Source organism: Variovorax sp. GW821-FHT09D07, from assembly GCF_059416345.1.
In genome coordinates this window covers 442,869-667,969 of the sequence record NZ_JBWKOY010000003.1, presented here as the reverse complement: position 1 = coordinate 667,969, position 225,101 = coordinate 442,869, and the positions used below count along the sequence as shown (strand labels likewise).

General features: G+C 67.4%; 210 protein-coding genes, 1 other RNA gene and 3 riboswitches (2 of these 214 cut by a window edge). Of the genes, 121 read left to right on the top strand and 90 right to left on the bottom strand.

From position 1 onward, the window contains the following. The 3 genes from AC07OX_RS14550 to norR form a co-directional block, all read right to left on the bottom strand. A protein-coding gene (locus AC07OX_RS14550; protein ID WP_307583336.1) for a MarR family winged helix-turn-helix transcriptional regulator crosses the window boundary here: on the bottom strand, nt 1–95 show its beginning. It extends 364 nt beyond the left edge of the window; 95 of the gene's 459 nt are visible here — the first part of the coding sequence; it begins with the start codon at nt 93–95; its stop codon lies beyond the left edge, outside the window. A gap of 159 nt (nt 96–254) precedes the next feature. Then, nucleotides 255–623: RNase P RNA component class A (gene rnpB / locus AC07OX_RS14545), an RNA gene on the bottom strand. Between the two features lie 59 nt (nt 624–682). Beyond that, nucleotides 683–2,305, bottom strand: a complete 1,623-nt coding sequence (gene norR / locus AC07OX_RS14540) for a nitric oxide reductase transcriptional regulator NorR (protein ID WP_495261878.1) — start codon at nt 2,303–2,305, stop codon at nt 683–685. 135 nt (nt 2,306–2,440) lie between these two features. Here norR and hmpA point away from each other — a divergent pair, with 135 nt between their 5' ends. The 7 genes from hmpA to AC07OX_RS14505 all read left to right on the top strand — a co-directional run bounded on the left by hmpA (nt 2,441) and on the right by AC07OX_RS14505 (nt 9,172). Beyond that, a complete protein-coding gene (gene hmpA, locus AC07OX_RS14535; protein ID WP_495261877.1) occupies nt 2,441–3,625 on the top strand; it encodes an NO-inducible flavohemoprotein in 1,185 nt (394 codons plus the stop codon). A gap of 115 nt (nt 3,626–3,740) precedes the next feature. Further along, nucleotides 3,741–4,661 carry a cysteine synthase A gene (gene cysK / locus AC07OX_RS14530; protein ID WP_062478599.1) on the top strand — a complete coding sequence of 307 codons (921 nt, stop codon included), beginning with the start codon at nt 3,741–3,743 and terminating at the stop codon, nt 4,659–4,661. A 73-nt stretch (nt 4,662–4,734) separates the two neighbouring features. Beyond that, nucleotides 4,735–6,360 (top strand): NAD(P)/FAD-dependent oxidoreductase, encoded by a 1,626-nt coding sequence (locus tag AC07OX_RS14525; RefSeq protein WP_495261876.1) that lies wholly within the window; start codon nt 4,735–4,737, stop codon nt 6,358–6,360. 2 nt (nt 6,361–6,362) lie between these two features. Next, nucleotides 6,363–6,920, top strand: a complete 558-nt coding sequence (locus tag AC07OX_RS14520; protein WP_139701420.1) for a VUT family protein — start codon at nt 6,363–6,365, stop codon at nt 6,918–6,920. A gap of 110 nt (nt 6,921–7,030) precedes the next feature. Beyond that, the gene (locus tag AC07OX_RS14515; protein ID WP_495261875.1) at nt 7,031–8,041 is read left to right on the top strand and encodes a ProQ/FinO family protein; all 1,011 of its coding nucleotides are present in this window, start codon (nt 7,031–7,033) and stop codon (nt 8,039–8,041) included. A 145-nt stretch (nt 8,042–8,186) separates the two neighbouring features. Further along, nucleotides 8,187–8,630: a hypothetical protein gene (locus AC07OX_RS14510; protein ID WP_070060167.1), complete on the top strand. Its 444-nt coding sequence runs from the start codon at nt 8,187–8,189 to the stop codon at nt 8,628–8,630. Then, the gene (locus tag AC07OX_RS14505; protein ID WP_070060168.1) at nt 8,627–9,172 is read left to right on the top strand and encodes a hypothetical protein; all 546 of its coding nucleotides are present in this window, start codon (nt 8,627–8,629) and stop codon (nt 9,170–9,172) included. The genes AC07OX_RS14510 and AC07OX_RS14505 overlap by 4 nt, the downstream gene beginning before the upstream one ends. Before the next feature lie 91 nt (nt 9,173–9,263). Here the strand turns inward: AC07OX_RS14505 and htpX are convergent, their stop codons facing one another. The 7 genes from htpX to AC07OX_RS14470 all read right to left on the bottom strand — a co-directional run bounded on the left by htpX (nt 9,264) and on the right by AC07OX_RS14470 (nt 14,543). After that, on the bottom strand, nt 9,264–10,136 hold the full coding sequence (gene htpX, locus AC07OX_RS14500; RefSeq protein WP_056575841.1) for a protease HtpX: 873 nt from the start codon (nt 10,134–10,136) through the stop codon (nt 9,264–9,266). 148 nt (nt 10,137–10,284) lie between these two features. Next, nucleotides 10,285–11,049 (bottom strand): DUF3025 domain-containing protein, encoded by a 765-nt coding sequence (locus AC07OX_RS14495; RefSeq protein ID WP_495261874.1) that lies wholly within the window; start codon nt 11,047–11,049, stop codon nt 10,285–10,287. Further along, nucleotides 11,025–11,843: an NYN domain-containing protein gene (locus tag AC07OX_RS14490; RefSeq protein ID WP_307635922.1), complete on the bottom strand. Its 819-nt coding sequence runs from the start codon at nt 11,841–11,843 to the stop codon at nt 11,025–11,027. The genes AC07OX_RS14495 and AC07OX_RS14490 overlap by 25 nt, the downstream gene beginning before the upstream one ends. After that, entirely contained in the window at nt 11,840–12,871 is a 1,032-nt protein-coding gene (gene pyrC / locus AC07OX_RS14485) for a dihydroorotase (RefSeq protein ID WP_070060172.1), read from the bottom strand. The genes AC07OX_RS14490 and pyrC overlap by 4 nt, the downstream gene beginning before the upstream one ends. A gap of 45 nt (nt 12,872–12,916) precedes the next feature. Further along, nucleotides 12,917–13,438 (bottom strand): RNA polymerase sigma factor, encoded by a 522-nt coding sequence (locus AC07OX_RS14480; RefSeq protein WP_062478577.1) that lies wholly within the window; start codon nt 13,436–13,438, stop codon nt 12,917–12,919. A 3-nt stretch (nt 13,439–13,441) separates the two neighbouring features. Next, a complete protein-coding gene (locus tag AC07OX_RS14475; protein ID WP_495261873.1) occupies nt 13,442–13,651 on the bottom strand; it encodes a YgaP family membrane protein in 210 nt (69 codons plus the stop codon). A 148-nt stretch (nt 13,652–13,799) separates the two neighbouring features. Further along, on the bottom strand, nt 13,800–14,543 hold the full coding sequence (locus AC07OX_RS14470) for a peptidoglycan-binding protein (RefSeq protein WP_495261872.1): 744 nt from the start codon (nt 14,541–14,543) through the stop codon (nt 13,800–13,802). 176 nt (nt 14,544–14,719) lie between these two features. On the opposite strand from AC07OX_RS14470, the gene AC07OX_RS14465 reads away from it, so the two are divergent. Continuing rightward, nucleotides 14,720–15,058: a Rieske (2Fe-2S) protein gene (locus AC07OX_RS14465; RefSeq protein ID WP_070060176.1), complete on the top strand. Its 339-nt coding sequence runs from the start codon at nt 14,720–14,722 to the stop codon at nt 15,056–15,058. Nucleotides 15,059–15,105: 47 nt separating this feature from the next. After that, nucleotides 15,106–15,348 (top strand): hypothetical protein, encoded by a 243-nt coding sequence (locus tag AC07OX_RS14460; protein ID WP_495261871.1) that lies wholly within the window; start codon nt 15,106–15,108, stop codon nt 15,346–15,348. Here the strand turns inward: AC07OX_RS14460 and AC07OX_RS14455 are convergent. Further along, nucleotides 15,333–16,250, bottom strand: a complete 918-nt coding sequence (locus tag AC07OX_RS14455) for a LysR family transcriptional regulator (RefSeq protein WP_062478562.1) — start codon at nt 16,248–16,250, stop codon at nt 15,333–15,335. The genes AC07OX_RS14460 and AC07OX_RS14455 overlap by 16 nt on opposite strands. 157 nt (nt 16,251–16,407) lie before the next feature. On the opposite strand from AC07OX_RS14455, the gene AC07OX_RS14450 reads away from it, so the two are divergent. The 17 genes from AC07OX_RS14450 to AC07OX_RS14370 all read left to right on the top strand — a co-directional run bounded on the left by AC07OX_RS14450 (nt 16,408) and on the right by AC07OX_RS14370 (nt 34,733). Next, entirely contained in the window at nt 16,408–18,543 is a 2,136-nt protein-coding gene (locus tag AC07OX_RS14450) for a 3-hydroxyacyl-CoA dehydrogenase NAD-binding domain-containing protein (RefSeq protein WP_495261870.1), read from the top strand. 32 nt (nt 18,544–18,575) lie between these two features. Further along, on the top strand, nt 18,576–19,766 hold the full coding sequence (locus AC07OX_RS14445; protein WP_495261869.1) for an acetyl-CoA C-acyltransferase: 1,191 nt from the start codon (nt 18,576–18,578) through the stop codon (nt 19,764–19,766). Between the two features lie 17 nt (nt 19,767–19,783). Continuing rightward, nucleotides 19,784–20,992, top strand: coding sequence for an acyl-CoA dehydrogenase family protein (locus tag AC07OX_RS14440; protein ID WP_062478554.1), 1,209 nt, complete (start codon nt 19,784–19,786; stop codon nt 20,990–20,992). Between the two features lie 11 nt (nt 20,993–21,003). After that, entirely contained in the window at nt 21,004–22,146 is a 1,143-nt protein-coding gene (locus AC07OX_RS14435; protein ID WP_495261868.1) for an acyl-CoA dehydrogenase family protein, read from the top strand. Beyond that, nucleotides 22,143–22,958: an oxepin-CoA hydrolase, alternative type gene (locus tag AC07OX_RS14430; protein WP_495261867.1), complete on the top strand. Its 816-nt coding sequence runs from the start codon at nt 22,143–22,145 to the stop codon at nt 22,956–22,958. Before AC07OX_RS14435 ends, AC07OX_RS14430 begins: the two co-directional genes overlap by 4 nt. Nucleotides 22,959–23,031: 73 nt before the next feature. Next, nucleotides 23,032–24,240: a CaiB/BaiF CoA transferase family protein gene (locus AC07OX_RS14425; RefSeq protein WP_307695654.1), complete on the top strand. Its 1,209-nt coding sequence runs from the start codon at nt 23,032–23,034 to the stop codon at nt 24,238–24,240. A 44-nt stretch (nt 24,241–24,284) separates the two neighbouring features. After that, nucleotides 24,285–25,283 carry a Bug family tripartite tricarboxylate transporter substrate binding protein gene (locus tag AC07OX_RS14420; RefSeq protein WP_307635933.1) on the top strand — a complete coding sequence of 333 codons (999 nt, stop codon included), beginning with the start codon at nt 24,285–24,287 and terminating at the stop codon, nt 25,281–25,283. A 46-nt stretch (nt 25,284–25,329) separates the two neighbouring features. Further along, a complete protein-coding gene (locus AC07OX_RS14415; RefSeq protein WP_495261866.1) occupies nt 25,330–27,282 on the top strand; it encodes an acyl-CoA synthetase in 1,953 nt (650 codons plus the stop codon). A gap of 53 nt (nt 27,283–27,335) precedes the next feature. Beyond that, nucleotides 27,336–28,334: a Bug family tripartite tricarboxylate transporter substrate binding protein gene (locus AC07OX_RS14410; RefSeq protein WP_447741022.1), complete on the top strand. Its 999-nt coding sequence runs from the start codon at nt 27,336–27,338 to the stop codon at nt 28,332–28,334. 37 nt (nt 28,335–28,371) lie between these two features. Further along, entirely contained in the window at nt 28,372–29,121 is a 750-nt protein-coding gene (locus tag AC07OX_RS14405; protein ID WP_159278609.1) for an electron transfer flavoprotein subunit beta/FixA family protein, read from the top strand. A gap of 13 nt (nt 29,122–29,134) precedes the next feature. After that, nucleotides 29,135–30,067, top strand: coding sequence for an electron transfer flavoprotein subunit alpha/FixB family protein (locus AC07OX_RS14400; RefSeq protein WP_495261865.1), 933 nt, complete (start codon nt 29,135–29,137; stop codon nt 30,065–30,067). A gap of 12 nt (nt 30,068–30,079) precedes the next feature. Then, nucleotides 30,080–31,051, top strand: a complete 972-nt coding sequence (locus AC07OX_RS14395) for an NAD(P)H-dependent flavin oxidoreductase (protein WP_062470992.1) — start codon at nt 30,080–30,082, stop codon at nt 31,049–31,051. Between the two features lie 461 nt (nt 31,052–31,512). Beyond that, on the top strand, nt 31,513–31,782 hold the full coding sequence (locus AC07OX_RS14390; protein WP_495261864.1) for a hypothetical protein: 270 nt from the start codon (nt 31,513–31,515) through the stop codon (nt 31,780–31,782). Between the two features lie 592 nt (nt 31,783–32,374). Continuing rightward, entirely contained in the window at nt 32,375–32,785 is a 411-nt protein-coding gene (locus AC07OX_RS14385; protein WP_495261863.1) for a hypothetical protein, read from the top strand. A 42-nt stretch (nt 32,786–32,827) separates the two neighbouring features. After that, nucleotides 32,828–33,076, top strand: a complete 249-nt coding sequence (locus AC07OX_RS14380; protein WP_157627295.1) for a hypothetical protein — start codon at nt 32,828–32,830, stop codon at nt 33,074–33,076. A 55-nt stretch (nt 33,077–33,131) separates the two neighbouring features. After that, on the top strand, nt 33,132–33,830 hold the full coding sequence (locus AC07OX_RS14375) for a hypothetical protein (RefSeq protein WP_495261862.1): 699 nt from the start codon (nt 33,132–33,134) through the stop codon (nt 33,828–33,830). A 393-nt stretch (nt 33,831–34,223) separates the two neighbouring features. Next, nucleotides 34,224–34,733, top strand: coding sequence for a DUF1993 domain-containing protein (locus AC07OX_RS14370; RefSeq protein ID WP_093058073.1), 510 nt, complete (start codon nt 34,224–34,226; stop codon nt 34,731–34,733). 194 nt (nt 34,734–34,927) lie between these two features. Here the strand turns inward: AC07OX_RS14370 and AC07OX_RS14365 are convergent, their stop codons facing one another. After that, complete coding sequence (locus AC07OX_RS14365; protein WP_495261861.1) at nt 34,928–35,491, bottom strand: metal-independent carbonic anhydrase family protein; 564 nt, start codon at nt 35,489–35,491, stop codon at nt 34,928–34,930. A 459-nt stretch (nt 35,492–35,950) separates the two neighbouring features. Between AC07OX_RS14365 and AC07OX_RS14360 the strand changes: the two genes are divergently transcribed. Beyond that, the gene (locus AC07OX_RS14360; RefSeq protein WP_495261860.1) at nt 35,951–36,877 is read left to right on the top strand and encodes an alpha/beta hydrolase; all 927 of its coding nucleotides are present in this window, start codon (nt 35,951–35,953) and stop codon (nt 36,875–36,877) included. A gap of 190 nt (nt 36,878–37,067) precedes the next feature. Here AC07OX_RS14360 and AC07OX_RS14355 read toward each other — a convergent pair whose 3' ends face one another. Then, nucleotides 37,068–37,391 carry a hypothetical protein gene (locus AC07OX_RS14355; protein ID WP_495261859.1) on the bottom strand — a complete coding sequence of 108 codons (324 nt, stop codon included), beginning with the start codon at nt 37,389–37,391 and terminating at the stop codon, nt 37,068–37,070. A gap of 291 nt (nt 37,392–37,682) precedes the next feature. On the opposite strand from AC07OX_RS14355, the gene AC07OX_RS14350 reads away from it, so the two are divergent. After that, nucleotides 37,683–39,149 carry an aminotransferase-like domain-containing protein gene (locus AC07OX_RS14350; RefSeq protein ID WP_495261858.1) on the top strand — a complete coding sequence of 489 codons (1,467 nt, stop codon included), beginning with the start codon at nt 37,683–37,685 and terminating at the stop codon, nt 39,147–39,149. 79 nt (nt 39,150–39,228) lie between these two features. Here the strand turns inward: AC07OX_RS14350 and AC07OX_RS14345 are convergent, their stop codons facing one another. From AC07OX_RS14345 to AC07OX_RS14335, 3 genes are all read right to left on the bottom strand, one after another. Next, nucleotides 39,229–39,711, bottom strand: a complete 483-nt coding sequence (locus AC07OX_RS14345) for a GreA/GreB family elongation factor (RefSeq protein WP_062471040.1) — start codon at nt 39,709–39,711, stop codon at nt 39,229–39,231. A 263-nt stretch (nt 39,712–39,974) separates the two neighbouring features. Next, entirely contained in the window at nt 39,975–40,355 is a 381-nt protein-coding gene (locus tag AC07OX_RS14340) for a hypothetical protein (RefSeq protein WP_369631188.1), read from the bottom strand. A gap of 803 nt (nt 40,356–41,158) precedes the next feature. After that, on the bottom strand, nt 41,159–41,305 hold the full coding sequence (locus tag AC07OX_RS14335) for a hypothetical protein (RefSeq protein ID WP_495261857.1): 147 nt from the start codon (nt 41,303–41,305) through the stop codon (nt 41,159–41,161). Between the two features lie 506 nt (nt 41,306–41,811). Here AC07OX_RS14335 and AC07OX_RS14330 point away from each other — a divergent pair. Genes AC07OX_RS14330 through AC07OX_RS14315 form a run of 4 tightly spaced genes read left to right on the top strand, consistent with a single transcriptional unit; the run spans nt 41,812 to nt 45,752 of the window. After that, nucleotides 41,812–42,396, top strand: a complete 585-nt coding sequence (locus AC07OX_RS14330; protein WP_139701448.1) for a TRAP transporter small permease — start codon at nt 41,812–41,814, stop codon at nt 42,394–42,396. Next, a complete protein-coding gene (locus AC07OX_RS14325; protein ID WP_307635951.1) occupies nt 42,393–43,691 on the top strand; it encodes a TRAP transporter large permease in 1,299 nt (432 codons plus the stop codon). The genes AC07OX_RS14330 and AC07OX_RS14325 overlap by 4 nt, the downstream gene beginning before the upstream one ends. 41 nt (nt 43,692–43,732) lie before the next feature. Then, a complete protein-coding gene (locus AC07OX_RS14320; protein WP_062471046.1) occupies nt 43,733–44,770 on the top strand; it encodes a DctP family TRAP transporter solute-binding subunit in 1,038 nt (345 codons plus the stop codon). A gap of 43 nt (nt 44,771–44,813) precedes the next feature. Beyond that, nucleotides 44,814–45,752 (top strand): nucleoside hydrolase, encoded by a 939-nt coding sequence (locus AC07OX_RS14315; RefSeq protein WP_495261856.1) that lies wholly within the window; start codon nt 44,814–44,816, stop codon nt 45,750–45,752. 72 nt (nt 45,753–45,824) lie between these two features. On the opposite strand, the gene AC07OX_RS14310 is transcribed toward AC07OX_RS14315, so the two are convergent. From AC07OX_RS14310 to AC07OX_RS14290, 5 genes are all read right to left on the bottom strand, one after another. Then, complete coding sequence (locus tag AC07OX_RS14310; protein ID WP_056576214.1) at nt 45,825–46,562, bottom strand: amino acid ABC transporter ATP-binding protein; 738 nt, start codon at nt 46,560–46,562, stop codon at nt 45,825–45,827. 44 nt (nt 46,563–46,606) lie between these two features. Next, complete coding sequence (locus tag AC07OX_RS14305) at nt 46,607–47,296, bottom strand: amino acid ABC transporter permease (protein ID WP_070060204.1); 690 nt, start codon at nt 47,294–47,296, stop codon at nt 46,607–46,609. 1 nt (nt 47,297) lies between these two features. After that, a complete protein-coding gene (locus tag AC07OX_RS14300) occupies nt 47,298–48,029 on the bottom strand; it encodes an amino acid ABC transporter permease (RefSeq protein WP_139701450.1) in 732 nt (243 codons plus the stop codon). A gap of 96 nt (nt 48,030–48,125) precedes the next feature. Next, complete coding sequence (locus AC07OX_RS14295) at nt 48,126–49,025, bottom strand: amino acid ABC transporter substrate-binding protein (protein WP_062471058.1); 900 nt, start codon at nt 49,023–49,025, stop codon at nt 48,126–48,128. Between the two features lie 384 nt (nt 49,026–49,409). Next, nucleotides 49,410–50,399 (bottom strand): LysR substrate-binding domain-containing protein, encoded by a 990-nt coding sequence (locus tag AC07OX_RS14290; protein WP_070060205.1) that lies wholly within the window; start codon nt 50,397–50,399, stop codon nt 49,410–49,412. A 61-nt stretch (nt 50,400–50,460) separates the two neighbouring features. Here AC07OX_RS14290 and AC07OX_RS14285 point away from each other — a divergent pair, with 61 nt between their 5' ends. Further along, on the top strand, nt 50,461–51,903 hold the full coding sequence (locus AC07OX_RS14285) for an amidase (protein WP_495261855.1): 1,443 nt from the start codon (nt 50,461–50,463) through the stop codon (nt 51,901–51,903). Between the two features lie 10 nt (nt 51,904–51,913). Here the strand turns inward: AC07OX_RS14285 and AC07OX_RS14280 are convergent, their stop codons facing one another. Then, entirely contained in the window at nt 51,914–52,852 is a 939-nt protein-coding gene (locus AC07OX_RS14280; RefSeq protein WP_495261854.1) for a 2-hydroxyacid dehydrogenase, read from the bottom strand. A 49-nt stretch (nt 52,853–52,901) separates the two neighbouring features. Next, nucleotides 52,902–54,737, bottom strand: a complete 1,836-nt coding sequence (locus AC07OX_RS14275; protein ID WP_495261853.1) for an ABCB family ABC transporter ATP-binding protein/permease — start codon at nt 54,735–54,737, stop codon at nt 52,902–52,904. A gap of 42 nt (nt 54,738–54,779) precedes the next feature. Between AC07OX_RS14275 and AC07OX_RS14270 the strand changes: the two genes are divergently transcribed. Continuing rightward, nucleotides 54,780–55,223, top strand: coding sequence for an acyl-CoA thioesterase (locus AC07OX_RS14270; protein WP_070060209.1), 444 nt, complete (start codon nt 54,780–54,782; stop codon nt 55,221–55,223). A 7-nt stretch (nt 55,224–55,230) separates the two neighbouring features. Here AC07OX_RS14270 and AC07OX_RS14265 read toward each other — a convergent pair whose 3' ends face one another. From AC07OX_RS14265 to AC07OX_RS14210, 12 genes are all read right to left on the bottom strand, one after another. Next, nucleotides 55,231–56,349 (bottom strand): ABC transporter substrate-binding protein, encoded by a 1,119-nt coding sequence (locus AC07OX_RS14265; RefSeq protein WP_139701560.1) that lies wholly within the window; start codon nt 56,347–56,349, stop codon nt 55,231–55,233. Between the two features lie 195 nt (nt 56,350–56,544). Then, nucleotides 56,545–57,309 carry an enoyl-CoA hydratase gene (locus tag AC07OX_RS14260; protein WP_307582871.1) on the bottom strand — a complete coding sequence of 255 codons (765 nt, stop codon included), beginning with the start codon at nt 57,307–57,309 and terminating at the stop codon, nt 56,545–56,547. 39 nt (nt 57,310–57,348) lie between these two features. Next, nucleotides 57,349–57,942: a 2-hydroxychromene-2-carboxylate isomerase gene (locus AC07OX_RS14255; RefSeq protein ID WP_495261852.1), complete on the bottom strand. Its 594-nt coding sequence runs from the start codon at nt 57,940–57,942 to the stop codon at nt 57,349–57,351. Nucleotides 57,943–57,997: 55 nt separating this feature from the next. Further along, a complete protein-coding gene (locus AC07OX_RS14250) occupies nt 57,998–58,744 on the bottom strand; it encodes an SDR family oxidoreductase (RefSeq protein ID WP_495261851.1) in 747 nt (248 codons plus the stop codon). 4 nt (nt 58,745–58,748) lie between these two features. Then, nucleotides 58,749–59,588: an acyl-CoA thioesterase gene (locus AC07OX_RS14245; RefSeq protein ID WP_062471080.1), complete on the bottom strand. Its 840-nt coding sequence runs from the start codon at nt 59,586–59,588 to the stop codon at nt 58,749–58,751. Between the two features lie 32 nt (nt 59,589–59,620). Further along, the gene (locus AC07OX_RS14240; RefSeq protein WP_495261850.1) at nt 59,621–60,526 is read right to left on the bottom strand and encodes an alpha/beta hydrolase family protein; all 906 of its coding nucleotides are present in this window, start codon (nt 60,524–60,526) and stop codon (nt 59,621–59,623) included. Nucleotides 60,527–60,582: 56 nt separating this feature from the next. Then, the gene (locus tag AC07OX_RS14235; protein ID WP_062471086.1) at nt 60,583–61,782 is read right to left on the bottom strand and encodes an acetyl-CoA C-acyltransferase; all 1,200 of its coding nucleotides are present in this window, start codon (nt 61,780–61,782) and stop codon (nt 60,583–60,585) included. Between the two features lie 11 nt (nt 61,783–61,793). Further along, nucleotides 61,794–64,193 (bottom strand): 3-hydroxyacyl-CoA dehydrogenase/enoyl-CoA hydratase family protein, encoded by a 2,400-nt coding sequence (locus tag AC07OX_RS14230; RefSeq protein WP_159278636.1) that lies wholly within the window; start codon nt 64,191–64,193, stop codon nt 61,794–61,796. 36 nt (nt 64,194–64,229) lie between these two features. After that, nucleotides 64,230–64,664 (bottom strand): DUF2147 domain-containing protein, encoded by a 435-nt coding sequence (locus tag AC07OX_RS14225; protein ID WP_495261849.1) that lies wholly within the window; start codon nt 64,662–64,664, stop codon nt 64,230–64,232. 43 nt (nt 64,665–64,707) lie between these two features. Next, nucleotides 64,708–66,504 (bottom strand): acyl-CoA dehydrogenase C-terminal domain-containing protein, encoded by a 1,797-nt coding sequence (locus AC07OX_RS14220; RefSeq protein WP_070060218.1) that lies wholly within the window; start codon nt 66,502–66,504, stop codon nt 64,708–64,710. 75 nt (nt 66,505–66,579) lie between these two features. After that, nucleotides 66,580–67,284, bottom strand: a complete 705-nt coding sequence (locus tag AC07OX_RS14215; protein WP_495261848.1) for a TetR/AcrR family transcriptional regulator — start codon at nt 67,282–67,284, stop codon at nt 66,580–66,582. Between the two features lie 149 nt (nt 67,285–67,433). Then, nucleotides 67,434–68,192: an SDR family oxidoreductase gene (locus AC07OX_RS14210; protein ID WP_495261847.1), complete on the bottom strand. Its 759-nt coding sequence runs from the start codon at nt 68,190–68,192 to the stop codon at nt 67,434–67,436. A gap of 115 nt (nt 68,193–68,307) precedes the next feature. Here AC07OX_RS14210 and AC07OX_RS14205 point away from each other — a divergent pair, with 115 nt between their 5' ends. Then, on the top strand, nt 68,308–69,195 hold the full coding sequence (locus tag AC07OX_RS14205) for a LysR family transcriptional regulator (protein WP_495261846.1): 888 nt from the start codon (nt 68,308–68,310) through the stop codon (nt 69,193–69,195). Here the strand turns inward: AC07OX_RS14205 and AC07OX_RS14200 are convergent. Genes AC07OX_RS14200 through AC07OX_RS14190 form a run of 3 tightly spaced genes read right to left on the bottom strand, consistent with a single transcriptional unit; the run spans nt 69,185 to nt 71,555 of the window. After that, entirely contained in the window at nt 69,185–70,033 is an 849-nt protein-coding gene (locus AC07OX_RS14200) for a fumarylacetoacetate hydrolase family protein (RefSeq protein WP_062471108.1), read from the bottom strand. The genes AC07OX_RS14205 and AC07OX_RS14200 overlap by 11 nt on opposite strands. Before the next feature lie 35 nt (nt 70,034–70,068). Further along, a complete protein-coding gene (locus tag AC07OX_RS14195) occupies nt 70,069–70,824 on the bottom strand; it encodes an SDR family NAD(P)-dependent oxidoreductase (protein ID WP_495261845.1) in 756 nt (251 codons plus the stop codon). Beyond that, nucleotides 70,821–71,555 (bottom strand): SDR family oxidoreductase, encoded by a 735-nt coding sequence (locus AC07OX_RS14190; protein WP_495261844.1) that lies wholly within the window; start codon nt 71,553–71,555, stop codon nt 70,821–70,823. The genes AC07OX_RS14195 and AC07OX_RS14190 overlap by 4 nt, the downstream gene beginning before the upstream one ends. A gap of 165 nt (nt 71,556–71,720) precedes the next feature. On the opposite strand from AC07OX_RS14190, the gene AC07OX_RS14185 reads away from it, so the two are divergent. The 6 genes from AC07OX_RS14185 (at nt 71,721) to AC07OX_RS14160 (ending at nt 78,183) form a co-directional block, all read left to right on the top strand. After that, nucleotides 71,721–72,428 carry a FadR/GntR family transcriptional regulator gene (locus tag AC07OX_RS14185; protein WP_062471117.1) on the top strand — a complete coding sequence of 236 codons (708 nt, stop codon included), beginning with the start codon at nt 71,721–71,723 and terminating at the stop codon, nt 72,426–72,428. Between the two features lie 47 nt (nt 72,429–72,475). After that, nucleotides 72,476–73,486: a sialic acid TRAP transporter substrate-binding protein SiaP gene (locus tag AC07OX_RS14180; RefSeq protein ID WP_070060224.1), complete on the top strand. Its 1,011-nt coding sequence runs from the start codon at nt 72,476–72,478 to the stop codon at nt 73,484–73,486. A gap of 9 nt (nt 73,487–73,495) precedes the next feature. Then, entirely contained in the window at nt 73,496–74,053 is a 558-nt protein-coding gene (locus tag AC07OX_RS14175; protein ID WP_070060225.1) for a TRAP transporter small permease, read from the top strand. Between the two features lie 31 nt (nt 74,054–74,084). Beyond that, nucleotides 74,085–75,479 (top strand): TRAP transporter large permease, encoded by a 1,395-nt coding sequence (locus tag AC07OX_RS14170; RefSeq protein ID WP_495261843.1) that lies wholly within the window; start codon nt 74,085–74,087, stop codon nt 75,477–75,479. A 47-nt stretch (nt 75,480–75,526) separates the two neighbouring features. Beyond that, entirely contained in the window at nt 75,527–77,053 is a 1,527-nt protein-coding gene (locus AC07OX_RS14165) for a UxaA family hydrolase (protein WP_495261842.1), read from the top strand. Between the two features lie 71 nt (nt 77,054–77,124). Beyond that, nucleotides 77,125–78,183 (top strand): malate/lactate/ureidoglycolate dehydrogenase, encoded by a 1,059-nt coding sequence (locus tag AC07OX_RS14160; RefSeq protein ID WP_495261841.1) that lies wholly within the window; start codon nt 77,125–77,127, stop codon nt 78,181–78,183. On the opposite strand, the gene AC07OX_RS14155 is transcribed toward AC07OX_RS14160, so the two are convergent. The 4 genes from AC07OX_RS14155 to AC07OX_RS14140 form a co-directional block, all read right to left on the bottom strand. After that, nucleotides 78,180–79,064, bottom strand: coding sequence for a DMT family transporter (locus AC07OX_RS14155; RefSeq protein ID WP_495261840.1), 885 nt, complete (start codon nt 79,062–79,064; stop codon nt 78,180–78,182). The two genes, AC07OX_RS14160 and AC07OX_RS14155, sit on opposite strands and share 4 nt — an antisense overlap. Before the next feature lie 187 nt (nt 79,065–79,251). Next, nucleotides 79,252–79,902, bottom strand: a complete 651-nt coding sequence (gene slmA, locus AC07OX_RS14150) for a nucleoid occlusion factor SlmA (RefSeq protein ID WP_099794951.1) — start codon at nt 79,900–79,902, stop codon at nt 79,252–79,254. 88 nt (nt 79,903–79,990) lie between these two features. Next, on the bottom strand, nt 79,991–80,884 hold the full coding sequence (gene argB / locus AC07OX_RS14145) for an acetylglutamate kinase (RefSeq protein WP_062471140.1): 894 nt from the start codon (nt 80,882–80,884) through the stop codon (nt 79,991–79,993). Between the two features lie 64 nt (nt 80,885–80,948). Continuing rightward, the gene (locus AC07OX_RS14140) at nt 80,949–82,040 is read right to left on the bottom strand and encodes a glycosyltransferase family 4 protein (protein ID WP_062471143.1); all 1,092 of its coding nucleotides are present in this window, start codon (nt 82,038–82,040) and stop codon (nt 80,949–80,951) included. A 45-nt stretch (nt 82,041–82,085) separates the two neighbouring features. Between AC07OX_RS14140 and AC07OX_RS14135 the strand changes: the two genes are divergently transcribed. Both AC07OX_RS14135 and AC07OX_RS14130 read left to right on the top strand, forming a co-directional pair. Then, nucleotides 82,086–82,844, top strand: coding sequence for a glycosyltransferase family 2 protein (locus AC07OX_RS14135; protein ID WP_495261839.1), 759 nt, complete (start codon nt 82,086–82,088; stop codon nt 82,842–82,844). 84 nt (nt 82,845–82,928) lie between these two features. Further along, nucleotides 82,929–84,947 carry an acyltransferase family protein gene (locus tag AC07OX_RS14130; protein WP_495261838.1) on the top strand — a complete coding sequence of 673 codons (2,019 nt, stop codon included), beginning with the start codon at nt 82,929–82,931 and terminating at the stop codon, nt 84,945–84,947. A 40-nt stretch (nt 84,948–84,987) separates the two neighbouring features. Here the strand turns inward: AC07OX_RS14130 and AC07OX_RS14125 are convergent, their stop codons facing one another. Both AC07OX_RS14125 and AC07OX_RS14120 read right to left on the bottom strand, forming a co-directional pair. Further along, complete coding sequence (locus tag AC07OX_RS14125; RefSeq protein WP_495261837.1) at nt 84,988–86,052, bottom strand: glycosyltransferase family 2 protein; 1,065 nt, start codon at nt 86,050–86,052, stop codon at nt 84,988–84,990. A gap of 10 nt (nt 86,053–86,062) precedes the next feature. After that, complete coding sequence (locus AC07OX_RS14120; RefSeq protein WP_495261836.1) at nt 86,063–87,067, bottom strand: glycosyltransferase family 2 protein; 1,005 nt, start codon at nt 87,065–87,067, stop codon at nt 86,063–86,065. Nucleotides 87,068–87,385: 318 nt separating this feature from the next. Here AC07OX_RS14120 and AC07OX_RS14115 point away from each other — a divergent pair, with 318 nt between their 5' ends. Both AC07OX_RS14115 and AC07OX_RS14110 read left to right on the top strand, forming a co-directional pair. Beyond that, nucleotides 87,386–88,189, top strand: coding sequence for an ABC transporter permease (locus AC07OX_RS14115; protein WP_159273764.1), 804 nt, complete (start codon nt 87,386–87,388; stop codon nt 88,187–88,189). A 3-nt stretch (nt 88,190–88,192) separates the two neighbouring features. After that, nucleotides 88,193–88,894, top strand: coding sequence for an ABC transporter ATP-binding protein (locus AC07OX_RS14110; protein WP_495261835.1), 702 nt, complete (start codon nt 88,193–88,195; stop codon nt 88,892–88,894). A 30-nt stretch (nt 88,895–88,924) separates the two neighbouring features. Here the strand turns inward: AC07OX_RS14110 and AC07OX_RS14105 are convergent, their stop codons facing one another. From AC07OX_RS14105 to rfbB, 12 genes are all read right to left on the bottom strand, one after another. After that, nucleotides 88,925–90,097 (bottom strand): glycosyltransferase, encoded by a 1,173-nt coding sequence (locus AC07OX_RS14105; protein WP_495261834.1) that lies wholly within the window; start codon nt 90,095–90,097, stop codon nt 88,925–88,927. Continuing rightward, nucleotides 90,097–91,479: a rhamnosyltransferase WsaF family glycosyltransferase gene (locus AC07OX_RS14100; RefSeq protein WP_492686370.1), complete on the bottom strand. Its 1,383-nt coding sequence runs from the start codon at nt 91,477–91,479 to the stop codon at nt 90,097–90,099. Before AC07OX_RS14100 ends, AC07OX_RS14105 begins: the two co-directional genes overlap by 1 nt. Before the next feature lie 148 nt (nt 91,480–91,627). Then, entirely contained in the window at nt 91,628–92,026 is a 399-nt protein-coding gene (locus tag AC07OX_RS14095) for a GtrA family protein (RefSeq protein ID WP_492686371.1), read from the bottom strand. Between the two features lie 49 nt (nt 92,027–92,075). Then, a complete protein-coding gene (locus AC07OX_RS14090) occupies nt 92,076–93,032 on the bottom strand; it encodes an NAD-dependent epimerase/dehydratase family protein (protein ID WP_495261833.1) in 957 nt (318 codons plus the stop codon). Further along, a complete protein-coding gene (locus AC07OX_RS14085) occupies nt 93,029–94,000 on the bottom strand; it encodes a glycosyltransferase (protein ID WP_487848609.1) in 972 nt (323 codons plus the stop codon). The genes AC07OX_RS14090 and AC07OX_RS14085 overlap by 4 nt, the downstream gene beginning before the upstream one ends. Nucleotides 94,001–94,074: 74 nt before the next feature. Continuing rightward, nucleotides 94,075–95,613, bottom strand: coding sequence for a hypothetical protein (locus AC07OX_RS14080; RefSeq protein WP_495261832.1), 1,539 nt, complete (start codon nt 95,611–95,613; stop codon nt 94,075–94,077). A gap of 43 nt (nt 95,614–95,656) precedes the next feature. Next, nucleotides 95,657–96,424 (bottom strand): glycosyltransferase family 2 protein, encoded by a 768-nt coding sequence (locus tag AC07OX_RS14075; protein ID WP_495261831.1) that lies wholly within the window; start codon nt 96,422–96,424, stop codon nt 95,657–95,659. Then, the gene (locus AC07OX_RS14070) at nt 96,417–98,381 is read right to left on the bottom strand and encodes a glycosyltransferase family 4 protein (protein ID WP_495261830.1); all 1,965 of its coding nucleotides are present in this window, start codon (nt 98,379–98,381) and stop codon (nt 96,417–96,419) included. Before AC07OX_RS14070 ends, AC07OX_RS14075 begins: the two co-directional genes overlap by 8 nt. A gap of 254 nt (nt 98,382–98,635) precedes the next feature. After that, complete coding sequence (rfbC, locus tag AC07OX_RS14065; RefSeq protein WP_492731665.1) at nt 98,636–99,184, bottom strand: dTDP-4-dehydrorhamnose 3,5-epimerase; 549 nt, start codon at nt 99,182–99,184, stop codon at nt 98,636–98,638. Continuing rightward, complete coding sequence (gene rfbA, locus AC07OX_RS14060) at nt 99,181–100,068, bottom strand: glucose-1-phosphate thymidylyltransferase RfbA (protein ID WP_492686377.1); 888 nt, start codon at nt 100,066–100,068, stop codon at nt 99,181–99,183. The genes rfbC and rfbA overlap by 4 nt, the downstream gene beginning before the upstream one ends. Nucleotides 100,069–100,107: 39 nt before the next feature. Next, nucleotides 100,108–100,998 (bottom strand): dTDP-4-dehydrorhamnose reductase, encoded by an 891-nt coding sequence (gene rfbD / locus AC07OX_RS14055; protein WP_495261829.1) that lies wholly within the window; start codon nt 100,996–100,998, stop codon nt 100,108–100,110. Beyond that, nucleotides 100,995–102,074 (bottom strand): dTDP-glucose 4,6-dehydratase, encoded by a 1,080-nt coding sequence (gene rfbB, locus AC07OX_RS14050; RefSeq protein WP_492686379.1) that lies wholly within the window; start codon nt 102,072–102,074, stop codon nt 100,995–100,997. The genes rfbD and rfbB overlap by 4 nt, the downstream gene beginning before the upstream one ends. A gap of 117 nt (nt 102,075–102,191) precedes the next feature. Further along, nucleotides 102,192–102,282, top strand: a riboswitch (glycine riboswitch). Between the two features lie 44 nt (nt 102,283–102,326). Further along, nucleotides 102,327–102,433: riboswitch (glycine riboswitch) on the top strand. A gap of 91 nt (nt 102,434–102,524) precedes the next feature. Between rfbB and AC07OX_RS14045 the strand changes: the two genes are divergently transcribed. Continuing rightward, entirely contained in the window at nt 102,525–103,832 is a 1,308-nt protein-coding gene (locus AC07OX_RS14045) for a D-amino acid dehydrogenase (protein WP_062471173.1), read from the top strand. Nucleotides 103,833–103,849: 17 nt separating this feature from the next. On the opposite strand, the gene AC07OX_RS14040 is transcribed toward AC07OX_RS14045, so the two are convergent. From AC07OX_RS14040 to AC07OX_RS14025, 4 genes are all read right to left on the bottom strand, one after another. Beyond that, on the bottom strand, nt 103,850–105,265 hold the full coding sequence (locus tag AC07OX_RS14040) for an RtcB family protein (RefSeq protein ID WP_495261828.1): 1,416 nt from the start codon (nt 105,263–105,265) through the stop codon (nt 103,850–103,852). 214 nt (nt 105,266–105,479) lie between these two features. Beyond that, nucleotides 105,480–106,760 (bottom strand): FIST signal transduction protein, encoded by a 1,281-nt coding sequence (locus AC07OX_RS14035; protein WP_070060267.1) that lies wholly within the window; start codon nt 106,758–106,760, stop codon nt 105,480–105,482. 49 nt (nt 106,761–106,809) lie between these two features. Continuing rightward, the gene (locus AC07OX_RS14030; protein WP_495261827.1) at nt 106,810–107,589 is read right to left on the bottom strand and encodes a PhaM family polyhydroxyalkanoate granule multifunctional regulatory protein; all 780 of its coding nucleotides are present in this window, start codon (nt 107,587–107,589) and stop codon (nt 106,810–106,812) included. Between the two features lie 64 nt (nt 107,590–107,653). Further along, a complete protein-coding gene (locus AC07OX_RS14025) occupies nt 107,654–109,075 on the bottom strand; it encodes an aminotransferase-like domain-containing protein (protein ID WP_495261826.1) in 1,422 nt (473 codons plus the stop codon). A 130-nt stretch (nt 109,076–109,205) separates the two neighbouring features. Here AC07OX_RS14025 and AC07OX_RS14020 point away from each other — a divergent pair, with 130 nt between their 5' ends. From AC07OX_RS14020 to AC07OX_RS13975, 10 genes are read left to right on the top strand one after another with little or no spacing between them, the layout of a single operon-like run. Next, entirely contained in the window at nt 109,206–109,805 is a 600-nt protein-coding gene (locus tag AC07OX_RS14020) for a LysE family translocator (RefSeq protein WP_495261825.1), read from the top strand. After that, entirely contained in the window at nt 109,802–110,752 is a 951-nt protein-coding gene (locus AC07OX_RS14015; RefSeq protein WP_495261824.1) for a DMT family transporter, read from the top strand. Before AC07OX_RS14020 ends, AC07OX_RS14015 begins: the two co-directional genes overlap by 4 nt. Before the next feature lie 11 nt (nt 110,753–110,763). Then, nucleotides 110,764–111,171 carry a VOC family protein gene (locus AC07OX_RS14010; protein WP_062471216.1) on the top strand — a complete coding sequence of 136 codons (408 nt, stop codon included), beginning with the start codon at nt 110,764–110,766 and terminating at the stop codon, nt 111,169–111,171. A 49-nt stretch (nt 111,172–111,220) separates the two neighbouring features. Next, the gene (locus AC07OX_RS14005; protein WP_495261823.1) at nt 111,221–112,408 is read left to right on the top strand and encodes an aminotransferase-like domain-containing protein; all 1,188 of its coding nucleotides are present in this window, start codon (nt 111,221–111,223) and stop codon (nt 112,406–112,408) included. Nucleotides 112,409–112,422: 14 nt separating this feature from the next. Beyond that, nucleotides 112,423–113,058, top strand: a complete 636-nt coding sequence (locus AC07OX_RS14000; RefSeq protein WP_495261822.1) for a DJ-1/PfpI family protein — start codon at nt 112,423–112,425, stop codon at nt 113,056–113,058. A gap of 5 nt (nt 113,059–113,063) precedes the next feature. Beyond that, nucleotides 113,064–113,705 (top strand): glutathione S-transferase family protein, encoded by a 642-nt coding sequence (locus tag AC07OX_RS13995; protein WP_070060273.1) that lies wholly within the window; start codon nt 113,064–113,066, stop codon nt 113,703–113,705. A 5-nt stretch (nt 113,706–113,710) separates the two neighbouring features. After that, nucleotides 113,711–114,634 (top strand): PhzF family phenazine biosynthesis protein, encoded by a 924-nt coding sequence (locus AC07OX_RS13990; protein WP_172438398.1) that lies wholly within the window; start codon nt 113,711–113,713, stop codon nt 114,632–114,634. A 13-nt stretch (nt 114,635–114,647) separates the two neighbouring features. Continuing rightward, the gene (locus AC07OX_RS13985; protein WP_495261821.1) at nt 114,648–115,343 is read left to right on the top strand and encodes a VOC family protein; all 696 of its coding nucleotides are present in this window, start codon (nt 114,648–114,650) and stop codon (nt 115,341–115,343) included. A 5-nt stretch (nt 115,344–115,348) separates the two neighbouring features. Then, nucleotides 115,349–115,981 (top strand): LysE family translocator, encoded by a 633-nt coding sequence (locus AC07OX_RS13980; protein ID WP_062480600.1) that lies wholly within the window; start codon nt 115,349–115,351, stop codon nt 115,979–115,981. Nucleotides 115,982–115,999: 18 nt separating this feature from the next. Beyond that, entirely contained in the window at nt 116,000–116,968 is a 969-nt protein-coding gene (locus AC07OX_RS13975) for a threonine dehydratase (RefSeq protein WP_495261820.1), read from the top strand. Nucleotides 116,969–116,975: 7 nt separating this feature from the next. Here the strand turns inward: AC07OX_RS13975 and AC07OX_RS13970 are convergent, their stop codons facing one another. After that, a complete protein-coding gene (locus AC07OX_RS13970) occupies nt 116,976–117,812 on the bottom strand; it encodes a creatininase family protein (RefSeq protein WP_062480604.1) in 837 nt (278 codons plus the stop codon). Between the two features lie 309 nt (nt 117,813–118,121). On the opposite strand from AC07OX_RS13970, the gene pgaA reads away from it, so the two are divergent. The 5 genes from pgaA to AC07OX_RS13945 all read left to right on the top strand — a co-directional run bounded on the left by pgaA (nt 118,122) and on the right by AC07OX_RS13945 (nt 125,492). Next, a complete protein-coding gene (pgaA, locus tag AC07OX_RS13965; RefSeq protein ID WP_495263286.1) occupies nt 118,122–120,665 on the top strand; it encodes a poly-beta-1,6 N-acetyl-D-glucosamine export porin PgaA in 2,544 nt (847 codons plus the stop codon). 8 nt (nt 120,666–120,673) lie between these two features. Next, nucleotides 120,674–122,740 carry a poly-beta-1,6-N-acetyl-D-glucosamine N-deacetylase PgaB gene (gene pgaB / locus AC07OX_RS13960; protein ID WP_495261818.1) on the top strand — a complete coding sequence of 689 codons (2,067 nt, stop codon included), beginning with the start codon at nt 120,674–120,676 and terminating at the stop codon, nt 122,738–122,740. Beyond that, nucleotides 122,737–124,017, top strand: coding sequence for a poly-beta-1,6-N-acetyl-D-glucosamine synthase (gene pgaC / locus AC07OX_RS13955; RefSeq protein WP_307696621.1), 1,281 nt, complete (start codon nt 122,737–122,739; stop codon nt 124,015–124,017). The genes pgaB and pgaC overlap by 4 nt, the downstream gene beginning before the upstream one ends. Then, on the top strand, nt 124,007–124,573 hold the full coding sequence (locus AC07OX_RS13950; protein WP_159273740.1) for a PgaD family protein: 567 nt from the start codon (nt 124,007–124,009) through the stop codon (nt 124,571–124,573). Before pgaC ends, AC07OX_RS13950 begins: the two co-directional genes overlap by 11 nt. A gap of 121 nt (nt 124,574–124,694) precedes the next feature. After that, nucleotides 124,695–125,492, top strand: coding sequence for an SDR family oxidoreductase (locus AC07OX_RS13945; RefSeq protein WP_095743489.1), 798 nt, complete (start codon nt 124,695–124,697; stop codon nt 125,490–125,492). Nucleotides 125,493–125,800: 308 nt separating this feature from the next. Here the strand turns inward: AC07OX_RS13945 and AC07OX_RS13940 are convergent, their stop codons facing one another. Further along, the gene (locus AC07OX_RS13940) at nt 125,801–126,709 is read right to left on the bottom strand and encodes a LysR family transcriptional regulator (protein WP_095949478.1); all 909 of its coding nucleotides are present in this window, start codon (nt 126,707–126,709) and stop codon (nt 125,801–125,803) included. A gap of 89 nt (nt 126,710–126,798) precedes the next feature. On the opposite strand from AC07OX_RS13940, the gene AC07OX_RS13935 reads away from it, so the two are divergent. Together AC07OX_RS13935 and AC07OX_RS13930 are read left to right on the top strand one after the other, a co-directional pair. Then, nucleotides 126,799–127,809 carry a zinc-binding alcohol dehydrogenase family protein gene (locus AC07OX_RS13935; RefSeq protein WP_495261817.1) on the top strand — a complete coding sequence of 337 codons (1,011 nt, stop codon included), beginning with the start codon at nt 126,799–126,801 and terminating at the stop codon, nt 127,807–127,809. Between the two features lie 14 nt (nt 127,810–127,823). Further along, complete coding sequence (locus AC07OX_RS13930) at nt 127,824–128,393, top strand: GNAT family N-acetyltransferase (protein WP_495261816.1); 570 nt, start codon at nt 127,824–127,826, stop codon at nt 128,391–128,393. Between the two features lie 15 nt (nt 128,394–128,408). Here AC07OX_RS13930 and AC07OX_RS13925 read toward each other — a convergent pair whose 3' ends face one another. Further along, a complete protein-coding gene (locus AC07OX_RS13925) occupies nt 128,409–129,761 on the bottom strand; it encodes a PQQ-dependent sugar dehydrogenase (protein WP_495261815.1) in 1,353 nt (450 codons plus the stop codon). Nucleotides 129,762–129,891: 130 nt separating this feature from the next. On the opposite strand from AC07OX_RS13925, the gene AC07OX_RS13920 reads away from it, so the two are divergent. The 10 genes from AC07OX_RS13920 to AC07OX_RS13875 all read left to right on the top strand — a co-directional run bounded on the left by AC07OX_RS13920 (nt 129,892) and on the right by AC07OX_RS13875 (nt 143,530). Further along, complete coding sequence (locus AC07OX_RS13920; protein WP_495261814.1) at nt 129,892–130,665, top strand: alanyl-tRNA editing protein; 774 nt, start codon at nt 129,892–129,894, stop codon at nt 130,663–130,665. A gap of 62 nt (nt 130,666–130,727) precedes the next feature. Further along, the gene (locus AC07OX_RS13915) at nt 130,728–132,956 is read left to right on the top strand and encodes a protein-disulfide reductase DsbD family protein (protein WP_495261813.1); all 2,229 of its coding nucleotides are present in this window, start codon (nt 130,728–130,730) and stop codon (nt 132,954–132,956) included. Nucleotides 132,957–133,082: 126 nt separating this feature from the next. Beyond that, a complete protein-coding gene (locus AC07OX_RS13910) occupies nt 133,083–133,775 on the top strand; it encodes a redoxin domain-containing protein (protein ID WP_174250269.1) in 693 nt (230 codons plus the stop codon). Between the two features lie 236 nt (nt 133,776–134,011). Then, entirely contained in the window at nt 134,012–136,516 is a 2,505-nt protein-coding gene (locus AC07OX_RS13905) for a type VI secretion system Vgr family protein (RefSeq protein ID WP_495331091.1), read from the top strand. Nucleotides 136,517–136,530: 14 nt separating this feature from the next. After that, nucleotides 136,531–137,643 carry a DUF4123 domain-containing protein gene (locus AC07OX_RS13900; protein WP_495261258.1) on the top strand — a complete coding sequence of 371 codons (1,113 nt, stop codon included), beginning with the start codon at nt 136,531–136,533 and terminating at the stop codon, nt 137,641–137,643. A 38-nt stretch (nt 137,644–137,681) separates the two neighbouring features. Next, nucleotides 137,682–140,903 (top strand): metallophosphoesterase, encoded by a 3,222-nt coding sequence (locus AC07OX_RS13895; protein ID WP_495261259.1) that lies wholly within the window; start codon nt 137,682–137,684, stop codon nt 140,901–140,903. 82 nt (nt 140,904–140,985) lie between these two features. Further along, entirely contained in the window at nt 140,986–142,143 is a 1,158-nt protein-coding gene (locus tag AC07OX_RS13890; RefSeq protein ID WP_495261260.1) for a pentapeptide repeat-containing protein, read from the top strand. A gap of 60 nt (nt 142,144–142,203) precedes the next feature. Next, the gene (locus AC07OX_RS13885; protein WP_062473785.1) at nt 142,204–142,452 is read left to right on the top strand and encodes a hypothetical protein; all 249 of its coding nucleotides are present in this window, start codon (nt 142,204–142,206) and stop codon (nt 142,450–142,452) included. Nucleotides 142,453–142,571: 119 nt separating this feature from the next. Further along, nucleotides 142,572–143,057 carry a RidA family protein gene (locus AC07OX_RS13880; RefSeq protein ID WP_495261261.1) on the top strand — a complete coding sequence of 162 codons (486 nt, stop codon included), beginning with the start codon at nt 142,572–142,574 and terminating at the stop codon, nt 143,055–143,057. Then, nucleotides 143,054–143,530, top strand: a complete 477-nt coding sequence (locus AC07OX_RS13875; RefSeq protein WP_493194839.1) for a GNAT family N-acetyltransferase — start codon at nt 143,054–143,056, stop codon at nt 143,528–143,530. The genes AC07OX_RS13880 and AC07OX_RS13875 overlap by 4 nt, the downstream gene beginning before the upstream one ends. A gap of 4 nt (nt 143,531–143,534) precedes the next feature. Here AC07OX_RS13875 and AC07OX_RS13870 read toward each other — a convergent pair whose 3' ends face one another. Both AC07OX_RS13870 and AC07OX_RS13865 read right to left on the bottom strand, forming a co-directional pair. After that, nucleotides 143,535–144,923, bottom strand: a complete 1,389-nt coding sequence (locus tag AC07OX_RS13870; RefSeq protein ID WP_492686791.1) for a sensor histidine kinase — start codon at nt 144,921–144,923, stop codon at nt 143,535–143,537. An 8-nt stretch (nt 144,924–144,931) separates the two neighbouring features. After that, nucleotides 144,932–145,621, bottom strand: a complete 690-nt coding sequence (locus AC07OX_RS13865; protein ID WP_056574813.1) for a response regulator transcription factor — start codon at nt 145,619–145,621, stop codon at nt 144,932–144,934. 114 nt (nt 145,622–145,735) lie between these two features. Between AC07OX_RS13865 and AC07OX_RS13860 the strand changes: the two genes are divergently transcribed. From AC07OX_RS13860 to AC07OX_RS13845, 4 genes are all read left to right on the top strand, one after another. Beyond that, nucleotides 145,736–146,617, top strand: coding sequence for an alpha/beta hydrolase (locus AC07OX_RS13860; protein WP_493194842.1), 882 nt, complete (start codon nt 145,736–145,738; stop codon nt 146,615–146,617). Nucleotides 146,618–146,634: 17 nt separating this feature from the next. After that, nucleotides 146,635–146,922, top strand: a complete 288-nt coding sequence (locus AC07OX_RS13855) for a phosphopantetheine-binding protein (protein WP_307695346.1) — start codon at nt 146,635–146,637, stop codon at nt 146,920–146,922. After that, nucleotides 146,919–148,211 carry a beta-ketoacyl-[acyl-carrier-protein] synthase family protein gene (locus AC07OX_RS13850; RefSeq protein WP_493194844.1) on the top strand — a complete coding sequence of 431 codons (1,293 nt, stop codon included), beginning with the start codon at nt 146,919–146,921 and terminating at the stop codon, nt 148,209–148,211. Before AC07OX_RS13855 ends, AC07OX_RS13850 begins: the two co-directional genes overlap by 4 nt. A gap of 99 nt (nt 148,212–148,310) precedes the next feature. Then, the gene (locus AC07OX_RS13845; protein ID WP_493194845.1) at nt 148,311–148,799 is read left to right on the top strand and encodes a GNAT family N-acetyltransferase; all 489 of its coding nucleotides are present in this window, start codon (nt 148,311–148,313) and stop codon (nt 148,797–148,799) included. Nucleotides 148,800–148,811: 12 nt separating this feature from the next. Here AC07OX_RS13845 and AC07OX_RS13840 read toward each other — a convergent pair whose 3' ends face one another. Beyond that, a complete protein-coding gene (locus AC07OX_RS13840) occupies nt 148,812–151,073 on the bottom strand; it encodes a heavy metal translocating P-type ATPase (RefSeq protein WP_495261262.1) in 2,262 nt (753 codons plus the stop codon). A gap of 161 nt (nt 151,074–151,234) precedes the next feature. On the opposite strand from AC07OX_RS13840, the gene AC07OX_RS13835 reads away from it, so the two are divergent. Together AC07OX_RS13835 and cueR are read left to right on the top strand one after the other, a co-directional pair. Beyond that, on the top strand, nt 151,235–151,429 hold the full coding sequence (locus tag AC07OX_RS13835; protein WP_062473802.1) for a heavy-metal-associated domain-containing protein: 195 nt from the start codon (nt 151,235–151,237) through the stop codon (nt 151,427–151,429). Continuing rightward, nucleotides 151,429–151,848: a Cu(I)-responsive transcriptional regulator gene (gene cueR, locus AC07OX_RS13830; RefSeq protein WP_492730047.1), complete on the top strand. Its 420-nt coding sequence runs from the start codon at nt 151,429–151,431 to the stop codon at nt 151,846–151,848. Before AC07OX_RS13835 ends, cueR begins: the two co-directional genes overlap by 1 nt. A gap of 112 nt (nt 151,849–151,960) precedes the next feature. Here the strand turns inward: cueR and AC07OX_RS13825 are convergent, their stop codons facing one another. After that, nucleotides 151,961–152,911, bottom strand: coding sequence for a YcjF family protein (locus tag AC07OX_RS13825; RefSeq protein WP_369630755.1), 951 nt, complete (start codon nt 152,909–152,911; stop codon nt 151,961–151,963). Between the two features lie 569 nt (nt 152,912–153,480). On the opposite strand from AC07OX_RS13825, the gene creB reads away from it, so the two are divergent. After that, nucleotides 153,481–154,275 carry a two-component system response regulator CreB gene (gene creB / locus AC07OX_RS13820; RefSeq protein ID WP_495261263.1) on the top strand — a complete coding sequence of 265 codons (795 nt, stop codon included), beginning with the start codon at nt 153,481–153,483 and terminating at the stop codon, nt 154,273–154,275. Next, the gene (gene creC, locus AC07OX_RS13815; RefSeq protein WP_062473809.1) at nt 154,272–155,714 is read left to right on the top strand and encodes a two-component system sensor histidine kinase CreC; all 1,443 of its coding nucleotides are present in this window, start codon (nt 154,272–154,274) and stop codon (nt 155,712–155,714) included. The genes creB and creC overlap by 4 nt, the downstream gene beginning before the upstream one ends. On the opposite strand, the gene AC07OX_RS13810 is transcribed toward creC, so the two are convergent. From AC07OX_RS13810 to creD, 4 genes are all read right to left on the bottom strand, one after another. Further along, nucleotides 155,708–156,313 (bottom strand): hypothetical protein, encoded by a 606-nt coding sequence (locus AC07OX_RS13810; protein ID WP_495261264.1) that lies wholly within the window; start codon nt 156,311–156,313, stop codon nt 155,708–155,710. The two genes, creC and AC07OX_RS13810, sit on opposite strands and share 7 nt — an antisense overlap. Nucleotides 156,314–156,421: 108 nt before the next feature. Next, nucleotides 156,422–158,815 (bottom strand): penicillin-binding protein 1A, encoded by a 2,394-nt coding sequence (locus AC07OX_RS13805; RefSeq protein WP_495261265.1) that lies wholly within the window; start codon nt 158,813–158,815, stop codon nt 156,422–156,424. A gap of 10 nt (nt 158,816–158,825) precedes the next feature. Then, nucleotides 158,826–160,118 (bottom strand): glycoside hydrolase family 3 N-terminal domain-containing protein, encoded by a 1,293-nt coding sequence (locus AC07OX_RS13800; RefSeq protein WP_495261266.1) that lies wholly within the window; start codon nt 160,116–160,118, stop codon nt 158,826–158,828. Beyond that, a complete protein-coding gene (gene creD, locus AC07OX_RS13795; RefSeq protein ID WP_495261267.1) occupies nt 160,115–161,593 on the bottom strand; it encodes a cell envelope integrity protein CreD in 1,479 nt (492 codons plus the stop codon). The genes AC07OX_RS13800 and creD overlap by 4 nt, the downstream gene beginning before the upstream one ends. 216 nt (nt 161,594–161,809) lie before the next feature. Between creD and AC07OX_RS13790 the strand changes: the two genes are divergently transcribed. The 8 genes from AC07OX_RS13790 to AC07OX_RS13755 all read left to right on the top strand — a co-directional run bounded on the left by AC07OX_RS13790 (nt 161,810) and on the right by AC07OX_RS13755 (nt 170,263). After that, complete coding sequence (locus AC07OX_RS13790) at nt 161,810–163,870, top strand: VIT and vWA domain-containing protein (protein WP_495261268.1); 2,061 nt, start codon at nt 161,810–161,812, stop codon at nt 163,868–163,870. 17 nt (nt 163,871–163,887) lie between these two features. Continuing rightward, nucleotides 163,888–164,820 (top strand): exosortase Q, encoded by a 933-nt coding sequence (gene xrtQ, locus AC07OX_RS13785; protein WP_495261269.1) that lies wholly within the window; start codon nt 163,888–163,890, stop codon nt 164,818–164,820. Then, entirely contained in the window at nt 164,801–165,370 is a 570-nt protein-coding gene (locus AC07OX_RS13780; RefSeq protein WP_062480445.1) for a hypothetical protein, read from the top strand. Before xrtQ ends, AC07OX_RS13780 begins: the two co-directional genes overlap by 20 nt. A gap of 13 nt (nt 165,371–165,383) precedes the next feature. Then, the gene (locus AC07OX_RS13775; RefSeq protein ID WP_495261270.1) at nt 165,384–166,652 is read left to right on the top strand and encodes a biosynthetic peptidoglycan transglycosylase; all 1,269 of its coding nucleotides are present in this window, start codon (nt 165,384–165,386) and stop codon (nt 166,650–166,652) included. Then, nucleotides 166,649–167,419, top strand: coding sequence for a GNAT family N-acetyltransferase (locus AC07OX_RS13770; RefSeq protein ID WP_495261271.1), 771 nt, complete (start codon nt 166,649–166,651; stop codon nt 167,417–167,419). Before AC07OX_RS13775 ends, AC07OX_RS13770 begins: the two co-directional genes overlap by 4 nt. 71 nt (nt 167,420–167,490) lie before the next feature. Further along, nucleotides 167,491–168,384, top strand: coding sequence for a pirin family protein (locus AC07OX_RS13765; protein WP_139702965.1), 894 nt, complete (start codon nt 167,491–167,493; stop codon nt 168,382–168,384). 77 nt (nt 168,385–168,461) lie between these two features. After that, the gene (locus AC07OX_RS13760) at nt 168,462–169,535 is read left to right on the top strand and encodes a flavodoxin family protein (protein WP_447739742.1); all 1,074 of its coding nucleotides are present in this window, start codon (nt 168,462–168,464) and stop codon (nt 169,533–169,535) included. Nucleotides 169,536–169,684: 149 nt separating this feature from the next. Continuing rightward, nucleotides 169,685–170,263 carry a Spy/CpxP family protein refolding chaperone gene (locus AC07OX_RS13755; protein ID WP_495261272.1) on the top strand — a complete coding sequence of 193 codons (579 nt, stop codon included), beginning with the start codon at nt 169,685–169,687 and terminating at the stop codon, nt 170,261–170,263. Between the two features lie 104 nt (nt 170,264–170,367). Here the strand turns inward: AC07OX_RS13755 and AC07OX_RS13750 are convergent, their stop codons facing one another. Beyond that, nucleotides 170,368–170,742 (bottom strand): serine/threonine protein kinase, encoded by a 375-nt coding sequence (locus tag AC07OX_RS13750; protein ID WP_495261273.1) that lies wholly within the window; start codon nt 170,740–170,742, stop codon nt 170,368–170,370. A gap of 210 nt (nt 170,743–170,952) precedes the next feature. Between AC07OX_RS13750 and AC07OX_RS13745 the strand changes: the two genes are divergently transcribed. The 4 genes from AC07OX_RS13745 (at nt 170,953) to AC07OX_RS13730 (ending at nt 174,634) form a co-directional block, all read left to right on the top strand. Then, a complete protein-coding gene (locus AC07OX_RS13745) occupies nt 170,953–171,750 on the top strand; it encodes an endonuclease/exonuclease/phosphatase family protein (protein WP_495261274.1) in 798 nt (265 codons plus the stop codon). A 14-nt stretch (nt 171,751–171,764) separates the two neighbouring features. After that, the gene (clsB, locus tag AC07OX_RS13740; RefSeq protein ID WP_495261275.1) at nt 171,765–173,042 is read left to right on the top strand and encodes a cardiolipin synthase ClsB; all 1,278 of its coding nucleotides are present in this window, start codon (nt 171,765–171,767) and stop codon (nt 173,040–173,042) included. Then, a complete protein-coding gene (locus AC07OX_RS13735; protein WP_495261276.1) occupies nt 173,039–174,016 on the top strand; it encodes a lysylphosphatidylglycerol synthase domain-containing protein in 978 nt (325 codons plus the stop codon). The genes clsB and AC07OX_RS13735 overlap by 4 nt, the downstream gene beginning before the upstream one ends. 117 nt (nt 174,017–174,133) lie before the next feature. Further along, on the top strand, nt 174,134–174,634 hold the full coding sequence (locus AC07OX_RS13730) for a polyhydroxyalkanoate granule-associated phasin (RefSeq protein ID WP_495261277.1): 501 nt from the start codon (nt 174,134–174,136) through the stop codon (nt 174,632–174,634). Nucleotides 174,635–174,646: 12 nt separating this feature from the next. Here AC07OX_RS13730 and AC07OX_RS13725 read toward each other — a convergent pair whose 3' ends face one another. From AC07OX_RS13725 to AC07OX_RS13715, 3 genes are all read right to left on the bottom strand, one after another. Beyond that, nucleotides 174,647–175,843, bottom strand: coding sequence for a metallophosphoesterase (locus AC07OX_RS13725; RefSeq protein ID WP_307695327.1), 1,197 nt, complete (start codon nt 175,841–175,843; stop codon nt 174,647–174,649). A gap of 184 nt (nt 175,844–176,027) precedes the next feature. Then, a complete protein-coding gene (locus AC07OX_RS13720; RefSeq protein WP_495261278.1) occupies nt 176,028–176,417 on the bottom strand; it encodes a hypothetical protein in 390 nt (129 codons plus the stop codon). A gap of 197 nt (nt 176,418–176,614) precedes the next feature. Then, nucleotides 176,615–177,139, bottom strand: coding sequence for a hypothetical protein (locus tag AC07OX_RS13715; protein WP_495261279.1), 525 nt, complete (start codon nt 177,137–177,139; stop codon nt 176,615–176,617). 408 nt (nt 177,140–177,547) lie between these two features. Between AC07OX_RS13715 and AC07OX_RS13710 the strand changes: the two genes are divergently transcribed. Beyond that, nucleotides 177,548–178,711, top strand: a complete 1,164-nt coding sequence (locus AC07OX_RS13710; RefSeq protein ID WP_307695325.1) for an ABC transporter substrate-binding protein — start codon at nt 177,548–177,550, stop codon at nt 178,709–178,711. An 82-nt stretch (nt 178,712–178,793) separates the two neighbouring features. Here AC07OX_RS13710 and gyrB read toward each other — a convergent pair whose 3' ends face one another. The 3 genes from gyrB to dnaA form a co-directional block, all read right to left on the bottom strand. After that, nucleotides 178,794–181,415, bottom strand: coding sequence for a DNA topoisomerase (ATP-hydrolyzing) subunit B (gene gyrB / locus AC07OX_RS13705; RefSeq protein WP_062480420.1), 2,622 nt, complete (start codon nt 181,413–181,415; stop codon nt 178,794–178,796). 134 nt (nt 181,416–181,549) lie between these two features. Beyond that, nucleotides 181,550–182,656, bottom strand: coding sequence for a DNA polymerase III subunit beta (dnaN, locus tag AC07OX_RS13700; protein WP_056574900.1), 1,107 nt, complete (start codon nt 182,654–182,656; stop codon nt 181,550–181,552). A gap of 89 nt (nt 182,657–182,745) precedes the next feature. Beyond that, the gene (gene dnaA, locus AC07OX_RS13695) at nt 182,746–184,125 is read right to left on the bottom strand and encodes a chromosomal replication initiator protein DnaA (protein ID WP_062480418.1); all 1,380 of its coding nucleotides are present in this window, start codon (nt 184,123–184,125) and stop codon (nt 182,746–182,748) included. 308 nt (nt 184,126–184,433) lie between these two features. Between dnaA and rpmH the strand changes: the two genes are divergently transcribed. The 7 genes from rpmH (at nt 184,434) to AC07OX_RS13660 (ending at nt 190,130) form a co-directional block, all read left to right on the top strand. Next, nucleotides 184,434–184,568, top strand: coding sequence for a 50S ribosomal protein L34 (gene rpmH / locus AC07OX_RS13690; protein ID WP_007834827.1), 135 nt, complete (start codon nt 184,434–184,436; stop codon nt 184,566–184,568). A 101-nt stretch (nt 184,569–184,669) separates the two neighbouring features. Next, nucleotides 184,670–185,092 (top strand): ribonuclease P protein component, encoded by a 423-nt coding sequence (locus tag AC07OX_RS13685; protein ID WP_062480416.1) that lies wholly within the window; start codon nt 184,670–184,672, stop codon nt 185,090–185,092. Further along, the gene (gene yidD, locus AC07OX_RS13680) at nt 185,089–185,376 is read left to right on the top strand and encodes a membrane protein insertion efficiency factor YidD (RefSeq protein WP_056574909.1); all 288 of its coding nucleotides are present in this window, start codon (nt 185,089–185,091) and stop codon (nt 185,374–185,376) included. The genes AC07OX_RS13685 and yidD overlap by 4 nt, the downstream gene beginning before the upstream one ends. Further along, nucleotides 185,373–187,055 (top strand): membrane protein insertase YidC, encoded by a 1,683-nt coding sequence (yidC, locus tag AC07OX_RS13675; protein WP_095948401.1) that lies wholly within the window; start codon nt 185,373–185,375, stop codon nt 187,053–187,055. The genes yidD and yidC overlap by 4 nt, the downstream gene beginning before the upstream one ends. Before the next feature lie 74 nt (nt 187,056–187,129). Next, on the top strand, nt 187,130–188,542 hold the full coding sequence (gene mnmE / locus AC07OX_RS13670; protein ID WP_495261280.1) for a tRNA uridine-5-carboxymethylaminomethyl(34) synthesis GTPase MnmE: 1,413 nt from the start codon (nt 187,130–187,132) through the stop codon (nt 188,540–188,542). Between the two features lie 101 nt (nt 188,543–188,643). Further along, nucleotides 188,644–189,105: a Crp/Fnr family transcriptional regulator gene (locus AC07OX_RS13665; protein WP_070063366.1), complete on the top strand. Its 462-nt coding sequence runs from the start codon at nt 188,644–188,646 to the stop codon at nt 189,103–189,105. Between the two features lie 86 nt (nt 189,106–189,191). Then, nucleotides 189,192–190,130: a zinc ribbon domain-containing protein gene (locus AC07OX_RS13660; RefSeq protein ID WP_495261281.1), complete on the top strand. Its 939-nt coding sequence runs from the start codon at nt 189,192–189,194 to the stop codon at nt 190,128–190,130. A 16-nt stretch (nt 190,131–190,146) separates the two neighbouring features. On the opposite strand, the gene AC07OX_RS13655 is transcribed toward AC07OX_RS13660, so the two are convergent. Next, nucleotides 190,147–192,132, bottom strand: a complete 1,986-nt coding sequence (locus AC07OX_RS13655; RefSeq protein ID WP_070063364.1) for a monovalent cation:proton antiporter family protein — start codon at nt 192,130–192,132, stop codon at nt 190,147–190,149. Nucleotides 192,133–192,218: 86 nt separating this feature from the next. Between AC07OX_RS13655 and AC07OX_RS13650 the strand changes: the two genes are divergently transcribed. From AC07OX_RS13650 to AC07OX_RS13635, 4 genes are read left to right on the top strand one after another with little or no spacing between them, the layout of a single operon-like run. Then, nucleotides 192,219–193,220 (top strand): KpsF/GutQ family sugar-phosphate isomerase, encoded by a 1,002-nt coding sequence (locus AC07OX_RS13650; protein WP_062473617.1) that lies wholly within the window; start codon nt 192,219–192,221, stop codon nt 193,218–193,220. Beyond that, entirely contained in the window at nt 193,220–193,768 is a 549-nt protein-coding gene (locus AC07OX_RS13645; protein WP_062473615.1) for a KdsC family phosphatase, read from the top strand. The genes AC07OX_RS13650 and AC07OX_RS13645 overlap by 1 nt, the downstream gene beginning before the upstream one ends. Next, nucleotides 193,765–194,415, top strand: a complete 651-nt coding sequence (gene lptC, locus AC07OX_RS13640) for an LPS export ABC transporter periplasmic protein LptC (protein ID WP_062473614.1) — start codon at nt 193,765–193,767, stop codon at nt 194,413–194,415. The genes AC07OX_RS13645 and lptC overlap by 4 nt, the downstream gene beginning before the upstream one ends. Before the next feature lie 43 nt (nt 194,416–194,458). Then, nucleotides 194,459–195,244 (top strand): SDR family oxidoreductase, encoded by a 786-nt coding sequence (locus AC07OX_RS13635; protein ID WP_495261282.1) that lies wholly within the window; start codon nt 194,459–194,461, stop codon nt 195,242–195,244. A gap of 109 nt (nt 195,245–195,353) precedes the next feature. On the opposite strand, the gene rbp is transcribed toward AC07OX_RS13635, so the two are convergent. After that, nucleotides 195,354–195,878, bottom strand: coding sequence for an RNA-binding regulator (gene rbp / locus AC07OX_RS13630; protein WP_495261283.1), 525 nt, complete (start codon nt 195,876–195,878; stop codon nt 195,354–195,356). A 259-nt stretch (nt 195,879–196,137) separates the two neighbouring features. Continuing rightward, nucleotides 196,138–196,324: riboswitch (yybP-ykoY riboswitch) on the top strand. 9 nt (nt 196,325–196,333) lie between these two features. On the opposite strand from rbp, the gene AC07OX_RS13625 reads away from it, so the two are divergent. The 4 genes from AC07OX_RS13625 (at nt 196,334) to AC07OX_RS13610 (ending at nt 199,391) form a co-directional block, all read left to right on the top strand. Next, nucleotides 196,334–196,897, top strand: a complete 564-nt coding sequence (locus AC07OX_RS13625; RefSeq protein ID WP_495261284.1) for a TMEM165/GDT1 family protein — start codon at nt 196,334–196,336, stop codon at nt 196,895–196,897. 127 nt (nt 196,898–197,024) lie between these two features. Next, nucleotides 197,025–198,182 (top strand): homoserine O-succinyltransferase MetX, encoded by a 1,158-nt coding sequence (gene metX / locus AC07OX_RS13620; protein WP_495261285.1) that lies wholly within the window; start codon nt 197,025–197,027, stop codon nt 198,180–198,182. Then, nucleotides 198,179–198,766 (top strand): methionine biosynthesis protein MetW, encoded by a 588-nt coding sequence (gene metW / locus AC07OX_RS13615; RefSeq protein WP_070063357.1) that lies wholly within the window; start codon nt 198,179–198,181, stop codon nt 198,764–198,766. The genes metX and metW overlap by 4 nt, the downstream gene beginning before the upstream one ends. 37 nt (nt 198,767–198,803) lie before the next feature. Then, the gene (locus AC07OX_RS13610; RefSeq protein WP_495261286.1) at nt 198,804–199,391 is read left to right on the top strand and encodes an IMPACT family protein; all 588 of its coding nucleotides are present in this window, start codon (nt 198,804–198,806) and stop codon (nt 199,389–199,391) included. Here the strand turns inward: AC07OX_RS13610 and AC07OX_RS13605 are convergent. Continuing rightward, nucleotides 199,336–200,268 (bottom strand): ion transporter, encoded by a 933-nt coding sequence (locus AC07OX_RS13605; RefSeq protein WP_495261287.1) that lies wholly within the window; start codon nt 200,266–200,268, stop codon nt 199,336–199,338. The genes AC07OX_RS13610 and AC07OX_RS13605 overlap by 56 nt on opposite strands. 115 nt (nt 200,269–200,383) lie before the next feature. Between AC07OX_RS13605 and AC07OX_RS13600 the strand changes: the two genes are divergently transcribed. After that, on the top strand, nt 200,384–200,896 hold the full coding sequence (locus AC07OX_RS13600; RefSeq protein WP_095948395.1) for a bactofilin family protein: 513 nt from the start codon (nt 200,384–200,386) through the stop codon (nt 200,894–200,896). A gap of 33 nt (nt 200,897–200,929) precedes the next feature. On the opposite strand, the gene AC07OX_RS13595 is transcribed toward AC07OX_RS13600, so the two are convergent. Next, nucleotides 200,930–201,784, bottom strand: a complete 855-nt coding sequence (locus AC07OX_RS13595; protein ID WP_495261288.1) for a DUF72 domain-containing protein — start codon at nt 201,782–201,784, stop codon at nt 200,930–200,932. A 92-nt stretch (nt 201,785–201,876) separates the two neighbouring features. Between AC07OX_RS13595 and AC07OX_RS13590 the strand changes: the two genes are divergently transcribed. Continuing rightward, nucleotides 201,877–203,388 (top strand): M20 family metallopeptidase, encoded by a 1,512-nt coding sequence (locus tag AC07OX_RS13590; RefSeq protein ID WP_369645714.1) that lies wholly within the window; start codon nt 201,877–201,879, stop codon nt 203,386–203,388. Next, nucleotides 203,385–204,260, top strand: coding sequence for an alpha/beta hydrolase (locus AC07OX_RS13585; RefSeq protein WP_369645713.1), 876 nt, complete (start codon nt 203,385–203,387; stop codon nt 204,258–204,260). Before AC07OX_RS13590 ends, AC07OX_RS13585 begins: the two co-directional genes overlap by 4 nt. A 3-nt stretch (nt 204,261–204,263) precedes the next feature. Here the strand turns inward: AC07OX_RS13585 and AC07OX_RS13580 are convergent, their stop codons facing one another. The 5 genes from AC07OX_RS13580 to AC07OX_RS13560 form a co-directional block, all read right to left on the bottom strand. Then, nucleotides 204,264–205,442, bottom strand: coding sequence for an MFS transporter (locus AC07OX_RS13580; protein WP_495261289.1), 1,179 nt, complete (start codon nt 205,440–205,442; stop codon nt 204,264–204,266). Nucleotides 205,443–205,547: 105 nt separating this feature from the next. Next, nucleotides 205,548–206,012, bottom strand: a complete 465-nt coding sequence (locus AC07OX_RS13575; protein ID WP_095948391.1) for a YidB family protein — start codon at nt 206,010–206,012, stop codon at nt 205,548–205,550. A 100-nt stretch (nt 206,013–206,112) separates the two neighbouring features. Then, nucleotides 206,113–207,468, bottom strand: coding sequence for a M20/M25/M40 family metallo-hydrolase (locus AC07OX_RS13570; RefSeq protein WP_495261290.1), 1,356 nt, complete (start codon nt 207,466–207,468; stop codon nt 206,113–206,115). 106 nt (nt 207,469–207,574) lie between these two features. After that, nucleotides 207,575–208,306 (bottom strand): 16S rRNA (uracil(1498)-N(3))-methyltransferase, encoded by a 732-nt coding sequence (locus AC07OX_RS13565; protein ID WP_495261291.1) that lies wholly within the window; start codon nt 208,304–208,306, stop codon nt 207,575–207,577. A gap of 79 nt (nt 208,307–208,385) precedes the next feature. Then, nucleotides 208,386–209,483: an aminoglycoside phosphotransferase family protein gene (locus tag AC07OX_RS13560; RefSeq protein ID WP_495261292.1), complete on the bottom strand. Its 1,098-nt coding sequence runs from the start codon at nt 209,481–209,483 to the stop codon at nt 208,386–208,388. A gap of 132 nt (nt 209,484–209,615) precedes the next feature. Between AC07OX_RS13560 and AC07OX_RS13555 the strand changes: the two genes are divergently transcribed. From AC07OX_RS13555 to rsmA, 3 genes are read left to right on the top strand one after another with little or no spacing between them, the layout of a single operon-like run. Then, the gene (locus AC07OX_RS13555) at nt 209,616–212,207 is read left to right on the top strand and encodes an LPS-assembly protein LptD (RefSeq protein WP_495261293.1); all 2,592 of its coding nucleotides are present in this window, start codon (nt 209,616–209,618) and stop codon (nt 212,205–212,207) included. Between the two features lie 19 nt (nt 212,208–212,226). Beyond that, nucleotides 212,227–213,630 carry a peptidylprolyl isomerase gene (locus tag AC07OX_RS13550; RefSeq protein ID WP_495261294.1) on the top strand — a complete coding sequence of 468 codons (1,404 nt, stop codon included), beginning with the start codon at nt 212,227–212,229 and terminating at the stop codon, nt 213,628–213,630. 26 nt (nt 213,631–213,656) lie between these two features. After that, entirely contained in the window at nt 213,657–214,424 is a 768-nt protein-coding gene (gene rsmA / locus AC07OX_RS13545; RefSeq protein ID WP_495261295.1) for a 16S rRNA (adenine(1518)-N(6)/adenine(1519)-N(6))-dimethyltransferase RsmA, read from the top strand. Between the two features lie 285 nt (nt 214,425–214,709). On the opposite strand, the gene AC07OX_RS13540 is transcribed toward rsmA, so the two are convergent. The 3 genes from AC07OX_RS13540 to AC07OX_RS13530 form a co-directional block, all read right to left on the bottom strand. Next, nucleotides 214,710–215,135, bottom strand: a complete 426-nt coding sequence (locus AC07OX_RS13540; protein ID WP_095747788.1) for a barstar family protein — start codon at nt 215,133–215,135, stop codon at nt 214,710–214,712. Between the two features lie 50 nt (nt 215,136–215,185). Continuing rightward, nucleotides 215,186–215,599 carry a guanyl-specific ribonuclease gene (locus tag AC07OX_RS13535; protein ID WP_056574987.1) on the bottom strand — a complete coding sequence of 138 codons (414 nt, stop codon included), beginning with the start codon at nt 215,597–215,599 and terminating at the stop codon, nt 215,186–215,188. 180 nt (nt 215,600–215,779) lie between these two features. Then, nucleotides 215,780–218,128, bottom strand: coding sequence for an NADP-dependent malic enzyme (locus AC07OX_RS13530; protein ID WP_495261296.1), 2,349 nt, complete (start codon nt 218,126–218,128; stop codon nt 215,780–215,782). 176 nt (nt 218,129–218,304) lie between these two features. On the opposite strand from AC07OX_RS13530, the gene AC07OX_RS13525 reads away from it, so the two are divergent. From AC07OX_RS13525 to AC07OX_RS13500, 6 genes are all read left to right on the top strand, one after another. Further along, the gene (locus AC07OX_RS13525) at nt 218,305–219,354 is read left to right on the top strand and encodes an SPFH domain-containing protein (RefSeq protein WP_495261297.1); all 1,050 of its coding nucleotides are present in this window, start codon (nt 218,305–218,307) and stop codon (nt 219,352–219,354) included. A 106-nt stretch (nt 219,355–219,460) separates the two neighbouring features. Continuing rightward, on the top strand, nt 219,461–220,942 hold the full coding sequence (locus tag AC07OX_RS13520) for a DUF4178 domain-containing protein (protein WP_495261298.1): 1,482 nt from the start codon (nt 219,461–219,463) through the stop codon (nt 220,940–220,942). A gap of 66 nt (nt 220,943–221,008) precedes the next feature. Continuing rightward, on the top strand, nt 221,009–221,227 hold the full coding sequence (locus tag AC07OX_RS13515; protein WP_062473571.1) for a DUF350 domain-containing protein: 219 nt from the start codon (nt 221,009–221,011) through the stop codon (nt 221,225–221,227). Then, on the top strand, nt 221,224–222,780 hold the full coding sequence (locus AC07OX_RS13510; protein WP_495261299.1) for a polyamine aminopropyltransferase: 1,557 nt from the start codon (nt 221,224–221,226) through the stop codon (nt 222,778–222,780). Before AC07OX_RS13515 ends, AC07OX_RS13510 begins: the two co-directional genes overlap by 4 nt. Before the next feature lie 117 nt (nt 222,781–222,897). Then, entirely contained in the window at nt 222,898–224,508 is a 1,611-nt protein-coding gene (locus AC07OX_RS13505; protein WP_495261300.1) for an FAD-dependent oxidoreductase, read from the top strand. Next, nucleotides 224,505–225,101, top strand: the 5' portion of a protein-coding gene (locus tag AC07OX_RS13500; protein WP_495261301.1) for a saccharopine dehydrogenase family protein. The gene runs 522 nt beyond the window's last position; only the first 597 of its 1,119 coding nucleotides appear in the window; its start codon is at nt 224,505–224,507; the stop codon falls past the right edge of the window. Before AC07OX_RS13505 ends, AC07OX_RS13500 begins: the two co-directional genes overlap by 4 nt.

Below are 225,101 nucleotides of genomic sequence, written 5' to 3'. Positions count from 1 at the left end.
GCCAGCGTCTGCGACAGGCCCACGTGCGCCACCGCCTTGTCGGCCGCCGCGCGGTAGCCGCGCTGGAGCACCGACAGCGAGGTGCCGAGCCGCATCAGCGCGTGTTCGCGCAACGGGGAGATGGGTTCGGTATCGGCCACGGCGTTATCAATTAGTTAGCTTGCTAACAATTGTACGGGTTTCTACCGAGTCTTGCACGCGGCCGCGCACGCCATCAGCGCGCGGCCCAGGGAAAAGGGGGAAGGGAAAGAAAAGTGTGAAGCTCGCCGATAAGCCGGATTCTGTGCACCGGGGCCCTCTTGCGAAGACCCCGGCGTGACCGCCATTACTCTGGGCCGTTTGTCGCCAAACGGCTCGATGCCACCTACCCGCCAGCTCAGCGGAACCACCTCGATACTGGCCTACTTGGTGTTGCTGCGCGCAGAGATTGCCCGTTTCACCCGAACTGAATCGGCTCGTCTCTGTTGCTCTGATCCTCACCTCACGGTGGAGAGTCGTTAACTCCTGCGCTGTCCTGTGCAGTCCGGACGTTCCTCCAGTGCGATCTTTCGACCCGATGCTGTTGCCCGAGGGCAGAGCATCGTCCCTTTCGGGCTTGCACCAGCGGCGGTCTGGCGTGCTTCACGGCTCGATTATCGCCCGCCCCATCAATGACCCTTCAGGCGACGCCGCGCGCCGGTCGTCAGCCGGGCGTTTCGCCGTCGCCGGCCTGCACCAGGCCCAGCTTGCGCAAGGTCCGATGGAAGTTGCTGCGGTCGATGCCGGCCTCGCGCGCGGCGCTGGCCACGCGGCCTCCGTGGCGGGCGAGCAGTTCGGAGAGCCAGGCCCGCTGGAAGGCCTCGGTCGCCTCGCGCAGCGTGCCGACCGCGATGACAGGCCCCGCGTGTTCGTTCGCCGGGGCCTGCACGGGCGCTGCCATGGCGCTTCCCACGACGGCGGCGCTGTCCAGCGCCAGGTGATGCGGCTCGATGGCCGTCCAGCGCGAACCGCGCGGCTGTTCCCTGAACGCCCGCAGCGAGGCGCGGCTGATCACATGCTCGAGCTCGCGCACGTTGCCCGGCCAGCCGTGCGCCAGCATGGCGGCCTTCGACGCCGGCGAGAGCCGCAGGTTGCGCGCGCCCAGCCGGTGCTGGTTCTCCTCGAGAAAGCTGCCGGCGAGCACGAGCACGTCGCGCCCCCGTTCGCGCAGCGGCGCGACGACCAGCGGATAGACCGACAGTCGGTGGTACAGGTCGGCGCGAAACCGGCCCTGCGCGATCGCTGCGGGCAGGTCGCGGTTGGTGGCCGCGATCACGCGCACGTCGACCTTGCGCATGCGGTCGCTGCCGGGGCGCTGCACCTCGCCGCTTTGCAGCACGCGCAGCAGCTTGGCCTGCACGCTCAGCGGCAACTCCCCGACCTCGTCGAGAAAGAGCGTGCCGCCATCGGCGATCTCGAACTTGCCGTCGCGGTCCTGCACGGCGCCGGTGAACGCGCCGCGCTTGTGGCCGAAGAGTTCGCTGTCGGCCAACGTCTCGGGCAGCGCCGCGCAGTTGACCTGCACGAGCGGCTGCTCGCTGCGCCGCGAGCGCGCGTGCAGGCGCTGCGCGACCAGGTCCTTGCCGACGCCGGTTTCGCCGAGCAGCAGCACCGTGAGGTCGGACACGGCGACGGTGTCGATCTCGTGGCACAGCTGCTTCATCGCCGGGCTGCTGCCCAGCAGTTCGCGCGGCGCGCCACGCCCCGCACGCAGCGCCTGCGCCACGGCCTGCTCGCGCACCGCGCGCGCCTGCATCTCGCGGATCGTGTGGGCGGCCTCGATGCCGGTTTCGACGAGGGCGATCAACGCCTCCATCTGCGCCGGGCCCACGGCATCGAAGGCGTGCGGCTCCAGGGCGTCCAGCGTGAGCAGGCCCCAGACGGCGCCGCGCAGGCGCAGCGGCGCGCCCATGCAGTCGTGCACCGGCAGGATGCCCGGCTGGCCGGCGACGAGGCCGTCGTACGGGTCGGGCAGGTTGCTGTCGTGGGCGAAACGCAGGCCCCGTTCGCTGTCGAGCAGGCGCGCGAAGCGCGGATGGGCGGCGACGGGAAACTGGCGCCCCAGGGTTTCGTCGCTCAGGCCGTCGACCGCGACGGGCTTCAGCACGTCGACGTCGAGCTGCAGCAGCGCGGCGGCATCGCAGCGGACCAGTCCGCGCGCAGCGGCGAGCAGCGATCGGTAGCGGGCGGCCTCGGCCTCGGGCTCGGGCTCGGGCTCGGGCTCGGGCTCGGGCTCGGGCTCGGGCGGCGGGGCCTCGGTGGTCGAATCGACACGCAATGTGGTCATAAGTACAACGCTGGAGTTGTTGTGAATTTGACCACGCCTGGTAAATCCCCAATGGCGTCAAGCACTTGCAGGGGCCTTCCGGCTGGCACGGATCGTGAGATGAAAACTGCATCTCAACCGAAGGACCGCCAGACCATGCACCCGCAAACCATCGCCATCGTCAAGTCCACCGTGCCCGCGCTCCAGGCCCACGGCGAGGCCATCACCAGCCACTTCTACAAGATCATGTTCGAGGGCCATCCGCAGGTGAAGGCCTTCTTCAACGAAGCGCACCAGGCCGCCGGCACGCAGGCACGCGCGCTGGCGGGCGCGGTCATCGCGTACGGCGCGCACATCGACCGGCTCGAAGCGATCGCCGGCGCCCTGCCCCGCATCATCCAGAAGCACGCCGCGCTGGGCGTGCTGCCGGAGCACTACCCGATCGTCGGCCACTACCTGCTGCGCGCCGTGAAGGAGGTGCTCGGCGATGCCGCGACCGACGAGGTGATCGCCGCCTGGGGCGAAGCCTACGAATCGCTGGCGGGCCTGCTCATCGCCGCGGAAGAAGCCGTCTACAGCGCCAACGCGGCGCAACCCGGTGGATGGCGCGGCACGCGCGAATTCCGCGTGGCCCGGCGCGAGGACGAAAGCGAGGTCATCACCTCGTTCTACCTGGAGCCCGTGGACGGCGGTGCGCTGCTGGCGTTCACGCCGGGGCAGTACCTCACGCTGGTGCTGGAGATCGACGGCCAGCCGGTGCGGCGCAACTACTCGCTGTCCGACGCGCCGGGCAAGCCGTGGTACCGCATCAGCGTGAAGAAGGAGGAAGGGGGTCGCGCCTCGAACTGGCTGCACGAAGCCGCCGCGGTCGGCACGCGGCTGCAGGCGCAGGCACCGTGCGGCGACTTCGTGCTGCAGCCCGCGGGCGAGCAGGCGCGTCCCCTCGTGCTGGTGACGGGCGGCGTGGGCATCACGCCTGCGATGAGCATGCTCGAATCGGTGGCGCACACGGGCCGGCCGGTGCACTTCGTCCATGCGGCGCGGCACGGCGGCGCGCACGCGTTCCGCGCCCGCGTCGACGCACTCGCGCAGCGGCATGCGAACGTGAAGCCGCTGTATGTCTACGACGCGCCGCGCGAGAGCGACACGCCGCACGCGACCGGCTTCGTCACCCGCGAGCTGCTGGCCGGGCTGCTGCCGGAAGACCGCGACGTCGACCTGTACTTTCTCGGGCCGAAGCCCTTCATGCAGGCGGTGTATGCCAACGGGCTGGCGCTCGGCGTGCCCAAGCAGCAGCTTCGCTACGAGTTCTTCGGGCCGCTGGAAGCCCTGGAGGCCTGAACCGCAACGGCCTGCCATCCCCTCGTGCGGAAACGGTCGCGGGCCGGGTGCAACCCGGCCCAGGGGGCGCCACAATGCGCGCTGACCATCCGACCCTCGCACCCAAGGAGATTCCATGAAGGCCCAGAACATCCTCCAGACCATCGGCAACACGCCGCACATCCGCATCAACCGCCTGTTCGGCCATGCGAAGCAGCAGGTCTGGATCAAGTCGGAGCGCGCCAACCCCGGCGGCTCGATCAAGGACCGCATCGCGCTGTCGATGGTGGAAGACGCCGAGAAGAGCGGCGCGCTCAAGCCCGGCGGCACCATCGTCGAGCCCACCTCGGGCAACACCGGCATCGGCCTGGCGATGGTCGCGGCCGTCAAGGGCTACAAGCTGATCCTGGTGATGCCCGACAGCATGTCGGTGGAGCGCCGCCGCCTCATGCTGGCCTACGGCGCCACCTTCGACCTCACGCCGCGCGCCAACGGCATGAAGGGCTCGATCGCCCGCGCCGAGGAAATCGTGGCCGGCACGCCGGGCGCGTGGATGCCGCAGCAGTTCAACAACCCCGCGAACGTCGACGTGCACGTGCGCACCACGGCCGAAGAGATCGCGGCCGACTTTCCCGAGGGCATCGACGTGCTCATCACCGGCGTGGGCACGGGCGGCCACATCACCGGCGTGGCGAAGGTGCTCAAGAAGAAGTGGCCCAAGCTGCAGGTGTTCGCGGTGGAGCCCGTGGCTTCGCCCGTGATCTCGGGCGGCGCACCGGCGCCCCACCCCATCCAGGGCATCGGCGCGGGCTTCATCCCGAAGAACCTCGACACCTCGCTGCTCGACGGCGTGCTGCAGGTCGACGCAGAGCCGGCGCGCGAAATGGCGCGCCGCTGCGCGGTCGAGGAAGGCATCCTGGTCGGCATCTCGTCGGGCGCGACGCTCGCGGCCATTGCGCAGAAGCTGCCCTCGCTGGCGCCCGATGCGGTGGTGCTGGGCTTCAACTACGACACGGGCGAGCGCTACCTCTCCGTCGAAGGCTTCCTGCCCGCCTGATCCAGCTACAAGTTTCATAGCGCCTCGGGCGCTTAAAATCGTCGGTCTGCTTGATAACCACAAGCCCCACGACATGCTGCGAATCTCCGAACTCAAACTCCCGCTCGACCACGCCCCAGAGGCGCTGGCCACCCTGATCGCCCGGACGCTCGACGTTCCGCCTGACGCGATCGCCTCCCACACCGTCTACAAGCGCAGCTTCGACGCCCGCAAGGTCGACCTGCTCACGGTCTACATCTGCGACGTGCAGCTGGCCGACGCGGCGCTCGAAGCCGCGCTGCTCGCCAAGCACGCCAGCCACCCGCACATCCAGCCCGCGCCCGACATGCGCTACACGCCGCCGGGCCAGGCGCCTGCGAACGCGACGCGGCCCGTGGTGATCGGCTTCGGCCCCTGCGGCATCTTCGCGGCGCTGATGCTCGCGAAGATGGGCTTCAAGCCCATCGTGCTCGAACGCGGCAAGACCGTGCGCCAGCGCACCCGCGACACCTGGGGCCTGTGGCGCAAGAGCGTGCTCAACCCCGAGTCGAACGTGCAGTTCGGCGAAGGCGGCGCCGGCACCTTCTCGGACGGCAAGCTCTACAGCCAGATCAAGGACCCGCGCTTTCTCGGCCGCAAGGTGATGGAAGAGTTCGTGAAGGCCGGCGCGCCCCCCGAAATCTTGTACGTCGCGCATCCGCACATCGGCACCTTCAAGCTGGTGAAGGTGGTCGAGAACATCCGCGAGCAGATCGTCGCGCTCGGCGGCGAGATCCGCTTCGAGCAGCGCGTGACCGACGTGCACATCGAAGAGGGTCACCTGCGCGGCCTCACCGTGCTCGACCAGACGACGGGCCAGAGCAGCGAACTGCGCGCCGACCACGTCGTGATGGCGCTGGGCCACAGCTCGCGCGACACCTTCGAGATGCTGCACGCCCGCGGCGTGCACATCGAGGCCAAGCCCTTCTCCATCGGCTTCCGTGTCGAGCACCCGCAGGGCCTCATCGACCGCGCCCGCTGGGGCCGCCACGCGGGCCATCCGCTGCTGGGCGCGGCCGACTACAAGCTGGTGCACCACGCCAGCAACGGCCGCTCGGTCTACAGCTTCTGCATGTGCCCCGGCGGCACCGTGGTCGCGGCCACCAGCGAGCCGGGCCGCGTGGTCACCAACGGCATGAGCCAGTACTCGCGCAACGAGCGCAACGCCAACGCGGGCATCGTGGTGGGCATCGACCCGAAGGACTTCCCGGGCGATGCGCTCGCGGGCATCGCGCTGCAGCGCCAGCTCGAAAGCAACGCCTACGTGCTCGGCGGCAGCAACTACCACGCGCCCGGCCAGCTGGTGGGCGACTTCATCGCCGGCAAGCCCTCGACCGCGCTCGGCAGCATCATCCCGTCGTACAAGCCCGGCGTGACGCCGACCGACCTGCACCAGGCCCTGCCCGCCTACGCCATCGAGGCGATGCGCGAAGCCTTTCCCGCCTTCGGTCGCAAGATCAAGGGCTTCGACACGCACGACGCCGTGCTCACCGGCGTGGAAACGCGCACCTCGTCGCCCATCCGCATCACGCGCGGCGACGACTTCCAGAGCCTCAACGTGCGCGGCCTCTACCCGGCCGGCGAAGGCGCGAGCTACGCGGGCGGCATCCTGTCGGCCGGCGTGGACGGCATCAAGGTGGCCGAGGCCGTGGCGCGCAGCGTGCTCGGCAGCACGGTTTGACGATGCACTTCCACCGTCCCACCACCGGCCAGCTGGCCGTCGCCACGCTGGCGATGGCCGCCGTGGTGCTCGCGTCCAACCTCCTGGTGCAGTTCGCCATCAACGACTGGCTCACCTGGGGCGCCTTCACCTATCCGGTGGCCTACCTCGTGAGCGACCTCGTCAACCGGCGCTTCGGCCCCGGCATGGCGCGTCGCGTGGCCTGGGTCGGCTTCGCGGTGGCCGTGGCGGTGTCGCTGCTGCTCGCACCGGCGCGCATCGCCGCCGCCTCGGGCCTGGCCTTCATCGCCTCGCAGCTGCTCGACATCCGCGTGTTCGACCGGCTGCGCCGCGGCCTGTGGTGGCGCGCGCCGCTCGTGGCCACGGTGATCGCGGCCGTGCTCGACAGCATCGTCTTCTGGGGCATCGCCTTCGCGGGCACCGACGGCCCCTGGCTCACCTGGGCGCTCGGCGACCTGGGCGTGAAGCTCGGTGTCGGCGTGCTGATGCTGCTGCCGTTCCGGCTGCTGATCGGGCGGCAGGTCCCTGACCGAGGTGACCGAGGCGCTGCACGCGCATGACCATCCGCCCTGACAATACCCGCAGGATGTTCCGGCCGCGCTGACCGCGCGGGACCGGTTGTTCCTTTTCTTCTCTTTCCATCCCTCGCGCCCATCGCCGAGCCTTCCGTATGACCGACGCATCCACCGCCGCCCCGAACACGAACTCGCGCAACGCACGGCGCCAGCGCCCGGACATGGCCGAGCAGCTGCAGCAGCTGAAGGCCGGCACGGGCACCGACGCAGGCGCTGACGCGTCGGCAACGCAGCCCACCGCCCCCGCGCAACAGCAGCAACAACGGCCGCCGCGCGCCAAGCAACAGCGCCCGCATGGGCAGCAGCAGCCGCAACAAGGGCGCAAGCCGCGCGGACAGCAGCCGCAACAGCAACAACAGCCCGAAGCCCAGCGCGCACCGCGCAAGGTCAATCCGGTGCTCGAGCGCCTGTTCGAGCTGTACCCGCAGCTGTTCGGCGCGCGCTTCGTGCCACTGAAGCTCGGCGTGTACGAGGAGCTGATCGCGCGCCATCCCGAAGACTTCAAGGCCGAAGACCTGAAGATCGCGATGGGCCAGCATGCGCGCTCCACGCGCTACCTCGAGAGCGTGGCCGCCGGCCATGCGCGCCACGACCTGGACGGCAACGCGCTCGACCCGGTCGCACCCGAGCACGTGCACCACGCCATCCTCGAGCTGCACCGCCGCCGCTCGCACCGCAACCCCGGCGAAGACCTGCGCCCGCAGCTGGTGACGCGCATCGCCAAGGCCATCGAAGCCTCGGGCCTCGACCACGAGGCCTATGCCGTGCTGGTGCGCTCGCGCGACGCCAACAACAACGCCGTCGTCGACGAAGCCCTGGCCGAACTCGCCCAGCAGGCCGCCAAGCGCGAAGCCCTGCTGCGCGCCTTCGAAGCCAGCGGCCGCAGCGAACAGGAGTTCGCCGACATGTACGGCATGAAGCCCGGCGACGTGACGCGCACGCTGCAGCGCGTGCGGGACGACAAGAAGCGGGCCGAGGCTGCGGCAGAGGCCGCCGCCGCTGCGGCCGCAGCGGCACCGGAAGCAGTACCAGAAGCTGCGCCGCAAGCCGCCGAATCCGCACCGGACACGCCCGCGTCCGACGAGCCTGCCACCACCGGCAATTGAACGGCCTGAAGCGCCCAGAAGGCTGCAACTGTGCAGTCTGACTGCGGCGCGGCGAATTTTTCGCCAGGGATCGGTGCTCAGGAAACGTTTCTACACATTTCCAGCTACATTCCTTCGGCCCATTCCGGGCGGAGGAGAAGTTCATTTGAAAAGAGTCATCAGGCTGCTTCTCGCAGCCGTGGCTGTTTCCGTGTTCGCGAGCGGCTGCGCGGTCAACCGCGCAACAGCGACCGTCGATCCCTCGGCAAATCTCGACAAGCTGCGCGTGGTGCAGGTCAGAAAGCTCGAGGGTGAAGACGGCACGCTCCAGAAGCTGATTGCCGGCAATCTGCGCAAACGCGGTTTCGAGGTCACGGAAGAAGCCAAGCCCCCCGAGCCAGTCGACGCTGTCGTCACCTACGTCGACAAGTGGATGTGGGACATCACCATGTACCTCGTCGAGCTCACCGTCACGATCCGCGAACCGAAGTCCGACTACCCGTTGGCCACCGGCAATTCGCTCCACACCTCCCTCACACGCCTCTCGCCGCCCGAAATGGTCGACGAAGTGGTCGGCAACATCTTCAAAGAATCGGACAAGACCAAATGATCAACACCACCACCCTTCGCCGCGCAGGCGCCCTGGCCGTTCTCTCCGTCGTCGTCGTGCTCGCGGGCTGCGCCTCATCGGCCAACCGCGAGGCCATGACGCCCACCAGCATCGCTTCGAGCAAGAAGCTGCCCTACTCGGTGTCGGTGAAGACCGGCGGCGGCAATGAAACGAACCCGCTCTGGAGCTCGGACATCACCAACGAAGACCTGGGTGCCGCCATCGAGAAGTCGGTCACGCAATCGGCCCTGTTCAAGGAAGTCGTCAAGGGCAAGAGCGGCGACTACGAGCTGTCGGTCTCGATCGTCAAGCTGACCAAGCCCACGTTCGGCGCCGCGTTCACGGTCGACATGGAAGCGGGCTGGTCGCTCATCAAGACCTCCGACAAGTCGGTGGCGATGCGCCAGGTCATCAAGTCGACCTACACGGGCGGCGCGTTCGACTCGCTCGTCGGCACGACCCGCCTGCGCATGTCGGTGGAAGGTGCCGCGCGCAACAACATCAAGCAGGGCCTGGAAGCCGTCTCGGCGCTCAACCTCTGAGCGAACGACACACCGTTCTTCGGTGAATGAAAAAGGGGCTGGTGAATCACCAGCCCCTTTTTCTTTGTGCCGCTGCGCGGCCTGTCTGTGCTCAGCGCGCGTTCTGCAGCGCCGCGATGCGCTCTTCGATCGGCGGGTGCGTGGCAAACAGCTTGCCCATCGCGCCCGTGATGCCCATGGCTTCCACGGCCTTGGGCAGTTCGCCGGCCGGCAGGCCGCCCAGGCGGGCGAGTGCGTTCATCATCGGCTGGCGGTTGCCCATGAGTGCGGCGGCGCCGGCGTCGGCGCGGAACTCGCGCTGGCGCGAGAACCAGGCCACCACGATCGCGGCGGCGAAGCCGAGCACGATGTCCAGCACGATGGTGCTCACGTAGTAGCCGATGCCGGGGCCCGACGAGCGGTCGTCGCCGCGGCGCAGGAAGCTGTCGACCGCATAGCCGATCACGCGCGAGAGGAACACGACGAAGGTGTTCATCACGCCCTGGATCAGCGTCATCGTGACCATGTCGCCGTTGGCGATGTGCGCGACTTCGTGGCCGATGACGGCCTCGACTTCTTCACGCGTCATGCCCTGCAGCAGGCCGGTGGACACAGCCACGAGTGACGAGTTCTTGAACGCGCCGGTGGCAAAGGCATTGGGCTCGCCTTCGAAGATGCCGACCTCGGGCATGCCGATGCCGGCCTTGTCGGCGAACTTGCGCACGGTGCCGACGATCCAGGCCTCGTCGGGCGACTGGGGGTTGTCGATCATGCGCAGGCCGGCCGTCCACTTGGCCATGGGCTTGCTGATGAGCAGCGAGATGATCGCGCCGCCGAAACCCATGACCAGCGCAAAGCCGAGCAGCGCCGTCAGGTTGAGCCCGTTGGCCGTGAGAAAGCGGTTGACGCCGAGCAGGCTGGCGACCACGCCGAGCACCGCGACGACCATCACGTTGGTCAGGACGAACAGAAGGATACGTTTCAAGTTGAATTCTCCGTGGGGAACACTGCCGACCAGATGAGGGCCACAAGGCCCGCTTCAAGCCTGTCCGGCCGGGGTGACCGCTGTTGTCGTAGGTTGTGACGGACGCGGCGCGGTGGCGTGCGGTAGAGCAATGATAGGAGTAAAAGTTCTACGAAAGGGGCCGGAAGACCTTCGGATCGTCGTAGTAATCGGGTGTTTCGTTGGCGCCGCACCACCCCGGAACGCCGAGCACCGGCAGCGGTGCGAAGGGCTTGCGTGCCATGTATTCGGGTGTGAGGCAGCGCGCCAAAGCCGCATCGCCGAGCGGACCTTCGGCTGCAGGCAGCAACAGCACATGCGCGGTCGCGGCCTTGCGCGGCACCACCAGCTTTTCGAGCAGCGCATGGCCGAACACGCGCAGCCGGGTCTGCGCCCAGAGCGCGCGCCGCGTGACGAACAACGCCTGCCAGTCGCGCGCCACCAGCGCCTCCCACAGCGCGGGCGGTGCATCGAGCACCGCACCGTTCTCGTCGAACAGCGTGAGCGCATCGCGCAGCGGCCCGCGCGTGGCGCCGACGCCGGCGCGTGCGATCTCGGTGGCCTGCAGCTCGTTGAGCCGGCGCTTGGTTTCGGGAAAGGCCAGCCAGACCAGGCCGTTGAAGAAGTCGTGCAGGTTGTCGCGCGTGGGCACGGTGCGCGTGCGGAAGATGTGGGCCTCGTAGGCCTGGCCCTCGGGCAGCGCGTCCTGCGTGACGAAGTCGGGCACGGCGGGTGGCTTGGCCGCCTGCAGCGCGGCGGCGACGGTGCCGCTCTGTGCAACGGCCCGTGCCACGGCTTCGCCGGGATCACGGTACGGCGCCAGCCAGGGTGCGGCCCACTCGATGGCCGCGACCGCCGGCAGGCCCGGGGTCAAGGCGCGGGCGCCCCCGTCCATCGGATGCGGTCGGGATGCTGCATCACCGCGAACTCGCCCGTGAGCTTGTCGAACAGCTTGAGCGAGCTGCCGCTCTTGCTGAGCAGGCCAGCGGTGCGCAGGGCCTTGGCCACGTCGTTGAGCGGCACGTCGGTGCCACGGCGCAGCGCGGGCACGGCCTGCAGGATGAACTCGGCGGCTTCGGAAATTTCAGGCTGCTGCGGCGGTGGCGGTGCCACCGGCTTGGCCGTCTTTGCCGCCGTCTTGCGCGCGGTCTTGGCCGCAGCCTTCTTCGCGGGGGCTGTCTTCGCGGCCGGCGTCTTCTTCGCAGCCGCCACCTTCTTGGCTGGTGCGGTGCGCACGGCCGGCTTGATGCCGTGGTGCGCGAGGTCGATGAAGCTGTCGTAGATGCCGACGGTCTCTTCGCCAGTCTTGCCCTGCTGGCCGATGCCACAGACGCGGCAGCCCTTTTCGCGCAGGCGGATCACGAGCGGCGCGAAGTCGGAGTCGGACGACACCAGCACCACCACGTCGGGCCGCTCGGCGATCACGAGGTCGATGGCGTCGACGGCCAGCGCGATGTCGGTGCTGTTCTTGCCAGCCGACAGGTTCACCATGGGCCGCACCGACAGCCGCTTGAACAGCGCCTGGCGGTTCACGGCCATCTCGGCGTTGCAGTAGGCGCGGCGCACGTGGATGGCGCCGTAGTCCTCCATCGTGCGCTGCACGGCCTGCTCGATCACGTCGGCCGAGACGTTGTCGGCGTCGATCAGCAGCATCACGCGCAGCGACGACAGGGGCACCGGCGCCGTCATGCGAGCTTCCAGTTCACCGTCTCGCCACCGCGCAGCGGCTTGAGCGTGGCTTCGCCGTAGGGCACGGTCTCGGGCAGGGTCCAGGTTTCGCGCTTCAGCGTGATGGTGTCGGTGTGGCGCGGCAGGTCGTAGAAGTCGGGGCCGTGGAAGCTGGCGAAGCCTTCGAGCTTGTCGAGTGCGTTCACGCTGTCGAAGGCCTCGGCGTACAGCTCGATGGCGGTGAGCGCGGTGTAGCAGCCGGCGCAGCCCAGTGCATGTTCCTTCAGGTGCGCGGGGTGCGGCGCGCTGTCGGTGCCCAGGAAGAAGCGGTCGCTGCCGCTGGTGGCCGCCTCGACCAGCGCGACGCGGTGCGTCTCGCGCTTGAGCACGGGCAGGCAGTAGTAGTGCGGGCGGATGCCGCCGGTGAAGATGGCGTTGCGGTTGTACAGCAGGTGGTGCGCCGTGATGGTGGCGGCCGTGAAGCGGTCGGCGTCGCGCACGTAGTGGGCGCCTTCCTTGGTGGTGAGGTGCTCGAACACCACCTTGAGTTCGGGGAAGTCGCGGCGCAGCGGGATCATCACGCGGTCGACGAACACGGCTTCGCGGTCGAACAGGTCGATGGCGGGGTCGGTCACCTCGCCATGCACCAGCAGCAGCAGGCCGTGCTTCTGCATGGCCTCGAGCGTCTTGTAGGTCTTGCGGATGTCGGTCACGCCGGCATCGCTGTTGGTGGTGGCGCCGGCCGGGTAGAGCTTGAGCGCGCGCACGCCGGCTTCGGCAGCCAGCGCGATTTCTTCGGGCGGCAGCTTGTCGGTCAGGTAGAGCGACATCACGGGCTCGAAGGACGTGCCCGCGGGCACGGCGGCGCGGATGCGGTCGCGGTAGGCCACGGCCTGGGCGGCGGTGGTCACGGGCGGACGCAGGTTCGGCATGATCAGCGCGCGGCCGAACTGGCGGGCGCTGTGGGGCACGACGGCTTCGAGGGCGGCGCCATCGCGCACGTGCAGGTGCCAATCGTCTGGGCGGGTGATCGTGAGGGTGTCTGTCATTGCGGCGAGATTGTCGCATCGCCCCTCGACTGGAGCACCCCCGGGCTACCCCAGCAGGTACTCGCGCACCAGCAGGCGCGCCCGGTGCAGCCGGCTCTTCACGGCGCCCGGCGGCTCGCCCAGGCGCTCGGCGATCTCGGCGATGGTGAGTTCCTCGAAGTCGCGCAGCAGCACGACCTCGCGGTAGTGCGCCGGCAGCGATTCGAGCGCATGGGCCAGGTCGATGCGCAGCGCGTGGTCGCTGCGGGCCGCGAGCTGGCGCTCGACGGTGTCTTCGTCGAGCGGGTCGTGGCGGAACATCGCGCGCTGCAGGCGCAGGCATTCGCGCCGGATGACGGTGAACAGCCACGACGAGAACGCCGCGGCCGCCTGCAGCCCGCGCACGCGGCGCGCGACCACCAGCAGCGATTCCTGCACGGCGTCGTCCACGTCGCTGGCCTGGCAGTGCCGGCGGGCGTAGCGGCGCGCGTCGGTCTGGCAGGCGGCGAGCAGGCCCTCGAGGGCGACGGGGTCGCCGGTCTGCGCGGCCAGGATCAGGCAGGTGCGGTCGATCGCTGCGGTGGCCATGGGTCAGCGGCCCTTGTCGAGGGTGCGCCCGACCATCGCGCACATCGGGCAGAAGCCGACCAGCCCGGTGAGGGCCAGCATCGCGCCCATGAGGCCGACCGCGACGGCCATGGCATCCGCCGGCCAGTTCAGGGCGGCGAAGGCGAGGCCGATAAGGCCCAGGGCGATGCGCAGAGCGCGTTCCCAACCAGGGAGGTTCTTGACGTAGAGCATGGTGGTTTCCTTCGATCCGTGACGTGTGAATGCGGAGGAACAGAACGCCCCTCCCGCATGGAAAGAGGCGGCCACCCGCCGAAACGGTTCGCGGAAAGTCAGGATTTTTTCATGCACCGGTGCCAACGGCCACCGCAGCCAGGCGCCACTACCGCTGGAACACCCCGCAGACGCGCTCGGCCACGGCCTGCATCCAGCGCACATGGCTGGTCGAGCTGCGCGCGCCCCGGCCCGGCGGCCAGGGATCGAACAGGCGCAGCGTGGTGCCGCCCCCGCCGGGGTCGTTGTCGCCGCGGATGCCCGCGAGCACGACCATGTGGCCCGGCTGGCCGACAGGCGCGCCGCCCTTGGCGCCCCAGCGCAGGTCGAACATCAGCGGCCCCGCGTGCAGCGCGGTGCGCAGCGCGGCGACGGTCCACGGGCCGTGGGGCCGCAGCGTGAGGCCGTGCGCGGCGGCGAAGCGGCGGTTGTCGTCGTCGTCATCGCGGCTGCCCTGCGCATGGCGGTCGCTGTCCACGCGGCGGCGCAAGGCACCGTCGGCGCCCATCAGCTCCGAGGGCGTGCGCGCGACCACGGTCTGCACGGTGGCGCGCGTGAGCATCGCGGTGGCCGCCGCCCAGCACAGCGCGGGCGCGGGCTGCGGAATCAGCGCCACGGGGTGCAGCAGCGGCGCGTGGGTTTCGTTGTCGAAGGCCACGTTGCGGGTGCAGGGGCCGGCTTCGCCGTCCTCGCACAGCCAGTGCGCGGCCTGCAAGCGCAGCACGGCCGCCCGGGTGACGGGGCCGTAGTCGCCATCGGGTACGAGGGCGGGGCTGGGTTGCAGCTTGCGGTTCAGGGCCTCCTGCAGGCGACGGACATCGGCCCCGCGCCAGCCCTGTTTCAGCGTGCTCATCGGTGGGAATCCCCCTTGACACAAGGATGCACGGACGAATGAAAGCGAGCGGATGCATTGTGAAAACGGCACGCCCCTGCGTCTATTGGTCGGATGACATAGCCGGAACATGTGATGCCACGTAGGTTTCCCCCCAGCGACAGCCCCCGCAGCGGACCTTGGTAGGCTCGCTCCCCATGACCGCGCCCGCCCCGACCGCCCAGCCCATCGCCACCGAACTCGCCGACGGCGGTCTCGCGGCCCTGTTCACCGCGCCCGGCGGCGCGCCGGCCTTCGCGGTGCGCTGGCAGGGCGCCGTGCACGGCTACCTGAACCAGTGTCCGCACGCCGGCGGCCCGCTCGATTTCGAAGGCCAGATCCTCGAAAGCTCCGGGCGCTACCTGATGTGCGCGCGGCACGGCGCGATCTTCGAGCCCGACACCGGGCGCTGCGTGGGCGGCCCCTGCCGTGGCGCGCGCCTCACGCCGCTGGCGCTGCGCGAGGCGGCGGACGGCAGCGTGTGGCTGGCCGACTGACGCCGCCAAGCGGCTACAGTCGCGGCCTCTTCTCTCCGCCCTGCCCCATGCGCCGATACGCTGCTGTCTCCGTCCTCGTTCCGGCCCTGCTCATCGGCGCGGGCTGCGTCTCGCGGCCTGCGCCGCGCGTCACCTTCCTGGCCGACGGCGTGTTCAAGTCGCCCACCGCGCAGGACGCCGAGAACTACTGCCGCAACTTCGGCGCGCCGATGCGCTTCTTGAGCAGCACGCTGTCGGAGGTGCCGGCGCAGGGTGTGCCGGCGGGGGAAGTCGTCTACCGCTGCGACTGAGCTTCTTCGGCTTCTTCCGGCCGCACCCGCGCCAGGATGAAATCGATGAACGTCCGGATCGCCCGCGTGTGCTGGCGGTTCGGCATGTAGAGCATGAACATCTGGGTGCCGAAGATCGACAGGCGCCAGTCGTCCAGCGTGGTCACCACGTCGCCGCGGCGCACGTCTTCCTGCACCACGTAGTCGGGCACGAGGCCCACGCCCAGGCCCGCGAGGATGGCCTGGCGCAGGAACAGAAAGTTTTCCGAGATCAGCGTGGGCTCCAGGATCACCTCGCGCCGCGTCTCGCCCTGGTAGGCCGAGATGCGCAGCTGCCGTCCGATGACGGCGGCCGTGACCACCGGCGTGGCGCGCAGCGCGTCCAGTTGCACGGGCAGCGGGTGCCGCTCGGCGTAGGCGCGCGTGGCGCAAGCCACGTAGCGCACCGGCCCCATCTCGCGCGCCACGAGGTTCTGCGGCGGCTCGGGGATCACGCGGATGGCGATGTCGACCTCGTCGCGCAGCAGGTCTTCGATGCGGTTCTCGAACACCACGTCGAGCACGATGCCGGGGTACTGGCGCTTGAAGTCGATGAGCCAGTCGGCCATCACGAGCTGGCCGTAGCCGCTGGGCACGCTCAGGCGCACGCGGCCCTGCAGGCCCTCGCCCAGCGCGGTGACCGACTCGCGCGCCGCCAGCAGCTCGCCCTGGATGGCCACCCCGTGCTGGTACAGCCGCAGCCCGATCTCGGTGGGCTCGGCGCGCCGGGTGGTGCGCCGGATCAGCTGCGCGCCCACCGAGCGCTCCAGCTGGTTCAGGTGGTAGCTGACGTTGGCACGGGTCATCTTGAGCCGGCGCGCCGCCGCGCTCAGGTTGCCCGCGTCAAGGATTTCTACCAGCAGGGTGAGCGATTGCAGGTCCATGGGCGGATTGTGTCAAAAATTCTTTGACAGTCTGTCAACCACCTATGCAATTGTCAAAGCAGCGATGCCGGCCAAGAATGCAGGGCTCCCCAGAGCCCCGGACCCCTCGAGACTTCACGAGGGCCTGCCACGCAAGCAAGAGACAAGCGACACGCACATGGCCACCCCCACTCCCAGCCCTTCCACGTCCAACGGTCCCGTCACCTTCCAGCGTCAAGGCGACGTGTGTGTGGTGACCATCGACAACCCGCCCGTCAACGCCCTGGGCGTGGACGTGCGCCGCGGCCTGGCCGCCGCCATCGACGCGGCCGAGGCCGACAGCGGCGCCAAGGCCGTGCTGATCGTCGGCGCGGGCCGCAACTTCATCGCCGGCGCGGACATCCGCGAGTTCGGCCAGGCGCCGCAGCAACCCTCGCTGCCCGAGGTCTGCCTGAAGATCGAGAACTGCACCAAGCCGGTGGTCGCCGCCATCCACGGCGCCGCGCTCGGCGGCGGGCTGGAGATTGCGCTGTCAGCGCACTACCGCCTCGCCGCGCCCACCGCCAAGCTGGGCCTGCCCGAGGTGGCGCTGGGCCTGCTGCCCGGCTCGGGCGGCACGCAGCGCGCGCCGCGCCTCATCGGCGTGAAGCCCGCGCTCGAGCTGATGCTCAGCGGCCGTCATGCGGGCGCCAAGGAAGCGCTGTCGCTCGGCCTCGTCGACCGCCTCGGCGCTGAAGCCGACGCCCGCGCCGAAGGCCTCGCCTACGCGCAGGAACTGGTCGCCGCCAACGCCCCGGTGCGCCGCACGCGCGAAGCCGCCGGCCTGGCCGACACCGACGCAGCCCGCGCCGCGCTCGACGCCGCGCGCGCCGACACCGCCAAGAAGAGCCGCGGCCTGTTCTCGCCGATGAAGATCATCGAAGCGGTCGAAGGCGCGCTCACGCTGCCCTTCGACGAAGGCATGGCGCTGGAACGCAAGCTGTTCCTGCAGTGCATCGACAGCCCGCAGCGCGCCGGCCTGATCCACGCCTTCTTCGCCGAGCGCGAAGTGCTGAAGGCGCCCGAGACCCGCTCGGCCAGCCCGCGCCCGCTCACCTCGGCCGGCATCGTGGGCGGCGGCACCATGGGTGCGGGCATCGCCGTGGCCATGCTCGACGCGGGCCTGCCCGTGACCATGGTCGAGCGCGACGAGCCCAGCCTGGCGCGCGGCCGTGCGCACGTCGAGAAGGTGTACGACGGCCTCATCACCAAGGGCCGCATGACGCCCGAGGCCAAGGCCGCCGTGATGGCGCGCTTTTCGGGCTCGACCAGCTACGACGCCTTCGCCAACGTCGACATCGTGGTCGAGGCCGTGTTCGAAGAGATGGGTGTCAAGAAGGCCGTGTTCGCCGAACTCGACCGCGTGTGCAAGAAGGGCGCCGTGCTCGCCACCAACACCTCGTACCTGGACATCGACGAGATCGCCGCCAGCATCTCGCGTCCGCAGGACGTGGTGGGCCTGCACTTCTTCTCGCCGGCCAACATCATGAAACTGCTGGAGATCGTGGTGCCCGCCAAGGTGAGCGCCGACGTGGTCGCCACCGGCTTCGAACTCGCCAAGAAGCTCAAGAAGGTGCCCGTGCGCGCCGGCGTGTGCGACGGCTTCATCGGCAACCGCATCCTGGCCGTGTACCGCCAGGCCGCCGACCACATGATGGAAGACGGCGCCTCGCCCTACGACATCGACGCGGCCGTGCGCAACTTCGGCTATCCGATGGGCCCGTTCCAGGTGTCCGACCTGGCCGGCGGCGACATCGGCTGGGCCACGCGCAAGCGCAAGGCCGCCACGCGCGACCCGCAGGCGCGCTACGTGCAGGTGGCCGACCGCATCTGCGAGCGCGGCTGGTTCGGCCAGAAGACGCAGCGCGGCTACTACCTGTACCCCGAAGGCGCGCGCACCGGCGTGCCCGACCCCGAGGTGCTGGCCATCATCGACGCCGAGCGCGTGCGCGCCGGCATCACGCCGCGCAGCTTCACCGAAGAAGAAATCATGCGCCGCTACATGGCCGCCATGGTCAACGAAGGCGCCAATGTCGTGCTGCAGCGCATCGCGCTGCGCCCGCTCGACGTGGACGTGACCTTCCTCTATGGCTACGGCTTCCCGCGCCACCGCGGCGGCCCCATGAAGTACGCCGACACCGTGGGCCTGCCCCAGGTGCTCGCCGACATCCGCGAGTTCGCCAAGGCCGACCCGATCTTCTGGAAGCCGTCGCCGCTGCTCGTGGAGCTGGTCGAACGCGGCGCCGATTTCGCCAGCCTGAATCAATCCGAGTAACCGTTAGAGCCCACCGTCCAGGAGACAACCCCATGCGTGAAGCCGTCATCGTTTCTACCGCCCGCACCCCGCTCACCAAGGCGCACCGCGGCGAATTCAACATCACCTCCGGCGCCACGCTGGCCTCGTTCGCGGTGAAGGCCGCGGTCGAGCGCTCGGGCCTGGACCCGGCCCTGATCGAGGACGCGATCCTCGGCTGCGGCTACCCCGAAGGCACCACCGGGCGCAACATCGCGCGCCAGTCGATCATCCGCTCAGGCCTGCCCATCAGCATCGCCGGCACCACCGTGAACCGCTTCTGCGCCTCGGGCCTGCAGGCGATCGCCATGGCCGCCGGCCGCATCGTGGTGGACGGTGCGCCGGCCATGATCGCGGGCGGCGTGGAAAGCATCTCGCAGATCCGCGGCCGCAGCCCCGGCGATGGCGGCGACCTCAGCCTGGACCCGTGGATCGTCGAGCACAAGCCCGAGCTCTACATGGCGATGATCGACACCGCCGACATCGTCGCCAAGCGCTACAACATCAGCCGCGAAGCGCAGGACCGCTTCTCGGCCGAGAGCCAGCGCAAGACCGAAGAGGCGCAGCTGGCCGGCCGCTACAAGGACGAGATCGTGGCCTGCACCACCACGATGGCCGTGACCGACAAGGAGACCAAGGAGATCTCCCACCGCGAAGTCACCGCCACGGAAGACAACTGCAACCGCCGCGGCACCACCTACGAGGCGCTGGCCAAGCTCAAGCCCGTGATGGGCGACGACAAGTTCATCACCGCCGGCAACGCCTCGCAGCTGTCCGACGGCGCCTCGGCCTGCGTGATGATGGAAGCCAAGGACGCCGAGCGCGCCAACCTGAAGCCGCTGGGCGCGTTCCGCGGTCTGGCGCTGGCCGGTTGCGAGCCCGACGAGATGGGCATCGGCCCGGTCTTCGCCGTGCCCAAGCTGCTCGCGCGCCACGGCCTGAAGGTGCAGGACATCGACCTGTGGGAACTCAACGAAGCCTTCGCCTCGCAGTCGATCTACTGCCAGGAGAAGCTGGGCATTCCGTCGGAACGCCTGAACGTGAACGGCGGCGCGATCTCCATCGGCCACCCCTTCGGCATGACCGGCGCGCGCCTCACGGGCCACGTGCTGCTCGAAGGCAAGCGCCGCGGCGCCAAGTACGCCGTGGTCACGATGTGCATCGCCGGCGGCATGGGCGCCGCGGGCCTGTTCGAAATTTACTGATCATTGAGGAGTCCGCGATGGACCTGAACTTCACGACCGAAGAAGAAGCCTTCCGCAGCGAAGTGCGCACCTTCCTGGCGAACAAGCTGCCTGCGCGGCTGTCCGACAAGGTGCGCAGCGGCAAGATCCTGGAAAAGGCCGACATGCAGGAATGGCACGCCATCCTGAACGAGCGCGGCTGGCTCGCCAACCACTGGCCCGAGCAGTACGGCGGCCCCGGCTGGACCGCGGTCGAGAAGTTCATCTTCGAGAACGAATGCGCGCTGGCCTTCGCGCCGCGCATCGTGCCCTTCGGCGTCAACATGCTGGGCCCGGTGCTCATCAAGTACGGCAACGAAGCGCAGAAGAGCTACTGGCTGCCGCGCATCCTGAGCGGCGCCGACTGGTGGTGCCAGGGCTACTCGGAACCCGGCGCGGGCTCCGACCTGGCCGCGGTGAAGACCACGGCCGTGCGCGGCATCGACGCGCAGGGCGACCACTACATCGTGAACGGCCAGAAGACCTGGACCACGCTGGGCCAGCACGCCAACATGATCTTCTGCCTGGTGCGCACCAACCGCGAGGCGAAGAAGCAGGAAGGCATCAGCTTCCTCTTGGTCGACATGACCTCGCCCGGCGTGGAAGTGCGTCCGATCATCACGCTGGACGGCGAGCATGAAGTCAACGAGGTGTTCTTCTCCGACGTGCGCGTGCCCGCCGAGAACCTCGTGGGCGAAGAGAACAAGGGCTGGACCTGCGCCAAGTACCTGCTGACCTACGAGCGCACCAACATCGCGGGCGTGGGCTTCTCGGTGGCCGCACTCGAACAGCTCAAGGGCATCGCCGCCTCGCAGACCAAGAACGGCAAGCCGCTCGCGGACGACCCGGCCTTCGCGGCGCGCCTGGCGCGTGTCGAGATCGATCTGGAGAACATGAAGACCACCAACCTGCGCGTGATCGCGGCGGTGGCCGGCGGCGGCGTGCCCGGTGCGGAAAGCTCGATGCTGAAGATTCGCGGCACCGAGATCCGCCAGGAAATCTCGTCGCTCGCGCGCCGCGCCATGGGCGTGTACGGCCGACCCTTCGTCGCCGAAGCGCTGCAGGACGGCTTCACCGGCGAGACCTTCGGCCCGGCCTACGCCAAGGCTGCCGCCTCGCGCTACTTCAACAACCGCAAGCTGTCGATCTTCGGCGGCTCGAACGAAATCCAGAAGAACATCATCAGCAAGATGATCCTGGGCCTGTAAGGAGAGATGCAATGAACTTCGAACACACCGAAGACCGGCGCATGCTCGCCGACAGCCTGAACCGCTTCATCGCCGAGCAGTACGCCTTCGATGCGCGCGACCGCATCGCGAAGTCGGCGCACGGTTTCAGCAAGGAAATCTTCCAGAACTTCGCCGAGCTCGGCGTGATCGGCGCGCTGTTCAGCGAGGCCGACGGCGGCTTCGGCGGCAGCGGCTTCGACATCGCCGTGGTCTTCGAAGCGCTGGGCCGCGGCCTCGTGGTCGAGCCGCTGCTGGGCGCCGTGATGGTCGGCGAGGCGATCAGCGCCGCCGGCAGCGACGCGCAGAAAGAGAAGATCGGCGACATCGTCAACGGCGTGACCGTGGCGGCCTTTGCGCACGATGAAGCCGACACGCACTACGAACGCACGCGCGTGGCCACGAAGGCCGAGCGCCGTGGCGACGGCTGGGTGCTGAAAGGCGCCAAGGCCGTGGTGCCGCAGGGCGAGCAGGCCGACCTGTTCCTCGTGTCGGCCCGCACCTCGGGCCATGTGGACGACGAAGCCGGCATCTCGCTGTTCCTCGTGCCCGCCAAGACCGCGGGCCTCACCGTGCGCGGCTGCCCCGCCATCGACGGCGGCCGCGTGGCCGAACTCACGCTCGACGGCGTGACGCTCGGCGCCGACGCGCTGCTGGGCGCCGAAGGCCAGGGCGCCGCCACGCTGGAACGCGCCATCGGCCGCGGCGTGCTCGCGCTGTGCGCCGAAGCCCTGGGCGCGATGGAAGCCGCCAAGACCGCCACGCTCGAGTACCTGCGCACGCGCAAGCAGTTCGGCATCCTCATCGGCAGCTTCCAGGCCCTGCAGCACCGCATGGCCGACCTGCTGCTGGAGATCGAACAGGCCCGCTCGGCCGTGATCAACGCCGCCGCCGCCATCGACGGCAGCGACCGCGTGGCGCGCGAGCGCGCGCTGTCGGCCGCCAAGTTCAGCATCGGCCGCATCGGCGCGCTGGTGGCCGAAGAAAGCATCCAGATGCACGGCGGCATCGGCATGACCTGGGAGCTGCCGCTGCCCCACTACGCCAAGCGCCTCGTGATGATCGACCACCAGCTCGGCGACGAAGACCACCACCTGCAGCGCTACATCGCTCTGGGCAAAGAGGTCGCGGCATGACGGACAAGACCGTCCTCATCTCGCAGGAAGGCTCGGTCCGCATCCTGACCAACAGCAACCCGGCCGCGCGCAACGCGATCACGCCGACGCTGTACGCCGAACTCTCCGCCGCGCTCACCGACGCGCAGAACGACCCCGAGGTGGGCGCCATCGTCTTCACCGGCGCGGGCGACTTCTTCTGCTCGGGCGGCGACCTGAACCTGCTGGCCAAGCGCCGCGAACTGCCCGAGGCCGAACGCCGCGAGAAGCTCGAAGGCCTGCACGACCTGATCCGCGCGATCCGCGACTGCGGCAAGCCCGTGATCGCGGCCGTCGAAGGCGGCGCGGCCGGCGCGGGCCTGTCGATGGCGCTGGCCTGCGACATGCTGGTGTCAGCGCGCGATGCGTTCTACACGGTGGCCTACGTCAAGGTCGGCCTCACGCCCGACGGCGGCGCCACGGCCTTCCTCGCGGAGTTCGTCTCGCGCCAGCTGCTCACCGAGCTGTGCCTCACCGGCGACCGCCTCACGGCCGAGCGCCTGCACGCGATGGGCGCGGTGAACCGCCTGACCGACAAGGGCGGCGCGCTGGCCGAAGCCATCGCGCTCGCGGCCAAGGTGGCCAACGGCCCGCAGCGCGCGAGCGCACGCATCAAGACGCTGTGCCGCCAGGCCCATCGTGCGACGCTCGAGGAACAACTCGAGGCCGAAGCGGTCTACATGGTGGCGTCGCAGGCCGATGCCGAGGCCGCCGAAGGCATCGGCGCCTTCCTCGGCAAGCGCAAGGCCGACTTCGTCGCGTTGCGCCACGCCCCCAAGCCCGACGCGTCCTGACGCGCCGAGCCCCTCCCCGCGTGTGCATGCCGATGCAGATGCGGGGGTCTTTCGTTTTCCTGGAGTTGTTCCCATGCCCTCGCTGAATTCCTCGCTGCCGCTCGCCGGCGTGCGCGTCCTCGATCTGTCCCGCATCCTTGCCGGCCCCTGGTGCGGCATGGTGCTGGCCGACATGGGCGCCGAGGTGATCAAGGTCGAGCACCCGGGCCGCGGCGACGACACGCGCGACTGGGGCCTGCGCGTGGGCAAGACCGAGACCGCCTACTTCAACAGCGTGAACCGCAACAAGCGCTCCGTCACGCTCGACCTGCAGACGCCCGAGGGCCAGCAGATCGCGCGCGACCTCGCCAAGCAGTGCGACGTGGTGCTGCAGAACTTCAAGTTCGGCGGCATCGACAAGCTGGGCCTGGGCTACGAACAGCTGCGCAAGGAGAACCCGGGCCTGATCTACTGCTCGATCTCGGGCTACGACCGCACCGGCCCCGAGGCCGCACGCCCCGGCTACGACCTCGTGGTGCAGGGCGAGGCCGGCCTGATGGCGCTGAACGGCGAAGCCAACCAGCCGCCGCTGAAGTTCGGCGTGGCCGCCGTCGACCTGTTCACCGGCATGTACTCGGCGCAGGCCGTGCTGGCCGCGCTCTACCAGCGCGAGAAGACCGGCACCGGCCGCCACATCGAGATGGCGCTGTTCGACTGCGGCCTGATGATCACCGCCTACTACGGCCTCGAGGCGCTGCTGATGGGCGAAGACCCGCCGCGCTATGGCAACTCGCACCCGTCGATCGTGCCCTACGGCGTGTTCGACGCGGCCGACGGCCCGCTGGTGATCACCGTGGGCAACAACGCGCAGTTCTCGCGCTTCTGCACCGAAGTGATCGAACGCCCCGACCTCGCCGCAGACGAACGCTTCAAGACCAACATCCTGCGCTCGGCCAACCGCGCGGCGCTGCTGCCCGAGCTGACCGCCGAACTCGCGAAGCGCCCGCGCGCCGCGCTGCTCGAAAAGCTCAACGCCTCGGGCATTCCCTGCGGCGAAGTGCTGGGCCTGCTGGAAGCATTGAACTCCCCGCGCGCGACCGACGCCGGCCTGGTCACCAAGCAGCCGCACCCGGTGGCCGGCGAAGTCAATGTGCTGGCGCCGCCCTACCGTTTCGATGGCGAGCGCCTGCCCGTGCGCAGCGCGCCGCCCACTTTGGGCGAAGGCACGCACGACGTGCTGAAGTCCCTGCTCGGCCTGTCGGATGAAAAGCTGGCAGCGCTGAAAACGAATGGCGTCGTCTGATCGCACACAGCGAAGACAACGCCCGCATCCCTGAAGAGAAATCCATGGCCTTCCCGTTCCTCCGTACCCCCCGCAACCCCGTGCGCCGCGCCCTGCTCGCGCTGGCCCTTCCCCTGCTGGCCGGCAGCGCCTTCGCCCAAGCCTGGCCGACCAAGCCGATCACGCTGGTCGTGCCCTTCCCGCCCGGCGGCCCGACCGACGTGGCCTCGCGCATCGTGGCGCAGAAGATGTCCCTGTCGCTCAAGCAGAACATCCTGGTCGACAACCGCAGCGGCGCCTCGGGCACCATCGGCGCGGCCTTCGCGGCCAAGGCCGCACCCGACGGCTACACCTTCGTGATGCTGGCCACGCCGACGCTGCTGGCCTCGCACCTGTACGGCACCGTGCCCTACGACATCTTCAAGAACTTCACGCCCGTGGGCACGGTGTACGACCTGCCGATCGTGATGGTGGTGAACCCGAAGGCGCTGCCCGGCGTGAACGGCCTGCAGGACCTGATCGCCAAGGCCAAGGCCGACGGCGGCAAGCTCAACTACACGACCGCCGGCGCCGGCAGCTTCGGCCACCTGACGACCGAGCAGCTGAAGAACATCGGCAAGTTCGAGATGCAGCACGTGCCCTACCGCGGCAGCGCCCCGGCCGTGACCGACCTCATCGGCGGCCAAGTGCCGGCGATGTTCTCCGACCTCGTGGCCGTGATCCCGCACATCCGCGCCGGCACGCTGCGCCCGATCGCCGTGGGCTCGGGCAAGCGCGTGAGCCTGCTGCCCGACGTGAAGACCGTGGCCGAGCAGGGCTTCCCCGGCTTCGACGCCACCTCGTGGGGCGGACTGCTGGCCCCGGCCGGCACGCCGCAGGCCGTGGTCGACCGCATGAGCGCCGAGCTGAAGAAGGCGCTGGCCGACAAGGAAGTCGGCGAGAAGCTGCAGAGCGTGGGCTCCTTCGCGGCCTACGGCACGCCGGAACAGACCGCCACGCGCATGCGCCAGGACTTCGAGCGCTGGGGCAAGGTCATTCGCGACAACAAGATCACGAACCAGTAAGACACGGCCTCCGTCCGCAGCCGGCAAGACCCCTCAAGGAGACAACATGACAACAGGCAACGACAAGAACAACAACAACGTCATCGGCACACCGTTCCGCCCCCGGTTCCCGGTGCGCGGGCTCGCCGACATCCGCGCGCTCGAAGCAACGCCGCTCGACGAAGCGCTCACGGTGCGCAGCACCTACGAGCTCTTCCGCAATTCCGGCGCGGCCTTCGGCGACAAGACCGCGCTCACCTTCCTGCGCAGCGGCAACCCGGCGGATGAACCCATCCGCTGGTCGTACGCGCAGCTGCTCGCGGGCATCCACCAGACCGCGAACCTGCTGCACACGCTGGGCGTGGGGCCTGACGATGCTGTGGCGGTGCTGCTGCCCGGTTGCCTCGAGTACCACCTGGCGCTGTGGGGCGGCGAGGCCGCCGGCATCGTGCAGCCGCTGAACCCGCTGCTCACCGACGAGAAGCTGGTCGCACTGATGACCGCAGCGCGCGCCAAGGTGCTGATCGCCTACGGCTCGGACGCAGAATCGGGCATGTGGTCGAAGGCGATGCGCCTGCGCGGCCAGGTGCCCACGCTCACCACCGTGCTGCGCGTGGCGCCGCACGACGAAGCGCCGGGTGCTGCAGGTGCGTTGCCCGAGGGCGTGGCCGAGTTCGACGTGCTGCGCGCCGCGCAACCGAGCGACCGCCTCGTGAGCGGCCGCGACATCGCGCCCACCGACATCGCCGCCTACTTCCACACCGGCGGCACCACGGGCGCGCCCAAGCTCGCGCGCCACAGCCACGGCGCGCAGGTGTTCACCGCCTGGGCCAGCGTGCAGCTGGCGGGCATGAACGAGCAGGGCATCTCGATCAACGGCTACCCGCTGTTCCATGTGGCGGGCGTGCTGCCGGCCTCGCTCTCGTCGCTGTCGGCGGGCGTGGAGGTGATCATTCCGACGCCCTCGCTGCTGCGCAACAAGGAGGTGCTGGCCAACTACTGGAAGCTGGTCGAGAAGTACCGCCCGACCTCGCTGTCGGCCGTGCCCACGGTGCTCGCCGCGCTGGCCAACGTGCCGCTGGACGGCGCCGACATCTCCTCCATCACCTACTGCCGCACCGGCGCCGCCGTGCTGTCGCCCGAGCTGGCCGCGCGCTTCGAGCGCCTGTTCGGCCTGCACGTGCACGAGAGCCTGGGCATGACCGAGATGGCCGGCATCTCGACCATCACGCCGCCCGGCGTGAACGGGCCCGCGGGCTGCGTCGGCTTTCGCCTGCCCTATGCGCAGGTGCGCATCGTGGCGCTCGACGAGAACGGCAACGCCAGCGACCGCGAGGTGGCGCAAGGCGAGACCGGCATGGTGCTGTTCAAGTCGCCCAACGTCTTCTCGGGTTTCGTCGATCCGGCCGACAACGCCAAGGCCTTCACGGCCGACGGCTGGCTCGCGACCGGCGACCTGGGCTGGATGGACGCCGAAGAGCGGCTGCACCTCACAGGCCGCTCGAAGGACCTGATCATCCGCAGCGGCCACAACATCGACCCCAAGACCATCGAAGACGCACTGGGCGCGCACCCCGCCGTGCAGCTGTGCGCCGCAGTCGGTGCGCCCGATGCCTACGCGGGCGAGCTGCCCGTGATCTTCGCGACGCTGGTGCCCGGCGCCTCGGCCACCGAGGACGAGCTGCTGGCCTTCACGTCAGCGCGTGTCGACGAAGCGCCCGCGCGCCCCAAGTGGGTGTCGGTGATCGCCACGATGCCCATGACCAACGTCGGCAAGATCTACAAGCCCGAGCTGCGCGCCATGGCCGCGCGGCAGGTGGTGGCGGCCACGGTCGCCGAGGTTTGCACGGCACTCGGCCTGAGCGATGCGGCACGGCCGGCGGTGACCACGGAAGGCGAAAGCCTCGTGCATGTGCAGATCGACGCCGCCGCAACGGGCGCACAAGCCGCGGCACTGCAGGAGCGGCTGCAGAAGGCCCTGGAGCCGCTGCCCTTCAAGACGCGCATCGCGCTGAAGTGACCGGCCTGCTTCTTCTTCGACACGATTTTCTGAAACCGAACGGGAGACAAACCATGACCCATCAACCCTCGACCCGCCGTGCGCTGCTGTGCGCCGCAGCCTCGACCGCCGCGCTGTTCGCGTTGGCCCCCGCACATGCGCAGGCGCCCTACCCGAACAAGCCGATCCGCCTCGTCGTGCCCTTCCAGGCCGGCGGCGCGACCGACGTGCTGGCGCGCGTGCTGGGCCAGAAGATGTCGGCCAGCATGGGCCAGCCCATCGTGGTGGACAACAAGCCCGGCGCGGCTGGCATCATCGGCACCGATACGGTCGCCAAGGCCGCGCCCGACGGCTACACGATCGTGCTGTCGCTGAGCAACTCGCTGATGACCAACGAGTTCCTCTACGAGAAGCTGCCCTACGACACGCAGCGCGACCTCACGCTGGTCTACCAGATCGCGATGGCGCCGCTGGTGCTCGTGGTGCACCCCAGCGTGCCCGCCAAGACCGGCCCCGAGCTGCTGAAGTACGTGGCCGCGAACAAGGGCAAGGTGGCCTACGGCTCGTACGGCGTGGGCGCCTACCCGCACCTGGCCGGCGCGCACATGAGCCTCACGCAGCAGGCCGACATGAACCACGTCGCCTACAAGGGCGAGGCACCGATGGTGCAAGACCTGATCGGCGGCCAGATCCAGATGGCCTACGCCAGCGCGCTCGCGGCCAAGCCGCACATCGACGCGGGCAAGCTCAAGGCCGTTGGCGTGACCGGCGAGCGCCGCATGAGCACGCTGCCCAATGTGCCCACGCTGGCCGAGCAAGGCCTGAAGGACGAGGCCTACCGCGTGACCGGCTGGCTCGCCATCGCCGCGCCGGCCAAGACGCCCAAGGCCATCGTCGACCGCATCGCCGACGAAGTGCGCAAGGCCACGCAGCAGCCCGACGTGCGCGAGCGCGTGGCGGCCATGGGCTTCGAGATCAAGGACAGCTCGCCCGAACTCTTTGCCGCAGCCTGGAAGCAGGAGCGCCCCGTGTGGGAGCGCCTGATCAAGCAGTCGGGCGCCAAGCTCGAGTAACCCCTTTTCCCATTTTTGTCATTCAAGAGGAACAGCCATGAAAGTTCTGGTGCCTGTCAAACGGGTCGTCGATTACAACGTGAAGGTGCGCGTCAAGAGCGACGGCACCGGGGTGGACATTGCCAACGTCAAGATGAGCATGAACCCCTTCGACGAGATCGCTGTCGAAGAAGCGGTTCGGCTGAAGGAAAAGGGCATCGTGACCGAAGTCATCGCCGTCTCGTGCGGCGATGCCAAGTGCCAGGAAACCCTGCGCACCGCGATGGCCATCGGCGCCGATCGTGGCATCCTGGTCGAGACCTCGGAAGAGCTGCAGCCCCTGGCCGTGGCCAAGCTGCTCAAGGCGCTGGTCGACAAGGAACAACCGTCTCTCATCATCCTCGGCAAGCAAGCCATCGATGACGACGCCAATCAAACGGGCCAGATGCTGGCTGCGCTGGCCGACCTGCCCCAAGCCACCTTTGCCTCGAAGGTCGACCTGGCAGCCGACAAGGTCACCGTCGCACGCGAAGTCGACGGCGGCATGGAAACGCTGACGCTCACGCTGCCTGCGGTCATCACGACCGACCTGCGCCTGAACGAGCCGCGCTATGTGACGCTGCCCAACATCATGAAGGCCAAGAAGAAGCAGCTGGACACCTTCAAGCCCGAAGACCTCGGCGTGGACGTCAAGCCCCGCCTGAAGACCCTCAAGGTCAGCGAGCCCCCGAAGCGTGGCGCCGGCATCAAGGTGCCCGACGTCGCCACCCTGGTGGACAAGCTCAAGAACGAAGCCAAAGTGATCTGAGGAAGAAACGAACATGACCGCACTCGTCATTGCCGAACACGACCACGCCAGCATCAAGCCGGCCACCCTCAACACCGTGACCGCCGCGCTGGCTTGCGGTGGCGACGTCCACATCCTCGTGGCCGGTGCCAACGCCGCCGAAGCCGCCAAGGCCGCCGCGCAGATCGCCGGCGTGTCCAAGGTGATCGCTGCCGACAGCGCATCGCTGGCTGAAAACCTCGCCGAGAACGTCGCCGCACAAGTGCTGGCGATCGCCGGCAACTACAGCCACATCCTGTTCCCCTCGACCGCCAACGGCAAGAACGTCGCACCGCGCGTGGCTGCCAAGCTGGACGTGGCGCAGATCAGCGACATCACGAAGGTCGATAGCCCGGATACGTTCGAGCGCCCGATCTACGCCGGCAATGCCATCGCCACCGTGCAGAGCAGCGACGCCGTCAAGGTGATCACGGTCCGCACGACCGGCTTCGACGCCGCAGCCGCCACCGGTGGCAGCGCCACCGTTGAAACCGCTGAAGGCGTGGCCGACAGCGGCAAGTCGACCTTCGTCGGCCGTGAAGTCACGAAGAGCGAACGCCCCGAACTGACCGCCGCGAAGATCATCGTCTCCGGCGGCCGTGCCCTGGGCAGCGCCGAGAAGTTCACCGAAGTGATGGCCCCGCTGGCCGACAAGCTGAACGCCGGCCTCGGTGCCAGCCGCGCCGCAGTGGACGCGGGCTACGCCCCGAACGACTGGCAAGTGGGCCAGACCGGCAAGATCGTCGCGCCGCAGCTGTACATCGCCGCGGGCATCTCGGGCGCGATCCAGCACTTGGCCGGCATGAAGGACTCGAAGGTCATCGTCGCGATCAACAAGGACGAAGAAGCCCCGATCTTCTCGGTGGCCGACTACGGCCTCGTGGCCGACCTGTTCACGGCCGTGCCGGAACTCGTGACCACGCTGTAAGCGGCTGCGACGATGAAGACCCGCATCACCGAACTGCTCGGCATCCGCTACCCCATCATCCAGGGCGGCATGCAATGGGTGGGCCGCGCCGAGCTGGCCGCGGCCGTGTCGAACGCCGGCGGCCTGGGCATTCTCACGGCACTCACGCAGCCCACGCCCGACGACCTGCGCCACGAAATCGCGCGCACGCGCACGATGACCGACAAGCCCTTCGGCGTGAACCTCACGATCCTGCCAGCGGTGAAGCCGCCGCCGTACGCCGAGTACGTGCAGGCCATCATCGACAGCGGCGTGAAGATCGTGGAGACCGCCGGCAACAGCCCGAAGGACTTCATCGAGGCCCTGAAGCGCCACGACGTGAAGATCGTCCACAAGTGCACCTCGGTGCGCCACGCGCTTTCGGCCGAGCGCAACGGCGTCGACGCGGTGTCCGTGGACGGTTTTGAATGCGCGGGGCATCCGGGCGAGGACGACGTGCCCGGCCTCGTGCTGCTGCCAGTGGCGGCGCGCAAGCTGCGCATTCCGATCATCGCGTCGGGCGGCATCGCCGACGGCCGCGGCATGGCCGCCGCGCTGGCGCTGGGCGCCGAAGGCATCAACATGGGCACGCGCTTCTGCGTGACCCAGGAAGCACCGATCCACGACAACATCAAGCAGGCACTGGTGGCCGCGACCGAGCGCGACACCAAGCTGATGTTCCGCACGCTGCACAACACGGCGCGCGTGTTCCGCAACGCGATCTCCGAAGAAGTGGTGGCTACCGAGCGCCGTCCCGGCGGCTGCGAGTTCGAGGACATCCGTCCGCTGGTGGCCGGCGCACGCGGCCGCGCGGCACTGGAGTCGGGCGAGGTGCACAACGGCGTGGTCTCGGCCGGCCAGTGCATCGGGCTGATCGACGACATCCCGACCTGCGCGGAGCTGCTGGAGCGCATGGTGCGCGAGTGCCGTGAGCATCTGGACCGCGCCCGCAGCTGGATGAACTGAAGCTCTGCCGCGCTCCTGCCGACGGGGCGCCTTGCTCCGCGAATGTCCCCCGCCCTTCGGGCTCCTCCTTGATTTCGCTGCGCAAGGCACCCCATCGACGTGAGCGTTCAGAGCCGCTTCGGACTGGCGCAGCACCGGGCCCGCGAGGCCCGTGCTCGGCGCATCGCGGAAGCTGCATTTGTTGGCGCTCGCCGAGACTTCGTGCCGCATGAACCGGCCACTTCGCCGGGTTCTTCTCTAGAGTGAATGCCCCTGTCACTCGACACCCCACCAAGGGAAGAAGAAAGGCGCCACACCCTCACCACTACAGAGATGTTTGAAGGCTGCTTGCCTCGCGGCAGGTCGTCGGTGCGAAAGCAGCGATGCAGATGCGAGGTATCAAAAGGCGACGGCCAGGGTGTTACTAGCACCCCGGCCGTCTAACCAAGTTCGTGCAATCGCCTTGGAAGGAACGCACAAAAATGGCTACCAAGACTATAGCCCGGCCTCGCACGCCGGTAGCGTCCGAAGACAACGCCCAAGACCCGGCGGATCTTCTCGAAAACACCCTCTCGCAACTCGAAGCGCTCCTGTGGGTCTGCCACGGAGAAGGCATCGACTGGTGCAGCGGTGACGGGCCTCGACAGCTGGACAACGTGCTTTGGCTTTCGGCTGAACTTGCTCGCAAGGCTGGAGAGCTGTTTCAACTGAGCGAGAAGGCGCGACGCGCAGCGCTTGAGACCGGCGGTTAGCGGCTGGTCTGCGGGCTGCGTGTTTCGCGGCCCGCTCTGGTGAACGGGTTCTTTTGGATGCGACGGCTGAAGCCCTTGTGATGGAGGGAATTCGGTTCGGTCGAGGTGCTTGTGGTGCAGGCCTCGGTGGCAGCCATGCGCTCCATGCGGATCGTCGGCAGACGATGCGAGCATCTGCTTGGCAGCGTTTGCCGACATCCCTCGGCCTCGCGCGAATGGGTACTATCGGCCAGAACCGGTCGTTCGAGTCGCCGGGAGAACTATGACAGTCGTCGTTGAAATAGGTCGTACCCACGGCTTCAACAAGATCAAGTGTGCAAGCACTCTGTGTTCAGTGGCGCACCTAACGCTTTTCGAGGCTCAGCGATTGGTCAACGCCATAGATGGCGGAGCTACTGCAGAGGTGGTGCTTGGGTCGCTGGGTGATGCGGAGCAATTGATAGGTTTCTTGCAGTTCGACGGTGCAACGGCACGGCGCATCTGACTTGGTGGGGACCGGCTCGAATTTTTTTCTGGTGGGACCGACCGCAGCCTGCTACGGCAGAATCCGGCCAGAAGCGGTCGGTCGCTTTACCAACCTATAAGTAACAAGATGAACGCTCTGTTGCACCTATTTGTCCGCGATGCCGAGGACGATGCGTTCGACTTGGAGCGAGAGGTTGCGTCTTTTGCCTCGCAGGCAGGATGGGACGCGACGCTTGCGGAGCTGATGTTGTTTTTGGCGAGACCGGCCAGGAAGGAGTTCTGGTACTCAGCTGCAGCGGTGCTGTACTGGGCCGTTAGCGATAGACGGCCGCTTCCCATGCCTTCCGCCGACTGCATCGCGCGGTTGTATCGCTGCCTGGAGGTGCTTCCAAACCTTGGCGCCGACGCTCCCGGGGAAGGTGACAACCTGGTCTGGAGCATCGCTACCAAGCTCAAGGGAGTGAGCTACGAAACGTCCTGGCAGCCGCTTGCTGACCCCGAAATCAAAGAGCGGCTTGCTGCGCTTCGCCCGTCCTGAGCAATGGCTACAGTCGGCCAACACCAGACGTACGATAGGACCATGAAAATTGAACCCGTCGCGCTGAAGGTTACGGGCGTTGTTGACCTCGAGATGGCTCGGGAGATGCTGAACGCTCATCTCGTCGACGTCGGCTATGCCGTAGTCGAGGGTGAGTCGCTGCTGGTCAGCCCGGATGACGCGAACCTTCGCGACCAGCGGGACTACGAGTGGTTTGAGACGGTCGTAATTTCATTGCTTCACGAGCGCGGGGAAGCGGCAGCGTGCGGGTCTGTCCATGCTCCGCGATAGCCGCATCCGGCCAAAAACAGACTCGAGACTTCAAACCCTCAATCATCCATCTAGCATGTTTCTGGACACCTTGATTGCTCCGCGTCAAGCGTCGGCGGTGGCTTCGCGTGTGCGAGGACGCTCACTCTCAAGCCGCTTTGCGTTGGTGCTCTGGCTGACGCTTGCCGGCAACCCATGCACGGCCCAAACAGCGACAGCGACTGAACTTGACGCAGCGCGCGAGAGGATTTCCGCTATGCAGAGGGAGCAGAAAGCCCTTCTGGAAAAAGTTCGCGCCGATCTTGCAGCCCTACCAACGCTACCTTCGGAGCGAAAAAACGAGAGCAGGAAGCCGAGTGAGGAAAGAAGAAAACGCGAAGAGATGCAGCGCTTGCTCGAGCAAATCGAAGCTCGCATCGACGTTGAAGGCAGGGCGCCGCGCACGCACTATGCGTCCCCCTCCTGGTTGCGAACGGCCCCTGTCGCTCAGGCGTACCACGATCGGTTGATCAAGAAGATCGAAGAATGCGGAACCATGACCTTTCCAATGCAGGACGGCAAATCCGTCTATGGCAAGGTGACCTTGATATTGAGTCTAGATGCGCGAGGCAACGTTTCCGACATCGAGGTGGCCGAGGCGACATCGCCGTTCCTGGCATCCCATCTACAAAAGTTGATTCGCGACATGGCCCCGTTTGAGCCTTTCCCTTCTGAAATGGCAAGTTCGACGGATCTGTTAGTGACAAGGTTGCCATTCGCCTTCAGAAACAATTAGCCTGAAAGTTCGGTGTCGATACCGAATGGTTGAAATCTCCGTTGCCGAGACGACCCGTCGACCGATTCAGACCTGTTTCAGCCATTTCAACTAGAACGACCGCTTTCGAAAAGGGCTGATGTTCGCTATGGGCCCGAAGCGGTCCTTCGATGCGAGAGGTCAACCAACTGCTATGCAGCGATCGCGGTCTGTCGTGCATCTGCAATTGACTTCCACTTCTTGCCAGTGAACTGCCCTTCAACGCGGCGGCTCCGACTACCAGCGGGAAGAAAATCTAGCCACAAAAGCCGAGGCGATTCAGTTCACCCTGTGCTGTTAGCCTTGCATGGTCGGCAGGGCCTCTGCCACGCCAACTCCGGCCATCGTGCCCAAAATTTTAGAAGTGAACTCACCATGACCAGCCCGCTGTACAACGCCTCCGTTCCCGTCATGCAGCAGATGCTGCGCGCCCTGTCCGACGTGCTCAAGAAAGCCGAAGACCAGGCGACGCAAAGAAATATCGATCCAAATGCGCTGCTGCAGGCGCGGCTGTTCCCTGACATGTTTCCGCTGGTACGTCAGGTACAGATCGCCGCAGACTTCTCCAAGGGCATTGCCTCCCGCCTTGCTGGTGCCGAGGTGCCGTCCTGGCCCGACACCGAGGTCAGCTTCGCCGACCTGCAAGCGTTGATCGCCAAAGCCTTGGCCCATATCGGCTCCTTCAAGCCTGAGCAATTCGATTCCAGCGAGAGCCGCGAGATCGTATTGCGCCCCGGCACCCCCAAGGAAAAGAAGCTGACCGCAAGCGCATACCTTCTGCACTATGGACTGCCGCAGTTTTTCTTCCACGTGACCACCACCTATGCCATCTTGCGCCACAACGGTATGGAGATCGGCAAGCGCGACTACATGGGTGCCTACTGACCCAAGACGGACAGGCGTTCAGCCACTCTGGCCACTGCCGCTCGAAGTGCAAGCGTGCACGGCAAGCCCACACTGCGGTGCAGGTCGAGCGCTACGACGCCGTTCTGCCACCGATTCGCGACCTTGAGCCACCAATGACGGTCCTCCGAGGGGCCGCACCAGAGCCTGGGCCTGCCGGCACTCCAACGCGGTGTTCAACGGCCAGCGTACGGCAGCGACGAGTGATGCACGACGATGCGCAGCTTGCCGGCACCGTCCTTCACGAAAGTCCAGGTCTTGTCGACCGTGGTGACCTTGCCGTCCGGGTCGGTGAACAGCACGTTACCCAGCGTGCTGGCCACGTCGCCGTGGATGAGCACGGCACTGTTGGCAATCTCGCATTTGGTCCAGCCCTTCAGGGCGAAGCCGGTGTCGTTGGGAAAGGCAGGGTTGCCGCCCACGAAGTACGCCAGCGCGCCGTCGCGAGCGGTGCGGAAGGTCTGCGGCGATGTCGTGAGCGTCGGCTTGAACAGCACTGCGCCCAGCTGGTAGGCGTAGGCGCTGTCGATGACCTTCTCGGCCAGCGCCCTGGCGGCCGGCTGCCCTCCGCTGGAATTCGCAGCGCTGATGTCGACCAGCGCCTTGCACCAGGCCTGCTGGGCCCCCAGGACTTCCGCTTCCGTGATGCTCCGGTCGACGACTTTCTCTTTGGCGGCGACCGGCAAGATTGCCCCTGCGATCAGAAGGCTGGCGATGGCGCTGGGAATGAATTTTTTCATTTGGGTCTCCAATTGAGGTAGTTGGATACCGGAGCGGCCGGGGGGGTCGAGCCGAGACCCAAAGTGCATCCATACGACATGCACAAGGCATGATGCGCCGGCTGATTTGCTCTGAGTAAAAGATGCAAATGAAATGAATGGTTGTGCATTCGAGAGATAGCCAGGCGTGCAGGCCTGTCTCGCAACAGGCTGAAGCGGGCGCACACGAAGGACGGCTATGCAGCGATTGCCGACATCTTCTGGCCTCGCGCGAATGAGTGCTATCGGCCAGAACCGGACCTTGGCTCACGCCGCCCAGTTCGCGAACATCCTAAGGTCACCAGGGGCCAACAACCGTCCGTTTTTTTGCGCCGGAACGATTCGGTCACAAGCAGACACTCAGCATGGGACAGGTGTCGAACGAAAGCCATCCTCTCGGTCTGCACCAGAATTTCCTCCGATCTGCGAAGACCTCATCACATGCAACAACGTTTTCTGAATGCCTTGCTGGTTGCCCTCATCGCCAGCTTCGGCATCTCTGGCGATCCGGCACGCGCCCAGGCCCAAACGACGCCCAAGGTGCAGCCCGGCGAGGGGCGGCCTTACGAGGTTGTCGACACCGAGGTATGGGACGTGCCCGATCCGGTTTCAGGCCGCGGCTACCAAGTCTTCATTGCTTTGCCGCCGTCCTATGCGAAGCAGCCGCGGCAGCGCTACCCCGTGCTGTATGTGACTGACGCCGACTACGCTTTCCCGATCGTCCGGCAGTTGGGGCGCCGCCTGAACGTTGAAGGGCCTCGGATCGAGGAATTCATCCTCGTCGGCCTGTCTTACGCAAAGGGCGAGGACGGCGCGGTCAGCCGCCAGCGCGACTACACACCGACACCGAACGGCCCCAGCAACGCGCCTGCCAATGCGGTCCACGGTCAGGCGCGCGCCTATCAAGAATATCTGCGCAACCAGGTAAAGCCGTTCATCGCCGCTCGCTACCGGGCCGACCCGGCCAGAACAATCTTTCTCGGTCACTCCTACGGCGCCCTGCTTGGGATGCAGATCCTTTTCACCGAGCCCGGCTTGTTCAACGGCTATATCCTCGGCAGCCCATCTCTCTGGTACGACAAGCGACATGCCTTGAAGCTCGAAGCGAGCTACGCCAAACAGAATCGGGACCTGAAGGCGAATGTCTATCTTTATGTTGGCGCCTATGAGGCGCTGCGCAAAGGTGTTCGGCGCTACAACCAGACGGTAGACATGGTTGCCGACAACCAGGCGCTGGAGACGGCGCTACAGAGCAGAAAGTACCCAAGCTTGAAGCTGAAGTCAGCGGTCCTGAACGACGAGGACCATCTCACCGTCGCGCCGCGTGGCTTTACGCAGGGCCTGAAGTATCTGCTCTCGGCGCACTGACAAATCACAGCGAGACGATGCAGCCGGGCGATCACTTGACATGAATTCTGGGCGAGAACTTTGCCATCGGCGCGCTCGCCTCGCACGTCGGCATGCCAGCCAAATACCGCGCCATCGTGCCGATGTCCGTCTCTGAAAGGGTCGTGCCGTTAGTCGCACCGCATCCGGGCTATCGACCGAAAACTTCCAATCACTGCATGGTCAGGTCCAGACCCATCCAATTGCAAAATTCAAAGGTGAGGAAGAGCACGAGGAACGCAGAAGCGACGAACGCCCCGCCCACCTTGATGGATGTCAGTACCACTGCAGCTGTCTTTTGATTCTTGTCCTTCTGTCCCCGTTCGTAATGCCACTTGACGGCTAAATACATGCCCACGCTGAGCACGAGAACCTTGAAAATAACAAAAGAGATAGGGATTGAATTCATGATTGAAGGGATATCAATGGTGACAGACGGCGAAGTGCCCGAGTGCGGCAAGTAGCTCAATAGACCGATGAAGAAACGGAAATTCAATCAATCAATCAATCTAACGAAACGGTTGCGGTGAGCTAAATGGGCGTCCGCAAAGCGCGTCGAAAGGCACGCAAGACATGGGCCCAAAGGCGGAGCAGTCTGCCTGCACCACAGAAGCACTCTCATCGTGCTGTCGAGTGTTCATCTTCCAGGCTGATACGTACAGAACCAGATCAGCTGAAAATTTTCGTATCAGATGCAAGGAGGCCGGTGGTCGCGCCGGGGCGGGTCGACGTCTGATATGACAATCTCTGGAGCGGTCCAGAACGACCGTATCAGAAAGAGATGCCCATGAACCGCTACGAGAAGCTTGCCGACAACATCGCTCAGCGTATTCGCGCGGGTAGCCTGAAGGCGAACGATCGCCTTCCCTCCGTGCGCGAACTGAAGTCGCAAATGGGCATCAGTGCGTCCACCGTGTTCTCTGCTTACTACCTGCTGGAGGCGCAAGGGCTTGTCGAAGCGCGGCAGCGGTCGGGATACTTCGTTCGAGCGGGCGCGGAAATGCCGGCCAACGAACTCGCCGCCAGCGAGCCGGTCCTGCGGTCCATGTCGGTCGACGTCTCGTCGCTTGTCTTTCAGGTCCTTGCGCAGGCTCGCGAGCGCGATATGGTCCCGCTCGGCTCGGCCTTTCCGTCGCCAGAACTGTTTCCCTTCGAGCAACTTGCCGCCGGCCTGACGCGAGCGCTCAAGCGGATGGATCCTTGGCAGACCGTCGAGGATTTGTCACCAGGAAACGCCCAATTGCGCCATCAGATCTCCCTGCGTTACGGCAGCGTCGGGATGGATGTTCCTGCGTCTGAACTGGTCATCACCAGCGGGGCGATGGAAGCACTCAATCTTGCGCTCGAATCGGTGACGCAGCCAGGCGACGTCGTGGCGATCGAAACGCCAACCTTTTATGGTGCGTTGCAGGCACTGGAGCGGCGCGGTCTTCGCGCGGTCGAGGTTGAGACCCACCCGCGTACAGGCGTAGATCTCGACTCTCTTGCTCGCGTGATCGACCAGCATCCGGTGAAGGCCTGCTGGTTCATGCCGACCTTCCAGAATCCAATGGGCTGCACCATGAGCGACGCAGCCAAAGAGCAACTGGTCAGCATGCTCGCCACCCGCGCCATACCGCTGATCGAAGACGACGTATACGGCGAGCTCGCGCATGGGGCTCGGAGACCGCCACCAGCCAAGGCCTGGGACCGGGATGGCTGGGTGCTGCATTGCAGTTCTTTCTCGAAATCCCTGGCACCCGGATATCGCATCGGTTGGGTAGCGGGCGGTCGCTTTGCAGCCACTTTGGGTCGCAACAAGTTGATGAGCTCGCTGGCGACGGCACTCCCCTCGCAACTGGCGTTGCAGGAGTACCTGCAACACAAGAGTTTCGATCGCCACCTGCGCGCCCTGCGGCATTCGCTCAGCCGCCAGCAGGCTGCATGCTTGCGATTTATCGATCGATACTTTCCGACTGGAACGCGGGTCACGCGCCCCGAGGGTGGCTATTTCCTGTGGCTCGCGCTGCCAGAAGGTGTCGACTCGCTCGCACTGCACCAGGATGCTCTTCGGCTCGGCATAGGCGTAGCGCCGGGCCATTTGTTTTCAGCCGACCGCCGATACACCCGGCACCTGCGCATCAACTACGGGTATCTCGGCGACCCGCGCTTGGAAGGGGCTATCAGGAGTCTTGGAAATCTCGCTAACGCGCAGCTCAAATCTACAACTGGAAATTCGGGGCCCATCTTCGAGGAGCGTTCGTCGAGACCCTAGTTAGCGTCAATGCAGGTCGAGGTCCGCCGCATTCGACTGACTCTCAACGTCACGCGTTCCGCTTCTGTTCAGTCGCGGCTTAAAGAACCCGCAGCACCTCAAACTGCTGTCGGATTGGCGCGACCTGTATCGACACCTCATCACCCTCGCATTTGCCCAGCATTGCCCTACCCAAAGGGGCTTCGCTGCTGATGACCTGAACAAGCTGAGTGCCGCTGACCAACGTCATGCTGCCCCCATCCGGGCCGAGAAAGAGCTGTTGCTGCTTGTCGTCGGAATCGACCAGGCAGACCAACGCGCCGAGCCGTATTCCTATGCTGGCGTCGTAGGGACGCGGACGGAATTGGCGCCAATTGGCCATCGCCTGGCGTATGGCTTCGGCGCGCCGAGCTTGGCCGGTGGCCAGGTAGGCGGCTTCGAGTCCCAATGTGTCGTATTTGTTTTCGGCAATGTTCTCTTCGTGAGTCGCCGTTTCATGGGCTGCCCGCACCGCCTGTTCGGCTTGCAGCAGGTCTTCGGCGAGCCGTTCCAGCACCTGCTGTTGCAGCAAGAATTTATCCATGACGAAAGGTCGGTATCTCGAACAAGCGGGGGGCAGGTTTTGATTGTGAAGGGCTCCAGAAGCCTTCGACGCTTCTGTTGGCTGCAGGTTAACTTGAGCTATGGGCCCGAAGCCGCTCTTCGGGCTTTGCGAAAGCGGACCTTCAGAGCGATTTCGGCTTCATGCCCGCTCCAGACATGGGGCGTTCCCCGGGCGGTCTGCAAGTACTGAGACGTAGACCGCAGCATCGTCGACTTGATCGGCGGCTAAGCAACTTGCCGGTACTAAATTCTCTTTCTTTTCCCCTCACTCGATGGATTCATCTCGTCTGCTAGCAGAACAGCGACCCGCTCTGCGTCAGCAACGAGCCCACGTTCCAACAAGATCTCCCTGAGGGTGCAGAGGTACACCTTCTCATCAACCAAGATTTCATATCCAGGTGGGATTGCGATCGCATAGCCGTAAAGCAGAAGTGAACCTTCTGGAATTCGGACGCCATCAACGTGGATGTCGTACTCGTCCAAGTCTTCAGGGTAGTCGACGCCAAAGCCACCGTTGCTGTTGCCATATCCATGTCGCCGCTCAGCAAAGTCTGCCAGCTGAGAAAGCCTGGTCCACTCCAAAATTACCTCTCTACACGCCACGCTTGGCTCTGGGGCATCCATTTTTTTCCTTTTTTCCGCCTGAACTGGAAGAACGCCCCATCAAGACGGATGGCTCCTTCTGGCCGTCACGAGCCAGCAAAGAAAGTTCTGAACTATGGCTTCTTGGCTCGCACAAACGGAGCGATCCGAGTGGTGATCGAAGGCCAGTAGATAAAGGGCTTCACCCCACTTGAAGTCGCCTCCCGCTTGATGCTGGTGGTTGACCCGAAGCCGTGGGATGCAAAGAAACACGATATGAAGACGGATCCGCAATAGCAGCATCTTCCTCGCTACGTGGAACAAACCAGTAGCCCTCAGCATCCTCAAGAACGGTGAACTCTGCTTTCATCTGTTCCCTTCTCGTCGTTGATGCATCGCGTCACGGACCAAACCGCTTGGAACAGCTCGGCGGATATCGCTACAACTGCGCCGTACTCGCCCATTGTTGATTCCGCTTCGTCCCATTTACCTTCAGGAAGGATTCCGTACTGATCCGCGGCACATTCGGTGTCGTACCGGAGCGCCATCTGACTTTATTTCAACGTAACGTACCCAGGAGCCGTCGGCTCCGATCTCCGAATAACAGATGTACTCGTCGACTCCGGCCGTATTTCCGCTCGAGCAATAAAGGCGATGCAACATTCGTAGGCCCAAGGTGCGAGGGGTCGTGGAACCATCGGGTCACCACGTCCGCGCTCTTTCGAACAGACTGTGCCGAAGCCGTGGACGCCCGCTTGTTGGCACATTGTGCCGGCACGGCGAACGGCCGGTTCTGGCCGACTGCAGCCAGTCGCGCTACCGTCGTGACCGAGTAGCCGACGTGATCAGCTCCACTGTCGCTCATAGGCTGCGACGTGCTCGGGAAACAACGTCTCATAGGCCGGGTAGGAAATGCCCAAGACGTTCACCTCGATGCTATCGGGGCCATCGTCGCAGTCCATGATGCGCACGCCAGCACAGGCGAGGACCATTTGGTCTTCTGTTCGCACTGTTAGGGCAAGGTGGGCCTGATCAGCGTGATTCGAAATTGAACGCAGCCCTGTCCATGTCGACCGCATCCGGCACCAGCCCTTCGGGCTTCTGCTTCGCCAGTGCCTGTCGCTCACGAAAGCTCAGTGGTACGCCCCGCACATCCATCTGCAATCCACCACAGCGGTCGAACCACCAACCCCACAACCGCACTCATCGTGCGCAGGGCATCGGGTGCTCCCCGCAGCGAAATCAAGGAGGAGGCCGCAGGCCAGGGGACATTCGCGGAGGGGAGTACCCGGTGACCTGTGCACGCGCCCCCGACAACAGCGCCCCGAACAAGGGCCGCAAGAGGCAGTCAACCAGCCGCCACAGCTAAGGAAACCCCCGATATATGAATGGTCATTGACCCCCTAGCATCGAGCGCTGCTCGCCTGTCAAGGTGTACGGATCGCGTCCCGGCGTCCGCCCGGTGACCTGGCGCCTGCCTCAGCTGCCCTTTCCTGCGATGACAACTCCTCCCGAGTCCGGCCCCACGCTGGACGCCGCCAGTCCCCTCCCCCCCGACATCGAAGCCGCCGACGAACCCACCAAGGTTCCCCTCGCCATCGAAGACTGGCTCACGGTCCTCATCATGGGCGCGCTGGCGCTCATCACCTTCGCCAACGTCATCGTGCGCTACTTCACCGACTCGTCGTTCGCGTGGACGGAAGAGTTCTCGGTGTTCCTCATGATCATGCTGGCGCTGGTGGCCGGCTCGGCCGCCGTGGCGCGCGACCGGCACATCCGCATCGAGTACTTCTCGGAAAGCGGCTCCATGGCGCGGCGCAAGCGCCTGGCCCAGTTCGGCGCGCTGATGATCGCCATCTTGTTCGCGCTGATCGGCGCGCTCAGCATCCGCATGGTGTGGGACGACTACCGCTTCGAGGAAACCACGCCCGGCATCGGCCTGCCCGCCTGGTGGTATTCGATCTGGCTGCCCATCGTGTCGTTCGCGATCGCGGGGCGCGCCATCGGACTCATGGTCCGCCGTGGGCGCAAGACGAACTACAAGTCTGACGACAGCGACAGCAAGAAGGGCGACGCCAAGTGATCGCCACCCTGCTCTTCGTCGCCTTCGTGCTCATGATGCTGGTGGGCGTGCCCATCGGCGCCGCGCTCGGCCTGGCGGGCGCGGCCTGCATTGCGCTGGCCAACGCCGACGCGCAGTGGTTCGGCCTGCTGGCCGTGCCGCAGAACTTCTACGCCGGCCTGGGCAAGTACCCGCTGCTGGCGATTCCGATGTTCGTGCTGGTGGGTTCCATCTTCGACCGCTCGGGCGTGGCGCTGAGGCTGGTCAACTTCGCCATCGCCATCGTGGGCCGCGGCCCCGGCATGCTGCCGCTGGTGGCGATTGCGGTGGCGATGTTCCTGGGCGGCATCTCGGGCTCGGGCCCGGCCAACGCCGCCGCCGTGGGCGCGGTGATGATCGCGGCCATGAGCCGCGCCGGCTATCCGGCCGCCTACTCGGCCAGCGTGGTGGGCGCCGCGGCGGCCACCGACATCCTGATTCCGCCGTCGGTCGCGTTCATCGTGTACTCGGTGCTGGTGCCCGGCGCTTCTGTGCCGGCGCTGTTCGCGGCCGGCATGATCCCCGGCGTGATGGCCGGCCTGGCGCTGATGATTCCGGCCGTGTGGCTGGCGCGCAAGCACAAGATGGGCGCGCTCGAATCGACGCTGCCGCGCCCGCCGTTCTGGAAGAGCTTTCGCGAAGCGATCTGGGGCCTGGCGGCGCCGGTGCTCATTCTGGGCGGCATGCGCGCGGGCTGGTTCACGCCGACCGAGGCGGCCGTGGTCGCCGTGTTCTACGGCCTGTTCGTGGGCATGTGCATCCACCGGACGATCAAGGTGCGCGACCTGTTCGTGATCTTGCGCGAGTCGGGCGAGCTGTCGGCGGTGATCCTGCTGGTGGTGTCGCTGGCGGGCATCTTCGCGTACTCGCTGTCGACGCTGGGCGTCATCGATCCGGTCACGCGCGCCATCGTGAATTCGGGGCTGGGCGAGTACGGCATCCTGGCGCTCTTGATCCTGCTGCTGATCACGGTGGGCATGTTCCTGGACGGCGTGTCGATCTTCCTGATCTTCGTGCCGCTGCTGCTGCCCATCGTGCAGCACTACAAGTGGGACCCGGTGTGGTTCGGCGTGATCCTCACGCTGAAGGTGGCGCTGGGCCAGTTCACGCCGCCGCTGGCGGTCAACCTCATGGTCTCGTGCCGCATCGCCAAGGTGCGCATGGAAGAAACCGTGCAGTGGGTGGGCTGGATGCTGTTCTCGATGTTCGTGGTGATGGTGCTGGTGATCGCCTTCCCCGAACTCGCGCTCTGGCTGCCGCGCAAGCTGGGCTACTGATTTTTTTCGATCCATCGACAGACCAAGAGGAGACCTCTCTCATGAAATTCCGCCGCACCCTGCTGGGCCTTGCCGCCGTCGCCGCCACGCTCGGCCTGTTCTCGACCGGCGCGATGGCGCAGGCCACCTACAAGCCCGAGTACAAGATGTCGCTGGTGCTGGGCCCGCCCACGCCGTGGGGCCAGGCCGGCAAGATCTGGGCGGACCTCGTGAAGGAGCGCACCCAGGGCCGCATCAACATCAAGCTGTACCCGGGCGTGTCGCTCATTCAAGGCGATCAGACGCGCGAGTTCAGCGCGCTGCGCCAGGGCGTGATCGACATGGCCGTGGGCTCGACCATCAACTGGTCGCCGCAAGTGAAGCAGCTCAACCTGTTCTCCATGCCCTTCCTGATGCCCGACTACGCGGCCATCGACGCGCTCACGCAGGGCGAGGTGGGCAAGGACATGTTCAAGACGCTCGACAAGGCCGGCGTGGTGCCGCTCGCCTGGGGCGAGAACGGCTTCCGCGAAATCACCAACTCGAAGAAGCCGATCAAGTCGCCGGCCGACATCAAGGGCATGAAGATCCGCGTGGTGGGCTCGCCCATCTACTCCGACATGCTCACCGCGCTGGGCGCCAACCCCACGCAGATGAGCTGGGCCGACGCGCAGCCCGCGCTCGCCAGCGGCGCGGTCGACGGCCAGGAGAACCCGCTGTTCCTGTTCACGGTGCTCAAGATGCACACGGTGGGCCAGAAGTTCGTTACCACCTGGGGCTACGTGGCCGACCCGCTGGTGTTCGTCGTGAACAAGGAAATCTGGGCCTCGTGGACGCCGGCCGACCAGGCCATCGTGCGCCAGGCTGCGCTCGACGCCGGCAAGCAGGAGATCGCCATCGCGCGCAAGGGCCTGGTCGAAGCCGACAAGCCCGTGCTGAAAGACATCGCGGCCATGGGCGTGACGGTGACCAACCTCACGCCGGCCGAGCGCGACGCCTTCGTGAAGGCCACGCGCCCGGTGTACGACAAGTGGAAGTCGACCGTCGGCGTCGACCTGGTGGCCAAGGCCGAGAAGGCCATCGCCGCGCGCGCAAAGTAAGCCGCGCACCGCCGTGGATCGGGGGCGGCATGACAATGTCGCCATGCACACCCTGATCATCGACACGGACCCCGGCGCGGACGACGTGATCGCGCTGCTGTTCGCCCTGGCGGCGCCCGAATCGCTGGCGATTCAGGCGCTGACCACGGTGGCGGGCAATGTTCCCCTGGCCAAGACCTCGCGCAACGCGCGCCTGGCCTGCGAATGGGCCGGACGGCCGGAGCTTGCGGTCTACGCGGGCGCCGAGCGGCCCCTGCAGCGCACACCGATCTACGCCGCCAACATCCACGGCCGCGAAGGCCTCACCGGCGTGACCGTGCACGAGCCCGCCGTGCCGCTGGCCGCAGGCAGCGCCGTCGACTACCTCGTGCGCACGCTGCGCGCTGCGCCCGAGCACAGCGTGACGCTCGCCATGCTCGGCCCGCAGACCAACCTCGCACTGGCCCTCGAACAGGCGCCCGACATCGTGCGCGGCCTGCGCGAGCTGGTGCTCATGGCCGGCGCGCATTTCAACGGCGGCAACATCACGCCGGTGGCGGAGTTCAACGTGTTCGCCGACCCGCATGCGGCCGAAGCGGTGCTCAAAAGCGGCGTGCCGATCACGATGCTGCCGCTGGACGTGACGCACAAGATCCTCACAAGCGACGCGCGCATCGCGCGGCTGCGCCAGCTGGGCAACTGCGCCGGCGCGATCGTCGCCGACATCCTCGACGCCTATGCGCCGCAGGAGATGGCCCACTACGGCATGCCGGGCGGCCCGGTGCACGACGCCACCGTGACGGCCTACCTGCTGCGGCCCGACCTGTTCCAGGGCCGCCGCATCCACGTCGAGATCGACAGCCGCGAGGGCATGGGCTTCGGCCAGACCGTGGCCGACTGGCACGGCAGCCTGAAGCGGCCCGCGAACGTGCACTGGGTCGTCGATGGCGATGCGCAGGGCTTCTTCGACCTGCTGACGGAGCACATCGCGCGGCTGCCCTGAGCTTCAGGCCAAGCCCCATGAAAAAAGCCACGCTGCGGACAGCGTGGCTTTTTGTTTGGGTGCGGCAGCGAATCAGTGCTGCAGGATCTTGTTGAGGAAGTCCTTGGTGCGCGGCTGACGGTTTTCCGGGTGGTTGAAGAACTCGTCCTTCGGGCAGTCCTCGAGGATCTTGCCGCCCACGTCGATGAAGATCACGCGGCTCGCGACCTTGCGGGCGAAGGCCATTTCGTGCGTGACGACCATCATGGTCATGCCTTCCTTGGCCAGGCTCACCATCACGTCGAGCACTTCGCCGACCATCTCGGGGTCGAGCGCCGAGGTGGGTTCGTCGAACAGCATCACGATCGGGTCCATGCTCAGCGCACGGGCGATCGCCACGCGCTGCTGCTGGCCGCCCGACAGCTGGCCCGGGAACTTGTCCTTGTGCGCCATCAGGCCCACGCGGTCGAGCATCTTCAGGCCGCGGGTCTTGGCCTCGTCGGGCGTGCGGCCCAGCACCTTGATCTGCGCGATCGTGAGGTTCTCGGTCACCGACAGGTGCGGGAACAGCTCGAAGTGCTGGAACACCATGCCGACCTTGGAGCGCAGCTTGGGCAGGTTGGTCTTGGGGTCGTGCAGCGGAATGCCGTTGACGGTGATCTCGCCCTTCTGGAAGGGCTCGAGCGCGTTCACGGTCTTGATGAGCGTGGACTTGCCGGAACCCGACGGGCCGCACACCACGACCACGTCGCCCTTGGAGATGTTCACCGAGCAGTCGTTGAGCACCTGCACCGGGCCGTACCACTTGGAGACGTTCTTGATTTCAATCATTTTTTCGGACATTTGTTTCTCTCCGGTTCAGTTCAGCCACTCAATCAGCGAATGATGGCGATTTTCTTGTGCAGGCGTTTCACCAGCCAGGAAAGGGCGTAGCACATGGCGAAGTACACGACCGCCGCCAGCAGGTAGGCCTCGATCGGGCGACCGAAGTTCTTGCCCGCCGTCTCGAAGCCCTTGAGCATGTCGTAGGCACCGATGGCGTAGACCAGCGAGGTGTCCTGGAACAGGATGATGGTCTGCGTGAGCAGCACCGGCAGCATGTTGCGGAAGGCCTGCGGCAGCACCACGAGACGCATGTTCTGGCCGTAGGTCATGCCCACCGCCTGGCCCGCGTTCACCTGGCCGCGCGGGATCGACTGGATGCCCGCACGCATGATCTCGGAGAAGTAGGCCGCCTCGAACGCCACGAAGGTGATCACCGCCGAGATTTCCGAGCGGTAGTTCGAGCCGAGCGAACCGAACAGCGAATAGAACGACGCCGGCACGAGCAGGAAGAACCACAGGATCACCATCACCAGCGGGATGCTTCGCATGCCGTTGACGTACAGGGCCGCGGGCGCATCGAGCCACTTCTTGCCCGACAGGCGCATGAGCGCCAGGATCGTGCCGAAGATCACGCCACCAATGGTGGCCACCACCGTCAGCATGATGCTGAAGTAGAAGCCCTTGATGACGAAGTTGCTGATGACGTCCCAGTTGTAGAAGGACAGGTCGAGATTCATCATGTCAGTGTCCTCCGCCGCCAGCGCTGGCCGAGACGATGAAGCCCGGCACGCGGGTCTTCTTCTCGATGAACGCCATGAGCCGGTTGATGGCCAGGGCCGACACCACGTAGCACGCCGTCACCGCCAGGTAGACCTCGATGCCGCGCGAGGTTTCTTCCTGCGCCTGCATGGCGAACATGGTGAGTTCGGTGACCGACACGGCGAACGCGACGGACGAGTTCTTGAAGATGTTCATCGTCTCGCTCGTGAGCGGCGGGATGATGATGCGATACGCCATCGGCAGGATCACGTAGCGGTAGTACTGCGGCGTGGTGAAGCCCACCGCCATGCCCGCATAGCGCTGGCCCTTGGGCAGCGCCTGGATGCCGGAGCGCACCTGCTCGGCGATACGCGCCGAGGTGAAGAAGCCCAGTGCCAGCACCACGAGGATGAAGCTCGGTACGCCCTTCATCACGGGAACCAGCGCCGGAATCACGTGGTACCAGAGGAAGATCTGCACCAGCAGCGGGATGTTGCGAAAGAGCTCCACCCATGCATTGCCGAAGCGCACCAGCCACGGACTGTCGGGCAGCGTGCGGATGATGCCGATCAGCGAGCCCAGCACCAGCGCGACGATCAGCGCCAGCAGCGCGACCGACACCGTCCAGCCCCAGGCCGAGAGCATCCATTGCAGGTAGCTCGGATATTCCCCCCCGGGGTCTTGCAGGAAGACCTGCCAATCCCAGTTTCCCATGTGTGTTTACTCCTTCAGCTTCTTTTCGAAAAACCGTCCCTTGAAAAGAAACGCCCACCGCGAAAGGTGGGCGTCCATTCACGCAGCGACGCGCGCTTATTCCTTGGTGACGTACTCTTCGGCCGGCTTGTCGTTCGGGTTGGCCCACGCGTTCTTGGTGGCTTCGCCCAGCGGCAGGTTGATGGTCACGTTGGCCGGGGGAATCGGCTTGAGGAACCACTTGTCATACAGCTTGGCGAGTTCGCCCGACTTGGCCTGTGCCTTGATGCTGTCGTCCACGGCCTTCTTGAAAGCCGGGTCGTCCTTGCGGATCATGATGGCGATGGGTTCCACGGCCAGCACATCGTTCAGGATCTTGTAGTCCTTGGGCGACTTCGACTTGGCGGCCAGGGCAGCCAGGATCGAGCCGTCCATCACGAAGGCGTCGGCACGGCCGGTTTCCAGCAGCAGGAAGCTGTCGGAGTGGTCCTTGCCGTAGACCTCCTTGAAGGTCAGGTTCTCGGCGCGCTTTTGCTTGCGCACGGTCTGCAGCGGCGTGGTGCCGGTGGTGGTGGCGACCGTCTTGTCCTTCAGGTCGGCCAGCGAGTTGATGCCCGAGTTGGCCTTGACGACGATCTTGGTTTCTTCGACGTAGGTGGTCACGCCGAAAGCCACGTCCTTCTGGCGGGTGGCGTTGTTGGTGGTGGAGCCGCACTCGATGTCCACGGTGCCGTTCTGCACGAGGGGGATGCGGTTCTGCGAAGTCACGGGCTGGTACTTGACTTCGAGCTTCTTGCCGGCGGCCTTCTCCAGGTCCTTGATGATGTTGGCGCAGACGTCGTAGTGGAAGCCGGTGTACTGGCCATTGCCGAGCGTGTACGAAAGGCCGGAGGACTCACGCACGCCTTCGGTGATGGTGCCCGAGGCCTTGATCTTGGCCAGGGTGTCATTGGCCTGTGCAAAGGCGCCGCTGGTGGCGAGCGCTGCGACAGCCAATGCCAATACTTGTTTTTTCATACGAAAAGCTCCTGAGGGTGACTGAAACAAATAGAACGAAATTCTAGACACTCGCATTTTGCGGGATACCCGGACCAACCCGGTGCATTCCACGGGCATCGCCGCCCGCCTCGCACCGGCCGCGCCCATCGGGGCGCCAGCCTGGTGCAATCCAGACATTTCGCATTGTCCGACTTTCACTAAGCAGCCTTTGTGCCCGGCATTCGGGCGGCTGTGCGTGGCGCAAGCAGCGACCGGCGATCCCCGGCGTGCAACGGCCGAAAAAAACTGCCGCGACTGTAGTGGTGCCGTGGCCGGGCCGCCAATGCTGATTGCGGGGGGCCGTATGCGTGGTGCTTATAGATTGTGCAGTGCACAAATCCACGGCCATTCACACTCGCCCGCTCACTGCGGCGGCTGGGTTCCGACCAGGTAGGACCACAGGGCGTCGGCCGTGCGCTTGGGCTGCAGGCTTTCGGACAGCCCGGCCCGGGCCGCCGAGCGGCCGGCGCCGCCCTTCACCGGGACCGGCGCGCTGGGCCGCTCGCGGTAGGCGCGGATTTCCATCTTGGCCTCCAGGCTGTCGATCTCGGGCGGCAGCGCGCTCACCAGCTTGCGCGCCTTGATCTCCTTGCGCACCGCGCTCTGCGGCAGGAAGGCGATGCCGTGGCCTTCGAGCGCCATCACCTTCAGGCCTTCGGCCATGTCGGTCTCGTAGACGCGGTCCAGGTGGATGGCGGTGCCCGACTCTTTCAGCAGCTGGTCGACCACGCGCCCGAGGTAGGCGCCCGGCGCATAGCCCAGGTAGGGCAGCGGCTGGCCCGGGCGGCCCGGCAGCCGGTAGCGCGGCGCGCCCTCGGCATCGGCCTTGACCCAGGGGGCGACGGTTTCCTCGCCCAGGCTGACCATCTCGTACTTGTTGGCGTCCAGCTGCAGCGGCTGCGAGGGGTGGTGGTAGGCGATCAGCAGGTCGCAGCTGCCCTCGACCAGCCGCAGCACCGCGTCATGCACGTTGAGCGCGATGAGGCGGCTCTTGATGGGCCCGAAGTGCTCGCGCAGGCTGGTGACCCACGAGGGAAAGAAGGTGAAGGCCAGCGTGTGCGGCACGGCGATCTCGATCACGTCCTGGCCGGCGGCCGAGTGCCCGCGCAGCATGGCGCGCGTGCTCTGCAGCGACTGCAGCATCTCGATGGCCTGGCTGTACAGCGTCTGGCCCGCGGGCGTGAGGCGCGTGGGATACGAGCTGCGGTCGACCAGGTCGGTGCCGGCCCATCCCTCGAGCGCCTGGATGCGCCGCGAGAACGCCGGCTGCGTCACGTGCCTCAACTGGGCCGAGCGGCTGAAGCTGCGGGTTTCCGCCAAGCTGATGAAGTCTTCGAGCCACTTTGTTTCCATACGCGGCGATTATGCGAGCGCCGCGCCATACTGGGCGCCCCCTCCTTTTCCCGCATGCGCCATGCCTTTCGACGACCTGCCTGAGCTCAGCGCCACCGAACTTTCGCGCAACATCGCGGCCCGCGACGTGTCCTGCCGCGAGGTGATGCAGGCGTCGCTCGCCCGCATCGACGCGCTCAACCCGCGGTTCAACGCCATCGTCTCCCTGCGCGACCCCGCGCAGCTGCTGGCCGAGGCCGACGAGCGCGACGCCGAGCTGGCGCGCGGCGAACGGCGCGGCTGGATGCACGGCTTTCCGCTGGCCGTGAAAGACCTGAGCCATGCCGCCGGCCTGCCGACCTCGATGGGCTCGCCGCTGTCGCCGCGCTCGCCCGCGCGCACCGACAGCCTGCATGTGGCGCGCATGCGCGCGGCCGGCGCCGTGGTCATCGGCAAGACCAACACGCCCGAGTTCGGGCTCGGCTCGCACACTTACAACACGGTGTTCGGCATCACGCGCAACGCCTACGCGCCCGATCGCAGCGCGGGCGGCAGCAGCGGCGGCGCGGCCGTGGCGCTGGCCCTGGGCATGCTGCCTGTGGCCGACGGCAGCGACATGATGGGATCGCTGCGCAACCCCGCCGCCTTCAACAACGTGATCGGCCTGCGCCCTTCGCGCGGCCGCGTGCCCGGTGACCCGGAGCAGGAACTCTTCTTCCAGCAGCTGGGCTGCGAGGGCCCGATGGGCCGCACCGTGGAAGACACGGCCCGCCTGCTGGCCGTGCAGGCGGGTTTCGACACGCGCGTGCCGCTGTCGTCGCCGCATGCCCTGCCCTCGCCCGATGATTTGCAGCTGGACGGCGACGGCCGCGGCCTGCGCATCGGCTGGCTCGGCAGCCTCTGGCCCGAGCTGCCGCTGGCGCCGGGCGTGCGCGAACTCGGCGAGCAGGCGCTCGACACCTTCCGCACCATCGGCTGCGAGGTCGAGCCCTGCACGCTCGACGTGCCGCGCGAGCACAACTGGAGCGCCTGGCTGCGGCTGAGGCAACTGCTGGTGGGTGGCAAGCTCGGCGCCTACCTGAGCGACCCGAAGCTGTTCGCCCAGCTCAAGCCCGAGGCGCAATGGGAGATCGAGCAGAGCCGGCACCTGGACGCCGCCTCGCTGTACCAGGCCTCGCACTACCGCTCGAACGTGTACCGCGCGTTCCTGAAGCTCTTCGAGCGCTTCGACTTCGTGGTCGCGCCGACGGCGCAGGTGTTCCCGTTCGACGCCGAGCTGCACTGGCCGGCCGAGGTGAACGGCGTGAAGAGCGACACCTACCACCACTGGATGGAGATCGTCACGCCCTTCACGCTGGCGGGCCTGCCCACGCTCAATGTGCGCGCAGGCTTCGGCGACGGCGGGCTGCCGATGGGCCTGCAGCTCGCCGGGCCGATCCATGCCGACCTCGACGTGCTGCGGCTGGGCCATGCCTACGACCAGGCCTGCGGCTGGGCGGCGCGGCGCCCGCCGGCCCTCTCCTGATCGGTTCTGATCAGATCGGCGTGAGCACGCCGCGCCCCGCGAAGTGCCCTTGGGCGTTCGCAAGGAAGTGGTCCACCGACTTCTGCGTGGCCTCGGGCGACCAGCCCGCCATGTGCGGCGTGAGCAGCACGTTGTCCAGGCCGATGAGCGGCTCGGGGCGCTTGGGTTCGCTCTCGTACACGTCCAGGCCCGCGCCCGCGATGCGGTGCTCGCGCAGCGCCTTCGCCAGCGCCTCGGTGTCGACCACGCTGCCGCGGCCGATGCTCACGAGATAGCCCTGCGGCCCCAGCGCGTCGAGCACTTCGGCGTTGACCAGGTGCTTGGTCGCCGGCCCACCCGGCGCGGCCAGGATCAGGAAGTCGGCCCAGGTGGCGAGCGACTTCAGGTCGTCGAAGTAGCGGTGCGTGGCGCCTTCGCGCGGCTTGCGGTTGTGATAGCCGATTTCCATGTCGAAGGCGGCGGCGCGCTTGGCGATCTTCTGGCCGATGGTGCCCAGCCCCAGGATGCCGAGCTTCTTGCCCGACACGTTCGGCGGCTGCGGAATGGCTTCGCGCCACACGCCTTCGCGGCACAGCCGGTCGAGCGTGCGGAACTCGCGCACGATGCTGATCAGCAGGCCGAAGGCGTGGTCGGCCACGCAGTCGTCGTTGGTGCCCGCGCCGTTGGCGGTGGCGATGCCGCGTGCACGCGTGACCTCGAGCGGCACGCCTTCGTAGCCCGCGCCCATGCAGCAGACCAGCTCGAGCGCCGGCATGGCGTCGATCTCGGCGGGCGTGAGGCCGATGACGCCGATGGTCAGCACCGCGCGGAACTTCTTGCCGTGCTCGGCGATGGCGGCGGCGCGCTGGGCGTCGCCGAAGGCGTAGGTCATGTCGTAGACCTCGGCAATCTGGGCCTGGTGGGCGCTCGAGAGGCTGTTGAGCACCAGCAGGGGAATCTTGGTCGACACGTCTGAACTCCTGGGGTCGGTGAAAAGAAAGAAGGGGTGAATGATCGGGCTAGAGCATCGGCACTGCTTCGCTCTTCTGCAAAGCCCACATCTGCGCGTAGCGGCCCTGTTGGGCCAGCAGATCGGCGTGCGTGCCGCGCTCGACGATCACGCCCGATTCGAGCACCAGGATCTCGTGCGCCTCGACCACGGTCGAGAGGCGGTGCGCGATGACCAGCGTGGTCTTGCCCTGCGCGGCGCTGCGCAGCTCCGACTGGATCGCGCGCTCGTTGGCCGAGTCGAGCGCCGAGGTGGCCTCGTCGAAGATCACGATCGGCGGGTTCTTCAGCAGCGTGCGCGCGATGGCCACGCGCTGCTTCTCGCCGCCCGAGAGCTTCAGGCCGCGCTCGCCCACCGTCGTCTCGTAGCCCTTGGGCGTGGCCGAGATGAAGTCGTGGATGCGCGCGGCGCGTGCGGCGCCCTCGACCTCGTCGCGCGTGGCGCCGGGGCGGCCGTAGGCGATGTTGTATTCGACCGTGTCGTTGAACAGCACCGTGTCCTGCGGCACGATGCCGATGGCGCGGCGCACGCTGGCCTGCTGCACGGCGCGGATGTCTTCGCCGCCGATGGTGATGCGGCCCTGCTGCACGTCGTAGAAGCGGTACAGCAGCCGCGCCAGCGTCGACTTGCCCGAGCCCGACGGGCCGACCACGGCCACCGTCTTGCCGGAAGGAATCTCGAAGCTCACATGCTTGAGGATCGGGCGGTCGGGCTCGTAGGCGAAGCTCACGTCTTCGAAGCGGACGGTCGAGTCGACGCTCGCCAGCGGCTGCGCACCGGGCGCGTCGCGCACCTCGCGCTCCTTCTCCATCAGCACGAACATCTTGTCCAGGTCGGTCAGGCTCTGCTTGATCTCGCGGTAGATCACGCCCAGGAAATTGAGCGGAATGTAGAGCTGGATCATGAAGGCGTTGACCATCACCAGGTCGCCCAGCGTCATGCGCCCTTCGACCACGCCCGAGGTGGCGCGCCACAGCATCAGCACCAGGCTCACGGCGATCAGCAGCTGCTGGCCGGTGTTGAGCATGCTCAGCGTGCGCTGGCTCTTGATGGCGGCCTTGCGGTAGCGGTCGAGGCTGGCGTCGTAGCGCTTCGCCTCGAACTCCTCGTTGTTGAAGTACTTGACGGTCTCGTAGTTCAGGAGCGAATCGACCGCGCGGCTTTGCGCCATCGAGTCGAGCTCGTTCATGGTCTTGCGGAACTGCGTGCGCCACTCGGTCACCGTCACGGTGAAGGTGATGTACAGCACCAGCGCCGCGCCCGTGATCCACACGAACAGCGCGTCGAACTTCACGCCCAGGATGGTCAGCACCAGCGCCAGCTCGATGATGGTGGGCACGATGCTGTACAGCGACATCGAGATGAGCGAGTGCACGCCGCGCGTGCCGCGCTCGATGTCGCGCGTCATGCCGCCGGTCTGGCGCTCCAGGTGAAAGCGCAGGCTCAGCGCATGCAGGTGGCCGAACACCTGCAGCGCGATGCTGCGCGCCGCGCCCTCGGTGGCCTTGGCGAAGATCAGCTCGCGCAGCTCGTTGAACAGCGATGTCGAAAAGCGCAGCAGCCCGTAGGCCACGAGCAGCGCCATCGGCACGACGAGCAGCGCCTGCGCCATGTCGGGCTTGGGCGTCATCGTGTCGACCAGGTTCTTGAGCAGCACCGGCACGCCCACGTTCGCCACCTTGGCCGCGATCATGAAGCCGAGCGCGGCGATCACCCGCCACTTGTACTGCCAGAGGTAGGGAAACAGGCGGCGCAGGGTCGCCCAGTCGGAACGGTCGGAGCGCGCAGGCGGATGGCCGCCGGGCGCATGGGGAGAGGAGGAAAGGGCTTCGCCGCTTCGGCGCATGGGGGACAATCGTGGGTGTTGTTGTTGCTTCAGATTGTGCCCATGTCCTCCCCTTCCAGTGCCGCTTCCGCCGCAGCGGCCGCCGCCGCCACCCTCAAGAGCCTGCCCACCGACATGGAGCTGGTGCTCAAGGTCATCCCGATGCCGGCCGACTGCAACGCCAACGGCGACATCTTCGGCGGCTGGGTCATGGCGCAGTGCGACCTGGCCGGTTCGGTGATCCCGGCGCGCTACGCCAAGGGCCGCCAGGCCACGGTGGCGGTCAACGAGTTCATCTTCAAGCAGCCGGTGCGGCTGGGCGACATCCTCTCGTTCTATTCGAAGCTGGTGCGCGTGGGCCGCACCTCGATCACCGTGACGGTCGAGGTGTTCGCCGAGCGCTTCCGCGCCCAGGGCGAGTACATCAAGGTGACGCAGGCCACCTTCACCTACGTCGCCATCGACGACAACGGCCGCCCCCGTCCCATCGAGCAGCCGGCGGCCTGAGCCGCCTTCAGGCGACGCCCATGCCGGCGTCGCGCACGCGCTCGAAGCACTCGAACTCGCGGTTGATCCAGCGCGCGTCGCGCCGCTCCACGCGGCGGATGTAGACCGACTGCACCACGTCGCGCGTGTGGGCGTCGATCTCGACCGGCCCGCGCGGGCTGTCCAGCCGCAGGCCGCGGAACGCATCCACCAGCCGCTCGGCCCCCGCCTTGCCGCCGCGCGCACCCGGCGCGCTCAATGCGGCGTCGATGGCCGCGAGCCCGTCGTGCGCCGCCACGGCGAAGTAGCCCGGGCGCAGGTGGCTGCCGTACTCGGTCTCGAAGGCGCCCGCGAAACGCCGGTTGGCCGGCGACTCGTGGGCGAAGGAATAGTGGTGGCTGGTGACCAGCCCCTCGGCCAGTTCGCCGATGCCGTCCAGGTAGTGGTCGTCGGTCGCGTCGCCCGTGGCGAGCAGGCGGATGCCGGTGTCGGCCATGCCGCGGTCGCGCCAGAACTTCAGGAAGATGGCCGGCATCTGGCCCGACGGCAAAAAGAAGAACACGGCCTGCGGCTTGAGCTCGCGCAGGCGCAGCATGTAGGCCGAGTAGTCGAGCGTGTTCAGCGGCACGCGCAGCATCGCGCCCACGCGCCCGCCGCCCGCGGTGATGCCGGAGACGAAGGCGCTTTCGGCGTCGACGCCCGAGGCGTAGTCGGCCACCACGGTGCACACGTCGCGCAGCCCCTGCTGCAGCGCCCAGCGCGCCAGCGGCGCCGTGACCTGCGCGATGGTGAACGACACCCGCACCATGAACGGCGAGCGCCCGGGGATGCCCGAGGAGGCGGCGTTCATGATGACGGTCGGCACGCGCGCCTGCGTGGCAACGGTGCCGACGGCGTAGGCGTTGGAGCTGAAGTCCAGCCCCGTGAGCAGGTCGACGCGCTCGCTCTCGATGAGGTCCTGCGCCTGGCGCCGCGCCTGCTCGGGCGCGCTGCCGGGCACGTCGCGGCGCAGCAGCTCGACCGGCCGGCCCGCGATCTGCTGCTTGTGGTCGGCCAGCCAGACCGCCATGCCGGCATCGAACTGGCGCCCGCCGCCTGCATAGGGTCCCGACCACGAGCCGATGACCCCGATGCGCAACGGCCGCACGCGCGCCAGCACCAGCGAGGGCGCCGCGAGCGAGCCCGCGAGTAAGCCCAAAGCATGCCGGCGCGTCGGCCCGAATGCTACTTTTTCAGTAGCACGCATCGCCCGCGTGGCGGGCGCTGTGGGCAGGTTGACGTCTGGAGCAGGCACGAGGAACAGTGTACGCAGGCACCGTCCGCAGGCAAGTCCACGGAAGGCTTAGACCTTCGAGAAATCGGGCTTGCGCTTCTCCATGAAAGCACCGAAGGCTTCCTTGGCAGCGGGCTCGCGCAGCATGCGGCCGAAGCTCGCACCTTCTTCGCCCATGCGTTCGAGCACGGCGGGCATCTGCGCCTTCTTCAGCAGGCGCTTGGTCTCGATCAGCGCGCTCAGCGGCTTGGCCGCGAGCTTGCGCGCCTGCGTCTGGGCGATGCCGTTGGCTTCGGTCGGCGGCACCACACGGTTGACCAGGCCCACTTCGAGCGCGGCCTCGGCCATGAAGGGCTCGCCCAGCAGCAGGGCTTCGGCGGCGCGGTGGTAGCCCAGCATCTGCGGCACCAGCAGGCTCGACGCGGCCTCGGGGCACAGGCCCAGGTTGACGAAAGGCATCGAGAAGGCCGCGTTGTCGCCCGCGTAGACCAGGTCGCAGTGGAACAGCATCGTGGTGCCGATGCCCACGGCCGGGCCGCACACGGCGGCGACGATGGGCTTGGGGAAGGTAGCGATGCCGCGCAGGAAGCGGAACACCGGCGATTCGGTGTTGGCGGGCGGCGCGTTGAGGAAGTCGCCGATGTCGTTGCCGGCGCTGAAGATCGTCGGGTCGCCCTGGATCAGCACGCAGCGCACGGCCGCTTCGCTCTCGGCCGTGGCGAGCGCATCGGCCAGCGCGGCGTACATGCTGCTGGTGATCGAGTTCTTCTTGTCGACGCGGTTGAAGGTGATGGTCATCACGCCGGCTTCGGTGTGGACGAGGATGTCGCTCATGGAAAGATCCTTGGGTAGGTAAAACGGGGGGCGACGCGCTCAAGCGTCGATGGCTTCGCGGACGAAATCGAGGCGGTCCTGGCCCCAGAACATCTGGTCGCCGACGAACATGGTGGGGGCGCCGAACACGCCGCGCTCCACCGCCTCCTGCGTGACCGCCTTGAGGCGGTCTTTCACTTCCTGCGCGCCGGCCAGCGCGAGCAGGCCCGCGGCGTCGAAGCCCGCATTTTGCAAGACGGCGCCGACGGTCGCGGGGTCGTTCAGGTTCTTCGGCTCGACCCACATCGCATGGAACACCGCGTCGATGTAGGCACCGAAGCGTTCGGGCATCTTCATCTGCACGCCGGTGGCGCCGCGCATCAGCAGCAGCGTGTTGATCGGGAAGTGGGGGTTGTGCACGAAGGGCACGCCATAGCGCTTTGCAAAGCGCTGCAGGTCGGTCGTGAGGTACGGGCCCTTGGCCTTGATCTCGGCGGGCGAATGGTTGCCCGTGGCCTGGAACACGCCGCCCAGCAGCATGGGCTTCCAGACCAGCTCGGTGCCGGTGTCGGCGCACACGTGCGGCAGCTGCGTGGCGGCCAGGTAGGCGGCGGGGCTGCCGACGTCGAAATAGAACGCGACGGATTTCGTCATGGGTGTCGTCTCCTTGGGGCTGTGCGCCGCGATGCGATGCGTAGCGCGGCGCCGGTCAGAACTTCTCGGACCAGGGGCGCAGGTCCAGCTCGTGCGTCCACGCATCGCGCGGCTGCGCGTGCAGCATCCAGTAGCTGTCGGCGATGTGGTCCGGGTTCAGGATGCCGTCGCTGTCCTTCAGCGCATAGCGCTCGGGGAAGTTGCTGCGGATGAACTCGGTGTCGATGGCGCCGTCGACCACGACGTGCGCGACGTGGATGCCCTGCGGCCCCAGCTCGCGCGCCATCGATTGGGCCAACGCACGCAGGGCCATCTTGGCGCCCGAGAAGGCACCGAAGTTGGCGGCGCCGCGCAGCGAGGCCGTCGCGCCGGTGAAGATGATCGTGCCGCGGTGGCCGCCGGCTGGCATCTCGCGCGCCACCATGCGCCTGGCCACTTCGCGGCCGTTGAGGAAGCCCGAGAAGCAGGCCATCTCCCACACCTTGAAGTACTTGCGCGCGGTTTCGGTGAGGATGCTTTCGGGCACGTTCGCGCCGATGTTGAACACCATCACCTCGATCGGCCCGACGGTCGATTCGATCTGCTCGATGAGCGCCACCACTTCTTCTTCCTTGCGTGCATCGCAGGCGAAGGCGTGGGCCCGGCCGCCGTCGGCCTCGATCTGCGCCACCAGCGGCTGCAGCTTGTCGAGGCTGCGCCGCGTGACGCAGGTGGCGTAGCCCTCGCGCGCGAAGCGGCGGGCAATGGCGCCGCCGGTGGCGTCGCCCGCGCCGACGATGAGAGCGGCCTTGGTGAGCGTCATCGCGTCATTCCTTGTAGTAAACGATCTGGTTGGACGTGGCGAGCAACGCGCCCTTCTCGCTCCACAGCTGCGCCTTCTGGTCGAAGAAGCCGTTGAAGAACTGCTGCCCCGCCGCGCAGCCCAGCAGGTAGCCCGTGCCGACCTCGGCCAGCTCGGCGGCGCCGACATGGAAGTACGTGGTGATCGACACCGTGCCCGCGGGCACGTGCGTGGCGCGGCGCAGCCACACGCGCGGATAGAACACGTCGCTCAACGCGGCGAGCGAGGCGAAGTCGAGCGGTCGCGCCTGCGCGTCGCGCACCCACAGGCGGGTTTCGCTGTGCTGCAGGCTGCCGTCCCACTTGGCGGGAATGCCGCCGCTGAAGGGACGCATCTCGTACTGCTCGAGCCAGGCCACGCCCGACGGGCCGATGCGGATGCGATCGACCGCCTCGGGCTTCGGCGCCTCGGGCATCGTGAGGTCGGCCTGGCTCCAGGTGTCGCGGCGCGCGGCCGTGACCACGGTGGCGGTGGTCGTCATGTTCGCGGTGCCGTCGGCGCCGGGCTGCGTGATCGTCACCGTCCAGTGTTGCGTCGAACGGTTGGTGCGCACGGCGGTGGCCTGGATGTCGAACGCGCCTTCGCCGAGCGCGGCCGCGTAGTTGACGGTCAGCGCGATGGGCGTGCCGAGCAGGTCGGGGTGCTGGAGCACCGCCTGCAGCGCCAGCGCCGCGGTGGTGCCGCCGAACGGGCCGACCATGTTCCAGTAGTCGGGACTCGTGGTGCCCGTGAAGTGCCCCACGCGGATGTCGCTGTGGTGCAGGGCCAGGGCTTTGTCGAGGGGGTGTGGGGTCGTGCTGCTCATGGTGATCGCCAGTGTGCCTGCGGAGGATGACGTCACGCAGTCGTGTGCGGGACGTTGGCGTGCTGCACTGCCGCAGGCGCGGTCAGTGCCGCGAGCCGATGCAGCTTGTCGAGCGTGCTCGGCCACAGGCTCTGGCTGAACTGCTCGCGGAAGAAACCGAAGTGGCCGATGCGCCGCGCCTGCACGTCGGCCGGCGCGATGCGCTCGACCGCGCTCGGTGCGCCTGCATAAAAACTCACGAGGCTGCGCGTGCCCGCATGCGTCATGAGTTCGTCGTCGGTCATCGAGAGCGCGAGCACCGGGAAGCGCACGCGCGCATAGCTTTGCAGCGCGGGCTCGCCTTCCGCGCCCACGCTGTAGCGCGGGTTCAGGCACCAGCGGCGCCATTGCAGGATCACGCCGCGCGGCAGGTCGCCGACCTTCTTCAGCTTGCGGCCCGGGAAGTAGCCCCACAGGCGCGTCGCCAGCGGCACCAGCACGAACCAGAAATACAGGATGCTGCGCCGCAGTTTCGGCGCGTTCTCGCGCCAGTAGCCGCTGCCGGCCGCGATGCTCACGAGGCCGTCGACCTGCCCGGGCCGTTGGAGGAAACCCGGCAGCTGCGCGCCGAGGCTGTGGCCCAGCAGGTACAGCGGCTGGTCGGGCAGCGCGGCCTTGGCGGCGTCGATCACCGCCTCGTAGTCGCGCGCCCAGTCGAACAGGTCGGCCTGGAAACCACGCAGCGGCGCATCGCCGAGCGAGTCGCCGCTGCCGCGGTAGTCGAAGGTCCAGACCCGCAGGCCCTGCCCCGCGAGCCAATGCGCGAAGGGCTCGTAGAACGACTGGCGCACACCCATCGCACCGCCGATGACGATGCTGGCGCGCGGGACGCCGGCGGGGTCGTAGCGGCGCACCGCCACGTGGGCGCCGGCGTCGACCGGCAGTTGCAGGGCTTGCATTCCGTGGTCTCCTTCGTTCTGCGGCCCCTTGCTAGGGCGTCCCGGGGTCGGACGGATCAGACGCGTTCAAAAATTCCTGCAGCGCCCTGGCCCATGCCCACGCACATCGTGACCATGCCGTACTTCAGCTTCTCGCGGCGCAGCGCGTGCACCACGGTGGCTGCGCGGATCGCGCCGGTCGCGCCCAGCGGGTGGCCCAGTGCAATGGCGCCGCCCATCGGGTTGACCTTCGACGGGTCGAGCCCCAGCGTGTTCATCACCGCGAGCGATTGCGCGGCGAAGGCTTCGTTGAGTTCGAACCAGTCGATGTCCTCGTGCTTCAGGCCCGCATAGCGCAGCGCAGCCGGAATCGCCTCGATCGGGCCGATGCCCATGATGTGCGGCGGCACGCCCTTGCTGGCGAAGCTCACGAAGCGCGCGAGCGGCGTGAGGCCGTACTGCTTGATGGCCTTTTCGCTGGCCAGGATCAGCGCGCCTGCGCCGTCGGAGGTCTGCGAGCTGTTGCCGGCCGTCACCGTGCCGCGCGCGGCGAACACGGTGCGCAGCTTGGCCAGGCCTTCGATGCTGGTGTCGGGGCGTGCGCCTTCGTCCAGGCTCACGGTGCGGGTCTTGGCGATCGACTCGCCGGTTTCCAGGTTCGGCGTGCGGTCGGTCACTTCGATCGGCGTGATCTCGTCGGCGAACTTGCCGGCGGCCTGCGCGGCCAGTGCCTTCTGGTGCGAGGCCAGCGCGAACGCGTCCTGCGCCTCGCGGCTCACCTTCCACTGCTGCGCAACCTTCTCGGCCGTGAGGCCCATGCCGTAGGCAATGCCCACGTCGCCTTCGCGCTCGAAGATCGAGGGCGACAGCGAGGGCGAGTTGCCCATCATCGGCACCATGCTCATGCTCTCGACACCGGCCGCGATCATCACGTCGGCCTCGCCGACGCGGATGCGGTCCGCCGCCATCTGCACGGCCGACAGGCCCGAAGCGCAGAAGCGATTCACGGTGATGCCACCGATGCTGGTCGGCAGGCCGGCCAGCACCGCGCCGATGCGCGCGACGTTCAGGCCCTGCTGCGATTCGGGAATCGCGCAGCCGCAGATGATGTCTTCGATGGCCTTGGGGTCCAGGCCCGGCACGGCAGCGAGTGCGGCCTTCAGCGTGGTCGCGAGCAGGTCGTCGGGACGGTAGTTGCGGAAGTAGCCGCGGTGCGACTTGCCGATGGGCGTGCGGGTGGCGGAGACGATGTAGGCGTCTTGTACTTGCTTGCTCATGAAATCTGTCCTTAGTTGCGCACGGGCTTGCCGGTGCTGAGCATGCCCATGATGCGTTCCTGCGTCTTGGGGTGCACGATGAGCGAGCAGAACGCCTTGCGTTCCAGCGTCATCAGGTATTCCTCGGTCACGAGCGAGCCCGCGTCCACGTCGCCGCCGGTGACCACGTTCGCGATCAGGCTGGCGATGTGGAAGTCGTGCGCGCTGATGAAGCCGCCGTCGCGCATGTTCACCAACTGGCCCTTGATCGTCGCGGCGCCGCTGCGGCCCGCCACGCGGAAGGTCCGGCGAAGCGGCGGGCGGTAGCCGGCGTCGGCCATGGCCTTGGCCTGCTGCAGTGCCACGTAGAGCAGCTCGTCCTTGTTCGGCACGATCACGTCGCTGTCGAGCAGGTAGCCCAGCTTCTTCGAGTCGAGCGCGCCGGTGCCGACCTTGGCCATCGCCGCGGCGGTGAAACCTTCGGTGAGGAACGGCAGCAGGTCGGTGCCCGTCGACGCCGATGCGTTTTCCGCCGCGCGGCGAGCGATGTAGGTCAGGCCGCCCGCGCCGGGGATCAGGCCCACGCCCACTTCGACCAGGCCGATGTAGCTTTCCATCGCGACGACGCGCTTGGCCGAGTGGATGGCCAGCTCGCAGCCGCCGCCCAGCGCCATGCCGCGCACGGCGGAGATCACCGGCACATTGGCGTAGCGGATCTTGAGCATGACGTTCTGCAGCTCTTCCTCCGCGCCTTCGACCGCGCCGATGCCCGCGACCACGAAGGCCGGCAGCATCGCCTGCAGATCGGCGCCGACCGAGAACACCTCGTCGGGCGACCAGATCACCAGGCCCTTGTATTCGGCTTCGGCCAGGTCGACCGCGGCGCCGAGCGCCTCGGCCACGTCGGGGCTGATGGCGTGCATCTTCGACTGGATGCTCGCGATGAGCACTTCACCGTCGAGCGTCCACACGCGCACATCGCCTTCGTCGCTGATCGTCGTGCCGGCCGTGTTGGCATCGGCCGCGTTGGCGCCGAGCACGCTCTCGGGGAACAGCTGGCGGTCGTGCACCGGCAGCTTGCGCTGCGGCACGAACTTGTTCTGCGAGGCGCTCCACGATCCTTCGGGCGTGTGCACGCCGCCGGCTTGTGCGACCGGGCCTTCGAAGACCCACTTCGGCAGCGGTGCGGTGCTCAGTGCCTTGCCGGCGTCGATGTCTTCCTGCACCCACTTGGCGACCTGCGCCCAGCCGGCTTCCTGCCACAGCTCGAACGGGCCCTGCTTCATGCCGAAGCCCCAGCGCATCGCGAAGTCGATGTCGCGCGCGCTCTCGGCGATGTCGGCCAGGTGCACGGCGGCGTAGTGGAAACCATCGCGCAGGATCGCCCAGAGGAACTGGCCCTGCGGCCCTTCACTCTCGCGCAGCAGCTTCAGGCGCTCGCCCGCGGGCTTCTTGAGCATGCGGCCGTACACCTCGTCGGCCTTCGCGCCGGCGGGCACGTACTCGCCGCTCTTCAGGTCGAAGCGCAGGATGTCGCGACCGGCCTTCTTGAAGAAGCCGGCCTTGGTCTTCTGGCCCAGGTTGCCCAGCTCCAGCAGCTTGGCGAGCACGGGCGGCGTCGCGAAGTTGGCGTAGAACGGATCGGTCTCGGCATTCAGGTTGTCCTGCAGCGTCTTCACGACGTGGGCCATGGTGTCCAGGCCCACCACGTCGGCGGTGCGGAAAGTGCCCGAGCTCGCGCGGCCCAGCTTCTTGCCGGTGAGGTCGTCCACCACGTCGGGCGTGAGGCCGAACTTCTCGACTTCCTTCAACGTGGCCAGCATGCCGGCGATGCCGACGCGGTTGGCGATGAAGTTGGGCGTGTCGTGCGCGCGCACCACGCCCTTGCCGAGCGTGCTGGTGACGAAGGCCTCGAGGTCATCGAGCACCTGCGGCTGCGTGGTGGGCGTGTTGATCAGCTCCACCAGGAACATGTAGCGCGGCGGGTTGAAGAAGTGAATGCCGCAGAAACGCGGCTTCAGGGCTTCAGGCAGCGCCTCGCTGAGCTTGGTGATCGACAGGCCCGAGGTGTTCGAGGCCAGGATCGAGTGCTTGGCCACGTGCGGCGCGATCTTCTTGTACAGATCGAGCTTCCAGTCCATGCGCTCGGCAATGGCCTCGATGATGAGGTCGCACTCGCCGAGCTTGGCCAGGTCGTCTTCGTAGTTGGCCTGCTCGATCAGGCCCGCGTCGGCCACGTCGCCCAGGGGCGCGGGCTTGAGCTTCTTGAGGTTGTCGATGGCGCGCGTGACGATGCCGTTCTTCGGGCCTTCCTTGGCGGCCAGGTCGAACAGCACGACAGGCACGCGCACGTTGACGAGGTGGGCGGCAATCTGCGCGCCCATCACGCCGGCGCCGAGCACGGCGACCTTCTTCACTTGAAATCGGGACATGTTGCTTGGTATTTCTTGGATAGGTTGTGCGCGGAGTTACTGCACACGGTTCCAGGTTTGGGTGCGCCAGAACGGGCCGAGGTAGCCACGGACCTCGAGCTTCTTGCCGCCGTCGATCGGCGTGAAGCTCGCGCGGTATTCCTTGCCGTTCTCGGGGTCGAGGATCTTCCCGCCTTCCCAGACGTCCTTGCCCTCGGCCTTCTTGCCGCCACGGATGATCTCCAGGCCCGCGATGGGCTTGCCCTTGCGGTCGTCGGCGCATTCGTCGCAGGTGGCGTCGGGCTTGGTGTCTTTCTTCAACGACTTCTCGATGCGACCGAGCAGCGCGCCGTTGGCGTCGGCGATGCGGATCTCGGCCTTGGCCTCGCCGGTCTTGTCGTCGACGTTGCGCCACAGGCCCACCGGCGTGCTCTGGGCCATGGCCGAGACGGCGGTGACGGTGAACAAGACGGCTGCAAGCATTGCTTTCATGAGCGGGCTCCCGGTGGGTCGATGAAGAAAGGCTGTGTGTCGCTTAAGCGAGTGCTGCGTCGGTGTCCATCAACACCTTGCTGCCGGCGCGCGCGGTGCGCATCAGCATCACGGTCTCGGGGAACAGCTTGGCGAAGTAGAAGCGTGCGGTCTGCAGCTTGGCGACGTAGAACGGATCGTTGTTGCCGGCGGCGATCTCGCGCAGCGCCACTTGCGCCATGCGGGCGAACAGGTAGCCGAACACGAAGTGGCCGGCCACGCGCAGGTAGTCGACGGCGGCGGCGCCCACTTCGTCGGGGTTCTGGAAGCCCTTGAAGCCGATCTCGGTCGTGAACTTGGTGAGCTGGTCGCCCAGCATCGCGATCGGGTTGATGAACTCGGCCATCTTCTCGTTCACGCCTTCTTCTTCCACCAGCTTGGCCACGAGCTTGCCGAACTTCTTGAGCGAGGCGCCGTTGTTGCCCAGGATCTTGCGGCCCAGCAGGTCCAGCGACTGGATGGTGTTGGTGCCTTCATAGATCATGTTGATGCGGTTGTCGCGCACGAACTGCTCCATGCCCCATTCCTTGATGAAGCCGTGGCCGCCGAACACCTGCATGCACGAATTGGTCGCGATGTGGCCGTTGTCGGTGATGAAGGCCTTGACGATGGGCGTGAGCAGCGCGACCAGCTCGCCGCTGTCCTTGCGCACCTTCTCGTCGGGGTGGTTGTGTTCCTTGTCGAGCAGCAGCGTGCAGAAGATCTGCAGCGCGCGGCCGCCTTCGGCATACGCCTTGGCCGTGAGCAGCATCTTGCGCACGTCGGGGTGCACGATGATGGGGTCGGCTTCCTTGTCCTTGGCCTTCACGCCCGACAGCGAACGCATCTGGATGCGGTCCTTGGCGTAGGCCAGCGCATTTTGATAAGCCACTTCGGTCAGGCCGAGCGACTGGTTGCCCACGCCCAGGCGGGCGGCGTTCATCATCACGAACATCGCGGCCAGGCCCTTGTTGGGCTCGCCCACCAGCGTGCCGGTGGCGCCTTCGATCACGATCTGCGCGGTGGCGTTGCCGTGGATGCCCATCTTGTGCTCCAGGCCGGCGCAGAAGATCGGGTTGCGCTCGCCCAGCGAGCCGTCGGCCTTGACGTGGAACTTGGGCACCACGAACAGGCTGATGCCCTTGCTGCCCTTGGGCGCGTCCGGCAGGCGGGCCAGCACCAGGTGAATGATGTTGCTCGTCATGTCGTGCTCGCCGGCCGAGATGAAGATCTTGCTGCCGGTGATGCGGTAGGTGCCGTCCGCCTGCGGCTCGGCCTTGGTGCGCAGCAGGCCCAGGTCGGTGCCGCAATGGGGTTCGGTCAGGCACATGGTGCCGGTCCACTCGCCGCTCGTGAGCTTGGGCAGGTAGGTCTTCTTCTGGTCGTCGGTGCCGTGCGCGGCCAGTGCCTCGTAGGCGCCGTGCGACAGGCCCGGGTACATGGTCCAGGCCTGGTTGGCGCTGTTGAGCATTTCGAACAGGCACTGGTTGACCACGAACGGCAGGCCCTGGCCGCCGAAGGCCGGGTCGCACGACAGTGCAGGCCAGCCGCCTTCGACGTACTTGGCGTAGGCGTCCTTGAAGCCGGTGGGCGTCTTGACTTCGTGCGTGGCCTTGTCGAGCACGCAGCCTTCTTCGTCGCCGCTGATGTTCAGCGGGAAGGTGACTTCGGCGGCGAACTTGCCGGCCTCTTCGATCACGGCGTTGATGGTGTCGGCATCGGTCTCGGCGTGGGCCGGCAGTGCCTTGAGTTCCTCGGCGACGTTGAGCACTTCGTGCAGCACGAACTGCATGTCACGCACGGGGGGGTTGTAGGTAGGCATCCGGGACTCTCCTGGTCGAAGCTAGATAGATTGGAAAAAACGAAAACGGAAAAACGAAACGGGCGGCCGTGGCGCTCAGCGCACGGTCTTGAGGCGGCGCGTGCCGCGCGCGGCGGGCGCGGCCTCGGCGGCGTTGGAAGCAGGCGGCGCGTCCGGCGTGGCGGCGCGCGCGAGGATGTTGTCGAAGCCGACGTTGGCGCGGCCGATGGAGCCGGGCACCTGCAGGAAGCGGGCTTCGTAGTGCAGCGCGAGGATCAGGCCGTGGATCTCGAACCCGACCTGGCGCTCGTCGGCGTCGGCGCGCAGGTGGCCTTCGGTCTTGGACTGCACGATGGCGCGCAGCACGGCGGCCTGCCAGATGCTGACCGACTCGACCAGCGCGTCGCGCACCGGGCCCGGGCGGTCGTCGAATTCGGAGGCGCCGCTGATGTAGATGCAGCCCGAGTCGATCTCGGTCGAGGTGCGCTTCATCCAGTTGGCGAACATGGCGCGCAGGCGCGGCAGGCCGCGCGGCGCCTGGAGCGCGGGGAAGAACACCTCTTGCTCGAAGCGCGCGTGGTATTCGCGCACCACGGAAATCTGCAGCTCTTCACGCGAGCCGAAGTGGGCGAACACGCCCGACTTGCTCATCTTGGTGATTTCGGCCACGGCGCCGATCGACAGGCCCTCGAGCCCGATCTGCGCGGCCAGCGCCAGCGCGGCGTCGACGATGATGGCCTTGGTCTGCTGGCCTTTGGGGGCGGCGCGGGCCGGCTTGGCGGGAACGGCGGTGGCAGACATCGTGAAAGCTCCGAATAAAACGAACGGTCGTTCTATTTTGCAGGGGCTTTGCACTTTTGACCGCAAATGACCTTGGGCTGCGGTGGGTTAATAAAGGTTAGCCAAAGCAAGGGGCGACCGCCAGGGGGCCGCGCCCTTGCCCGGCGGGATCAGAACTCCTGCGACACGGGCCGCAGCACGACCTCGTTGATGTCCACGTTCGCCGGCTGCTCGACCGCGTAGACGATGGCGCGCGCCACCGAGTCGGCGGGGATCTGGTTGGCGTCGTAGAAGGCCTTCACGCCGGCGGCGCTCTCGGCGTCGCTGCTGCCGAACTTGAGTTCCGAGTCCACCGCGCCCGGCGACACGATGGTCACGCGCACGCCGCTGTTGCCCACCTCCACGCGCAGGCCTTCGGAGATGGCGCGCACCGCGTGCTTGGTGGCGCTGTAGACCGTGCCGATGGGCGTGAACACCTTCAGCCCGGCAATCGAGGCGACGTTCACGATGTGGCCGCTGCCCTGCGCCTGCATGCGCGGCAGCACGGCGGCGATGCCGTAGAGCACGCCCTTGATGTTGACGTCGATGGTGCGGTCCCACTCGTCGACCTTGAGTTTGTCCAGCGGCGACAGCGGCATCACGCCCGCGTTGTTGACCAGCACGTCGATGCGGCCGAAGGCCTCGACCGTCGCGGCCGCGAGCTTTTCCAGGTCGGCGCGCTTCGCCACGTCGGTGGCCACGGCGATCGCTTCGCCGCCGGCCTGGCGGATCTCGGCGACGACCTGGTCGAGCCGGTCGGTGCGGCGGGCCGCGAGCACCACCTTGGCGCCGCGCGCGGCCAGGTGGCGCGCCGTCGATTCGCCCAGGCCGCTGCTGGCGCCGGTGACGATGGCAACCTTGCCCTGGATGTTGTCTTGAATGGAGGTCATGGAATTTCCTTGGGGTGTGTTGAAGAAGTGCATGCAGTGTGGAAAATCCACGCGTTCCAGTAAATGAAACTCTGGCGACTTCAGAATTCCACATTCAGGAATTAAGGAACACCCCATGTCCAACCGCCTCGAAGCCCTGCGCGTGTTCTTCACCGCCGCCGATGCCGCCAACTTCCGCGAGGCGGCCGTGCGCCTGTCGGTGTCGCCGCAGGTGGTGACGCGCGCGGTGCGCGAACTCGAGGAAGAGCTGGGCGAGCCGCTCTTTCACCGCAGCACGCGCGGCGTGCAGCTCACCGATTTCGGGCGCCAGCTGGCCGAGCGCGCCCGCGTGGCCGTGGGCGGCGTGGACGAACTTTTTCACCGCATCGACCGGCGCGCGCTGTCGCAGCACACGGGCACGGTGCGGGTCACGGCGCCGCATGTGTACGCCCGGCTGATTCCGCAGGCGCTGGCGCCGCTGCTGGCGCAGCATCCCGGGCTGGTGCTCGACCTGCGGCTGTCGGAGCAGCATGCCGACGTGGTCGACCAGCAGATCGACCTCGGCGTGCGCGTCGGCCCGATGCGCGACGCGCGCTTCGTGGCCCGGGGTGTGGGAAAGATGTCGCTGTGTGTGGTGGGCTCACCCGCACTCGTCGAGCGGGTCGGTGCGCCGCGCAGCGTCGATGCGCTGTCCGGGCTGCCGGTGACGGCGCTGATCGACCACAGCTCGGGCCGCCCCTGGCCGTGGGCCTTCAGCAAGAAACGGGTGTTCACCGTGTCGTCGCCCGCGTTCGTGACGGACAACATCGACGCCGAATGCGCCGCGGTGCTGGCGGGCATCGGCTTCGGCCAGCTCATCGGGCCGCTGGCGCAGCCGTGGCTGCAATCGGGTGCGCTGGTGGAGGTGCTGGCGGCCGAGGCGCCCGAGCCCTGGCCGATCCACGTCTACCGCCCGCAGCGCGCGCCGGTGCCGGCGCGCGTGCGGCTGGTGTACGACGAGCTGGTCCGCGTACTCAGAGCTTGAAGGGCACCACTTCCTGGCGCTGCTCGCCCAGGCCTTCGATGCCCAGCGTCATCACGTCGCCCTTCTTCAGGAACAGCGGCGGCTTCATGCCCATGCCGACGCCGGGCGGCGTGCCGGTGGTGATCACGTCGCCGGGCATCAGCGTCATGAACTGGCTCACGTAGCTCACGAGCTTGGCCACGCTGAAGATCATGGTCTTGGTGCTGCCGGTCTGCACGCGCTGGCCGTTCAGGTCGAGCCACATCGCGAGCTTCTGCGGGTTCTCGATCTCGTCGCGCGTGACGAGCCAGGGGCCGATGGGGCCGAAGGTGTCGCAGCCCTTGCCCTTGTCCCAGGTGCCGCCGCGCTCGATCTGGTATTCACGCTCGCTCACGTCGTTGATGGTGCAGTAGCCGGCCACGTAATCGAGTGCGCTCTTCTGCGACACATAGCGCGCCTTCGTGCCGATGACCACGCCGAGCTCGACCTCCCAGTCGGACTTGACCGAGCCCTTGGGCAGCATCACCGGGTCGTTCGGGCCCTGGATGCAGCTGGTGGCCTTCATGAAGACGATGGGTTCCTTGGGCACCGGCAGGCCCGACTCGGCCGCGTGGTCGGCGTAGTTCAGGCCGATGGCGATGAACTTGCCGACGTTGGCCACCGGGCTGCCGAAGCGCGGCTTGCCCTTGACCAGCGGCAGCTTGTCGAGCTTGGTCTTGCGCAGCTTGGCCAGGGCGGCATCGCCGAGCTGGTCGGGACCGATGTCCTTGACGACGGCGCTCAGGTCGCGCAGCTTGCCTTCGTTGTCGATGAGGCCGGGCTTCTCTTTGCCGGGGTTGCCGTAGCGGACGAGTTTCATGCGTTCCTTTCAGTGCATTGAAATAGGGAATGGGGTCAGTAGGTGGAGCGGCCACCGGAGAGGTCGAAGACCGTGCCGGTGGAAAACGAACAATCGTCGGTGCACAGCCAGCCGACCATCGCCGCCACCTCTTCCACGGTGCCGAAGCGGCCCATGGGAATCTTCGAAAGCATGAAGGCGATGTGGTCGGGGGTCATCTGGTCGAAGATGGCGGTCTTCACCGCCGCGGGCGTCACGCAGTTCACGCGGATGCCGGTGTCGGCCAGCTCCTTGCCGAGCGACTTGGTGAGCCCGATGACGGCGGCCTTGCTCGCACTGTACGCGCTGGCGTTGGGGTTGCCGTCCTTGCCCGCCACCGAGGCGATGTTGACGATGCGGCCTTCGCCTTTCGTGCCCTGCCTGCGCATCTGCGCCACCACCTCGCGGCAGCACAGGAACACGCCGTTGACGTTGACCTCCATCACCTGGCGCCACTCGTCCACCGGGTAGTCCCACAGCTTGACGTTGGGCCCGGTGATGCCGGCGCTGTTGACCAGCGCATCGATGCGCGGCGCGTGCGCGAGCGTGGCGGCCACGGCCTTTGCGACCGAGGGCTGCTGCGTCACGTCGACCTTCAATGCGAAGGCCTTGGCACCCAGCGCTTCGGCCGCGCGCACCGCGGCGGCCTCGTCGCGGTCCCACAGCGTGACGCTGCCGCCCGAGGCGACGAGCCGCTGCGCGATGCCGAAGCCCAGCCCCGTGGCACCGCCGGTGACCACGGCGTGGCGGCCTTCGAAATCGAGCCGGTTCATATCGTGATGCCGCCGTCGACCGTGAAGTACTGGCCGGTGGCGAAGATGGATTCGTCGCTCGCCAGGAACACCACCACCGGCGCGATCTCCTCGGCCTGCGCGAGCCGGCCCATGGGCTGGCGCGCCACGAAGGCCTTGCGCGCGGCCTCGGGGTCGGCGTTGGCGTTGATGCGATCGCCCAGCGAGGGCGTGTCGACCGTGCCCGGGCACACGGCATTGCAGCGGATGCCGCGGGCCACGTAGTCGGCCGCCACGCTCTTGGTGAGGCCGAGCACGGCCGCCTTGGTGGTGCCGTAGACGAAGCGGTTGGGCAGGCCCTTCATGCTGGAGCACACGCTGGCCATGTTGATGATGCTGCCGCGCCCGGCCGCGAGCATGCCGGGCAGCACGGCCTGGATGGTCCACATCTGGGCGCGCACGTTGAGGCGGAAGGCAAAGTCGAGGTCGTCGTCGCCGGCCTGCTCGATGGTGCCGTTGTGCACCACGCCCGCGCAGTTGAAGAGCACGTCGAGCGTGGGCAGCTGCGCCACGACCGCGCCGATGGCGGCCTTGTCGAGCACGTTGAGCTTCAGGGCCGAGACGTTCGCCACGCCGGCGTAGGCCGACAGCAACTGCTCGTTGACATCGGTGGCCCACACATGGGCGCCCTCGGCCGCGAGCGCCAGCACGCTGGCGCGGCCGATGCCCTGGCCGGCGGCGGTGACGAGCACGGTCTTTCCCTTCAATCTCATGGTCGGTGTCTCCTGGGGTGTTCTGCGGATGCGGGGTGGGTTCGGGTTAGGCCCGATGGGTGACATCTGTGAATCGCCGTATTCTGAATTGGCCTTACCACTTGTCCAATTCAGGACAACCCTTAAGCCGATCCACCGCCTCGCCCGCACCCACTGCCTGCTCCTGTGCCGCTCCAGACCGTCGAACCCCAACGCCTCTATCGCCAGATTGCCGACCAGCTCCGGGGGCTGATCGCCAAGGGCGAATTCGACGTGGGCGCGCGCCTGCCCGCCGAGCGCGACCTGGCCAAGCAGCTGGGCGTGAGCCGGCCCTCGGTGCGCGAAGCGCTCATCGCGCTGGAGGTCGAGGGCTGGGTCGAGGTGCGCACCGGCTCGGGCGTGTACGTGCTCGACCGCTCGCACCGCGCCAGCGCGCCGGTGGCGCCCACCGAGTGGGGGCCGCTGGAGCTGATCCGCGCACGCCGCGTGATCGAGGGCGAGACCGCCGCCATCGCCGCCCTCTCGGGCAAGCGCAAGGATGTGGACGCGATGACGCGCGCCATCGCCACCATGCGCGAGATGGCCGACCGCAACGTCATGCCGCTGGACGGCGACCGCGCCTTTCACCTGGCCATCGTCGGCGCCAGCGGCAACGTGGTGCTGGTCGAGACGGTGCAGGGCTTCTGGGATTCACGCCGCGGGCCGATCTTCACGCGGCTGGGCGGCTACTTCGAGACCGTGACCTCGTGGCGCGCCGCCATCACCGAGCACGAGGCGATCCGCGACGCCATTGCCGCGCGCGACGCCGACGCCGCGCGCAGCGCGATGCACACGCACATGGACAACTCGCACCACCGTTTCAGCGCGAGCTGGCGCCGCGCCAAGCCCGCCTGATTCCTCGCCAGCCTTCCTGCCAGTTCACTACAACGGAGACACACCCCATGATCAGCAGCAGCAAGAACAGCAAACGCACCGCCCTCAAGGCCCTGGCCGCCTGCGCCCTCGCGGCCGGCGCGCTGGGCGTATCGGGCATCGCCTCGGCGCAGACCAAGCTCAAGTGGGCGCACGTCTACGAGACCTCGGAGCCCTTCCACAAGTACTCGGTGTGGGCGGCCGAGGAGATCAAGAAGCGCAGCAACGGCAAGTACGACATCCAGGTGTTCCCGGCCTCCAGCCTGGGCAAGGAAGCCGACATCAACCAGGGCCTGACGCTGGGCACGGTCGACATCGTGCTGACCGGCGCGAGCTTCGCGGGCAACAGCTACAAGCCGCTGGCCATCACCTACTTTCCGTTCATCTTCCGCGACGCGGAGCACCAGCTGAAGTACGCCAGGAGCGACGTGTTCAAGGAGCTCGCCAAGGGCTACGACGACAAGACCGGCAACCACATCACGGCGCTCAACTACTACGGCGCGCGCCACGTCACCTCGAGCGCGGCCAAGCCGGTGAGCAAGCCCGAGGACATGAAGGGCCTGAAGATCCGCGTGCCCGACGCGCCCGCCTACCTGGCCTTTCCCAAGTCGCTGGGCGCCAATGCCACGCCGATCGCCTTCGCCGAGGTCTACCTCGCGCTGCAAAGCGGCACCGTGGATGCGCAGGAGAACCCGCTGCCCACCATCGAGGCCAAGAAGTTCTACGAGGTGCAGAAGAACATCTCGCTGACCGGCCACATCGTCGACTCGCTGCTCACCGTGGTCTCGGGCCAGCTGTGGGCCAAGCTCAGCGCCGACGAGAAGAAGATGTTCAACGACGTGATGCAGGAAGCCGCCGAGAAGACCGGCCGCGAGATCATCGCCTCCGAGACCCGGCTGGTGGAGGAGTTCAAGAAGAAGGGCAACAACGTGATCACGGTCGACAAGGGCGCGTTCCGCGAGGCCGTGCTCAAGAACACCAAGCCCACCGACCACGGCTACCGCCAGCAGGACTACGACCGCATCATCGCGATCAAGTAAGGCCACACGATGAGCGACGACAAGCTGCTGGGCGACGACGGCGAGTTCCACGCCAAGGACGAGGCCGTCGACCTGTCCGGCACCACCGTGGAGGCCTGGGCCGCCCTGGGCATCTTCTGGGTGCTGGGCCTCACGGTGCTCTACCAGTTCGTGACGCGCTACGTGCTGAACGACTCGGCCTCCTGGACCGAGGAGATCGCGCGCTACCTGCTGGTGGGCACGGTGTTCGTGGGCGCGTCGATCGGCGTGGCGCGCAACAACCACATCCAGGTCGACTTCTTCTACCGCCACATGCCGCCGGCCATGGGCCGTGCGCTGGGCCTGCTGGTCGACGTGCTGCGCACGGCGTTCTTCGCGGCGGCCGTGGTCATGACGGTGCAGATGATGCTCAAGATCGGCAACAACGCGAGCATGACCATCGTCGACCTGCCGATGAACATCGTCTACGGCGTGTGCCTGCTGGGCTTCGTCGCCATGTGCGTGCGCTCGGTGCAGGTGAGCGTGGTGCACTGGCGCCGCGGCTACTGCGTGCTGGAGCGGCCCGAATCCACGATCGACGACCGCTGAGGTCGCAACCCCACTCCATCACGACAACAACATGCTGAAGATCGCCTTCCTGCTCTTCATGAGCGCCGGCATCCCGGTCGCCGTGGCCATGGCCGGTGCCTCACTGGTCTACATCCTCTGGAGCGGCAACCTGCCGGGCTTCGTCGTCATTCACCGCATGGTGAGCGGCGTCGACAGCTTTCCGCTGCTCGCCGTTCCCTTCTTCATCCTCGCCGGCAACCTGATGAACAACGCCGGCATCACCAACCGCATCTACAACTTCGCGCTCGCATTGGTGGGCTGGCTCAAGGGCGGCCTGGGGCACGTGAACATCCTGGGCTCGGTGATCTTCTCGGGCATGAGCGGCACCGCGATCGCGGACGCGGCGGGCCTGGGCACGATCGAGATCAAGGCGATGAAGGAGCACGGCTACTCGACCGAGTTCGCGGTCGGCGTGACCGCGGCCTCGGCCACGCTGGGCCCGATCATTCCGCCGAGCCTGCCCTTCGTGATCTACGGGATGATGGCCAACGTGTCGGTGGGTGCGCTCTTCATCGCGGGGCTCATGCCGGGGCTGATCATGACGCTGCTCATGATGCTCACGGTGGCCTACTACGCGCACAAGAACGGCTGGGGCGCGGACGTGAAGTTCCAGTGGCCGCGGCTCATGAAGGCGCTGGTCGAGCTGCTGGTGGTGTGCCTGTGGCCCACGCTGCTGTGGTTCGCAGTCGACAAGTTCGGCGCGCCGGCCCAACCGGCGGTGGCCATTGCGCTGGTGATCCTTTTCGCGGCCGACAAGGTCTTCAAGTTCGAGGCGGTGCTGCCGATCATGACGCCGGTGCTGCTCATCGGCGGCATGGCGACGGGCCTGTTCACCGCCACCGAAGGCGCCATTGCCGCCTGCGTGTGGGCGATGGTGCTGGGCTTCTTCTGGTACCGCACGCTGCAGTGGAAGATGTTCGTCAAGGTGTGCATGGAGACGGTGGAGTCGACCTCCACGGTGCTCTTCATCGTGGCAGCCGCCTCGATCTTCGGCTGGATGCTGACGGCCACCGGCGTCACGGCCGACATCGCGAGCTGGGTGCTCAACTTCACCAAGGAAGCCTGGGTGTTCCTGCTGCTGGCGAACCTGCTGATGCTGTTCGTGGGCTGCTTCCTGGAGACCACCGCGGCCATCACGATCCTGGTGCCGATCCTCTTGCCGATCTCGAACCAGCTGGGCATCGACCCGGTGCACTTCGGCGTGGTGATGGTGCTCAACCTCATGATCGGCGTGCTGCACCCGCCGATGGGCATGGTGCTGTTCGTGCTGGCGCGCATCGCCAACCTCAGCATCGAGCGCACGACGATGGCAATCCTGCCCTGGCTGGTGCCGTTGCTGTTGAGCCTGGGCATCATCACCTACTGGCCCGCCACCGTGTTGTGGCTACCGAAGATCATGCAGTAACGACCACCGCCGGCGCACCCGCGCCGGCTCCGAGAACGATACCCACGATGACCCCCTACATCCGACTCCATCCCGCCGACGACGTCGTCATCGCGCGCTCGCAACTGCTGGGCGGCACGCTCGTCGAGAACGTGGCCGTGCGCGGCCTGATCCCGCCGGGGCACAAGGTCGCCATGCGCGCCATCGCGCAGGGCGAACCGGTGCGCCGCTACAACCAGATCATCGGCTTCGCGAGCAAGGCCATTGCCGCTGGCGAGCACGTGCACACGCAGAACCTGGACATGGGCCCCGACAAGGGCGACTTCGAACGCGACTACGCCTTCGGCGCCGACGTGAAGCCCGCGCCCGCGAAACGCGAGGCCACCTTCATGGGCATCCAGCGCGCCGACGGCCGCGTGGCCACGCGCAACTACATCGGCGTGCTGACCAGCGTGAACTGCTCGGCCACGGCCGCGCGTGCCATTGCCGACCACTTCTCGCGCAAGACCAACCCACAGGCGCTCGCGGCGTTCCCGAACGTCGATGGCATCGTCGCGCTGACGCACGGCACGGGCTGCGGCATGGACACGCAGGGCATGGGCATGCAGATCCTGGAGCGCACGCTCACGGGCTACGCCACGCACCCGAACTTCGCGGGCGTGCTGGTGGTGGGACTGGGCTGCGAAGCCAACCAGATCAACGCCTGGCTCGCCACCGGCCACCTGGCCGAGGGCGAGAACTTCCGCACCTTCAACATCCAGGACACGGGCGGCACGCGCAAGACGGTCGAGAAGGGCGTGGCGCTCATCAATGAAATGCTGCCGCGCGCCAACGCAGTGAAGCGCGAGCCGTGCAGCGCGGCGCACATCACCATCGGGCTGCAGTGCGGCGGCTCCGACGGCTACTCGGGCATCAGCGCCAACCCGGCGCTCGGCGCAGCGGTCGACCTGCTGGTGGCGCACGGCGGCACGGCCATCCTGAGCGAAACGCCCGAGGTCTACGGCGCCGAGCACCTGCTGACGCGCCGCGCAGTGAAGCGCGAGGTCGGCCAGAAGCTCGTGGACCGCATCAAGTGGTGGGAGCACTACACAGAGATCAACGAGGGCGAGATGAACAACAACCCCTCGCCCGGCAACAAGGCGGGCGGGCTCACGACCATCCTCGAGAAGTCGCTGGGCGCGGTCGCCAAGGGCGGCACGAGCAACCTCGAAGCCGTGTATGAGTACGCCGAGCCCGTCACTGCGCACGGCTTCGTCTACATGGACACGCCGGGCTACGACCCGGTGAGCGCCACGGGCCAGGTGGCGGGCGGCGCGAACCTGATCTGCTTCACGACCGGGCGCGGCTCGGCGTATGGCTGCGCGCCCTCGCCCTCGCTCAAGCTCGCGACCAACTCGGCGCTGTGGCAGCGGCAGGAAGAAGACATGGACATCAACTGCGGCGAGATCGTCGACGGCACGGCCTCGATTGCGGAGATGGGCCAGCGCATCTTCGAGCTGGTGCTGGCCACGGCCTCGGGCGCGCACTCCAAGAGCGAGCAGCACGGCTACGGGCAGAACGAGTTCGTGCCGTGGCAAGTCGGCGCGGTGATGTGAGGCCAATGCAGCCCCTGCCCGCCCGCCCCGTCGGCCACGCCATCACATTGAACGCAAGAGGAGCCTGATCCATGTCCAGAACCCTGCCGGCCGACGGCCTGCAAGCCAACGTCGCCCGCATCCTCGAAGCGGCGGGCAGCAGCGCCGCCGAAGCACAACAGGTGGCGGCCAACCTGGTGTTGGCCAACCTCAGCGGCCACGACTCGCACGGCGTGGGCATGCTGCCGCGCTACATCGACGCGGTGGCCGAAGGCGGGCTCGTGCCCAACGCGGCCGTGAAGGTCAATCTCGACATCGGCACGCTGATGGGCCTGGACGGCCAGCACGGCTACGGGCAGATCGTCGGCGTGCAAGCCATGGAGCTCGGCATCGCGCGCGCCAAGCAGCACGGCAGCTGCATCTTCACGCTCGCCAACGCGCACCACCTGGGGCGCATCGGCCATTTCGCGGAGATGGCGACGGCGCAGGGGCTGGTGGCGATGCACTTCGTCAACGTGCTCTCGCGGCCCGTGGTGGCGCCCTGGGGCGGCGGCGACGGGCGCTTCGGCACCAACCCGTGCTGCATCGGCATTCCGCTGGCGGGCGCCGAGCCCTTCGTGCTCGACTACGCGACCAGCCGCGTGGCGCAGGGCAAGATGCGCGTGGCCCACAACAAGGGCGAGCAGGTGCCCGACGGCTACCTCATCGACGAGCGCGGCGCGCCCACCAACGACCCGGGCGTGGTCGTGGTGCCGCAGGGCAACGGCCTGTTCGGCGCGCTCATGACCTTCGGCGAACACAAGGGCTACGGCATGGCGGTGGCGTGCGAGCTGCTGGGCGGTGCGCTCACGGGCGGCGGCACCTGGCACCGGCCGGCGGACACGGCGCGCACGGTGCTCAACGGCATGCTGACGGTGCTGATCGACCCCGTGAAGCTCGGCACGCAGAAGGCCTTCGACGAGGAGGCGCGCGAGTTCATCGGCTGGCTGCGGCAAAGCCCGCCGGGCCAGGGCTTCGCGGCCGTGCAGATCGCGGGCGAGCCGGAGCGCCAGGCACGCGCGGCACGCCGGCGCGACGGGGTGTGGGTCGATGACGCGACCTGGGGCGAGATCGTCGCCGCCGGCGCGAAAGTGGGCGTGGCCGTGAGCTAACGCCGCGCCGCCTGGCGCGACTTCTGGCTCAGCACCAGCGCGATGCCGCCGAGGATCGCCACCGAGGCGAGCGCCAGCCGCGGCGTGATCGCTTCCGACAGGAACAGCACGCCGCCGAACGCCGCCAGCAGCGGCACCGACAGCTGCACCGTGGCCGCCCGCAGCGCCGACAGCCGGCCCAGCGCCGCGTACCAGACCACGTACCCGAGCCCCGAGGTCAGTGCGCCGGAGGCCACGGCCAGCGCAACGCCACGCGCATCGGCATGCGCGCGCGTGGCGAACACCAGGCTCAAAGCCAGGGCCAGCGGCACGGCGCGCAGGAAGTTGCGCGCCGTGGCAGCCAGCGGGTCGGCCACGCCCCGGCCGCGCAGCGAATACACGCCCCACGCGACGCCCGCCACCGCCATCAGCACGGCACCCAGCAGCGGCGGCGCGGCAACGCCCGGCGACACCAGGTAGACGAGGCCGGCCGCCGCAAGGACAAAGCCGCACCACGCCAGCACCCCGAAGCGCTCGCCGCCGCCCAGGCCCGCGCCCAGCATCGTGAGCTGCACCGCGCCGAAGAGGATCAGCGCGCCCGTGCCCGCGGACAGGCTCAGGTAGGCGAAGGAGAAGAACGCCACATAGGCGAACAGCATGACGGCGGGAAGCCAATCGGTGTGCCCGAGGGCGGACGGCTGCGCCCGGAAACGCACGACGAGCGCCAGCGTGAGCGCGCCGGACGCGAGCCGGATGCTGCCGAAGCTGGCGGGGTCGATGCCGCCATGCTGCAGCGCGAGCCTGCACAGCAGCGAGTTGGCCGCGAACGCGACCATGGCGACGGCGGTGAGCGCGACGGCGTGCAGGAAAAGGGCCGGGCGGGCAGCGGCGGCATCAGGCATGGCGCGCCCCGGAAGGCCAGCAGCTGCGGGAAGGACAAGCACTCATGCGAGCCTCCGATCCAGAGGTCATGCGAAACGGGCTTGTCACCGCGGCACCGCGTGGCGGCAAGGGAGGGAATTCATCGTACGCGCCGCGAGAGGGCGCGTCGAGTTCGGCATGGCTGCGCCGGACCAGCCGGCCTTGCCGTCAAACGATCAGGGCGATCGTGGCTTCCAGATGTTCGGAAGGCGCGCGGCGGAAACCCGAGCGCGCAAAGCGCTGCAGCTGCCCCACCACGAAGGCCGTGAGCGCCGCGGCGCGCACCTGGGCGTCGACGCTGGGCGTGGCCGAGCCGTCGGCGGCGGCCGCGCCGCGCAGCACCTGGCGCAGCGTGGCCTCGATCTTGTCGAAGAACTGGTTCATGCGCTGCTGCAGGCGCTCGTTCTCGTACACCAGCGCATCGCCGACCATGACGCGCGTCATGCCGGGGTTGCGCTCGGCAAACTGCACGAGCAGCGTGAGGATGCGGGCGGCCTGCTGGCTGCCGGTGGCACCTTCGCGCTCGAGGATCTGGTTGACCAGCGTGAAGACGCTCTGCTCGATGAAGTCGATGAGGCCCTCGAACATCTGGGCCTTGCTCGCGAAGTGGCGGTACAGGGCCGCCTCGCTCACCTCGAGCCGCGCGGCCAGCGCGGCGGTGGTGACCCGCTCGGCACCAGGCTGCTCCAGCATGGCGGCCAGCGCCTGCAGGATCTGCACGCGTCGCTCGCCCGGCTTGGGGCGCTTGCGCGTCGGTGCGGCGGCGGGCGTGTCGGCCGGGGTCTCTACGCCGGGGGCAGCTGTCTCTTCGTTCTGCATGGGAGCGCGTGCAAAGATGTAATCAATTGATTCTCGCACAGCGCAGTGAGCGCGCGCCTTCCGCCGACGGAAGGCACGCGGAGGGCGCTCAACGCGCCCGGATCATCGTGCCGTAGGCCTGGTCGGTCAGGATCTCGAGCAGCATCGCGTGCGGCACGCGGCCGTCGATGATGTGCACCGCGTTCACGCCGCTCTTGGCCGCGTCGAGCGCGCCTTCGATCTTGGGCAGCATGCCGCCCGAGATGGTGCCGTCGGCGAACAGGTCGTCGATTTCGCGCGCGCTCAGGTTGGTGAGCAGATTGCCGTTCTTGTCGAGCACGCCGGGCGTGTTGGTCAACAGCATGAGCTTCTCGGCCTTGAGCACGGTGGCCAGCTTGCCGGCGACGACGTCGGCGTTGATGTTGTAGCTCTCGTTCTCCTCGCCGAAGCCGATGGGGCTCACGACGGGAATGAAGGCGTCGTCCTGCAGCGCCTTGACCACGCTGGGGTCGATGGAGACGATGTCGCCGACCTGGCCCACGTCGTGGTGCACGTTCGGGTCGGTGCGGTCGGCCAGCTTGAGCTTCTGCGCGCGAATGAGGCCGCCGTCGCGCCCCGTGAGGCCCACGGCCTTGCCGCCGGCCTGGTTGATCAGGCCCACGATGTCCTGCTGCACCTCGCCGGCCAGCACCCATTCGACGACTTCCATGGTCTCGGCGTCGGTCACGCGCATGCCCTGCACGAAGCTGCCCTTCTTGCCCAGCTTGTTCAGCGCGGCCTCGATCTGCGGGCCGCCGCCGTGCACCACCACCGGGTTCATGCCGACCAGCTTGAGCAGCACCACGTCTTCGGCGAAGTCGGCCTGCAGCGCGGGGTCGGTCATGGCGTTGCCGCCGTACTTGATGACGATGGTCTTGCCGTGGAACTTGCGGATGTACGGCAGCGCCTGGGCCAGGATCTCGGCCTTGTCGCGCGGAGGGATGTTGAGGACGGGGTCGGTCATGGGCGGTCAGGCTCCAAAGCGGTGGACGATGGGAAGAATTCTCGCAACAAGGCGGCGCCGGCGGTCAGGGCCGCAGCCAGCGCGGGACCTTGAAGCGCACGATCATCAGGTACGCCCCGACGTAGGTCGTGACGAACAGAAGGCAGAACAGCATCAGCACGAAGGTGTTGTTCCAGAACAGCACCGCGGGCACCACCGACAGCGCGGCGAACATCCACAGGTAGGGCGAGGTGCGGTTGTTGCGCGCCAGCAGCTGGCGCGCCTCGTCGTCCGCGAAGGCCACGCGCACGATGCGCCGGAAGATCAGCTGGTGGAAGTGCAGCGCGTCCGCCGTGCCCGGCGACTGGCCCCGGGCCAGCTTGCGGTAGATGGAGAACAGCGTCTCCCACACCGGGTAGATCAAGAGCAGCATCGGGAACCACGGCGACACCACGCGGTGGCGCTGCACCAGCGTCACGCAGGCCACGGCGATCACCATGCCCCAGACGTAGGCGCCGCCGTCGCCGGCGAAGATCTTGCCGCGCGGGTAGTTCCAGACCAGGAAGCCGAAGGTGGCGCCGACCAGGCAGATCACCATCGCGGCCAGCTGCCGGTCGCCCAGCTGCAGCGCGACGTGCGAGATCGCCAGGCACACGAGCACGGCCACGGTGCCGGCCAGCCCGTTGTAGCCGTCGATGATGTTGAAGGCATGCGGCAGGCCGCCGATCGCCAGGGCCGCGAAGACCAGCGAGGCATAGGGCAGCAGCGCGAGCCAGCCGTCGAGCGTCTCGAAGCCGGTGCGCGCCACGCCCAGCCCCTGCACCCAGCACACCAGCAGCGCCGAGCCGATGGTCAGGCCCAGCCGGTAGCGCACCTTGACCTGCTGCGTCACGTCTTCGACGATGCCGCCGAGCACGGCGGGCAGGATGCACACCAGCGTGAGCATCGAGGACTTGAGCGGCCAGGCGATGTTCAGCGGCTCGATCAGGCCGGCGCCCAACCAGGCCGCGCTCATGCCGAGCATGATGCCGGCCCCGCCCAGGCGCGGCACGTGGCCCTTGTGGAAACGCTGGGGCATGTCGGCGCCGTAGCGGCGCGCGTGTCTGCGCGCGCGGCGCATGAACAGCTGCACCGCGATGGCGGAGACGAAGAAACTGAGGATGATCAGGGCAATCATGTGTGGGGTTGGGGGAACCCTAGAATTCCCGAGCGAAATTAGACCATGCCCACGCCCCCTTCTTCACCCCACGCCCCGGTCACCCTGTCGATCGTGAGCCACGGCCAGCTCGCGCTGGTGCTGCCGCTGCTCGAGCAGCTCGACCGGCACAGCCGGGACGCGATCGCCAAGGTCGTGCTCACGCTGAACATTCCCGAGGCCGACCTGCTCGCAGGACGACAGTGGGGCTTTCCCATCGAGCGCATCGAGAACGCGGCGCCCCTGGGCTTCGGCGCCAACCACAACCAGGCCTTTGCGCACTGCGACACGCCCTGGTTTCTGGTGCTCAACCCCGACATCCGCTTCGACGCCGACGTGCTCGCCCCGATGCTCGCCCAGGCCGCGCCCGACGCCGGCCTGATGACGCCGCGCATCCTGGAGTCGGGCCGGCCCGAGCCCGAGCCGCACCGCGCGCTGCTGACCCCCTTCGAGATCCTGGGCCGCAAGAAGCCCGGCTACCAGCCACCGGCCGTGCCGGCCTGGATTCCCGGCCTGTTCATGCTGTTCCGCAGCGAGGCCTACCGCCGCATCGGCGGCTTCGACGAGCGCTTCTTCATGTACGGGGAAGACTTCGACATCTGCGCCCGCACCCGGCTGGCCGGCTGGAAGCTCCAGGTGACCGAAGACCTGCGCGCGCGCCACGATGCCCAGCGCGCCAGCCACCGCAGCAAGAAGTACCTGTACTGGCACGTGACCAGCCTGCTCAAGGTGTGGCTGTCGGGCGCTTTCTGGCGCTACTGGCGGCTGCAGCGCGCCGCCGCCTGAAAAAGGCACGGCGGCGTTTGCGAGGACAATCGGGGCCGAAAAGCCCGCACGAAAAGCCCGCAAGCGCCGCTTTCAGCACCGACGATGACGACCACGAGCAGCCCGCCCTCCCTCCCCGAACACGCCCACCTGGTTCACCCGAAATACCGCCCGGACATCGACGGGCTGCGCGCCGTCGCGGTGCTGTCGGTGCTCGGCTACCACGCGTTTCCGCAGTGGATCAAGGGCGGCTTCATCGGCGTCGACATCTTCTTCGTCATCTCGGGCTTCCTGATCACCACCATCATCCTGGGCAGCTTCCAGGGCGACGGCTTCAGCTACCGCGAGTTCTATGCGCGCCGCGTGAAGCGCATCTTCCCGGCGCTGGCGCTGGTGCTGCTGGCCACCATGGCCTTCGGCTGGTTCGCCCTGCTGCCGCACGAATGGGAACAACTGGGCAAGCACGTGGCCGCGGGCGCGGGCTTCGTCTCGAACTTCGCCTTCTGGAGCGAGGCCGGCTACTTCGACAACGCCGCCGAGACCAAGCCGCTGCTGCACCTGTGGTCGCTGGCCATCGAAGAGCAGTTCTACATCTTCTGGCCCGTGCTGCTGGGCCTGGCCTGGAAGCGCAAGTGGCGCATGCTCACGGTGCTCGGCACGGTGGCGGCGATGTCGTTCCTGCTCAACGTGACGACCATCCACAGCCACCGCACGGCCGCGTTCTATTCGCCGCTGTCGCGCTTCTGGGAACTGATGATCGGCGGCATGCTGGCCTATGCGCGGCTGCACCGCCCGCCGCCGCAGCCAGGCTGGAGCCGCCACGCGCAGTCGATCGCCGGCCTCGTGCTGATCGTGCTGGGCCTGTGCTACATCCGCGGCGGCAAGGCCTTCCCCGGGTTCTGGGCCATCCTGCCGTCGGTGGGCGCCTTCTTCTGCATCGCCGCCGGACCGAGTGGCGTGCTCAACCGCTATGTGCTGGCCTCCAAGCCGATGGTGTGGATCGGCCTGATCAGTTACCCGCTCTACCTCTGGCACTGGCCGCTGCTGGCCTATGCACGCATCCTCGAGGGCAAGCTGCCGTCGGACGGCATCCGCGCGCTGATGCTGGTGGCGTCGTTCGTGCTCGCCTGGCTGACCTACCGGTTCGTCGAGCGCTACACGCGCCGCAGCGAGAACCCGACGGTGACGGCGGGGCTGGTGGCCGTGATGATCGGCTTCGTCGTGCTCGGCCTGCTGGCGACCACGCGCTACTACGTCGGCCGCCACAGCGATCCGTACTTCAACAAGACCGCCGCCGCCGCCAAGGACTGGGCCTACCCGGATGGCCTGAGCCCGATCAAGGTCGACGGCGAGGTGCTGCAGCAGATCGGGCAGGGCAAGCGACGGGTGCTGTTCTTCGGGGACAGCCACGTCGAGCAGTACGGGCCGCGCGCCGTCGAGCTCTCCAAGACCTCGCCGGGCACCCTCGATTCGCTCTCTTTCGTGACGTGGGGCGCCTGCCCGCCGATTCCCAACGTGGTCGACGAGCAGAACAACCTCTGCGGCGAACGCCGCGACGGCGGCATGCGGCTGGCCATGAGCGACCGGTTCGACGCCGTCGTCTTCGGAGGCTGCTGGAACTGCTACTTCACCGAGACCGGCAAGCCCAACGCCGAGAACGCAGCGGCCGACCGCTATTACTTCTTCGACGGCAAGGACAAGCGGCGCTTCATGGGCGGCGGTGGCGTGGACTTCTCGCTCAACATGCTCGAGACCGTGCTGACCACCTTGGCCAAGCACAAGCGGGTCTACCTGCTGCTGGACAACCCGGTCGGCGAGGGCTTCGGCCCCGAGGAGTTCATCAAGGGTGGCCGACTGGGCGACATGCAAGTGGGCAAGATGTCGCCCACCGCTCCCTGGGACCCGCGGCAGAAGGCGCTGCACGAGCGCATGCGGCAGATCGCGCAGCGCAGCGGCGCCATCGTGATCGACCCGATCCCGACCCTGTGCCAGAAAGACTGGTGCACCCGCGCCGATGCCGACGCCACGCCGATCTACAAGGACGCAGGCCACCTGCGCGCCGAATACGTGCGCACGCACGCCACCTACATGGACCCGGCGATGACGTCGGCGCCGGCCCGCTGAGGACCAGGCTGCGGCGGCCTGCGGGCCGCCGCGGCGCGCATCAGGACTTGTAGACCTTGCGCAGGCTGCGGATGCCCGGCAGCTTCGTCAGCGCGCCGATGAAGCGCACCATGCCCGGCGTGCTCCGACGCAGCAGGAACAGCGTGATCCACAACCGCAGCTTCTTCTTGCGGCCCACATACGGGTTCGCGAAGACGATGGCCGCGTAGTCGTCCAGCACCGCCGTCATCTCGCCGCGGTACTGGTCGTCCTTCTTGATGGCCTCGATCGCCTCGTTCACGAAGAACAGCTGGAAGCGCGGCATCAGGTATTCGCGCAGGTAGTAGCGGCCGCGCTGGTGCTCGTCGGGGAACATCTGCAGCAGCTTCTTGAAGTACTTGAAGCGGCTGCGCACCATGCGGATGCCGAACGAGGTGCTGGCCGTGTGGATGCACCAGACCGTCACGGCCTTGTCCACGAAGTGATTGCTGTAGCCCTTGCGGAAGATGCGCAGGAACAGGTCGTCGTCCTCGTAGCCCATGAACTGCGAATCGAAGCCGCCCACCGCGTCGAAGGCCTTGCGGCTCACCAGCGCGGCCGAGGGCAGCACGAACATGTCGTAGCGCAGCAGGTCGAAGATGCTGCGCTTCGGGTGCTGCGCGTGGTCCTTGATGACGCCGGTACGGATCACGTTGCCGTCGCCGTCCGCCTCGTACAGGTCGGCGTAGATGTAGCCGAACAGGCGGTCGTCCCACGGGATCGACGACACCAGCGTCTCGATGTGGTTCGGCAGGTAGAAGTCGTCCTGGTCCAGGAAGCAGATGTACTCGGAGGTCGACGCCGCCACACCCGCATTGCGCGCCGAGCCCTGGCCGCCGTTCTCCTTGTCGAGGATGCGGAACGGATAGCGGGCCGCCAGCCCGTCGAGCGCGGCGCGCTCCTCCGGACGCGAGCCGTCGTTGACCACGATCACCTCGTGTGCGGGCACCGACTGCTCGAACACGCTCTTCACCGAGCGCTCGATGAAATCGGCGCCGTTGTAGAACGGAATGATGACCACGACGTTCGGCCAGGCCATCGGCTCGCCGGGCGGGGAAGGGTTCGTGGGGACGTTGGTTGGGTTCATTGTTGTTGTGTCAGACGGATTCGAAAAGATCGCGGACCACGCCGCGCACCCCGCGGCCGAACTTGTCGTAGCGACCGGTCATGGCCTCGCGCAGGATCGGCACGCACCGGGCCAGGCGCGAGGCGGGCAAGGCGGCGCGGAAGCGCTGGTGCACGATCTTGCTGCGCACCTTGTCGAGGATCTCGGGGGGCACGCGATCGCCGAGCTGGAGCAGACGCTCCAGCAACAACTCGGCCTTGATCGCGCGCTCGACGTGCGTGTTGCCGCGCGAGGCGAGCGCCTTGCGCACCTTTTCCTTGTAGGTGTCGCGGCGGGCGCCGATCTGGTTGGATTCGTGCTGGCGGTATTCGATGAGCGGCTCTTCCAGCAGGTCGACCCGCGACGTCGTCGACGCGATGATGGCCAGCCATTCGTCGTGCACCCACTCGACGGGCAGCGGCAGCGCATCGGCGAGCAGCGCACGACGGAAAACCGTGGTGGCGCCGGTCACGAGGTTGCGACGCAGGAACACATCGAACGCCCGGCCCGTGTGGATCCGCTCGAGCTCCGACGGTGTGACCTCCAGCGCATGGAACAGCGTGTTGCCCAGGTCGCGGCCTTGGGAATCCACGAGGCGCGCGTCGGTGTGCAGCAGCCAGAGGTTGTCGTCCTGCACGAAGGGCGCCACCATCCGCTCGAGCCGGTCGGGCACCCACACGTCGTCCTGGTCGCTCAGCGCGATCAGGTCGCCGTTGCAGGCCGAGATGGCCTGTTCGAAGTTCTTGACGACCCGCAGGGCCACGGGGTTCTCGAAGACCCGCAGGGCGATGGGCGGCCCGGGGCGTTCCGCCGCGCATTCGGCCACCGTGGCGCGCACGACATCGACCGAGCCGTCGCGCGAGGCGTCGTCGGACAGCACGATCTCGATCGGCGGCCGGGTCTGCAGGCAGATGCTGCGCACCTGCTCGCGCAGGAAGCGGGCGCCGTTGTAGGTGCACAGGGCGACGGAGACTTCGAGAGGACGGGGATTGCGCATGGGTGGATCGTTTTTCTGTCGGGCATGCTGCCGATGGCAGCCGCAGCCCGTCCGATCGGGGGAGCGGTGGGCTCTTCCATGGTTACGAATTGCACGGGAACCGGAGCCGGTAAAATTATCTCTCAGTTGATACTCTGAATAAAATGCGCGGGCTCGCACGAGCACCGTCCCGGCCCATCCGGCCATAGCCCTCCAAGAAATCCCGCTTGACCCCCTCGGCCACGAAGCGCTTTTGCTCATCGCCGTTTCACGCGGCGGTGGGAACCTGACCCTGCACATCAGCATTCGCATGGCAGACAAAGACACTGACGCACACGCATGAGCCAAGTTCATTCCAATCTCCACCGAAGCGCCCTGGCCGACTGGTGGGAAGGCACCCGCCGCACCGACATCTGGTGGACGCTGGCATGGTTCGACGTGGTGCTGCGTTATCGCCGCTCCATGCTGGGCCCCCTGTGGCTTACACTGAGCATGGGCGTCATGATCGGCGGCATGGGGCCACTGTATGCCTCGCTCTTCGGCACCCACCTGGACAAGTTCTTCCCGCACCTGGCACTCGGCGTGATCTTCTGGGGGTTCTTCTCCGCCGTAGTCACCGATGCCTGCAACGCCTTCGTCGGCGCCTCCAACTACCTGAAGCAGGGCTACTTTCCCATCAGCCTCTTCGTGTGGCGGGCCTTGGGGCGCAACCTGATCCAGTTCGCCCACCAGATCGTGCTGTACATCCCTGTCGCCATCTGGGCCGGCGTCTCGCTGTCGTGGTCGGCGCTCATGGTCATTCCGGCCTTCCTGATCCTCGTCGTCAACGCCCATGCGCTCGGCCTGCTGCTGGGCCTCATCTGCACCCGCTATCGCGACGTGACGCAGATCATCACCAGCATCATGCAGATGCTGATGTTCCTTACCCCTGTTTTCTGGCTTCCCGAGAACCTCCCGGGCCGCGCCAAGTACGTGCTGTGGAACCCCTTTGCGCAGATGCTCGACCTGTTGCGCACTCCGCTGATGGGCGGCGAAGCCCACCTCCACAGCTGGATCGGTATCGGCGTGTGGACCGTGTTGTGCCTGACCGCCGCGAGCGTGATGTTCGTCAAATACCGTCGCCGCGTCGTTTACTGGCTCTGATCCATGGCATCCATTTCACTCAAGAACGTTTCGATCAGCTTCCCCATCTACGGGGCAGGCTCGGTGTCACTCAAGAAGACGCTGGCGGCCTCCGTCACCGGCGGGCGCTTCGGCAAGGAAACCGGCGTCACCGTGGTACAGGCGCTCAGCGGCCTCAACCTCGAGCTCAAGAGCGGCGACCGGCTGGGCCTGATCGGCCACAACGGCGCGGGCAAGTCGACGCTGCTGCGCACGCTGGCGGGCGTCTACGAGCCCTCGTCGGGCGAGTTCACGCGCCAGGGCTCCGTGGCGAGCCTGATCGACCCCGCACTGGGCATCGAGATGGACGCCACCGGCATCGAGAACATCATGCTGCGCGGCCTCGTCATGGGCATGAGCAAGAAAGAGGTCGACCGGCTCACGCCCGACATCTGCGAGTTCAGCGGCCTGGGCGAGTACGTCAACATGCCCGTTCGCACCTACTCAACCGGCATGATGATGCGGCTGGCGTTCTCCATCTCGACCAGCGTCGAAGCCGACATCCTGCTGATGGACGAATGGCTGTCGGTGGGCGACGCCGCCTTCACCGAGAAGGCAGAGAAGCGGATGCGCGACGTGGTGTCCAAGTCGGGCATCCTGGTGCTGGCGTCTCACTCGCCTGAATTGATTGCCAAGGAGTGCAATCGCGTGATCCACATGGAACACGGTCGGATCGTCGAAAGCTGAAGAAGCGCGCCCCGGGAAGCGCCCGGCCGGTCAGGCGATCTGCAATGCGTTGAGGATCGCTTCGGTCTGGTGCTGCCAGCCGAACTTCTGCAGCGCATCGCGCCGGGCCTCGGTCGCCATCGCCTCATAGCTCTCGGCACTGCGGTCCACCGCCTGCAGGATCGCCGAGGCCCACTCATGGGCTTTCGCGATATAGCCGTTTTCGCCGTGGCTAATGGCGCGGCGATAGGTGAAGCTCGGCGAAGCGATGCTCAAGGTGCCCACGCTCGCCGCCTCGAAGTACTTCAGTTCGGACTTGCAGTCGGTGAAAGCGTTCGATTGCAGCGGCATGAGATTGAACTCGACCGTTCCGAGCAGCCGCTGCAGGTTCACGTAGTCATGGAACGGCTGCCGACTGACGCGATTCGAGAAAGCGCGCATCGCGGGCCCGTGGTCGATGTAGCCGACCACCATCACCTCGACATTCGGCCGCATCGCCAGCACCTCCGCCAGCGCAGGCTCCACGATGGCGTAGTCCAGGCGGTGCGAAGGCGAACCGCTGAAGTAGCCCAGGGTGACCTTGCCGTCACCCGAGAAACGCATGCGCTGCTTCTCGGCAAAGACCTTCTCCGCAAGCCCTAGCTGCTCCTTGTTCATGAAGTTCGGCACCACGGACACGGGAAGACCCGAATAGTCCGCCAGTTTCCGAGCCAGGAAGTCATTGGTCGTGATGGCACCGTCACACAGTCTCAACGTCTGCCCCATGCGGGAGATCATGGCGAACCAGTCGTCCCACAGCCCTTTCTGCGTGACATCGAGGCCCAGGGTCGCAACCACCAGATGGGCATAGTCCGTGTCGAACACCAGGTCGTCGACGTCGAACAGCACACGCTTGCGGCGCGCGCGGAACTTGGTGATCAGGCCGTTGACCTGGTGGCAATAGCGCGAGCGGCAGATGACCAGTACATCCGCGGCATCGGCGATCTCGTCGAAACGTGCACTGTCGGACAAGAAGAAGTAGCTGGCTGAAACATGGCTGCCGGCATCGAGTTCATTGAGCACCTGGGCCATGTTGTAGGCCCGGTAGCGGAACGTGCTGTTGTTGGGCTCCTCATAGAAGTACGCCACACGCACCGAACGCCTATGCAACATGGCCAAGCGTGCGGAAACCGGCAGAAGCCAAGGGTCCGCATAGGGAACGCTGGGTGTGTCCAGAGCAAACATCAGCGTGCCGCCGTGAGCGCTCGAAGGACAGCTTCGAACGCCTGCGCCCAATCCGTGCCCAACCCGTTCGCGGCGTAGTTGCGACTGCGCGTTTGCGCGTCTCCTGCCAGTGCGACCCCTTCCCGTAGAGCGTCGAGCAAGGCCTCCGTGTCCAGGTCCGCGCAAAGAATGTTCGGCGAATAGTTTGAAAGATCCTGCTTGTTGGCGAACCTGTTCGTCACCACCACCGCACCGCTGGCTGCGAGATCGAATGGCGGATAGCTTGGATGCGGCGTGTACATCAGGCTGAGCCCCAGATCGATGGTGCCCACGAGATCGGCATAGGCTTTCCAACCGAGCCCCTCGCATCGCTGCGGCCTGCTGCCGTCGGCGAACGACACGTTCGGAATGTCCTTGCCTACGAGGAACACATCCCACTGCTCGAGATCGAGAATGCCTTCATTGACTGCACGATCGAGGAGCGTCAGGCCGACATGGAAGAGATTGCGCGGATTGTTGGGGCGGGCGTAGAAGAAGAAGCGCTTCTTGCCTCCCGGCTCACGATCACGCACATGGAACAGCGACTTCGGAAACGCCGGCTCGAACCAGCACCCGGTGCGGCTCAGGTGCGTGAGGCCGGAGGCAATCAGGTGGTCGTAGAGCAACTGCGTATTGACGACGAAGCGGATGTCTTCGGTGCGCAAGACCTGTTCGCAATGCACCCGCTCTTCGCCAAACGGATAGAACATGCGCTCGTCCTCCTGGAGGAGATAGATGATCGATGCATGCGGAACGCTCGGCAACGCGGCGGCCGTCGTCCACCAGGAGGTCGTGATGAAGGTCTCGTCCGGGTGGATGTCCAAGCCGGGCGAAACCGTTTCGCCCAGTTGGCTTGCATCCGGATTCATGTCCGAGAGCGGTGCGAAAGCGAACTGGATTTCGTGTTGGAGTTCGATGCCGTACGCATTCAGGATCTGCCAGGCATTGCTGGGAATGGGGGCTTCGGTCCGGGTCACGACCCGCAACGTTGCGTTCATGCGATTGGCCAACTGGGCCGAAAACAGCAAGGCCGTACCCACGCCCCCGAACAGGCTGTCCGAGCCGATGCTGTCCGTCACCAGGCTGACACGCGGCAGCGAAGGCTGCGGAATGACATAGGTTTGCAGGGGCTGCTGCGAAATAAAGCGCTGCCCGCAGATTTGCGGCACCGTCCCGCCGCGCTCGACGATGGCCGGCGCGACTTCCACCTTCGTGAACACGGCGCGCCCGGCGATGGCGTCCCCCAATTTTTCGCGAATCAATCTTGCAGCCGCTCGGGTTCCGTGCTCTCTCCAGAACTCCACGAAGCGTCGACCTCGCATACTCATTTTTGTTTCCTGTTTTTCTTTATCAAACCCCGACATGAGAGATCGTCGGAATATGCAACATCGCGAGAGAGAAAATCAAATCGACCCTACCTTTTGGCGGAGTAGCCAAGGTTTATCGACCTAAACCGAACCTCTACAAATAAACACTCAGTTTTCCGTTTCACACGCCATGAAGACATGGTGTTTATTCTATTTTCAAACGAAACACCAAGTACTTGCTTATCAGGTACGCCACGACCGTATAGACCGGCATGCCAAGCGCCTGAGCCAGATAGGTATTTATACCAAACCCATCGATTGCCGTCATGACCGTCAACAGATTGGCTGCGTATGCCACCGCTGTGGCTAAAAAAAACTTCACTGCCGCAGGGACCATGAGGCCGCTGTATGCAAATGTCCATCGGCTGTTCAAGATAAAGCTCACGCAGATTCCAACCCCGTAGCCGATGGCATTGGCGGCGACATCACCGGCTTTGAGAAAATACTTGGCGGAATAGATTATCGACAGGCCAACCAATGTATTGACAACACCAACCACGAGAAATCGAACGAACTGAAAGGAAAAAATTTCACCCCTCTTCATACCAATTCCCGCCTACAAATCCGAAAAGCACTCGAAAATTGAAAATCCGTCATCGAAGGAGTCTTTCCGGATTGGCATGTGCGGCCCGCTCGGCACTGAGGATCTGATGTATTCCAACTCCCAGGCTGCGTACCTGCGACAACCGTCTTCCATTTCCAACGACAGACCGGAATTGAATTTTTCTTTGATAGAGGCTGGAAACCTTGCTGGCACCCGTCGTGATCTTGGGCGGCTTTCTGGAAATTCTCTTGAAAATGGAAATGATCTCGGCGATCGTTGTCGGCCGTCCCGATGCGACGATCTTCAGCAGCACGCCCGGCCAGAAACCCGGTTCACGCAGGGTGCCAATGATCTCGGATGCCGCATCGTCCACCGAGATGTAGTCGCGGATGGTGTCGATCGGAACATAGATACCGACCGGGCGATTGCGCACGATGCTGCGGGCCATGTGCGTCAAGAGCCCTTGCGCCTTGCCAATGGCCTGCCCCGCGCCGTAGAGCGTCGATATCCGGGCCAGCAACACGCAGATCTGCGGGTGTGCAGCCCCAAAATCGCGCAGCAGGTCTTCCTGGCGCAGCTTCGCTCGCGCGTAGGCGCTGTTGGGCGCCGGTACGGAGTTCTCGGTGATGACTTCGTCCTTGGACGACGCGTAGATGGCTCCGGCAGAGCTCGAAAGCACCAGCGCACCCGGCATCGCCAGCAGCACGTCGTTCGACTCGATCAGTCGGACAAGCAACGCGAGCGCCCGCACCTCAGGCTCAAGTGATTCCTCGGCACTGCCCATCGTTCCGACACCGGCGGCCCAGTAGATCTCCCACCTGGATGCTTGACGCGCCTGGGACGAAAAAGCGTCGACTGCGGCCTCGATCTGCAACGCGAGCCGCGCTTCGTCCCCCCAGCTGAAATGCTCGGCAGGAACGAATGCCTCAGACCCGCCGAGTTGCAGGGCACGACAAAAAGCGGAGCCCAGCAAACCACGGCTACCGAGGACCCACGTCAAGGTCATGGGCGGTTCGACCGGGTCGGCTTCGAGCTCACCACGTAGAGCGGCTTGCCCATGGCAATGCCCATGGTCACCGCCAGGTACTCCGCGATCACACCAAGCGCCGTCAGGATGACGCCAGAGAAAAATGCCACCACGACGGCGAGCGATGTCCACCCCTCGACCGGGACCTGCCCTGTGTACTTTTCGTAGATGGCGTAGATCGCAAATCCCATCGCCAACAGAATCGAGAAGAATCCCATGATGGTGATGAGACGCAGCGGTCGGGTGCCGGTCGTGAGCACCAGGCTCCAGAAATGCCTGACCAGCGACAGGAAGGAATATCCCGAAGGGCGGCCCAGTTCTTCCCTGAGACGCAATGGGCAGTGCCCTACGCGGCCCGTGATCCAGAACAGTCCGACGTCCAGATAGACACCATTGCCGCAATAGGCGGACAACGTCCTGGCAATTTCACCATCGATGAATCGGAAGCTGTTGAAGCGGCCGATGGTCTTGTTGCCGAGAAGACGCGTGCTGATGCCCTTGGCCGTCCGGCTCATCAGGTTGCGCAACCAGCCATGCGGCGGCGGATTCGTGGGTTGTGCGTAGACCAGCTGGAGCGAAGCACTCAGGGCCAGGTCCAGCATCGCGCCGATGCTTGTGGGGTCCTGCTGGCCGTCTTCGTCCATGGTCACGACCCAGTCTCCCGTGGCGCTGGCCATGCCGGCCATGGTGGCGGCGTGCTGTCCATAGTTCCGGGACAGCCATACCGGCTGAACGAAAGCATGACTCTCCGCGAGCGCGGTCATGGTGAGGTCCGACCGGTCCGGGCCGCAATCGTGGACCAGCACGACTTCGCTGACGACGAACGAGTTTCCGCCCGCTGTGACTTGCGGATGTGTCAGTTTCTCGATTTCGGCCACGAGAATTGGCAGCGTTTTTTCCCCCGAATAAACCGGAATCACAATGGAAACTCGTTCTAATCTGTTCATTTTAATAATTCTAACAGTCTAATTTTTCGCCATTAAAACAGAACTCAAGTCCAGAATTTCCTTCAAAATAAAACTCAGTTCCTCAGGCAAACAATGGCCAAGTTTTCAACAATAGAAATTGACTCTCTATTTGGCCATGGCTTGGATTTTTCGCAATACCTCTCGCCAATCAGATTTTGATCGCCAGAGGATTTTTTAAAAGCATACCCAGACATTTCAACCAGCAATGGCGCCCTTGAGTATTCCGGAGAAAATGCTGAAATATTCATATCCCCTTGAATCGTGCTCAACCGGGAAGAATGGCGCCAACCGCCATCGCTCACGAAGATGTATTCAATCTTCAAAAACCCTTCCTGTTGCTCAAGACGGGCAATTACCCGATTCGCTTCAGCCCTGTCCCAAGAATTGATTCTTTGTTGATCTGCGAATATCTGATTGCTTATAAAAACAAACACTATCAGCAAAAGGACCAACAAACTCGAGAAAATACTTCCCGGTATTTTCCCAAAAAACCCTCGCACCGCCGAATAACCGACAAGCAGAAGCAATCCAACAATCAACGCAACCTGGGGAAGTACTCTCGGCACCGGATGCCAATCCTTGAATGGAGCAATCACACCCACAGTCACTGGAATCAGCAAGAGCAAACCCAACGCGATGCCAAGAATATCAAGCGGCTTTTTTGATTTTTTTTCTTGAGAGAAAAGAATCCTTGCGGTCAAGATCACGGCGATAGAAATCATCGCGGCAACAAGAGCCTTCAGCCACCGAGGGGAAACCGGCTCACCCAACCAGTAGATCCGAAGCAGGAGATCCTTGATCTGCCCCATTCTCTCCACAATGAACCCGCGTTCAATGAAGTTCGCTCTTCCTGTCAGCTCGATCCATCCCAGGCTCTTCGATGCGCTGAGAATGGTCAAGAAAATGAGCGCAGAAGCAAGACAAACGAACATCAACACCACTGCGCGTCGTTTGAGATCCTGCCCATCAGCTACTTCAAAGCCGATCCGCTTCCAGGAAATCGCTCCAAACAGATAGGCAAAAATGATGGCTGCAGAAAAATAGTTCAGAAACCCCTGGTAGATGAACAGCATGCCGGCCGTGGCAGCCAGTGCAATCGCGATGTGCGGCCACCTCAACGGCTTTCTCGAAATCATCTCCAGCGACACGATGGAAAACGCCGCCGCCACGCAATATCCAGGCAACACCATACGGAAGGTAAGTATTTCCGCCAGATATGGATGGGTCACCATGACAGCGCCCACCAACGCCGCACCTCGCGCATTCGCGACACCTACGAATCGCAAGATGGAAACGACCAGCACGGCCTGAAGAAGCAGTGCGCAGACGCCGAGCGACACGTACAAGTCATTGATGTTCACACCGAGGGAGTCGATGAAACTGTCAATGCCTCCTAGCAGGAACCGGCCCTGCGTCAAAAATGTGCTCAGCTCGCCCTTTGTGAACCCCTGCCCGAACGCGTAGTCATCGACGGCAAAACCGCGCGCCAGAACCCCGCCTTTTGCAATCAGCGCTGCACCAAATACGATCAACAGCAACTTGACATGAGTGCTCTCCCACCCGTCAAGAATTTTGAATTTTGTTTTTTCCATCACACATTGAAGCCAAATTAAAAAGCTTCTCGGGAAGCGCGAACTAAACTGCGATGCGAAGCTTCGAATCAGGTCTTCTTGTCTGATTTTTCAGGACTTTCCTGAAAATATCACTGGGCGCCGCGATACAACCTGCCGAACTTGTTTGACGAACCAAAGAAATTCTCTTCATCCGGATGGCATGCCCGGTTCCTGGAACGCATTTGTGCACGGCACCCGCAGACATCACCTTGAGATTCCAGGCCCAATCTTCGTAGCCTATTTGTGCTGCCAGATCTGTTTCTGGATAGGGATTCTCCACAAGAAATTCCCTGCGCACAAAACAAAGTGACGTCCAGTAGTTCACCAATGCAAGTGCAGCCGTGTCGAAATTCTTGCTTTCGGCATCGATATGCACAAAAACATGAGGGTCGTGCCCGAAATAGACATTCACCTCCGGGTGAAGCACGAGTTCCCGCTCGTCCGCACTCGCCATGGCATAGGCGTCCGAAAGCCAGGCAGGGCCCCAAAGATCGTCGCCGTCGAGAAACGCCACATACTCGCCCTCGGCCATCAATGCCGCCTCATTCCGGGCATGCCCGACATCACCATGGTTCATGGGAACCACGCGCACATGGGGAAATCTTGCGACGCTGTCGCTGGCGATCTCGACAGAAAGTGCGTCCGCGCGGTCCATCGCGACGAGCAGCTCTGTGGTCAAACCTCGTTCCCGGGCCGCCTCGAAGCATGCCCAGACACTGTCCAATGCCGGCTTGAGCCACAAGCCTTCCTTGTGCGCATTGACGATCGCCGTGACGTGAAACTTAGACATGCTCGGCCTCGCTGGAGGACATGGATGAGAAAGGGAGTCCTGCCTTGAATGCGGACCAGGAGCGCTCGATGCCCAGCTTTTTCCTCATGGCCTGCAGGCGACGCTCCACCTCTTCCGGGTTGTCGAGAATTTCCTGGATGGCCGCGCAATAAGCGCGCTCGTCGTCCAGGGCATCGATCAGCCATCCGGTTTCGTTGGTCACCAGTTCGGAGACGCCTCCGACATTGCTCGCGATGATGGGGACGCCTGCTGCGGCGGCATTGATCAGGACCGTCGGCATGCCCTCGAAACGCGATGTGAAGAGGAAGGCGGCATACCGCTCCAAGGGAAGCTTGCTGAACGATGCGAACATCCCCAGCAGACGAAGCTTGGGCTGCGTGTGTACGAGCGCCGCCAGTTCGGCTTCGCGCTGAGGCTCACCGCCGCCGTAGACGTCCAATGCGACCTCCGGCAGAGACTGGATGATCCGTCCCAACAACTCCGTATTTTTCTGGTGGCAAAACCGGCCCGCCCAGAAGATGGCCGGTCGCTGCTCGTCGGATTGGGATTTCTTTGCAATCTCTCGCAAATCGTCCAAAGCAGGCTGAGGAAGAAACTGGAGCTTCTGCGTCAATGCCGGTGTAAATCCATACCTCGCCACCACTTCTTCAAGGAAGACGTTGGTATCGAAATAGATCTTGTCGACGTTATGGATCGCAGCCCGAAGGTGCGTATCCGCATACCCGGCCCCACGGCCATCTTCCGTGAAGTCGCGGCAGAACAGCGTCGTGTAGACCTTGCATATCGACTGGAAAGCCTTGCCCTTTTCAACCAGGGCGGCCCAGCACGCCAAGCTGTTTACGTTCGTGATCGACTCGGGCTGAAGCGCGAATATCAGCGCCTCGACAATGCGTTGTCTATTCCGCTGATTGAGTTCGGCGTCGTAATCGGACAAAACCAGCACCTGCGACCCCGAGGGCAGCCAGTCGAAGGCATCTACCTTGTCATGATCAGTCAAGACGAGCAGCGTCGCAGAAACGCCAACCGCCTCCTGGGCTGCGCGCAGGATGTTGACCCCGGCGAGATCCGCGCCGCCCTTGACAAGCCACGGCATGAAAACGACGTGCCGGATTCCAGCAGGCAGGTCATGAAAAATTTCAGTCCACGCTGCACCGAGTTCATCGGTCGGGATGCTGAAATTCGGGCGCAGCCTCAAGTGCTTGCCGTGCAACGGATGGCACGATTCGATTTCGGGGTCGAGCGCCATCAGGTCTGCAACGGTCCGCTTGACGACCGATGCGATCTTGGGCGACATGCCCTTGAAGCGCCCCTCCTTCATCCCGTGCTTCAGGTAGTGAAGCAGTGGGTGCACGCCGTGCAAGACGACATCCGGATAAATGTCGCAATACCACTCGCAATCGAAGTTCTCGCTGGCCTTCAATCCTTCAAAACCGCCATGCCGCAGGAAATGAAGGTAAGGGTCCTGATTCTTCAGATGCGGGTAGTTTTCGAGGTACCACTCGGCATCGAAGAGGTCGGTTTCATGGAGCAATTCGAGATCGCGAATCTCCTGCTCTGTGACGAGCAACGTGCCATTTCTTGAATAGCGACTGAGATCGATGGCTGGCGCCGAACGTCGCTTCTCGGGGGGGGGCGAGCGCATCGGCGGGGAGCCAACTGCAATCTTCCGCCCCTCCTCTTTACCCCACTTGAGATAGTGCACCAAGGGATTGAGGCCCCGGTACGCCACGTCCTTGTTGGCCTCCAAATACCCTGCTGCATCGAACTTTTCGCTCGGTGCACGCCCTTCCCTGCCGCCGAATCGAAGGAAATGCTGGATCTCAGCGCCTTCCGGAACATCCGGATTGCGCTCCCGATACCAATTTTTATCGAACAGATCCGACTGCCGGAGCAGACCGGCATCGCGATACTCGTTCACAAGCTGAGCGCTGCGCTTCAGTAGCTTTTTGAAATTCATTCCGGGTTTCATGAAAATTGATGCGCTTCCTCGCGTTCACACGCGCAGGCCTTTGTCCGTCGATCGAATGCGCATGGGGCCGGAGTCGTTCGGCTCACTCCATCAGAAGCAACTCACATTCACGGGCAGCGGGAATATTTCAAATACAGCAAGAAGACAAGAATCTCACTTTCGGCATTCGTTCATTGATGCGTGATCAAGAAATGAAGCCTCGAATTCGGCAGGCACTCAGGTGCCTCGTTCAAAAATTCTGTTTACTCGAAGACGTCCGCCGCTTGAAGCGATTTGCCTTCGGCATCCTTCCTGGACAACTGCGGCGCCATGCCAATGTCAGGCCACGCGATCTGCAGGCTCGCGTCGTTCCAAGCAATGCATCGCTCGTGCTCAGGCGCGTAGTAGTTCGTCGTCTTGTACAGAAAGTCCGCAGAGTCCGTGAGAACGAAGAATCCGTGCGCGAAGCCCGCCGGAACCCACAACTGTCGGTGATTGCCTTCGCTCAACTCCGTGCCCACCCAACGCCCGAACGTGGGCGAAGAGCGCCGAATGTCGACGGCCACATCAAACACCGCGCCGCGTACCGCGCGCACCAGCTTTCCTTGCGCTTGCTGGACCTGATAGTGCAACCCCCGAAGCACGCCCTTGGATGACCTTGAATGGTTGTCCTGAACGAAGTCGACCTTCGATCCAACCGCCTCCTCGAATGCGCGTTGATTGAAGCTCTCGTAGAAAAACCCTCTGGCATCGCCAAAGACCTTCGGCTCGATGATCAGAACGTCGGGGATCTCGGTTTGGATGACATTCACGAACGCACCTCTTCGGTCAGCAGGTGCTTCAGGTACTTTCCGTACCCGTTCTTCTGCAGCGGTGCAGCGAGCTTTTCGAGTTGGGCGCTGTCGATGAAGCCATTGCGCCACGCAATTTCTTCAGGGCAGGCGATCTTCAGCCCCTGCCGATGCTCCAGGGTCGCGATGAACTGGCCGGCTTCGAGCAGGCTCTCGTGCGTGCCCGTATCGAGCCACGCATAGCCGCGCTGCATGATCTGCACGTTGAGCTGGTCCAGGTCCAAGTACGCCTGGTTGACCGCCGTGATCTCCAGTTCGCCGCGCGCGCTCGGCTTCACGGCCTTGGCGATGTCGACGACCTGGTTGTCGTAGAAGTACAGGCCGGTCACGGCATAGCTGCTCTTGGGCTTCACGGGCTTTTCTTCGATGCTGCTGGCCTTGCCGTTGGCATCGAAGGCCACAACGCCATAACGCTCCGGGTCGTGCACGTGGTACGCGAACACGGTCGCACCGCTCTGCTTCGCATCAGCGTCCGACAGCAGATGGGCAAAGTCATGCCCATAGAAGATGTTGTCCCCCAACACCAGCGCGCTCGGCGAGTTCCCCACGAACTTGTCGCCGATGATGAACGCCTGCGCCAGGCCATCGGGACTCGGCTGCACCGCGTACTGCAGGTTGATGCCCCACTGGCTGCCGTCGCCCAGCAGTTGCTGGAAGCGCGGCGTGTCCTGCGGCGTGCTGATGATCAGGATGTCGCGCATGCCGCCGAGCATCAGGGTGCTCAGCGGGTAATAGATCATGGGCTTGTCGTACACCGGCAGCAGTTGCTTGCTCATGGCAAGCGTGGCCGGGTGCAGGCGGGTGCCGGAGCCACCGGCGAGGATGATGCCTTTGCGTTGCGTCATGGGAGTCTTCTTCTGTGAGGGGCAGGAAAAATCAGTCGGTCAGAGCGTCTCGCGCAGCATGCGTGCCACGCCTTCCTGCCAGGGCGGCAGTCGCAGACCGAAGGTGGTCTGCAGCTTGGTGGTGTCGAGCCGCGAGTTGTGCGGGCGCTTCGCGGGCGTCGGAAAGGCGCTGGTGGGCACGGCCTCCACGGCCTGCGGGCCGGCCTTGAGTTCGACGCCGGCCTGCTGCGCCATCTCGAGCACGAAGCGCGCGTAGCCGTGCCACGTGGTCTCGCCGCCGGCGATGGCGTGGTACAGCCCGGCCTTGGCCGGGTCTTGCAAGGTGGCGCGGATGGCGTGCGCGGTGATGTCGGCCAGCAGCTCGGCACCGGTCGGGGCGCCGAACTGGTCGTCGATGACCGTGAGCTTGTCGCGCTCCTTGGCCAGGCGCAGCATGGTCTTGGCGAAGTTGCCGCCGCGTGCGGCGTACACCCAGCTGGTGCGAAAGATCAGGTGCTTCGCGCAATGCTGCGCCACCAACTGCTCGCCTTCGAGCTTGGTCTGGCCGTACACGCTGAGCGGGCCGGTCGCGTCGTCTTCTTTCCAGGGGCGGGTGCCGCTGCCGTCGAAGACGTAGTCGGTGGAGTAATGCACCATCAGCGCGCCGATCTGCTGCGCGGCCTCGGCCACCACGCCGGGCGAGGTGGCGTTGAGCTTGCGCGCGAAGTCGGGCTCGCTCTCGGCCTTGTCGACGGCGGTGTGCGCGGCGGCATTGACGATGACGTCGGGGCGCACCGCCAGCACCGTGGCGGCCAGCTGCTCGGGGCGGCTGAAGTCGGCGTGGAAGTCGGTGCTGTCGAAGTCCAGGGCGACCAGTTCGCCGAGCGGCGCGAGGCTGCGCTGCAGCTCCCAGCCGACCTGCCCCCCCTTGCCGAGCAGCAGCAACTTCATGCGGAAGCCTTTGCAGGCGCAGCGTCGTATTGCTTCTCGACCCATTCACGGTACGCGCCGCTTTGCACGTTGCGCACCCACTCGCCGTTCGCGAGGTACCACTGGACGGTCTTGCGGATGCCGGTGTCGAAGGTCTCGGCGGGCTTCCAGCCGAGTTCGCGCTCGAGCTTGCGTGCATCGATGGCGTAGCGACGGTCGTGGCCCGGGCGGTCCGTGACGTAGGTGATCTGTTCCTTGTACGGCTTTCCGTCGGCGCGGGGGCTCAGTTCGTCGAGCAGCGCGCACACGGTGTTAACGATCTCGATGTTGGGCTTCTCGTTCCAGCCGCCGACGTTGTAGGTCTCGCCGAGCTTGCCGGCCTCGAGCACGCGGCGGATGGCGCTGCAGTGGTCCTTCACGTAGAGCCAGTCGCGCACCTGCATGCCGTCGCCGTACACGGGCAGGTTCTTGCCGGCCAGTGCGTTGACGATCATCAGCGGGATCAGCTTCTCGGGGAAGTGGAACGGGCCGTAGTTGTTCGAGCAGTTGGTGGTGACCACCGGCAGGCCGTAGGTGTGGTGCCAGGCGCGCACGAGGTGGTCGCTGGCGGCCTTGCTGGCCGAGTACGGGCTGTTGGGCTCGTACTTGTTCTCTTCGGTGAAGGCCGGGTCGGTCTTGGAGAGCGAGCCGTAGACCTCGTCGGTCGACACGTGCAGGAAGCGGAAGGCCGCCTTCTGGTCGGCCGGCAGGGCGTTCCAGTAGCCGCGCACCGATTCGAGCAGGCGGAAGGTGCCGAGCACATTGGTCTGCACGAAGTCTTCCGGGCCGTGGATCGAACGATCCACATGCGATTCCGCGGCAAAGTTCACGACGGCACGGGGTTTGTGCTCGGCCAGCAGGCGGTCGAGCAGTGCGCTGTCGCCGATGTCGCCCTGCACGAAGACGTGGTTCGCGTTGCCCTTGAGCGACGCCAAGGTCTCGAGGTTGCCCGCGTAGGTCAGCTTGTCGAGGTTCACGACGGGCTCGTTGCCCTGCGCGATCCAGTCGAGTACGAAATTGGCGCCAATGAAGCCTGCGCCGCCGGTAACCAGGATCATGAGGTCCCCACCTGTAGAAAAAAGTTTGCTTTACCAAAAATCAACATTCAATTATCCCATCGGTGTGAAGTGCCGATGTACAGGGCTTGGCCGGCTTGCGGGGCCCACCTACAATCGCCAACAATTGCAGGAGAGCGGGCCTCCACGGAGGCCCTACCGAAGGCGCAAACTCCCATAAACGCTCAGGTCGGCCCGACGAAATTCCAGGCAACGCCACGGAACTTCGGCAAGGGGTCAGTACTGCACTCATCGATACAGCCGTCTGGAGAGCCGCCACGCCATGTGGCGCACCGAAGGAGCAAACCCGCTGCGGGTGCAGCAGGGTGAATCTCTCAGGTACCGAGGACAGGGGGAGCGGCAACTTGGACATCGGTCGTCCGGTTGCTTGCTATTTTTTCAATAGCACTCCACGCCCGCCGTTCAAGCGCTGCAAACTCAAAGGTACTTGCAATGCGTGTGATCGTTCTTGGCGCCGGCCTGCTCGGCGTGACTTCGGCCTACTACCTCCAGCAACTCGGCCACGAGGTGACCGTGATCGACCGGCAGGCCACCCCGGCTGCCGAAACCAGCTTCGCCAACGGCGGCCAGATCTCGGTCAGCCATGCCGAGCCGTGGGCCAATCCGAGCGCGCCGCTGAAGGTGCTGCAATGGCTCGGCAAGGAAGATGCGCCGCTGCTGTTTCGCATCCGCGCCGACATGCGCCAGTGGCTCTGGGGCCTGCAGTTCTTGCGCGAGTGCACTCCCGCGCGCACCCGCCACAACATCGAACAGATCGTGCGTCTCGGTACATACAGCCGGGAAATGTTGCAGCAATTGCGTCGAGACACCGGCCTGAACTATGACCAGCGCACGCAAGGCATCCTGCACTTCTACACAACGCAAAAAGAATTCGACGGCGCCCTCGCGCCCGCCGAGCAGATGCGTGCCCTGGGCTGCGAGCGGCTGGTCATCTCCGCCGACGAGGCCATCAAGATCGAACCCGCCCTCGCCCACATCCGCCCGCAACTCGCCGGCGCCACCTACACCGCCGAAGACGAGTCGGGCGACGCCAACCGCTTCGCGCGCGAGCTCGTGAAGCTGGCCGAGGCGGCCGGCGTGAAGTTCCTCATGAGCCACACGGTGACCGCGCTGCGCGAAGCCGGCGGCAGCATCGACCACGTCGAGGCGACCGACAACGAAGGCCGTTTCCAGCGCATCCGCGGCGATGCCTTCGTGCTCGCGATGGGTTCGCTGAGTCCGTTGTACGCCGCGCCGCTGGGCATCCGCCTGCCGATCTACCCCGCCAAGGGCTACTCGGTGACGCTCCCCGTCAAGGACGCATCGAAGGCACACCAGGTCTCGCTGACCGACGACGAATACAAGCTGGTGTTCTCGCGCTACACCTCCGAGTCGGGCGACCGCCTGCGCATCGCCGGCACGGCCGAGCTCAACGGCTACGACCGCGACCTGAACCGCGTGCGCTGCGAAGCCATCGTGCGGCGCGTCGAAGAACTCTTCCCCGGCGCCGGCGACACCGAGCGCGCGCAGTTCTGGACCGGCCTGCGCCCGGCCACGCCGAGCAACGTGCCGCTGATCGGCAAGACCAAACTGCCGAACCTGTTCCTCAACACCGGCCACGGCACGCTCGGCTGGACGCACGCCTGCGGCTCGGGCAAGTCGATCGCGCGCATCGTGAGCGGGCTGGCGCCCGAGGTCGACTTCGCGTTCGCCGGCATGCCGGCACCCGCGCCGCGCGCCGTGCAACCCGCACTGGGCTGACACGACACGCGCCCGGGTCATGCCTTGAACGTGACCCAGGGCTTGAGCCGCACGGCGCAGCGGATGAGCCCCGCGCTTTCCTGCGCCTCGATCACCGCGCCGATCGGCTTGTAGGCCTGCGGCGCCTCTTCGATGCGGCGCTCTTCGCGCAGCGTCACGCATTGCCAGCTGGCTTCGGTGTCGCCGGGCGCAGGCCGCATCGCGCGCACTTCCTGCCGACGCATGCGCCGGCCGGCACCATGGCTGCACGACCACAGCCAGTCTTCATGCCCCAGCCCGGTCGCGAGGTACGAGTGATCGCCCATCGACCCGGGAATCAGCGCCAGGTCGCCCGCGTGCGCCGGCGTCGCGCCCTTGCGATGGATGTTCATGCCGTGCTCGCGCAGCACCACGTTGTGCGGCACATCGACCACCAGCGTCGACGCCGTCGCGCCCAGCAGTTCGGCGAAGTCCTTGCGCACCAGCTCGGCCAGCACGACGCGGTTGGCCCACGCATAGCGCGCGGCCACGCCCATGGCTTCGAGGTACTCCTGCGCCAGCGGCCCCGCCAGGCCGTACAGCCCGCTCTTCGGATGGCGCAGGCCTTGCGGCCACTCGGCCCGCGCGCGGTCCATCCAGCGGCCGCCGACATGGAACCCGATGTCGCGCGAGCCACTGTGGATCATCACCACAACCTCGCCCGCCTTGAGCCCCGCGCGGTAGGCCGCGTGCCGGTCCATCACCTGGTCGACGACCTGCAATTCGACGAAGTGGTTGCCGCTGCCCGGCGTGCCCAGGCACGGATCGCGGAACACCTCGTGGCGCGCGCCGGTGTAGGCCGGTGGTGCGTGCCGCGACTGACCGCCGAAGCTCGCCAGGCCGATGCACGCGCCGATCTCGGCCTGCAGCCGGTCGCGGTCGCAGGTCGCCCAGAGCCCCTCGTTGCGCACGGCGTCCAGGAACGCGGCCGGCCCGTCGTCGAACAGCGCGCGAAACGCCGCCGTGTGCACCGGCACGTCGCGCCCGTTGTCGAGCAGGCTGCGCGTGAGCCGCGCGAGCAGCTGCGTCTTGTGCGGCGCCACCTGGTCCAGCGTGAGGCCGGTGGTCAGCAGGCGCATGCCGCAGTTGATGTCCGTGCCGACCGCGGCGGGGATCACGAAGTCGCCATCGGTGGCGACGACGCTGCCCACCGGCGCGACCGAGCCCGGATGAAAGTCCGGCGTCGCGCAGGCCTTGCACACACCGTGCGCGCCGTCGGGCGAGCGCACGTTGGCGAAGGCCAGCAGCTGGTTCACCGCCTTCTCTTCCAGCGGCAGGCTCTGCGGCAGAAGAACGGTCGCCTGCGCGGCTTCGTTGCGCAGGTGATAAATGCCGTCGCGGTAGTCGACGGCGATGTTCGCGCGCGAAAAGGCGCGCTGGAGTCTCGAAAAATGACCGTTGGTGGGGCTGCCCATGGCTGCAATTCCATTCGGGGAAACCGTGTCGGTTTCCGGGCCCCGTCACGTCGCGTGGCGGGGCGAAAGAGATCGACCGCGTGCCTCGGGGCGCGCGGATCACTCTTTCTTGCAGCAGCAGAGATTCAAGAAAGCGGGCGGATTCTAGCGACGCGAACCGCCCGCGAACACCGTGCGCAAGCGCACGCGTCGTTTTTTCCCGTCAGTCAGCCAGTCAGTCCGGCGCCGTGAACACCGTCAGCACGCCGGTGTAGCCATACAGGTGGTGGCGCGCAATTTCGCCGGCGGCGAAGAAGCCGACCAGCGGCACGTCGCCCAGTGCATGCCGCACGATCTGCAGCTCGGCGCCCGGCGCACCGAAGTGCGGGCCGCCGCGCCCCGAGCAGCTCACGTACACCGCGCCCGCAATGCGCCGCGCCGGATGCGGTGCGGCCTCGGCCTCGCCGGCCGCCACGGCGCGCGCGGTGGCCAGTGTCTGCTCTTCGGGCTCGAGCTCTTCGCGGATTTCGGCGCAGATGCGCATCAGGTCGGCGCGCGCCGCCTGCGCGTTGCGGCGGCAGAAACTCAGCCGCATGCCGGCCTCGGCGTTGTCGGCAATGGCGATGCCGCGCCGCGTCGGGTCGAGGCCGATGATGTGGCGTACCAGCACGTCGGCGCCCAGGTCGCCGGTGCGGCGGATGCCGTCGCTGCCCGCGTCGGCCAGGCCGACCAGCGTGTTGCGCACGGCGTCGATGGCTTCCTGCGGCCGGTCGAGCGACACCTGCAGGTCGGCCAGCAGCACGTCGAGCGCCGGCTCGCCATCGAGCGACAGCAGCAGGTTGCCGTCGGCCTCGGTGATCTCGCGCTCGCGCGCGCCGCCGGTGCGCAGCGGCTGGCAGCCCTGCGTGACGCGCGACACCAGCCGCACGCCCTCGCCGAACACCACGCCCGACAAGCCGCCCGAGAACACGCCACCCGCTGCGCCGTGGCCGCGGATGTTGCCGTTGCCGCCGACCGCGAACTGCAGCGCCCCGCCACGGCCGGACGAGAGCCCGCCGAACAGGTAACCGGTGTCGGTGCGGCCCGCCATCTCGCCGATGAGCTCGCCCAGGTCGGGCGTGGCCGGGTCGGCGTGCACGAGCGCGGTGTGCGCCTCGAAGCCGCTCATTTCGGAGCTGCCCAGCGGCGCCACGCCCGAGAACACGCGGTACTGGTCGCTGGGCAGCGCGCACAGCATCAGGCTCAGGCCGGGCTCGTCGAAATACTCGGCGTTGTTGGCCGACACGCCGATGCCGACGGTGCCCGACCAGTCGGTGACCTCGGGCAGCTCGGCGCTCAGGTGATCGAGGATCTCCTGCGCCTCGGCCGCGTAGTGGTCGGTGATGTAGAGCAGCCCGAGCGTCGGGTTCGACGCGTAGTCGGGCAGCGCCATCTGCGCGCGCAACTGGGCCAGCACAAGGCCGGCGGCCATGCGCCATTGCGGGTGGGTGGCATGGCCGGTGGGAAACAGTTTCATGGTGCGTACCGACCCGTGCGTCGTCGTCTGGAAAGGTGTCTGTAAGACGTCAGCGCCGGCCGGAGGTTCGCTTGCGCGCGGCGGTGGACGTGGTTTTCTTGCGCGCGGCGGGTGCCGGCGCGGCTTTTTTCGCTGCGGCCTTCTTCGCGGCGGTCTTGGCGGCCGGCTTGCGCGCCGCCGTCGCCTTGCCGATGACCTGCCCCACGGCGTCGGCCAGCGGCTGCGCCATGGCCGGCACCTTGAGCTGCGCCGCATCCTGCAGCGCGGTGCTCGCGATCTGCTGGAACTGCTCGGTGAGCGAGCCCCACCATTGCATCGGGTCGACCACGCCGGCGGCGCCGTTGGACGAGGCGGGCTTGGCGCGCGAGGTCTTCTTCGGCGCCGGGGTTTCCTCTTCTTCCGCTTCTTCCTCGGCCTCGTCGAACTCTTCTTCCTCTTCCTCGACGGGCTCCGGTTCGGGCCGCGGTGCGGGGGCCGGTGCAGGTGCCGGCGCCATGGCCGCAGCCTGCTTGGTGAACGCGCTGGCGATGTCTTCCATCCGCACGTTCATGCCGCGCAGGGTCGACAGCGTCATCTTCTGCACCTCGAGCGCCTGGATGGTCGCCTTGAGCGCATGGCCGTTCTGTTCGAGCCAGTACTGGACGGTCTTGAGTTCCTGGATGCGCTTGTCGACCTCTTCGACGCTCATGGTGGGCGCGACCCAACTCGCCAGGCTGGGGATGCCGGGCACCGAGCCGGAGCCCGCGGCGGCACCGCCGGCGAGGTTCTTCAGGAAGTCGAATCCGGGGACGAACTGGCTGAAGTCGAAGGGTTTGCTGGCGTTGCTCATGCGGGAGGTCTCCTGGCTGGGTTTTCTTGTGCTGCCAGCTTACTCCAAGCCCTTTGCAAGCGAATCAGAGCTCGTCCCTGACCCGGCTGAAAACCTTCCAGAAATTCGCGTCCTGCGAGGTCGCGAAGTTGATCCGCATCATCGTGCTCGGCGGGCGGCGCGCATGGAACAGCGAGCCCGGCGCCAGCAGGTAGCCCTGGTCGAGCATGCGTTGCGTGAGCGCGTCGGTGTCCACGCCCGTGTCAACCCAGCCGAACAGCCCCGCCGGCTCCGAGGCGAAGGTGCAGCCGTGCGACATGGCCAGCTTCACCGCGCGGCCGCGCGCGCCGTCCAGGCGGATGCGCACGCGCTCCGAATGGCGGCGCAGCTGGCCCTGGTCGATGCACCACGACAGCGCCCGCTCGAACAGCGTGGGCGAGGTCAGCGTGGCCAGCAGCTTGGTCTCGAGCAGCCGCTCTTTGAGCGCGGGCGAGGCGGCCAGGAAGCCGATGCGCCAGTTGGGCGCCAGGATCTTCGCGAAGCCGCTGACGTAGATGGTGCGCTGCAGCCCGTCGAGCGCACTGAGCCGCGTGGCGTGCTCGGGCGCGAGGTGGCTGTAGGTGTCGTCCTCGACGATGTGGAAGTCGTGTTCGTTGGCCAGCTTGAGCACGCGGTGCGCGCTGCCCGGCGTGAGGCTGTAGCCGGTCGGGTTGTGCAGCACGCTCACGCTGACGAACAGCTTGGGGCTGTGCAGCTTGCAGTACTGCGCCATCACGCCGAGGTCGGGCCCGTCGGCACGGCGCGGCACCGGCAGGATGCGCATGCCCAGCGCTTCGAGCCGGGCGAACTCCAGCGCCCAGCCGGGCTCCTCGACCATCACCGGATCGCCCGCGCGCAACAGCGTGCGGCTCACGATGTCCAGGGCGTGCGTGGCACCGATGGTGGTGACGATCTGGTCGGGCCCGGCGGGCACGTTGATGCGCACCAGCTTCTGCGACAGGCTGCGGCGCAGCGCGAGGTCGCCCGAGGGCTCGCCGTATTGCAGCGACAGTTCCTGCAGCGCCGAGGTGGTCGTCACGCGGCGCACCGCGGTCGCCAGGAAGGTCGAGGCCATCCAGTCGGGCGGGAACACGCCCATGCCCGGCTGCGGCTTGTCGCTCGGACGGTGGAACATGCTGCGGATCAGCGAGCTGGCGTCGGCCGGCACGCGCGAGGCCATCATCGGCGGCACCACGGGCACGGCATGCGCCGGGTTGCGCGAACCCTCGGGCGCCGGTGCGGCGTCGCGCACGTAGAAGCCGCGCTGGCGGCGCGCCTCGACCAGGCCCTGCGCGAGCAGCTGGTCGTAGGCGGCGACCACGGTGTACGGGCTCACGCCCTGCTGGCGCGCACATTCGCGCACCGAGGGCAGGCGCGCGCCGGGCGCCAGCAGCCGGTTGCGGATGCGCTCGGCGAGGCGGTCGGCCAGCTGCCCGGTCAGCGACTGGGTGGAGGTTCGGGTCAGCATCGAGTCGGACTGCATCGCACAGAGAGCGAGAAAAGGGCGGCGTGTGTCGAAGGAATGACCAATACAGATTTCAGATTTGTTCGATCATCTGTACTGGAACTGTAATGGTCCAAAGTTTAGAGTCTGTGACATGAACTGGCAAGAATTCACCGCGCTGCTGGTGCTGGCCACGGCGATGAGCTTCTCGCCCGGCCCCAACACCACGCTCTCCACCGCCCTGGCGGCCAACGGCGGCCTGCCGCGCGCCATGCGCTTCGTGGTCGCGGTGCCGGTGGGCTGGACCTTGCTGCTGGCGATCTGCGCGGCCGGCCTCGGCGCCCTGGTGGTGGCCATGCCGCCGCTGCGCCTGGCGATCAAGGGCCTGGGCATCGCCTACCTGCTGTGGCTGGCCTACAAGCTCAGCGGCAGCGCCCAACTCGGCAAGGCCGACAGCGCCCGCCTCTCGGTCGGCTTCGGGCAGGGCGTGATGCTGCAGTTCGTGAACATCAAGGCCTGGCTGCTCGCGCTCACGCTGGTGGCCGGCTGGATCGCCGGCCAGCCCGACGCGCTCGCGCGCTTCGCCATCGTCGCGCCCGTGATGCTGACCTACGCCTTCACCAGCAACTTCGCCTATGCACTGGTCGGCGCGCTGCTGCGCGAGTGGCTGTCCAAGGGGCAACGCCTGCTGTGGTTCAACCGCGCGATGGGCCTGATCCTCGTGCTCACGGCCTGGTGGATGGTGGGCGTATGAAGCTCACCCTCAAGGACGAAACGCTGGGCATGTGGCTCGGGGTGGTCGGCGTGGCGCTGTTCGCCATCACGCTGCCGATGACGCGGCTGGCCACGGGCACGCAAGAGGCGCCGCAGCTGTCGCCGTGGTTCGTCACGCTCGGGCGCGCGGCGCTGGCGGGCGTGCTGTCGGCCGTCTTCCTGCTGGTCACGCGCTCGCCACGCCCGGCGCCGCACCAGTGGAAGCCGCTGGGCATGGCGGTGCTGGGCAACTGCATCGGCTTTCCGCTGCTGCTGGCCTTTGCGCTGCGCGTGGTCACGGCCAGCCATGCGGCGGTGGTGACGGCGCTGCTGCCGCTGGTCACGGCCGCGGTCGCGGCCTGGGTGCTGCACCAGCGCGCGCGGCTGGGCTTCTGGCTCTGCGCCATCGCGGGCAGCCTGCTGGTGGTGGTGTTCTCGGTGCTGCGCGCGCAGCAGAGCGGCCACGGCTTCGGTTTCGAATGGGCCGACCTGCTGCTGGTCGGCGCGGTCGTCGCGGCCTCGGTCGGCTACATCTACGGCGCGCAGGTCACGCCGTCGCTGGGCGCCGAGCGCGTGATCTGCTGGGTCTGCGTGATGGCGCTGCCCGTGACGCTGCCCGCCACGATCGCCCTGTGGCCGCAGCAGCCTGTGGCCGCCTCGGCCTGGGTCGGCTTCACCTACGTGGGCATGTTCTCGATGTGGATCGGCTTCTTCGCCTGGTACCGCGGCCTGGCCCTGGGCGGCGCGCTGCGCGTGAGCCAGACGCAGCTGCTGCAGCCCTTCCTGTCGATCCTCGCGTCGATCCCGCTGCTGGGCGAACCGCTCGACCTGGTGACGCTGGGCTTCGCCGCCGCCGTGGTCGCCACGGTGGTCGCAGGCAAGCGGCTGTCGCAACCGGCGGCGCCTGCCGCTGTTCCACGCGGCGCCGAGCCGCAAGCCAGGAGCTGACCACCATGACACTGTTCAGCCATGTCACCGTCGGTTGCACCGACCTGCCGCGCGCCGCCGCCTTCTACGACGCGGTGCTGGCCCCGCTCGGCCTCATCCGCCGCCCCGTGACGCCCGACGGCGGCCCCGACGCCGCCTGCTGGATCGCGCCGGGCCAGACGCTGCCGCGCTTCTACGTGTACATCCCGCTGGACGGCGAACCCGCCAGCGCCGGCAACGGCAGCATGGTCGCGTTCTGCGCGCCCTCGCCGCAGGCCGTTCATGCCGCCCACGAGGCGGCCCTGCGCCACGGTGGCCGCGACGAAGGCGCGCCCGGGCCCCGCCCCCGCTACGGGCAGGGCTATTACGGCGCCTACCTGCGCGACCCGGACGGCAACAAAATCCATGTCGTGCACCGTGGCGACATCCCGCCATCCTGACGACACACTCAGACTCACCTCTCATTCGCCAGAAAGAAGAAAGCCTCCCATGAACTGGAAACTCGCCGCCCGCGCCGCCAAGATGAATCCTTCGGTGCTGCGTGAAATCCTCAAGGTCACCGAGCGCCCCGGCATCATCAGCCTGGCCGGCGGCCTGCCTTCGCCCAAGACCTTCCCGATCCAGGAGTTCGCCGACGCCTGCGCCGAAGTGCTGCACAACGACGGCCAGGCCGCGCTGCAGTACGCCGCCAGCGAAGGCTATGCGCCGCTGCGCCAGGCCGTGGCCGACATGCTGCCCTGGGACGTCGACGCCTCGCAGGTGCTCATCACCACCGGCTCGCAGCAGGGCCTCGATCTCGTGGCCAAGGTGCTGATCGACCCGGGCAGCAAGGTGCTGGTCGAGACGCCCACCTACCTGGGCGCGCTGCAGGCCTTCGGCCCGATGGAGCCGCACCCCGTGGGCGTGGCCAGCGACGACGAGGGCGTGATCGTCGACGACCTCGTGAGCAAGGCGGCCGACGCGCGCTTCGTCTACCTGCTGCCCAACTTCCAGAACCCCACCGGCCGCACCATGACCGAGGCGCGCCGCGCCGCTGTCTCCGCTGCCGCAGCCGCCACGAACCTGCCGATCGTCGAGGACAACCCCTACGGCGAGCTCTGGTTCGACGAAGCCCCGCCGCTGCCGCTGGCCGCGCGCAACCCCGAGGGCGTGATCTACCTGGGCTCGTTCTCCAAGGTGCTGGCGCCGGGCCTGCGCCTGGGCTTCCTGGTGGCGCCGAAGGCCATCTTCCCCAAGCTGCTGCAGGCCAAGCAGGCGGTCGACCTGCACACGCCGATCTTCACGCAGCGCATGGTCTCGGCCGTGATGAAGGACGGCTTCCTGGATCGCCACGTGCCCACCATCCGCGCGCTGTACAAGCGCCAGCGCGACGCCATGATCGCCGCGCTGCACCGCGAGATGGCCGGCCTCGACGTGAAGTTCAACGCCCCCAAGGGCGGCATGTTCCTGTGGGCGCGCCTGCCCGAGGGCATCGACACCGTGACCCTGCTGCCCAAGGCCGTGGAGCGCAACGTGGCCTTCGTGCCCGGCGCGCCGTTCTACGCCGGCGAAGGCGATCCGCGCACGCTGCGCCTGTCGTTCGTGACCGCCAGCGTCGAGGAGATCGACACCGCCATCGCCGCGCTCGCCGTCACGCTGCGCGAAGAGCTGGCGCTGCTGGCCCCCGCCCACGCCTGACAAGGCCGACGACGATGCACATCGCCATCCTCACCTTCGACGGCTTCAACGAGCTCGACTCGCTGGTCGCGCTCGGCGTGCTCAACCGCGTGAAGAAGCCGGGCTGGCGCGTGACACTGGCCTCGCCCAGCGCCACCGTGACCTCGATGAACGGCGTCACGGTGCACGCCACCGCGACGCTCGAAGCGGCCTGCGAGGCGGGTGCTGTGATCGTCGGCAGCGGCATCCGCACGCGCGAGATCGCCGCCGACGCGGGCCTGATGGGCGTGCTGCGCGGGCTCGACCCGTCGCGCCAGCTCATTGGCGCGCAGTGCTCGGGCACGCTGCTGCTGGCCAAGCTCGGCCTGCTGGGCACGGTGCCCGCCTGCACCGACCTCACGACCAAGCCCTGGGTGCAGGAAGCCGGCGTCGAGGTGCTCAACCAGCCTTTCTTCGCGCAGGGCAACGTGGCCACCGCGGGCGGCTGCTTCTCGGCGCCCTACCTCGCGGCCTGGCTCATCGCGCGCACCGAGGGCCTCGAGGCCGCGAAGAGCGCGCTGCACTACGTCGCGCCGGTCGGCGAGAAAGACGACTACGTGGCGCGCGCGCTGCGCAACATCGAGCCGTACCTGCAGGCCACGGCCGAGACCCTTTCCGCACAAGGACACTGAACACCATGCTCAACATCTGGGGCCGCATCAGTTCGATCAACGTGCGCAAGGTCGTGTGGTGCGCGCAGGAGCTCGGGCTCGACTTCCAGCGCACCGAGGCCGGCGGCAAATTCGGCGTGGTGCAGACGCCCGAATACCGCGCGCTCAACCCGAACGCCATGGTGCCCACCATCGACGACGGCGAAGGCGCCGAGCGCGTCACGCTGTGGGAGTCGAACGTCATCGTGCGCTACCTGTGCGCCCGCTACTCGCACGGCACGCTCTACCCGAGCGAGCTGCCCGCGCGCTTCGACGCCGAGCGCTGGATGGACTGGCAGCAGACCACGCTCAACCGCGCCAGCCGCGACGCCTTCGTGCAATGGGTGCGCACGCCGCCCTCGGAGCGCCAGCCCGCGCTGATCGCCGCGTCGGTGCGCGAGAGCGAGGCGCTGTTCGCGATGCTCGACGCCCACCTCGCGCAGCGCCCCTACATGGCCGGCGAGCGCTTCACCATGGCCGACATCCCGATCGGCTGCGAGGCGCACCGCTGGTTCGGCCTGCCCGGCGCCGAGTACCGCCGGCCGGCCTGGCCGAACGTCGAGCGCTGGTACGCCGACCTGCTTTCCCGCCCGGGCACGCGCGGCGTGCTCGACCTTTCCCTCGAATGACCCTGATGAAATCCCGCCCCTTCAAGCAAGTCGACGTCTTCACCGCCACCGCCTACTACGGCAACCCGCTCGCGGTGGTGATCGACGGCCAGGACCTGGACGACGCCGCCATGCAGCGCTTCGCGCAGTGGACCAACCTGTCGGAGACCACCTTCCTGCTGCCGCCGACCGACCCGGGCGCCGACTACCGCGTGCGCATCTTCACGCCCGGCGGCGAGCTGCCCTTTGCCGGCCACCCGACCATCGGCAGCTGCCATGCGTGGCTGCAGGCCGGCGGCAAGCCCAAGGTGGCGGGCCGCGTGGTGCAGCAGTGCGGCGCCGGCCTCGTGCCACTGCGGCGCGACGGCGAGCGCCTGGCCTTTGCCGCGCCGCCGCTCAAGCGCAGCGCCCCGAGCCCCGCGCTGCTGGCCAAGGTGGCCGGCGCGCTGGGCCTGAAGGCGCAGCAGGTCATCGCGGCGCAGGTGCTCGACAACGGCCCGGTGTGGTTCGGCCTGCTGCTGAACGACGCCGACGCCGTGCTGGCGCTGCAGCCCGACCACCGCGCACTGAAGGAACTGGGCGTGAAGGCCGGCGTGGCCGGCGTGCCCTCGGCGCACGACACCTCGCTGCTCATCGGCCGTTCGAACCGCGAGGCGCGCGCCTTCGGCAACCGCCCCGCCACGCCGAACGACGACGGCGCCAAGATCGACCTCGAGGTGCGCGCCTTCGCCGAGCCCATCGGCGTGCAGGAAGACCCGGTCACCGGCAGCCTCAACGCCAGCCTGGCCGAATGGCTGATCGCCGACGGCCACATGCCCGAGCGCTACCTGGCCGCGCAAGGCCAGTGCCTGGGCCGCGCGGGCCGCGTGCACATCGAGCGCGACAGCGACGGCACGATCTGGGTCGGCGGCGATGCCGTGACCTGCGTCGACGGCCACGTCACCCTCTGAACAAAGGCACGCCATGGCCCCCGCCGAAATCGACCACCTGGTGATCGCCGCCGCCTCGCTGGCCGAGGGCGTGGCGTGGTGCGAGGCCACGCTCGGCGTCACGCCCGCGCCGGGCGGCGTGCACCCGCTGATGGGCACGCACAACCGGCTTCTGAACATCGCGAGCGCCGCGTTCCCGCGCGCCTATGCCGAGATCATCGCGATCGAGCCCGGCAAGGCGCCGTCGCGGCCGAAGACGCGCCGCTGGTTCGACCTGGACGACGCCGCGCTGCAGGCCGCGCTCGCGCAGCGCGGCCCGCGGCTCATCCACTTCGTGGCGCGCGTGCCCGATGCGCACGCCGCCACGCAGGCGCTCGCGCGCGAGGAACATGCGCACATCGACCGCGGCCACCTGCTCGAGGCCTCGCGCGACACGCCGGCCGGCCGGCTCGAATGGCAGATCACGGTGCGCGACGACGGCCAGCGCCTGTTCTACGGCGCGCTGCCCACGCTGATCCAGTGGGGCGCGGTGCACCCCACCGACGCCATGCCCGCCTCGGGCCTGGGGCTGCGTTCGCTGCGCGTGGCGCATCCGCGCGCGCCGGCGCTGTCGGCCGCGCTCACGGCCATCGGCATGGGCGGCCTGCCGGTCGATGCCGGCCCACCCAACCTCGTCGCCGTGCTCGACACGCCGCGCGGCCCCGTCACCCTCGAATCGCAAGGACTCTGACTCTCATGCTCACCCTGACCGAAATCGCCTGGTTCGCCCTCGCCTCGCTGCTGCTGGCGCTCACGCCGGGGCCGAACATGATCTATTGCGTGTCGCGCACGCTGATCCAGGGCCGCCGCGCGGGGCTCATCTCGCTGGGCGGTGTGCTGATGGCGTTCCTCGTGCACCTGTTCGCCGCGGCGCTGGGCCTCACGGCGTTGCTGCTGGCGGTGCCGGTCGCGTTCGACGCGATCCGTTTCGCCGGCGCGGCCTACCTGATGTGGCTCGCGTGGCAGGCAGTCAAGCCCGGCGGCAACGCGCCCTTCGAGGCCCGCGCGCTGCCGGCCGATCCGCCGGCCAAGCTGTTCCGCATGGGCTTTCTCACGAACCTACTGAACCCGAAGGTGGCGATGTTCTACCTGTCGTTCTTCCCGCAGTTCATCCATCCCGAGCGCGGCTCCGTGCTGCTGCAGAGCCTGCAGCTGGGCATGGCGCAGATGGCGAGCAGCGCGCTGGTCAACACCGTGATGATCGTCGGCGCCGCGAGCATCACGGCCGTGCTGTCGCAAAGCGCCGGCTGGCTGCGCGCGCAGCGCTACATCATGGGCAGCGTGCTGGCCGCGCTGGCCGTGCGCGTGGCGCTCACCGAACGCAAGTAAGCAACAAGAAGGACGTCGATGCGATTCACCCGCGAAGAGATCGAAGCCGCGCAGCGCACCGTGCATGCGGCCATGCCGCCCACGCCCCAGTACACCTGGCCGCAGCTGTCGCAGCGCCTGGGCGCCACGGTCTGGGCCAAGCACGAGAACCACACGCCGGTCGGCGCCTTCAAGATCCGCGGCGGCCTGACCTACTTCGAGACCCTCGCGCGCGAGCAGCCCTCCGTGCGCCACGTGATCAGCGCCACGCGTGGCAACCACGGCCAGTCGGTCGGCTTCGCGGCGCAGCGCCACGGGCTGGCCGCGACCATCGTGGTGCCGCACGGCAACTCGCGCGAGAAGAACGCGGCGATGCGCGCGCTCGGCGTGACGCTGGTCGAGCACGGCGACGACTTTCAAGCGGCCGCCGAACATGCGGCGGTGCTGGCCGAGCGCGATGCGCTGCACCGCGTGCCCTCGTTCCATCGCGAACTGGTGCGCGGCGTGTCGACCGCGTATGTCGAGTTCTTCAGTGCATTGAAAGCTTCACCGCCCGACGTGCTGTTCGTGCCCATCGGCCTGGGCTCCGGCTTTGCCGGCGCGGCGGCGGCGCGCGCGCATTGCGGCGTGTCGACCAAGCTCATCGGCGTGGTGTCGGCGCATGCCACGGCCTACCGCGATTCGTTCCGCGCGCGCCGTGCGGTCGAGTCGCCCGCCACCACGCGGCTGGCCGACGGCATGGCCTGCCGCACGCCGGTGCCCGAGTCGCTGGAGGTGATCCTGCAGGAAGCCGACGACGTGATCACCGTGACCGACGATGAAGTGGCGGAGGCCATGCGCGTGCTTTTCAGCGACACGCACAACGTGGCCGAAGGTGCGGGCGCTGCCGCCTTGGCGGGCGCGCTTCAGCAGAAGGAACGCTGGCGCGGGCAGACGGTGGGCGTTGCGTTGAGCGGCGGCAATGTCGATGCCGACATGTTCGCCGGCGTGCTGGGGCGCAGCGCCTGATCCGCTCTCAGGGCAGCGGCCCTGTGTTCGCCGTGCTCAACGGCAACTGGGACACCTCGGCCAGCAGCAGCGCCAACTGCTGCGCGGCCGCATCGATCACCGCCTGACCCTTCGCGGCCGTGGCCGCTGCGGCATTGCCGGCCGCCCCCTGCGCGTTGTAGTCCTCCATGGCCCAGCCGAGCTTGGCGCTCTTGCCGTTGCCGAGGATCGCGCAGTCGGCCGCGCGCTGCTCCGAGGTGGAGCTGAAATCCTTCGCCTCGTCCATGCGCACCAGTGCGGGCGTCAGCGCCAGCATCATCGAGGTCTCGATCTCGCCCGCGTGCACGCCGAAGCGGTGCTCCCGGGCGCTGAACTGCGCGTTCGCATCGCCCAGCGGCAGGTTGAACCAGCTCACGCTGTAGACGATCAGGCCGTGCGCGGCGCGCAGCTCGCGCGCCACGATGTCCATCGCGCCCACATGGCCGCCGTGGGCGTTGAACAGCACCAGCTTCTTCACGCCGGCGCGCGCCACGCCCGCGCCGATCTCGTTCCACATGCGGATCAGCGTCTCGGCCGAGAAGGTGAGCGTGCCCGCGAAGCGCGCGTGCTCGGGGCTCAGGCCGATCTGCTGGGTCGGCAGGAACAGCGCCGGCAGTTCCGGCGGCAGCAGCGGCAGCGCCGCGGCCACGATGCCGTCGGCCAGCACGGTGTCCACGCCCAGCGGCAGGTGCGGGCCGTGCTGCTCGGTCGCGCCCAGCGGCAGCACCGCCACGGTGGTCGCCGCGTCGAGCGCGGCGAAATCGCGCGTCGTCAACTGGGACCAGAAACGGGGCCAACGGGGCGAAGAGACCGGAAGTGCGTTCATGCCGCGATCTTAGGACGGGGCCATGGGCGACGCATGGGCAACACTTGCATACAACTTGCCAACATCGGATGAATTGATCGCGAATCTGTTCACGATTAGTTCTCATCTTTCCCGATGTTCGGTCCTATTGTTTACAAATTGGCCTAGAGTCCCTTTTCACGAACTTTCCGCCACGGCTTGTCACGGCCCAGGAGAGTTCACGCAAAAGGGAGTAGCGTGTCCATCCATCCACAAAAAAATGGAGGCACCGTCGTTGCCGGGCGCAAAGTCGCGCCCTTCAAGGCATTGCCTCACCATCTCGCACGAGCCGTGCGGGGTTTGCCGCCGATCGTGTGCGTGCTGGTCTTCGGAAGCAGCACCGCGTACGCGGAATCCACTGTCGCGCCCTCGCCGGCCGCCCCCCTGGGCAGCGCGCTGGCGTATGACGCCTCGCAGCACGACGCCCTCATCGTCGCGCGCCGCGCCGGCCGCATCGCGCCGGCCCAAGCCCTGCAGCAGCTGCGCCAATGGCTGGCGGCGCCCCTGGCCGACGACCAACGCCGGCGCGTGGCGTCCGACGCCATCGCGATCGCGGTGGCCGACGGCCGCTTCGCCGACGCGGTGGCCGTCGGCCGCCAGGTGCCGCCGAGCGAGCTGGGCGACTACGCGCTCGGCCCACTGGCTGGCGCCGCGCGGCGCACGGGCGACATCGCCCTGCAAGGCGACACCGTCAAGGTCTGGCGCGCGCGCCAGCCGGCCGCTCGCGAACCGCGCATCCATGAAGCCTTCTGGCGCCTGGCCAGCGGCGACACGGCCGGCGCGCAAACCCTCTACCGCGCACTCGCACAGCCCGCGCCCACCGAGGTCGCCGACCGCGTCGCGCTGCTCGACCTGCGCGCCGCACTGGCGCGTGCCCAGGGCCAGCCGTTCCAGGCGCTCACGGCCTACGGCGAGATCACCGCGCTGCAGCCCGAACGCCGCGATGTGCAGCGCGACGCCGACTTCCTGCTGGCCGAGTACGGCGGCGCCACCGCCGCGTTCGAGGACGCGCAGGCGGCCGAACGCAAGCAGCCCGGCAGCCTCGCGCCGCTGACGCTCGCGCTGCTCGAACAGCAGGCGCTGGCGCAGCAGCTGCGCTGGGCCGTGAAGGCGCGCGACCAGCGCCTGGGCGCGGCGCGTGTCACCGACCTCGACAAGGTGCTGGCCGCCCAGAGTGGCGCGCTGGCCCGGGTCGACGCCGCGCTCGCTCAGCCCGCCCCGCAGGACGCCGACACCTGGCGCACGCTGCGCATGCGGCTGCAGTCCGACCGCATGATGGCGCTGCTGGAGCGCGGCCGTCCCGCCGACACCATCGCGCTGTACGACAGCCTGCGTGGCGACGGCACCGCGCTGCCGCCCTACGCGCTGGGCACCGCCGCCCGCGCGCTGGCGCAGGAGCGCCGCTCGGCCGATGCCGTGCCGCTGTTCGAGAAAGCGGTCGTCGACCTGCCGATGCCCGACAGCCTGCATTTCGGCCTGGTCTACGCCTACCTGGACACCGGCCGCTTCGACGACGCCGAGGCGCTGCTCCAGCGCATCGAAAGCGCCACGCCCGTGCTGATGCGGCTGGCACCGGAGGCCGGCCGCCCGAACGACCAGTTCTCCGAGGTGAGCGGCTTGAGTGCGCTGCTGCAGCTCTACGGCGACCGCCCGAAGATCGCGCAGCCGCGCTTCGACGCACTCACGCAGGAAGCCCCGCTCAACGCGGGCTACGCCTACGGCGCCGCACTCACCGAGCGGCTGCGCGAGCACCCCGAGGCGGCCGTGGCGCGCTTCGAGGCGCTGAGCGCCGACCACCCCGACGACCTGAGCGTGCGCACCGGCCATGTCGAGGCGCTGCTCGACGCCGACGAATTCCGCGCGGCCCGCATCCGTGCCGAGTCGCTCGAGGCCGACGCGCCCGACGCCGCCGAAGTGCGCGAGATGGCGCGCAAGCGCCGCTCGCTGGTCGGCCCGCAGCTCGAGATCGATGCCGAAGGTTCGCGCGGCGGCGGCACGCTGGCCAGCCGCGAATGGCGCGTCGACAGCCGGCTCAGCTCCGGCCTCATCGGCGATGCATGGCGCGTGTTCTACGCGCAGACGCTGGGCCGCGGCTACACCTCCGAAGGCACGGCCCAGTGGGCGCGCGGCGGCCTCGGCGCGAGCTGGCAACAAGGCCGCTGGCTGGCCGAAGGCGTGCTGCAGCATGCGAACAGCGGCCGCTACCGCAACAGCGTGGCCGGCCGCGTCGACTACCGCGCCAGCGATGCCTGGCGCCTGTCGGCCACCTACGACGGCGACAGCAAGGAGCTGCCCTGGAAGGCCCGCGCCGTGCCCTTCGGCGCGCAGGCCATCGGCGCGCGCGAGTTCGGCGCCAGCGCGGCCTACGTCGTCAACGAGTCGCGCCGCTTCGACCTGCAATGGCGCCGGCTCGACTTCAGCGACGGCAACCTGCGCGACGGCCTCGACTTCGGCTGGCGCGAGCGTTGGGTCAGCACGCCGCGCTTCCAGATCGAGACGCGGCTGGGCGTCGATGCCAGCCGCAGCCGCCTGCAGGACGTGCGCTACTTCAGCCCCTCGCGCGACGCCAGCGCGCAGCTGTCGGTGCGCGGCCAGTGGCTCACCTGGAAAAGCGACGACCGCCAGTTCTTCCAGGTGCTGGAGCTCGGCGGCGGCAGCTACCAGCAGGCCGGCTTCGGCAGCGGCCCGCTGTGGAACGTGCGCTACGAGCACCGCTGGGCCCTGGGCCAGAAGCTCACGCTGCGCTACGGCCTGACCTTCGGCAGCCACCCCTACGACGGCGTGCGCGAAAAACAGCGCGGCGTGTTCCTGAACCTTTCGATGCCCCTGCAGTGATGTCCGTGATGCAAGCCCCTACCTTCTTCCTCCGGCTGCGCGCGGCCCTGCTCGGGCTGCTGCTGGCGGCGTCGTTGCCTGCACTGGCGGCGCCGGTGCTGCCCGCCGATCCCGACAACGGCGTCGACTTCCGCGTGATCTCGTTCCACGACGTGCGCCCCAACGTGCGCGCCAGCTTCGAGACCTCGCCCGACGAAACCGCCATCGACGAGCGCACGCTCGCCGAAGTGTTCGCCTGGCTGCGCCACAGCGGCTACCACCCGGTCAGCCTGCAGCAGATCATCGATGCGCGCAACGGCGGCAAGCCGCTGCCGACGCAGCCCGTGCTGCTGACTTTCGACGACGGCTACCGCAGCGCCTACACGCACGTGTTCCCGCTGCTGCAGCGCTTCAACTACCCCGCGCTGTTCGCGCTGGTGACGAGCTGGCTCGAGGTGCCTGAAGGCCAGCACGTGCACTGGGGCGACAAGCCCGCGCCGCGCGAGAACTTCCTGCTGTGGCGCGAAGCCGCCGAGATGGCGCGCTCGCCGCTGGTCGAGTTCGCGAGCCACACCGACGCGATGCACACCGGCATCCAGGCCAACCCGCAGGGCAACATGCTGCCCGCCGCGGCCACGCACCGCTACGACCCGAAGACCGGCCGCTACGAAGACGACGCCGCCTACCTGCGCCGCATCGAGACCGACCTGCGCCGCAGCCGCGAACTGATCAAAAAGCGCACCGGCGCCAAGGTGCGCGCCACCGTGTGGCCCTACGGCGCCTACAACACGCCCGCGCTGGAAGCCTCGGCGCGCGTGGGCATGCCGATCACCTTCACGCTCGACGACGGCGCGAACACGAAGGAGATTCCGCTCAGCCGCATCCGCCGCGCGCTGGCCGCCTACGACAACGAGGCGCCCGACTACGTGCAGATGCTGCGCAGCCCGGTGGGCGGCGAGGTGCGCCCGATCAACCGCGTGATGCACGTCGACCTCGACTACGTGTACGACGCCGACCCGGCCCAGCAGGAGCGCAACCTCTCGGCGCTGATCGAGCGCGTGGCCGCCGTGCGCCCGCGCTCGGTGTTCCTGCAGGCCTATGCCGACCCCGACGGCGACGGCGTGGCCGACGCGCTGTACTTTCCCAACCGCCACCTGCCGATGCGCGCCGACCTGTTCGCCCGCGCCGCCTGGCAGCTGCGCAGCCGCACCGGCGTGAAGGTCTACGCGTGGATGCCCGTCACCGCCTACCGGCTGCCGGCGTCGAACCCGCTGGCCACGCACACGGTGCGCACGCTCAAGGGCGACGCGCCGGCCGACCGCTACCACCGGCTCTCGCCCTTCGATCCGGCCGTGCGCACGCTGGTCGGCGACCTGTACGAAGACCTGGGCCGCCACACCTTCTTCGAAGGCCTGCTGTTCCACGACGACGCCATGCTCTCGGACGACGAGGACGCCAGCCCCGCCGCGCTCGACACCTACCGCCGCTGGGGCCTGCCGGCCGACGTGGCCGCGCTGCGCGCCGACCCCGCGCTCATGGCCCGCTGGACCACGGCCAAGACCCGCTACCTGATCGACTTCACGCACGAACTCGCGGCGCGCGTGGGCACCTGGCGCCCTGCCCTGGAAACGGCGCGCAACCTCTACGCGCGGCCGGTGCTCGAACCCGCGGCCGAGCAATGGTTTGCCCAAAACTATGAAGCCTCGCTTGCTGCCTACGACTACGTCGGCCTGATGGCCATGCCGCGCATGGAGCAGGAGGCCCGCACCCCGGCCGACAGCGACGCCTGGCTGGGCCGCCTGGCGCAGCGCGCGGCCGCCACGCCGCACGGCCTGGACCGCACCGTGTTCGAGCTGCAGGCACGCGATTGGCGCACCGGGAAACCCGTGGCCGACGCCGAGCTCACGCGCCAGTGGACCCTGCTGCAGCGCGCCGGCGTGCGGCACCTGGGCTACTACCCCGACGACTTCCTGAACAACCAGCCCTCGCTGGAGACCGTGCGCCGCGCGATCTCGGTGCGTTCGCTGCTGTCGCGCGCCCCCCGGCGCAACCACGACGCCGCCACGCTGCCGCCTGAAGGAGGGAAGCCCCGATGAACACGCTCCAGATGCTGGTGGACCTGATTCCGCCGGTGCTCTTCGGCTTCGTCTTCTACTACCCGTTCTTCATGGCGTGGGTGTGGATCGCGGGCGGCCTCTCGCACGCGTGGTCGTTCGAGCGCAAGCGCGACGTCGAGGTCGACCCGCTGCCGCTGCTGCCCTCGCAGCCGCTCGTGACCGTGGTGGTGCCCTGCTTCAACGAGGCGCCGCACCTGCGCGAAGTGATCGAGCAGCTCATGCGCACGCGCTACCCGAACTACGAGGTGATCGCCGTCAACGACGGCAGCACCGACGGCACCGGCGAGCTGCTCGACGAGATGACGCTGGAGTTCAGCCGCCTGCGCGTGATCCACAACGCCAGCAACCAGGGCAAGGCCGTGGGCCTGAACACCGCCTGCCAGCTGGCGCGCGGCGAGTACATCCTGGGCATCGACGGCGACGCGCTGGTCGACCCCAACGCCATCGCTTGGATGCTCAAGCGCATGCTGGCCTCGGATCGCATCGGCGCCGTCACCGGCAACCCGCGCATCCGCACGCGCACCACGCTGCTGGGGCGCATGCAGGTGGGCGAGTTCTCGTCGATCATCGGCCTCATCAAGCGTTCGCAGCAGCTCATCGGCACGCTGTTCACGGTGTCGGGCGTGCTGGCCATGTTCCGCCGCCGCGCCGTGCTCGAAGTGGGCTTCTGGAGCCCCGACGTGCTCACCGAGGACATCGACATGAGCTGGAAGCTCCAGCTCGCCGGCTGGCGCCTGCGCTTCGAGCCGCGCGCGCTGTGCTGGATCCTCATGCCCGAGACCCTGCGCGGCCTGTGGAAGCAGCGCCTGCGCTGGGCCGTCGGCGGCATCCAGACCATGCTGCGCATCACGCCGTCCATCCTGCGCCTGCGCAGCTGGCGCCTGTGGCTCATCTACAGCGAGTACATGGTGAGCGTGGTGTGGGCCTATGCGATGGCGCTGGTGCTGCTGATCAGCTTCATCCGCCCCTTCCTGCCGCACGAGTCGGCCTGGCATTCGGCGCTGCTGCCGCACTGGCAGGGCACGCTGCTGGCCATGACCTGCATCCTGCAGATGCTGCTGAGCCTGTGGATCGACCGTCGCTACGACCGCGACCTCATGCGCTATTTCGCCGGAACGATCTGGTACCCGATCGCGTTCTGGACGATCACGATGGCCACCACGGTGGTCGCCCTTCCCAACGCTCTGATGCGTCGTCGCGGCAAGCGCGCGGTGTGGACGAGCCCTGACCGAGGAGTTTCTTCCGATGCATCCTGAGAACCCACTCTCTTCGCCGGCGCTGCACGAAGCCCCGCCGCCCCGCACCCGTTCGTGGGGCCAACCCGCGGTGGACGAACCCATCATCGACGCCGCGCGCATTCCATTGCACGCCTTCGGCAACGGCCGTTCGCCGGCACGCACCCTGGCCATGTACCTGTGGCTGCGCGTGCTGCGTCCCGCGATCACCGTCGCGATCTGGTTCTGCGCCATCTGGTACGCCTGGCCCTACGTGATGGGCGCGCGCTCCCAGCCCGAGGTGCTTCAGCTGCTGGGCCTGTACGCCATCGTCATCGGCGTGATCCTCGCCTCGATGCTGATCATGGGCCCGCTGCGCCGCCGCCAGCACCGCAGCGAGACGCCGCCGGAGAAGGAACAGTCGTCGCTGTTCGCGCTGGCGTCGTACATCGAAGTCGCCCCCGCGCGCCTGTCGACCTGGCAACGCACGCGCCAGCTGCTGGCGCACCACGACCATCACGGCCAACTGCGCGACGCCACCGACACCGCGCCGGCCGCGCTGGAAGAGGAAACGCCAGCGAAGCGCCGCAAGGCCTGACGCGCACAGGGCAACCGACGCGGCCTTTTCGGCCGCGTCGCTGCAGGGGTTTCGGGGCGGTGATTCAATCGCGCGGCGGCAGCGCCGCAGACAGATTCACCTTCTTCCAAGGACCCCCGACATGGACCTCCAGCTCCAGGACCAGCACGTTCTCATCACCGGCGGCAGCAAGGGCATCGGCCTGGCCTGCGCGCTGGGTTTCCTGCGCGAAGGCGCGCGCGTGAGCCTGGTCTCGCGCGACCTGCAGAACCTGCAGCAGGGCCAGCAGTCGCTGCTCGCCGCGTTCCCGCAAGCCGAAGGCCGCGTCAGCCTGCACGCCGCCGACCTCAAGAACCCCGCCAGCGCCGTGGCCGCTCTCGACGCCGCCGAGCAGGCCTTCGGCCCCGTCGACGTGCTCGTCAACTCGGCAGGCGCCGCGCGCCGCACCCCACCCGACGAGCTCACGCCCGCTGCGTGGCACGACGCGATGGATGCCAAGTACTTCACCTACATCCACATGATCGACCCGGTCGTGAAGCGCATGGGCACGCGCGGCCGCGGCGCCATCGTCAACGTCATCGGCCAGGGCGGCAAGGTCGCCAGCCCCGTGCACATGGCCGGCGGTGCGGCCAATGCCGCGCTCATGCTCGTAAGCGCCGGCATGGCCGCCGCCTACGCCGCGAAGGGCGTGCGCGTGAACGCCGTGAACCCCGGCCTCACGCTGACCGCGCGGCTGCAGGAAGGCATGAAGGCCGACGCGAAGCTGCAGGGCATCGACACCGATGAGGCGCTGGAACGCGCCACTGCACGCCTGCCGCTGGGCCGCATCGCGACGCCCGAGGAAGTCGCCAACACCGTGCTCTTCCTGGCGTCGCCGAAGGCAAGCTATGTGACCGGCGCGATCGTGGCAATGGATGGCGCAGTAACACCGATGATCTGACAAGGGACAGCAGGGGCAGCGAACGCAGTGAAGCGATCCCCCCAGGCCGAGCGCAGCGACGGCCCGCCCGTTCCCCCTCCCCTCTGGCCGCGCCGAGGAGCGCAGCGTTTCGCGGATCAGGGCTCGCCCTTGTTTGAGCGAAGCGAGTTTGGGCGAGACCCCGCGAAACGCGAGCACCGCAGGTTGCCCGCAGCGAAGCGGAGGGACGCGGACAGTGGGGTCGCCTTTTCTTTGCTTACTTTCTTTTGGCGAAGCAAAAGAAAGTGAGTCGCCCGCCGGGGCGAGACCCGGCCCCGGAAACCAAACACTCAGCCCAAAGCCAACAACCCCTCGAACTTCAAAGCCAGGAAATCCACAAACCCACGAACCCGAGCCGGCACAAACCTCCCACTAGGCAACAGCGCATGCAACGGATAAGGCTCCGTCTCCCAGTCAGGCAGCAGCCGCACCAGACGACCTTCCCGAATGTCGTTACGCACATCCAGCGCCGACTTCAGAGAGATGCCATACCCCGCCACAGTCCACTCCCGCGCCAGCGAAGCATCATCCACACTGCGATCCCCATTCACCCGCACCTCCGTCCACTGCCCCAACTGCGCAAACCGCCACACCCGATGCCGTCGCCCACTGCGGTTGAACGTCAGGCAGTTGTGCTGCAGCAGATCCTGCGGAACCCGAGGCAAGGGATGCCGACGCAGATAGTCCGGTGAAGCCGTCAGCACCGGATTCGTCAGCGCAAACGCCCGCGCCACCAGCCGCGAATCGGCCAGCGCCCCATAGCGCAGCGCCACATCCACCTCGTCGCGCATCACGTCCAGCGGCCGGTCCCCGACAGACAGCGACAACTGCACCCCCGGATGCAGCGCCAGAAACTCGTCGAACCAAGGCAGCAGCGTGCTGCGCGTGAGGTCCGACGGCGAGGCCACCCGCAAGGTACCGACAAGTTCGCCGCGATCCGCAGTGACCAGCGACTCCCCTTCGTCCAACAATTCAAAAGCACGCACCGCATAGTCGAGCAGCGTCTGCCCCTGCGGCGTCAGCCGCATCGCCCGCGTCGACCGCTCGAACAGCCGCGCCCCCAACTGCGCCTCCAGCCGCTTCAACGTCGCACTGGCCGCCGCCGGCGTGATCCCCAGCGCATGCCCCGCCGCCGTCAACGTGCCGCCACGCGCCGTCTGCACGAGCACCTGCAGGTCCGATATATTTTCAATCTTCATTTGAAAGTGTTGGTGATTAAGGCCACCTTATCAAACAGACGTTGTCATCCTACAGTCCAGCCATCGTTCCAGAAAGAAGGTCTCTTCCCATGAAAGCCGTCGGCTACCACCAGCCCCTCCCCATCGACCACCCCGAATCGCTGCAGGACATCGAGCTCCCCGCCCCGGTGCCCGGCGCGCGCGACCTGCTGGTGCGCGTGAAGGCCGTGTCGGTCAACCCGGTCGACACCAAGGTCCGCAAGAACGCCGCCCCCGAAGCCGGCCAGGCCAAGGTGCTGGGCTGGGACGCAGTCGGCACCGTCGAAGCCATCGGCAGCGACGTGCAAAACTTCAAGGTCGGCGACCGCGTCTACTACGCCGGCTCCATCATTCGCCCCGGCGCCAATTCGGAGCTGCACGCGGTCGACGAGCGCATCGCCGCCCTCGCACCGAAAAGCCTCGACGACGCGCAAGCCGCCGCCTTGCCGCTGACCACCATCACCGCCTACGAACTGCTGTTCGACCGCCTCCAGGTGCCCAAGGACGGCGGCGAAGGCCAGACGCTGCTGATCACCGGCGGCGCAGGCGGCGTCGGCTCCATCCTCATCCAGCTCGCACGCCAGCTCACGAAGCTGCGCGTGGTCGCCACCGCCTCGCGCGCCGAAACGCGTGAGTGGTGCCTGGCACTGGGCGCGCACGTCGTCATCGACCATTCGAAGCCGCTCGCCGCCGAACTGAAGGCCGCCGGCATCGACGAAGTCGACATGGTCGCCAGCCTCACGCAGACCGACCAGCACTACGCGCAGCTCATCGAGAGCCTCAAGCCCCAGGGCCAGCTCGCGGTGATCGACGACATGAAGGTGCTCGACGCGATGCCGCTGAAGACCAAGTGCATCTCGCTGCACTGGGAAATGATGTTCACGCGCTCGCGCTTCACCACGCCCGACATCGCCGAGCAAGGCAAGCTGCTGGCCGAAGTGGCCGCGCTGGTCGACGCGGGCCGCATCCGCACCACGGCGAATGCGAGCTTCGGCACCATCAACGCCGCGAACCTGCGCAAGGCACATGCGCTCATCGAGAGCGGCAAGGCGCAGGGCAAGGTGGTGCTGGCCGGGTTCTGAGCACAATCGGTCGCATGACCGAAGAAAGCACACACCCACCCCTCATCGAATTCGAGACCCCGCGCCTGCGGGTGCGCCAATGGCGCGAGAGTGATCTCGCGCCATTTTTCGCGCTGGCCTGCGACCCGCAGGTGATGGAATTCCTGCTCCCCTTGCCCACGCGCGCCGAGAGCGACGCAGCGGCGAACCGTGCCCGCGCGCTCATCGCGCAGAAGGGCTGGGGCTTCTGGGCCGTCGAGCGCAAGGACACAGGCGAGTTCATCGGCTTCACCGGCCTGAACGTGCCGATGGCCACGCTGCCCTTCTCGCCCTGCGTGGAGATCGGCTGGCGCCTGTCGCGCGCCAGCTGGGGCCAGGGCTTCGCGACGGAGGCGGCGCGCGGCGCGCTGCAGGTCGGCTTCGAACGGCTCGGGCTCGAAGAAATCGTGGCGTTCACCGCCAACGGCAACCTGCGCTCGGCCGCCGTGATGGCACGCATCGGCATGCACGAGGACGTGGCCGGCGCCTTCGAGCATCCGGCGGTGCCCGAAGGCGATGCGCTGCGCGGCCACCGGCTGTTCCGGATCGGCAACCCGCAGCGCTGAAACGACCGCGCCGGGCTACTTCGCCTTCGACACGCGCCACACCGCGTTGCCCACGTCGTCCGCCACCAGCAGCGCGCCGCCCTTGTCGAGCGCCACGCCCACCGGCCGGCCGTGCGCCTTTTCGTCGGCGCTCAGGAAGCCCGTGAGGACGTCGACCGGCGGCCCGCTCGGCTTGCCGCCGATGAAGGGCACGAACACCACCTTGTAGCCCGACTTGGGCTTGCGGTTCCACGAGCCGTGCTCGCCGATGAAGGCGCCGCTCGCGAACTCGGGCGGCATGCCGCGCGCATGCGAGAACACCAGCCCCAGCGGCGCGACGTGCGCGCCCAGCGCGTAGTCGGGCGCCAGCGCCTTGGCCACGCGCTCGGGCTGTTGCGGCGTGACGCGCGCATCGACCACGCCGCCCCAGTAGCTCCAGGGCCAGCCGTAGAAGGCGCCGTCCTTCACCGAGGTGAGGTAGTCGGGCACGAGGTCGCTGCCGATCTCGTCGCGCTCGTTCACCACGGTCCACAGCACGTTGGTCTCGGGCTCCCAGCCCAGGCCGTTGGGGTTGCGCAGGCCGCTGGCGAACAGGCGTTTCTCGCCGCTCTTCGCGTCGACCTCCCAGATCGCGGCGCGGCCCTCTTCGGCCGCCATGCCGTTCTCGCCGATGTTGCTGTTGGAGCCGACCGTGACGTACAGCTTGCTGCCGTCGGCGCTGGCGATGACGTTCTTGGTCCAGTGGTGGTTGAGGCCGGCGGGCAGCGCCGTCACCACGGTGGGCGTGGCGCTGACCGAGGTCTGGCCCTCGGTGTAGGGCACTTTCACGAGCGCGTCGGCGTTGGCGATGAAGAGCTCGTTGCCGACCAGCGCCATGCCGTAGGGCGAGCTGAGGTTCGCCAGGAACACCTGCTTCACCTCGGCCAGGCCGTCGCCGTCGGCGTCGCGCAGCAGGGTGATGCGGTTGGCGCTGGGCACGCCCGCGCCCGCGCGGCCCATGACCTTGCCCATGACCCAGTTGCGCACCTTGGCGACCGGGCCGCCGGCGCCGCTGCCTTCTGGCTTGGGCGGCTTGTTGCTCTCGGCCACCAGCACGTCGCCGTTGGGCAGGGTGTAGACCCAGCGCGGGTGGTCCAGCCCGCGCGCCAGCGCCGTCACGCGCAGGCCCTCGGCGGGCGTGGGCCCGGCGGTGTCGGTCCAGCCGACGGCGGGCGCCACGTTGACGGTGGGGATCAGCGTCTTGTTCGGATCGGCCAGCTGCGGCCGGGGGCCGGTCGTGAGCTCGGGCGCGAGCTTGGCGGCCTCGCCGCAGCCGGCGACGAGCAGCACGGCGGCCACGGCCGCGGCGGAAAGAGCGAGGCGGACGGGAAGGTGCGGCGATGCGTTCATGCAGATTCCTTGCGCGGCAGGCGGCCGCAGACCGCCGGATCATGCGCAATCGCACGGCGCGGGCGTGTCGGTCGTGGGCGCTTTCCGGCGTGCGCGCACCTCCTTCGCGCATCGTCGCTACCATCGCCGCATGACCGACGACCTGTTCCGCGCCGACGCCTACCTGCGCACCTGTGAAGCCCGCATCCTGCGCATCGACGACACCGGCATCGTGCTGGACCGCACCGTGTTCTATCCGCTGGGCGGCGGGCAGGCCGGCGATGCCGGCGTGCTGGTGCTCGCCGACGGCCGCGAAATCGCCATCGCCGACACCCGCAAGGCCAAGGACGCCGAAGGCCAGCCGACCGCCGAATTCGTCCACGTGCCCGCACCCGACCAGACCGAGCTGCTGGCCGCGCTGGCGCCCGGCGACACCGTCACCGCCCGCCTCGACTGGGAGCGCCGCCACCGGCTGATGCGCTTTCACACCGCCAGCCACCTGCTGTGCCACCTCGTGCCGGTGCCGGTGAACGGCTGCTCGATCACGCCCGAGTACGCGCGCATCGACTTCCACATCATCGACCCGCTCGACAAGGAAACGCTCACCGCGGGCCTCGCCAGGCTGGTCGAGGCCGCCCACCCGCTGACCGTGGGCGCCATCAGCGACGCCGAACTCGACGCCAACCCCGCGCTGGTCAAGAGCATGAGCGTGCAGCCGCCGCGCGGCACGGGCACGGTGCGCACCATCCGCATCGGCGGCACGGGCGAAGACGGCGGCGCGCCGTCGATCGACTTCCAGCCCTGCGGCGGCACGCACGTGGCCAACACGGCGGAAATCGGCGCCATGGTCGTCACCAAGATCGAGAAGAAGAGCGCGACCACTCGGCGCGTGGTCCTGGGCTGGCCCTCGGCCACCGCCGTCTGAGCCCCCCGGAAAGACCCGGACCCCAGGAACTTCGCCCCGCCCTCTGGCTCCGACTAACCGGCATGACCTTTTCGCGCATCTCTTTCGCTACTTTTCTGATAGCTACCGCCGCAGCCTGCATGCCGGCTGCGGCCCAGCTGGCCCCGAAGACCGGGGCCGTGGTCACCACCCCCCACGTGCGCGCCGAACTGGTCGCCCATGCGCCCCAGGGCGTGGCGCCCGGCGCGCCGGTCTGGGTCGGGCTGCAGATCACCCACCAGCCCGAGTGGCACACCTATTGGAAGAACGCCGGCGACTCGGGGCTTCCGACGGAATTGAAGTGGACGCTGCCCGCCGGTGTCTCGACCGGCGAGATCGCCTGGCCGGTGCCCAAGAAGATCCCGGTCGGCACCCTTGCCAACTACGGCTACGAGAACACCGTGCTGCTGCCGGTGCCGCTCGAGGTCTCGACGCTCTACAAGCCCGACGTGGCGCTCACCGGCGGCTCGCCCGCCATGGACATCAAGCTGCAGGCCTCCTGGCTGGTCTGCCGCAAGGAATGCATTCCCGAAGAGGGCGAGTTCACGCTCTCGCTGCCCACGCGCGGCTCGACCGCGCTGAACAAGGCCGCCTTCGACACCGCGCAGGCCGCGCAGCCGCAGCCGCTGGGCGCGCCCGGCACCATCGCCGTCGAGGGCCAGCAGCTGAAGGTGCGCCTCGAAGGCCTGCCCGCCGCCGTGCGTGGCAAGACGCTCGAGTTCTTCCCCGAAACGCCCGAGGTGATCCGCACCGCCGCCGTCTCCGGCAAGGACTGGACGCAGGCCTGGGACGGCGCGACCTGGACCGCCACCGTGCCGCTGGCCGACCAGCGCAGCGAAAGCCCCACGGCCATGCCGGTGGTGGTGGCGCTGGCCGAGGCCGACCGCCAGGCCGGCCAGCCCGTGGCCTGGCGCGCCGAGGCGCCGGTGTCGGGCACCTGGCCCGCCGCCACCGTCGCACCGCGCGCCGCCGAGGTGTCGCCCGCGCTGCAGGCGGCGCTGGCCGCCAACGCGGCCCAGGCGGCGGCCCCTGCTGTCGCAGCCCAAGCCCAGCCCGCCGGCACCTTCATCGTCGCCCTGCTCGGCGCGCTGCTCGGCGGCCTGCTGCTCAACCTCATGCCCTGCGTGTTCCCGATCCTCGCGATCAAGGTGCTGGGCTTCGCGCGGCAGGCCGGCAACGCCAGCGCGCACCGCAAGGCCGGGCTGGCCTACACGGGCGGCGTGATGCTGTCGTTCCTCGCGCTGGGCGGCGCCATGCTGGCGCTGCGCGCGGCCGGCGCGCAGCTCGGCTGGGGCTTCCAGCTGCAGTCGCCCGGCGTGGTGGCGGCGCTGGCGGCGCTCTTCACCCTGCTCGGCCTGAACCTGGCCGGCGTGTTCGAGTTCGGCCGCGCCGCGCCGCAATCGGTGTGCAGCGCACAGGCCAAGCATCCGCTGGCCAACGACTTCCTGTCCGGCGTGCTCGCCGTGGTGATCGCCTCGCCCTGCACCGCGCCGTTCATGGGCGCCTCGCTGGGCTTTGCCATCGGCCTGCCGGCGGCCCAGGCGCTGCTGCTGTTCGCCGCGCTGGGCCTGGGCCTGGCGCTGCCCTACCTGGTGGCGGGCTTCGTGCCGGCCGTGGCGCGCCTGCTGCCCAAGCCGGGCCCGTGGATGCACACGCTGCGCCGCCTGCTCGCCTTCCCGATGTTCGCGACCGTGGCCTGGCTGGTCTGGGTGCTGGGCCAGCAAAGCGGCATCGACGGCGCGGGCACGCTGCTCGCGCTGCTGGTGTGCTTGGCCGCCGTGGTCTGGGCGCTCACGCTGACCGGACGCACGCGCGTCGTCATCGCCACCGTGATGATCGCCTTCACCGCCGTGCTGGCCGGCACCATCGGCCGCAACATCGTGCAGGTGCCTGAACCGACTGCGAAGCTGGCCTCGGCAGCACCGAACGACGGCGAACGCTGGCAGCCGTGGTCGGCCCAGCGCGTGAGCGACATGGCGGCCGCGGGCCGGCCCGTGTTCATCGACTTCACCGCCGCCTGGTGCGTGACCTGCCAGTACAACAAGAAGAGCACGCTGGCCGACGCCGAGGTGCTCGCCGACTTCGACACCAAGCAGGTCGCCATGCTGCGCGCCGACTGGACCCGTCGCGACCCCGCCATCACCGCCGCGCTCACCGCGCTGGGCCGCAGTGGCGTGCCCGTGTACGTGCTGCAGGCACCGGGCAAGGCGCCCGTCGTGCTGACCGAAATCCTCAGCAAAGATGAGGTGCGCGCCGCGTTGGCAGCGCTTTGAGCGCCGATGCGGTGAATTGAAACGAGATGACAACGCCGCCGTCATGGGTTGTCACACGCACTTGAAGAAACCGTTCTAAGCTGCAGTTGTTGTTTGGAATTTTGTTTTTTGGAGTTCAAGCTGGCCATGACGCTCTCGCCCACTGTCGACTCACGCTCCCTTCGCGCCGCGCGCCAGGCGCGCGCCGCCCTCAGCCGCGCTTCCCGCCGCGCCGTCGTGGCCGCCGCCGTCGCGCTGGGCGCCACCTTCCTCATGGGCACCAACGCCTTCGCCGCGCCCGCCGTGGGCCAGCAGGCGCCCGACTTCGTGGCCGTCGACACCACCGGCGCCAAGCACAAGCTCTCGGACTTCGCGGGCAAGTTCGTGGTGCTCGAATGGACCAACCCCGGCTGCCCCTTCGTGCGCAAGCACTACGGCAGCGGCAACATGCCGGCCACGCAGAAGGCGGCCACCGACAAGGGCGTGGTCTGGCTCGCCATCAACTCCACCGAGCGCGCCGCCAGCGACTACCTGAAGGCCGACGCGCTCGACGCCTGGATGAAGTCGCAGAAGGCCGCGCCCACCGCCGTGCTGATGGACGAAGACGGCGTGATCGGCCAGGTCTACGGCGCGCGCACCACGCCCCACATCTTCATCATCGACCCCAAGGGCACGCTGGTGTATGCCGGCGGCATCGACAGCATCGCCTCGGCCCGCGTGGACGACATCAAGACCGCCACCAACTACGTGAACCAGGCGCTGGGCGAAGTGACCGGCGGCAAGCCGGTGTCGATGGCGAGCACGCGGCCGTACGGGTGTTCGATCAAGTACAAGAGTTGAGCGTGCGGGCGCTGTGCCCGCAGGGAATCACGCTCAAGGCAGAGCGCAGCATTCCCTTTCTTGCGCCCTCGATGAGGCGCTGTTTCCCGGCCTTGAACAGGCTCATCCTTCTTCACGACGAATGACAAATCCCACGCACGGTGAGAGAGGTGCGTGGAGTTTGACGATTGTTATCAGTGTGATCGCGGGGCGACTCGCAAACTGCGCGACCTGTTTTCCTCCCAAGGAAGTCGTCGATGCCGCGCACGCTGTCTGTCTCTTCTGCCGCGATCCCTGTTGTTCTTGGTCAGGCTGCACTGGAGCCCGTGCGGCTGTCAGGGCATGAGGGGGTCAACAGCCTCTTTGCCTACGAACTCTTTCTCAAGACCCCGGATGCGCTGGCTCTGTCCGGCGTCTCTTCCGGCGCCGACTTCGACCTGGATGCCTTCATCGGCCAGGAGATCAGCTGCGAGATCGAGCTCGATGGCTCTTCCCCCCGCCAGATCAACGCCCTGATCACCGACGCGGCCCTGTGGGGCGAGGAAGGGCGCCACGCCCAGTACAAGCTCACCCTGCGTCCCTGGCTTCACCTGGCCACCCTGCGCACCGACTGCAGGATCTTCCAGAACCTCAGCGTCGTCCAGATCCTGGACGAACTGCTGGGCGGCTACGCCTTTTCCGTGGACAAGCGCCTGATCGAGCACTACCCCGTGCGCGACTACCAGACCCAGTTCAACGAGAGCGACTTCGCCTTTTTCTCCCGCCTGTGCCAGGAATGGGGCATCAGCTACCACTTCGAGCATTCGGACGGCAAGCACCGCCTGGTGCTCTCGGACGCCATGGGCGCCTATGCGGCCGGCGATCCGCTGTACGAGCATGTGGAATACCACGCCCCGGGCTGGAAGATCGATGCCGAGTACATCCACAGCTTCGTTCCCCAGCACCAGCTCACCAGCGGGAAGTACGCCACCCGGGACTACGACTACACCCGGCCCAGGGCGGATCTGAGTGTTTCTCGAAGCGACCCGCGCCCGACCGGGCAGGCCGAGGGCGAGGTCTACCAGTGGCATGCATCCGAAGCGGGAGGCAGCCACTACGCCCAGCCCAATGCGGGAACTGATGCAAGCACTGATCCTCACGGAGAAGGCCACTTGCTCTCCCTGCTGCGCATGCAGGCACTGCGCACCCACGGCGCCCGGGCCCAGGCCAGCGGCAACCTGCGAGGCATGGTGCCCGGGTGCACCTTCCGGTTGAAGAAGCATCCCAGGGAGTCGGCCAACGCCGAATACCTGATCCTGGACACGAGCCTCCTCATCGAGGACGTGGCCGAAGACAGCCAGAACCGGGAAGCCACTGCGCAGCGCAAGCAGCAATGGCGCGTGCAGGTGGACTTCACAGCCCACCCGGTCACAGAGCCCCTGCGGCCCGAGCCGACCCAGCCCAAGCCCGCCATGGTCGGCCCGCAGGTGGCGCTGGTGGTGGGCCCCGAGGGCCAGAACCTGTGGACCGACGAGCTGGGCCGCATCAAGGTGCAGTTCCCCTGGGACCGCCAGGGACAGAAGAACCAGCACAGCAGCTGCTGGGTGCGGGTGAGCTCGCCCTGGGCGGGCAACCAGCTCGGGGGCATCCAGATCCCGCGCATCGGGCAGGAAGTCATCGTGAGCTTCATCGCGGGAGACGCGGACCTGCCGATCTGCATGGGAAGAGTCCACAACCAGGTGAATCTGCCGCCGTGGCAACTCCCGAGCCAGAGCGCATTGAGCGGGTTCAGGAGCCGGGAGCTGACGGAGGGTGGGGGCAACAGTGCAGCGGGCAGGTCGAACCATCTGATCCTGGATGACACGGCCGAAAAAATCCAGGCGCAGCTCAAGAGCGATCACCAGAGTTCCAGCCTGAGCCTGGGGGCGATCACGCGCATCGAGGACAACGCGGGCAGAAAGGACCCCAGGGGCGAGGGCTTCGAGCTGCGCACTGACGCCCATGGCGTGCTCAGGGCACAGGACGGCATGCTCATCACGACCGAAGGCCGCCCCGATGCGGCCCGCCACGCCAAGGACATGGGAGAAACCATCCAACGCCTGACAAGTGCACGCGACCAGATCGAAGGCCTGGCCGAAGCGGCCCGAACAGCCGAGGCTCAGGACAGCAACGACGACCAGTCCACCGTCGCCCAGGCCATCAAGCAGCAGAACGAAGACCTCCGGGGCCACGGCAGCCCATCGACCGAAGGCCGCTTCCCCGAACTGGCCGCACCCCATCTCGTGCTCGCCAGCCCCGCAGGCATTGCAGCCACGGCGACCACTCACCTGCATGCGCACACCGGCGCACACATCCAGTTCACCAGCGCCGGTCACACCTCACTGAGCGCCGCCCAACGCTTCCTCGCCAGCGTGGCGGAAGGCATGCGCATCTTCACGCTCAAGAGCGGCATCAAGGCCTTCGCGTCGCAGGGCGACATCCGCATCGAAGCCCAAAGCGACGCCATCGAGGCCACCGCCTTGAAAGACATCGACATCGTGAGTACCGAAGACACGGTCTACATCACCGCCAAGAAGAAGGTCACGATCAACGGCGGCACCAGCTTCAGCGAATGGAGCGAAGGCGGCATCCGGCATGGCACCTTGGGCACGTGGATCGAACACGCGGCAATGCACGGAACGCCGGGCCCCGACAAGAAGCCAGGGCCTACGGCACAGAGCGTGTGCTGGGAATGCCTGGCACGCGCTGCACGTCAGGCCTCGCCTGTGGCTCCCCGGATCTGACAGGGCCAGTACCGATGGCAATTCAAGCGTACGAGCGTGAGGCGGTCGAGCATGAGATCTCGCAAACCATCGCACAAGACATCGGTACTTTCGCCCGCCTCTCGCGCCAGAACGGTCAACGTTGTCACGCGTTGGTGGACGCCGGCCGATGCGGGGGGGTCGAAGAAGACAGGCAGGAAGACGGATGGGTGGCGCGTCTGGGGGCGCGATACCCACTCGATGCAACCCCTTTATTCCTTCACACGCAGGAAGCCGCTGCGGCCGGTGTCGGCCCTTGGCTGGTCGAACTGCCATCCATGCCCGATGCAGCGGACGCAGCGCCATGGCTGCACGACCTCGCACGTGGCGCAGGTGCCGCGCATGCCCTCAGTCTCGTGGCTTCGCCATTGCGGTCGATCACGCTGGCCACACACCTTCGCACTTGGCTCGACGCCGTGATACCCCCGGACCCTGGCCTCGATGACGACGAGGCCGTCGGCGCAATACTCCGCTGGTTCGATCCGCGCATCGGCTTCGACATGGTGACCTGCTGGCCCGACGAAGTTCGGCAAGACTTCCTGAGCGCTTTCACCTGGGCAGGATGGAACGCTGAATTCCATCCGCAGGGTCTTCGGTGCAGCAAGCCACACACACCACAAGGTGCCGCACGCACCGAGCCCATGCGACTGGACAAGGACCTGCTGCTCGCCATGGCTCCACTCAACCGGGCCGATGCGCTCCTGGCCCATGTGCACGAGCGTTTCGGGTCGCAGGCATTCCAGCACATCGCCCCTGCCTTGCAGCGGTGGATCGCCCTCGATCAGCGGCAAGCCGTGCAGCAACTCGGCCTGACCGATTTCGAGGACGGGATCACGTTGCTGCAGCAGTCGCTGAGCCTGCACCCCGAACTGTCGCGCCTGCCCGGCCTTTCAGAAGACCTTGCCGACGCGCGAAGTGCAGGGCGCACGCTCGCCCACGTGTTCGAAGCGCAGCCGGCCGAGTGGTGGCGACAACAACGGAATGCCGCCTCCCACACGTGGGCCCAGTGGACTTATCGCTTTCTGGCGCCATTGCATGCACGACGTGCTGCTTCCGATGCAGCCCACGCCTTTGCCACCCTGTTTCCAGCGGCGTCGCCCGCCGTCTGACGCGGGCATCTCACCCACTCGCCCCGAATCGATCCGCCATGCCCTATCAAGCCAAGCCCGGCGTCTGCGACTGCTCCGAAACACCGGTGCTCGAAGAAGAAGCCATCATCCTGTTCCCCAGCCTGGGCACGCCGTTGCTGCTGGCCCCCGGCCAGGTCAAGGCCAGCATCTTCATCGCCGCGCCTTCGAGCATGCGTGGCAAGGCCAAGGCAGCCGTCCCGACCGGCGAGGCCGTCGAGATGTACAGGCTGGTCGACCAGCATCTGCGGGTGGTCGACCTCGCACGCAAACAGGAGGCTGAGCAAGCCGACGGATCGACACAAACCGGCACCCTTTTCGAGGATGGCACGGCATGTGCTGCCGCCAAGCCTTGCATCAAGGCCTGGCTCGTCGGCTCTTTCGGACCTGGGGCACTCGTCAGCGATCGGCACGGCCGCCCCTTCGCCACCATCGCCCCCGCAGCGGCCCGGATCTACACCAAGGTGCAGGACGTCTACGAGATCGAGATCGATTTGTCGGCCCCGCCCTTCGCCGATCTGCAGAAGCCCGGCGCCATGAAAAGCCTTGCCTGGATGACCCGGCTGAGCACCGAAGACAGGAAGCTCGAAGCCTTCAAGGGCGTCAAGTACGCCGAGGCCCAGGACCTTGCCATCACACGCTTCCTGCAACAGCAGGCCGCACGCGATCCCTGGCACTTCGACAAGCTCCACGAATTCGCCATGCCGCCACCCGATGTCCCGTTCAGCTGGAGCAAGCCCGGCCAGAAACCCGAGCTGGACACCCTCCTCAAGAGCTGGCACCCCGTCAAGCGCATGACCAAACCGCGCCTCAAGCTGGGGCATCTCTCCGACGTTCATATCAACGTGCGTCAGAACGCCATGGGCCGCAGCGATGCCAAAGTGCTCGAAGAAGCCGATGAAGAGAAAGCCGCCTGGAACCGCCCCGTCGGCAGCAAGGTCTGCAACAGCTTCGAGGCCCTCAAGAAGCTGTTCGAGACGATGGCCACGGGCAACGACCAGGTCGACGCCGTGCTGCTCACGGGAGACCTGATCGACTACAACCGCAACTTCAATCCCATGGCCGAACCCGGCGGCCCGGGCAGGATCGGCGAGCAGTGGAAAGCCTTCAACCTGCTGGGCAACGTTTTCGACAAGGAAAAAGGCCGCCGCCTCTATCCGAGGGGCCTGGACGACATGATGGTCTTCAGCCTGGTGCGTGAGATGTACCGCAACCCTGCGTACCAGTTGCCCATCATCATGACCAGCGGCAACCACGAGGCCTACCAGGTGCCCTACGGCATCAGCGCGCGCGTGGAGGCTGGCGATCAGCACAACTGGGCGTTCATGCTCGGCGTGCTCGAGACCGCGACGCCCAACAGCCGCGATGCACGCAAACGCATGGAAGAGAACGCCCGCACGTCCTGGCCCGACGGCAATGTCCCGGCCGAGGCGCGGCGGGCGCAGCGAGCCCTCGCGCAGCCCGATGCCGTGGAGCGCCATCGCGCCCAGTTCGAGGCCGCCAGCGCGTGGACGCGCGGCAAAGCCAATGAAGGCATGAGCCGCGACCACAACATGACCATCTACGAGGCGTGCCTCGCCTATGGACCCACCTACGGCCATGCATTGACGGGCTACAACTTCGACGGCGGCCAGTTCGACTGGTTCTATGCGTTGTTCACGCCGCTCGCGGACGTGGTGTATGCCTACGGCGCGGACAGCACCGACAAGCCGGGCGCCAAAGCCGGACAGGTGATTGCCGCGCTGGGCTGGGGCATCGACGAGAACTTCAAGAACTTGCTGGGCGTTGCAGAGGCGGGGGTAGACCGCCAAGGGTCGGGAATACTCCCACGTGCCACCGAGTCCTTCAGCCATGACCAGCTGAAGCTACTGACACAGGCTCGAAGCTACAAGGCCGCGAGCAAGAGCACCCTCACCGTTGCCACGCACTTCACCATCGTGAGCTTCGACGAGCCCGAGCCCTACAGCAACGTCGCCAAGAAGAAGGAACGGGTCTTCTTCCACCCCCGCGATGGCGCCACCGGTGTCTGGGGCATGAAGGCTGCGCTGAACCACGTCAACGTGGGCACTTGCGAAAAGAACCAGGCCACCTACCTGGCCCAATACGTTCAGCCGATGGATCAGGCAAAGACCAGCCCCAGCCGCCCCAAGGTGGATTGGCACCTGTCGGGCCACAGCCATCGCTCGGGCGTCTACAAGCTCGGTTGGGACCCCCGTGGCATCTATGCGTCAGATGGCTGGCGCGTCGAGGTGCGAGAAGCCAAGGACCCGGGCATCCACAACACGCAAACAGTCAAACCGAACACCGTGACGGCGCTGATCGTCTCCAGTTGTGGCGGGCCCATCGGCTACCAAAACCTGGACGGCGAACTCAGCGCCTGGACCGGCCGCCCGCCCGCGGGGACCGCGCTCGATCCCACGACGGGCGAGATCCGGCAGGTGAAGACCGATCGGTGTCATGTCCAGAGCAAGTTCCAGGGCAAGGGCTTCAATGAAAAGCCGCGGTTGGCGGTGGCACTCGACTACCTGCACGCCATGAGCGGCTTGCCCAAGAAAGGCAACATCCGTGTGCCATTGCGCTTCAAGCCTGGGTACTTCGGCAAGAGCGGTCAGCTGGAACTGGTCTTGAGCGAGCAAGTGCGCAAGCTGGGGTGTGTGACAGAAGTGAAGTTGTGGGTGTTCGAGAAGAACAATCCAAAGCGTCCCGATGGTTCGCGCGGCGAAACCAAGACCTGGCATCCCATCGCGCCCACCTTGAACGGCACCACACTGAGCTTCAAGGATGAAGACACGGCAATGCTGTTGTCGATGATGAGCTCCAAGACTGTGAGTTCCAACGGTGCCCTGGCAATGGCGTGGAGTCCCCGATCAGTGGTCGAGAACTATCCCAACACCGAGTACGTGACGCTCCGTCAGCGACTGGTTCAGGCCTTCTGTGAAGTGACGTTGAAAGAACCCAGCCTGACCGACGCGGGCGAAAACTGGGGCAAAGACGTGCTCCATGCAGACCCGTGGGTGCTTCCTCTGGACATCGCACTCATCGACGGCAATGTGAACATGGGCGGGTTCAGCCTGGACAAGTCGGACCCGGCGCGTCCGAAGAACGCGGTGTGGCACTTTGGACGACCGTTGGGAGAGCGTGGGGAAGTACCGGATTGGGATTTCTTGTCCGATAACTTCCTGAGCAAAGGATATGTCGACAAGAAGTCCGCCATCTGGGTCAACAAGGACCCCGTGCGATAGATAGCCCATGCAACGACGCGACTTCCTCTCTACCTTCGGCTTGACCGCAGCCTCCCTTTTCTTCCCTTTGACCGGATGCTCCATGAGCAGCAAACCCAACATCAAGAATTTCAGCAGGATCTACCGCTATCTGCAGGATCCGGCTCTACGCATTCGTGAAACGGGCGATACGCTGCTGACCATCGAAGGCGCGGAGTTCAGTGGACTCAATCTTCAAGGACTGGTGTGGCGCCATGTGAAATTCGTGAACTGCGACTTTGCGGGTGCCTATGAAATCAAGCTCGATCGACTCGAGAAGAGCACTTTCGAGAACTGCAAGTTTGTCGGCATCCACGGTTTTGGCGACATGGTGGACGTGACCCTTCATCGCTGTGCCTTTGGCGGAGAAACCTATGTGATGGGCTACTCGGACAGCAAGCGCCTAGTGTTCGATGGATGCAGTTTCGTCGGTACGGACAGCAACCGCAATCACTGGGGTGCAGTGGGCGGCTATGGAGAAGCAGAGTTCGTGAGATGCAAGGGCAAATGGTTTGACTTGAGCGGACTCACCAAGTTGATGATTCGGGACTGTGAATTCGAAGCCGTTTCGAGCAAGCATGACCCTAGAGAGGTGGCCAATGTGCATGCGCCGGTTTTGATAGAACGCAGCAAGTTGCGCGGCACCTTCAATATGGTCGCGAGTTCAATCCAATCTCTCACCATCCGTGACACCGTCATCGACACGCTCGACTTGACCGGCGCCACTATCAAGGAGGGACTCTCGATGGAGCGAGTGCGTGGCGGGACCGTCGAGGCGATAGTCAAAGGCGCCAAACGCCTCGCCGTGCGAGATAGCCAGTTCACGCCTCCCGCATCAGGCGAAAAGTTCGCTTTCAGCCTCGCCAGCAATGACGCCCAGGAGGTGCTGATCGAGAACACCTCCATCCTTGGCGACAACATCCTCGTGGACATCGGCGGCGGCCCACATACCGAGTCCCTTTTTTTTCGTAAGAGCAAGTTCACCCGGCTTGACCTGCAGTACGCCCATGCGGCGCATCTGCTTCTGGAGGAATTCGAAGCGAACTCCGTGCGCTTGAACGATGCCCGCATCGGCAAGCTGGAACTGAGCTCGGCCGCCTTTGCCTTGACCCTGGACCTGTCCAACACCCAGGTCCATGAATTCAAGAAAACCGGTGGCACCGACCTGAAGAAGCTGAGCGGTCTCAAGCTCGACGGCTCCAACATCAAGCTGCCGCAATGAACCGCCCCACGCCAAAAAAATAGGCATGTGCAAGCTCGACGGCTGCCACATCGAACCGACATGACTGGCTGCTTTGCAGATCCATTTTTCCTTCTTCTATGCGGCATCCCATGGCTTCTTCTTGGGTTGCTAGTGGGTGGCATCGTGCTCGGGTTCAAGATGGCACGAGACAAGGCAGGATTTGCGAGCTTCGCAGGCGCTCTGATCTTCATCATCTGCCTGCTTTGTGCCTCTTTTCTTCTTTGGGGCACCCTCCTGATCTTCAGCAAGGACCTGTCGCTCGGCAGCAACTGGATGGGCACTCGATAGCCGGTGCTTCGTGACCGCACCCACGGCAGCGTCTTACCCACTGTGAGCCGCAAGACGACCAAATTGCCTTTGCAGCACGCCGCGCGTACCCTTGGTTATTTGCCGCACGCATCCTGACCATGGCCCGCATCGAACAACGGCTTGCAGCACTCGGCCTCGTGCTGCCCCCTCCCGTCACGCCACCACCCGGCGTCATCCTCCCCTTCCAGTTCGTCCGCCTCATCGGCCGGCGCGCGATCGTCTCGGGCCACGGCCCGCTGACGGTCGACGGCCGCATCGCTGCGCCGCTCGGCAAACTCGGCGCCGAACTGACGGTTGAGCAGGGCTACACCGCCGCGCGCCTCACCGGCCTCGCGATGCTCGGCAGCCTGCAGCGCGCGCTCGGCGACCTGGACCGCATCACCGCATGGACGCGCGTGTTCGGCATGGTGGCCTCGGCGCCCGGCTTTCAACAGCAGCCGGCGGTCATCAACGGGTTTTCCGACCTGATCCTCGAACTCTTCGGTCCCGAGGTCGGCGCCCATGCGCGCAGCGCCGTGGGCATGGCGGAGCTGCCTTTCGGCATCCCGGTGGAGATCGAGGGCGAGGTCGAGTTCGACGCGTGAGCGACAAAGCAGCACCCTGGCACCTGCGCCGCGCCACCGCCGCCGACGTGGCGGCCGTCACTGCGTGCGCCGTCGAAGCCTTCCGCACCTACATCGCGCGCCTGGGCCTCACGCCGCGGCCGATGACGCGCGACTACGCGCAGGCCATCGCCCATCTGCAGGTGTGGGTGGCCGAGCGCAAGGGTTCGCAGATCGGTGCGGCGCTGTTGCTCGACGTGACTGACGAGGGCTTTCTCATCGACGTGATCGCGGTGCACCCCGACCACCAGGGCAGTGGCGCGGGCCGCGCGCTGCTCGAACTGGCCGAGCGCGAGGCACTGCGCCAGGGCCACGCATCGATCTACCTGTTCACGAACGAGAAGATGACCGAGAACCTCGCGCTCTACCAGCGCATCGGCTATGTCGAGTTCCGGCGCGAATCGCTCGACGGGCGCACGCGCGTCTATCTGCGCAAGCCACTGACAAGCGCGTGAACTGTCAGGCGTCGTCCCCAAAGGTCACGCTCACGCGCAGGCCCGTGGGCTCAGCGGCGTCGAGCCGCAACTCGGCCCCCAGCAACTCGGCATAACGCGCCACGATCGACAGCCCCAGCCCCGCGCCCTGCCCCAGCTTCTGGCCCGCGGGGCCTTGCGCCCAGCGTTGCATGAGGTCGCGCTGCGCCTCGAGCGGAATGCCGGGTCCGTCGTCGATCACGCTCAGCGTGCGACCCGCGAGTTCGACGGTGATCGTGCGTCCGCCGTAGCGCAACGCGTTGTCGATCAGGTTGTCGAGGATGCCCTCCACCAGCGCTTCGTTCGCAAGCACCGTCACGCCGTCGTCGAGGCCGCGCGCGCCCAGGTCGACGCCGCGTGCATCGGCGCGCGCGAGGTGGCGCAGCACGGTCTGCTCGGCCAGCATGTCGAGCGACACGGGCGTGCGCTGCAGGTCGGTGCGCGCCTCGTCGGCCAATGCCAGCGCAAGCAGCTGGTCGATCAGGTGGCTCGCACGCGCCTGCCGTTCGGACACGCGCGTGAGCTGTTCGCGCCACACCTCGGTGTCGTGCTGCGCAAGCCCGTACTCGGCCAGCGCGCGAATGCCTGCGAGGGGCGTGCGCAGTTCGTGCGCCACGTTGCCCACGAACTCGCGTTGCGCGCGCACGCTGTGGCGCAGGCGATCGAACAGTGCGTTGACGGCATCGCCCAGGCGCTGCAGTTCTTTCGAGGTCTGCGCCACGGTCACCGGCGAGAGGTCGCGCACATCGCGGGTGTCGAGCGCACGCTGCAGTTCGCCGAGCGGTCGCAGGTCGCGTCGGATGCCGTGCCAGAGCCACACGGCCAGCAGCACGAGCAGCAGCACCTGCGGCGCCATGGCATAGAACAGCAGCCGCTGCACCAGTGCGGCGCGGCTCAGCGTGGTCTGGGCCACGATCACGCGGTAGGGCATGTGCAGGCCGGGTTCGGCGTCGTGATCGAGCACCACGGCACGCAGCACGTTCCCGTCGTAGTCGATGTCGGAAAAACGGTAGCGCGAACCTTCGTCGGGCAGCGGTGCCTTCAGGTCGACCCTGCCCGAGATGGGCGTGCCGTCGAGCCGCTGCACCGAGAAATAGACCTTGTCGGTCTGATCGAACAGCACGGTCGCCACCTCGCGCGGCGTGAGCAGCAGCTCGATGCCGCGTTCGCCGGCCTGCACGTTGGCCGACAGCGCATAGGCGTCGTCGAGCATGCCGCGGTCGAAGGCCTGTTCCGAAAAATAGTTGGCGATGACGAGTGCGATCACCGCACCGGCCATCCAGGTCAGCGCCAGCGGCACCAGCACGTTGCGCAGCACGCGCCGCGTGAGCGAAGGTGCAGTGCGCGTGACCGGTGGGGTGGTGGCCTCGCTCACGGGCGGCCTCACACCTCGGCTTCGAGCAGGTAGCCGATGCCGCGCAGCGTGCGGATGCCCGCGCCCGAGCCGAGCAGCTTCTTGCGCAGGCGCGAGATGAAGGCCTCGAGCGCGTTGTCGCCCAGCGATTCGTCGAAGCCCGAGAGCTTGTCCGACAGCGCCCGCTTGCTCACCGTGCGGCCCGGCGGGCTCATGAGTTCCCACAGCACCTCGAACTCGCGCGCCGGCAGATCGAGCGGTGCGTTCGCGACCGCGAAGCGCCGCGCCTTGCGGTCGAGCTTGAGCTGGCCGAGCACCACGATGTCTTCGGTGCCCTTGGCGCGCCGCACCAGCGCGCGCAGCCGCGCCTCCACCTCGGCGAGGTCGAAGGGCTTGCCCAGGTAGTCGTCGGCGCCGGCGTCGAGCCCGGCGATGCGCTCTTCGGTGCGCCCGCGCGCCGTGAGCACGAGCACCGGCGTGCGGTCGCCACGCGCACGCGCCTGTCGCAAGGCCGTGAGGCCGCTCGCCAGGCCGCTGGTGGGGCTGGCGGTGGCGGGCAGGTTGAGGTCGAGCAGCACGGCGTCGAAGGGCTGCACGCGCCACAGGTGGTCGGCATCTTCGACGTTGGTCGACACGTCGACCCGGTGGCCTGCGTCGGCGAGGCTGCGCAGCATGACGTCGCGCAGCACGGTGTCATCTTCCACAAGCAGGATTCGCATGGTGAGTGAATGAGTGGTGGGTGATTTGTGGGTCTGCCCTGGCGATGGACGCGTCAGCGGCCGGTCAGTCGCTCACCGCGATAAACGCGACATGAGCATACGACACACCTTCCGATGAGTGCACGCGATCCCTCCGATCCCTTGAGCCTGGTGTCCCCCGCCGTGCAGCGCACCGCGGTGGTTCTGCTGCATGGTTTATGCAGCACGCCTGACGAGCTGCTGACCGTGCAATCGACCCTGCAGCGCCACGGGTATGCGGTGCAGCCGCTGTGCATCTCCGGCTACTCGTTCGACACCGCCGCGCCGCTGCAGCAGGCCGTGCCTTTCGAACGCTGGCTCGACACCCTCGAGGCGCACGTGAAGGCGCTGCGGCGCACGCACGACCGCGTGATGCTGGTCGGCATCTCGGCCGGCGCCTCGCTGGCCCTGGGCGGCGCCATCCGCTGCGGGCGCGAGGTGGACGCGCTGGTGCTCATGTCGACCACGCTGCGCTTCGACGGCTGGGCCGTGCCGCGCACGCGCTTCCTGCTGCCACTGGCCTTCTACACGCCGCTGGGCCGTCTCTGGCAGTACCGCGAGCGCCCGCCCTACGGTGTGAAGAACGAGCGCGTGCGCACCTGGATCGAGCGCGAGCTGCGGCATCGCCAGGTCTCGCGCGCCGGCAGCGCGGTGATCGGCGTAGGTCACCTGCGCGAGCACGACCGGCTGATCCGCCACGTGCGGCGGCGCCTGAACGACGTGCAGTGCGAGCAGGTGCTGGCGCTGCATGCGCGCGAGGATGAGGTGGCCAGCCTGTCCAACCTCGACCTGCTGGTGCGCGGGCTGCGCTGCGCCTCGCTGCGTACCGTGGTCCTGAACAACAGCTACCACATGATCAGCATCGACAACGACCGCCAGCAGGTCGTGCGCGAGACCCTCGCCTTCGCCGAGACCGTGGCCCACGGCCCGGTGCCCGAACCCGTGTTCCGCGTCCGCGGACTTGCTCTTCACGCCTGAAAGAAAGGAACCTCCTCATGTCTTCCTCTCCCACCTTCAACAGCATCGCCACCATCCTCGAGACCGACTTCCGCGTCGCACGCACGGCCATCTCGCCGACCACCGCGCTGTCGGACCTCGGTCTCGATTCGCTCGCGCTCATGGAGTTCGTCTTCGCGGTGGAAGACGCCTTCCACCTGCGCATTCCCGAAGACCGGCTCGACCCGCGCGAAGCCGGCATCACGCTGCAGCGGCTGTGCGAGGTGATCGACGCCGAGGGCGAAGCCGCCGCCGCACGCGCCGAACCCATGGCAGCGGCCGCATGAGCAGCGGCGCCGCCCATGCCGTGCTGGCGGCCACCGCCACGGCCCACACCGCCGCCGCGCCCGTGCACGTGAGCGGGCTCGGTTTCATCACGCCGCTCGGACGCAGCATCGAAGCCTTCGACGACGCGCTGTTCGCCGGCCGCTCCGCGGTGCGCGCGCAGACCCTCGAGATTCCCGGCATGGACCCGATGGCCATCGCCGCCGCCACCTGCGACTTCGACGCCGGCGGCGTGCGCAGCGCCTCGCGCCTGCCGCTGGACCGCGGCACCGCGATGGCCCTGGCCGCTGCGCAGGATGCTGCGGCCGATGCCGGTCTGGACCTCGACGCCCTCGACCGCGACCGCCTCGGCGTCTTCTGGGGCAGCGGCCTGGCCGGCGCCGGCACCTTCGACGCCACCACGCGCGCGCTCTACGGCGAACAGCGCCGCATGCGCCCCACCACCGTGCTCACCGTGATGCCCAACGCCGCGGTCGCCGAACTGGCGCTGCACTTCGGCGCGCGCGGCGCGGCGCTGGCCTATGCCTGCGCCTGTGCTTCATCGGCCGTGGCCATCGGCGAAGCCATGCGCGCCATCCGCGGCGGCTGGATCGACATCGCCATCGTCGGCGGCCACGACGCCATGCTCACGCCCGGCGTGATGGCCAGCTGGCACGCGATGCGCGTCATGGCGCCGCCGCCGGCCGATGCGCCCGCCACCGCCTGCCGTCCGTTCTCGGGCGACCGCGCGGGCTTCGCCATCGGCGAGGGCGCGGCGGCGCTGGTGCTCGAATCGGAAGCCCATGCGCGGGCACGCGGTGCCGGCGCGCAGCCGTTCGTGCTCAGCGGCTACGCCAGCAATTGCGACGGCACGCACATCACCCACCCTGACCCGGCCGGCCAGGTGCGCGCGATGCGTGCCGCGCTGCGCGACGCCGGGCTCGTGCCCTCGGACATCGGCCACATCAACGCCCACGGCACGGCGACGAGCGCGGGCGATGCGGCCGAGGCCGCATCGATCGGCGAACTGTTCGGCGACGCCGCACCGGTCAGCGCGACCAAGGCGATCCACGGCCACGTGCTGGGCGGCGGCGGTGCCATCGAACTCGTGGCCGCACTGCGCGCACTGGCCCGCGAGACCCTGCCGCCCATCGCCCACCTGCACACGCCGGATGCCGCATTCGGCAACGTCGACTTCGTGCGCGGCGCGGCGCGCGAGGCGCGGGGGCTGCGCCATGTGCTGTCGAATTCCTTCGCCTTCGGCGGCACCAACGCGGTGATCGTGGCGAGCCGGCGCTTCCCGGAGGGTTGAACTTCGGGGGAGAAAAAAACGGGGCGGTTGTCAGCACCACCTTGCCATGGCTATGCTCGGCCGCATCCATCCTTGCGGACCTCATAGAAGAAGCGCGACATGCCCCTGCACCGCCTCGCCACCCCCTCCGATTTCGACGCCGTCTTCGATCTCTACATGCATGAGCGGGTCGTGCCCTACCTGGGCTACGACCCGATGCCGCGCGACGACTTTCGCCCGATCTTCCAGGGCCTGCTCGACAGCGGTGCTTTCTTCATCTTCGAAGTCGATGGCCAGGTCGCCGGCTTCTACCGCGTCACACGCTACCCGGGCCGCGCGCAGCATGTGGCGAGCCTGGGCACGCTCGCGGTCGATCCCGCATTCCACGGCCGCGGCATCGCGCAGACCATGGTGACCGACGTGCTCGCGCGGCTGAAGGCCGAAGGCGTTCGCCGCGTCGAGCTGATGGCCGAGAGCGACAACGCCACGGCCCTGCGTTTCTATGCCCGGCTGGGCTTCGTGCAGGAAGGCACGCTGCGCCAGTTCTACCGCCGGGCCGGTGAAGCGGACTTCGTCGACGAGCACCTGATGGCGCTGCTGTTCGACTGATCCGCTGTCGGATCAATGTTGTGGGTGCTTTGGCTTCCAGCGCCGCAGCAACAGCGCATTCGCCATCACGCTCACGCTCGACAGCGCCATCGCCGCGCCGGCCACCACCGGGCTCAGCAAACCGAAGGCCGCGAGCGGGATGCCGGCCACGTTGTAGGCGAAGGCCCAGAACAGGTTCTGCCGGATCTTCGCCACCGTGCGGCCTGAGAGCTCGAGCGCTTCGGCCACGAGCGCGAGGTCGCCGCGCATCAGCGTGATGCCGGCCGCTTCCATCGCCACGTCGGTGCCGCCGCCCGACGGCGCCATCGCGATGCCCACATCGGCCGCGGCGAGCGCGGGCGCGTCGTTCGCACCGTCGCCGACCATCGCGACCACATGGCCGTTCTTGCGCAGCGCGCTCACCTGTTCGGCCTTGTCGGCCGGCAGCACGTCGGCGCGCACATCCTCGGCCGGAATGCCCAGGCGGGCCGCCATCGCCTGCGCCGCGCGCAGGTTGTCGCCCGAGATCATCACCACGCGAAGGCCGCGCGCACGCAAGGTGCGGATCGCTTCGGCAGCTTGCGGCTTCGGCTCGTCGGCGAAGGCCAGCAGCGCCTGCACATGCGCGGAACCGGCATCGTCGAAGCGCAGCAGCGCGGAGACCGTGGCACCCTGCGACTGCAGGCGTTCGATGTCGGCTTCGGCCGGCATCGCGTCGAGTTCGCGGCACCAGCGCAGGCTGGCGATGGCCCAGGTCGCGCCGTTCACCTCACCGCGCACGCCGCGGCCCGGCATCGCCTGCATCGCACCGAGCGGCGGCGCCTGTACGCCGCGTTCGGCAGCGGCAGACAACACGGCGCGTGCGAGCGGATGTTCGCTGCCGCCTTGCAGGCTGGCGGCCGTGGCGAGCAGGTCGTTCTCCTTCGCCAGCGCACCGGCCGCGGGCAGCAGCGCCGTGAGCACGGGGCGACCCACCGTCAGCGTGCCGGTCTTGTCGAAGGCCACGGTGTCGACGCGGTGCGCAATTTCCAAAGCCCGCGCGTCCTTGATGAGGATGCCGTGCTTCGCGGCCACGCCCGTGCCCGCCATCACCGCCACCGGCGTCGCCAGGCCCAGCGCACAGGGACAGGCGATGACCAGCACCGCCACCGCATGGATCAGTGCGATCTCGACGCCGGCCCCCGCGACCATCCAGCCCGCGAAGGTGACGAGCGCAATCACCAGCACCACCGGCACGAACACCGCCGCCACCTGGTCGACCATGCGCTGGATCGGCGCCTTGGCGGCCTGCGCGTCCTCGACCAGCCGGATGATGCGTGCCAGCACGCTCTCGGCGCCGACCGCGCGCACCTCGATCACCATGCGGCCGTCGCCGTTCACGGCGCCGCCGGTCAACAAGTCGCCGGGGCTCTTGGCCACGGGCAGCGGTTCGCCCGTGAGCATCGATTCGTCGACCTCGGACTGCCCTTCGAGCACGCGCGCATCGGCCGGCACGCGTTCGCCGGGACGCACGGCGAGCCGGTCGCCGACCATCACCTCGGCCAGCGGCACGTCGCTTTCCTTGCCGCGTGCATTGATCAGGTGCGCCACTTCGGGCCGCAGCTGCTGCAGCGCGCGGATCGCCGAGGTGGCCTGGCGCTTGGCGCGCGCCTCGAGCCACTTGCCCAGCAGCACCAGCGTGATCACCACCGCCGAGGCTTCGAAGTACAGGTGCGGCACCATGCCGTGCCCCGCGTGCTCGCCGGTGGCGGCGCGCCACCACAGCCACAGCGACAGGCCGAAGGCCGCGCTGGTGCCCAGCGCCACCAGCAGGTCCATGTTGCCGGTGCGGGCCCTGGCCGCATGCCAGCCCGCGCGGTAGAAACGCGCGCCAAGCCAGAACTGCACCGGCGTCGCGAGCAGCAGCTGCACCCAGGGCGGCAGCATCCAGCTCTGGCCGACCAGGTCGCCGAGCATCGGCGCCATCAGCGGGATCGACAGCGCCAGGCCGACGGCCACGGGCATGAAGCCGTGCCAGGGCGACAGCGCGGCGGCCTCGTCCTGCGCGGTGCTCTCGGCGCGCGGCTCGTAGCCGGCGGCGCGCACGGCGCGGCGCAGCAGCAGGGCCATGTCCTCGCCGCCGGTGGCCACGATGCGGGCCGACTCGGTCGCGAGGTTGACGCTCACGTTCTGCACGCCGGGCACGTTCTTGAGCGCGCGCTCCACGCGCATCACGCACGAGGCGCAGGTCATGCCGCCGACCGAGAGGTCCAGCGTGGCGGCGGCCGCCGAAGGTTGAGGCTGAATGTGTTCCATGGTCCCGAGGCTAAAGCCTGACACCATGGCAAGGTCAAGCGCGGCGGCTTCAAAGCCCTTGGCTGGACGTTGACATCGTGAGAGGGTTGAAACTGGCGTTGTCCCCGATTCGGGTGTTCAATCCTTCCACCCTTCATTCATTCCGACAAGGAGCAACGACGATGAGCCAGAAATTCCAGGTCTCCGGCATGAGCTGCAACCACTGCGTGGAGGCGGTTCAGGACGCGGTGCAGACGGTCGACCCGCACGCGCAAGTCACGGTCGATCTCGAAACCGGTCATGTGGACGTGTTGAGCCAGCAGCCGCGCCAGGACATCGTGGTCGCGATCGAGAACGCCGGCTACACCGTTCAATGATGACGGCGAGCTCCGCCCACGGCCGCCAGGTCGCCATCGGCGAGGCCGCGCGGCTGTCGGGCGTGTCGGCGCGCATGGTGCGCCACTACGAAGGCCTGGGCCTGCTGCCCGCGGTGGCGCGCACCGAGAGCGGCTACCGCCAGTACAACGACGCCGACATCCACACGCTGCGCTTCATCAAGCGCTCGCGCGATCTGGGGTTCTCGATGGAGGAAATCGCCGAACTGGTCGGCCTGTGGCACAACCGCCGCCGCGCCAGCTCGAGCGTCAAACGCATCGCGCAAAAGCACCTGGGTGAACTGGAGCAGCGCATCGCCGACATGCAGTCGATGCGCAGCACGCTCGCGCACCTCGTGCATTGCTGCCACGGCGATGCGCGGCCCGACTGCCCCATCCTCGACGACCTGAGCCAGGTCTAGAGTCCAGGGACTCCCCCAGGCTTCGCGCACTTCGTGTCGCTGCGCCAACCCCCTCGCCGGGGGCGATACCGGTGGCCCGGCAAAGCCGGTTCCACGGTATCTCTGGAAAAAGTCAGGCGTTCTTGACGAGCGACAGCACCTGGCTCGTGTCGAGGGTGCGCGCCCGTTCCTGGATCGCCGGCAGGTACTGCGTCTGCAGGCCCTGCCCTTCCTTCACCACGTTGGAGAACGCGTCCTTCAGCATCTGCGTGGAGAGCGTGCGCCCGCCCGCGTAGTAGCGCTTGGCCACGTGGCCAAGCGCATAGGTCGACGCGAAGCTCATGCCCGAGCTCACGGCCTGCTTGCCCAGACCGCCCAGCAAACCGCCGCCGACCTTGCCCAGCAGGCCGCCGAGCAGCTTGCGCCCCGCCTGCTCCAGGTACTGCGAGGTCAGGCCCACGCCCACGGTGGCCAGGAAATCCTTGATGTGGCCGGTGTCCAGCTGGTAGCCGTGCGCCTGTCCGATGCGGTAGACCAGCTTCATCTGCAGCGGAATGATCGCCATGGTCGACAGCGTCTCGGGCAGCAGCTCGAGCGCGCCGTTGAGGATGGCGGCGTTGAGGATCGCCCGGTCGAGCTCGGTGCTGTCGGGCGCCTGCGGCGCCGCGGGGGTCGCCGCGGTTGCAGCCGTTACCGCCACAGCCGCCGGCACCGCGGCGGCAATGTCTTCCGCCCGCTGCGAGAACTGCGCCGCCGAGGCGTCCAGGCCGAGCGAGCTGCGCACGTCCATCAAAAAGAGCCGCTCCGGCTCCGACTGCACGCCGTCGGCGTCGCACATGCACACCGCCATCTCGTACGCCAGCTGGCGCGACTCGGCGCTTTTCAGCTCGCCGGCCACCGAGGCCAGCGACACCCGCTTCATCAGCACGTCCTGGTAGATCGTCGGCAGGTTCACGCCGTCGGCCTGCGACAGGCCCTCGGCGATGCGCTTGATCTCGGCGCGCTCGCGTTCGTGCTTCTCGCCGTCGACAAACGCCGCCAGCAGGCTCAGGGTGACGATCGCTTTTGTTTCAGAAGGTGTCATGTTCGAGTTTTTTCGTCATGTGAAGGAGCGGATTGGGTCCGCCCGGCGCCCGAAGGTTCCTCCACGCGTTCTCCCCACAAAACTGGGGCAACTCTGTGGATAACCCCGGCACTGCTCTGTAGGGGCGTTGCAAGTCATTGATTTGCAAAGGAAATCTACAGCCTGCTCAATTAACAGGCAATGAATTTCTCGGCCCGAAAACCGTCTTTCGCAGAATTCCGGAAGGCTGTCAAAGGACAACTCTGGGGAGAGTTTTTGCACAAGCCATCGGTTATCCACAGGGCCGGCGGGTTACCCCATGTTGTCCAAGTTGCGGGTACACCACGGAAGCGCGGGTGCGCACAGTGACGCGGGCATGACAAGTCGTTGTCACGTCAAGGAAAAAGCGACCTTTCCACAGACCGGTGCGACCCTTATCTACTACTACTAATTTGAATAAGAAGAATAAGAAGACAGGAAGAGGAAAAGCCGCGCCCGAAAAAAAAGGCCGCGAAAGGCCGCGCCGGTCGCCGGCGCCTCGGGCGAAAAACCGGGCACGGGTCGTCCGTGGCCCTCGCTAACATCGCCGGATGAGCTTCAAACCCCGGATCCTGATTGCCGAAGACGAATCGGGCATCGCCGACACGCTCCAGTACGTTTTGAGCAGCGACGGTTTCCAGCCGATCTGGTGCGCCACGGCCGAAGAAGCCATCGCGCAGTTCGCGCAGGAGCGCCCCGCCCTCGCGATCCTGGACATCGGATTGCCCGACCTGAACGGCTTCGAGCTCTTCAAACGCCTCCAGGCGCTGAACCAGTCGATGGGCGGCCCGGAGGTACCGATGGTGTTTTTGACGGCCCGCAGCGACGAAATAGACCGCGTGGTGGGCCTCGAACTCGGTGCGGACGACTACATTGCCAAGCCGTTTTCACCCCGCGAGCTGGTCGCTCGCGTGCGCACCATCCTGCGGCGCAGCGCCAGAAACGGCCCAGGAAGCCCGCCAGCGGCCGCAGCGCCGATTCATGGGGCTCCCCATCAAAACGCGCCGGCGCCGCCTCCAGCGGCGCCACAGACCCCCGCAACCCCCTTTGCGCTCGACAGCGAGCGCATGCAGATCCGGTACTACGGACGGCTGCTCGAACTCTCGCGCTACGAATACGGTCTGCTGAAACTCATGGTCCAGCGCCCGGGGCGCGTGTTCACGCGCGACGAACTGCTCGAACTGGTCTGGGACGACGCCAGCGACAGCTTCGACCGCACGGTCGACGCGCACATCAAGACGCTGCGCGCCAAGCTCAAGACCATCGCGCCGGAGGTGGAGCCGATCCGCACCTTGCGCGGCACCGGCTACGCGCTGCACGAAGATCTGCCCGCCAGCAGGGAATGACGCGCCGGACCCGGATCTTCATCGGCATCCTGCTGATCTACACGGCGGGCATCGCCTTCCTGCTGTACCGCGTCGTTTCCGACATCGACCCGCGCTACCGCGAGTCGGCCGAGGAATCGCTGGTCGAGACCTCGCAGCTCATGGCCAGCCTGGTCGAGCAGGACGTGATCGCCGGCGCCATCAACACGGCGCGGCTGGAGCCGCTCTTTCGCAGCGTCTACACGCGTGAGTTCTCGGCCCAGATCTACAACCTGCACAAGAGCCGGGTCGAGCTGCGCGTGTACGTCACCGACCGCACCGGCCGCGTGATGTTCGATTCGCTCGGCCGCCACCTGGGCAACGACTACTCGCAGTGGAGCGACGTGAAGCGCACGCTCGGCGGCCTGTACGGCGCGCGCACTTCGCGCGATGTCGACGGCGACCCGCGCACCTCGGTGATGTACGTCGGCGCACCGATCCGCTGGAACGACGAGATCGTCGGCGTCGTCAGCGTCGGCAAGCCGGTGCAGAGCTTCGGCCAGTTCGTCGAAGACGCGCGCGTGCGCACCATCTGGGTCGGCGTGGGGTCGGCGCTGGCGCTGCTGTTGCTCACCGTGATCGTCTCGGTCTGGCTGGTGCGGCCCTTCGGCCTGATCCGCGACTACTGGACCTGGGTGCGCGCGCAGCGCAGCCTGAGCCTGTCGCGCATGGCGCGGCGCGCGGTCGATGCGGTGCGCACCGGCTTCGGCGAAATGCGTGACGCGCTCACCGGGCGCAACTACGTGGCCGACTACGTGCAGACCTTCACGCACGAAGTGAAGAGCCCGCTCTCGGCCATCCGCGGCGCGGCCGAGCTGCTGCAGGAACCGCAGATGCCGCACGACCAGCGCGAGCGTTTCCTGAAGAACATCGAACGCGAAACCCAGCGCATCCAGGAAATCGTCGACCGCATGATGGAGCTCACCGCGCTCGAGACGCGGCGCACGCTCGACCGCACCGAACCGGTGGCGCTGGGGCCGCTCATCGAAGACATTGCCGCCAGCGCGCAACCCGCCGCGTCGCGACGCAACATCCGGTTGATCGTGAACATCCGCGAGCCTGCGCGCGTCGAGGGCGATCCGTTTTTGCTGCGCCGCGCGATCAGCAATCTGCTCGACAACGCACTCGACTTTTCACCGCCCGACAGCGAGGTGCTGCTGACGCTGGAAACCACCTCGCGGCTGGCGCGCATCAACGTGCGCGACCACGGCCCGGGCATTCCGGACTACGCGCAGGAAAAAGTCTTCGAGAAGTTCTATTCGCTCGCCCGGCCGCACAGCCAGAAGAAGAGCACGGGGCTCGGCCTGGCGTTCGTGAAGGAAATCGCGACCCTGCACCGGGGCCGCATCGACCTGGGCAACGCGACGCGCGGCGGCGCCGTGGCGACGCTCACGCTGCCGCTGCTGTCAACCCATCACTGACCCACGAGCGCGCGGTAGGCCTCGCGCGTCTCGGGGCTCACGGCGTCGAGCAACTGCTCGTACGACGTCTGGTGCCGCGCCAGCATGCGTGCCGACGCAACCGCCTTCGATTTGCAGAACCAGTGGCAGGTGTGCTGCATCAGGAACAGCTCGGCCGACATCGTGAAGGCCTTCGATTTCGGCGAGCGGCCGGCGGCATTTTTCGCCACGCCCGCGATGCCGCGCGCATGAATGCGCAGTGCCTCGCGCAGGTCGAAGCTGGCGGCGGGGAACAGCGTGGTGGCGAACGGCAGGGCCACCGGCAGCCGGCTCACGCGCGTGTCGGCTTCGGGTTCGCGCGCCAGCTCGGCGGCGAAGGTCTCGAACTGGCCCGCGAGCTTTTCCTCGGTGGTGTCGAGCAGGTGCCAGATCTGCTGGCGACGCTCGGCGTCGTCTTCGCCGAGGCAGCGCAGGTAGCCCTGGGTCAGGCTCTCCATCAGCTTCTCGATCTGGTAGCGGCCCAGATGGCGACCGAGCAGCGCGATGCGCTGGCGCTGTTCCTTGGACTTGAGGATGTAGAAGCCGGCGGCGATCAGGGCCACCAGGGTGAGGATTTCCATGGATGCGAGAAAAGGGGAGAAAAGAGAAGAGACAAAAAAAAGCGGGGGCCGCGGCACCGAGTGTAGGCACCGCGCGTCCCCCGCGTCTTTGGGTGATCTCGCCGCTGGCTAGCGGAAGAAATCGAGGATGCGGTTGCGTTCTTCAGGCGGCGGCGGCGCGCCGACCGGCGCGCCCGTCAGCACCTCCACCGGCTGGATCGGCTGCTCGGCGCTTTCCAGGCCCAGGCTCGCCACGTTGTGGCCCGGCGTGAAGTCGTCGAAGTACCACTCGCCGTCGATGCTCACCACGCCGGGCGGTTCGGCCGGCAGGGTCACGGGCACGCCGCGCAGCGCCGACTGCATGTAGCCGATCCAGATCGGCAGGCTCAGGCTGCCGCCGGTCTCGCCGCGCACGCCGAGCTGGCGCGGCGTGTCGTAGCCGACCCAGGCGATGCCCACGCGCGTGGGCTGGAAGCCCGCGAACCAGGTGTCGAAGGAGTCGTTGGTGGTGCCGGTCTTGCCGTACAGGTCGTCGCGCTTGAGCGCCTGGTAGGCCTTGAAGCCGGAGCCACCCTTGACCACGCTCTGCAGCAGCGATTCCATGATGAAGGCGTTGCGCGCGGGAATGGCGCGGCGGCTTTCGTCGAGCACCGGGGGCTCGGTTTCCATCAGCACCTTGTCCTTGAGGTCGGTCACGCGGGTCACGAGGTACGGGTTCACGCGATAGCCGCCGTTGGCGAACACCGAGTAACCCACCGCCATCTGCATCGGCGTGACCGAGCCGGCGCCCAGGCCCATCGGCAGGTTGGCCGGGTGCTTGTCCTTGTCGAAGCCGAACTTGGTGACCCAGTCTTGCGCGTAGGGTGCGCCGATCGACTGCAGCACGCGCAGCGTGACCAGGTTCTTCGATTTCATGAGCGCGTTGCGCAGCGGCATCGGGCCTTCGAAGCCGCCGTCGAAGTTCTTCGGGTCCCAGGGCTGGCCGCCGTTGGCGGCGGCATCGAACACCAGCGGGGCGTCGTTCACCACGGTGGCGGGCGTGAAGCCCTTTTCGAGCGCGGCCGAATAGATGAAGGGCTTGAAGCTCGAACCCGGCTGGCGCCAGGCCTGCGACACGTGGTTGAACTTGTTCTTGCCGAAGTCGAAGCCGCCGACCAGCGCCGTGATGGCGCCCGTGCGCGGGTCCATGCCGATGAAGGCGCCCTCCACTTCGGGCAGCTGCGTGATCTCCCAGGTGTTCTTGGGCGTCCTGGCGACGCGGATCACGGCGCCGCGGCGGATCTTGATGTTGGGCGGTGCCTTCGCCGCCAGGCCCGACTGCGCGGGCTTCAGGCCCTCGCCGGAAATTTCGAAGGCTTCGCCGTTGGCGCGCACCGCGGTCACTTCCTTGGCGCTGGCTTCCAGCACCACGGCCGAGATCACGTCGCCGTTGTCGGGGTGCTCGGCCAGCGCTTCGTCCACGGCCTCGTCGATTTCCTTCTGGCCGCTGGCCGGCAGGTCGACGAACTTCTCGGGGCCGCGGTACACCTGACGGCGTTCGTAATCCATGATGCCCTTGCGCAGCGACTTGTACGCCGCCGCCTGGTCGGCCGCCACCAGCGAGGTGTAGACCTTCATGCCGCTGGTGTAGATGCTGTCGCCGTACTGCGCGTACATCATCTGGCGCACCGTCTCGGCCACGTACTCGGCGTGCAGCCGGTTCGGGTCGGCGGCGTCGCGCAGGTGCAGCTCTTCCTTCTTGGCTTCGGCCGCCTGTTCGGCGGTGATGAAGCCGGTCTCGTGCATGCGGTCGATCACGTAGAGCTGGCGCGCCCGCGCGCGGCGCGGGTTGGCCACCGGGTTGTTGGCGCCGGGCGCCTTCGGCAGGCCAGCCAGCATGGCGGCCTCGGCGATGGTCACCTGCTGCAGCGGCTTGCCGAAGTAGGCCTCGGAGGCGGCGGCGAAACCGTAGGCGCGGTTGCCCAGGTAGATCTGGTTCAGGTAGATCTCCAGGATCTGGTCCTTGCTGAGCTGCTGCTCGAGCCGGAAGGCCAGCACGATCTCCGAGGCCTTGCGGCTGAGCGTGCGCTCCGAGCTCAGGTAGACGTTGCGAGCCACCTGCATCGTGATGGTCGAGGCGCCCTGCTTGCGCCCGCCCTTGAAGCTGGCCACGGCCGCGCGCGCGAAGCCCTTGTAGTCCACGCCGCCGTGGTCGTAGAAGCGCGCGTCTTCCACGGCCAGCACGGCGTCCTTCATGACCTTCGGAATGTTGGCGAAGGGCGTGAGGTTGCGGCGCTCCTCGCCGAACTCGCCGATCAGCGAACCCTCGGCCGTGTATACGCGCAGCGGCAGCTTGGGCCGGTAGTCGGCCAGCTCGGAAATGTCGGGCAGCTTCGGGTAGATGGCGACCACCCCCACGATGGCGGCGCCCAGCAGCGCGACGGCGCCGGCACCGGCCGCGATGGTGCTCCAGCCGGCGATGCGTTTCCACGGGAGCTGGCGCAGCGCACCGGCGGGTTGGGAAGGGCGAGGTTCTTGGGACATGGGATGGGGGCTAGCGAAGAGGTTGGAGCCGTGGCGCGCGCGGGCGTTCCGTCACCCGGGGATCGAGCGCGCCGCGCCGCACGCCTTCCAGCGCGCAGTGCATGGCATCGAAATACTTGTCGTGGTCGTAGGCGATGAGCAGCAGGTCCACCCCGGCGTCGAGTGCGCCCAGCGTGGCGTTGCAAAGACCTCGGTTGTAGGCCCCGCCCATCGTGAGGTCGTCGGTGACGAGCAGGCCCTGAAAGCCCCATTCGCCTCGAATCACCTGCCGCACGATTTTGCGTGAGAAAGAGACCGGCGCGTCCGCGTCGAGTTCCCCGAGGATGACATGGCCGAGCATGATCGCGGCATCCGAATGTTTCGACACGTCTTGAAACGGCTTCCAGTCGTGCGCGGCCAGCCGGGCCACGGGCGTGCGCAGTTCGGCACCCATGTGGTGCGTGTCCTCGGTCACGCCAGCCAGGCCGGGAAAGTGCTTGAGCGTTCCGCGCACGCCAGCCGATTCAAGGCCTTGCTCGTAAGCGAGCGCCACCTGCGCGGTGACGTCGGGGTCGCTGGAAATGGCGCGTTCCTCGATGCGGGTGTGCAGGTCCCAGCGGCCCGGGGCGCGGCCGGGGCGCAGGTCGACCACCGGGCTGAAGTTCAGCGTGATGCCCAGCGCGGCGAGCGCCCCGCCCTGCTGCGCGCCGTAGGCGCGGGCACGTTGCAACAGTTCGTGTGCGGGCACGTCGGCCTCCAGCAGGCTGGCGAGTGCCGGCTGGCGGGGCACCATCGGCGACAGGCGCGAGACGCCGCCGCCCTCCTGGTCGGTCGCCACCACCAGCGGCGGCAGGCCGGCCGCCAGCCGCAGCGCCTGCAGGCTGGCGATTTCGGCGCGCAGGGTGTCGGCGCTGCGGCCCTTCACATTGCGGCCGGTGACGAAGATGCCGCCGATCAGGCCCCGGCGGGCCAGCTCGCGCAGGTCGTTCGCGTCGTCGTAGCCGACGATGAAGCGCGCGCCGAGTGCCTGCGCCACCGGGCCCGAAGCCGCGTTCACTTCCAGCCGGTGCTGGCGCGAGGCCAGCTCGTGGCCCAGCGCCGTCAGCGTTGCGCCCACCACCAGGGCCAGTGCCACCACACGGCGCGCGCCGCGCGCGCTGCGCCAGGCGATCGCGGCGGCGGCGCACAGCGCGGCGAGCAGCAGCGGCAGCTCCTCCTCGCGCAGAAAGCGCAGGTGCGGGTCCTTCAGGTGCCAGGCCCAGGCGCACAGCACGGCCAGCAGCAGCCAGCCGAGCACGCCGGGGATGGCGCGCAGCAGTCTCATGCGTCCACCGTGGCCACCGGGGTGGCCGGGGCGGGTTCGCTGCGGCGCGACAGCGCATACCAGTCGACCTTGCGCGTCACGAGCATCAGCGTGGCCAGCATGCCGAAGATCAGCAGCGCGCCCAGCAGCAGCGCATTGCTTTCCGAGGCCAGCAGGCCGTAGAGCGCGCCGTACAGCAGCGCCACGAAGGCGGCGAACGACAGGCCGCGGCGCCAGCCTTCGAGCACCGCGCTGAAGTACACGGCCAGCAGCGCCACGCTGGCTGCGGCCGCACCCGCGTAGGCCATCCAGAAGGCGAACTTCTCCGACAGCGCGAGCAGCAGCAAGAAGAACAGCGCGATCGACAGGCCCACCAGCCCGTACTGCACCGGGTGCAGGCGCAGTTTGCGGAACAGCTCGAACATGAAGGCCGCCATCAGCACCAGGCCGATGAAGAGCGCGCCGTACTTGCCGGCCCGCGTGCTCATCGAATACACGTTGACGGGCTGTGCGAGCGACACGTCGAAGGTCTGCAGCGGGCCCGAGGCATGGCGTGGCGAGGGCGCCGTGCGCACAACGGCCGCCGCGGCGTTCTGCGCGGCATCGCCTTCACCGGCCCACAGGCCGGCGCGCACCTGTTCGCGCGCCGTGGTCACGAGCGAGGACACGCGCCAGTGCGCGTCGAAGCCCTGCGGCGTCACCTCGCGCTGCGTGGCCAGGAAGCGACCGCCGAAGCTGGGGTGCGCCCACGGCGAACGCAGGTGCGCGGTGGTTTCCTCGGCGATCGGCACCATCGAGAGCGTGTCCTGGCCCACCAGCGAGAGCTTCATGTCGAAGGCCAGCGGCTTGCCCGTCTGCCAGGCGGCGAGCGCGGCGCCCGTGAGCGGCGCGTGGATGCCGTCGGCGTACGTCGCGTTGTCGGGCAGGCCCGGCACGCGCTGGCGAAAGCGCAGCGCCTCGCCGTTGACGGTGAGCGCGGGCGAGCCGTCGAGGCCGCGCAGGTCGCTCACGTGGAAGGCGACGAACGGCGGGCGGAACTCGATCGACGAGCCGCTTTCGCTGTGCGGCACGGCCTGCGGGTCGAAGCCCGCGAAGCCGCCGCCGAGCGCGGCCGTGAGCGTGTAGAACGGAATGCGGAAGATGCCGCGGTAGCGCTCCTGCGGCGCCATGTCGCCCTCGATGTGCAGCTTGTCGGGGAACACGGCGTGCACCATCTCCTTGCTCTGCGGGGCCTGGCCGATCACCTTGCCCTGCGCGTCGCGCAGCGGCTCCATCCAGCGCTCCACGTACGGCACCAGCAGCAGCGGGCCGACCATGGCCTGCGGCCCGGCATAAGACTCGGCGAGCTCGCGCGCGGCCTCCTGCTGGCTTTCGCCGCGGGCGCGGTTCAGGTCGTCGATGCGCGCCAGCGGAATGCACAGCACCAGCAGCAGGAAGAACAGGCCGGCCACCTTGACCAGCACCGAGGCCTGCAGGGCCTTCAACAGTTGAAGCATGGGTTTCTCCCCTCTTTTCCGGATTTTTTCGTGATGAGGCGCCGATGCTCTCCGGCCGATCCGAAGGCCGTATGAAGCCGCCGCGCCGCGCACTTCACACAGACTTCACACAGCGGCGCATCCGGTTGTGGCGACTTCAACGCGCCTTCCAACTGCCTTCTCGCACGCTCACGACAGTGAGGGCCGTGCAAGTTCGCACGCAGAAGGACACCCGCCATGGACACCCCCACCACCCCACGCCCCGGCCGTTGGCTCTGGCTCGCCACCGTGAGCCTGGCCACCGTGGGTTTCATCGCCATGGGCGCCCGCCCGGTCCACGCGCAGGAAGCGCCTGCCGGTCCGCGCCTGAAGACCGAGAGCCCGTATTTCTTCGTCAAGAGCGACGACCCCTCGGTCGACCGCCTGCCGCTGAAGGGCACCGAGGTCTCGGTCAAGATTTCGGGCGTGATCGCCGACGTCACGGTCACGCAGACCTACCGCAACGAAGGCCAGCGCGCCATCGAGGCGAAGTACGTGTTCCCCGGTTCCACCAAGGCGGCGGTGAGTGGCCTCAACGTGCGCCTGGCCGACCGCCTGATCACGGCGCAGATCCGCGAGAAGCAGCAGGCCAAGATCGAATACGACACCGCCAAGAAGGAAGGCAAGACCGCCGCGCTGCTCGAGCAGCACCTGCCCAACGTGTTCCAGATGAACGTCGCCAACATCCTGCCGGGCGACGACGTGAAGGTGGAGCTGCGCTACACCGAGCTGCTGGTGCCGCAGTCGGGCAACTACCAGTTCGTGTTCCCGACCGTGGTCGGGCCGCGCTACAACTCGCCGCAGTCGGAGAACGCCAAGGCCTCATGGCCGGCGCAGCCCACGCTGCGCGCCGGCGTGGCACCGAGCACCAGCTTCAAGCTCACGGCAAGCATCGACACGCCGATGGGCCTGAAGGAAATCCGCTCTGCCACGCACACGATCGACGTGAAGAAGCGCGACGAAGACCAGCACGCCGACATCACGCTCGGTGCCGACGGCCGCCCCGCCGACAACCGCGACTTCGTGCTCGACTACCGCCTGGCGGGCGAGAAGATCGAATCGGGCCTGATGCTCTACAAGGGCCAGGGAGAGAACGCAGAAAACTTCTTCCTCGCCATGGTCGAGCCGCCCAAGGCCGTGACCGCCAGCGCCATCTCGCCGCGCGACTACATCTTCGTGGTCGACATCTCGGGCTCGATGCACGGCTTTCCGCTGGACACCGCCAAGACCGTGCTCGAACGCCTGATCGGCGGCCTGCGCCCCAGCGATACCTTCAACGTGCTGCTGTTCTCGGGCAGCAACAAGATGCTGTCGCCGCAGTCGGTGCCGGCCACGCGCGCCAACATCGAGCAGGCGCTCGCCACGATCAAGAACTACAGCGGCAGCGGCAGCACCGAGCTGATCCCGGCGCTCAAGCGCGTGTACGCCGAGCCCAAGGCCGCGAACGTGTCGCGCACCGTGGTGGTGGTGACCGACGGCTACGTGACGGTCGAGCGCGAAGCCTTCGAGCTGGTGCGCAACAACCTCTCCAAGGCCAACGTGTTCGCCTTCGGCATCGGCTCGTCGGTGAACCGCAGCCTCATGGAAGGCATCGCACGCGCCGGCATGGGCGAGCCCTTCATCATCACCGACCCGGTGCAGGCACCCGAGCAGGCCGCGCGCTTTCGCCGCATGGTGGAGTCGCCCGTGCTCACCAACGTGAAGGCCACCTTCGGCGGCCTCGATGTGTACGACGTGGAGCCGCAGGCGCTGCCCGACGTGCTGGGCGAGCGCCCCGTGATCGTGTTCGGCAAGTGGCGTGGTGAGCCCAAGGGCCGCGTGATCATCGAAGGCCAGAGTGCCAGCGGCCCGTACCGCGAGGAAGTGCGCATCACGCCGCAGACGCGCCAGGACACGGCCGCGCTGCGCACGCTGTGGGCACGCCACCGCATCCAGAGCCTGAGCGACCAGGAAGCGCTCGAAGGCAGCGCCGCCTTCAAGGACCGCATCACCGAGCTGGGCCTGAAGTACAGCCTGCTCACGCAGTACACCAGCTTCATCGCGGTGGACAAGATGGTGCGCAACGTCGCGCCGCAGAACAGCGTGGACGTGAACCAGCCGCTGCCGATGCCGCAGGGCATGAGCGACCTGGCACTGGGCGCCGAGGTGCCGAGCACGCCGGAGCCGGAAACGCTGGGCGCGATCGCCGTCGTGCTGTCGATGCTGGCCATGCTGCGCCGCCGCGCGCGCCGCAACGACCCGCGCCGCTTCACGGCTTGAACACGGGACGCACGACCATGTCTCTGGCAACCCTGGCCCACCACCATCCGCGCGTCGTGGACTGGGCCATCCGCATCGACCGCACGCCGGCCTTCGGCTGGCTCGCGCTGCAGTGCGCCGCGCTCGCGCCCACCTGGGCCTGGATGGCGCGCCGCCTGCAGGACGGTTCCGACGATCCGCTGGGCCTCGTGGCACTGGTCGCCCTGGCGGCGCTCGCCTGGCAGTGCCGGCGCGAGCTGCGCGCTTCGCCGCGCCTGGGCTGGCTGGCGCTGGCCGGCGTGGGCACCGTGCTCGCCACGCTGCTGCGCACGGGCGGGGGCGGCCTGCCCGCGCTGCCGCCGCTGGCTTCGGGCCTGGTGGCGGTGCTCTCGCTCGCGGCCGGGCTGCTGGCCTTCCTGCCGCGCGGCGTGGCGGCGCTGCCGGTGGCCGGGCTGTCGGTGCTGGCGCTGCCGCTGCTGTCGTCGCTGCAGTTCTATGCCGGTTACCCGCTGCGCGTGGTGACGGCCGAAGCCAGCCGCTGGCTGCTCGCGCCGGGCTTCGAGGTGGCGCGTGAGGGCGCGACGCTGATGGTCGACGGGCGCCTGGTGATCGTCGACGCGCCCTGCTCGGGCGTGCAGATGGTGTGGCTGGGCTACTTCACGGCCTGCGCGGTCGCGCTGTGGGCGCGGCGCAGCGACCGCGCCTTCCTGCGCCGCCTCCCGGCCGTCGGCCTGCTGGTGCTGGCCGGCAACATCGTGCGCAACAGCGTGCTGATCGCCTGCGAAGGCGCCGGCCATGCGCTCGCGCCCTGGGCGCACAACGCGCTGGGGCTGGTGCTGCTGGCCGTGGTGTGCGGCGCCATCGCGCGCCTGATGGTGCCGGCGCGCGTCGCACCGCGCATCGAACTCGACCGCCCGCTGCCGGGCCTGATCACCGCCGAAGGAGGCCGCCGTGTCGATACCGTTCGTTGAGCGTTGGTTCGCCAACCATTTCATCAACCGCGTGGGCCACAAGAGCGCCTTCGCGCTGGCGATGCTGCTGTGCGTGCTGTGGTCGGCCGCGGCGGCGCTGCGCGCGCCCGCTGAAGAGGCCGACGCCGTGGGGTCCCACGAATGGCCGAGCCAGTGGGACGGCGTGCCGCTGCGTCCGCTGGCGCTGAGCGAGGTGGAGCAGCGCTTTGCCGATCGCTTCCCGGGCGCCATCGGCCGCATGACCGATGGCCAGCAGACGCTGGTGATGCGCGCCGTGAACCGGCCCACGCGCATGCTGCATCCGGCCGCCGATTGCTACCGCGCGCTGGGCTACCGCATCGAGCAGGCGCGGCTGGAACGCGACGCGCAGGCGCGGATGTGGCGCTGTTTTGTGGCGCAACGGCACGGTACGGCAAATTTCCGCGTCTGCGAGCGCATCGTCGACGCCCAAGGCACGGCTTTCACCGACACTTCGGCCTGGTACTGGGCGGCGGCCAGCGGCCAGTCGCACGGTCCGTGGCAAGCTGTCACCGTGGCAAGACCGATGTGATGAGAACGTGTTTGTGAAGAAGACCCTGCGATTCGTGCTTTTCGGGCTGCTGGCCCTCGTCCTGACCGCCCTGGTGGCCATCTTCCTGATCGCCAAGATCGCCCTTGCGCCGGCGGCGGGCGAATGGAGCACCACGGTGAAGGCCGGCCCGCTCTCGTTCGAGATCGGCGTGCCCACCGCGGTGCGCCTGGCCACCTCGTCCTGGTTCGCGCCGCGGCTGGACGGCCACGCGCTGGACACCCGCTTCGGCACCGTGCATTTCACCTGGGACGAGAAAACCGGCCAGCAGCAGATGCGCTGCGCGCCGTGCAGCGCCGACGTGCCCGCGCTCGGTACGCAGCCGATCAAGGTCGAGCGGCTGGTGGCCACCGTGCGGCGCGACGGCAACACGCTGGCCGGCACCTTCGAGGCCACGCCCCAGGCGGCCGACAGCAACGCCCTGCTGCAGGGCACCTGGACCGGCCGCCTCGCGCCGAAGAACCTGCAACTCGACGTCCGCGTGCAGGACGCCCCCATCGCCCGCTGGTACGCCGTGCTGGTGCCGGCGCTGCCCGAGCTGCAGCGCGCCCGCATCGGCGGCACGCTGGCGCTGCAGGCGCAGCTGCTGCTGCCCGACGCCACCTTCGCGGTGCAGCCGGCCATCGGCCAGTTCACGGTCGAAGGACTGGGCACCGAGGCCATGCTGGGCGCGCGCACTAGCTGCGGCCCGTCGGCCAAGCTGGCCAACGACAGCTGGCTGGCGCGCGCCGTCATCGCGGCGGAAGACCAGCGCTTCTTCAGCCACGCCGGCTACGACCTGACCGAAATCCTCGCCTCGATCGACCACAACCAGAAGCCCGGCCAGACCCGGCGCGGGGGCAGCACGCTCACGCAGCAGCTGGCCAAGCTGCTGGTCACCGGCAGCGACCGCACGGCCGAGCGCAAGCTGCGCGAGCTGCTCTACGCGGTCGAGATGGAGCAGACGCTGGGCAAGGCCCGCATCCTGCAGCTGTACCTGGACAACGCCCCGTGGGGTGGCAACCTCTGCGGCGGCGAGGCCGCGGCGCGGCGCTATTTCAAGCGCAGCGCACGCACGCTCGAACCGGCGCAGGCCGTCTGGCTCGCGGCCATGCTGCACAAGCCGCAGGCCGTGCTGGAGCAATGGCGGCGCGACGGCCAGATCGATCCCGACCGCACCAAGTGGGTGGCCGAGAGCGTGCGCGGCATCAGCCGCAACCAGCGCGAGGCGCTGCTCAAGAGCGTGGCCGCCGCCAAGTACGCGCCACCGGAGGCCGTGCAGTGACGACGAGCGTGGCCCCGCCCGACATCGAGGCCATCGAACGCGCCACCGTGGCGGCGGTAGCTCCCGAGGCCTGCGAGGAACTCGACGGCTGGCTGCTGCCCTTCGACCGCGGCACTGTCAAGCGCGCCCGCTCGGCCGTGCCGCTGCACCGCGACCCGGTGGAAGCCGCCACGCTTGACCGCATCGAAGACCGCTGCGACAGCCGCCAGGTCGCGCCCGCGCTGCGGCTGGCCGACGCCGCCTGCTTCGACACGCTGCGCGCCGAACTCGCGCGCCGGCACTACATGGCCGACAGCCCGACCTGCGTGCAGACCGGCTCGGCGCGGCGCATGCGCGGCCTCGTCGCGGCGGACGTGCGGCTGGCCGACGTCGACGCGACGCCCGACCCGGACTGGGCCGCGCTGTTCCTGGGCGAAGGCTTCGACCCGGTCGACGGCGTGCACCGCGTGCGTTCGCTGTCACGCGCCACGGGCTCGCTCTTTGCCAGCGTGCGCGAAAACGGCGCCACCGTGGCGGCCGGCGCCATGGCCTTCGGCCACGGCTGGGCCAGCGTGCACGGCATGCGCACCGAACAGTCGCAACGCGGGCGCGGCCTGGCCGGGCGCGTGCTGGCGGGCCTGGCGCAGGCGGCGCTGGCGCGCGGCGTCGAGCGGGTGTTCCTGCAGGTCGACGCGCAGAACCAGCCGGCGCTGGCCCTGTACCGCCGCGCGGGCTTCGAGACGCGCTGGCAGTACCGCTACTGGCAGCGCCAGCAGTGGCCGCGCTGAGCTGAACCGCTCCGGGCGGCGGGCATCCCCACCGGTGGCGCGGTCGGGGCTTTGGTGCCACCATGGGCGGCATGACGAACGTTCATGCCCACCACCACCCCACCGATCCCGTCGCCACCCCGCGCGGCATCGACCACATCGTGGCCGGTGTTTCCACCAGTGACGGCGACGGCGTCAAACTCACCCGCGTGCTGCAGCAGCCGCTGCAGAAGCGGCTCGACCCCTACCTGATGCTCGATGCCTTCGGCAGCGACAACCCGGGCGACTACATCGGCGGCTTTCCGAACCACCCGCACCGGGGCTTCGAGACGGTCACCTACATGATCGCCGGGCGCATGCGCCACCGCGACAGCGCGGGCCACGAAGGCCTGCTCGAGAACGGCGGCGTGCAGTGGATGACGGCCGGCCGCGGCCTCGTGCACAGCGAGCTGCCCGAGCAGGAAGAAGGCCTGATGGAAGGCTTTCAACTCTGGCTCAACCTGCCCGCCAAGGACAAGATGCGCGAGCCCTGGTACCGCGACATCCGCAGCAGCGAGATCCCCGAGTTCACCACCGCCAGCGGCGCGCATGTGCGCGTGATCGCCGGCACCAGCCACGGCGTCGTGGGCGCGGAGCAGCGCGCGCACACCCAACCGCTGTACCTGGACATCACGCTGCCGCCCGGCGCCGAGTTCGCGCAGCCGCTGCCGCCCGACCACAACGCGCTGGTCTACGTGTTCCGCGAATCGCTGTGGATCGCGGGCAGCGAGGTGCCGACGCGGCGCATGGCCATCCTCGCGAACGACCCCGGCAGCGACGGCACGGTGCTGCGCGCCGGCGCCAGCAACCACAGCCCGGCGCGCGCGCTGCTCATCGCGGGCCGTCCGCTGAACGAGCCCATCGCGCAGTACGGGCCCTTCGTGATGAACACGCCCGAGCAGATCAAGCAGGCGGTGCACGACTTCCAGAACGGGAAACTCGGCTGAGCCTGTAGTCGCCCGCCTACCGAAAGACGGCGCGACGTTCGGTTCGCGCCGGCCGGTGCGCGGCCTAGATTGCGGTCATGCCTCCCACGATACGCAAGGGACAGGCGCCGCCGATGCTGCAGCGCGCCGAGTTCCACGACCGCTTCATGCAGAGCTTCCACGATCCGGCGTTCCGGGCCGAGACCGAGGCGCTGCGGCGCCTGGAAGACATCGCCTGGAAAGCCTACGACGAAGGCCGCAAGGCGCCCGTCACGCGCCGCGCCGGGCCCGGCTATGCAGATCCCGACTACGAACTCTCGGTCGACTGGCTCGACGCCCGCGCGCGCATCGACGCGGCGCAGGACGCCTGGGGCCGGCCCGAGACGCGCTCGCGCGTGCTGCTGGTCAACGGCTCGCCGCGCAACGACGGCACCTGCCCCGGCGAAATCTCCAAGACCTGGCGCCTCACGCAGTGCGCGCGTGAGGTGCTCGAAGGCGGCGGCATCGAGGTCGACGTGCTCGACCTGAGCCGGCTCACGTCGGACTACGGCCGCCACATCCACCCGTGCAAGGGCTGTGTCTCGACCGCGATGCCGCTGTGCCACTGGCCCTGCAGCTGCTACCCCAACCACGCGCTGCGCCAGACCGGCGACTGGATGAACGAGATCTACGAACGCTGGGTGGCCGCCCACGGCGTGATCGTGCTCACGCCCACGCACTGGTACCAGGCCGCGAGCCCGCTGAAGCTCATGATCGACCGCCTCGTGTGCGCCGACGGCGGCAACCCCGACCCCACCAGCACGCACGGCAAGAAGCCCGACGAGGCCAAGGCGCTGGAGCTCGAGGGCTGGGGCTACCCCAAGCACCTGGAAGGCCGCGTCTACGGCGTGGTGGTGCACGGCGACGTGGCCGGCCCCGAGGGCCTGCGCCGCAACCTCACGGACTGGCTCGACTGGATGGGCCTGGTCGACGCCGGCGCCCAGGCGCGGCTGGACCGCTACATCGGCTACTACGCGCCCTACGCCACCAGCCACGAGGCGCTGGACGCCGATGCCGACGTGCAGGAAGAGGTGCGCAATGTCGCGCGCGCCGTGGTGTTGGCGGTGGCCGCGCTGCGTGCCGGCAAGCTGCAGGTGCCCGACCGCGGGTTGAAGGCGCCCCGGCCCAAATAAGTCACGCTGCAGGCGGCAGGCCCGCGCTGCGGTTCATGCTTCTTTACGCACGCTCACGTTCGGCTCACGGACGCGTTACAGAGGCGCTCCACACTTCGTCTCACCCGCTGCCCTTTGGTGGCGGACTTCTTCGAAAGGAAGCGACTCTCATGATCTCTCTTCGCCAACGCATCGTCTGGGCCAGCCTGCTGGGTTCGGCCGCCCTCGCCTCTTCGGGTGCCTTCGCCCAAGCGCCGGCCGCCACCACGCCGTCGACCGCCGCACCCACGGCTGCCACGGTCCCCGCCGATGCCACCGCCGCACCCAAGGCGCAGCACAAGCGCATGGACCCGGCCCAGCGCATGGAGCGCATGAAGGAGCACCGTGCCAAGCGCCTGGCGGCGCTGAAAGACAAGCTCAAGCTCACCAGCGCCCAGGAAGGCGCGTGGAGCAGCTTCACCGAGGCCAGCCAGCCGCCGGCCGGTGCCGCCCGCCCGCAGCGCATGGACCGCGCCGAGTTCGCCAAGCTGACCACGCCCCAGCGCCTGGAGCACATGCAGGCCCGCCAGGCCGAGCGCAGCGCCCGGTTCGCCAAGCGCGCCGAAGCGACCAAGACCTTCTACGCCGCGCTGACGCCCGAGCAGCAGAAGACCTTCGACGCCGAGACCGCGAAGTTCGCGGGCCACGGCCATCGCTTCCATCGCGGTGGGCATGAAGGCCACCACGGTGCAGCGCCTGCCAAGAGCTGAGGCTGACCGGGCGGCCGGCTGAAGGGAGCCGGCCTCCAGGAAAGGGCAGAAAAAAGCCCGCGATGCGCAAGGCATCGCGGGCTTCTTCGTGGGCGCGCGCAGTGTTACTGCGGCGTGCCCGTCTTCTCGGTCGGGTTGGTCGGCACCGCCGGGCGTTCACCCGGCTGGCCGAAGCGCGGCTTCACGTGCTGCGTCTCGGCGCGCACCTCGGCGCGCGAGCGCTCGCCGGTGGGCGACGGCATCGCGTTGGGCTGGTGGTTCACGGTGGTGCTGGCCTCGCCCTTGGGTACCACGCTGTTGGCGTTGTTGCGGTTCTGCGCGCGGGCCTCGGCCTTCACGGCTTCGCGCGAGACGGGCATCGAGCTGTCGCCCGCCATCGGTTCAACAGGTGCCGGCTTCTGGGCCTGGGCGATGCCCGCGCCCAGCAGGGCGGCGAGCAGCGCGGTGGGGATCGTCAGGCGTTGCAGGGTGGTCATCATGGAAAGCTCCTTTGCAGATGGAAAAAGGCACAAAGCGCGAGCGCGTTGGCATCGGCTTTGAAACCACCGTAGGAGCCTCGTTTCGGGCGCTGTGTGGGGGTGCGGCAGGCCTGCCTGTAGGAGCCCGCCGCCCTTGCGTGAAAGGCACGCGAAGAAGGTGGCGCGTTCCTACAGTCGGCGCGGGCGCGGCCACGTACAACGGGAACACCGATGTCCTCCCCCATCACTTCCCCGCTGCCCGAGGCCGCTGTCGCCGCCGCACCGGCCTCGCTCAAGGTCATGACCGTGAACACCCACAAGGGCTTCACGGCGCTGAATCGCCGCTTCATCCTTCCGGAGTTGCGTGACGCGGTGCGCACGGTGGGCGCCGACGTGGTGTTCCTGCAGGAGGTGATGGGCACGCACGCGCGCCATTCGCGCACCGTGAACAACTGGCCGGAGGCGCCGCACTACGAATTCCTGGCCGACACCATGTGGCCGCAGTTCGCCTACGGGCGCAACGCGGTGTATCCGAAGGGGCACCACGGCAACGCTGTGTTGTCGAAGTTTCCGATCGTGCATTTCCGCAACCACGACGTGTCGGTGAGCGGTCCCGAGAAGCGCGGCCTGCTGCACTGCGTGCTGCGCCTGCCCGGGCGCACGGTCGACGTGCATGCGATCTGCGCGCACCTCGGGCTGGCCGAGGCGCACCGCCAGCAGCAGCTGGAGCTGCTGTGCCACATCGTGCGCGACGAGGTGCCGCCCGACGCGCCGCTGATCGTGGCAGGCGACTTCAACGACTGGCGCAGCCGTGCGCACGACGTGCTGGCCGAAGGCGCGTCGCTGCGCGAGGTGTTCGTGCATGCCCACGGCCGGGCCGCGCGCACCTTTCCGGCGCGCCTGCCGCTGCTGCCGCTGGACCGCATCTACGTGCGCAATGCGGGCGCGCACGCGCCCGTGGTGCTGCCGCGCCGGCCCTGGTCGCATCTGTCGGACCATGCCCCGCTGGTGGCGGACATCGACCTGTGAGCAGCGAGGCCCCCATGCGCGACACCCCCGAGCGCGCCGGCCACTGGACCGGCGGCAACCGCATCGACCTGCTGGAGAACGGCGAGGAATTCTTTCCGCGCGTGTTCGAAGCGATTGGCGCGGCGCGGCGCGAAGTGATCATCGAGACCTTCATCCTGTTCGAGGACAAGGTGGGCTTGGCGCTGCATGCGGCCATGCGCGCGGCGGCGCAGCGCGGCGTGAAGGTCGACCTGATGATCGACGGCTTCGGCTCGCCCGATCTCTCGCACGCGTACCTCGAGAGCCTGGCCACGGCCGGCGTCAAGGTGCGCGTGTTCGACCCCGGCCAGCGCTTCCTGGGCCAGCGGCTCAACGTGTTCCGCCGCATGCACCGCAAGATCGTGGTGGTCGACGGCGAACGCGCCTTCGTGGGCGGCATCAACTACTCCGAGGACCACCTGCTCGACTTCGGTCCCAAGGCCAAGCAGGACTACGCGGTCGAGCTGGCCGGGCCGATCGTGGCCGAGATCCACCAGTTCGTGCTGCGCGCGATTGCGGTTGGGGGCAAGGGCGTGGGCTGGTTCCGGCGAAGGCTGAAGCAGGCGCCGCCCGTGTCGCAGCTGCAGGCCGCGGCGGGCGAGGCCGACGCGATCTTCGTCACGCGCGACAACCGCCGCCACACCAACGACATCGAGCGCCACTACCGCGCCGCGATCCGCGCCGCGCGCGAGCGCATCGTGATCGCCAACGCGTACTTCTTTCCGGGCTACCGGCTCATCAAGGAGCTGCGGCGCGCGGCGCGCCGGGGCGTCGATGTGCGGCTCATCCTGCAGGGCGAGCCCGACATGCCGATCGTGAAGACGGCCGCCGGCATGCTGTACCACCACCTGCTGCACGCGGGCGTGCGCATCTACGAGTACTGCGACCGCCCGCTGCACGGCAAGGTCGCGCTCATGGACGACCGCTGGAGCACCGTGGGCTCGAGCAACCTCGACCCGCTGAGCCTGTCGCTCAACCTCGAGGCCAACGTGGTCGTGCGCGACACCGCGTTCAACAAGGTGCTGTGGGAGCGCATGGACCATCTCATGCAGCACAGCTGCAAGCAGATCGGCACGCACGATCTGGCCAGCGAATGGAGCGGCTGGCGGCTGGTGCGCAGCTTCTTCGTCTTCCACTTCTTGCGCTGGTACCCGTCGTGGCTGAACCGGCTGCCGCGCCACGCACCGCGCCTGACGCCGGCCGAGGCGACCGACCTCATGGCGCAGCAGAAGAAACACGGCGACGAGGGCGCGGCGCGCACGGAGACGGCATGAGCGCGGCGCTCGCCCTCACGCACCGGCCCTGGTGGCCGTGGGCGCGGCGCGTGGCGATCTGGGCCTTCTTCGGCGCCATCGCCTGGCTGCTGCTGAAGCAGGCGCGCACCATCGACTGGGCCGAGGTGTTCGCCGCGCTGCGCGCATTGCCGGGCGCCACGCTGCTCGCGGCCGGCGCGCTGGCCGCCGCCAGCTTCGGGCTCTACAGCACCTACGACCTGCTGGGGCGCCACCTCACGAAGCACCGGCTCGGCGCGGGCACCGTCATCGGCGTGACCTTCATCAGCTACGCCTTCAACCTCAACTTCGGTTCGCTGGTGGGCGGCGTGGCCTTTCGCTACCGGCTGTACTCGCGCCTGGGGCTGGGCAACGAGACCATCACGCGCGTGCTGGGCTTCAGCATGCTGACCAACTGGCTCGGCTACCTCGTGGTGGCCGGCGCCGCCTTCTGCTTCTGGCCGATGGCGCTGCCGCCCGACTGGAAGATCGACGGCGGCGGCTTGCGCATGCTCGGCGCGGTGCTGCTCATGGTGTCGCTCGTCTACCTGGCGCTGTGTGCGTTCTCCGATGGCCACGTCTGGCGCGTGCGCGGCCATGCGCTGCGCACGCCGAGCTTGCCGATGGCCTTGCTGCAGCTGGCGATGTCCTGCGTCAACTGGTCGCTCATCGGCGGTGTGATCTGGGTGCTGCTGCAGGGCGAGGTCGGGTATCCGCAGGTGCTCGCGGTGCTGCTGGTCGCCGCCGTGGCGGGCGTGGTCACGCACGTGCCGGCGGGGCTCGGCGTGCTGGAAGCCGTGTTCGTCGCGCTGCTCGCGCACGAGGTGCCCAGCACCCGGCTGCTGGGCGCGCTGCTGGCCTACCGCGCGCTGTATTACCTGCTGCCGCTGGCCGTGGCGCTGGTCGCCTACCTCGTCACCGAGGCGCGTGCACGGCGTTTGCGCGCGGATGCCGGCAACAACCACAACAAACGTTAAATATTGCCCGCAGAAAGCAATCGATCGGTGAAATGACGGTCAGGAATTGTTGCACTGCAACAATTTTCACTTTGCAGGCCTATAGTGGCCCTCTGTTCCCCTACGTGCCCTCTTCCCATGTCGTCCTTCAGTACCACCGCCCGCGTGGCCAGCCCGCTGATGCAATGGGTCGACCTGGCCCTCAAGACCCACGAGACCCTGCTGTCGTCCGGCACGGTGATCCGCATGCGCACCGAGCGCATTGCCAAAGCCGGGCTCACGCCCAGCGCCGCCGACCTCGCGGAATTCCAGTTGATGGGCCAGGAAAAGCTCGCCGCGGCGAGTGAATCGGGCCTGGCGATGGCCCGGCAGTGGCACAGCAGCCAGGCCTCGCTGGCCCAGCGTGCATGGCAGCAATGGCTGCAGGGCGCCACGGCGCTCTTCTCGCTGGCCGGCAGCTTCACGCCGGCGCAGGCGGCCACGCATGGCGACGCGCTCGTGCAGGCCACGGCACGCGGCGCCAGCACGGCGGGTCAGCTCACGGGGGTGGCAGTGCGCATTGCGCGCGAAGGCCTGAAGCCGATCCACGCGGCCGCCACGTCGAACGCGCGGCGGCTGCTGGCCGAACTGCAGGCCTGACGCCGCTGCGTTTCAGGGCTGCGCCGGGACCAGCGTCACCAGCGTGATTTCCGACGGCGCGCCGAAACGCTTCGGCGGCCCCCAGTAGCCGGTGCCCCGGCTCACGTAGATCCACATGTCGTGCAGCTTGTGCAGGCCGGCCGTGAACGGCTGCTGCATCGGCACGAACAGGTTCCACGGGAAGAACTGGCCGCCGTGCGTGTGGCCCGACAGCTGCAGCTGGTAGCCGGCCGCGGCCGCCACCGGCGCGCTGCGCGGTTGGTGCGCCAGCAGCACGCGCGTGTGGACCAGCGGCGGCGCGTCGTACAGCGCCAGGTGCGGATCGCTCGCGTGCGCGGCATCGAAATGGCCGGCGGTGAAGTCGGTCACGCCGGCCAGCACCAGCGCGCTCTCGAACAGCTCTTCGTCGGTCTGCGCGCCGCGCACGTTGCGCGTCTGCAGCACCACGTGCTCGTTCAGCAGCACCTTCAGGCCGAGGCGGCGCAGCTCGTCGATCCAGGCGTGCGCGCCCGCGTAGTACTCGTGGTTGCCTGTGACCACGAAGGTGCCGTGGCGTGCGCGCAGGCCCGCCAGCGGCGCGATGTGCTCGCGCAGCTCGGGCACGCTGCCGTCCACCAGGTCGCCGGTGATCGCGATGGCGTCGGCGCCGAGCCGGTTCACCGCGTCGACGATGCGCTGGATGTAGCCGTTGCGGATCGTCGGGCCCACGTGGATGTCGCTGAGCTGGGCGATCGTGAAGCCGGCCAGCGCTGCCGGCAGGCCGCGAATGGGCACGTCGACCTGCTTCACGCCGGCCGTGCGGCGCGCGTTGACGAAGCCGACCAGCGACACGCCCGTGGCCAGCGCCAGCACCGCCAGCGCGCTCCAGGGCCCGACCTTGTCCCAGGGTACTTGCAGGCCGCCGAGCGCGTTCGCCAGCCAGGCCAGCAGCAGGCCGAGGTCGCGCACCAGCGTCAGCACGAACAGCGAGGAGAACCAGCCCATGCTGATCAGGCCGATCCAGTGCAGCGTCTCGCCCGCTGGCTTCGCCTTGCGGTCGGCGCGGTGGCTGCGCGACACGAACGGCAGCGGCATCGTGACCGCCGACACCGCCAGCAGCACGAGCGCCAGCGGCCACGCAGGCGTGAGCGACGCCAGCGCAGGCAGCAGGCGCAGCGCGATGTAGACGTGCAGCAGCGCGGTCAGGACGCTCAGGGGACGGATCGGCATGAGGACTGGGGGGACGCGGGCATCGCCCGGGACATGTCATCTGCAAGGCGCATGCCGCGCATTCAAGGCGTCGAAAGCTGCCTGGGTCGCTATTTTTTCTATAGCGCAGGGCAACCGGATAGCGGGCGTTGGGGCGCCGCGGGCGCGCCCGTTCGGCACCGCCCGCGGCGCGATGCCGCCTCGCTTACCGCACCGTGCGCGTGCCGGCCGACGCCATGTCGGTGCCCGCCGGCCATTCGAAAACCGCCTTGGCCGGCGCGCCCAGTGACACCTGCAGCGTTTGCTTCAGCGTCTGGCCGCCGATGCGAGCCTCCACTTCATAGCGGCCCGGCTCGAGCCGCGCCACCATGAACGGTCCGCCCGAGACCACGTCGTCGAGCAGCGCGGTGCCGTGGCTGTCGCGCACGGTGACGTGCACGCCAGCCGCGAAATCAGCGCGGCGGCCGTCCTTGATCGCGAATTCGAAGCTCGCGGGCCAGCGCGGCGACACGGTTTCCATCAGCTGCGCCTCGTCCTGGCCGATGCCGCCGCTCATGTACTCGACGCCGTGCGCCATGTGGATCGGCGGGTTCATCGCGGCCTGGGCCGGCTGCGCCAGCCGCCGCGGCCACAGGCCGGGCGTGCGAGAACAGAAACAGGGGGTTGGTGGTGAGAGACATCGGAGCCTTCCTTTCCGGGCGGTGGTGGCGACACGCCACGCAGGAAGGCACTGTGCCGGGCACGACTTAAGGAAGGCTTAACTGCGCGCGGGCCGTCGCGGCCCGCGTCGGGTCAGCGCGCGGCGGTCTGTGCCAGCGCCTGGGGCAGCGGTGGCGCGACCGAGGCCATGTCGAAGTTCGACGGCCAGACGAACGAGGCGCGCGCCGGGATGCCGGCGATCACGACCAGCTGCTGCGTGAGCGTGAGTCCGCCCAGCGTCACGTCGACGTCGTAGGCGCCCGGTTCGAGCCGTGCGAGCATGTAAGGCGCCTGGGTCTGCACTTGCATCACCGTCTGGCCCGTGTACTTCTGGCGGATCTGGATCGCTGCCTTGGCCGGGAAACCCGCCTGCTGTGCGCCCTTGCCGTCGTTCACGCGCAAGTCGATGGTCGCGGCCCAGCGCGGCGCGACCATTTCCAGGAAGGCGGCTTCGCCCTTGGCGGCACCGCCGCACATGTATTCGATGCCCTGCGCGACCTGGATCGGCGGGTTCGAGAACGCATGGGCCGGCGACACGGCCACGAGGAAGGCCGCGGCGATCGATGCGCCGCCCAGAACCAGTGCAGCCACGGGCTGTTGGAAACGCTTGGGGTTCATTGCTCTGTGTGTCCTCGATCTTGCGTGACAGGAAATCCGTCAGGAATTTTGCTTAGCAAGAGTCGGGCTAGATATAGCGTTTACGAGGAAGCTTCTGCGTTGCGCAGGTGAATGCTATTGTTTTCATAGCTGGTGACGCCCGTGTGACGGGCGTCAGTTCCACTTTTCGGGTGTCTTTCATCGGAAACCCTGAGACGGGGCTCGCGGGCGCGCCGCGAACGGGCGCTTTCCGATCCATCGCCGGCCGCGCGGCCTGTGCTGAATTGGCAACAAAAGACGGAATTGGTGCGCAATTGACTGGGCATTCCCTAGCTATTGGAGGGCGCGCAAAGAAATTAGGCTCGGCGCTTCCTTTCAAAGCGCGCAAACCAAATGCTTCATTCAAATCGCCGATTCGTTTTTTTGCTGATGGGTTTGGGACTGGCCGCCCAGGCAAGCGCAGAGCAGCCGGTGCCGATCCGCATCGGCGTCATCGGCCCTTTCACCGGGCCGTCGGCCGATTTCGGCCTGCCCATGCTCAACGGTGTGAAGATGGCCGTCGACGAAATCAATGCCGTGGGCGGGTATCTGGGCCGCTCGCTCGAACTGGTGATCAAGGACGACCAGGCCAATCCGGACACCGGCCGCTCGCAATCCCAGGCCCTCGTCAATGAAAAAGTGGTCGCCACCATCGGCTTCTGCAACACCGGTGTGGCGATGAATTCATTGGCGGTTTTCAATGACGCGAAATTGCCGTTGATCGTGCCCTGCGCCACCGGCTCGCCATTGACGTCGACCTATCCGCCGGCCACGAGTTATGTATTTCGCACCTCGCCCAAGGACAGCATCCAGGCCCCCTTCGTGGTCGACGACCTGCTGGCGCGCGGCTGGAAACGGGTCGCCGTGCTGCACGACAGCACCGGCTACGGCGAGGCGGGCGCCAAGGATGTCGAGAAGGCGCTGGCGGCCAAGCATCTCAAGCCCGTCTACGTGGGGAAATTTCCGCTCGGCGTGAAAGACCTGACGAAAGAGCTGTCGGAGGCCAAGGCGGCCGGCGCGGACGTCATCTTCAGCTACACCGTGGGCCCCGAGAACGCCGTCATCGCACGCAGCCGGCAGGCCATCGGCTGGAAGGTGCCACAGGTCGGGGCCTGGACGCTGTCCTTCCCGTCCTTCATCGAGGGCGCCCGCGAAGCCTCCGAGGGCGCGCTGATGGCGCAGAGCTTCATCGCCGAGCCGAGCAACGAGCGCCGCTCGTCGTTTCTCTCCAACTACGCGCGGAAATTCAACACCAAGCGCATCCCGGTGCCGATGGCCGCCGCCCAGGCCTACGACGCGACCTACCTGCTGGCCCACGCGATGTTCAACGTGCCCAGCGGCAAGCTCGAAGGCCCGTTCATCAAGGCCGCGCTCGAGCAGCCCAAGCGGCCCTACTACGGCGTGGTCACGACCTACGACAAGTCGTTCTCGGAAAACGACAAGGACGCGCTGTCGCCCAACATGCTGGTGATGGGCGTGGTGCGCAACGGGCAGATCAGCTTCGCGTACCCGGAGGACGCGAAGCGCAACCTGTTCGTGCAGCGCAAGCAGTAGGAGGAGGTAAAAAAAAGGGCGCTTGCAGGCGCCCCTTGGTGAACAGCGCGACACCGCCGGTGTCGCGCCATCGATCGATCGATCAGACGTCGATGTTCGCCGCGCGCAGCGCGTTCTGCTCGATGAACTCGCGGCGCGGTTCCACCTCGTCGCCCATCAGCATCGTGAACACGCGGTCGGCTTCGATCGCGTCGTCGATCTGCACGCGCAGCAGGCGGCGCACGGTCGGGTCCATGGTGGTTTCCCACAGCTGCTCGGGGTTCATCTCGCCCAGGCCCTTGTAGCGCTGGCGCGAGGTGGCGCGTTCGGCTTCGCCGATCAGCCACTTCATGGCCTGGCGGAAGTCGTCGACCTTTTCTTCCTTGCCGCGTTCGCCCTCGCCGCGCTTGACCAGCGCGCCTTCGGCGCTCAGCAGGCCGCGGAAGGTGTTGGCAGCCTGCGCCAGCGCGTCGTAGTCGGCGCCGTGCACGAAGTCCTGCGAGATCACGCTGGACTTGATGTTGCCGTGGTGGCGGCGGCTGATGCGCAGCAGCGGCTTGTCGGTGCGAGCGTCGAACTCGCTGCTCACCTCGGCCGGCACGCCGGTCGTGTTGAGCTCGCGCAGCTTGGCCTGCAGGGCCACGGCCGAGGCCTCGGCGGCGGCCGGCGTGTCGAGGTCGAGCGCCACGCCGTCGGCGATGGCGCGCAGGGCTTCGGCGTCCATGAAGTTGCGCAGGCGCGCAATCACGGCCTCGGCCACCTGGTGCTTGCGCGCCAGCTCGGCCAGGGTGTCGCCCGACAGCGTGGTCGAGGCGGCGCCGCCGGTTTCGATGCTCGCGTCCTTCAGTGCGACCTTGAGCAGGAAGGCGTCGAGCGCGGGGCCGTCCTTCAGGTACTGCTCTTCCTTGCCGACCTTCACCTTGTACAGCGGCGGCTGCGCGATGTAGATGTGGCCGCGCTCGACCAGCTCGGGCATCTGCCGGTAGAAGAAGGTGAGCAACAGCGTGCGGATGTGGGCGCCGTCCACGTCGGCGTCGGTCATGATGATGATGCGGTGGTAGCGCAGCTTGGCGACGTTGAAGTCGTCCGCGCCGCCGCCCGCGGTGGTCGCGCCGGCACGGCCGATGCCGGTGCCGAGCGCGGTGATCATCGTCAGGATTTCGTTGCTGGTGAGCAGCTTCTCGTAGCGCGCTTTCTCGACGTTCAGGATCTTGCCGCGCAGCGGCAGGATGGCCTGGAACTTCCGGTCGCGGCCCTGCTTGGCGGAGCCGCCGGCGGAGTCACCCTCCACCAGGTAGACCTCGCACAGGGCGGGGTCCTTTTCCTGGCAGTCGGCCAGCTTGCCGGGCAGGCCCATGCCGTCGAGCACGCCCTTGCGGCGCGTCATTTCGCGGGCCTTGCGGGCGGCTTCGCGGGCGCGGGCGGCCTCGACGATCTTGCCGCAGATGATCTTGGCGTCGTTCGGGCGCTCCTGCAGGTAATCGGTGAGCAGGCGCCCGACGATGTCTTCCACCGGTGCGCGCACTTCGCTGGACACCAGCTTGTCCTTGGTCTGGCTGGAGAACTTCGGCTCGGGCACCTTCACGCTCAGCACGCAGCACAGGCCTTCGCGCATGTCGTCGCCGGTGACCTCGACCTTCGCCTTTTTCGCGAACTCGTTTTCTTCGATGTACTTGTTGATGACGCGGGTCATCGCGGCGCGCAGGCCCGTGAGGTGGGTGCCGCCGTCACGCTGCGGGATGTTGTTGGTGAAACAGAGGACCTGCTCGTTGTAGCCGCTGTTCCACTGCATCGCCACTTCGACGCCGATGTGCGTGCCGGGGATGCCGCCGTAGGTGTCGGCCGGCTTTTCGCCTGCTGCGTAGAACGAGTTCGGGTGCAGGACGGTCTTGCCCTTGTTGATGAACTCCACGAAGCCGCGCACGCCGCCGGCGCCGGAGAAGTCGTCTTCCTTGCCGGTGCGCTCGTCGAGCAGGCGGATGCGCACGCCGTTGTTCAGGAAGCTCAGCTCGCGCAGGCGCTTGCTCAGGATTTCGTAGTGGAAATCGTTGTTTTCCTTGAAGATTTCCGTGTCGGGCAGGAAGTGCACTTCGGTGCCGCGCTTGTCGGTGTCGCCGATGACCTTCATGGGCGAGACCTCGAAGCCGTTCACGGTCTCGAGCAGGCGGTTCTGCACGAAGCCGCGGCTGAATTCGAGCTCGTGGATCTTGCCTTCGCGGCGCACGATGAGGCGCAGCTTCACGCTCAGCGCGTTCACGCAGGAGACGCCCACGCCGTGCAGGCCGCCCGACACCTTGTAGCTGTTCTGGTTGAACTTGCCGCCGGCGTGCAGTTCGGTGAGCGCGATTTCAGCGGCCGAGCGTTTGGGCTCGTGCTTGTCGTCCATCTTCACGCCGGTGGGAATGCCACGGCCGTTGTCGGTGACGGAGATCGAGTTGTCGGAGTGGATCGTGACGACGATGTCGTCGCAATGGCCCGCGAGCGCTTCGTCGATGGAGTTGTCCACCACTTCGAACACGAGGTGGTGCAGGCCCGTGCCGTCGGAGGTGTCGCCGATGTACATGCCCGGGCGCTTGCGCACGGCTTCCAGACCTTCGAGGATCGTGATCGCACCTTCGCCGTAGCTGGAGTCGGCGGGGACGCCTTCGGGCGCCACGATCTGGATTTCGGGGGTATAGACCGGCTCGGTGTGCGGCACGTCGGGCTTGTTCTCTTCTGCACTCATTCGGATATTCCTCTGTCTCTCACGGGTTTCCCGTGATTTTTCGGGCTCTCAAAAGCTCAATTCGCCGCCTCTTGAAAGCGCAAACCCGCGGGGGGCCGCGGGTCGTGTGCGCAAGGCGCTGTGTTTTCCAGGGTCTAGATGCGCATCGGCATCACGACGTACTTGAAAGATGCGTTCTCGGGGATGGTTAACAAGGCCGAGCTGTTGGAGTCGGCCAGGTCCAGCTTGACCATGTCCTGGTCCATGTTCGACAGCGCGTCGATCAGGTAGGTGACGTTGAAGCCGATCTCGATGCTGTCGCCGCCGTAGTCGATGTCGAGCTCGTCCTGGGCTTCTTCCTGCTCGGCGTTGTTCGACGCGATGCGCAGCGTGCCCGGCTCGATGTTCAGGCGCACGCCCTTGAACTTCTCGCTGGTCAGGATGGCGGTGCGCTGCAGGCTGGCCAGGAGCGGCGCGCGGCCGAGCGTGACGGTGTTCTTGTGGTTCTTCGGAATCACGCGGTTGTAGTCGGGGAACTTGCCCTCAACCAGCTTGGTGACGAACTCCATGCCGCCGAAGCTGAACTTGGCCTGGTTGTTCGCGAATTGCATCTCGATGGCGCCTTCGGCGTCGGACAGCAGGCGCTGCATTTCCAGCACGGTCTTGCGCGGCAGGATCACTTCCTGGCGCGGCACTTCGACGTCGAGCATGGCCGAGGAGAACGCCAGGCGGTGGCCGTCGGTGGCCACCAGGCTCAGCTGCTTGCCTTCGGCCACGAACAGGATGCCGTTCAGGTAGTAGCGGATGTCGTGCACGGCCATCGCGAACGAGACCTGCGAGAGCAGGTCCTTCAGCGTCTTTTGCGGCACGCTGAACACGGGGCCGAAATTGGCGGCTTCCTGCACCAGCGGGAAGTCTTCGGCGGGCAGCGACTGCAGAGTGAAGCGGCTCTTGCCGCCCTTGAGCACGAGCTTGCTGGCGCTCGACTCGAGGCTCACGGTCTGGTCGGCCGGCATGGTGCGCAGGATGTCGATCAGCTTGCGCGCACCGATGGTGGTCGTGAAGTTGCCTTCGTCGCCGCCGAGCTCGGCGGTGGTGCGGATCTGGATCTCGAGGTCGCTGGTGGTCAGCTGCAGCTGGCCGCCGGTCTTGCGGATCAGCACATTGGCCAGGATCGGCAGGGTGTGACGCCGCTCCACGATGCCGGCCACCGACTGCAGCGCGGCAAGAACTTTGTCTTGGGTTGCCTTCAAAACGATCATGTCTTCTTCCTCTTCTCTTATCTCTTTGAATCAGCTTTCAGGACGCCATTCTCCGCTGTCGCGAGGGGCGTTCTTGATGACATTCGGCTTCAGCCTTTGAGGGTCTGTTCGAGGACGTGCAGCTGCTGGTTGAGTTCGGTGAGCTGCTGGCGCTCGCCCGAAATCTTTCGCACTGCGTGGAGCACCGTCGTGTGGTCGCGACCGCCGAACAGCTCGCCGATTTCCGGCAGGCTCTTCTGCGTGAGCTCCTTGGCCAGGTACATCGCGATCTGCCGGGGCCGCGCAATGCTGGCCGGGCGTTTCTTGCTGTACATGTCGGCGACCTTGATCTTGTAGTAGTCGGCCACCGTCTTCTGGATATTTTCGACCGAGATCTGCCGATTCTGGATCGACAGCAGGTCGCGCAGCGCCTCGCGCGCCAGGGCGATCGAGATCTCCTTCTGGTTGAAGCGCGAGTACGCCAGGATCTTGCGCAGCGCGCCTTCGAGCTCGCGCACGTTGGAGCGCACGTTCTTGGCCACGAAGAAGGCGACTTCCTCGGGCATTTCGGTGCCTTCGACGCGGGCCTTGTTGATCAGAATCGCCACGCGCATCTCGAGCTCGGGCGGCTCGATCGCCACCGTGAGGCCCGAATCGAAGCGCGACACCAGCCGCTCGTGGATGTCGGCCAGCCCCTTGGGGTAGGTGTCGCTGGTCATCACGATGTGCGACTTCTTGGCCAGCAGGGCCTCGAAGGCGTTGAAGAACTCTTCCTGCGTGCGGTCCTTGTTGGCGAAGAACTGCACGTCGTCGATCAGCAGCAGATCGAGCGAGTGGTAGCGCTCCTTGAACTCATCGAAAGTCTTGCGCTGATAGGCCTTGACCACATCCGACACGAACTGCTCGGCGTGGATGTAGAGAACTTTGGAATCGGGCCGGTCGGCCAGCAGCCGGTTACCCACAGCGTGCATCAGGTGGGTCTTGCCCAGGCCGACGCCGCCGTAGATGAAAAGCGGGTTGTACAGGTGCCCCGGCATGCCGGCCACGTGCATGGCTGCGGCGCGCGCCATGCGGTTGGCCGTGCCCTCGACCAGGGTGTCGAAAGTGAGCCCCGAATTGAGCCGGTTCTTGAAGCCGGCGGCCGCCGGTTCCTCGCCCGGGCCGGCCACGTCGCGCGGCACATCCGTTTCGGCCATGATGGCCATAGGCGCAACACGGACGGGGGTTTCACGCGGAGCGAGCGCTAACTCGATGGTGACCGGCTGGCCGTACATCTTCTCGGCCATGGCCGCGATCTTGCCCGCGTACTGGGCACGGATCCAGTCGAGCTTGAAGCGGTTGGCGACGAACACCGTCATGCGCGAAAGGTCGTCGGCGACCTGCGCGGTGAGGGGCTTGATCCAGGTGTTGAACTGCTGCTCGGACAGCTCCTGCGCGAGCTGGTCGACGCAGGCCTGCCACAGGCTTTCGCCGATGCCGTCAGTCGACATGGGCGCTTGAAAAAGTGATGGAACCCTCGGGCATTTCTTGTATAGGTATTGTGGATATTCTCTGCTGGAAGGCGCCGGGCATTCTAACTTGTCAAAACCTTATCCACATGCTGCGCTGCACATGGAAAGGCCCGCAAATCCAGTCGAAGATTGTTCCGACGGCCAATGTTTGCGATAATTGCGGGTTTCCCTGAAAAGCCTTCACAGCGTCTTTCGGGGGCCATCCGAAACTCGCTCCCCCAGCGCTCGCCGGGTTTTTGCATGCCTTCATGCGGAAACTGGCGCAAACAGGGAATCAGGAAACCATCATGAAACGCACTTACCAAGCATCCAAAGTCCGCCGCGCCCGTACCCACGGCTTTCTGGTCCGCATGAAGACCCGTGGCGGCCGCGCCGTGATCAACGCACGCCGCGCCAAGGGCCGCAAGCGCCTGGCCGTCTGACGGCACCCCACCTGCCGTTGTCAGCCGCCGACACGTCCGCGCAGGCTCCTGCAGCCTCTGCGCCTGGCCCCGCCAGCAGCGACGTCCGCGGCCCGGCTTCCTTGCAGCGGCTCAAGACCCGCGCGCAATTCCAGGCCGTCCTCGCAGGTGCCACCGTGGCGCGCACTGCCCATTTCGCATTGCACCGCTGTGCGCTCGATGTTTCTCCATCGGGCGCCGCTTCGCTGTTTCCGTCCGATGAGGTCTGGCTGGGCGCCATGGTGCCCAAGCGCTGGGCACGCCGCGCGGTGACGCGCAACGCCATCAAGCGCCAGATCTACGCCGTGAGCGCCGCGCCCGGCGTCGTGTTGCCGCGTGCCGCGCACGTGGTGCGTCTGCGCGCCGGTTTCGATCGCAAGGCGTTCGTGAGCGCCTCCTCGGACAAGCTCAAGGCCGCCGTGCGCGCCGAGCTCCAGCAGCTGCTGGCGCGCGCCGGGCGTCCGCCAGCACCGGCTGCCGCCTCCCCCGCACCCGCCTCCGCATGAAACGCCTGCTGATCGGCCTCGTGAAGGGCTACCGCCTGTTGCTGAGCCCCTGGCTCGGGCAGTCGTGCCGCTTCACGCCGACCTGCTCGGTGTATTCGATCGAGGCGCTGGAAGTGCACGGCGCGCTCAAGGGCAGCTACCTGACGCTGCACCGCATCGCGCGCTGCCAGCCCTGGTGCCAGGGCGGCCACGATCCGGTTCCACCGAAATCACAGCGTCGCACTGACAAGTCAGGATCGCTGTTTTCGTCTCTTCTCTCCTCCGACAAGAAGTCTTCGTCATGAACGATATCCGCCGCACGATCCTGTGGGTGATTTTTGGTTTCTCGCTCGTGCTGCTGTGGGACCAATGGCAGGTCTTCAACGGCAACAAGCCGACCTTCCTGCCGTCGACCAAGCCCGCCGCCACGGCACCGGCCACGGGCAGCGCGGCCAACAACGGCGTGCCGACCGCGGCTGCCGCAGCTGGCGGCACCGCGGGCGCCGTGCCCACGCAGGCGGCCCCGGCTGCACCGCGCGAGCAGGTCGTGGTGACATCCGACCTGTTCAAGGCGACGATCGACAGCGAAGGCGCCACGGTCAACCACCTCGAACTGCTCAAGTACGACGAAGCCGACCGCACCAAGCGCGTCGTGCTGTTCGAAAACGGCTCGCCCGCCACGCGCTACGTGGCGCAGACCGGCCTGCTGAACCCCGTGGCCGGCGACGCTTTCCCCAACCACCTGACGGCCATGACGCCCAAGGCCGGGCCGCGCACGATGGCCGACGGCCAGAACACGCTCGAGGTGAGCTTCGAAAGCGCCCCGGTTGGCGGCTTGAAGTACATCAAGACCTACGTGTTCAAGCGTGACGACTACGTCATCGGCGTGCGCCACGAAGTGGTCAACGTGAGCGACCAGCCGCGCGACGCGCAGCTGTACATGCAGCTGCTGCGCCACGGCACCGTGGCCGCCGGCACCATGTTCGGCACCAACACCTTCACCGGTCCGGCCGCGTACACCAACGAGAAGAAGTTCCACAAGCTCGACTTCAAGGACATCGCCAAGGGCAAGGTCGAGCCGCCGCCGCCGGCCAACGACGGCTGGATCGCGATGGTGCAGCACTACTTCGCGTCGGCCTGGCTGCTCAAGGGCGACCCGGCCAGCGAACAGCTGCGCCGTGAATTCCGCGTGAAGGACCTGGGCGACAACCTCTTCACCGTGGCCATGGTGGCCACGCTGCCGAAGATCGCCCCGGGCGCCACGCAGGTCGTGAACAGCGCGCTGTTCGCCGGCCCCGAAGAAGAAAAGAAGCTCGAAGCCATCGCCCCCGGTCTGGACCTGGTGAAGGACTACGGCATCTTCGCGATCATCTCCAAGCCGCTGTACTGGCTGCTCACGCAACTGCACGGCATCCTGGGCAACTGGGGCTGGGCGATCGTGGCGCTGGTGGTGCTGCTGAAGGCGGCCTTCTACTGGCTCAACGCCAAGGCCTACGCCAGCATGGCCAAGATGAAGGCCATCAACCCCAAGATCATGGAAATGCGCGAGCGGCTGAAGGACAAGCCGCAAGAGATGCAGCAGGAAATGATGCGGATCTACAAGACCGAAAAGGTCAATCCGATGGGCGGCTGCTTCCCCATCGTGATCCAGATCCCGGTGTTCATCGCGCTGTACTGGGTGCTGCTGTCGTCGGTCGAAATGCGCCACGCGCCGTGGATCGGCTGGATCACCGACCTGTCGGCACCCGATCCCTGGTACATCCTGCCGATCGTGATGACGGCCACCTCGCTGTTCCAGACCTGGCTCAACCCGACGCCGCCCGATCCGATGCAGGCCAAGCTGATGTGGATCATGCCGCTCGCGTTCAGCGTGATGTTCATCTTCTTCCCGGCCGGCCTGGTGCTGTACTGGATCACGAACAACGTGCTGTCGATCGCGCAGCAGTGGTTCATCAACAAGCGACTGGGCGTGCTGGGCAAATAAGCCAGCCGGCCTCCGCCACCCGCAAAGGGCCGCATCCGCGGCCCTTTGCTTTTTGCTGAAAGAATCGCGCTGTCATGACCCTCGCCCGCACCACCGATCCCATCGTCGCCATCGCCACCGCCCCGGGGCGCGGAGCGGTCGGCATCGTTCGCGTGTCGGGCGCCCGGTTGGCGCCGCTGGTCCAAGCGCTGTGCGCCCGCGCCCTCAAGCCGCGCGAAGCCACCTACCTGCCCTTTCGCGATGCGCAGGGCGAGCCGGTCGACCACGGCCTGGCGATCCATTTCCCGACGCCGCATTCCTACACCGGCGAAGACGTGCTCGAACTGCAGGCGCACGGCGGCCCGGTCGTGCTGCAGCTGTTGCTGTCGCGCTGCCTCGAGGCCGCGGCCGAAATCGATCCGGCCACCGGCCGCCCGCGCCTGCCCGGCCTGCGCGTGGCCGAGCCGGGCGAGTTCAGCCAGCGCGCCTTTCTCAACGGCAAGATCGACCTGGCCCAGGCCGAGGCCATCGCCGACCTGATCGACGCCAGCACCGAGGCGGCCGCGCGCAGCGCCGGGCGCTCGCTGTCGGGCGCCTTCTCGCGCGAGATCCACACGCTGCGCGACGCGCTGATCCACCTGCGCATGCTGGTCGAGGCCACGCTCGACTTCCCCGAAGAAGAGATCGACTTCCTCCAGAAAGCCGACGCGACCGGCCAGCTGCAGCGGCTGCAGGCGCAGCTGGCCGCCGTGCAACAGCGCGCCAAACAGGGCGCGTTGCTGCGCGAAGGCATCAAGGTGGTGATCGCGGGCCAGCCCAACGCCGGCAAGAGTTCGCTGCTCAACGCGCTGGCCGGTGCCGAGCTGGCCATCGTGAGCGCCATCGCGGGCACCACGCGCGACGTGGTCTCGCAGACCATCCAGATCCACGGCGTGCCGCTGCATGTGGCCGACACCGCGGGCTTGCGCGACAGCACCGACGAGGTCGAGCAGATCGGCGTGGCGCGCGCCTGGGGCCAGATCGAAAGCGCCGACGCCGTGCTGTTCCTGCACGACCTCACGCGCGCCGGCCAGCCCGACTACGCCGCCGCCGACGCCGAGATCCTGGCCGGCCTGCAGCGCAAGCTGCCGGCGAGCGTGCCGGTGCTCGATGTGTGGAACAAGCAGGACGCGGCGGCGTCGGCCGCGCCGCCGTCCGAAGGCATCGCCCTGTCGGCCAAGACCGGCGCGGGCATCGAGGCGCTGCGCGATCAGTTGCTCGCCATGGCCGGCTGGCAGGCCCTGCCCGAGGGCGTCTACCTGGCGCGCGCGCGCCACGTGCAGGCACTGGCCCGCGTCGAGACGCACCTCGCGCTGGCGGCGGCCCACCTGGCGGCGCAGGCGCAACTGCTCGACCTGCTGGCCGAGGAGCTGCGGCTGGCGCAGAACGCGCTCAACGAGATCACCGGCGAGTTCGGCGCGGACGACCTGCTGGGGGTCATCTTTTCGCGCTTCTGTATAGGGAAATAGCGACACATGCGTGCGCTTCGCTGGTGAAAGCGTAAACAGTTGTAGCCGAACCTCGGGGCCTTCGCGGATACTTCGGATCACTTGCGGGGGTCGAGAAAAACATGTCCATCCAGAACCTGAGCCGCTCCATTGCGGAGAACCTGAGCGCCGACGCGTTCGCGCTGACCTTGAGCGTCGCGCAGTGGGACACGCTCGCGGGTTATCTGCAGCCCATCGAAACCGCGATCGGCGACGTGCTGATCTCGCAGGGCACGCACGACCGCTCGGTGTTCTTCGTCGAAAGCGGCGCCATCAGCGTGCACCGCGTCAGCAGCAAGGAGCAGATGCGCCTGGCCGTGCTGTCGCCGGGCTCGGTGGTGGGCGAAGGCTCGTTCTTCTCGCGCGAGCCGCATGCGGCCAACGTGGTGGTCACCGGCGCGGGGCGCGTGTGGCGCCTCACGGCCGTGCGGTTCTCCGAGATGTCGAACCGCCAGCCCAACATGGCGCTGGACATCGCGATGGCGCTCGGCGCCGTGATCGCCAAGCGCATGGCGCACCGCTCCAAGCGGGTGGCCGTCACCTGAGCCTTCCGGCTCGCCGCGCGCTGCCAGCCGCCGCACAACAACAAGAACAAGTCTTCGTTTCCGATCCCGAGAATTGCTGGTGAGCCATGGCCTTGATCTGCCCGGTCTGTGACGCGGACAACCGCGAGGGTGCCAATTTCTGCAGGAACTGCGGCGGCCGGCTGTCGGCCGCCGACCGCGTGCCACCCCCGGCGCCCAGTCCTGCCGACCGCGAATGGGCCACCACCGCACCGGCCCAGTTGCGTGCCCCGACCATTCCCGCGCCGCTGTTCGATCCTGCCGAGTCGAAGCGCGCGTTGTCGCCGGCGTCCAGTGGCTGGAGGCCCGAGCCACCACCACCTCCTCCGCCCGCGGATGAAAAAACCGTGATCGTCGCGCCGGGACGCGGGGGTGCCGCATCGTCTTTGCCCTCGTCCCCGCGGGCCGACCGGCCAAAGACGCGGATCAAGGTCAAGCGCATCAAGCCGCCGGAACCGGTGCTGCGCCCGCGCGGCATCGGGTTGTGGCTGGGGCTGCTCGCGGTCGCGCTGCTGCTGGTGGTCGCGGGCTGGCTGGGCTACGGGACCGGCAGCAAGGCGCCCGAGCCGGCCGTGGCACCGCTTCCTGTCGCAGCGCCGGCTCCCGCCGCGACGCCACCGGTGGTCGAAGCACCGCCGGTCGCGACCGAGCCTGAGCCGCCCGTGGCCGAAGCGCCGCCCGCGGAAGCGATCACCGAGCCGGCGGAAGCCGCACCCAAGCCGACACCCGTCGCGAAGCCGCGCAAGCCGGTGACGCCTCCCCCGCCGACGCCCCAGGCTCCAGCAGCCGCGGCGCCCGTGGCGGCTGCCCCGGCACCCGCGCCCGCGTCACCGGCCCCGCCGGCCGACCCGCAGGCCCAATGCGGCGACCGCAACTTCATCGCCAAGGCGCAATGCATGGCGGCCCAGTGCGTGAAGCCCGAGTACAGGTCGCACGCACAGTGCGAAGCGGTGCGCCGTCAGCAGCGCATCGAAGAAGAAAAGCGCAACCCGTCGCTCTTGAACTGAGCCCGCGCCGGCGGCCTCAGCCCTTCTGCAGCCGCTCGATGGCAATCGCCAGCGCGGCGGGCTTGCCCGACAGCACCAGGGTGTCCCCGTCCGACAGCAGCGTGTCGTCGGCCGGCACGCGCGCCTGGCCGTCCTGGCGGCGCAGGCTGGCCACCCGCACGCCCAGCGTCGGCAGCGCAATCCGTCCGAGCGTCTGGCCGATGGCGCGTGCGCCCGGCGTGAGCGTGAAGCTGTTCAGGCGCTCGTGGTCGATCTCGTCGGCGTTGTCGTCGTCGGCGCCGTGGAAGTAGCCGCGCAGCAGGTTGTAGCGCGCGTCGCGCTGGTCCTGCACCACGCGGATCACGCGCCGCATCGGCACGCCGACCAGCGCCAACGCATGGCTGGCGAGCATCAGCGACCCCTCGATGGCCTCGGGCACCACCTCGGTCGCGCCGGCGGCCTGCAGCTTCTCGAGGTCGTGGTCGTCCTGGGTGCGCACGATCACCGGCACGTGCGGCGCGTGGGCGCGGGTGTTGGCCAGCACCTTCATCGCGCCCCCCACGTCGAGGTAGGTGACGACCACCGCGCTGGCGCGCGCCAGGCCCGCCGCCATCAGCGCCTGCAGCCGGGCCGCGTCGCCGAACACCACCGAATCGCCGGCCGCAGCGGCCTGGCGCACGCGGTCGGGGTCGAGGTCGAGCGCCATGTAGGGAATGCCTTCGCGCTCCAGGATGCGCGCCAGGTTCTGGCCGCAGCGCCCGTAGCCGCAGATGATCACGTGCTGCGCGGTGTTGATGGTCTTGCGCGCGATGGTCGTCATCTGCAGCGACTGCTGCAGCCAGTCGCTGGCCACCAGCTTGCGCACGATGGCGTTGCTGTACATGATGATGAAGGGCGTGGCCAGCATCGACAGCACCATCGACGCCAGCACCGGGTTGGCCAGCCATGGCGGCAGCAGGTTGCGGTCCTGCGCGAGCGCCAGCAGCACGAAGCCGAACTCGCCGGCCTGCGCCAGGTACAGGCCGGTGCGCAGCGACACGCCCGAGGTGGCGCCCAGCACCCGCGCCAGCACCGTCACCAGCCCCAGCTTGAACAGCAGCGGCACCAGCAGCAGCACCGCCACCAGCAGCCAGCGCTCGACCACGATGTGCCAGTCGAGCGACATGCCGACGGTGATGAAAAACAGCCCCAGCAGCACGTCGTGGAAGGGGCGGATGTCGGTCTCGACCTGGTGCTTGTATTCGGTCTCCGACACCAGCATGCCGGCGATGAAGGCGCCCAGCGCCAGGCTCAGGCCGGCCAGCTCGGTGAGCCAGGCCAGGCCCAGCGTGATCAGCAGCACGTTCAGGATGAACAGCTCCTCGCTGCGCCGACGCGCCACCAGCGTGAGCCACCAGCGCATGATGCGCGGCCCGCCGTACAGCAGCACGCCGATGAGGAAGGTGGCCTTCACCAGCGCGAAGCCCAGCGCCTTGGCCAGCGCCTCGGGCGGCGCGCCCAATGCGGGAATCAGCACCAGCAGCGGCACCACGGCCAAGTCTTGAAACAGCAGCACGCCCATCACGCGCTTGCCGTGCTCGCTCTCCAGTTCGAGCCGCTCGGCCATCAGCTTGACCACGATGGCGGTGCTGCTCATGGTGAGTGCACTCGACAGCGCCAGCGTGGTCTGCCACCCCAGCTGCCAGGCCGGCGGCAGCTGCGTGGCGATCAGCAGCGCGCCGGCGGTGGCCAGCGCCATGGTCAGCAGCACCTGCGCCATGCCCAGCCCGAACACGTGCTTGCGCATGGCGCGCAGCTTGGGCAGGCTGAACTCGAGCCCGATCACGAACATCAGGAACACCACGCCGAATTCGCCCAGGTGGCGGATGCCTTCGGAGTTCTGCGCCAGGGCCAGCGCATGCGGACCGATGAGCACGCCGGCCGTCAGGTAGCCGAGCATCGGCGGCAGCTTGAGCGACCGGCAGGCCACCACGCCGATCACCGCGGCCAACAGATACAACAGCGTGAGATCGAACGAAGACATAGGCGCCGATGCTAGAGCAATGTCCGTGCCCCGGGCTTCCTCGGGCCATGTGATCCCCGACCGCGCCCGCCTCGTAAAATCCGGCGATGAGCTCCCGCCCCGCCCCGACCCACGTGGTCGACCCCGACGCCATCCTGGCCCGGGCACGCGTCACATTCGACATTGAAGCCGAAGCCGTCCTCGGCCTGAAGGCCCGCGTCGGCCCGAGTTTCGTCGAGGCCGTGCGCAAGATCCTCGAAGTGCGCGGCCGCGTGGTCGTGATGGGCATGGGCAAGAGCGGCCACGTCGGCCGCAAGATCGCCGCCACCCTCGCCTCCACCGGCACGCCCGCGATGTTCGTGCACCCGGCCGAGGCCAGCCACGGCGACCTCGGCATGATCAAGGCGGTCGACCTCGTGCTGGCCATCTCCAACAGCGGCGAGGTCGACGAACTCACCGTGCTGTTGCCGGTGGTCAAGCGCCAGGGCGTGCCCCTGATCGCCATGACCGGCCGCCCCGACTCCACGCTGGCGCGCCATGCCGACATCGTGATCGACGCCGGCGTCGCCAAGGAAGCCTGCCCGCTGAACCTCGCGCCCACCGCGAGCACCACCGCGCAGATCGCCATGGGCGACGCACTGGCTGTGGCGCTGCTCGACGCGCGCGGTTTCGGCTCCGAGGATTTCGCGCGCTCGCACCCCGGCGGTGCGCTGGGCCGCAAGCTGCTCACCCACGTGAGCGATGTCATGCGCTCGGGCGACGAAGTGCCGTGTGTGCCGCCGACGGCCACCGTCAGCGAGCTGATGCGCGCGATGAGCATCAAGGGCTTCGGCGCCGCCGCGGTGGTCGAGCCCGACGGCCGGGCGCTGGGCATCTTCACCGACGGCGACCTGCGCCGCCTGATCGAGGCCGGCGCCGACCTGCGCACGCCCAAGGCGGCGGACATCATGCACCGCGACCCGCGCACCATCCGCGTCGACGCGCTGGCGGTGGAGGCGGCCGAACTCATGGAGCAATGCGGCATCACCCGCCTGTTCGTGATCGACGGCGCGGGGGTGATCGTCGGCGCGGTGAACACCAACGACCTGATGCGCGCGAAGGTCATCTGATGCCGCTTGATTTCCAGGCCGAGACCCTGCTGGCCGCGCAAGACGTGCGCATCGTCTTCTTCGACATCGACGGCGTGTTGACCGACGGCGGCGTGTACTTCACCGAGCACGGCGAGACGCTCAAGCGCTTCAGCATCCTCGACGGCTACGGTCTCAAGCTGCTGCGCAAGGCCGGCATCACGCCGGCCGTGATCACCGGGCGCGACTCCAAGCCGCTGCGCGTGCGGCTCGAGGCGCTGGGCATCGAGCATGTGCGCTACGGCACCGAAGACAAGCTGCCCGCCGCCGAGGCCATGCTGAAGCAGCTCGGCTTCACCTGGGCGCAGGCCGCCGCCATCGGCGACGACTGGCCCGACCTGCCCGTGCTGACCCGCGTCGGCTTCGCGGCGGCACCGGCCAACGCGCACGCGGAGGTGCGCGCGGTGGCGCGTTACGTCACCACCGCACGCGGCGGCGAAGGCGCGGCGCGCGAATTCTGCGACCTGCTGTTGACGGCCTGCGGCCAGTACCGCCCGCTGCTCGACGCTGCCCTGGGCCCCCGACCATGAGCCCGCAGCTGCGACGCGCCTGGCACCTCACGCGCGATGTGCTCGACCGCACCACCATCTACCTGCCGATCATCCTGATGGCGGGCGTGGCGCTGGGCACCTACTGGCTGGTGCGCAATGCGCCCAAGCTGCTGGAGCCCACCGTCAAGGCGGCGCCCACGCACGAGCCCGACTACTTCATGCGGGACTTCGTCATCAAGAACTTCCTGCCCAACGGCGACCTGCGCAGCGAGCTGCACGGCACCGAAGGGCGGCACTACCCGGACACCGACACCATCGAGGTCGACCAGGTGCGCATGCGCTCGGTGTCGCCCGAGGGGTTGGTCACGCGCTCGTCGGCGAACCGCGGCCTGTCGAATTCCGACGGCAGCGAGATCCAGCTGTTCGGCAACGCGATCGTGATCCGCGAACCGGCGGTGAGCGCCAGCGGCAAGGCCACGCCGCGGCTGGAGTTTCGCGGCGAGTTCCTGCATGCGTTCCTCGACACCGAGAAGGTGCAGTCGAACAAGCCGGTCACGCTCATCCGCGGCAGCGACCAGTTCACGGGCGATACGCTCGACTATGACAACCTGAGCGGCGTGGCCAACCTCACGGGCCGCGTGCGCGGCGTGCTGGTGCCGTCGGCCGCCGCGGGCAAGCCGCGCTGAGCGGCTGCCACACAAGAACAAGTTCCCGGGAGACGATCCACGCATGACCACCGCCGCACCGCTCGTCTTCATCACCGGCGCCTCCAGCGGCATCGGCCAGGCGCTGGCCGCGTGTTTCTACGACGCGGGCTACCGGCTGGCGCTGGTCGCGCGGCGCACGGGCGAGATCGACACCTGGGCGGCGGGCCGCCAGCTGGACGCGGGCCGCTACCAGGTCTACGGCGCCGACGTGGCCGACACCGACAGCATCGTGGCCGCCGGCACCGACTGCATCGCGCGCCAGGGCGTGCCCGACGTGGTGATCGCCAACGCCGGCATCAGCATCGGCATCGACACGGCAGAGCGTTCGGACCTCGACGTGCTGGCGCGCACCTTCGCCGTCAACAACGTGGGGCTGGCCGCCACCTTCCATCCCTTCGTGCAGGCCATGGTGCAGCGCGGCAGCGGGCGGCTCGTGGGCATCGGCAGCGTCGCCGCCATCCGCGGGCTGCCGGGGCACGGCGCCTACTGCGCGAGCAAGGCCGGCGTGGTCGCGTACTGCGAAAGCCTGCGCGGGGAACTGCACAACAGCGGGGTGAAGGTCGTCACGCTCTGCCCGGGCTACATCGACACGCCGCTGACGCAGGGCAACCGCTACGGCATGCCCTTTCTCATGCAGCCCGAGGATTTCGCAGCCCAGGCGCTGCGCGCCATCGAGGCTGGCACGAGCTACCGCGTGATTCCGTGGCAGATGGGCGTGGTCGCCAAGGTCATGCGCCTGCTGCCCAATGCCGTGCTCGACCGCGCGGTGCAGGGCCGGGAGCGCAAGAAGCGCAGCGGCGAAGCCTGAGCTTCATTGCCGATTGCACAGCGGGCACAGCGCGCAGGCAAAGAAAAAGGCTCCCGAGGGAGCCTTTTGTGTTTGTGTGCCGTGAGGCATGCGAAGGAGTGAACGGGGTTCAGTACCCACCGTTGCCGCCGCCGCCGTAGCCGCCACCGCCGCTGCGACCACCGCCGCCGCCACGGGGACCTGCGCCGTAGGGGCTGCGGAAACCGCCATCGCCACCACCGCCGCCGCCACCCGAACGACCACCACCGCCGCCGTAGCCGCCGCCACCGCCGGAGCGGCCACCGCCGCCGCCACCGTAGCCGCCACCACCGTAGCCGCCACCACCGTAGCCGCCACCACCACCGCCGCCGCCGTAGCCGCCGCCACCGCTGCGGGGGGGACGTGCTTCCATGGGACGTGCTTCGTTGACGACCACGCTGCGGCCGCCCAGGGGTTGGCCGTTCATGCCGTTGATGGCGGCCTGTGCTTCCGCGTCACTGCCCATCTCGACGAAGCCGAAGCCCTTCGAGCGACCCGTGTCGCGCTCCATCATGACCTTGGCGCTGGTCACTGCGCCGAACTGGCCGAAGGCCTGCTCGAGATCACCGTCGCGCACCGAGTAAGGCAGGTTGCCGACGTAGAGTTTGTTGCCCATCAAGGGACTCCTATAAACACATCAAGAAAAGCGATGGAGTCCCGAAAGCATCACTCAAACGAGAGCCGCCGAGCCGCGCGAAACTGACCGATCACCGAATTGCTCCCGCCCAAAATCAAGAGGGATGCTCGTGCATTATGGGTGAAATATCAAAAAAGCAAGCAGGAATTTGCGTCTTGAGGTAGCACCTTTCGAAACTAGTAGAAGTTAGCGCACGCCTACCTGTTTGAGCCGGGGGAATTGACGATGCGGCTACAATTTGCGGGTCATTGGGGAGTAGCCGCCTTCCGCATACGAGAAGGGCCCGCGTCAACAGACTTGTCCTTGCCCCACGAGGACATGGCGCGTGCAGTGAACACACCTGGCGAGACCTTTGACCGCACAACTTCGGGAATATGGCCGAAGGTGTTGTGCGGTCAATTGCGTCCTTCGGCCCAAGGAACCCCACATCCATCATGGAAGCTTTTCTCGTTGCAACGGGCGTGGTTGCGCTCGCCGAAATGGGCGACAAGACCCAACTCCTGGCCCTTTTGCTGGCCGCGCGCTTCAGGAAACCCTGGCCGATCGTGTTCGGCATCTTTGTCGCCACGGTCATCAACCACGCGCTGGCCGGCGCGGTCGGCAACTACATCACGCGCTGGCTCGGCCCCGAAGTGCTGCGCTGGATCCTGGGCGGCTCGTTCATCGCGATGGCCGTCTGGATGCTGATTCCCGACAAGCTCGATGAAGACGACGCCCCCGGCGTCTCGAAGTTCGGCGTCTTCGGCACCACGGTGATCGCCTTCTTCCTGGCCGAGATGGGCGACAAGACCCAGATCGCCACCGTCATGCTGGCCGCCCGCTTCACGCAGGACTACGCCTGGGTCGTCGTCGGCACCACGCTGGGCATGATGCTGGCCAATGCGCCGGTGGTGTGGCTGGGCGACAAGATCGTGCGGCGCGTGCCGATCAAGCTCGTGCACGGCATCTCGGCGGCGATCTTCCTGGTGCTGGGCGTCGTGATGATCATTGGCTGGTAGCAGGAAAAAGTCACGGGGCTATACTTGCCCTGCGCCGATTTGCTTCAGCTTGCGGGCGCTTTATAAATTCTGCTAAAGACGGCTGCCGAACCCGGCTCGTTTTTGGCGAGGCCGGGTTTTTTCATTCATGTCGTCGTCACCTTTGGTCGTCACCCCGCAGTCGATGCAGTTCGCAGGCCCGCTGGCCCTGCGCAGCGGCGCCTCGATCAGCGGCTACACGCTCGCCTACGAAACCTACGGCACCCTCAACGCCGAGCGCAGCAATGCGGTGCTGGTGTGCCATGCGCTCAACGCCTCGCACCACGTCGCGGGCGTGTACGAGGGCCAGGCCCGCTCCGAGGGCTGGTGGGACAACATGGTGGGGCCGGGCAAGCCGCTGGACACCGACCGCTTCTTCGTGATCGGTGTCAACAACCTCGGCTCCTGCTTCGGCTCGACCGGGCCGATGCACGTCAACCCCGCCAACGGCCGCGTCTACGGCGCCGACTTCCCGGTGGTTACGGTCGAAGACTGGGTCGACGCCCAGGCGGCGCTGCTCGACGCGCTCGGCATCCGGACGCTCGCTGCGGTGATGGGCGGCAGCCTCGGCGGCATGCAGGCGCTGTCGTGGACGCTGCAGTACCCCGACCGCGTGCGCCACGCCGTGGTGGTGGCCAGCGCACCCAACCTCACGGCCGAGAACATCGCCTTCAACGAGGTGGCGCGCCGCGCCATCGTGACCGACCCCGACTTCCACGGCGGCCACTTCTACGAATACGGCGTGGTGCCCAAGCGCGGCCTGCGCATCGCCCGCATGATCGGCCACATCACCTACCTGAGCGACGACGTGATGAACGCCAAGTTCGGGCGCATCCTGCGCAGCGCCGTCGAGGGCGAGGTGGCGGGGCTCGACTACCGCTATTCCACGCAGGACGTCGAGTTCCAGATCGAGAGCTACCTGCGCTACCAGGGTGACAAGTTCAGCGAGTACTTCGACGCCAACACCTACCTGCTGATCACCCGCGCGCTCGACTACTTCGACCCCGCGCGCCACCACGGCGGCCAGCTCAGCACGGCGCTCGCGCAGGCCACGGCCAAGTTCCTCCTCGTGAGCTTCAAGACCGACTGGCGCTTCTCGCCCGCGCGCAGCCGCGAGATCGTGAAGGCGCTGCTCGACAACCGCCGCAACGTGAGCTACGCCGAGATCGACGCGCCGCACGGCCACGACGCCTTCCTGCTCGACGACGTGCGCTACATGGGCGTGGTGCGCTCGTACTTCGAACGCGTCGCCAAGGAATTCCAATGAGCGACCTTGCACACCAACGACTGATTGCACAGCTTGTGCCCCAGGGCTCGCGCGTGCTCGACCTGGGCTGCGGCGACGGCGCCCTGCTCGACCTGCTGCAGCGCGAGCGCGGCTGCACCGGCTACGGCGTGGAGATCGCCGACGGCAACGTGCTGCAGTGCATCCGCCGCGGCGTCGACGTGATCCAGCTCAACCTCGACGAAGGCCTGGCGATGTTCGACGACGCCACCTTCGACGTCGTGCTGCAGATCGACACGCTGCAGCACCTGCGCAATGCCGAGGTCATGCTGCGCGAGACCGCGCGCGTGGGCCGCTTCGGCATCGTCGCCTTTCCCAACTTTGCGCACTGGCCCAACCGCCTGAGCGTGGCGCGCGGGCGCATGCCCGTGACGCGCCGCCTGCCCTACCAGTGGTACGACACGCCCAACATCCGCGTCGGCACCTACAAGGACTTCGAGGTGCTGGCCGGCAAGAACAACCTGCGCGTGCTCGACGCTTTCGGCCTGCAGAACGGCCGCGACGTGCGCTGGCTGCCCAACGCGCGCGCCAGCACGGCGGTGTTCAAGTTCGAGCGGGGCGGCTGAGCACGCCACCCCTGCAACGCACGGACATCGGGTCGGAATGAGCTTCACGCTCGCGCAGCCGGTTCACAGCGACCTGCTCATCAAGAAAAGCCGCTTCATCGGCTGCGTGCAACCGGTGCCCGACCGCGCGGCCGCGCTGGCGGTGGTCGCCTCGCTGCGCGCTGAACACCCGGGCGCCGCGCATGTGTGCTGGGCCCTGATGGCCGGCGGCCAGTCGGCCGCGAACGACGATGGCGAACCTGGCGGCACGGCCGGACGCCCCATGCTCGAGGTGCTGCGCCACCAGCAGGTGGAAGGCGCGCTCGCCACCGTGGTGCGCTACTTCGGCGGCGTGAAGCTCGGCGCCGGCGGCCTCGTGCGCGCCTACACCGACGCCGTCGCTCAGGCCCTGCTCGGTGCCACGCTGGTGCCGCTCGTGCGCCAGCGCCAGCTGCAGTGCGCCGTGCCCTACGCGCTCGAGGGGCTGGTGCGGCGCGAGCTGGCCGCCATCGGCGCGGTGCTCGAAGACGTGCAGCACGGCGATGACGTGCGCTTTGCCTTCGCGCTGCCCGCGCCCGAGGCTGATGCCTTCATCGCGCGCCTCGACGATGCTGCGCAAGGGCGCGTCGTCTGGCCGACGGCGTGAGCCGCTTCGCAGGCGCCTTGCCTGGCGTCGGCTCCGCCGCCAGCGCGAGCACGCCGCGCGATGCGAGCGCGATCGGCTCGGCCAGGTCTTCGTCGACACCGCGCCGCGTCATCTCGGCCGTCACGATGCCGGTGGGCACGGCCAGCACGCCCCAGCCCAGCAGCATCATCACGGAGGCGATCGCGCGGCCCAGGTCGGTCTTGGGCACGAGGTCGCCGAAGCCGACCGTGGCCATGGTGGAGATCGCCCAGTAGATCGCCACCGGAATGCTGGTGAAGCCGTGCGTCGGGCCTTCGACCACGTACATCAGCGTGCCCATCACCAGCACCACCAGCATCACGAAGCCCACGAACACCGTGATCTTGCGGCGGCTCGATGCCACCGCCGACACCAGCGCGCGGTACTCCACCGAATAGCGCGACAGCTTGAAGATGCGGAACACGCGCAGCAGCCGCAGGATGCGCACGTCGATCAGGTACGCCAGCTCGGGCGCGAAGGCCACGAGAAAGGTCGGCAGCAGTGCGAGCAGGTCGATCACGCCGTAGAAGCTCAGCGCGTAGCGCAGCGGCTTGTTCACGCAGCACAGCCGTGCGATGTACTCCAGCGTGAAGAGAATCGTGAACACCCATTCGAGGGCATTGAACAGTGGGCGCCACTGGTCGCGGATCGACTGCACGCTGTCCAGGATGACGACCAGCACGCTCATCACGATCACCGCGATGAGCGTCAGGTCGAACCACAGGCCGGCGGGCGTGTCGGCCTCGAAGATCACGGTGAACAGCGTGCGCCGCCAGCCGCGCGCGGGCTTGTCGAACCGCGAGTCGGTGGCGGCGGGCGTGGACAGGGCTTCGATGTTCGGTCGGATCAGGCGGGTCATGCGGGGCATTGTCAGGGGCCCCGGGCGACTTATTCAGTTACGCTTATTGCGCAATGAAGTGCCGCATGCCGTGAGTGCGTTCTTACGATAGTCCCCTTTCTTGAGGAGCTCCCCATTGGCCACACAGTCCCCCTTTTTCGGCAAGCGTGATCGTGACACCGACTCGCTGACGTCCCGTCCCGCACCGCTGGTTGGTTCGGGCACCAATCTCTCGGGCACTCCCGTCAATCCCTCCTCGTTGACCGCGCAGGCCGGCCTGGCCCCGGCGGCTGCGCCCGTCAAGGAAGGCGGCAGCAAGCTCACCGTCGGCCCGAACATCAAGCTCAAGGGCGTCGAGATCACCGATTGCGACACGCTCGTGGTCGAAGGCCTGGTCGAGGCGACGATGGATTCGCGCCTGATGCAGATCGCCGAACAGGGCGAGTTCAAGGGCTCGGCCGAGATCGACATCGCCGAGATCCGCGGCGTGTTCGACGGCAACCTCACCGTGCGCGAGAAGCTCGTCATCCACTCGACCGGCAAGGTCACCGGCAAGATCCGCTACGGCAAGATCGTGATCGAAGAAGGCGGCCAGCTGTCCGGCGAAATCAGCTTCGGCGCCAAGCCGTCGCTGCAGGCCGCCGCCTGAGGCACCTGACGCGCCCGGTCTGACGACCGTCGATCAGGGCGCTTTCTTTTTCGGTGGGGCCTTCTTGGCCGCCAGCTTCGGCTTGTCCGCGGCGGCGGCCATTGCTGCGTCTGCAACCGGCGGCGCCCACCCCAGGCGCTGCAGCAAGGCACCGGCCGCGGCCGGTGCCCTTTCCTTGGCGCCGTTGATGAAATACACGAACACGTCGCGCGCCTTCGGCGTCGTGGTCCAGCCTTGCGCGCGCGCGGCCCAGGTGTCCAGCGCCTTGGGCGCGTAGCCGGTCGCGAGCGACGCGTCGGCCATCATGAGCCGCGCGTAGGCGACATCGCCCTCGGGCTCCTCGAACGACGGAAACTTGTCGGCGTCGGTGAACACGGTCGACACCTTGTGCTTCTTCGCGAGCGCCTTGTAGGCGGGCGTGATGAAGCTCTCGTGGCGCACGTCCATCACGTGGCGCAGCGCGCGGCTGCCTTCCTTCTTGGGCAGCAGCTCCAGGAAGGCCTCGAAGTCTTCCGCATCGAACTGCTTGGTCGGCATGAACTGCCAGACGATCGGCCCGAGCTTGTCGCCCAGCTCGGCCACGCCGCTGTCGATGAAACGCTGGATCGACTCGCCCGCGGTCGCCAGCACCTTGCGGTTGGTGGTGAAGCGCGAGGCCTTCATCGAGAACATGAAGTCGTCGGGCGTGTCGTCGCGCCACTTGCGGAAGGTCTCGGGCTTGAAGGTGCTGTAGTAGGTGCCGTTGATCTCGATGGCGCTGACCTGCCGGCTGGCGTGGTTCAACTCCTTCGCGTGAGCCAGGCCCTTGGGGTAGAAGTTGTCGCGCCAGGGCTCGTAGGTCCAGCCGCCGATCCCCACCTTGATCCGCGTCGATGTTGCCTTGCTCACATTGCGCTCCGGGTTTTGAGATCGCCCGCACTCTACGCGCGCTCGCCGCGAGGCGCAAAATGCGTTTTTTCGTCCCCGCGGAGAATCCCCCGATGAACGCCCCCCTGCACCGTGAAATGCCCGCCGGCACGCTCGACGCGACGCGCGCCCTCTCTGATGTCACCGCCCGATGGGACGGCGACATCGTCAAGCAACTCACCGACTACATCGCCATCCCCGCCAAGTCGCCCGGCTTCGACAAGGACTGGTCGGCCAACGGCTACCTGGAGACCGTGCTGCGCAACGCCGCGGCCTGGGTCGAAGCGCAGAAGGTCGAGGGCCTGAAGCTGGAGATCGTGCGCCTCGAAGGCCGCACGCCGGTGCTGTTCTTCGAAGTGCCGGCCACCGGCACGAACATGACCGAGACCGTGCTCATGTACGGCCACCTCGACAAGCAACCCGAGTTCACCGGCTGGCGCAACGACCTCGGCCCGTGGACACCCAAGTACGAGAACGGCCTGCTCTACGGCCGCGGCGGCGCCGACGACGGCTACGCGGTGTACGCCAGCGTGGCCGCGCTGCAGGCGCTCAAGGCCCAGGGCGTGGCGCACCCGCGCATCGTCGGCCTCATCGAGACCTGCGAGGAAAGCGGCTCCTACGACCTGCTGCCGTACGTGGACGCGCTGCGTCCGCGCCTGGGCGAGGTCGAGCTGGTGATCTGCCTGGATTCGGGCGCCGGCAACTACGACCAGCTGTGGCTCACGACCTCGCTGCGCGGCATGGCCAGCGGCACGCTCAAGGTCGAGGTGCTGACCGAAGGCATCCACTCGGGCGACGCCTCGGGCCTCGTGCCCTCGAGCTTTCGCATCATGCGGCAGGTGCTCGACCGCCTCGAAGACAGCGCCACCGGCCGCCTGCTGCCCGCCAGCTTCCATTGCGAAGTGCCGGCCGACCGCCTCGCGCAGGCCAAGGCCACCGCCGCCATCCTCGGCGACGAGGTCTACAAGCGCTTCCCGTGGGCGCACTACGACTGCGGCGGCTCGACCATGTTCGCGCTGCCGACCACCACCGACCCGGTCGAGGCCCTGCTCAACCGCACCTGGAAGCCCACGCTGTCGGTCACCGGCGCCGAAGGCTTCCCGGCCCTGAAGGACGCGGGCAACGTGCTGCGCCCCTACACCGCCTTCAAGCTCTCGCTGCGCCTGCCGCCGCTGGTCGATGCGGCCGAGACGGTGCAAAAGCTCAAGGCCCTGCTCGAAGACAACGCGCCCTACCAGGCGCGCGTGACCTTCGAAAGCGGCGGCGGTGCCACCGGCTGGAACGCGCCCACCATCACGCCGTGGTTCGAGGACGCACTCAACAAGGCCTCGCGCGCGCACTTCGGCGCCTCCTGCGGCTACATCGGCCAGGGCGGCACGATCCCGCTGATGAACATGCTGAGCGCCGGTTTCCCGACGGCGCAGATGATGGTCTGCGGCGTGCTGGGCCCGAAGAGCAACGCGCACGGTCCCAACGAGTTCCTGCACGTGCCCTACGCCAAGAAGCTGACGGCCGCCGTGGCCGAGGTCATCGCCGCCCTGCCCGTCGCGCACCGCGCCGCGGCGTCGGAGCCGGTGGCCGTTTGAGCGACGCGCTGCCCTTGCCGCACCGCGTGTCGCTGTCCACGCCGGACGGCGAGACGCTGGCGCTGCGGCGGCTGCCCGCCGCGGGCACGCCCCGCGCCGTGGTGGTCGTGGTGCACGGGCTGGGCGAGCATGCGGGGCGCTATCACGGCCTCGCCAAGCAACTGCATGCCTGGGGCTTCGCGGTCTGGGCGCACGACCATCACGGGCACGGCGAATCCACCGGCGCGCGCGGCGGCCTGCCCGGCGAGCTGCGTCTGGTCGACGACCTGGCGCTGGTGATCGACGACGCGCGCCGCGAGAACCCCGGCGTGCCGCTGGTGCTGCTGGGCCACAGCCTGGGCGGCCTGGTCGCCGCGAGCCTGGTGGCGCGCGGCGTGCGGCCGGTCGATGCGCTGGTGCTGTCGTCGCCGGGGCTCGACCCGGGGCTGAACGGTTTCCAGAAGATGCTGCTGGCGGTGCTGCCGCGCATCGCGCCCAACCTGCGCGTGGGCAACGGGCTCGACGACAACTACCTCTCGCACGACCCGGTGGTGGTGCAGGCCTACCGCGACGATCCGCTCACGCACGACCGCATCGGCAGCCGGCTGGCGCGTTTTCTCGCCTACGAAGGTGCCACGGTGCAGCAGCACGCGGCGCGCTGGCCGGTGCCCACGCTGCTGATCTACGCGGGCGACGACCGGCTCGTGCGGCCGGCAGCGAGCCGCGCCTTCGCGGCCGCCGCGGCGCCCAGCGGCAACGTCGAGGCGAAGTGCTTCGACGCGCTGTACCACGAGCTCTTCAACGAACTCGATGCGGAGCCCGTCTTCGACACGCTGCAGCGCTGGCTCGACCGGCGGTTTCCAGCGGCGGCTGTCTCCGCGCGCGTGGCCTGAGGCTCAGGCCTTGGCCACCGGCGCGCGCCGGCGTTGCGTCTGCGCGAGCCAGAGCAGCGCCGCGCCGGTCAGCACCACCGGCACCAGCGAGCCGTAGTTCAACAGCTGCCAGCCCTGCGTGGTCACCAGCACGCCCGAGGCGAACGAGGTCAGCGCCAGCGTCGCGAACACGCAGAAGTTGAGCGCGCCCTGGGCCCGGTCGCGCTCCTCGGCGGTGTAGGCCGTGAGCGACAGCGTCGTGCTGCCGGTGAAGAGGAAATTCCAGCCCACGCCCAGCAGGAACAACGCGACCAGGAAGTGGTGCAGGTCCACGCCCGACAGCGCCACCACGATGCAGCCGAGGTTGAGCGCCAGCCCGACCCCCATCACCGGCAGCGCGCCGAAGCGGCGGATCAGGTGGCCGGTGAAGAAGCCCGGCGCGAACATGCCGATCACGTGCCATTCGAGCACCAGCGCCGCGTCGGAAAACGGTAGGCTGCAGATCTGCATCGCGATGGGCGTGGCGGCCATCAGCAGGTTCATCACGCCGTAGCTCAGCGCGCCTGCGGCGGCCGACACGATGAACACGGGCTGGCGCATGATCTCGCCCAGCGGCCGGCCGCCGCCGGCTTCCTTGCGGGTCGGTGACGGCGGGAACTCGATGAAATGCATCACCGCCATCGAGAGCAATGCCACCGCCGCCAACGCGATGTACGCGCCGGCGAAGGGCACGGAGAGGGCGTCGCGCGTGAAGGTCGCCAGGTTCGGCCCCGCCACCGCACCGATCAGGCCGCCGGCCATCACCATCGACACGGCCTTCTCGCGCCAGGCCGGCAGTGCCAGTTCGGCCGCCGCGAAACGGTAGAGCCCGGCGTTGGCGTTGTAGTAGCCGGCGACCACGGTGGCGAAGCACAGCAGCCAGAAGTTCTTCGAGGACGCCGCGTAGGCGCACAGCAGCGCCGAGCCGACCGCCACCGCCAGCCCGATCTGGAACGAACCGCGGCGGCCGAAGCGCTGCTGTGTGCGCGCCACCAGCCCCGTGCTCAGCGCGCCGCCCACCACGTAACCCATCACAGGCAGCGTGGCCATCCATCCCTGCGGCGCGATGCCCAGGCCCACGAGACCGTTGATGGCGATGAAGGTGACGTTGTTGGTCAGGAGCAGGCCCTGGCAGATGGCCAGGAGCCACAGATTGCGATTCATGGGGCGCGGTTCTACGCGATTGGCCGGCGAAGGCAAGGCGCCGGCCAAAAAAAAGCGCCCTCGCGGGCGCCGGAATTCTGAGAATGAAATTCGCCGGATGGCAGGTCAGGTCGGCTTGTTGCCTTGAAGCAGTCCGCTGAGCGAGCCCAGCAGGTCGTCCTGGTTGCCGAGGCCTTGCTCGGGCACCTTGCCCTGCGGCGTGAGCTGGTTGATGAGGGCCGGCAGCATGGTGGCCAGCATCGGCAGCAGCATTTGTGCGTTGATGCCGAGTTTGGAGGCGATGGCGGCGATCGTGTCGCCGCCCAGCGCGTTCTGCAGCTGATCGCCCGACACCGGCTTGTTTTCACCGTTGCCGATCCACGAGCCGATCACGTCGCCCATGCCCGCCTGCTCGAATTTCGAGACCATGCCGCCGAGGCCGCCCTGCCCGCCGTTGTTGGCAAGCAGGCCGCCCAGGGCGCCGGCGAGGCTTCCGAGATCTCCCAATCCCCCGAGGCCACCGCCTTGCGGTTGCTGCTGCTGTGCAGCGCCTCCTAGCACCTGACCGAGTACCGAATCGAGCAACCCCATGACCATTCCTTGGTGTGTGACAGAAACGCTCACATTTTCCAATGTGGCGACCCGCTTGCCGAAAGTGGCGCGGCCACTTTCGAACTGGCAACGTGACAAATTACTTGCTGCGTGCTGCGCGTTTCGGCAGGAGCGCGGGACTGACGCCCTGCACACCGACCAGGCCGAGCACGGTGACGAGCGAATTCTGCGCGCCTTTCCATGCATCTGTCACGTCAATCGACTCGCCCAGCGAGTGGAATCCGCCCGACTTGCCGCCGCCGCCGATGATGATGGCCGGGATGCCCAGCGAAATGGGAACGTTCGCATCCGTGCTGCCGCCGCGCAGCAGCGTTTTGTGGCCGAAAGCACTGTTGGCACGTGTGGCGGCCTCGACGATCACCGAGTCGGGCGCCGTGCGGCCACCCGGGCGGTCGCCGATGAGCTTGGTGCTCACGCTCAGGCTGCTCACGTTCCAGCGCTTGTTCTCTTCCGCCACGGCCTCGTCGAGCGTGGCGAGGATCTTCTTCTCGGTCTCGAGCAGCGAGGCCATGTCGTCCGAGCGGATGTCGATGGCCATGCGCGCATCGGGCGCGATGGTGTTCACCGAGGTGCCGCCGCCGACGGTGCCGACGGTGAAGGTGGTCTTGGGGAAGCTGGGCGTGCGCACCTCGGCGATCTTGGCGATGGCGCGGCCCATGCCGTGGATCGCGCTGGGCACCTGCCCGAAGGCGCCGAAGCTGTGGCCGCCCGGGCCCTTGAACGTCACTTCGTAGCGGTGGCTCGCGGTGCCGAGCACCAGCACGTGGCCGTCGGGCGAGGGCTCCAGGCCGACCATGCCGTCGATGTCGAGGTGGTCGCGGAAGATGGCCTTCATGCCGCGCAGGTTGCCCAGTTCTTCCTCGCCGACGTTGGCAACGATCATCAGATCGCCCACGGTCTGGATCTTGTTGTCGTTGAGCACCTTGAGCCACGACAGCAGCACCGACAGGCCGCGCGTGTCGTCGCCGATGCCAGGCGCGAAGAGCTTGCCGTCGCGCTCCTTCACCTTGACGTCGGTGCCGGCCGGAAAGACCGTATCGAGGTGCGCCGAGATCAGCAGCTTGGGGCCGTTGCCCGTGCCCTTGCGCAGGCCGACCACGTTGCCCTCGGCGTCGATCTTCGCGTCGGGCAGGCCGAGCGCCTTCAGTCGGGCCAGGAAGGCTTCGGCGCGCTTTTGCTCCTTGAAGGGCGGCGCCTCGATCTCGGTCAGCGTCTTCAGTTCTTCGACCGTGCGTTCGTGGTCGGCCTTGACCGATTCCAGCAGCTTGCGGATCGCGGGCGAGGCCATGAGCTGGGTGTAGGCCTGGTCGACCGCGGGGCTGACCTGCGCCGGTGTGGGCGCAACGGCCTGGCTTTGGGCGTGAACGGCGGGCATGGCGCACAGCGCGGCCAGGACGAGGGGGGCGAGACGAAACGCGCGGGATGAACGAGGCATGGGGGGAGCGGTCCTTCCGGGAGGCGGATTGAACAAGGAAAAACGAAGCGGCCATTGTTCCGCAGGCGCCCGGTGTGCGCCTCGCGGAAAACACCCCCCGAACCGCTCAGGCGCCGACGAGCGACACCAGCGCCGCGAGTGCCGCGGTTTCTGCGCGCAGCACCCGCGCGCCGAGCGTGGCCGGTGCGAAGCCGCGCGCGATGGCGTCCTGCTCCTCGCTGGCGCTGAGGCCGCCTTCGGGGCCGCTGAGCACGAGCGCCGGTTGTGCGGTGGGTGTCTCCGCGGCCACGGCGGTGACGGCGCGCGTGCCGTCGGCCAGACTCAGCACCAAGCGCGTCGCTGCCGTATCCGCGGCAGCAGCGCTGCCGAGCCAGCCCGCGAAGGACTGCACCGGATGGATCACCGGCACGCGGTTGCGACCGCACTGCTCGCAGGCCGCGACGGCGATGGCGTCCCAGTGCGCCCGTTTCTTCTCGGCGCGCTCGCCCGACAGGCGCAGCACGCCGTGCGCCGTGGCCAGCGGCTGGATGCTGGTCACGCCGAGTTCGGTGGCTTTCTCGACCAGCCAGTCCATGCGCTCGTTGGCCGGCATGCCGACCGCGAGGTGCACGGCGCGGGCCGCTTCACGCTCCACCTGCGTGTGGGCGCCGACCATCACGGCGACCTCGCTGCGCCCCATGCGCTCGACCGTCGCTGCGTACTCGCCGCCCGCGCCATCGAACAGGGTGAGCGTGTCGCCGGGCTGCATGCGCAGCACCTGCACATGGCGCGCGGCGCCCGGCGGCAGCGCCAGGCTGGCGCCGGCGGTCAGCGGCACGGAGCAGTGAAAACGGGGCATGCGATGAAATCAGGAGCTGGCGGTGCCCGTGGTGCGGGCGCTACAGGGATTTTCTTTTTCGGCTTTTTTCAGTTTCTCTTCAGACTCGGCCGTAGGCGAAGCCGGTCACGGCCGTGGTGCCCTCGACCTCGTCGATCACGCGCAGCAGCGGCTTCAGCTCGACGTAGCGGCTGGCGGTGGCGCGGATGTAAGCGATGAAGCGAGGTGTGTCGGCCAGGTAGCGCGGCTTGCCGTCGCGCAGCGTGAGGCGCGCGAAGATGCCGGCCACCTTGAGGTGGCGCTGCAGACCCATCCATTCGACCGCGCGATAGAAGGCTCCGAAGTCCTCGTCGACCGGCAGCCCGGCCTTGCGCGCGGCGGTCCAGTAGCGGATGGTGATGTCGAGCACGAACTCCTCGTCCCAGCTGAGGAAGGCGTCGCGCATCAGGCTGGCGATGTCGTAGGTGATCGGGCCGTAGACGGCGTCCTGGAAGTCGAGCACGCCCAGCGGCTGGCCGGCGTCGTCGCCCACCATCAGGTTGCGTGGCATGAAGTCGCGGTGCACGTAGACGCTCGGCGACGCGAGGTTGTTCTCGACGATCAGCGCGAAGGCGCGGTCCAGGCGCTCTTTCAGCTGGCCCTCCACGGCCACGCCGCGGTGCTTGCCGATGTACCACTCGGGAAAGAGCGCCAGTTCACGCTCGAGCAGGGCCCGGTCATAGGGCGGCAGCACGCCGGGCTTGGAGGCGAGCTGCCAGCGGATCAGCGCGTCGATGGCCAGGTCGTAGAGCGGCCGGTTGGCGTCCGGGCGGGCCGGATCGATCACGTCGAGCATGGTCTGGCGGCCCAGGTCGTCGAGCAGCAGGAAGCCGTGGTCGCGGTCCCATTCGAGCACCTGCGGCGCCGTCACGCCGGCTTCGGCCATCAGCTGTGCCACCTGCACGAAGGGGGCGCTGTTTTCCCTGTCGGGCGGCGCATCCATCACGATGCGCGTGCGGCCGTCGGTGGTGTCGAGGCGGAAGTAGCGGCGAAAGCTCGCGTCGGCCGAGGCCAGCCGGACGGTGTCCGGGCGCAGTTGCCGGGTGTCGGCAATGCCGGCCAGCCAGCCCCGGAACGCTTCGGCCCGCTGCGGATCTGTCCAGAGAATGGCCTGGGCGGGGTGTGGGGTCGTGGACGCCGGGGTCGAAGGTGCTGTCATGGATAATCAATTCTACAAATCCGCCTGGCGCGGCACCCCTGCTCGAGGTCGATCCGACCGGGCGGGGTGGCTGCCGGACCCCGCAACCCGCCGGCTTGCCGCGCCGTCCCGACGATTTTTCGTTCCGAATCGATGCCTACGACCCCACGCGCTGCCTTGCGACGTTCGAGCCCGCCGCTGCCACTGGCCGTGCTGTCGCTGGCGCTGCTGCACGCGCATGGCGCCTTTGCCCAGCAAGCCGGTGTGCTTGAGGGGCCGCTCACGCTGAAGCGCACGCCGCTGCTCACCGAGACGCTGACGCCCGTGCAACGCAGCCAGCTGCCCAGCCTCGTCACCGGCGACCGCATTTCCGGTCGCCCCGACCTCGAGACCGTGGTCGAGGGCAACGCCACGCTGCGCCGTGGCCCGGTCGCCATCACGGCCGACCGCCTCGAGTACTACCAGCCGGACGACCGCGCCAAGGCCACCGGCAACGTGCGGGTCAACCAGGCCGGCAACGTGTACGAAGGTCCGGAGCTGGAACTCAAGCTCGAGACCTTCGAGGGTTTCTTCAACAACGTGCGCTACCGCTTCCTCGCGACCGGCGGCCACGGCGAGGCCGAGCGCATCGACTTCGTCGACTCCAACGTCTCGATCGCGCGGCGCGCCAGCTACACCACCTGCCGCCGCGAGGACTTCCCCGGCTGGATGCCGGCCTGGCTGCTGACCGCCGCCACGCTGACCACCGACACCGAGGAAAACGAAGGCGTCGCCATCGATGCGCGCATGAGCTTCATGGGCATCACGACGCCGCCGATCCCGCGCGTGACCTTCCCGCTGTCCAACGAGCGCAAGAGCGGCCTGCTGCCGCCCACCATCGGGCTGGACAACACCAACGGCTTCGAGGTCGCGCAGCCCTACTACTGGAACATCGCGCCCAACCGCGACGCCACCTTCACGCCCACGCTGATGAGCAAGCGCGGGCTCAACCTGGCCAGCGAATTCCGCTACCTCGAGAAGGACTACAGCGGCAGCATCCGCCTGGACCTGATGGGCAGCGACCGCCTCGTGGGCCAGCGCTACAACGAGGCGCGCGCCGAGCAGCTGCAGAAGCTGAACAACGGCGAGATCGCGCTCAAGGACCTGAACTTCGGCAAGCCGCCCGACAGCAGCAAGCGCTGGGGCCTGTGGCTCAACCACCACCACGACTTCGACGCCAAGGCGCTGGGCCTGGACTCGCTGTCCGCCAGCCTCAACATCAACCGCGTCAGCGACAACGACTACTGGCGCGACTTCACACGCACGCCGACGCTCGCGCAGCGGCAGCTGCCGAACGAAGGCTCGCTGAACTGGACCAAGGGCGACTGGAGCGGCGCCGTGCGCGCCCTGCGCTACCAGACGCTGCAGTACAACCTGTCGCCGGTGGTGCCTTCGTACGACCGCGTGCCGCAGATCACGGCCAATTACGCCAAGTACGACTGGCACGGTTTCGACGTCTCGCTGAACACCGACTACTCGCGCTTTCGCGTCAACAGCATCCTGGCCGGCCAGCCCGGCTTCGACCTCAATCAGCAGTCGCAGCCCGACGGCGACCGCGTGTTCGCGCAGGCGGCGATCAGCCGGCCGTTCCTTACGCCGAGTTCCTTCGTCATCCCCAAGCTGCAGCTGCACGCGACCTCGTACAACTACTACCTGCCGCAGTCGTCCATTCCGAAGGTGTCGGTCAACGGCATCGACTACGTGAACGGGATGCCGTACAACCCGAGCCAGCTGTACTTCTTCCCGACCTCGTCGAACCGCGTCGTGCCGACCTTCAGCCTCGACAGCGGCCTGGTCTTCGAGCGCGACGCCAGCTACTTCGGTCGCGCCTTCCGCCAGACGCTGGAGCCGCGCGCGTACTACGTGTACACGCCGTACCGCAACCAGAGCATGCTGCCGAACTACGATTCGGCCGCCAACGACTTCAGCTTCGCGACCATCTACACCGAGAACGCCTTCTCGGGCGCCGACCGCATCTCGGACACCAACGCGCTCACGCTGGGCGTCACGTCCCGCCTGATCGATCCGGGCACCGGCGTCGAAGCCGTGCGCTTCGGCATCGCGCAGCGCTTCCGCTTTGCCGACCAGAAGGTCACGCTGCCGGGCGTCGCACCGGTCACCGACCGCACCAGCGACCTGCTGCTGGGCGCCCAGATCAACTGGACGCCCAAGTGGAGCCTGGACACGCTGCTCCAGTACAACCCCGATTCGCGCCGTTCCACGCGCAGCGCGATCAGCGCGCGCTACAACCCGGGCCCGTACCGCAACCTCAGCGCCGCCTTCCGCTACCAGGCGCCGAGCACGCCCACCGCCACCGATGGCAACAAGTCGATCGACTTCGGCTGGCAATGGCCGCTCAACGACCTGTGGGGCGACAAGGGCAAGGACCTCGGGCCGGGCAAGGGCGAAGGCGGCGGCCGCTGGTACGCCGTGGGCCGCCTGAACTACAGCCTGCAGGACAAGAAGCTCACGGACGGCGTGCTCGGGGTCGAGTACGACGGCTGCTGCTGGATCAGCCGCGTGGTGCTGCAGCGCATCACCACCGGCCAGGTGACGGCCAACACCCGCATCATGTTCCAGCTCGAATTCGTCGGTTTCTCCAGCATCGGATCGAGCCCGATGCAGGCGCTGCGACAGAACATCCAGCGCTACCAGCCGCTGCGTCAACCGACCGAAGCCCCGAGCCGCTTCACCAATTACGACTGAAACGACGACCGTTCACGCCATGAAACACATCCGTTCCCTCATCACCCTGGGTTGCCTTGCGGCCATCGCCGCAACGGCCGGCGCACAGGGCTTTCGTTCCGGCAGCGGCATCACGGACATCATGCGTGCCGGTCCCCGGGTCGTCCCGCCGGCGGCGCGCCCGGCCGGTCCCGCGGCGGCGCCTGTGCAGCGCGCGGCCGAGTACATCGTGGCGCTGGTCAACTCCGAGCCCATCACCAACACCGAAGTGCAGTCGCGTGTCACGCGCCTGATCCGCGAGAACCCGGACGCCGAGCGCGTGCCGCGCGCCGAACTCACGCGCCTCGTGCTGGAGCGCCTGATCACCGAGCGCGCACAGCTGCAGCTGGCGAAGGAAAACGGCATCAAGGTCGATGACGTGGCGATCGACCAGGCCGAGCAGACCGTGGCCCGCCAGAACGAGATCAGCCTCACCGAGCTGCGCAGCCGCGTCGCGGCCGAAGGCATCTCGCCGCGCGAATTCCGCAACGACCTGCGCGACCAGCTGCTGCTCACGCGCCTGCGCGACCGCGAGGTCGAGTCCAAGGTCAAGATCAGCGACACCGAGGCCGACGAGTACCTGCGCGACCAGCGCGAGAGCGCCGTCAAGAACAACGCCCTGCTCAACCTCAACATCGCCCAGCTGCTGGTGGCCGTGCCCGAGAACGCCACCGAGGCGCAGGTCGCGACCGCACAGAAGAAGGCCACCGACCTCGCACAGCGCGCGCGCAGCGGCGAAGACTTCGCCAAGCTGGTGCGCGAAAACTCCGATTCGCCCGACCGCGCCAACGGCGGCGCGCTCGGCCTGCGCAGCGCCGACCGCTACCCGCCCGTGTTCGTCGAGGCCACGCAATCGACCGCGGTGAACGGCATCGCCGGACCCGTGCGCTCGGGCGCCGGCTTCCACGTGCTCAAGGTGCTGACCAAGGCGCAGGTGGGCTCGTCGGATGCGTCCATCACCCAGACCCAGGTGCGCCACATCCTGCTGCTGAACGACCCCAAGCGCACGACCGCGCAGGCGGTGGCCCAGCTGCAGGAATTCAAGCGCCGCGTGCAGGCCGGCACCGCCGACTTCGCCGGCCTGGCGCGCGACAACTCGCAGGACGCGAGCGCCAAGGAAGGCGGCGACCTCGGCTGGTCGCGCCCCGGCCAGTTCGTGCCCGAGTTCGAGGAAGCCATGGACCGGCTCACGCCGGGCCAGATCAGCGACCCCGTGGTGTCGCGCTTCGGCGTCCACCTGATCCAGGTGGTCGGCCGCCGCGAAGCCAAGCTGAGCCAGTCGGAGCAGCGCGAAGCCGCGCGCGCCGCGCTGCGCGAACAGCGCGTCGAAGAAGCCTTCACCACCTGGGTGCAGGAAGTGCGCGCGCGCGCCTACGTCGAATACCGCGAGACGCCGCAGTCCTGATGGCCGCGGCAGCGTCTTAGGCCGCGATGGCACAGCACATTGCAAGAAAGCGGTTCGGACAGCACTTTTTGTCCGACGGCGGGATCATCGACGGGATCGTGCAGGCGATCGCGCCGCAGCCCGGCGACGCGATGGTCGAGATCGGGCCGGGGTTGGCGGCGCTCACGCAGCCGCTGGTCGAGCGGCTCGGCCGGCTCACGGTCATCGAGCTCGACCGCGACCTGGCCAAGCGACTGCGCGAACATCCGCAGCTGGATGTCATCGAGTCGGACGTGCTCAAGGTCGACTTCGACGAACTCGCGGCCAAGGCCGAGCCGAAGCCGCTGCGCGTGGTGGGCAACCTGCCCTACAACATCTCCACGCCGATCCTGTTCCACCTGCTGGGCTATGCCCACCTGATCGCCGACCAGCACTTCATGCTGCAAAAGGAAGTGATCGACCGCATGGTGGCCCGGCCCGCCACCTCGGACTACAGCCGCCTGAGCGTGATGCTGCAGTGGCGCTACGACATGGAGAACGTCCTGTTCGTGCCGCCCGAGAGCTTCGACCCGCCGCCGCGCGTGGACAGCGCCGTGGTGCGCATGGTGCCGCTCGCGCAGCCGCCGGCGGTCGATGCGGCGCGGCTCGGCGAGATCGTGCAGGTGGCCTTCAGCCAGCGGCGCAAGATCCTGCGGCACACGCTGGGCAAATGGCTCGGGGAGCACGGCTTCACCGGCGAGTTCGACATCCAGCGCCGGGCCGAGGAGGTGCCGGTGGCCGAATACGTCGCACTGGCCCAGGCCGTTCCCCCATGAAAAAAGCCCGTCGTCGACGGGCTTTTTTTGTGGCGGCGAGCGGTTGCAGTTACGCAGCTGCCAGCCAGTAGCCCGCATTGAAGGGGCTGCTCATGCGCAGCGCCAGGGGCGACACGTCGACGAGCTTGTCGGTCGGCATTTTCTCGCCGGCCGGCTCGGTGCCGGCGGCGGGAGTGACCGCAGCGGCTGCCGTGGCGGTGGTGTTGACTTCGATGCCATCGAGGGTTTCAGCGGTCGGCTGAGCCTCGTTCGCCCGTTCTGCTTGGCTGGTGGATGCAGAACGGGCTACAGAAAAGAATAGAAGCAGCGGAACGGGACCTTGCGATCGCCCCAGTAGTCCGAAGCGTCGCGGAAGATGTCGAGCAGTTGCTCGCGCGCTTCCTTGTCGAACTTGGCGTTGGCCGGGATCTGTTCGAGCACGATGACGAAACCAGGCTGCGGGCCCGATTTATGCAACGGGTCGGTCATGCAGTCGTACAGCGCGTCGAAGTTCTTGCCGAAGTGCGCCGGGAAGGTGAACTGCTGGGCAATCAGGTCGAGCACGTCCTGCTTGGTCTGGGCGTTGCCCAGGTTGGCGTACAGGAAGTGCTGGCCGGCCGCGTTGGCGGCATCCTGCAGGTCGTTCACGCGGAACGCGCGGATCGATTGCACGATGTTCGGGCGTACGGCTCGAAGGGATAAGGTCATATCCGCTGGTCTTTCCATAGTCATCATCATCTCGTCGGGGCGCTTCGGGGCGCCGCTCAGGTCGTTGTCATCGCTCATGGCGCAATCCGTCTGAAACTCGCATAGTGGTCCGCCGTGTACCAGCAGGCTTCGGGCGCCGTGCGCTGCTCGCCACCGCAAACGATCCGCCGGGCACCGCGGTTGCGCGCGCCGGGCGTTGGCACCGTGTACTCGCGGTAATGCCCGCGGCGTGCCGCTGGCAGGATGCGTTCGCGATTGCCGAATACCGTACCGTCTTTGTCGTACCGGAAGGGGCCACCGTCAAGGATGGCCTGGTAGGTTCGCTGGCCCTGGACCGGCAGATCGGTCAGGGCAATCGATGCCTCGGAGGACGTTTTGTCGGCGCCGAACCATCCGCGGGCCTCGGCCCCCGTCGTCAGAGCCACCAGCATCAAGCTGGTGAGCGCAAACTTAGTGACAGAGGACGTGATCGAGGCGTAAGCCGCCATGGGGCACCACAAGAAAAGAGCGGGGGGTTTGAATTGCGCTCAACCTCGGGGTTAACCCGCAAATTCAAGCCCGCGAGTGTGCACCACGCTGGCGAAAATAGCAAGCGACTGCCCAAAGTTTGAGCAGTCGCGGGGGCGGAAAGCGACGCCTTAAGTTGGCGTCCACTCTCGCCAAATGGCCTATCTCTCGGCGTTTGCGTCGGCCACTGTCAAGGCCGTCATGTTCACGATGCGGCGAACAGTCGCGCTCGCCGTGAGAATGTGCACAGGTTTGGCCGCGCCGAGCAGAACCGGGCCGATGGCGATGTTGCCGCCGGCTGCGGTCTTGAGCAGGTTGTAAGAAATGTTGGCAGCGTCGATGTTGGGGAACACCAGCAGGTTGGCGTCGCCCGCGAGCGCGCTGTGCGGCATGACGACCGCGCGCTGCTTGCTGTCCAGGGCCACGTCGCCGTGCATTTCGCCATCGACTTCGAGCCAGGGTGCCTGCACGCGCAGCAGGTCGAGCGTGCGGCGCATCTTGACGGCGCTGGGCTCGTTGCTGGTGCCGAAGTTGGAGTGCGACAGCAGCGCGGCCTTCGGCTTGAGGCCGAAACGCATCATTTCCTCGGCCGCCATGGTCGTGATCTCGGCCAGTTCCTCGGGCGTCGGGTCGTAGTTGACGTGCGTGTCGACCAGGAACACCTGGCGGTCGGGCAGCAGCAGGCCGTTCATGCAGGCGTACACCGGCACGTCCTGCGGGGTGCTGGCGCAGCCGCCGGGGCGCTTGCCGATCACCTGGTCGATGTAGTGCAGGTGGATCAGCGTGGTGCCCCAGGTGCCGCAGATCATGCCGTCGACCTCGCCCTTGTGCAGCAGCATGGCGCCGATCAGCGTGAGGCGGCGGCGCATCTCGATCTTGGCGGTCTGCACCGTCTGGCCCTTGCGCTCGGTCATGCGGTGGTAGGTCTGCCAGAAGTCGCGGTAGCGGTGGTCCTGCTCGACGTTGACCACGTCATAGTCGAGCTCTTCCTTCAGGCGCAGGCCGAACTTCTCGATGCGCTGGGCGATGATGGCCGGACGGCCGATCAGCGTCGGGCGCGCCAGGCCTTCGTCCACCACGATCTGCGCGGCGCGCAGCACGCGCTCTTCCTCGCCTTCGCAGTAGGCTACGCGCTTCTTCGGTGCGCGCTTGGCGGCGTCGAAGATCGGCTTCATGGTGGTGCCCGAGGCGTAGACGAAGCTCTGCAGCTTGTCGCGGTAGGCGTCCAGGTCCTTGATCGGGCGCAGCGCCACGCCGCTTTCCTCGGCCGCCTTGGCCACGGCCGGCGCGATCTTCATCATCAGGCGCGGGTCGAAGGGCTTGGGAATCAGGTATTCGGGGCCGAAGCTCAGCTTTTCACCGGCGTAGGCGGCGGCCACGCGCTCGCTCTGCTCGGCCTGGGCCAGCTCGGCGATGGCGTGCACCGCGGCGATCTCCATCTCGTCGGTGATGGTGGTGGCGCCCGAGTCGAGCGCGCCGCGGAAGATGTACGGGAAGCACAGGACGTTGTTGACCTGGTTCGGGTAATCGGTGCGGCCCGTGGCCATGATCACGTCGTTGCGCACCGCATGGGCGTCTTCGGGGGCAATCTCGGGGTTCGGGTTGGCCAGCGCGAAGATCACGGGCTTGGGCGCCATCTTTGCGACCATTTCGGGCTTGAGCACGCCGCCGGCCGACAGGCCGAGGAACACGTCGGCGCCGGCGATCACTTCCGACAGCTTGCGCATGTCGGTCTTTTGCATGTACTGGCGCTTGTCGTCGTCCATCAGCTCTTCGCGGCCTTCGTAGACCACGCCGGCCAGGTCGGTGACGAACACGTTTTCACGCTTCAGGCCCACCTTGAGCAGCAGGTTCAGGCAGGCCAGCGCCGCGGCGCCCGCGCCCGAGGTGACCAGCTTCACTTCGGCGATGTTCTTGCCGGCCACCTTCAGGCCGTTGAGCATGGCGGCCGCCACGGTGATGGCCGTGCCGTGCTGGTCGTCGTGGAACACCGGGATCTTCATGCGCTTGCGCAGCTCGCGCTCGACGTAGAAGCAGTCCGGGGCCTTGATGTCTTCCAGGTTGATGGCGCCGAAGGTGGGCTCCAGCGAGGCGATGATCTCGACCAGCTTGACCGGGTCCTTCTCGTCGATCTCGATGTCGAACACGTCGACGCCGGCGAATTTCTTGAAGAGAACGCCCTTGCCTTCCATCACCGGCTTGGAGGCCAGCGGGCCGATGTCGCCCAGGCCCAGCACGGCGGTGCCGTTGGAAATGACACCCACGAGGTTGCCGCGCGAGGTGTACTTGAAGGCGTTGGCCGGGTCCTTGACGATTTCCTCGCAGGGCGCGGCCACGCCGGGCGAGTAGGCCAGCGACAGGTCGCGCTGGTTGACCATCTGCTTGGTCGCCGCGATGGCGATCTTGCCGGGGACGGGAAACTCGTGGTACTCGAGGGCGGCACGGCGCAACAGGGCGCGCTTGTCTTCCGGGGTGGGGGTCGAAGGGGACGATGCGGTCGAATCGGACATGTGCCGTTGCTCCTGGTGGCGCTTCTTCTGGGGGCGCCGATTGTAGACCTCGGTCCATACCGCCCTACGCCGCATGGCCGGTGGCAGGCATGACCAAAAGCACGGGGCACCGTCAAGGCCCTGTGGCAATATGTGTGGCTGGGACACAAACCGACAACATCTCGAGAGGAACGACCATGGCCCTGATGGATTTCATCAAGAAACAGTTCATCGACATCATCCAGTGGACCGAGTCCGGCGATGGCACGCTGGCCTGGCGTTTCCCGATGGCCGAGATGGAAATCCAGAACGGCGCCTCGCTCACCGTGCGCGAGTCGCAGATGGCGGTGTTCGTCAACGAAGGCCAGGTGGCCGACGTGTTCGGCCCCGGCATGTACAAGCTCACGACGCAGACGCTGCCCGTGCTCACGTACCTGAAGAACTGGGACAAGCTCTTCGAATCCCCCTTCAAGAGCGACGTCTATTTCTGCAGCACCCGCCAGCAGGTCGACCAGAAGTGGGGCACGCCCCAGCCGATCACGATCCGCGACAAGGACTTCGGCGCCGTGCGCCTGCGCGCCTTCGGCAACTACAGCTTCCGCATCGGCGACCCGAAGCTGTTCCACACCGAAATCTCCGGCACGCGCGACATCTACTCCGTGGCCGACCTCGACGGCCAGCTGCGCGGCCTGGTGCTGCAGAACATCAGCAACGCCATCGCCTCCAGCGGCCTGCCCTTCCTGGACCTGGCGGCCAACCAGATCCAGTTCGCGACCGCGCTGGCCACCCAGCTGGTGCCCGAGTTCGAAAAGATCGGCATCAAGCTCGAGAACATCACGGTCCAGAACGTCTCGCTGCCCGAAGAGCTGCAGAAGATCCTCGACCAGAAGATCGGCATGGGCATGGTCGGCAACGACATGGGCAAGTTCATGCAGTACCAGACGGCGCAGGCCATCCCCAAGTTCGCCGAAGGCGCAGCGGGTGGCGGCGGCATCGCGGGCGACGCGATGGGCCTGGGTGCCGGCGTGGCGCTCGGCCAGGTGCTGGCGCAGAACCTCGCGCAGGGCCTGAGCCCGAACGCCGCGGCCCAGGCCGCGGCCACGACGCAGCAGCCGGCCGTGGCCGTGGTGAGCGCCGCCGACGTGATGACCACGCTCGAGAAGCTCGGCGAACTCAAGACCAAGGGCATCCTCACGCAGGAAGAGTTCGACGCCAAGAAGGCCGAACTGCTGAAAAAGCTCGTCTGATTCGTCGCAATGTTTTCGATAGCGACTGACGCCCGCCCAGCGGGCGTCAGAGGCCTTTTGGGCTTGAATCATTCGTGGCCGGCCGCGCCATCGCACCCGGTGCGCCATGGCTGAGGAAACCGGCTCCCAACGCTACTACCGCGCGCCCTGCCCCGGCTGCGGCGCGCCGGTCGAATTCCGCTCGGCGCAATCGACGCACGCGGTCTGCCCGTATTGCCAGAGCACCGTCGTGCGCCAGGGCGACACGCTCGCGCGCACCGGCAAGATGGCCGAGCTGTTCGACGACTTCAGCCCGCTGCAGCTGTTCGCCGCCGGCCGCATCCAGGACAAGCCCTTCACGCTGATCGGCCGGCTGCAGTACACCTACCCCGGCGGGCGCTGGACCGAGTGGATCGCCGCGCTCGACGGCGACCGCACCGGCGTGCTCAGCGAGGACAACGGCGCCTACGTCTTCGCGCTGCCCTTCGACCTGCAGCGTGCCGCGCCACCGCCCGCCGACCTGCGCGTGGGCGCCACCACCGCCTTCGCCGGCCAGAGCTACACCGTCGCCTCCAACGAACAGGTGGCGTTGACCTCCGCGCAGGGCGAACTGCCGCACCTGCCCGAGCTCGGCCAACCGTTCGCGATGGTCGAGCTGCGCAACGACAAGGGGCTGGTGCTCAGCATCGACTACGGCACCGCCCCGCCCACGGCCTACCTCGGCCGCTCGGTGCAGCTGGACGATCTGCAGCTCACTGGCCTGCGCGACGAATCCGCGAAGGACGAAAAGGGCCGCAGCTTCAACTGCCCCAACTGCGGCTCGCCCGTCACGGTCAACCTGGCCGACAGCAAGAGCATCACCTGCGGCTCGTGCAACAGCATCATCGACCTGTCGCAAGGCATCGGCGGCGAGCTCAAGCACGCCGAGCAGAACGAGCCGGTGCGCCCGCTCATCGCGCTGGGCAGCATGGGCCAGCTGCAGGGCGCGCAATGGCAGGTGGTGGGCTTCCAGCACCGCATGGGCCAGGAGCCCGGCGACGACGAGCAGTTCGGCTGGGACGAGTACCTGCTGTACAACAAGAAGCGCGGCTTCAGTTTCCTGGTCGATGCCGAAGACGGCTGGAGCATGGTCAAGCCGACCACCGGCGCGCCCGTGATGGCCGAGAACGGCACCACCGCCACCTACCTCAACAAGCGCTACCAGCAGCAGTACGCCTACAACGCCGAGACCACCTACGTGGCCGGCGAGTTCTACTGGCAGGTCGAGCGCGGGCAGAAGACCTTCAACCGCGACTTCGCCAGCGGTGGCGCACTGCTCTCGATGGAGCGCTCGGCCAACGAGCTGACCTGGTCCTCGGGCAGCAAGATCGACAGCGGCGCCGTGGCCACGGCCTTCAAGCTCGACGCCAAGAAAGACCTGTTCTCGCGCGGCGACGCGCTGCCCGTGAGCGCCGCGTCGGGCATGGGCTGCGGCACGATCATCCTCGTCATCGTGGTCATCCTCTTCGTGCTGATCATGATGAGCAACTGCAGCGGCGGCTCCTCGAGCGGGTACCGCAGTTCGGGCGGTTCGTACGGCGGCTACTCGAGCGGCGGCGGCCACAAATGACGAAGATCGCGCGCAGGCGCTGCTCTTCTCTCACTTCTTTCTTTATTGCTACGACTGGAGGTCCCCATGGGAATTGAATGGCTGAAACCGGGCGTGGTCCTCGGGTCGCTCGTGTATGCGCTGATCGGCGTGGTGGTCTTCTGGATCTGCTTTCTGATCATCGACAAGATCACCCCCTATGACCTGTGGGGCGAGATCGTCGAGAAGCAGAACAGGGCGCTGGCGCTCGTCGTGGCCGCCATGTGCCTCGGCATCAGCGTCATCGTGGCCGCAGCAATCCATTGAGCGACGCGGCCCTGCCCGCGCGCACCCCGGATGCGCGGGGGCCGCAACCCGTGGAGATCGCGCTGCTCGCCAGCGTGTTCGTCGTCGCGGCCTGCGGCCTCGTCTACGAACTGAGCGCGGCCGCGCTGAGCTCCTACCTGCTCGGCGACTCGGTGCTGCAGTTCAGCACCATCATCGGCACCTACCTGTTCGCCATGGGCGTCGGCTCGTGGCTCTCGCGCTACTTCGACCGGCAGCTGCCGGCGCACTTCCTTCGCATCGAACTGCTCGTGGCGCTGATCGGCGGCGCGCTGCCGGCGATCCTGTTCCTGGCCAACGCCTACGTGCCGGGCGCGTTCCGGCTGCTGCTGTACGGCCTCGTGGTGGTGGTGGGCACGCTGGTGGGGCTCGAGATTCCGCTGGTGATGCGCATCCTCAAGCGCAACATCGTGCTCAAGGACCTCGTGTCGCAGGTGCTGACCTTCGACTACCTGGGCGCGCTTGCCGTGTCGGTCGCGTTCCCGCTGATCCTCGTGCCGCAGCTGGGCATGATCCGCACCGGCCTGCTGTTCGGCGTGATGAACGCCGCGGTGGCCGTGTGGGCGCTGTGGCTGTTCCGCCATGAGCTGCGCCGCGCCGGCGCGCACGCGGTGGCCTGCTTTCTCACGCTGGCCGCGCTCATCGGCGCCTTCTGGGGCGCCGACCACATCACCACGCTGGCGGAAGACAAGTTCTACCAGGACCGCATCGTCTTCAGCGCCAGCTCGCCCTACCAGCGCATCGTGGTCACGCGCGGCGCGCTGGGCCACCGGCTGTTCCTCAACGGCAACCTGCAGTTCGCCGAGCGCGACGAGTACCGCTACCACGAGGCGCTGGTGCACCCCGCGATGGCCGCGCACGGCGCGCCCAAGAAAGTCGCCGTGCTCGGCGGCGGCGACGGCATGGCGGTGCGCGAGATCCTCAAGTACCCCTCGGTCGAGTCGGTCACGCTGGTGGAGCTCGATCCGAACATGACGCAGCTCTTCACCACGCACGAGACGCTGGCTGCGCTCAACGGGCACGCGCTGTCGTCGCCGAAGGTGAAGGTGGTCAACACCGACGCGTTCCAGTGGCTGCAGCAGGACGGCGACACCTTCGACGTCATCGTGGTCGACTTCCCAGACCCGACCAACTTCGCCATCGGCAAGCTGTACACCAACAGCTTCTACGCGCTGCTCGACCGGCGCCTGTCGGCCAGCGGCTACGCCGTGATCCAGACCACCTCGCCGCTGGTGGCGCGCAAGAGCTACTGGACCGTGGCAAGCACCATCGAGTCGGTCGGCCTGAAGGCCACGCCGTACCACGCGCACGTGCCCAGCTTCGGCGAATGGGGCTACATCATCGCCAGCCACCGGCCCTACCGGCAGCCCGACGCGCTGCCGGGCGGCATGCGCTTTCTGACGCCGGCAACGCTGCCTTTGATGTTCGACTTTCCGCTCGACATGGCACGGGTGCCAACCGAAGTGAACCGCCTGTCGAACCAGACCTTGGTCACCACTTATGAGCAGGAGTGGGGCAAGGTCATGGCGCACTGATATGGCTCGCCCCCAGGCTGCGCGCACTTCGTGTCGCTTCGCCAACCCCCTGCCGGGGGCAACACCTGCGGCCCGGCAAAGCCGGTTCCGCGGTGTTCCACGAAGGAACCGTGTGCCATGAGGCGTCGTGGCTTTCTTGGCGTCGCTGCCGGTGCAGGCGCCCTGGCGCTGGCCGGCTGCGAGGCGCCGCCACCGCCCATCGAGGGCGGCTTCACCGGCATCGATGTCGCGCGCGGCCACGCGATGCGCGACGGCGCGCTCAGGTCGCAGGCCCCGGCCACCGTCAAGCGCACTCGCGTCGTCATCGCGGGCGGCGGCGTCGCCGGCCTCGCGGCCGCACGTGCGCTGCGCCTCGCGGGCATCGACGACTTCGCGCTGCTCGAACTCGAGGACACCGCCGGTGGAAACGCGCGCGGCGGCTCGGTCGGCGGCATCGCCTGCCCGCTCGGCGCGCACTACCTGCCCACGCCCGGCGACGACGCGCACGAGGTGCAGGACCTGCTCGAGGAACTCGGCCTGCGCCGCCGCGTCGCCGGCCGCTGGACGTATGACGAGCGCCACCTCTGCCACAGCCCGCAGGAGCGCCTCTTCTTCCGTGGCGAATGGCAGGACGGGCTGCTGCCCGTGCACGACGTGGGCGATGAAACGCACGCCCAATACCGCCGCTTCGCACAGCGCATCGACGCGCTGCAGCACGCCGCCCACTTCGCCATTCCCACGCTGCGCTTCGCCGTCACGCCCGAACTGCTCGCGCTCGACGCCCTGCCCTTCGCGGGCTGGCTCGACCGCGAAGGCTTCGACGATGCCCACCTGCGCTGGTACCTCGACTACTGCTGCCGCGACGACTACGGCGCCGGCATCGCGCAGGTGTCGGCCTGGGCCGGCATCCACTACTTCGCGAGCCGGCACGGCTTCCATGCGCCGGGCGACGCGAGTGGCAGCGTCAATGACACCAACCCCGACCGCGACGGCGTGCTCACCTGGCCCGAAGGCAACGGCTGGCTCACGAAGCAGCTGGCCGCACCGCTGGGCGGGCGCCTGCACACCGGCCAGGTCGTCACGCGCATCGCCGAAGGACGCGCCGGCGTCGAGGTCGATGCGTGGGATGCCGCCTCGAAATCGATGGTGCGTTGGCAGGCCGAGCGCTGCATCGTCGCGCTGCCCGTCTTCATCGCCGCGCGCGTGGTCGAGAACCCGCCGTCGCTGCTGACCAGCGCCGCCGCGCACGTGCGCTACGCCCCCTGGCTGGTCGCCAACGTGCACCTGCGCGGTCCGCTGGCCGACCGCGTCGGCGCCGCGCCGAGCTGGGACAACGTGATCTACGGCACGCGCGGCCTCGGGTATGTCGATGCGCGCCACCAGACGCTCGACCCCACGCCGCGCGGCACCGTGCTCAGCTGGTACCGCCCGCTGGGCCCGAGCGGCTACGACACCGGCGACGGCCGCCAGCTGCTGCTCGAGCGCCCGTGGACCGCATGGCGCGACGAGCTGCTGGCCGAGCTGTCGGTGCCGCACCCCGACCTGCCCGCGCTCGCCACGCGCGTCGAGATCACGCGCTACGGCCACGCCATGTCGATCCCGCGGCCCGGTCTGCTCGCGCAGATCGGCGCGCACGGCGACCGCGTGGCCGCGGGCCGGCTGTCGTTCGCGCACGCGGACTGGTCGGGCTATTCGATCTTCGAGGAAGCCTTCACGCGCGGCCACATCGCCGGAGCGAACCTCGCATGAAGACGCTGGTGCTCGGCGGCTATGGCAACTTCGGTGCGCGCATCAGCCGCGCACTGGCGCAGGACGCGGGCATCGAGCTGTACGTCGGCGGGCGCGACCTCGAACGGGCCACGGCCTTCGCGCAGTCGCTGGGCGGCAGTGCACGCGGTGTGCGCGTCGATGCGCAGTCGCCCGACCTCGCGCAGGGGCTGGGTTTTCTGGGCGTGGACCTCGTCATCCACACCGCCGGCCCGTTCCAGGGCCAGGACTACCGCGTGCCGCAGGCCGTGGCAGCCGCCGGCGCGCACTACATCGACCTGGCCGACGGCCGGCGCTTCGTCTGCGACTTTCCCGCCGCGATGGACGCGGCCTTCCGCCGCGCGGGCCGCACCGCCGTGGCCGGCGCCAGCACCGTGCCGGCGCTGTCGTCGGCGGTGGTCGATCACCTCACCAATGGCTGGCAAGGCATCCGCAGCATCGACATCTGCATCGCGCCGGCACAAGGCGCACCGCGCGGCGAAGCCACGCTCGCGGGCGTGCTCGCCTACTGCGGCGCGCCGATCCGCGTCTGGCAGGGCGGCCGCTGGACCGAGCAGCCCGGCTGGGCCCATCCC

Bases quoted from the DNA above. Each gene is read 5' to 3' on its own strand.
- norR (WP_495261878.1), bottom strand. From the start codon at position 2,305: ATGACCACATTGCGTGTCGATTCGACCACCGAGGCCCCGCCGCCCGAG.
- hmpA (WP_495261877.1), top strand. From the start codon at position 2,441: ATGCACCCGCAAACCATCGCCATCGTCAAGTCCACCGTGCCCGCGCTC.
- cysK (WP_062478599.1), top strand. From the start codon at position 3,741: ATGAAGGCCCAGAACATCCTCCAGACCATCGGCAACACGCCGCACATC.
- AC07OX_RS14525 (WP_495261876.1), top strand. From the start codon at position 4,735: ATGCTGCGAATCTCCGAACTCAAACTCCCGCTCGACCACGCCCCAGAG.
- AC07OX_RS14520 (WP_139701420.1), top strand. From the start codon at position 6,363: ATGCACTTCCACCGTCCCACCACCGGCCAGCTGGCCGTCGCCACGCTG.
- AC07OX_RS14515 (WP_495261875.1), top strand. From the start codon at position 7,031: ATGACCGACGCATCCACCGCCGCCCCGAACACGAACTCGCGCAACGCA.
- AC07OX_RS14505 (WP_070060168.1), top strand. From the start codon at position 8,627: ATGATCAACACCACCACCCTTCGCCGCGCAGGCGCCCTGGCCGTTCTC.
- AC07OX_RS14495 (WP_495261874.1), bottom strand. From the start codon at position 11,049: ATGGACGGGGGCGCCCGCGCCTTGACCCCGGGCCTGCCGGCGGTCGCG.
- AC07OX_RS14490 (WP_307635922.1), bottom strand. From the start codon at position 11,843: ATGACGGCGCCGGTGCCCCTGTCGTCGCTGCGCGTGATGCTGCTGATC.
- pyrC (WP_070060172.1), bottom strand. From the start codon at position 12,871: ATGACAGACACCCTCACGATCACCCGCCCAGACGATTGGCACCTGCAC.
- AC07OX_RS14480 (WP_062478577.1), bottom strand. From the start codon at position 13,438: ATGGCCACCGCAGCGATCGACCGCACCTGCCTGATCCTGGCCGCGCAG.
- AC07OX_RS14475 (WP_495261873.1), bottom strand. From the start codon at position 13,651: ATGCTCTACGTCAAGAACCTCCCTGGTTGGGAACGCGCTCTGCGCATC.
- AC07OX_RS14470 (WP_495261872.1), bottom strand. From the start codon at position 14,543: ATGAGCACGCTGAAACAGGGCTGGCGCGGGGCCGATGTCCGTCGCCTG.
- AC07OX_RS14465 (WP_070060176.1), top strand. From the start codon at position 14,720: ATGACCGCGCCCGCCCCGACCGCCCAGCCCATCGCCACCGAACTCGCC.
- AC07OX_RS14460 (WP_495261871.1), top strand. From the start codon at position 15,106: ATGCGCCGATACGCTGCTGTCTCCGTCCTCGTTCCGGCCCTGCTCATC.
- AC07OX_RS14455 (WP_062478562.1), bottom strand. From the start codon at position 16,250: ATGGACCTGCAATCGCTCACCCTGCTGGTAGAAATCCTTGACGCGGGC.
- AC07OX_RS14450 (WP_495261870.1), top strand. From the start codon at position 16,408: ATGGCCACCCCCACTCCCAGCCCTTCCACGTCCAACGGTCCCGTCACC.
- AC07OX_RS14445 (WP_495261869.1), top strand. From the start codon at position 18,576: ATGCGTGAAGCCGTCATCGTTTCTACCGCCCGCACCCCGCTCACCAAG.
- AC07OX_RS14440 (WP_062478554.1), top strand. From the start codon at position 19,784: ATGGACCTGAACTTCACGACCGAAGAAGAAGCCTTCCGCAGCGAAGTG.
- AC07OX_RS14435 (WP_495261868.1), top strand. From the start codon at position 21,004: ATGAACTTCGAACACACCGAAGACCGGCGCATGCTCGCCGACAGCCTG.
- AC07OX_RS14430 (WP_495261867.1), top strand. From the start codon at position 22,143: ATGACGGACAAGACCGTCCTCATCTCGCAGGAAGGCTCGGTCCGCATC.
- AC07OX_RS14425 (WP_307695654.1), top strand. From the start codon at position 23,032: ATGCCCTCGCTGAATTCCTCGCTGCCGCTCGCCGGCGTGCGCGTCCTC.
- AC07OX_RS14420 (WP_307635933.1), top strand. From the start codon at position 24,285: ATGGCCTTCCCGTTCCTCCGTACCCCCCGCAACCCCGTGCGCCGCGCC.
- AC07OX_RS14415 (WP_495261866.1), top strand. From the start codon at position 25,330: ATGACAACAGGCAACGACAAGAACAACAACAACGTCATCGGCACACCG.
- AC07OX_RS14410 (WP_447741022.1), top strand. From the start codon at position 27,336: ATGACCCATCAACCCTCGACCCGCCGTGCGCTGCTGTGCGCCGCAGCC.
- AC07OX_RS14405 (WP_159278609.1), top strand. From the start codon at position 28,372: ATGAAAGTTCTGGTGCCTGTCAAACGGGTCGTCGATTACAACGTGAAG.
- AC07OX_RS14400 (WP_495261865.1), top strand. From the start codon at position 29,135: ATGACCGCACTCGTCATTGCCGAACACGACCACGCCAGCATCAAGCCG.
- AC07OX_RS14395 (WP_062470992.1), top strand. From the start codon at position 30,080: ATGAAGACCCGCATCACCGAACTGCTCGGCATCCGCTACCCCATCATC.
- AC07OX_RS14390 (WP_495261864.1), top strand. From the start codon at position 31,513: ATGGCTACCAAGACTATAGCCCGGCCTCGCACGCCGGTAGCGTCCGAA.
- AC07OX_RS14385 (WP_495261863.1), top strand. From the start codon at position 32,375: ATGAACGCTCTGTTGCACCTATTTGTCCGCGATGCCGAGGACGATGCG.
- AC07OX_RS14380 (WP_157627295.1), top strand. From the start codon at position 32,828: ATGAAAATTGAACCCGTCGCGCTGAAGGTTACGGGCGTTGTTGACCTC.
- AC07OX_RS14375 (WP_495261862.1), top strand. From the start codon at position 33,132: ATGTTTCTGGACACCTTGATTGCTCCGCGTCAAGCGTCGGCGGTGGCT.
- AC07OX_RS14370 (WP_093058073.1), top strand. From the start codon at position 34,224: ATGACCAGCCCGCTGTACAACGCCTCCGTTCCCGTCATGCAGCAGATG.
- AC07OX_RS14365 (WP_495261861.1), bottom strand. From the start codon at position 35,491: ATGAAAAAATTCATTCCCAGCGCCATCGCCAGCCTTCTGATCGCAGGG.
- AC07OX_RS14360 (WP_495261860.1), top strand. From the start codon at position 35,951: ATGCAACAACGTTTTCTGAATGCCTTGCTGGTTGCCCTCATCGCCAGC.
- AC07OX_RS14350 (WP_495261858.1), top strand. From the start codon at position 37,683: ATGAACCGCTACGAGAAGCTTGCCGACAACATCGCTCAGCGTATTCGC.
- AC07OX_RS14345 (WP_062471040.1), bottom strand. From the start codon at position 39,711: ATGGATAAATTCTTGCTGCAACAGCAGGTGCTGGAACGGCTCGCCGAA.
- AC07OX_RS14340 (WP_369631188.1), bottom strand. From the start codon at position 40,355: ATGGATGCCCCAGAGCCAAGCGTGGCGTGTAGAGAGGTAATTTTGGAG.
- AC07OX_RS14335 (WP_495261857.1), bottom strand. From the start codon at position 41,305: ATGGTCCTCGCCTGTGCTGGCGTGCGCATCATGGACTGCGACGATGGC.
- AC07OX_RS14330 (WP_139701448.1), top strand. From the start codon at position 41,812: ATGACAACTCCTCCCGAGTCCGGCCCCACGCTGGACGCCGCCAGTCCC.
- AC07OX_RS14320 (WP_062471046.1), top strand. From the start codon at position 43,733: ATGAAATTCCGCCGCACCCTGCTGGGCCTTGCCGCCGTCGCCGCCACG.
- AC07OX_RS14315 (WP_495261856.1), top strand. From the start codon at position 44,814: ATGCACACCCTGATCATCGACACGGACCCCGGCGCGGACGACGTGATC.
- AC07OX_RS14310 (WP_056576214.1), bottom strand. From the start codon at position 46,562: ATGATTGAAATCAAGAACGTCTCCAAGTGGTACGGCCCGGTGCAGGTG.
- AC07OX_RS14305 (WP_070060204.1), bottom strand. From the start codon at position 47,296: ATGATGAATCTCGACCTGTCCTTCTACAACTGGGACGTCATCAGCAAC.
- AC07OX_RS14300 (WP_139701450.1), bottom strand. From the start codon at position 48,029: ATGGGAAACTGGGATTGGCAGGTCTTCCTGCAAGACCCCGGGGGGGAA.
- AC07OX_RS14295 (WP_062471058.1), bottom strand. From the start codon at position 49,025: ATGAAAAAACAAGTATTGGCATTGGCTGTCGCAGCGCTCGCCACCAGC.
- AC07OX_RS14290 (WP_070060205.1), bottom strand. From the start codon at position 50,399: ATGGAAACAAAGTGGCTCGAAGACTTCATCAGCTTGGCGGAAACCCGC.
- AC07OX_RS14285 (WP_495261855.1), top strand. From the start codon at position 50,461: ATGCCTTTCGACGACCTGCCTGAGCTCAGCGCCACCGAACTTTCGCGC.
- AC07OX_RS14275 (WP_495261853.1), bottom strand. From the start codon at position 54,737: ATGCGCCGAAGCGGCGAAGCCCTTTCCTCCTCTCCCCATGCGCCCGGC.
- AC07OX_RS14270 (WP_070060209.1), top strand. From the start codon at position 54,780: ATGTCCTCCCCTTCCAGTGCCGCTTCCGCCGCAGCGGCCGCCGCCGCC.
- AC07OX_RS14260 (WP_307582871.1), bottom strand. From the start codon at position 57,309: ATGAGCGACATCCTCGTCCACACCGAAGCCGGCGTGATGACCATCACC.
- AC07OX_RS14255 (WP_495261852.1), bottom strand. From the start codon at position 57,942: ATGACGAAATCCGTCGCGTTCTATTTCGACGTCGGCAGCCCCGCCGCC.
- AC07OX_RS14250 (WP_495261851.1), bottom strand. From the start codon at position 58,744: ATGACGCTCACCAAGGCCGCTCTCATCGTCGGCGCGGGCGACGCCACC.
- AC07OX_RS14245 (WP_062471080.1), bottom strand. From the start codon at position 59,588: ATGAGCAGCACGACCCCACACCCCCTCGACAAAGCCCTGGCCCTGCAC.
- AC07OX_RS14240 (WP_495261850.1), bottom strand. From the start codon at position 60,526: ATGCAAGCCCTGCAACTGCCGGTCGACGCCGGCGCCCACGTGGCGGTG.
- AC07OX_RS14235 (WP_062471086.1), bottom strand. From the start codon at position 61,782: ATGAGCAAGCAAGTACAAGACGCCTACATCGTCTCCGCCACCCGCACG.
- AC07OX_RS14230 (WP_159278636.1), bottom strand. From the start codon at position 64,193: ATGTCCCGATTTCAAGTGAAGAAGGTCGCCGTGCTCGGCGCCGGCGTG.
- AC07OX_RS14225 (WP_495261849.1), bottom strand. From the start codon at position 64,664: ATGAAAGCAATGCTTGCAGCCGTCTTGTTCACCGTCACCGCCGTCTCG.
- AC07OX_RS14220 (WP_070060218.1), bottom strand. From the start codon at position 66,504: ATGCCTACCTACAACCCCCCCGTGCGTGACATGCAGTTCGTGCTGCAC.
- AC07OX_RS14215 (WP_495261848.1), bottom strand. From the start codon at position 67,284: ATGTCTGCCACCGCCGTTCCCGCCAAGCCGGCCCGCGCCGCCCCCAAA.
- AC07OX_RS14210 (WP_495261847.1), bottom strand. From the start codon at position 68,192: ATGACCTCCATTCAAGACAACATCCAGGGCAAGGTTGCCATCGTCACC.
- AC07OX_RS14205 (WP_495261846.1), top strand. From the start codon at position 68,308: ATGTCCAACCGCCTCGAAGCCCTGCGCGTGTTCTTCACCGCCGCCGAT.
- AC07OX_RS14200 (WP_062471108.1), bottom strand. From the start codon at position 70,033: ATGAAACTCGTCCGCTACGGCAACCCCGGCAAAGAGAAGCCCGGCCTC.
- AC07OX_RS14195 (WP_495261845.1), bottom strand. From the start codon at position 70,824: ATGAACCGGCTCGATTTCGAAGGCCGCCACGCCGTGGTCACCGGCGGT.
- AC07OX_RS14190 (WP_495261844.1), bottom strand. From the start codon at position 71,555: ATGAGATTGAAGGGAAAGACCGTGCTCGTCACCGCCGCCGGCCAGGGC.
- AC07OX_RS14180 (WP_070060224.1), top strand. From the start codon at position 72,476: ATGATCAGCAGCAGCAAGAACAGCAAACGCACCGCCCTCAAGGCCCTG.
- AC07OX_RS14175 (WP_070060225.1), top strand. From the start codon at position 73,496: ATGAGCGACGACAAGCTGCTGGGCGACGACGGCGAGTTCCACGCCAAG.
- AC07OX_RS14170 (WP_495261843.1), top strand. From the start codon at position 74,085: ATGCTGAAGATCGCCTTCCTGCTCTTCATGAGCGCCGGCATCCCGGTC.
- AC07OX_RS14165 (WP_495261842.1), top strand. From the start codon at position 75,527: ATGACCCCCTACATCCGACTCCATCCCGCCGACGACGTCGTCATCGCG.
- AC07OX_RS14160 (WP_495261841.1), top strand. From the start codon at position 77,125: ATGTCCAGAACCCTGCCGGCCGACGGCCTGCAAGCCAACGTCGCCCGC.
- AC07OX_RS14155 (WP_495261840.1), bottom strand. From the start codon at position 79,064: ATGCCTGATGCCGCCGCTGCCCGCCCGGCCCTTTTCCTGCACGCCGTC.
- slmA (WP_099794951.1), bottom strand. From the start codon at position 79,902: ATGCAGAACGAAGAGACAGCTGCCCCCGGCGTAGAGACCCCGGCCGAC.
- argB (WP_062471140.1), bottom strand. From the start codon at position 80,884: ATGACCGACCCCGTCCTCAACATCCCTCCGCGCGACAAGGCCGAGATC.
- AC07OX_RS14140 (WP_062471143.1), bottom strand. From the start codon at position 82,040: ATGATTGCCCTGATCATCCTCAGTTTCTTCGTCTCCGCCATCGCGGTG.
- AC07OX_RS14135 (WP_495261839.1), top strand. From the start codon at position 82,086: ATGCCCACGCCCCCTTCTTCACCCCACGCCCCGGTCACCCTGTCGATC.
- AC07OX_RS14130 (WP_495261838.1), top strand. From the start codon at position 82,929: ATGACGACCACGAGCAGCCCGCCCTCCCTCCCCGAACACGCCCACCTG.
- AC07OX_RS14125 (WP_495261837.1), bottom strand. From the start codon at position 86,052: ATGAACCCAACCAACGTCCCCACGAACCCTTCCCCGCCCGGCGAGCCG.
- AC07OX_RS14120 (WP_495261836.1), bottom strand. From the start codon at position 87,067: ATGCGCAATCCCCGTCCTCTCGAAGTCTCCGTCGCCCTGTGCACCTAC.
- AC07OX_RS14115 (WP_159273764.1), top strand. From the start codon at position 87,386: ATGAGCCAAGTTCATTCCAATCTCCACCGAAGCGCCCTGGCCGACTGG.
- AC07OX_RS14110 (WP_495261835.1), top strand. From the start codon at position 88,193: ATGGCATCCATTTCACTCAAGAACGTTTCGATCAGCTTCCCCATCTAC.
- AC07OX_RS14105 (WP_495261834.1), bottom strand. From the start codon at position 90,097: ATGTTTGCTCTGGACACACCCAGCGTTCCCTATGCGGACCCTTGGCTT.
- AC07OX_RS14100 (WP_492686370.1), bottom strand. From the start codon at position 91,479: ATGTCGGGGTTTGATAAAGAAAAACAGGAAACAAAAATGAGTATGCGA.
- AC07OX_RS14095 (WP_492686371.1), bottom strand. From the start codon at position 92,026: ATGAAGAGGGGTGAAATTTTTTCCTTTCAGTTCGTTCGATTTCTCGTG.
- AC07OX_RS14090 (WP_495261833.1), bottom strand. From the start codon at position 93,032: ATGACCTTGACGTGGGTCCTCGGTAGCCGTGGTTTGCTGGGCTCCGCT.
- AC07OX_RS14085 (WP_487848609.1), bottom strand. From the start codon at position 94,000: ATGAACAGATTAGAACGAGTTTCCATTGTGATTCCGGTTTATTCGGGG.
- AC07OX_RS14080 (WP_495261832.1), bottom strand. From the start codon at position 95,613: ATGGAAAAAACAAAATTCAAAATTCTTGACGGGTGGGAGAGCACTCAT.
- AC07OX_RS14075 (WP_495261831.1), bottom strand. From the start codon at position 96,424: ATGTCTAAGTTTCACGTCACGGCGATCGTCAATGCGCACAAGGAAGGC.
- AC07OX_RS14070 (WP_495261830.1), bottom strand. From the start codon at position 98,381: ATGAATTTCAAAAAGCTACTGAAGCGCAGCGCTCAGCTTGTGAACGAG.
- rfbA (WP_492686377.1), bottom strand. From the start codon at position 100,068: ATGACGCAACGCAAAGGCATCATCCTCGCCGGTGGCTCCGGCACCCGC.
- rfbD (WP_495261829.1), bottom strand. From the start codon at position 100,998: ATGAAGTTGCTGCTGCTCGGCAAGGGGGGGCAGGTCGGCTGGGAGCTG.
- rfbB (WP_492686379.1), bottom strand. From the start codon at position 102,074: ATGATCCTGGTTACCGGCGGCGCAGGCTTCATTGGCGCCAATTTCGTA.
- AC07OX_RS14045 (WP_062471173.1), top strand. From the start codon at position 102,525: ATGCGTGTGATCGTTCTTGGCGCCGGCCTGCTCGGCGTGACTTCGGCC.
- AC07OX_RS14040 (WP_495261828.1), bottom strand. From the start codon at position 105,265: ATGGGCAGCCCCACCAACGGTCATTTTTCGAGACTCCAGCGCGCCTTT.
- AC07OX_RS14035 (WP_070060267.1), bottom strand. From the start codon at position 106,760: ATGAAACTGTTTCCCACCGGCCATGCCACCCACCCGCAATGGCGCATG.
- AC07OX_RS14030 (WP_495261827.1), bottom strand. From the start codon at position 107,589: ATGAGCAACGCCAGCAAACCCTTCGACTTCAGCCAGTTCGTCCCCGGA.
- AC07OX_RS14025 (WP_495261826.1), bottom strand. From the start codon at position 109,075: ATGCTGACCCGAACCTCCACCCAGTCGCTGACCGGGCAGCTGGCCGAC.
- AC07OX_RS14020 (WP_495261825.1), top strand. From the start codon at position 109,206: ATGAACTGGCAAGAATTCACCGCGCTGCTGGTGCTGGCCACGGCGATG.
- AC07OX_RS14015 (WP_495261824.1), top strand. From the start codon at position 109,802: ATGAAGCTCACCCTCAAGGACGAAACGCTGGGCATGTGGCTCGGGGTG.
- AC07OX_RS14005 (WP_495261823.1), top strand. From the start codon at position 111,221: ATGAACTGGAAACTCGCCGCCCGCGCCGCCAAGATGAATCCTTCGGTG.
- AC07OX_RS14000 (WP_495261822.1), top strand. From the start codon at position 112,423: ATGCACATCGCCATCCTCACCTTCGACGGCTTCAACGAGCTCGACTCG.
- AC07OX_RS13995 (WP_070060273.1), top strand. From the start codon at position 113,064: ATGCTCAACATCTGGGGCCGCATCAGTTCGATCAACGTGCGCAAGGTC.
- AC07OX_RS13990 (WP_172438398.1), top strand. From the start codon at position 113,711: ATGAAATCCCGCCCCTTCAAGCAAGTCGACGTCTTCACCGCCACCGCC.
- AC07OX_RS13985 (WP_495261821.1), top strand. From the start codon at position 114,648: ATGGCCCCCGCCGAAATCGACCACCTGGTGATCGCCGCCGCCTCGCTG.
- AC07OX_RS13980 (WP_062480600.1), top strand. From the start codon at position 115,349: ATGCTCACCCTGACCGAAATCGCCTGGTTCGCCCTCGCCTCGCTGCTG.
- AC07OX_RS13975 (WP_495261820.1), top strand. From the start codon at position 116,000: ATGCGATTCACCCGCGAAGAGATCGAAGCCGCGCAGCGCACCGTGCAT.
- AC07OX_RS13970 (WP_062480604.1), bottom strand. From the start codon at position 117,812: ATGAACGCACTTCCGGTCTCTTCGCCCCGTTGGCCCCGTTTCTGGTCC.
- pgaB (WP_495261818.1), top strand. From the start codon at position 120,674: ATGCAAGCCCCTACCTTCTTCCTCCGGCTGCGCGCGGCCCTGCTCGGG.
- pgaC (WP_307696621.1), top strand. From the start codon at position 122,737: ATGAACACGCTCCAGATGCTGGTGGACCTGATTCCGCCGGTGCTCTTC.
- AC07OX_RS13950 (WP_159273740.1), top strand. From the start codon at position 124,007: ATGCATCCTGAGAACCCACTCTCTTCGCCGGCGCTGCACGAAGCCCCG.
- AC07OX_RS13945 (WP_095743489.1), top strand. From the start codon at position 124,695: ATGGACCTCCAGCTCCAGGACCAGCACGTTCTCATCACCGGCGGCAGC.
- AC07OX_RS13940 (WP_095949478.1), bottom strand. From the start codon at position 126,709: ATGAAGATTGAAAATATATCGGACCTGCAGGTGCTCGTGCAGACGGCG.
- AC07OX_RS13935 (WP_495261817.1), top strand. From the start codon at position 126,799: ATGAAAGCCGTCGGCTACCACCAGCCCCTCCCCATCGACCACCCCGAA.
- AC07OX_RS13930 (WP_495261816.1), top strand. From the start codon at position 127,824: ATGACCGAAGAAAGCACACACCCACCCCTCATCGAATTCGAGACCCCG.
- AC07OX_RS13925 (WP_495261815.1), bottom strand. From the start codon at position 129,761: ATGAACGCATCGCCGCACCTTCCCGTCCGCCTCGCTCTTTCCGCCGCG.
- AC07OX_RS13920 (WP_495261814.1), top strand. From the start codon at position 129,892: ATGACCGACGACCTGTTCCGCGCCGACGCCTACCTGCGCACCTGTGAA.
- AC07OX_RS13915 (WP_495261813.1), top strand. From the start codon at position 130,728: ATGACCTTTTCGCGCATCTCTTTCGCTACTTTTCTGATAGCTACCGCC.
- AC07OX_RS13910 (WP_174250269.1), top strand. From the start codon at position 133,083: ATGACGCTCTCGCCCACTGTCGACTCACGCTCCCTTCGCGCCGCGCGC.
- AC07OX_RS13905 (WP_495331091.1), top strand. From the start codon at position 134,012: ATGCCGCGCACGCTGTCTGTCTCTTCTGCCGCGATCCCTGTTGTTCTT.
- AC07OX_RS13900 (WP_495261258.1), top strand. From the start codon at position 136,531: ATGGCAATTCAAGCGTACGAGCGTGAGGCGGTCGAGCATGAGATCTCG.
- AC07OX_RS13895 (WP_495261259.1), top strand. From the start codon at position 137,682: ATGCCCTATCAAGCCAAGCCCGGCGTCTGCGACTGCTCCGAAACACCG.
- AC07OX_RS13890 (WP_495261260.1), top strand. From the start codon at position 140,986: ATGAGCAGCAAACCCAACATCAAGAATTTCAGCAGGATCTACCGCTAT.
- AC07OX_RS13885 (WP_062473785.1), top strand. From the start codon at position 142,204: ATGACTGGCTGCTTTGCAGATCCATTTTTCCTTCTTCTATGCGGCATC.
- AC07OX_RS13880 (WP_495261261.1), top strand. From the start codon at position 142,572: ATGGCCCGCATCGAACAACGGCTTGCAGCACTCGGCCTCGTGCTGCCC.
- AC07OX_RS13865 (WP_056574813.1), bottom strand. From the start codon at position 145,621: ATGCGAATCCTGCTTGTGGAAGATGACACCGTGCTGCGCGACGTCATG.
- AC07OX_RS13860 (WP_493194842.1), top strand. From the start codon at position 145,736: ATGAGTGCACGCGATCCCTCCGATCCCTTGAGCCTGGTGTCCCCCGCC.
- AC07OX_RS13855 (WP_307695346.1), top strand. From the start codon at position 146,635: ATGTCTTCCTCTCCCACCTTCAACAGCATCGCCACCATCCTCGAGACC.
- AC07OX_RS13850 (WP_493194844.1), top strand. From the start codon at position 146,919: ATGAGCAGCGGCGCCGCCCATGCCGTGCTGGCGGCCACCGCCACGGCC.
- AC07OX_RS13845 (WP_493194845.1), top strand. From the start codon at position 148,311: ATGCCCCTGCACCGCCTCGCCACCCCCTCCGATTTCGACGCCGTCTTC.
- AC07OX_RS13840 (WP_495261262.1), bottom strand. From the start codon at position 151,073: ATGGAACACATTCAGCCTCAACCTTCGGCGGCCGCCGCCACGCTGGAC.
- AC07OX_RS13835 (WP_062473802.1), top strand. From the start codon at position 151,235: ATGAGCCAGAAATTCCAGGTCTCCGGCATGAGCTGCAACCACTGCGTG.
- cueR (WP_492730047.1), top strand. From the start codon at position 151,429: ATGACGGCGAGCTCCGCCCACGGCCGCCAGGTCGCCATCGGCGAGGCC.
- AC07OX_RS13825 (WP_369630755.1), bottom strand. From the start codon at position 152,911: ATGACACCTTCTGAAACAAAAGCGATCGTCACCCTGAGCCTGCTGGCG.
- creB (WP_495261263.1), top strand. From the start codon at position 153,481: ATGAGCTTCAAACCCCGGATCCTGATTGCCGAAGACGAATCGGGCATC.
- creC (WP_062473809.1), top strand. From the start codon at position 154,272: ATGACGCGCCGGACCCGGATCTTCATCGGCATCCTGCTGATCTACACG.
- AC07OX_RS13810 (WP_495261264.1), bottom strand. From the start codon at position 156,313: ATGGAAATCCTCACCCTGGTGGCCCTGATCGCCGCCGGCTTCTACATC.
- AC07OX_RS13805 (WP_495261265.1), bottom strand. From the start codon at position 158,815: ATGTCCCAAGAACCTCGCCCTTCCCAACCCGCCGGTGCGCTGCGCCAG.
- AC07OX_RS13800 (WP_495261266.1), bottom strand. From the start codon at position 160,118: ATGAGACTGCTGCGCGCCATCCCCGGCGTGCTCGGCTGGCTGCTGCTG.
- creD (WP_495261267.1), bottom strand. From the start codon at position 161,593: ATGCTTCAACTGTTGAAGGCCCTGCAGGCCTCGGTGCTGGTCAAGGTG.
- AC07OX_RS13790 (WP_495261268.1), top strand. From the start codon at position 161,810: ATGGACACCCCCACCACCCCACGCCCCGGCCGTTGGCTCTGGCTCGCC.
- xrtQ (WP_495261269.1), top strand. From the start codon at position 163,888: ATGTCTCTGGCAACCCTGGCCCACCACCATCCGCGCGTCGTGGACTGG.
- AC07OX_RS13765 (WP_139702965.1), top strand. From the start codon at position 167,491: ATGACGAACGTTCATGCCCACCACCACCCCACCGATCCCGTCGCCACC.
- AC07OX_RS13760 (WP_447739742.1), top strand. From the start codon at position 168,462: ATGCCTCCCACGATACGCAAGGGACAGGCGCCGCCGATGCTGCAGCGC.
- AC07OX_RS13755 (WP_495261272.1), top strand. From the start codon at position 169,685: ATGATCTCTCTTCGCCAACGCATCGTCTGGGCCAGCCTGCTGGGTTCG.
- AC07OX_RS13750 (WP_495261273.1), bottom strand. From the start codon at position 170,742: ATGATGACCACCCTGCAACGCCTGACGATCCCCACCGCGCTGCTCGCC.
- AC07OX_RS13745 (WP_495261274.1), top strand. From the start codon at position 170,953: ATGTCCTCCCCCATCACTTCCCCGCTGCCCGAGGCCGCTGTCGCCGCC.
- clsB (WP_495261275.1), top strand. From the start codon at position 171,765: ATGCGCGACACCCCCGAGCGCGCCGGCCACTGGACCGGCGGCAACCGC.
- AC07OX_RS13735 (WP_495261276.1), top strand. From the start codon at position 173,039: ATGAGCGCGGCGCTCGCCCTCACGCACCGGCCCTGGTGGCCGTGGGCG.
- AC07OX_RS13730 (WP_495261277.1), top strand. From the start codon at position 174,134: ATGTCGTCCTTCAGTACCACCGCCCGCGTGGCCAGCCCGCTGATGCAA.
- AC07OX_RS13725 (WP_307695327.1), bottom strand. From the start codon at position 175,843: ATGCCGATCCGTCCCCTGAGCGTCCTGACCGCGCTGCTGCACGTCTAC.
- AC07OX_RS13720 (WP_495261278.1), bottom strand. From the start codon at position 176,417: ATGAACCCGCCGATCCACATGGCGCACGGCGTCGAGTACATGAGCGGC.
- AC07OX_RS13715 (WP_495261279.1), bottom strand. From the start codon at position 177,139: ATGAACCCCAAGCGTTTCCAACAGCCCGTGGCTGCACTGGTTCTGGGC.
- AC07OX_RS13710 (WP_307695325.1), top strand. From the start codon at position 177,548: ATGGGTTTGGGACTGGCCGCCCAGGCAAGCGCAGAGCAGCCGGTGCCG.
- gyrB (WP_062480420.1), bottom strand. From the start codon at position 181,415: ATGAGTGCAGAAGAGAACAAGCCCGACGTGCCGCACACCGAGCCGGTC.
- dnaN (WP_056574900.1), bottom strand. From the start codon at position 182,656: ATGATCGTTTTGAAGGCAACCCAAGACAAAGTTCTTGCCGCGCTGCAG.
- dnaA (WP_062480418.1), bottom strand. From the start codon at position 184,125: ATGTCGACTGACGGCATCGGCGAAAGCCTGTGGCAGGCCTGCGTCGAC.
- rpmH (WP_007834827.1), top strand. From the start codon at position 184,434: ATGAAACGCACTTACCAAGCATCCAAAGTCCGCCGCGCCCGTACCCAC.
- yidD (WP_056574909.1), top strand. From the start codon at position 185,089: ATGAAACGCCTGCTGATCGGCCTCGTGAAGGGCTACCGCCTGTTGCTG.
- yidC (WP_095948401.1), top strand. From the start codon at position 185,373: ATGAACGATATCCGCCGCACGATCCTGTGGGTGATTTTTGGTTTCTCG.
- mnmE (WP_495261280.1), top strand. From the start codon at position 187,130: ATGACCCTCGCCCGCACCACCGATCCCATCGTCGCCATCGCCACCGCC.
- AC07OX_RS13665 (WP_070063366.1), top strand. From the start codon at position 188,644: ATGTCCATCCAGAACCTGAGCCGCTCCATTGCGGAGAACCTGAGCGCC.
- AC07OX_RS13660 (WP_495261281.1), top strand. From the start codon at position 189,192: ATGGCCTTGATCTGCCCGGTCTGTGACGCGGACAACCGCGAGGGTGCC.
- AC07OX_RS13655 (WP_070063364.1), bottom strand. From the start codon at position 192,132: ATGTCTTCGTTCGATCTCACGCTGTTGTATCTGTTGGCCGCGGTGATC.
- AC07OX_RS13650 (WP_062473617.1), top strand. From the start codon at position 192,219: ATGAGCTCCCGCCCCGCCCCGACCCACGTGGTCGACCCCGACGCCATC.
- AC07OX_RS13645 (WP_062473615.1), top strand. From the start codon at position 193,220: ATGCCGCTTGATTTCCAGGCCGAGACCCTGCTGGCCGCGCAAGACGTG.
- lptC (WP_062473614.1), top strand. From the start codon at position 193,765: ATGAGCCCGCAGCTGCGACGCGCCTGGCACCTCACGCGCGATGTGCTC.
- AC07OX_RS13635 (WP_495261282.1), top strand. From the start codon at position 194,459: ATGACCACCGCCGCACCGCTCGTCTTCATCACCGGCGCCTCCAGCGGC.
- rbp (WP_495261283.1), bottom strand. From the start codon at position 195,878: ATGGGCAACAAACTCTACGTCGGCAACCTGCCTTACTCGGTGCGCGAC.
- AC07OX_RS13625 (WP_495261284.1), top strand. From the start codon at position 196,334: ATGGAAGCTTTTCTCGTTGCAACGGGCGTGGTTGCGCTCGCCGAAATG.
- metX (WP_495261285.1), top strand. From the start codon at position 197,025: ATGTCGTCGTCACCTTTGGTCGTCACCCCGCAGTCGATGCAGTTCGCA.
- metW (WP_070063357.1), top strand. From the start codon at position 198,179: ATGAGCGACCTTGCACACCAACGACTGATTGCACAGCTTGTGCCCCAG.
- AC07OX_RS13610 (WP_495261286.1), top strand. From the start codon at position 198,804: ATGAGCTTCACGCTCGCGCAGCCGGTTCACAGCGACCTGCTCATCAAG.
- AC07OX_RS13605 (WP_495261287.1), bottom strand. From the start codon at position 200,268: ATGACCCGCCTGATCCGACCGAACATCGAAGCCCTGTCCACGCCCGCC.
- AC07OX_RS13590 (WP_369645714.1), top strand. From the start codon at position 201,877: ATGAACGCCCCCCTGCACCGTGAAATGCCCGCCGGCACGCTCGACGCG.
- AC07OX_RS13580 (WP_495261289.1), bottom strand. From the start codon at position 205,442: ATGAATCGCAATCTGTGGCTCCTGGCCATCTGCCAGGGCCTGCTCCTG.
- AC07OX_RS13575 (WP_095948391.1), bottom strand. From the start codon at position 206,012: ATGGGGTTGCTCGATTCGGTACTCGGTCAGGTGCTAGGAGGCGCTGCA.
- AC07OX_RS13570 (WP_495261290.1), bottom strand. From the start codon at position 207,468: ATGCCTCGTTCATCCCGCGCGTTTCGTCTCGCCCCCCTCGTCCTGGCC.
- AC07OX_RS13565 (WP_495261291.1), bottom strand. From the start codon at position 208,306: ATGCCCCGTTTTCACTGCTCCGTGCCGCTGACCGCCGGCGCCAGCCTG.
- AC07OX_RS13560 (WP_495261292.1), bottom strand. From the start codon at position 209,483: ATGACAGCACCTTCGACCCCGGCGTCCACGACCCCACACCCCGCCCAG.
- AC07OX_RS13555 (WP_495261293.1), top strand. From the start codon at position 209,616: ATGCCTACGACCCCACGCGCTGCCTTGCGACGTTCGAGCCCGCCGCTG.
- AC07OX_RS13550 (WP_495261294.1), top strand. From the start codon at position 212,227: ATGAAACACATCCGTTCCCTCATCACCCTGGGTTGCCTTGCGGCCATC.
- rsmA (WP_495261295.1), top strand. From the start codon at position 213,657: ATGGCACAGCACATTGCAAGAAAGCGGTTCGGACAGCACTTTTTGTCC.
- AC07OX_RS13540 (WP_095747788.1), bottom strand. From the start codon at position 215,135: ATGACTATGGAAAGACCAGCGGATATGACCTTATCCCTTCGAGCCGTA.
- AC07OX_RS13535 (WP_056574987.1), bottom strand. From the start codon at position 215,599: ATGGCGGCTTACGCCTCGATCACGTCCTCTGTCACTAAGTTTGCGCTC.
- AC07OX_RS13530 (WP_495261296.1), bottom strand. From the start codon at position 218,128: ATGTCCGATTCGACCGCATCGTCCCCTTCGACCCCCACCCCGGAAGAC.
- AC07OX_RS13525 (WP_495261297.1), top strand. From the start codon at position 218,305: ATGGCCCTGATGGATTTCATCAAGAAACAGTTCATCGACATCATCCAG.
- AC07OX_RS13520 (WP_495261298.1), top strand. From the start codon at position 219,461: ATGGCTGAGGAAACCGGCTCCCAACGCTACTACCGCGCGCCCTGCCCC.
- AC07OX_RS13515 (WP_062473571.1), top strand. From the start codon at position 221,009: ATGGGAATTGAATGGCTGAAACCGGGCGTGGTCCTCGGGTCGCTCGTG.
- AC07OX_RS13505 (WP_495261300.1), top strand. From the start codon at position 222,898: ATGAGGCGTCGTGGCTTTCTTGGCGTCGCTGCCGGTGCAGGCGCCCTG.